We start from the raw sequence: 230,686 nt of genomic DNA, 5'->3' as shown, positions 1-230,686 counted from the left end.
TTAAGTTTGAACCCACCGAAGGAAACGACCTGTCCGTGGTAATCCGCGCCCCCGCGACAGTCAACCGGGGGGCGGATTACTCCTTTACGGTCATTTACAGGAACAGCGGAGAAAGCTCCGCCTATGACGTACCCCTCCAAGGAACCGTTGATGAGGCCGCGATACAGGAAATCCCCGCCATGCAGGACTTCTCCCCCAATCAGAGCAAGACCTACACGGTAACACGCACGGCGGACACGGCAGCGGATGAAATTCAGCTGTGGGCCAATATCGGCGTACCGGAGGGCTTTGTTGACGGCAATCCCCAAAACAACACCGCCACGGCGGTCATAAAAATCGTTGACCCCGAGCCGGAACCGACGCCGGAGGCTGCTCCCGATGATCCCGGCGATCCGGATAACCCGCCCGACCAGCCGCCTGACGAAAAAGAAAGCTGTGACCTTTCGGCGGAAATTCTGGCCGCTCCCACGGTTTATGAACAAGAGGAATACAGCTTTACCGTCAGCTTCACCAATCAATCCGAGGTGAGCCTGCGCGCTGTGCCTCTTTCGGGTACGAATAATGAGCAGAGCCTTTCGGAAATTCCGGCGACAGCGGACTTCGCTCCGGGAGAGACCAAAACCTATACGATAACCGGAACAGCGGGCAGCGCCGGGGAGGTTTACCGCCTGTGGGCCCATGTGGACGCTCCGGACGGCTTTGAGGATGAAAACCCCGTGAACAATACCGCCGTAACTACAGTTACCGTTGTGGAAAAACCGGATACGCCGGATGATCCGGATAACCCCGACACTCCCGACGACCCCGACACGCCGGATACTCCCGATACACCGGATGACCCCGAAGATCCGGACAACCCCGATACTCCTGACAATCCAGACACGCCCGACACACCGGTTTCCAGAACCTGCGACGTGTGGACGAATCTGTCCACGCCGCCCACGGTCTATGAGAAAGAAGGCTACAGCTTCACCGTATACTTTGCCAATTCCACCGGCAAGACACTGACGGATGTGCCGCTTTCCGTGACCATCAACGGCCGACCGGTTTCCTCCGTGCCTGCCACGGCTCATTTCACGGCGTATGAGAAAAAATCCTACACGGTTACCGCGACGGCCGGAGCAAAGGGCGAGCCGCTGTATATCGTGGCTGAAATCTCCCCACCTGACGGATACACCGATGAAAATCCGGCCAACAACCGGGTTTCCGCTGAAATCATCGTGCTGGAAAAGCCCTACGATCTGGATGTGCAGCGTATCACCCCCGACCGCTACAGGGAAAACCAGACCGTTGTCACCACCATTAAGGTAGGCAACCGGGGCAGCCTTGACTTTACACCGGGACAGAATGTGACCGTTCTGTTTGAAATCCCGGAGCTGTCCTTCTCCCAACGCATGACTGCGGTTATTATGAAAAAGGATACCTGGAACACCGTTTCCCTGTGCTGGGATACCCCAAACGTGCAGTCCGATCAGGCCATTACCCTGATTGCCACGATTAACCCGGATGGGGCGCTGAACAACGAAAGCAGCGACGATAACAATGTCTACATCCGGCAGGCGGTCATTGAAAACGTCGTCTACGAGACTCCCGAGGAAAGCGAGGCTCTGCCCGACCCGCCGCAAAGAACCGGTCAGTCCCGCGTAACCTGGTGGGAGCAGCGGTATGAAAACGGCCAGTTTGTCTGGCATGAATACTACGCGGAGTTGAGTGTGAGCGCCACGCTGGAATACGCCACAAAGGAAAACGGGTATCTGAAATCCGGCTACGGCTACTCCATTGCGGTTACGCCCACCGTCCGCACCAACTACGACAAGCCGGAGCTGATTACCAACCCGCAGACGGCGGAACTCTATCTGCCGGAGTACCGCTATGAAACCGCCATTCCCCTTGTCCGGGAGGGCGGTCAGTTTATCTTTGCGGAGAATCCCGCTTCTCCCTTCCTTTATCGGAAGCAGTACCTTCCCCTCTGGTTCCCCGACGATACGGACTATATCGCACAGCTGCTGGTGACCGACGTGCATACGCCGGGCGGAACCCTGTCGAAATGGATCATCGGCGGGGAGCTGCAAATCCGGGTGGCGGACAGCATGTATTCCGATGATGTCACCACGGCGGACTGATGCTCGCGCTTTTTTATACCGTCCCCCTTATATGGGCGGCGGTTTCCGATTACAGAAAGCGGATCATTCCCGACTGGACCTGGATCAGTATCCTTGTCCTCGGGCTGGCATCCGCTTTCTTGCTGCCCGTACCGCCCCTTTATGAAAGAATTGCGGGATTTTTTCTGCCGGGGCTCTGCCTTTTATGGCTTGCCGTAAAATTCGGCGGTGTGGGCGGCGGCGATATCAAGCTGACGGCGGCCATGGGCTTTGCGTTCGGGCTGTATGCCCTGGCTGCGATCCTTTTTCTTGCCCTGCTTCCGGCCTGCGTGTACGCAAAGGCGACCAGGCAAAGAAGCGTTCCGCTGGCCGTCTTTCTATGCGTCGGCGCGTTTGGGTATGCCGCCGCTTTGCTGGCGTTTCACCTGATTTGAGAAAGGAGTGACTTTGATGGAAGAAGAAAAACGGATGATAGAAAATTACGAAGTGAAACACACCGTACACCTTGGAGGCGGCGAGGTAGTGCTGGCGGAGGATGCCGCTGCCGCCCAGCCGTTTCTGGTATGCGACTGCGCCTGGGATAACCCGTTCAGCGTGGATGTTTACACCAATATCGCGGTTGGAACGGATTATCTGAACGCGATGAAGGAATTTGTCAGCCGGGTAAACCGGCGTGTTGCGCAGATTGAGCAGGAACGCGCCCAGCGCGGCATTTCCGCGGTTCCCCTGACCGGTGAGGACTGCATTCCGGGGAGTCAGCACGGGGATTACACCAACCAGCTGATTGTGATCCGCCCGGAGCGGTTAGCGCCTGCCGCGCGTACCGCCGACCATCAGCTGCTCCTTGCTACCGGGGGCAACGGCTGCTCCCCGGACGCTTTGGGAACGGCGGTATTCTGCCAGAACCTGTTTACCGGCGAATCCATGCGCTGGGAACGGTATCATGTGGCCGGTGTGATCCGGCCCGACCGTACCCCGCAGTGGGCAAAGGAAAAGCTGGCGGCTCTGCAAAAAAGCGAAAAAAAGCCGTCCCTGCTTGGAACGCTGGAGGCCGCAAAGAAAACAGCCGCACAGGAGCATTCATCATCAAAAAAGGAGGCAAAACGCAGGGAGCCGGAGCGATAACCCGGCTTCCCGCACCGCTTCGGAAGGAGGAACCCTATGGCCGGTAAAGCCGACAATACAAAAAATCAGGTGAAGGAAATCACCGACCGGCTGGAACAGGGCGTCAAAGACCTGTTTTCCGGCGACAAGTACCTGACCTACCTGCAAACCATGTCCCGGTTCCGCCGCTACAGCACCCGGAACACCCTGCTCATCTATATGCAGAAGCCGGACGCGACGCTGGTGGCGGGCTTTCAGGCATGGCAGGCCAAATTCGGCAGGTATGTGAAAAAAGGTGAAAAGGGCATTAAAATCCTTGCCCCCACGCCCTTTACCATACGAAAGGAACAGCAAAAGCTTGACCCGGATACCCGTATGCCCGTTCTTGACGCCAGCGGCCTGCCCGTCACAGAGGAGGTGGAGGTGCGCATTGCGCGCTTTAAGGTAATCCCGGTATTCGATCTGTCGCAGACGGACGGGAAACCCCTGCCCAGCCTGGTAGAGGATTTAATTGGCGATGTCAAGCACTACGAGGTGTTTTTGGAGGCGCTGCGGACGGTCTCTCCGCTGCCGATCCGGTTTGAACCGCTGGAGCCGGGCACGGACGGCCACTGCCGTATGGGAGACCGCATTTCCATCCGGGAGGGTATGAGCGAAATTCAGACCATCTCCGCAGTGATCCATGAAATCACCCACGCAAGGCTCCATGACCCGGAGCATACGCCCCCGGAGGACGAAACCGTCAAGCCCAAAGACCGCCGCACCGAGGAAGTGGAGGCCGAAAGCGTTTCCTATGCCGTGTGCCAGTATTACGGCATTGAGACTGCCGCCAACAGCTTCGGTTATTTAGCGGAATGGAGCAAGACACGGGAGCTAAAGGAGCTGAACGCTTCGCTGGATATTATCCGTAAAACGGCGGCGGAGCTGATTGACAGCATTGACGGGAACTTCCGTGCCCTCGCCAAGGAGCGGGGGATTTCCCTTGACTCACAGCAGCGGGAGGAAGCGCCGGTTCCCGCGCCGGATACTTCTTCTCCTTCCATAGAGGAAACCGTACCGTCTCCGTCCAAGCCGGAAAAGCAGTATAAATTAGGCTACGGGCATATGGGCAACGGTCTTACGGTATGGAACCGTCTGGAGGAACAAAACGGCGATTACGTTACGGTGGCCCATATCGGCGCTGACCGGAGCGTGACCTTCTATGATAAGGATATGCCGGAGGCGGTGAAAGCCGGGATTGAAAAAGTGGCCAGGACATCGGAAATGAGTGTATCCGCAACTCAGGATACTCCTGTGTTCTCCGTACCGCCCATACCGGATACGCCGAATATACCGGAGCTTGATACGGCATCGGAAGTGCTCGCTCCCGTGCCGGAAACCGCTTCCACACCCGAACCGGAACAGGAGGCTTCGGAGGAGGACGGTCTGCTACCCGATCCTGCCATCGGTCTGTCCGAACGGGATTTATTCGGCTATACCGATCCTGCCATGCTCCCGCTGCTGACCGGGCGGGCGCAGGAGCTTTTTGACGCCGACCACACCATTTATATGCTGTATCCGGACAATACCGAGGCTATGGTATTTGAACGGGAGGAAATTGCCGGGCATGACGGTATCTTTGGCATGGAAGCCGAGGAATGGCAGGCGTCGCGGGAATTTGGGCAGATGAAAAATTCCGCCCGAAACAGTGAAGCCTCCCGGGAGGCCGATCTGTTATACGGCAGCGGAGACCGCTTTGGCATCTATCAGTTAAAAGACGGCGACGCACTGCGTTATCACCGCTGGGCACATTTTGATGAGCTGCAAAAAGGCGGCATGACCGTTGACCGTGCCAATTATGAGCTGGTTTATACGGCACCGCTTACGGAGGGCACCACACTCGGGGATATCGTAGAAACCTTTAACATTGATCATCCAACTGATTTTCACGGACACAGCCTGTCTGCCAGCGATATTGTGGTTTTTAAAAAGGACGGCGAAGTCAAGTCCTTCTATGACGATGGCGGCCCCTTTGTGGAACTGCCTGCTTTTATCGGTAACGAGGGTTTGGACAAAACATATACCCATTCTGGGAATATGCCCGAGCACTCCGATCCGGAGCCACCGCCCTCTGTTGCCGAGCTGGAAGCGCAGGTCAAGGCCGGAAAACAGATATCCCTTCTCGATCTGGCAAACGCGGTCAAAAAGGATGCGGAGCATATCCGCCATAAGGAAAAGCCCTCGATTCTTGCAAGGCTGCAAGAGGGGAAGAAAGCGGCGAACAATTCGGAACAGAAAGATGTACCCAAACGAAGCAAGGAACGGGAGGTATAAGGTATGGATGAATTTATGGTATACAAGGAATCGGTGGATACGGCACGGCAGAATGGAGAGCTGGAACAATACCGGGAAAGCAAACGGCGCAATAAAGATTGTGCCAAAGCCATTGATCAGGCCATTTCTGACAGCAATTACGAGCTGTATCATTACGATTTAAAAACTGCCGCACAGACGGTGGTTTCACACTACGGTCTTGACCGTGTTTCCTGGGTCTTGGCACACTTTGTCCAGCAGCATGAGTATGACGGACGTTATTCCCACGCGCATAAGCAATGGGCAAAGAGTTTTTCCCTTCCTCATAAGGACACGGAATTCTATATTCTGAATTCCCACCCTACTGTTTTGGACGGCTTCCTCAACCGGCTTTTGGAATTGGAAAATGAACTCAAGCGGATTGCGGAGCATATCGTTCAGGAGGGAACGCAGAACACCGCCCAGGGCAACTGGATCATGGGCTTTGACGAATTTCCTCCCGAATTGGGCGGAGCGGATTTCATTGCGGCCCATCAAAGGGACATTCTGCGCCTGCTGGAGCGGACGGAGGCGGTTGCAGACGTTACGCTTTCTGACAACGGCTTTGATGTATGCTATTACCTTGATTACTGCCCGAACGCGGAACGGCAAGAACCGGACAGCCCGGAAAAGGTTCCTCCCATTCAGGAAACCATGCGAAAACCCTCCATTTTGGCGCAACTGGAGGAGGGAAAAAAGACAGCGGCAAACAAAGTGGCGCAGGCCGGGGATACCCCAAAGCGCGGCTCGGAACGGGAGGTGTAGAACATGGGGTTTACCATGGAGGAAACGGGCTTTATGGCCGTCTTTGATATAAGCGGCCGGAGCAGGCTGCTTTCGGGAATACGGGAAAGCCTGCCCGATTTACGGGAACCGGAAATGAAGGAACTGGCAAACAGCGTTCTTCACAGGCTGGAAGCCATGACCGATCAGGAGCTTGCCGCCCTCGACCTGGCTCCCGGTTACGATTTTTAGCGGAAACGAGGTGTAATAAGCATTGGCAACAAAATATCAACTTTATTCCCACATGGCGAAACGGATGGCGGAGAGCGTCACGCAAGGGCGGGAGGGCTGGACGGACTTTCTGGACACGGCGGCACGGCTGTACCGGTATTCCTTTCCCGACCAGCTGATGATTTACGCCCAGCGCCCCGACGCTACCGCCTGCGCCGCCATTGAGGTCTGGAACCATCCCATGAACCGGTGGGTGCGGCGCGGCTCCAAGGGCATTGCCTTACTGGACGATACCGGCGACTTTCCGAAGCTGCGCTACGTGTTTGACGTATCGGACACGGAGCCCGCCCATGAAAAAGCGCAAAGGCCGTTTTTGTGGGAGCTGCGGCCAGAGCACCACGCGCCCGTTCTGAATGCGCTCGCCAAAACCTATGACGAGGTGGAGGACAGCCTGCCCGACGCCCTTTACAACATTGCGTCCCAGCTGGCGACGGAGTATTATGAGGATAACGCCCGGGAGATCGGCTATATGGCGGAGGACAGCTTTCTGGAGGATTACGATGAGCTGAACCTGAGCGCGGCCTTCCGTCAGGCGCTCACCGTCAGTATTGCCTACAGCCTGATGTCCCGCTGCGGACTGGACACGGATGCCTATTTTGCGGACGAGGATTTTTTTAAGGTTTACGATTTCAATACCCCGGCTGCCGTTACTGCGCTGGGCACGGCGGTCAGCGATCTGTCCGAACAGGTATTAAAGGACATTGGAACCATTATTAAAAGTTATGAGCGGCAGAGGGCCGCGGAAAGGAGCGCCGAGCATGAGCGAAAAGACCGCGCTGACCTACAGCCGGGTGGGGGATTATCTTCTGCCCGATCTGATTTTAGAGGAACAGGCATCGCCGGTACGGGAGAAGCCGCTGGGCAAATACGGCAGGATGCGCCGCAGATTTCTCAGGCAGCACCGGGCTATGTCTTACAATTCCCTGCTGCTGAGCGGAGAGCTGTATCCCCATCTGAGGGAGACCGACCGGACGGCGGAGGAACGTCTGGAGCAGATATTGACGGAACTGACCGGGAAGAACCCGCCTCCCGACAAGGAGAAGGAGCAGATGGGCTGGGTACGGCACATGAACAGCCTGAAAGCCCAGGCGGAGGAACTGCTGCTGGACGAACTGATTTACATTTAAAAGAGAAGGAACCCGAAGAAATACCGCCCGAGCAGGAAGCCCCTGCAACGGGCGGTATTTCTTTGCCCGAAAATGAGCAGAAACCCGTATCCGAAACATATTCCCAAGCTGGGAATATGCCGGAGGAACAGCCCCGCCCCATTCCGGCTGCCCTCCCTGCGCTGACCGACACGCTGGCCGGAAGCTTTCTTTCCGCTGCCGAGCTGGACGCGATCCTGCGGGACGGCGGCAACGGCAGGAACACCCTGCTGCACATCACGGCCTATTTTCTAAAGGGGAAAATCCTTGAGGAAAACGCCGAATTTCTGGCGCGGGAATACAAAAAAGGCGGCAAGGGCTTTCAGTTTGGTGAAAAGCAGGTTTCCGTCTGGTTTGACGATACGGGGCTGACCTTTGGGCGCGGCAAATCCGCGCTTTTTGCCCGTGAACAGCTGCATCTCACCTGGGAACAGGCCGCAGACCGCATCCGGGCGCTGCTGGAATCCGGGCAGTATGCCGCTCCTGACACCCTTGACGAGGCGCTTTACAACGAGCATCAGGAGCTTGCCGAACGGCTGCTGTTCTTTTACCGGGACGATCTGCGGGATTTTCGGGAAATGCCCGAGGGCTGGCGCTCTGAAAAGGGCGGATTTCCCGACGACGCCGCGCAGGTGCGGGAACTGCTCCGTGACAAGGCTGAATACGGGGAATATCATCTGATCCGGGAACGGCTGGAGAAAGATATCGCGGCGCTTTTAGCGGAGAAAGATCCTCCCGGACGCCGCTGGCACGACCCGCACCGCCTGCTGGAGGATGTCCGGGATTTAGGGATTGCCCCGCGTTCCTTCCCGGCAGGGGAACCTCCTGTCCTGGGCTCTCTGCCCTTTATCACCGAGGATGAGGTGGACGCCTATCTTATCCGGGGCAGCTCCTATCAGGAGGGCAAATACCGGATACTTTCCTTTTTCCTGCACGACCATACGCCCAAGGAACGGGCCGACTTTTTAAAAAAAGAATACGGGCACGGCGGCAGCTCCCACGCCCTGTCCGGTGCCGACAACAGCTGGGCCGACAGCGAGTCGGGAAAAGGCATTACCTTAAAGCGCGGCGGACTTTCCAATCCCTACGACACCGTGAAGCTCTCCTGGAGCGCTGCGGAAAAACGTCTTGACAAGCTGATCCGGAGCGGACGGTATATGACCCGCCGCGAGCTTGACCGTATCCGGGATTATGAAAAGGATATGCTGGCGCGGCATGTGACCAATTTCTACTACAACATGCCCCAGGAGTTTGAGCGCCCCTATCCGTCCTCTCACGATTTTTTTGACGAGGAAGGAAAACGGTCTGTCCGCGCCATGCTGGACGATCCGGAAAAGGCGGCGGGCATCCTTGCCGCCATGAAGCCCATCCTTGCGGGCACCCACGAGGACGACCGCTACTATGACCTCCGAAAAACGGGCTACGAAAACCTCAGTGCCTATCTGGAGGGGAACTATCACCTGTTTCCGAGGATAGAGACGCTGACCGCCCCGGAGACCGCAGCAGCAAGAGCCCGCGTCACGGAGCCGGTTACCCAGCCCTATACCCAACTGACCCTGTTCGATCTGCCCCAGCCCATCCTTCCCGGTGAGGAAGCACAGCGGGCGGTAATCGTGGAAAATCAGAAGGAAGCAGCGCAGCCTGTTCCCCTTGCCACGGAGTATATCTCCCAGGAGGAAATGGACACGCTGCTGCTTTGCGCGATAGAAACACCGGAGCGATACGACCGGCTGGCCGCCTGCTTTGCGGAGCGTCCCCGTTCCAAAGAGGCCACCCAGCTGGTCAGAGAGCTTTACGACGGCGCGTACCTGACAGACCGCACGGACGGAGCCGAGGGCTACCTGGGGCTGTTGGGAAGCGACACCGGAATCGTCTTTTCCAAGGGAGACCCTAAAACCGTATCCCTGAGCCAAAGGCGTCCGGCAGCGACGCTGGAGCTTTCCTGGGCCAAGGTTCACCGGCGTGTGGCGGAGTTATGCCAGACCGGACGTTTTCTGGAGGAACGGGAGCGCCCGAAGGTCTTTTTCAGCCCTGAACGGCTGGTGGCCTACCGTGTGGGCGACGCCGTGGACGCGCGCTCCGCCGATGACATTCTTGTGCGGCTGGAAATCAGTAGCGTCAGCAGGGATTATGTCTTTTACACCCTGCCCGGCGAATCAGAGCAGGAGCCGGTGGAAATGTTCCGTTCCCGGTTTGAGGGCTATCTGGACGACGGGCGGTTTACCGTTGCGGAGCCGGGTGAAAAGCTGCCGGAACCGGAACAGGCCGAAACCGTACCGGAGGAACAGGAAGCATCGAAAACACCGGACGAAACACTCCCGGCAGACGCTGTACCGTCTGAACCGACTGCGGATGCAGAGCCGCCGCCGCAAAAGGAGCCGGATACTGCTTCTTCCGAAACCCAGGAAAACCCGGAGCCGCAGCAGGCCGCCCCTTCCCAGGGACGAAGCTATGCCGTGGGCGATACGGTTTATCTGGACGGCGACGGCAGACCCTACCGCATTGACCATATCGGAGATTACGATATCCGCTTGCAAGACCCCTCTCTGCTTTATCCCATTTTCCGCGCGGAAAGCCGGGAGCGCTTTGAACAGCTCTTATCCCGCAATCCGAAAAACATTGCCTTTACCGAATATCTTTCCGCTGATCTGGACAATGCCCACGAAGATTTGCGGGATGTGCTGGAAAACGGCCTGCTGCCCGGTACGATTGGCACTTCCCTTTTACAGCTGTTTTCTGACGGCGCACCCAACTCCGAGGTGGAAAGCTATCTAAAAACCCTTGCCGGGGAAGCCGAAACCATGACGCTCAATACCGGCGAAACGGCGGACTATTTTGCCCAGCCTGCCGCGCTTGTGATCGATGTGGCGGGCCGCTTTATTTCTCGCTACACCTTTGCCTGGGGAGAGACAGTCTACGTTCTCCGGGGCATTTATGAGCGGGAGCAGGAGCTGTTCGGGCGCTCCGTGTCCGATCCGGTAATATCGGAGCCGGTGGCATCCCCGCCCCAGGAAGAAGCACGACCGGAGCAGGAACCCTCCGGGGAGCCGAGCAAACCCGAACCGGCAGCACAGACCAGCACGGACGAATCGGTTATCCTCACCCGAGAGGCAATCGAATATATCCGGGAGCAGCTGCAAAATCCCACCCCCGACGCCATTGCCCGGATTGAGGGACTTCTTGCCGGTGCCCGCAATACAGCGGGACAACAGGAACCGGAAGCCGGGACACACGGCTCGGAACCGCCTGCGCAGGAAATTCTGTTCGAGTCCCAGGCGGAACCTGCGGAAACCGGATTAGAAGCACCACTCCTTCCGCCGCAGGAAGCGGAGCCGGTTACGGAGGATACTGCCGAGCCGGAAATCACTCAGGCTGACATTGAGGACGCGCTGATCCGCTGGAACGGAAGTCTGGACAGCAAAATCCTTGTCTGCCAGTATGTGCGGGAAAATGCCCGCGCCCGCGGTACAGCCGCTTTTCTGCGGGAGGAATACGGCGGGGAGCTGCCCGCGTTTTTAGTAACCAAGGACGGCGCGGAGCCGGTCAATCTTTCCTGGCCCGCCGTTCAGAAGAACATCGCCCGGCTGATTGAGGCCGGGCGTTTTTTAACGCCCGGGGAAGAAGCCTATTACAACAGGGAGTACATGGATTTTGCGGAGGAAGAACTGCCGGAGCTTGACGAACCGGAGCAGGAAACAGAAATCCCCGCAGCCGCTGTGCTTCCTACCGCTAACTTTCGCATCACCGACGACCATCTTGGAGAGGGCGGCCAGAAAACAAAGTTTGGCTATAACCTTGCCGCCATCCGCACCTTAAAGCAGATCGAGGAAGAACACCGCTACGCCACTCCGGAGGAACAGGAAATCCTCTCCCGGTATGTGGGCTGGGGCGGTATCCCCCAGGCGTTTGACGAAAACCGTGACGGCTGGCAAAGGGAATACGCCGAGCTGAAGGAACTGCTGACCCCCGAAGAATACGAAATGGCGCGGGCTTCTACCCTGAATGCCCACTATACGTCGCCCACCGTCATCAAGGCCATGTACACCGCGCTGGAACAGCTGGGCTTCCGGAAGGGAAACCTGCTGGAACCGGCCTGCGGTGTGGGCAATTTCTTCGGCCTGCTGCCGGAGAGCATGAAAAACGCCAGACTCTACGGCGTGGAACTGGACAGCATCACGGGACGGATTGCGGGGCTTTTGTATCCCGGCGCCGATATCAAGGTAACAGGCTACGAGCAGACCCAAATGCCCGACGCTTTCTTTGATGTGGCGGTGGGCAATGTTCCCTTCGGCAATTACCCGGTCATGGACAAACGATACCGGCAGAAATTCCATATCCATGACTATTTTTTCGCAAAAACCTTAGACCAGGTGCGTCCGGGCGGAATCGTTGCCTTTGTCACGAGCCGGTACACCATGGACAGACGAAATCCGCAGATCCGCAAGTACCTCGCACAGCGGGCCGAGCTGCTGGGCGCGGTGCGTCTGCCAAACAACGCCTTTAAAGCCAACGCGGGCACCGAAGTCACCGCCGACATCCTGTTCTTGCAGCGCCGCGACCGGATCATGGACATTGAGCCGGATTGGGTGCATTTAGGCTTCACGGCGGACGGCATTCTCGTCAACCGCTATTTTGAAGAGCATCCCGAAATGGTGTTGGGCAAAATGGAATACGACGACCGGATGTACGGCGACCGCAGGGAAACCACTTGCAGCCCCATCCCCGGAGCCGATCTTTCCGGACAGCTTCGGGAGGCCATGGAACACATCCGGGGCCAGCTTACCGAGCCGGAGCTTGACGATCTGGAGGGTGTGCAGGACGAAGCGATTCCGGCAGACCCGAGTGTACGCAATTTCAGCTTTACCGTAGCGGACGACCGGGTATACTTCCGGGAAAATTCCAGTATGTACCCGGTAGACCTGCCGAATGCCACTCTTGACCGCATCCGGGGCATGGTGGAGCTGCGCGACTGCGTTCATGCGCTGATCGACCTCCAGATAGAGGAATTCTCCGAGGCGGACATTCAGGAAAAGCAGGCGGAGCTAAACCGCCTGTATGACGCCTTTACCGCCGAATACGGCCTGATTAACGCTACCGCCAACAGCCGCGCCTTTTCCGCTGATTCCGCGTACTTTCTTCTTTCCTCCCTGGAAGTCCTGGACGAGGACGGGAATCTTGACCGCAAGGCGGATATGTTCACCAAGCGCACCATTAAGCAGAAAACCGTTGTTACCTCCGTGGATACGGCAAGCGAAGCACTGGCGGTCTCCATCGGGGAGCGCGCCTGCGTGGATATGGAGTTCATGCGGCAACTCACTGGTTTTACAAAGGAACGGCTGGTTTCCGACCTGACCGGGGTTATCTTCCGCGATTTGGGAGACCAGCCGCCGGAGACCATCCCCAAAGCCTTTTATGACCCGGAGAAGCTGCCTTTTGTCACTGCCGACGAATACCTCTCCGGAAATGTCAGAGACAAGCTACGTCTTGCCAAGGCGCTGGCCGAAATGCGGCCCGACCTTGCAGAAGCGCTTGCGCCGAACATCGAAGCACTGGAAAAGGCGCAGCCCAAAGACCTGGACGCTTCGGAAATCTCCGTTCGGCTGGGCTCCACCTGGGTGGATAAGGAATACATCCAGCAGTTTATGCTGGAGCTGTTGCAGCCGTCGTACAACCTGCGCAATAACTTAAAAGTCAACTATTTCCCCTATACCGGCGAATGGCAGGTAGCAGGCAAGGGGCGGGTTCCCTACAACAACATTCTGGCTACCGTTACCTACGGCACCGAGCGCATGAACGCCTATCAGATTCTGGACGATACCTTAAATCTGCGGGATGTCCGGGTCTATGACACCAAGTACGAGGACGGCAAGGAAAAGCGTGTCCTGAACAAGAAGGAAACCACCCTTGCCCAGCAGAAGCAGGAAGCGCTCAAGCAGGCATTCAAGGATTGGATTTGGAAGGACGCCAGACGCCGTCAGGAGCTGGTGCATCTGTACAACGACCGGTTCAATTCCACCAGGCTCCGGGAATATGACGGCAGCCACATTAATTTTTCCGGCATCTCTCCCGAAATCACCCTGCGCTCCCACCAGCTGAACGCCATCGCCCATATCCTCTACGGTGGGAACACCCTCTTAGCCCATGAGGTGGGCGCGGGCAAGACCTTTGAAATGGTGGCGGCCGCGATGGAATGCAAGCGGCTGGGCCTTTGCCAAAAGAGCCTGTTTGCCGTACCCAATCACTTAACCGAACAGTGGGCGTCGGAGTTTCTGCGGCTATACCCCTCCGCCAACCTCTTAGTGGCGACGAAAAAGGACTTTGAAATGCGCAACCGCAAGAAGTTCTGCGCCAAAATCTCCACCGGCGATTACGACGCGGTGATCATCGGTCACAGCCAGCTTGAGAAGATCCCCATGTCCGCCGAGCGGCAGGAGCGGCTTCTGCGGGAGCAGATTGACGAGGTGATGGACGGCATTGACGAGCTGAAACGCTCCCACGGCGAAAACTTCTCCATCAAGCAGCTGGAAAAGACCCGCAAATCCCTGGAAGCGCGGCTGAAAAATCTGCTGGAGGGCAAGCGACGGGATGATGTCGTCACCTTTGAGCAGCTTGGCGTTGACCGGCTGTTTGTGGACGAGAGCCATTTTTTCAAGAACCTCTTTTTACACACGAAAATGCGCAACGTGGCGGGGCTTTCCACCTCCGATGCGCTCAAATCCAGCGACCTATTTATGAAATGTAGGTATATGGACGAGTTGACCGGCGGCAAGGGCATTATTTTCGCCACCGGTACGCCCATCAGCAATTCCATGACCGAAATGTACACCATTCAGCGTTATCTCCAGTATGACCTTTTGGAGAAGAAAAACCTGACCCACTTTGACGCCTGGGCTTCCACCTTCGGGGAAACCGTAACGGCCATCGAGCTTGCCCCGGAGGGCACCGGCTACCGGGCGCGGACGCGCTTTTCCAAGTTTCACAATCTCCCGGAGCTGATGGCCATGTTTAAGGAAGTGGCGGATATCAAGACCGCCGATACCTTAGACCTGCCAAGACCGGAAGCCCATTATGAGACCGTGGTGGTCAAGCCCAGCCAGCTACAGCAGGAAATGGTCAAGGAGCTGTCTGACCGTGCCGCCGCCGTTCATGCCAACCTGGTTGACCCCACCGTAGACAATATGCTCAAAATCACATCCGACGGGCGCAAGATTGGGCTTGACCAGCGCCTGATGAACCCCATGCTGCCGGATGATGAGGACAGCAAGGTAAACGCCTGTACGGAGAAAATCTACCGGATATGGAGAGACAGTAAAAGCTCACGGCTGACCCAGCTGGCGTTCTGCGATTTTTCCACACCGAATAAGGACGGGCGGTTCAATGTCTACGACGACATCCGCGACAAGCTGGCCGCCAGAGGCATCCCCTCCGGAGAAATGGCTTTTATTCATGAGGCCAATACCGAAGCGCGGAAGAAAGAGCTGTTTGCCAAGGTGCGCCAGGGCAAGGTGCGGGTGCTGTTCGGCTCCACCTTTAAGATGGGAGCCGGAACCAATGTGCAGGATCGCCTGTACGCACTGCATGATCTCGATTGCCCCTGGCGGCCGAGTGATCTGGAGCAGCGGGCCGGTCGTATCGTGCGCCAGGGCAACAACAACCCTGCGGTTTATATTTACCGCTATGCCACGGAAGGGACGTTTGACGCCTATTTGTGGCAGACGGTGGAAAACAAGCAGAAATTCATCAGTCAGATCATGACCAGCAAATCCCCTGTCCGCGCCTGTGAGGACGTGGACGAAACCGCCCTTTCCTATGCGGAGATCAAGGCGCTGTGCGCCGGGAATCCGCTGATTAAGGAGAAAATCGACCTGGATATCGAGGTGGCGCGTCTGCGCCTGCTCCGGGCCGACCATCAGAGCCAGCACTACCGCTTAGAGGACGATCTGCTCAAATATTACCCCGAAAGCATTGAGGCCGCCAAAGGCCGTATTACCGGTGCCGGGAAGGATTTGGAGCGGTACAACGCGAATCTCCCGAAAGCCCCCGCCGCCGTACCGGAGGCGTCCAGCCCGCAGGCTGATATGGCTGAGGGAACCGCACCGGCACCGCCGCCATTTCCTACGATGACGGTGTTAGGCACGGCATACACCGAAAAGGAAACGGCGGCCAAGGCGCTGCTGGAAGCCTGCAAAACCGTGACCGGAAAGGAGGCCGTAAAAATCGGCTCTTATTTGGGCTTTGACCTGAACCTTTCCTTCGACAGCTTTTACAAGAAGTTCAACCTGACCATGAAGGGCGAACTCAGCTACTCCGTGGAGCTGGGAACGGATACCTTCGGCAATATGTCCCGGATCAACAATACCCTGCGCACAGAAATCCCGGAGCGGATCACGTCCTCCAAAAACCAGCTGGAGAGCCTTTACCAGCAGGTGGAGGATGCCAAAAAGGAGCTGCAAAATCCCTTTGCACAGGAGCAGGAGCTGACCAACAAGGAAACACGTCTGGCTTTTCTCAACGCGCAGCTCAACATCGACAGTGCCCCGGAGCCGGTAACTGAACCGGAGCAGACGCAACTGCGGCAGGTGGCCTATGCCAAGGACGCAAAGCCGTCCATCCTGGAAAACCTGCGCTCCGGCACAAACGGAGGAAAGAACCGGGAAACCCAGGACAAGGCGAAAGGCCATGACATCACCATGTAGGGAGAATGGGAAAATGTAAGGAGAACAGGTACAAAAACGCCTGCCGCCCGAGCGTTGATTTGCCGGGCGGCAGGTGTTTTTGGCTTCCATTCAGTGGAAAGGAGCTGATTTTTAGTGGAAAAACGCAGCCGTAACCTCAACGTATCCTTTCGGGTATCCCAACAGGAACGAGACCTCATTGAAAAGAAAATGGAGCTTGCGGGTATTCGCAGCCTGCGGGCCTATCTTTTAAAAATGGCAGTGGACGGTTATGTGGTGCAGCTTGACTTATCCGAGGTGCGGCAGATGGTATCCCTGCTGCGCACCGCCACCAACAACTTAAACCAGATTGCCCGGCGCACCCATGAGACGGGCAACCTCTATGACGCCGATATCCGGGACTTGCAGGAGCATTATGACCGGCTTTGGGAGCAGGCTGGCGGTATTCTGAAAAAGCTTTCTGAACTGTAGGCTCTCCCATGACAAAAAAGCGGCGTATTCCCAACTTGGGAATATGCCGCTCCTTTGCCATGAGGCCCGGTCATTCCTTTTCAAATTCCAGAAACTTGTGGGGCGGAATGTGAAACAGATCCGCTATGGCGAACAGCGTTTTCAAAGAAACCGGCTGTACGCAGGACGGCGTTTCCACCTGTGATAAATATTTCGATGTAATCCCGATCCGCTCCGCAAGCTGATCCTGGGTCATTTCATTCATTTTTCGATAATACGCGATTTTCAATCCGATTTGGATAAAGCGTTTATCGTTTATATCCCATTCTTTTGGCATTTCGTTCACCTCTGCTATAAGTTTACATGCTTGCAAGAAACAGGTGAACCGCTTATAATATAGAATATTCTATATTATACATAGAGTTTTATGTATTTTAGAAAGAATAATCTTAGAAAGGAATGGAGTTTATGAAATCTTGTTGTATTACCGGCCCCCGTGAAATCCCTACGGAAAAAATCGAGTATGTCAGGCAGGCGCTTCATCGGGAAATCGAACAGGCCGTTGCGGACGGCTTCACTGTTTTTTTAAGCGACATGGACAAAGGAACCAATCTGGAGTTTGCAATGATCGTGGCGGAAAAGAAGAAAGAAATTCCAGAGCTGTTCCTGGAGGCGGTTTATCCTCATGCCGGACGCATGAAGGCCAAAAACAAACAGGTACGGGAACTGATGTCGCAGTGCAGCGGCTTCAAGCTGATCAGTCAGGATTACAACCGCGACTGCCAGTTTGCCGCCAACCGTTACCTTCTCGAATCGGCTCAAAGAGTGATTGCCTTTTCTGATGAAAATATCAAAAGCAACACAGCGCAGATACTCCGAATGGCTGCTGCAAAGGAACTGGAGGTGCATATGATTTCGCTTTCCGAACCGGAAGAATCAGTACCATCTCATTGACTGATATGGTATAATAAGGAAAAGAAAACACGAGGGGGGGACAGATATGGGACTGATAGCGGCAGCAGGCTTTGAACTGCTGATCGGTGCGGCAATTGGATTTATTCTGTTTCTTATCGGTTTGTTTTTCAAGCAGATTATGGTGTTTGACAGCATTGCGCTGGGAGTTATTACGGGCTTTGTGGCAAACGGCGTATGGCATCTGAGTACGGCACTTTCCATCGGAATCGGCGCGGGTGTTTTTGCCCTGCTGCTGTTTCTTCAAATGACCAAAGTGGGCTTTTGGATTATCGGTGTCCTGCTGTCCATCCTATGGGGATTTATCTTTGCTTTTGTGGCATGGAGTGTCACCGATAAAAGCCCGTTCTGGACATATGGTGTTTGGGTCGTGGGAGCGCTACTCATTATGTTGCTGCATCTATGGTCGAGGAAAAACATAAACCAAATATAGCCGCCAACAAGTGAAAGAAAGGCGCTTGCCTCCGGACTTACGGAGAGCAGGCGTCTTTTCTTTTTGCAAAGGAGGGGATTATACGGCCACCACTTATTTCAGGCCCCGCCACATCGACAAGGGCAGGAGCATTCTGGCGACGATCAAGGGAAGTCTGGACTATGGAAAGAACCCGAAAAAGACACGGGACGGCTTTCTGATTTCCGCCTATGAATGCGATCTGGCGACCGCCGACGCGGAGTTTTTACTTGCCAAACGCCAGTATTACTATATCACCGGACGGGAACAAAAACGGGATAATAATATTTTGCTTTATCAGATACGCCAGGCGTTCAAGCCGGGGGAAATTACCGCCGAGGAAGCCAATCGGATCGGCTACGAGCTTGCTCTGCGTTTCACCAAAGGCCGCCATGCTTTTATTGTTACAACCCATGAGGATAAGCACCATATCCATTCCCATATTTATTTCAATTCCACCACGCTGGACTGCACGAAGAAATTTGAGGATTTCCGGCATTCTGCAAGAGCCGTCCGCCGGTTAAGCGATACGATCTGTCTGGAGAACGGACTGTCCATAATAGAGAATCCCAAGCCGAGCCGTGGGCATTACGGAACGTGGCTGGGCGATGAAAAGCCTCCATCCTTTCAGGAAAAACTGCGCCGCGCGATTGACGCTGCGCTGGAGCAAAATCCCTCTGACTTTGAAGCCTTTCTGTCTCTGATGGAGGCGGCAGGCTACGCGGTCAAGCGCGGGAAGCATATCAAATTTACCGGCCCCGGACAAAAGCGCGGAACACGCTGCGATACCTTGAAAGGCAATTATACCGAACAGGCTATCCGGGAACGGATTGCGAATGCCCGGTTTGTCGTTTCCGGGGGCGGTTCCTCTTTTGAGCAGAACGCCGTTCAGGTCAATCTGCTCATTGACATCCAGGCAAAAATTCAGATGGGAAAAGGCCCCGGCTATGAACGCTGGGCAAAGCTTTTCAACTTAAAACAGGCGGCGCAGACGCTGATCTTTTTACAGGAAAACGGCATGACGGACTATGCCCGGCTTGAGAAAAAATCGGCGGAGTCCACCACCGCTTTCAACGCGCTTTCCCAAAAAATCAAGCAGGCGGAAACCCGCATGAAGGATATCTCCGACCTGCAAAAGCATATCGCCAATTACAGCCGGACACGGGATATTTATGTCCAGTACCGCAAGGCCGGATACAGCAAAAAATTCCGCGCGGAGCATGAGGGAGAAATCCTTTTGCACCAATCGGCCAAGAAAGCGTTTAACACTTTGGAGCTGAAAAAGCTCCCGTCTATACAGACACTGAAACAGGAATATGCGGCACTGCTCGCGGAAAAGAAAAAGCTCTATCAGGGCTACCGGCAGGCCAGAGAAACCATGAGAAATCTTTTGACCGCCAAAGAAAACACGGACAGATTACTGCGCTTTTCCCCGACCGTGCCGGATCAGGAAAAACAGCGGTAACGGTGTCTGGAATGCTTCTTCCCTCCGCATGTAAAAAGCGTTCCCGAAGGAACGCGCAGCAGCGCCGTCAGGCGCTTAACAGACAGACGCGAACGCAGGCTGTCTGACGGGGGTTGGGGCAGAGCACCAACAAGCAGAGCGGAGCCATTCCGACCGGAGGAAGGAATGCGTGGAGCGCGGGAATGGGCGCTTTGGCGCGCCATTCCCCCTGCTTGCCGTTTTAATATAGGCGCATACAACAACAGTTTTCAAGAATATAAAATAACACGGATAAAGATGCCTGAGACTATATTCTAATAGTAACCAATACTACGCAATATAACACAAAACAACAAATAGAAATTGTCATTTTGATATTATTATGTTACAATTAATCCATTAGGATATTTGCGCGAATTTATCAAAGTGAGGTGGCATCTATGCCTGAAACAATACATAACGACAGATGGATATCCCTGCAAGAGGTCTGCGATTATCTTGGCGTGAAGCGCCATACCATTATGCGATGGATTGAGCAGCGCGGTATGCCCGCATCCAAGGTGGGAAAGCTCTGGCGTTTCAAAACTGCCGACATTGACGAATGGGTTAAAAAAGGCGGAGCCTCCGATGAGCGGGAGGTTATCAAATGAACGGACTTAAATCTTTCAATGCCCGCAGGCTTTCTGTTGCCGGATTTTCATTTCTCTTTGCCTATATTCTGTCCTTTCAGTTTGAGGGGCAGGTGCTGTACAGCCTGTTGGATCTGCGTGGAACAGACGCCGACCGTTACATACTGACTGCAATTATCGCGCATTTCGCAGGGCTTTTTACCTGCGGCCTGTTTGTCAAGTCACAGGCGGCCGCCAAAAGCATGATGCTCGGCGGCATGGGCTTATGCTTAGCCGCCACTGTTCCCTTCTTTTTTCCTCTCCCCACTCTATGGATGGGCGGACTGATTGTTAGCGGATACTTTAGCGGCTGCGCGGTGGCGGCATGGGGATTTTTTCTCAGGGCCTTTACTCCCCAGAACGAGCGCATTAAATCCTGTGCCGACGTTCTGATTTATTCCAATTTGCTGATGATTGCAGTCAACGTGGTGGCCATGAACAGGTCAACCTTTATCGGGCTTGGCCTCTCTGTGCTTTGTCTTGTAATCGGTATGGTCTTCATTTGGATGCTACCGTTGGTGCAGAAGAATGAGCAGAACAAAACATTTAAAAATAAGACGCATGGCGGCATTAAAAACCCACTAATATTGCTGTGTCTTTTTGTCTTTATCATTACAATTAATTCCGGACTGATGTATCAGGTCATTAACCCCGCTTTTGAGCATCTGACGGGGCTGGTGAGCTGGTATTGGGCCGTGCCTTATATCGTGGCGCTTGCTATTATGCGCAACCTACCTATGAAAGCAAATCGTTCCAGAATTTTGTATATCGGAATGGCAATGATTATGGGAGCGTTCATCAGCTTTATGCTGCTGGGGCGAAATACCTCCGACTATCTGACTGTGGATACGCTGATGCTCGGCGCCTGCGGTATTTTTGACCTGTTTTGGTGGAGCATCCTCGGAGAAATGCTGGATTATAGCGATAACCCGTCACAAACCTTTGGCATCGGTCTTTCCGCCAATGTATTCGGCGTCCTTTGCGGAGGCGTCCTGGGAATAGCTGTGACATCCATGGGGCTTCCCGGCGCGGAGGTGGCGGTGATTGCCCTGACGGTGGTGTGCGTTACATTGGCTATGCTGCCGTCCCTCAACCACCAGCTTGTTCTATTGCTGAAAAGCCATGCTTACCTTGCCGCTTATGATAATATGAGCCAGTCACAGCAAACGGATATTGTACGGCAGGTCAAAACCCTTAATCCGCTGACTGTCCGGGAGCAGGAGGTATTGCAATTGATCCTTTCCGGCAAATCCAACCGTGAGATTGCCGGGGCTTTGTTCATCAGTGAGAATACCGTTAAAACACACGCAAGAAGTATTTTTTCAAAATACGATGTTTCAAGCCGTGCGGAGCTCATCAGCACCCTGCTGAAAAACCAAACGGTTGGATAAACCATAAAACTGCATAAATACTGGGTTTAACTGGCCTCTCACCCAAAAGGGTGAGGGGCTTTTTTCTGTAATTTCATCCTTTCGAACGATGCTTTTTGAGACATCCTTCCCTAAAATGAATACTGGAGGAGGGTTGGTGCAAATGAAATTAATCCGCAAACGACGCAATGGATATGCCTTATTGTTCGCAGCTAGTATTTGTTTAGCGGTGTGGTTCGGTGTAACTTCTATGTTAGAAGTGGTTTTCGCCTTTGGAGCGATCAGCCTTATCTCTCTCGTGTTATTGGTGAGGCAGAGCCGTCTGCTCTATGACGCAACACTCATTTGGGATAATCGCATCCTTGCGGTGTCATCTGCTCTCATCTCCATGCCAGGCCGCCAAATCAAAAAAGACATCGAGGAAACCGTAGTATCTACCTTTGGTATCCTCATCGGCAGCGAAATTTACCGGTGGGGTCTCGACGGGGTACATGGCGTGCGGCTGCACACCGCCCATATTGATCAGGAACGGATGTACCTGACCTTTGGCGACGCGGCTCAGACCATGCGGGTAGATTTGCTGCACGGAATGACTCAAAAGCAGGCGGTACTGGATGCAGCACAAAAGCTGCTTCGTGAAACCGGCGTAACGGCAGACATCATCGGATGGTAACGCATCAAAATCGCGTGATTAATGAAAGAAGGAGTGAGTATTATGGGTAAATTCTGCACAAGCTGCGGCACGGCTCTGAATGAGGGAGCGAAATTCTGTGCAAAGTGCGGAGCCAATGCTTCCCACGTATTGGAGGAAGCTGGGACGCTGCCAGAACAGGCAACGCCGAACAGTGAGACCATCCTGTCAAAGGCTGGCAAACAAATGAAAATCGAAGCAAAAATCAAGGCAGCCGCCTATGCGAAAAGCATGTTCTCCGAGGCGACCCCCGCCTATCAGTCGGCTGGGGAACTTGCTCTGCCGGCGGAACTGACCCCCTTGGCGGGAGATTTTGAAGCAGAAAACCTGCTGTCTCTGCTGAAAATCGGCATTAAGGGATTAGCGGGCGGCTTGAAACGGACGCTACACGACAAAAAAAGGCTGGTAGTGGTCATCGCTCTGGTAATCACATGGTTGCTGGTAAACCTCTTAGTTTCCTTAGGTATCTTTCCCCTTCCGCTTCGCTTGCTCTCCTGGCTCACCGCCGCCCAGGGCAGTCTTATCGGGGGCAGCATCGGCAAAGGACTAGTAGCTGCCCTATTGGCCCAGCTGATTGCTGATCAAGGTATGCTTCAGACAGTGAAAAGCGGCCTTGGCCAACTGGGTGGTATAGCCAAAGGGTTGAGAGGCGTAGCCGGACCGCTGCTAATGGGCATCGCTGTGGCCCTGATCGTTACTAACTTGATGGTTTCCTCCAATCTTCAAAACACAATGGTTTGCCTGGCCGCTTTTTTATTATCAGCCAAGGCTTTGACTCATCATGGATTTTTGCGGAAGTTTATCAATGCCTTGCTTCCAAAAGCAAATAACACGACCCTTACGACCCTCATGCGGGGTTGGACCCTTGGCTTTGCCCTGTTTGCAGCAATCAGCTTTCTCCCTGGTGGAGGAAACGGCTATGTGCTTGGAATCCTGTTACTATTGGCCGGTGGCTTAGTTACGGTCGTAAACAAAAATAAAAAGGAGGCGAGCGGAGAATGAAAACCAGAAGAAAACGCTGCTTGGCTGCTTGCCTGGTAATTCTGCTATTAGGCATGATGCTTATGCCCTTAGGAGCGTTGGCAGAAGGTACCGAAATACCTAAAGGCTATGTAGATCCAATAATTGAGTTGGACTTGAAGAAGGGGGATGTGAATGGGTTCGCAGATTTTTGGGATCGTCTGGAAGAGATTCGACTTGTGCCTTATGAAGCATTTTTAGTGCATTTTGATGCTTTTTATAATAGGGCTGAAAATAAAAGGTTTCATCCCATAAGTGGCCAGACTCTGATTCTTAAAAGAGGTGAAGTAATACCAGAGTATAGGCTGGATGTTAGCTATGGCCCTTTTAATTATAATAGAGGCGCTGGTTATATTCACACCGCTGAGGCAAGGGGTGAATTTATTATGAAGAATATCCAGTTTGGGACCACAAAAGGAGCCGGGATTCTATACAATGTTGGCGGTTCTTTTTCTGCTTATGACACTTCTGAATCAGGTGCAACCACTACCTACGGTTGGGAATTTGAGGAATCAAGGGATTATGGGAGTCAATATCACTTGCCGGAGGCTTCATATGCAGCTGTTGCCAGGATTGAGGATGACCCTAATACCATGATAGTAAGAGCTGACGCTTATGCAGTAACCGATGATGATAGTATTAGCAAACTGACAGGTGCCATGGTATTTTTTCGGGTTGAAGGCGTGAAGCTAGCTAAAGCCAGTTCAGTGTCCGCAGAGCAAAAGAATTCAGAAATAGATACCCGTGCCGATAAGGATGCAGGTGAAACAGGCGTTAGTATCCCTGAAGCCCTGGCTATTGTCATCATCGGCGGAGCCGCAGCCATGGCCGGTGCCGGTGCAGGTGGAAGGAGCGGAGATGGAGGAGACAATAACAGCAAGAGGAGAAGTCGCTATAGAATGTGCCTGCGTAAGGACTTCGGCGGTGGGATCCGTTATGATACCCAACCAGTAACGATCTATGCCCGGATTGTAGAGATAACGCCTGAAGGGGAGGAAATTGACCGACCAGACTTGACTTCTGCTATAGAGATTTTTTCCGGAGGGAATTTGGCTGTGGGGGATTGTTCCATGGCGGGGAACTATATGGGCGCCCTGGTGTCGGCAAAGTCGGTACCTGGCGGGGAAAATCCTGGCACCGGAGTAGTTAGCATCCGCTTTAGGGGTGAAGGGGGTTCCTTCCAGAACAATGTAACCTTCCGCATAATCGGCAAACCCTATATTTCTTTCCCAGAGCAGGGACGTTATCTGACTATGACGCTGCCAATGCTTTTAGGAGATGGCAAGGTTTATGAAACTCCTGTTACCCTCAATGATTTTCTGGAAAAGCCAGCTTCAGTCCGGCTGGATGTAGCAGAAGGGATTCCTCTGAGCTGCGAACTGGAAGAGATCCAAGATATTGAAAATATGGGGACTATGGAAGAATCCGGTGTCCAAAGCTATATTCTGAAAGTGAAAAACCTTAGCCCTAAGCCGGAAGGTCCGCAAACTGTAAAACAAACTTTTGGCTTCGGCATTATAGCTGAAAATGATCAGGAAAAAGCGGAAAACAGCCTAAATGCAGAGCTTTATCCGGAAGGTCTGTCCATCCGGGAAGTGAAGTTTGATGATCAGGGTTATGTCTTAATCGACACCTTTGATAATGAGGCTACAGACGAATGGGGGGACGTAGTACCAACGGGCTTTGTCCTGGATTTTGCCGTACCTGAGCAGGATGATGAGGGCAGACCCACAGTCCGGGTTCTCGAACCCAAGGAATACAGTCCTGTCTTTGCTGGCTTAAAAGGAACTGAGGAACGCACCATCCATTTGGCCGAGCGGTTTAAGTATAGTATTCAGGAAATCCCAAGCAACCTGAAAGAATATAAATTTGCTCCCGAGGAAGCTCTGGTGGAAGAAGAAGGTAAACCTTATTACCTCACCTTGCCCATTTCCTGCACCTATGGCCAGGAGGAGTATACCCTGGATCTGCCCCTTCGCCTCTTAGGCGGAGGTCCCGGACCGTTGGCCGGCTGGGATGAAGCCTTTGCCCATATGAAGAAAGTCGTCAGCAAAGTAGGCGGGATCAGTCCGGAACTGGCTAAGATGCTCCGGGAAAACGGTAAAAAAATGTCCACGGCAGAGCTTCGTCTGGTGACTTTTCGGATTTGCCATGATGCCGTAACCTACTACACCCGGGATGCCGCCGAATACGAAAAGATCGCCGCAGAACTGGATAACATGCTTTATTATGCCGAATGGCTCAAATGGTTCGGTGACCAGGCCTTTTCCTATCTGATAAGCAAATATTACGGCAATACAGCTGATGCTCTTCTATCCCCAGCCAAAGATATTTTTGCCGCCTTTTTGGGAGAAGTCCTTGATTATCTGCTCAATGATGAACCGATCACTTTGGACGAACTGGAAACCATTAAAAATATCACCGCAGGAGTGGATAATCTCATAGTAAATGCTTTTGATGATGCTACGAGTAGTAAAAATATTACCTTCAAACAGACATGTGCCGCCGTGGCAGGTTTCTTGGTTTGGAAGATAGCGAAGAATATTTATGAAAATAGAGACCGAGACGGGAAAATCGATATCTATTCTGCTATTACAGCGCTTACAGCTGACTTGACAGCTATGGGCGTGAAAAAAATTGCCGGTAATTTCTTTGATAAGGCTTTAGAAAATTCTGCGGTCCAAAAGGCATTAAATAAACCCGTCAGCAAATGGATGCAGAATATCGCACCTAATGTGTTCAAGGGTAGATGGGACATCGACAAGCAAGGGGAGTATCTGTTGAAAATCGTAGAGTTTAAGCAGTCAGATATTATCAAGAAGTACCTTGAAGAAAGCTTTGGTGCCGGTGCGGTTAAAGTCGTAGAAATGGGCGCGGAATCAGCTCAAGATTGGCTAAAATCCACCGAAGATAGCAACGCAAGCCCTGTAGATCTCTCAGCATGGCCACGGATAAGCTGGGTCAGTGAATTTACTGATGAAAATAATCGCAAGACAGCTTCCCTGATCTCCATTGATCTCGGCTTCGAAGCTATAGGCAAGTTCTTTGACCATCTCTTCGGAGAGCTTTTTGGCGATGTGCCTTTTGCCACGGAAGCAAAATCGCCTCCGGTTGATCCGCCCTATCTACCAGAAAAGAGCCTTGGCACTCTCTAATCGGATGGGAGTGAGGAAAATCAAAATATAAATAATGGAGGGTAGTATCATGAAAAAGCTTATGGTTTTATTTCTGGTGTTTATAATGATTTTCATTCTCGCCGCCTGCGGTGAGAAAAGAGAAGGAGGATCGCAAGCACAAGGTTCTGCTCCGGCTGAAGCAAGCAATGCCCCTTCTGGCGAAGAGGAAAAAGGAAAGGCTGGGCTTTCCCTCGACGATATCGCCGGGACTTATTCGATGAATACCTATTATGACGGCAAAGAACAGAAGCATACTGTCGTGTTCACAAAGAGCGGAGATAAATTGGTAGCATCCAGCGATGCTAAAGGTGAAGAACCTTTTGAATTATCCTATGATCCGGCTTCGGGAATAGCTTCATATGTTCAAAAGATTCCCCATGAAGACAGTGAAATCACAATAGATTCAAAATATACTTTTATCCTTGAGGATGGGAGTACAAAGGTAAACGGTGAAACGACTATATCATTTAAAGACGAAACAAAAGATGGACCCCGGTATGAAGGATACAAGATCGACTGACTGGAAGTTGGCTTGCTATAACAAGAATTTTAGGAGGTAATCTTATGAAAAAGACATTAATTATATTTTTATCATTGGTACTTATGCTCACCTTCGCCGCTTGCGGTGAAAAGAACGGCGGTAAATCACCCTCAGAAAGCTCCACGCCCGCCGAATCGGGCAATGCTCCCTCCGGCGAGGCGGGAGCGGATGAAAACAAGTATTACGGTATCGGCGAGGCGGCCGAGTATGAGGAGTACCGAATAACAATTGATAAGGTAGAGCGGGTGAGTGATACCTCAATTTTCTGGAACCCCAAGGAGGGGTACAGCTATATTAAGGTTTATGTGACCGTCGAAAATATTGACACGGAGGCCGTGTCGGTGGATGAGACCCCGCTATGTATCGTGCGCGACGGAGATTATAATGCCGAGCTTTCGGACTATTCGCGCAACACAGACGTAAAAAATTTTTTACAGGACGGTATATTTGAAGAAGCCTATCTTGCTCCGGGAACTGCGGAAAGCGGCTGGCTGACTTTCCAAATAAAGCCCGATGAAAAAGAGCTTACTATGAAATACGACCAACTGTTTGATACGGTCTTTTTCCGCTTCACGGTTGAGTAGATTTGAAGGAGGCTTTATATAATGAAACGAAAAATACTATCCTTTTTGCTTGCAGTCGCTATGCTGTTGTCCTTAATGGCGGGGCTTTCCGGCTGCGGCTCTGGTAATCAGGCTAAGACTCCCGGCACACAGAAATCCGAAACCTTTACGGTGGAGGACGGACAGACGGCATTGGCCTCAGAGGACGGTGCGGCGATAGACTTTGGCTGTCTGCTGGAGGCTGGCGAGGAACTCACCATACAAAAGGTATCGCCCGCGTCAATAGACAGCGATGTTGAAATCTACGCCTACGATTTCAAGCTGTCCTCCGGTCAGCCGGAGGGAGTTGTCGAGCTGACCATACCCTATGACGATGCGGGGCTTGAAGCCGACGAGGAAATTCTGTCGGTCTGCGGCAAATATCTAAACGAGGAAACAAAGCAATGGGAGGACGTCTTTTATACAGTAAACGCCGAAGCCAACAAGGTGCATATTTTCACTGACCACCTCTCCACCTATAGCGTGTTTAAGGTCAGGAACGAAGGAAAACGAAGCGAATACATTTACGATGTCAACGCCTACGCCGCTCACATGACGACAAAGCAAGCGGAGCAGCTGCTCAAAACCTACGCCGAGCAGGGTGTGTCGTGGCAAGAGGATGTTATATCAGCGTTTTTAAATGCAAACAGCTCACTGCCGATGTTCGCTGAAACAAATATCCCCACTCTCGTATCGCTTGGAGGCGCATACGACGATATGATCACCGAACCGTTCGGCAACGCGTTGACGGTTTTGGGCATCGCGACCTCCTGCACCCAGTTCGCGTATGACGCATACAGCAACGGGCTGACAAGCAAAGAAACGTCGATTAGCGGAATGAAAACCGTGTTGAATCTGGGGCTGAACTTGGCGTCGTCAAAAAAATATCTGTTGGATTCATTTCAGGTGGCCTATGTGGGCGTTGGAGTGATCGACATCGCGCTTACCGATGTGATAAATTTCGCCATCGACACCAAGTATGAAAGCACAAAAAATATGTACGACGCCTATTACGCAAGACCCGAAAACAATCGCCGTGTCAAGGATTGGTACGATTTATTCAAGAAGATATACAAAGAAAACAAATCCGCTCCGCAGACAGCTCTCGACAAAATGCAGAGCGAGATTGACAACTATGTAAACAAATACTGGGAGGTTGCAGCAAGCGACTGGGATTCATGGATAGACGCATATGAAAAGAACGGCAAGCTGTCCAAGTATCCGTGGCCGTCGGAGAGCGACCGCAATAAAATATCAAGCAATTACAAAGCTGAGATCTATGATTACCTTCAGGTTATGTTCCAGTCTCTGAGCCGGGATATGTATTTTGATGCCCTAACTCAGCGGGAAAAGGAGTATAAAGAACTTGCCGCACTGCTAAATAGGGTATACACCTTGAACTTCAGGGAGGATTATGACACTGAGAAGGCAAAATGGGCCAACGCATATGTCAAACTGGCCCCGCTTTCCGATAGAACCACGGCAAAAGAGTGGACCATCCGCCTTGACGGCGAAGCAAACGGACAGATGAAGTTCACTCTGGGTGCCCATGAAACGGCGAGATTCCCTATGAAGGTGGAATTTTATAAAACAGAAAAGGACTTGGAAGAGGGTAAGGTTGCCTTGAGTGCCAAGCTCAAACCCTTTGTAAAAACCGAAATGGAGGTCATTTTAAATACAAAAACAAATAAAGTGGACTATTCCGGAACATATACAGGGGTCATGAATGTTACGGAAACAGGTAAGGATATTGATGTGACAACTGTAGTCACATTTGAAAAGGATTTTGGCGACGGCTCTTACTATAAAATTGTCTGCTCAAATAATGAAACCCAGAGCACCTACATCAACGGCAGCTATTTTGTGCGGTGGTCGACAGGCGAGGCAAATATTGCGGGAGCAAAATTTGTATTCTCCGCTGACGGAACATCGTTCAGCGCCTCAATGCGAGACCACAACGATAAAGAGTGGGGCGTGATTACCTGTCAGAGGTAAAAACGACCCCAAGCACAAGATATGTCGGCCAACATGAGAAAACAGCGCACAATAATCGGATCAAACAAACTGGAGGCATATCCATGAGAGATAATATTCCATCTGCGGGCAGAGGCAATAAAATCTTGCCCGCAATACTGATTGCGGCCAATCTGCTGATGCTTGTGATAGGCGTTCTCACTATACCGCCCAATTTGCCGTCAGCAGCAGTAAAGGAATCTCCTGCGCCGAGGACGGAGCAAACAGCGCTCGTTACACCGGCATCGGAGAAAGAAACCCCGCCTGCGGCCACGGAAAGCGGCAGTATTCCCGCGCCGGAGGTGACAGGCGTGAGCTTATCCACGGAGGAACGCCCCGATTTGGAGGACTTTCTCTGGTACACAGAGGACGTGGTTTATGACGGAGTTCCATCCGATGCGAATATCATAGACAATATCGGCCCGCTGACTGGGAGCTGGAAAGCACTGATTATTTACGACCCCAATAACGAATACGACTCGGGCGCTATGGAGTTTCTCAATGTCGCCCTTACAGGTGCGGCGGAGAGCCTGAGCCTCACCCTCGACTGGTATCAGATTTTTTGGGCAAACGAGGGAGAACGCTTCGACGAAACGGATATGGAGGACGGCGTATTTCTGGGCAAGTGGGAAAACGGCGGTCTGTGGGCGTCCGGTGCGGGAACCATACACCTGACGCAGTTCTACGAGCTTAATGGGAAGCAATACGCCGTCGGTACGATGGATACGCCCGACGGGACACCGGCGCTTGTTGCGCTGGTGCGGCCATAAGGAGGTGCAGATATGGGGAAATATTGTACGAATTGCGGCAATGAACTTCATACCGGCGCTCGCTTCTGCGCCAAATGCGGCGCTACGGTGCTTGACGTGCCTACGAATCCTGTTCCCGCAGCACAGCCGAAACCTGTGCCGCAGACGCAGGCTAAAACCGAGGTGCAGCCTCAAGAATATACTCCGCCCGTTGCGACGCCAAAAAGAAAAAGTGCCGCAGCACCGAAAAGAAACAGCGGGCGCAATGCGCTGTGCATCGTGCTTTCCGTGCTACTTGTCATACAGATCGCGGCGGTGGCTCTCTACGGCTGGCCGGGGTTTATGGTGAAGGACAGACCGCAAAAACTTGGCGACATCCGCGTCGAAAACGGCGTGGCGGAGCTTTCTGGAATGAGCGTGTATTTCGGCGGCGCATACGGCGGGGCGACGCTTGAAAATGCCAAAACCGCCCCTATCGACTTAGATGAGGGGGCTGTCTCCGTCGGTTATGAGCTGGCGTTTGCGGACATACCCGAGGGCGAAGTGACGCTGTCCGCGCCAATGCCGGATGATCTGACCCTTGCGGAAAATGAGCGTTTGTATCTCGATATCGGTTTTTCCATGCAGGACGAGACGGGCGAGAAGGTCATGGTTTACGACCATATCGAGGCCTCGGAGCAGGGCGGAGAGCTGACCGCGAAGATAACCCCCTCAGGCTACCGCGAGCTGTCCGGCAACGTCTACTTGAAGGGCAAGGGCTTCGTTTCCCCGACCTACAGCGACAAAATGCGCTTTGACATCCAGTTCAAGGTCAAGCTCGTAAGCGCCTCGCAAAGCCAACGCTTCAATCTCATCTTTGACCGCTCGCGGTTTATGGCAACCACGGTGGAGCCGGGCGACGTAGAGGCGCTGCTCTCGCGTATGGAGCAGGTCTATGCGAAATACGGGGAGTTCGGCTTCGATATGTCGAGGCGCACCGAATGGCCTATGGATATCCATGTAACAACGCTAAAAAGCGCCGACGCCGCCACACCCACCTACGCGCAATATGTTTCAAGCTGGTGGGGCATTGACAGCGGTTACATGAATTTCAGCCGCCTGCTGTTTACGAATTTCAACCTCAATTCGGCCACGAGCATATTCGCACATGAGCTTATGCACTTTGTGCAGGAGTGCTATGTTACGACCCAGTATAAACGCCTCAATTGGCTGGACGAAGCGACGGCGGTATTTCTCGAAAAATATTTCGGCGGCACAGGCGATCACAGTGCCCGTCAATACGAGCTTTACGACGGCATATATCCTGCCTCCGACTCCGCGAGCGCCGGATACGCCCGCGGCGCGCTGGTCGCTTACTGGGCGAACCGGGACGGCTGGTATGACGGCGCGGACGCCCTTTCCGGCAACGATAAGATGTCGGGACTAATCGACCTCTATTCCACCGGCGGTTATTTGCAGGTGAGCAAATGGCAAAGCTGGATAGACGGCTGTGTGGGGGCACCCTCGGAATATGCAATAGATTTCTTCACAAAGCTCCTAATGGGCGAGGAGAGCGTCTGGGCGGAATATGCGTATAAGCCCTATATCCTCCATCAGACCATCGTGGATAATGCAGGAAAATCCGCAGAGGATTTTTCCTCAAAGCTTGACCCCAACTATGCCGTAACACTTTTTACATCGGTGCTTTCACTGAAAGCCGACAAACTTAGCAGTGAGGATGGACAGAAATTCGAGCTTAGCGTTCCCGCCTATGGCGCGATAGTCGTTGCACTTGATATGACGGAAAAGGAACGGGAGAAGCTGAATAAGGATGCCGCCGTCAGTATTAGCGCCCAAAATGGCGAGGAACTGGTGCTTTTGAAGTCGCTTTCTAAGGAAACGACGATCCAGCAAGGCGCGAGCGTTTCAGCCCCGGCGTTCAGGAAAACACTTGAGGACAAATACCGCTATCTTCTGCTGGTGGTAAACACCACCAACAAGACGAAAGACATACACTTTAAGGTAGCGAGTGGCGAAGGGCTCCCGCTGAATGAAATCATCGGCACCTATGACATCAATTATGAAACTTCAGCGTCAGGTACAATCAATAATTATATCGCAAAGGATGGCGATAGCTTGGTTTTATCCGATTCCGACGGCTTCAATGAGCCGGCTACATTGTCCTACGATCCCCTTAAAGGCATGGCTTATGGAAAACATACGTATTCAAAGGTGTATGCAACGGGCGTGGATGAGATTACGGTAATCTATAAGCTGTATTTTACGCGTGAAAACGGAGGCATTACAATGACAGGCGTGGGGTCACAAACCATAAACGGTAACCCAGCAGGCAGCTGGAGTTACAATGAAAAAAAGATTAATTAATGTGGAATGCTTGCCCAATATGTTTTTGACAGGACGGTGTTTGATTGATGCTGACGAGTCTTGCTGAAACTCTGCCCCCCGGCGTCATTCCCTGCGGGGACGGCAAGCTGCGCTGGAGCTATACGCTGAACCTGTGGCGGCAGCCGATCATGCTGTATACGGCGTTGGGGGCAACGTCTGGCGTTGCCGCCTCCTTCGGGCTTTTGGTGTGCTTTGTCCGCATGGGCATGGACGGCTTTGCGTCGGGGATCGGCTTCCTGTGGCGATATCTGCTGATTGCGGCGGCTGCGGTGCTTCTGATTATGGGGCTTTCCTATTTGATTCTTTGTCTGCTTTATAAGGGTAAATACACCATGCAATTTGAAATGGACGAAGCTGGAATTTTGCACACCGAAGCATTGGGACAGCAGAAGAAATCAAGGAGGTTGGGCGTGAGTGCGGCGATAGTCTGTACAGCCACCGGCTATTCCGGTGCTATGGGACTTGTCGCCGCAGGGCAGGGCTTTTACTCACGGTTTGCACAGGTCAGGGTGGTGAAAGCTGTGAAAAAGCAAAATCTGATACGGTTAAGCGGCGGGTTTGCGCCAAATAGGATATACGCCTCACCGGAGCAGTTCGATTTTGTTTGGCAGTGCATCATAATCCGCAGCCCGAAAGGAAAAAATATATGAATAGCAAACTGAAACGTGTGCTTCTGCGGATTTCATCCGTACTGATGTTACTTGCCGCCCTGCCCATGCTGCTGTGGTGCTTGAATCTCATTGACAATGCGGCACTGGACTACACCTACGCCGGAGCGGGTTGCTTCGCGGCTGGAATAGCGTACATCTTTTCTATGGTGACGGCCATCGCGGGCCTGGCCTTTGCAGAGCGGCTCCACCGACATCGCTGGTGCCGGACGCTTGGCCTTATCCAATTAGCGGCGGGAGTGCTGTTGATCGTCCCGCTTTACTCCTATGCTGCGTTCACATTACCGCCGCTTTTCCTGCTTACCATCCTGTATCTGTTCGGCGTGGGCTGGCGCGAAAAGCAGGATAGTGAACAACAATGAAAGGAGCGTCGAGATGGCAAAGAAGAAAAAGGACAAAAATATCCCCCTCCCCATCCTCATCCTGATTTACGCCGTGCTGCTGTTTGCCATGTATTTGAGCCTATCTACGCTGGCTCTGGCGATATGGGGCGACAGCGTAATGGGTACGGTGGACAGCTATGACAGCCGTCGGGACGATACGACCGCACAGGAAAATCGCTCCCGGACCATTTCCAAGGGCTATTGGTTTGTGGTAAGTGGCAAGGAGTATCGGGGCTATGTGATGTACCAAAGCGACGAGGCGTGGCCAAGCTTGGACGAAGGCGAAACGCGCTCCGAGCGCATCCGCTACCTTGACCTTTTCCCCTACATCAACAAGCCCGCCGCGCTGTGCGAATTTGACGAGATGGGAGAGGTGGCAATTATTTACCATATTCTCGCGCCCATCGGTTATCTGCTTTTGCTGCTACTTGTCATCCGCACAGCCAGACGCGGGAAAAAGAAGAAAGCAGCGGCGAGGAAACCCGCCGGAAAATCCGCGACGAGCCGGGAACCTCAAATAATCGAAGCAAGGAGTGATACGGATATGTTTTGTCCTAACTGCGGAAACAAGTTGCCGGAGGGCGCGGCTTTCTGTTCGAGCTGCGGCGCAAAAACACAAACAAACGCCCCCGGCGTGTGTAAGGCCTGCGGCGCAGAGTTGCCGGAGGGAGCTGAATTTTGCATCGGGTGCGGCAAGGCGGTGAATTTGAGAACGCCGGAGCCGATGGAGGTAAGCCAAGCGGCATCTTCCGCTCCCCCACAGGGAGGCGCGGGGCTGGTCGGCTTTTCCGACAGGTGTAATTCGCCGGAGATACTGGCTGCCGCGCAGAAAAACAAAAAATCATCCATCGGCTGTATGTGGATATTGGTTTTCGTACCGCTCATCGGCTTTCCCATCGCTGGTCTGCTGATGGATGATTTCCCTTTTGGAGAATCGGCGGTCATAGGTGTCGGTATTGCCCTTGTGATGCTGATCATCAATGTATTTGCTCTACGAAGAGCCAAACTGCCCATGTGGGAGGGCATCGTCACCAACAAATTCAGCAAAGAGAAGTACGAGCATAAAGACGATGCGTCAAAAACTTATACGGAATACACGGTGGCAATCACTACCGATGCGGGTAAAAAAAAGACTATTGTTGAAAAAGACAGCAGGCGGGATATGTATGACTATCTGGATGTAGGCGACAAGGTGCGTTTTCATCCGAAGTTTGGTACATACGAGAAATACGATAAATCGAAAGACCGCATCATCTACTGCAACGTGTGTTCCATGATGAATCCCATACAGAATGATCGCTGCAAGCGGTGTAATAATCTGCTGTTCAAATAAAGAAGGAGGATCTGTAATGGAACAATTCAACACATTGCTGAAGGCGGCGGAATGCGCCGTAACACGCTGTAATAGCTGGAACTTTGCCACATCCAATGATAGATACGATGTAAAAGGCTTGCTGGTGCTTGCCGAGACAAGCGACAGTGAAAACCCCATCGATGAGGACAGCTTTTATGTGGTTTCGCCCGCCGGAGCCATCGGCTTATGCGAGGACGGCGAGGACATCGACTGGCTGTTTCTGACAGGCTCCAGTGAAGATGAGGATTTACCTGCCACCTATCAGGTAGACCCGCAAATAAATTTCTGCCCCAAATGCGGCTCCGGTGTTGTTTCCGGCGCTCGCTTTTGCGGAGCCTGCGGCGCAAAACTAAATTAGAAATATACAAGAACCACTATAAGACAGAATAACAAAATGAATATAGCTATGGGCAAACCCGGTTAAAGCCGGGGACGCAAAGCCGAGGGTCTAAGGTGTCTTAGGATGCTACGATAGTCTGGCTGCTGACAGTTATGCAAAAGCCTGCCCTTCATATCCGAAGGATAGGCTTTTGCCGTTTTCAAGGGATGCTTCAGGTATCAGGATGCTGGTTTTCACTCTGCACTATGGCGAAAGAGGTTATGCTATGTTTCAATTAATTTATTCTATTATGAGGTTTCACTAGAGAAGGCGCTATCAGTACATATTGTTTTTCACCTCCACAATTTCATATCAAAAATTTAAAAAAGTCAGCATTTTGCCAATGGCAAAATGCTGACTTTTTCTTTTCAACAAATTTCTTATATCTCCGACCATTAAAAATATTTATCGTCATAAGTTTCTTGTTTATATGTAAAAACTTGACAATTTATCAGTGTCGTTCTCCGCCCTCCAATCTGTTTCGCATTTTCAGCAAAACAGATTGGAGGAAAGGACCATGAAAAATTATAAGGACAGCGATTATGCCCTTAATAAGTACAGCCAGGGCATTGTATATAAATTTGCGGATGGGATTATAGAGGTAACCATGGAGGATTATCTGCGCACAAATCCCGGCAAAACAGAACAGGATTTTCAGGAACTGAAAGCCCTGTCAGATGAAATTTATCACCGGCAGGCTGTGGTTACAAATCGGACAAGCCGTTTGAATGTCACGATAAACGGCATGGAGGAAACCGAGCAACTTGCCACGGCTTCCCCCGATACAGAGCTGATATATAAAAACGACGCTGGACAAGCCATGAGGGCTGCCAAAAAGTTATTAGACAGCGGTGAATTGACAGAAACACAAAAACGCAGGTTTGTAATACATTTCTTCAAGGGGATGTCAACGCGCCAGATTGCAGCCGGAGAAAATGTCAGTCATGTTGCCATACATAAGTCAATTATGCTTGCCAAAAAGAAATTAAAAAAGTTTTTTGAAAAACAGGGTTAATACCCCTCCTTTTTTGACATTGGGTGAGAGGGAAAATTTATTCTCTCACCCGCACATTGAAAAATGCCGATAGTTTTTACCAGCCATATCGGGATAGAAAGTATCGCTCCTGCTGGGATCGGCTGGAGAGAACTTTCATGCACGGCGGTAAATCCACTACGACTCGATATCACCCTTCATATCCGGGAAGCGGGGTCAAATAGGATACGAACGTACTTTGCTGATTTGCGTTTTTGAATATAATAACATGGCACTCTCCCGTGTATTCCCAGGTTGGGAATACGTTTCGTTCAAACATTTTTATAAATAGTTGCTGTAAGAAATGACAATATTTTATGCAGTAGCCTGAAATATAAACCAGCCATCCTTAACCGAAAACTGAAATACACCGCCATACTTTTCCACGATATGAGCTATGCTTTTTGTGCCAAAGCCATGCCCCTGTTCTTGTGATACTGGAAGCCCCTGCTGGAATATTGGCTCTACCTGATAGCTATTGTGTAGATCAATGCACAACTTATTATTTTTAGAATACATACGCAGCCGGATGATGCGTTTGTTGCTGTCTGGTATCTGTTCACAGGCATGGATAGCATTTTCCAAAGCGTTTGACAAGAGCGAGCAAAGCTCAGTATCGCTAAAGGGAAGCAAATCAGGCAGTTTTGCATCCACCGCCAGCACGATTGCCGCTTGTTTCGCTTTCGTAGCGAAAGCGGACAAAATCAGGTTGACGGTTTCGTTTTCACAAAAGCGTGTGGGTGTGATGGCATCCATGTCGGACTGGGCAGTTCGTAGGTAATCTTTAATCCCTTCTATGTGTTCCTTGGAGGCCAGCCCCTGTAAAAGCGCAAAATGGTGGCGCATATCATGCCGATAGGATGCGGCGTTCTGCTGTAACTGCCGCAGAGAAGCAAATTCTGTCTGTGCCAATCTAAACTGTGCATCCAACATATCCTTTTCTCTTTGAAGGCTTGCCTGTTTTTGTGTCTCAGCGTAGTAAAGGATAACAAACACAAAATAGAAAACAGAGATTGTTGAGGGCATGAACTGTACCGCCCATTCGGTGCCGCTGTAAAGCACATTGGTGTAGATGGCGGTCGTGTAGTCGAACAAATAGTAAAAAAGCGGCACCCCGCCTAAAAATAAGCAGGATTTAGTGGACACCTCCATAAGATGCCGGACGGAAGCCGAAACATACTTTTTCAGGAAATAGTAGAACAGAAATATCGCCCCAACATAAAAAACGTGATCCGCAAGTCTGCTGTCTAAAGCGGCGCCTGCAATGAAACCGAACCAGCGTGGTGCTTGACAGCAAAGATAACCGGAAAGCACACTGACGGCGGAGATGAGCCACGGGCGCTTATAATATAAAGAGAATATCACGATCAGCGGCAGATGGATAATCAGCGGATACAGCTTTGATGTCAAATCCAAGCCCAAAAGCCACCAACTGGCGGTTTGAACGAAAAGGAAAATGACACAGAGCAAACCGGTAGTGAACCTGTTTTTCTTTGTGGGTTCTATTCCCGCAAAGAGAGCAGTCACCGTGATGCCAAAGACCAGAGAAACCCCAAATCGCAAGAGTCCTATCACTGTTACTGCCATTGAAAAGCACCTCCCTCCATTTTCTTATTCCCCTTCCATTTGATAATTCAGATATTGCTGCTTAATCTCCTTTGCCTTGCCCTGTGCGACAGGAACAGCGGAAAGGGTCTGTAAGGTAATCTGATGGTTTTCGATGGTATCCACATACTGCATATTCACAAGATAAGAGCGGTGAGGTTTGATAAAACACCCATATTTCAGCAGGTTATCGCAGACAGAGGAAAAAGGCTCCGTACATTCGACTACCTTGCCGGAGCGCAGATGATAGAGGACGTTTCTGCCGATGACCTCGGCAAAAGCCAAATTGGAGATCAGTATTTTTTGAATCCCCTCATTGCTTTTTACGATGACCGCATCCTCTTCTTCTTTCGCTTTGATTTGTTCCAGCAGCTCATCAAAGGTGAAGAATAGTTTCTCCTTTGAAATTGGCTTGAGTACATAGTTGATGGCTTTCACCGAATAGCTTTCCAAAGCAAACTCAGGTGATGAGGTGAAGAATAAAATCGGTGCGGTTTTGTCAAAAGTGCGAATTTCCTTTGCCGCATCAATGCCGGTAAAGCCCGGCATCATAATATCCAGACAGTATATATCAAACCTCTTTCCTTTTTCCAAGGCCGAAATCAATTCAAAGCCGTTTGAAAAGGCGGCGTGTTCGCAGTTTAGATGTCTTGATGTTCGGTACAGGTTGATGAGCTGTACCATATTGGATAGCTCGTCAATATTGTCATCACAGACTGCAATTTGCAGCATAAGCATCCCTCCATGTTCTATTAGACTTCTTCAGAAACTCTCGCAGGCTTTTCCTCCTACAAATCGGGTAGTTGCCGATTACCGGGTTCAGATTTTATAACGGAATTTTCATCAGGAACATACTCCATGATGTCGCCAAAGTCGCAGCCCAAAACACCGCAAATCCGAACCAAAATATCGACATATATGTTTTCATCTTTTGATATTTTCAGAAGCGAGCCGCTGCTGATACCCGCCGCCCTACACAGTTCGCCTTTTCTTATTTTTTTGTCGATCATCAGTTTGAACAATTTGTTATAACTGACACCCATAACACGCCTCACGTCCCTCTAAAAGTCGAAAATCGTTTATACAAATAATGGATTACAGTATATCATCAAATTATGGCAAATACAAGATGAAATTCGTGCGTACTCGTCTATTTTCATGTGATATTGTGTTGCTTCACATCTAAAAGCAAAAAAGACAGGAGCCTACTTTCCTCTAAAATCATGTTTCATGTCGAAAAAATCATGTTTCATGCAGCGGACGGTTTTGCAGAGAGATTTCTGATAGATTGAACGTGGAGAAATAAATGTTATTTCGTTCAATCAAAAAGGAGGAAAAACTATGAAAAAACGATTTATGGGCATCCTGCTCACCCTGTGCATGGTGCTTACCCTGATGCCGCAGGCGGCGTTTGCGGGTGAGTGGGCATCAGACAGCGCCTTGGATAACGGCTGGTATTATCTCCGCTGTATGAACAACTACCTCAACTTGAATGCCGCCGGGAGTGCTGAACTGCGGAAACTCTCTGAAAATGAGGCTTTTTATGTGGAACACTTAGCCGACAGCGGATTTACCTTGAAAATGAAAGACGGCAGATATTTGGGACTTGACGGCACGAGAGGGGACGGAACCCGCGTAAAAGCGGTAAACAGCCCGTATACTTGGCTCATCCATTGGGAATACACCAATAAATTTACCGGCACTAAAACAGACATTTTCAGTTTGCGACCGCCGGAAGCCCAAAAACTTGTCGTCAACGCATCCGGTGAGAAGAATACCGACGGGACAGCCGTTATCTTATGGACGCATAAGGGTTTAGACGCACCCAATCACGCGGAATTTCGGTTTATTCCGGCAAGCACAGTCACTGACTCTACCGGTGAAAGCTGGTCGGTTTATACAGAGAACGGTCTGAAGGGTTACAAAGACCAAAATGGTAAGGTCGTGATTAAGGCGCGGTTTGATGACGCGGAAAAGTTTTCCCAAGGGATAGCCAGAGTTTATGATAAATACAAAGGTGCTGCCGCTTACATCGACACCAAGGGCAAACTCATCACGCCGTTCAAATATTATCCAGCCGCCAGTGGACATATTGTTTACGATGGTTTGATGCGCGTCGCGATAGAAGGGGAAGATATTGTAAGCGCCATTATGAATGGGGATGGCGTTGATTACGGTGTAACAGAAAATGGCAAAACAGTAGTCGTAATGAAAAGCGGCAAGAAACTACAAGCTAACAACAAGTATGGTTTTATTGACACAACAGGAAAAGAGGTCATAGCACTTCAATTTGACGAAGCCCACTCATTTCAAGATGGTCTTGCGGCGGTGTTCCAGTATCAAGGTTTCAAAGATGGCTGGCATTATCACAAAATTGGCTATATCGACACGACGGGGAAACTTGTAATCCCATATCAGTACGGCGGCGAAAATATGTATGATGGAAAGCTGTTTAGCTACAGTGACGGCATGACGTGCTTTGTTGAATACCTCGGCGCAAAAGGCTTCCGTGGCGATACGGTCTTGTATGCCCCGGTGGGTGTGATGAACAAAACCGGCAAGGTTATCATTCCCGCCAATCCTAATAGATATTACCCTTCCTCTTCTGTTGGTTTCCAATGGAGCGATGGTGTAATCACAAACACTTACTATACGGAAGTAAATAAGGATGGTGTACCCACCAAAGGGGGCGGATACGAATGGTCATTTGTGGAGTTATATGACTATTCGGGGAAGTTAATCAAAAAGCTGGATGGTTATCGTCTTGCTGTGCCGCTCGGCGGTGGTTACACACTGGCGGCGCACCAATTAAATGAAGGGGAAATAATAGAATACCTGGACACTGCGGCGTATGAACGCCACTGGACTGTTTTTGACCGCAACGGCAATATTGTGGTTGACAATGCGGCAAAAAACGACTATTACGTTCTCGGCGGCAGGGCTGATGGATATGGATATGGATACGCAAACGGCTACGTCTATTTTGCCGGAGAGAGTTACAAAGTTGCGGATATGCCCGCCGTGACTGCACCGTCCTCCAAAGAAACGCCATCACCTGCACCAAGCAAAGCGGTAAAGATATTGGCAAATCCCTCCAAAACTACCTACAAGCTTGGCGAGGGCTTTGATACCACCGGGCTAAACGCAGTGATTGGTGAGGGTAATAGTGAAACAAATGTGAACGGTAAAATCACCTTTTATACCTCTAAAACGGTGCAGTTGACACAAGGTCGTAAGTTCACAACCACAGGAACTAAGGTGGTCGAAATACGGTATGATGGTAAAAAAACATCTGAATATACCATCACTGTGAGCAAATAAAGCTTCCCCACCAGTTGCGCCGCTCCCTGTATAAGTTGGCGGCTCAACCTCTTAATTCATCGTTCATGTCGAAAAAATCATGTTTCATGCAACGAACGGTTCTGAGCATAGATTTTTGATAGAGTGAATACAGGGGATCTCCCCTATACTACCCCACAGAAAACGGAGGATTTAGAAATGAAAAAGTTACTGGTATTTATCATGGCGCTTGCCATGACACTGAGCCTTGCAGCTTGCGGAGGAAGCGACGCTGCTCCCACAACGTCTCCTTCCACATCCGCACAAGTTGAGAATACGGAATTTACAGCAGAGCAGCAAGCACTTGCGCAGGATTTTATGAGCATGGCAGAGGAATTTGATGCAATTGCTGACAAGGTAAATGCAAGCCCTGAGCTTTTGGAAAATGAAGAGCTTGTCACTGCTATGAATGACCTTTCCAGTGAAATTATCAAGGCGGACGAATACTTTGCCAGCCCTGAAACACTCACACCGGAAGTGATGGGTGCTCTGACGGTAGCCATTGAGGTAGGTCGTTCCTTCATTGCTGAAGCCGGTGCCGCTTTAAACGAATTCAGCCAATAATCGTCTCGATAAACCACAAAAGTTCGATGATAATCCAGAGTAATCACATTGGAATAATCACGAATACCGGCAACAAAATGGGCAGACGGACAAAATCGTAGTCTGTCTGCCCATTAAAAAATAAAAAAAGGAGACTTTATTATGCTGCCAACTTTCATCACAATCGCCGTAATTATTGCGGCCGTTGTTCTATGGATCATCTCCACCCAGCGCAGACTGGTGGTGCTGGATGAGAATATCAGCAATGCCATGAGCCAGATCGGGGTGCAGCTTTCCAGCCGCTTTGATGCGCTGACGGCCCTTTTGGATTTGACCAAGGGCTATGCCAAGCACGAAAGCGAAACGCTGATTGAAACTATCAAATCAAGAAGAAGCGTCATCACAGCGAAATCCACGCCGGATGATGTGATGCGTCAGGAAGGGGTTATTTCAGAAGCCCTTGGCAGGATTGCCATGGTAACGGAGCAGTATCCTGACCTGAAAGCCAATCAAAATTACATCAAAACCATGGACGCGGTGCAGACCTTTGAAAACATGGTGCGCACCAGCCGCCTGATTTACAACGACAGCGTGACCAAATTAAACCGTGAAATCCGAATGTTCCCGGTCTCTGCCATTGCCGGGATGCTGGGCTTTGGGCAAAGAGAATATCTTGTGGAGCAGGCTGACAAGGCGGATATGCCCAGCATGAAATGAGGTGCCCGATGCGCAAAAAAGTAAGCGGACTGATTCTATGCTTTGCCTTATTATTTTCCCTTCCTTTATCGGCTTTTGCGGCAAATCAGGTCAATACCATGGATATTCAGGCTGTCATTTACGAGGACGGTTCCATGTACGTTACACAGGTATGGGAGGGAGATTTTAACGAGGGCACAGAAAGCTATATTCCCATGAACGCGCCTGATTATCTGACCATCAGCCAGCTTACGGTCTCCGACCAAAACGGTGCTTATGAAACCGTACCGGAGTGGAATATTGATTGGAGCTTTGAAGAAAAGGCGAAAAAATGCGGCATCCATCATACCGACAGCGGATATGAAATCTGCTTCGGCATCAGTAATTACGGACAAAACCGTTATGCCATTGAATATAAGCTGGATAACGTGATAGGTGCTTATAGCGACAGGGACGGGTTCAATTTCCGATTTGTAAATGATGGAATGAACACCACCCCCACCGATGTGAAGGTGGAAATCCGGCTGGCGGACGGTATGCCCATCACTGATGAAATTGCCGACATATGGGGGTTTGGCTATGACGGACAGGTGGAATTTTCAGACGGCGCCATTCTCGCCTACACGGAAAGTTCGATCTATTCCGAAAACTATGTGACGGTACTGTTTTCACTGGATAAGGGAATCCTGTCCCCCTCACGGCAGGAACCGGGCAGCTTTGAGGAAGTAAAAGAAACTGCCTTTTCAGGCAGTGATTACAATGATACCAGTGAAGAAGTATCCACATTTGAAGCGATTGTCACGATGCTTTTGTCCATCGGACTTCCCATTGGGCTGATAATTTGGTTTTTCAGAATGAAAAAGAAACGTGCGGAGAAAAAAAGGCAACGATTTACAGAGCGGTTCGGGTATTTCAGGGACATTCCCAACGACGGCAATCTGAGTGCCACCTATGCGCTGGGACGGCTGTTTGATGTGTGTGAGGACGGTGCGATTCTTTCCACAGGAATGCTGCGGCTGATTCAGCTTGGTTGCCTGTCCCCCGTGGAAACGCAGCAGATCGGTTTGATGGGCAAAACCAAAGAAACAGTGAGCCTGCGGCTGGTGGGCAGCAATCATAGCAGTATGAACGAATATGACGAGTACCTTTATACGGTGCTCGAAAGCGCGGCCGGTCCGGATTCCACTTTGCAGGCAAAGGAACTGGAACACTTTGCAAGTCAAAACGACAAACTGCTGCGCGCCTACATACAGAAATGCGAAAACGCAGGCAGAACTTGGCTGAATCAAAAAATCTGCCTGAAACGGTGGGATATGCCCGCAAAGCTGACGGATCTGACGCCAACTGGTAAACAGGAGCTGGGCGAGCTGATGGGGCTGAAACGGTATCTGACGGATTTTTCACTCATTGCCGAGCGCGGCGTCAAGGAAATGCCGATTTGGAGGGAACTGCTGACCTATGCCATGCTGTTTGGTATCGCCGATCAGGTGGCGGAGCAGATGAAAGAGCTGTACCCCCAAATTTCTGTCGAGCTGACCGATTACAGCGGGAGCATGGCGGCCGCCTATTCCTACCACTACTTGCTTTACAGCAATATGAAGCAAGCCGAACAGCGGCGTGAGCAGGAAAAACGCAGCGGCGGAAGCGGCGGATTTGCTTCCCTTGGCGGGGGCGGCGGCTCTATTGGCGGTGGATCAGGCGGCGGAACAAGATAATGAGAACAAATGGAGGAAATGATGATGGGTCTATTTTCTAAAAAACCCCCTTGCCCCATCTGTGGCGGCAAGATTCCACTGATTCTGCCATCGAAAATTGAGGGCGAATATATTTGTAACGACTGTTATAACAAGATTGATATGGATGCCGACAAGGAAAGCAATCTGACAATGCAGGGATTTCGGGGATATCTGGCATTCTACAATCAAAACCAAATACTGAAAGACCGGTTCGTGGTTTCTGAGCGGATTGATTTCGGCCTTTGGGATACCAAAATCATCTTTGATTACCAGAACAAGCTGTTCTGTATGAGCAAAAACCCGGATAAAACCGTGTTTGAAGGCAGCCAGTTGAAATCCTTTACCATCCGGGAGGACAGCACCCCTCTGTTTGAGGGTTCAGCGGCAGGCATACGCCGTTATACCAGCACCGTAACAGAGCGGGCTATGGCGATGGCGCCGCAAATCGCACAGATTGCAGCGAACAAGCGGATGGCACGAACCCTTGATAGGCTGGACGACGGCAAGGTAAATAACTCCGCACCGGTGCAATATTTTGATATTCCTGAACCCTTTCAGGCGTTTCATGTGGAGCTGCATTTCGACCACCCCTACTGGACGGTGCTCAAATGTGATATGGACGGCCCACGGTTTAATAACACCCTCCCGGATGTGAACAACTACCTCCGCTCCTACCAGCAAAGCATAGAAGAAATTGAAAAGCTGGTGGCTGCACTTAGGACGGTGGCCTTCCCCGGCATGGCCGAGCAGTCTGTTGGCCCCGGTATGATGGGAATGGGGGCGTTACATACCAACATGGCTCCGCCTACCGACGCCATCGAAGAAATCAAAAAATATAAGACACTCATGGAAGATGGCGTGATTTCACAGCAGGAGTTTGAGGCAAAGAAAAAGCAGCTCCTTGGGATTTGAAGAAAATCAACCTGTCTATGCGGAAGGGGGACATGACATGACTTACGCCTGCGAGGACTGCGGCTTTTTATTCTGCCGGGTGGGAGCGGTAAAGGAATGCCCTTCCTGTGAAAAATCCCATATTCGCCCCGCCACTGAGGAAGAAATCGGGATGCTGGAAAAACTTTTGGAACAAGGAAAAACAAGTTTAGAAATCAAGGAGGGACAGACCTTATGAACAAACGACTATTAAGTATGTTTCTTGCGCTGTGCATGATTGTGACCATGCTGCCGGTATCGGCAATGGCGGAAGAAATACATACAACCATTGGCGGGAGCGGAGAAATTATCAGCTTTGCACCGCTGACAGAAACCCAAAAAGCGGTATCACTCGGAACATCCATTGAAGATTTGGAATTGCCCGAAACGCTGACCGCCACAGTGCGGACAGCCGTGCCTGCCGATGAAAATTCCACACAGGATTCCGGTAGCCCGGAAACGGCAACTCCCACAACGGCCTCCGAGCCTAAATGGAAAGAAACCACCGGGGATATTCCGGTAACATGGAATTCGCCTGACTATGACCCAAACACCGGGGGCGTTTATGCCTTTACGCCGGTGATTGAAGGCTATACCGTCAGCGCCCCGCTACCGGAAATTAGCGTGACAGTTGGCGCGGCAATGCTGATTGACAAGACGCAGGCGCGGGAAAAGCCAACGTTGACGGCACAGTCGGCGGAAACCCGCGACTTCTACATTGTCCTTGTGGGGGAGCGTATGTCCCCGTCCTCCCTTGGGTTTTTGAGCAACGACTGCGGCCTTTCTCCAATCAGCACGGCTGACAGTGACGATTATGCGCCTGATGATGATGGAAACGCAATGGTTAAATCATATCTATACCGAGCCGCTGTCGGCCAAACCATCACTTTTCACTGGGGCTTAGGTGAGGACGGCTTTCGCGGTTTGCTGTACGCATACTATGCGGACGATGAACCCATCCTCGATGCAACATTCGGTGCACAATGGGCTGTTTTGAGGAATTCGGGTCTGATAGGGTTTGCAACTGGCGCTAAACAGCCTATAGGCTTACAATTTGAAGTCGCGTCTCCGCCTGTGCTTTTGGCACCTGACGCTGTCACCAACTACGACATATGGGTGGGCGGCGTGCAAGTGGCCAGCACCAACGCAAGCAATGTACTGGACGACGGAACCGTCACCTATGACAGTGACACAAATACCCTCACACTGAACAATGCAGCAATTACCACTTCGCACATGGTTTCAGCAGCTAACTACGGTATTTATGCCCCGTTCGGTCTTAACCTCAAATTGGTGGGGGCAAACTCTATTGCTCTTCCGCATTCTGGATCTTACAGCGTATATGGAATTGCTTCTGACGAGAGTGACCTCCAAATCAGTGCGGAAGAGCATGGCTCGCTCACTGTAACCGCCGGCAATAACTTTGGAATTTATAGCAACAATCTAACGATCAACAGCGGTGCAATTACCACAGTGAGTTCGGTAATTTTTGTGAGGGAATCCGTATCTATCAGCGGAGGAACCGTGACAAGCACCGGAGGCACTCAAGGAATTGTAGGGAAAACAATAACCGTTAGCGGCGGAACGATGACCGCAAGCGGTAGTGGTAAGGCATTGACCAACTCTGTCGGGTCTCCTGATTTCACAGGTATGCAGGTGACCGCAAGCCTCAATGAGAGCGGAACCCCCACTGTTTCATATGATGCGGCGAATCTCGCAACCTATAAATATATCAAGGTTGAGCCTGCTGTCACCCCGCCTGTGCTTTCGGAGGTTGCCGACCTTACGGCTCTCCAATCAGCCATAGACGGCGCGGCAGGCGATTTGAATTTGAAACTTTCCGACAGTTATAGCGGCACTGGGACAATCACTATTCCCAACACTTGTAGCTACGACATCACCATTGACTTAAACGGCAAAACGCTTAACGGCGGTTCTGTTTCTGCCATCAAACATCTGGGCAGCGGTACGCTCACCATTACCGACAGCGCGGGCGGCGGAATGGTGACCAGTGGGACAATGGGGACGATTTTTGTGTCTGGCAGCGGCACCGTAAACCTTTCCGGTGGCACGGTGCGCTCGATAGGAGGCACTGAATATGTTGCGATTTGGATAGGCAGTAATAATACCTTAAATATTACCGACGGAACAGTGAGTGCGACAGGGTTTCGCGGTATTGCGATTTACAGCCAAAACGGAACCGTAAATATTTCTGGTGGAGCGGTGAGCGCGACAGGAAATAATGGAAAAGCGATTTTGGGTGAAACCGGCGCTTCCGGCCAATTGAACATATCGGGCGGAACGGTGAGCGCGGCAGGGACTGGCGGTATTGCGATTGACCACGCCAACGCAACGATTCAAAATGGAACAACTACTATTATCCAAGGCTCCAGTGGAGCAATAGCATATGCGCCGACGTTGGACAGCGGTGTGCAGGGCGGGGCAAGCACGAATTACGATGGGAGCGGTTCGGTCGCCTACAACACGGCGCATTGGCCAACCTACAAATACTTAAAGTTTGGGCTTGACGTCATATCGCCTGTGCTTTCGGCAGGAAACGTAAGCCGCACGAGCGACACAGAGGGTACAATCGACTTTACCACCGACAAGGCGGGCACAGCGTATTACCTTGTTGTGAACAGCGGCGTGTCCGCTCCCACGAGTGCGGAGGTAAAAGAGGGTGCTTCTCTCGGCGCGGTTTCGGCGGGCGCAGTAACGAACCAATCCGTTACTCTGACGGCGGGGGCAAAAGATATTTATGTGGTCGTGGAGGATTCGGCGGGTAATATCAGCACCCCGTTAAAAATCGAGGCGGCGGCGTATGTCGCGCCCGACACCACACCGCCTGTGCTTTCGGCGGGAAATGTAACCCGCACAAGCGACACAGCGGCTACAATCGGCTTTATCACCGACGAGGCGGGTACTGCGTATTACCTTGTTGTGAACAGCGGCGAGTCCACTCCAACGAGTGCGGCGGTGAAAAACACTGGCATTTCTCTCGGTTCCGTAAGCGGAACAGTGACGGATAAGGCCGTTACGCTGGCGGCGGGGGCGAAAGATATTTATGTGGTTGTGGAGGATTTGGCGAATAATATCAGCGCCCCGTTAAAAATCGAGGCGGCAGCTCTTACCTACACCATCACAGCCAGTCCGATCAGCAAGCATTTTGGTTCGCTGGCAGTGGGCTACACTGCCCCGGCAGCGCAGACTGTTACTATCAGAAATACCGGAAACTCCAGTGTGACGCTTACCCCGCCAACCAGCACCAACTACACCATCGGCGCACTCAGCACCACCACACTGGCAGCAAATGGTACGGCCACCTTTACCGTTGCACCAAAAACAGGTCTTTCAGTGGGCAATTACGCTGAAACCCTGACCGTAAGCACCGACCACAGCACCAGCACTACGGTAAGCTTCATCTTTACTGTGACGGCGGCACCAACCTATACTATCACCGCCAATCCGACCAGCAAGGATTTCAGTTCACAGACAATCGGTTACAGCGCCCCGGCAGCGCAGACCATTGCCATCACAAACACCGGAAACTCCAGTGTGACGCTTACCCCGCCAACCAGCACCAACTATACCATCGGCGCACTCAGCACCACCACACTGGCGGCAAATGGTACGGCCACCTTTACCGTTGCACCGAAAGCCGGACTTGCGGTGGGCAATTACAATGAAACGCTGACCGTAAGCACCGACCACAGCACCAACGCTACGGTAGACCTGAGCTTCACTGTGACAGCGGCTCCTACTTACACCATCACAGCGAATCCGACCAGCAAGAACTTCGGCTCACTGGCAGTAGGTTACAGTGCCCCGGCAGCGCAGACCGTGACCATCACAAATACTGGAAATACCAGCGTGACGCTGACCCAGCCGACCAGTACCAACTACACCATCGGCGCACTCAGCACCACCATACTGGCGGTAAACGGCACGGCCACCTTTACCGTTACGCCGAAAACCGGTCTTGCAGTGGGAAATCACGATGAAACCCTGACCGTAAGTACCGACCACAGCACCAACGCTACGGTAGACCTGAACTTCACTGTGACAGCGGCTCCTACTTACACCATCACAGCGAATCCGACCAGCAAGAACTTCGGCTCACTGGTAGAGGGTTACAGTGCCCCGGCAGCGCAGACCGTCACCATCACAAACGCCGGAAACTCCAGCGTGACGCTGACCCAGCCGACCAGTACCAACTACACCATCGGCACACTCAGTACCACCACACTGGCGGCAAACGGTACGGCTACCTTTACCGTTGCACCGAAAGCCGGTCTTGCGGTGGGAGCGCATAATGAGACACTGACCGTAAGCACCGACCACAGCACCAACGCTACGGTGGAATTGAGTTTTGAAGTGACGGCGGCTCCTACTTATACCATCACCGCTGACCCGGTAACCAAGGATTTCGGATCGCTGACAATCGGCTATATTGCCCCGGTAGCGCAGACCGTCACGATCACAAACACCGGAAACTCCAGCGTGACGCTGACCCAGCCGACCAGCACCAACTATACCATCGGGACACTCAGTACCACCACACTAGCGGCAAACGGTACGGCCACCTTTACCATTACGCCGAAAACCGGTCTTGCAGTGGGGAATTATAATGAAACGCTGACCGTAAGTACCAACCATAGCACCAATGCTACGGTGGAATTGAGTTTTGCAGTGACGACGGCTCCTACTTATACCATCACCGCTGACCCGGTAACCAAGGATTTTGGTTCACTGACAATCGGCTACAGTGCCCCGACAGCGCAGACCGTCACCATCACAAACACCGGAAACTCCAGCGTGACGCTGATCCAGCCGACCAGCACCAACTATACCATCGGCACACTCAGTACCACCACACTGGCGGCAAACGGCACGGCTACCTTTACCGTTGCACCGAAAGCTGGTCTTGCAGTGGGTAATTATAATGAAACGCTGACCGTAAGCACCAACCAAAGCACCAATGCTACGGTAGAACTGAGTTTCTCTGTAACGGTGGTTCCGAACTACATCGTCACCTTCAACCCGAACGGCGGCACGGTCAGTGAAACTTCACGCTCGGTTGCATCTGGTACGGCGGTAGGGGCACTCCCGACACCGACACGCTCCGGCAGTTACAGCTTTGACGGCTGGTATACGGCGGCAAGCGGTGGAACTCAAATCTCCGCAAGCACAACCGTCAGTGCAAATGTGATCTACTATGCCCATTGGACTTACACCGGCGGCGGTGGCTCTGGAAGTGGCGGCGGCAGCTCCTCAAACGACAACAGCAGCCCTGTCATCGTCACCCCACCCGCACCGGATAAGCCGAATTCACCCACTCAGGGAGAAATCAAGGTTCCCGGCACAGTGGACGGCAAGGGCAATGTCACAGTGAGCCTCACTGACAAAACTGTGACTGACGCTTTTAACAAGGCACTGGCTGAGGCCAAGAAAAACGGCACGGAGCAAAATGGCATCACGGTGGTTCTCCGTGTGGATACCGGCAACAAAACCGGCTCCAATGTTACGGTCAATCTACCAAAGGCCGTGCAGGATACCATCATTGCAAAGAAAATCGTCAACACCATTGTGGTGGTAGACAACCCCGACATCAGAGTCGGTATGGATTTGGCGACCATACAGGAAATCAATAAGCAGGCAAAATCTGATGTAAATATCACCGCCACCCGCACGAACAGCGGCAAACTAACAGGCGAGGCGAAAAAGGCAATCGGCAGCCGTCCGGTATTTGACCTCAAGGTGAACTACGGCAACGGCAAGGCGGTCAGCAGCTTCGGCGCAGGCAGCGTATCGGTAACCATCCCCTATACCCTCGGCGCAAATGAAAAGGTAGGGAATGTGCAGGCTGTGTATGTGGACAGCAAGGGTAAGGTGCATTGGCTGGTAAACTCGGTCTATGACAGTGTGGAAAAGGTACTGCGCTTCAGCACCGATCATTTTTCCACCTACGGCATCGGCTATAAACAGGCCAACACCGCATTTACTGACATTGCAGGCCATTGGGCAAAGGAAGATATTGAGTTTGTGGCAAGCCGTGGGCTGTTCAGCGGAACTTCTGAAACCAAGTTCAGCCCGAACACCGCCATGACAAGAGGAATGTTCGTCACGGCGCTGGGGAGGCTTGCAAACGCCGATGTGAGCGGCTACGCAAAGAGCAGCTTCAGCGATGTGCAAGACGACGCCTACTATATGGGCTACATTGAGTGGGCAAGCAAAAATAACATTGTAAACGGGGTTGGCAATGGAAAGTTTGCCCCGGATCAGTCCATCACCCGTGAGCAGATGGCGGTCATTATGAGCAATTATGCCAAGACCATCGGTTATACTCTGCCGAAGGTTCATATCGAAAATATCTTTACAGATAACGCTAAAATCAGTACCTACGCCAAGGAAGCCGTGAAGCAGATGCAAATGGCAGGCGTCATCAGCGGCAAAAACGGCAATCTCTATGATCCGCAGGGTACAGCCACAAGAGCCGAGGTGTCCGCTGTTCTGCGCCGCTTTGTGGAGCTGGCAATTTCCAGCGACACGGCGCAGGGCTGGTCCATGAACGATTCCGGCAAATGGATGTACTTCAAGGATGGCAAGCCCCTCACCGGCAAGCAGGACATTGACGGGGCGACCTATACCTTTGACCAGTACGGCGTGACAGTGGATGTGCCGAAAAATCTGAGGTACACCACCTACACCGTGCAAAAGGGCGATAGCTTTTGGAGCATATCCCACAAGCTGTGCTGCCCCATGAGCGAGCTGGAACGACTGAACAACAAGAGCCGGTTTTCTATCATTTACCCCGGCGATGTACTTCGAGTGCCGGAAAAGTAACAGAAACAACAAATCAATAGAGCTATGGGCAAACCCGGTTAAAACCGGGGACGCAAAGCCGAGGGTCTAAGGTGTCTTAGGGCGCTATGATAGTCTGGCTGCCAAAAACTGCGCAGGGCGTGCCCTCTCCAAACTGGGGGTACGCCTTTGTCATTTCTTACGGTTTTTAACGGAATATATGGCATCCAGATACTTTGATTTTGCTATGCGCTATGGCGAAAGGGGTGCTTCTATGAAAACTTCTTGTTTTGATATGAGGTGGAAATAAAGACGGCGGACTTTATATTTACCATTTTCTTTACATACAATTTCATATTCAGATTGTAAAAAAGTCAGTATTTTGCCATTGGCAATCTACTGACTTTTTTTATTCGATAAGAAAATGTAAACCCCGACCGGCATTTACATACTTTTACAATTTATCTCTCAATCAGGCAAACACGATTTTACATTGCCGTTCCCCGCCTCCGGGCTTTGGATTTTACAAAAATTCAAAGTTCGGAGGAAAGGAACATGAAAAATTACAAAGACAGCGATTATGCCCTCAACAAGTATAGTGAGGGTATTGTATATAAATTTGCCGACTGTGTCCGTTTGGAGATCACTTTAGAGGACTACCTGGCGGAGAACCCCGGCAAGACGACGGAGGATTTTCAGGAACTGAAAGACCTGTCGGATGAAATCTATCACCGGCAGGTCGTACACGAACATCGGACAAGCCGTCTGGATGTGCCTATAAACGGGCTTGAGGAAACCGAACCGCTTTCCGTACCGCCCCCTGATACCGTGCTGATACATAATGCCGAGAAAACAAGGCGCTGAAAGCCGCCCGGCAGCTTCTGGACAGCGGGCAGCTGACCGAAACACAAAGGCGCAGATTTCTTCTGCATTTCATTCAAGGACTGTCAACACGGCAGATCGCGGTAAAGGAATTGGTCAGCCATGTGGCTGTACATAAATCCATTGCCCTTGCCAAAGAAAAACTTAAAAATTTTTTTAAACAGGGTTAACACCCCCCTCCTTTTTTGACATTAGGTGAAAGGTTCTTTTCGCCTTTCGCCTGTTCCTTGACAAACACCGGTGCGCTTCACCGGTCATACCGGGATGTCAGGTACATTACCTTCCGTGCCGTGCGCCAGGATCGCCGGTCATTTCCCGTTCTGCGAGGCAGTTTTGCAGAGACGGGGTATGTCCGTGCGGGAGCGCCCGCCCTTTTAGCGCCTCGAAAGGCCGGCAGACAAAAGGCACAGGAGCCATAATGATACTTCCCATTTAGGGCCAGCGAAAAGGCAAGTAGCTGGGAAAGCATCGCTCCGGCTGGGATAGGCCGGAGGGAGCTTTCATGCGCAGAGTTTTACTCTGCGGCTTGACATTACCCCCTGTATCCGGGAAGCGAGGCCAAATAGGATACGAAATTATGAGGAACACGAATCATCTGCCTGACGGCGGAGCTATTGCGGCAAAGCGGCCATCTTGCTTTGCCGCACCACTCTGCCGTCAGCAAAAAGGAGGGAAACCCATGCAGTACAAGGCCATTCATGAGGTCAGCCGCGAAATCCCTCCGGGGATTTTGCAAAAATACGGAGAAGCGGCTCTTTTTACCGCCTATGGCTGCGTTTTGCTGGAATGCGAAACCGCCAAGGGCTATGGCTATAAAGCACTCAATCTACAAACAGGGCGTATGGCGGCCATTCACCGCCGTACCAGCCCCCTGACCCTTTCCGGCGTGGCGACCATGGCGGAACGCATCCGCCTGTCGCCCGTGGCGGGCAAGGGCCGGTATGAAATCGACATGCCGCCCGGAGAAAACCTGCTCCGGGACAGCCTTGCGGGAATTCAGAACCACATTTTTGAAACCATTCTGCCGGAACACGGCTATGGCATCCGGGAAAAGCAGGTGGAGCTTGCCGCCCACATTCTGGATGCTATCGGGCACCGGGATATTTCCCTGTCCGAGGCGGAGGTGGGCACCGGCAAGACCCATGCCTATCTGATCGCCGCCGCCCTTGCCAAGCGGGGGCGCGTCAACGACTTCTGGCTCCGGGGCTATTATCCCGACCAGAGCTACGCCGCCAGCGCCTATATGCCCGTAGTGATTTCTACCGCCAGCATTGCGCTCCAGAACGCCATTGTCAGGGACTATATTCCTGAGATATCCCGTATTCTGATGGCTCACGGCATTATTCGGACGCCTTTATCCTGTGTCCTCAGAAAAGGCCGGGAGCATTATGTCTGCGAACGGAACCTGCGGACCTTTTACCGGGATACGGACGAGCGGACGCAAAAGCGTCTGGCTCCATTGCTACAGGGCATAGCTTCCATTGATCTGGCCAACACGGAAGGGCTGACACCCTATATCAAACGGCGGATCTGCGTATCAGGACGCTGTGACGACCACTGCCCTTATTACGACGGCTGCAAGTACATGGCCCATATATGCTATGTCCAGTCCGGCGAACATGATTTTCAGGTCTGCAACCACAACTATTTTCTGGCCGATGTCCTGCGCCGTTCCAAAGGGCAGCGTCCTCTCATTCCTCATTATCAGGCGGTCATCCTTGATGAGGCTCACAAGTTTTTGGAAGCGGCCAGACAGATGTACGGCGTGGAGCTTAGCAGCCTTGCCATTCCCCGAATGGTGGAGGATATCAGCTGCTTTACTTACCGGAAAGGCGTTAGCGGCCAGACGGTGCGGGAGCTGGCGGTGAAGCTGGGCGGACAGAACCGGCGTTTGTTCCGGCTCCTGACAGAGCGTATCCCCACTGGCAGCGGGGACGAAGAAGCGGAACGGGTTCCGACGCTTTTGGATGAAACAGCGGCCAGGCACCTGCGCAATATCCGGCGCATCGGCAGTGAGCTTTCCACTTTGCTGTCGGAACAGCTGCTCCTTGCAAGATATCACGGAAGCTGCGCCCAAGCACGCTTCGCCCTTTCCCGCATCCGGGAGCAGGCGGGCATCCTGGAGAATTATGAAAGCCTCGTCTACTGGCTGGAGCAGCCAAACGGGGAGTTATCCCCGGAGGAAAGAAATTCTCTGGAAACTCTTCTGTGCGCCATTCCAAAGCAGCTGAGCGATCTGCTCTACAAAGACCTTTGGAGCGGAAGCATTCCGGTGATCCTGACCTCGGGCACGCTGTCGGCTGCCGGGAGCTTTACCCATATCGAACGCAAGATGGGGCTTGACCGGGTGCGGAATCTGACAAAGACCAGCAAGCCCTCTCCCTTTTGCTACCGGGAGAATGTGCTTTTGTATCTCAGCGAGTCCGTTCCCTTTCCCGACCTTCGGGATAAAGAATACCTTGCCGCCGTAGCCGAGGAAGCGGGACAGCTGATTGAAGCGGCTCACGGTCACGCGGCGCTGCTGTTTACTTCCTACCGGGCTATGGATCAGGTTTTTGCCCTGCTGGAAGCCCAGGAGCTTGCCTATCCGCTGTTCCGTCTGGACAGGGGCGGCGTTGCCGCCATTGAGCGGTTCCGCAAAAGCGGCAACGGTGTTCTGTTTGCCAGCGGCGCGCTTTGGGAGGGGATCGACCTCCCCGGCGACATGCTTTCCCTGCTGATTATCGTCAAGCTGCCCTTCGCGGTGCCCGATCCGGTCAGCGAGTATGAGCAGACCCTGTATGACACCATGGAGCAGTATAAAAACAGTGTTGTGGTGCCGGAAATGCTCATCAAGCTTAAACAGGGTTTTGGACGGCTCATCCGCACCGAGACCGACACCGGCGTGGTGGCGCTGCTGGATTCCCGCGTTCGGGAGGGCGGGCCTTATCGGACACGGGTGCTGGACGCCCTTCCGGACTGCCCGGTGACCAGCGATATTGCCGCCGTGGAGCGGTTTATACAGGAAAAAAAGGAGCCGGGCTACTTCGGGTAGTCCGGCTCCCCCGTAATAAGCGGACATATTCCCAACCTGGGAATATGTTTTGAGGGAAGGAGGAACCCCGCCATGAAAGATATGCTGGACAGCTTGAATATACAGCCCCCGGAACATGTGAACCTCGCGGAGCTTGCAGACATCCGGGACGTGAAGATAGACCTGTCGCTCCCCAAAGAGGAACGTGTCAAGTCCTATCTGGTGCAGATCAAGAACCCATACTGCTATCGTTACGGTGACATTATTGTCCGGGTTTCCTTTGCGGACACTGAGGCATCGCTGGAAGATCGGCTGAAACAGTATTTGCTCTCACACGCGGGCAGCGCCCTTTCGTGAGCAGCCAGCCGCATCGTTGCCCGTGGAAATGAAGTGCGCTATCATATAACAGGGCAACAAGAGAATATAGTCTGTTCCTTCATTTCGCGGGATTTATTGGTTAATCCATATGAAGGAGCGAACAGTATGCAGGAAACGACGGTATGGATTGCCGACGGTTATCTTCGGCTGTCCATAGAAGATAAAGACAAGAAGGATGAAAGCAACAGCATCAAAAATCAGCGGGACTTAATCCTTGACTTTTTGAGCAGGCATCCCGACATACAGGTACACAGAATCCTGGACGATGATGGCGTTTCCGGCGCACATTTTGACCGTGAACGGTTCAAGGAAATGATACGCCACATCGAAGCCGGGCTGATTAACTGCGTCATAGTAAAGGATTTTTCCCGTTTGGGCCGCGATCACATTGAAACCGGCAAGTACATTGAACGGTATTTCGCCTCGAAGGGCGTCCGTTTTATATCTGTGAACGACAATTACGATAGCCTGACGGCGGACGACAGCGATAAGCTGATGGCGTCCTTCAAAAACATCTGCAATGAAGCCACTTTGGAGGATATATCCGTCAAAACCAGCTCCCATCTCAAGGTGAAACGGGATAACGGGGAGCTGGTGGTAAACTTTGCCGTCTATGGGTATCTCAAAACCAAAGACAAGCAGCTCATTCCCGACGATTACGCCGCCGATGTGGTCAGGTTCATTTTCGGCATGAAAATCCAGGGTTACAACGAGCAGCAGATTGCCGACATGCTGAACAGCAAGGGTATTCTGCCGCCCGCCGCCCACAAGAAGGCGCTGGGCCTGAAATACTGCACGCCCTTTGCCGTGAAGGACATCCCGAAATGGTCGGTCAACGCGATCAAGCGCATCCTCACCAATCCCGTATACATCGGCACATTGGAACAGGGCAAGCGAAAGAAATTAAGCTACCGCGTGAAAAACAAGTGTATTGCCGTTCCGCGTGAGCAATGGTCGGTTAAGGAAAAGCGCCATGTACCCATTGTTGACGATGCTGAGTTTTCCCTTGTGGGGGAACTGATGGCGCGAGATACCCGGACGCCGGTGGGTGCCGAACAAATTCATATGTTCTCCGGCATCATCCTGTGCGGGTCCTGCCAGCGCCCGATGAACATGCGGACGGTCAAAAAAGGCGGCAAGGAGTATATTTATTTCAACTGCTCCACCCACAAGCAGGACAAATCCCTGTGCAAGTACAACAATGTGAGCGCCAACATCCTCCACGGCTTCTTGCTGCACACCCTGCGGGCGCAGATCGGCGGGCTGGTATCGGCGGCGGAGGTCGCCGACGACTTCGGCCCCGGAACTCTTCTTTCCCGCAAACAGCAGGCCATTGAGGACATGATCCGGCACAACCGGCAGATAATCGAGCAAAACAACACATTTCTGGTGCGGGCTTATGAGCACTATGTCAGCAAGGTCATCACTGAGAGCGAACACCGTATGTTCAAGGCCACATTCAAGCAGCAGGTCGAAATCGCCGAGGCCGCCATCGCCGCCCTGGAACGGGAGCTGGCGGGCCTGCGGGACGGTACGCTCGGCAGGGACTTGGTGGAACGCTTCAAGAAATATCAAAATCTCACCGAACTGAACCGGGAGGCTGTGGTCAGCCTTGTCCGGGCTATCGTGGTACACGACAGCGAGCATATTGACGTGCATCTGCGTTACAGCGACGTTGCGCCGCTTGCTGCCGCTCCGGCCGACCTTGAGACAGTAAGGGAGGCGGGCTAAATGGCAAGAAAAAGCAGATGGAACCCTCAAGTTATCGAACAGCCTTCCCCCGTCCTTATAGACACATGGATTTATGGCCGCATATCCAGCGATCAGGAAAAGAACGCGGATTCCGTTGACAATCAGATTGCGCTTGCTACTGAATATATCGCCACAAAGCCCGATCTTGTGCTGCGCGGCGCGTTCCGGGACGACGGCTATTCCGGCACCCGGTTCGACCGGCCGGACTACATCAAAATGGTGGCGGGCATTGTGTCGGGAGAAGTCCGCTGCGTGGTGGTCAAGGATTTATCCAGGCTGGGCAGGGACTACATCGAGGTCGGTGAGCTTTTGTTCAAGACCTTTGTACAGTACGATGTGCGGTTCATTTCAATTAACGATTACTATGACAGCGCCGATGAGGATGCCCGTAGAAAGCGGCTCATCATCCTGTTTAAGAACCTCGTCAACCATATGTACAGCCGCAACACCGGCAAACAAGTCCGCTCGGCCTATGCCTCTAAGCAACGGCGCGGAGAACCCATAGGAAATAAACCGCCTTATGGGTATGTGTATGAAGGAAAAGGGGCCGCCCGGAAGCTTGTGATTGAGCCGCAGGGGGCGGAGATTGTTCGCCTGATGTTCAACATGCGGGCGGAGGGTAAAAGCATCCATGAAATCACTTGCTGCATGAACCGCAATAAGATCCCCTCGCCATGCAACCACTACTATAACCTGGGCCTCTCAAAAAATGATAAGTATGCGGTATGGAGGCCGTGGGACGGCACCACCATCCGGCGCGAAATACTGCAAAACGAGGTCTATATTGGCAATTTGGCGTTGGGGAAAACTGAGGTGCGCGATGGGAAAAACCATCGAAAACCGCGTGAAGAATGGATAATCCATCCGAACAACCATCCGGCCATTGTAGACCGTGCGTCATTTGACACTGTACAGCAGTTATTGGCCGAGGCGTCGGAACGCTACAAAAAGCACGGCAACCACTTTGAGGAAAACATTTTTGCCGGGAAGGTCTTTTGCTCCTGTTGCGGGAGAGCGGCTGTTCGCAGCATTCAGCGACGGAAAACCGTCGCCGACAAATTCGACTACTACTGCACGAATTGTCATGCTGAACTGCGGCACGCTCTTGGTAAAGGAAAAATCGCGCGCTTTCCGCTGGAAGCGATGGAAAAGATCATCTATACCGAGCTTCGGACGCGAATCGACACTTGCCTGGATATGGGTTCCCTGTTGGATCAGGTCTCCCGGTCGGAAACCTTTACAGCAAACCGCACCATGTTCTTAACGGAACGGCGCAGGCTGGAACAGGCATTGGTGCAAGCCGAGGATTTGCTGTCCAGCGCCTACATCGACCATCTTTTCGACGTATTAGACACAAGGGAGTTTGAGCTTGCGCGGACAAAATTCGAGAGCGACCGAAACGCGGCGGAGGCCGCGCTGGAACACAACCGGCAGGAGCTTGACCGGTGCGGTCTGGACGACATCCGTAAAAATGAGTGCCTCATGGCTTGCCGAAGGTTCGCGGACTTCGACCGCTTAGACCGGGGCATCGTTGCCGCGCTGGTAAAGCGCATTGAAATCACACCCATGTGCAGGGAAATCAGTGTAGAGCTAGCTTTCCGGGACGGCTTCGCTGAGCTGGAACGCCTCGTTTCTGAAAGGGGGGCTATGGCGAATGTTGGCTAATGCACGGGTCATGGCCCCTTTCGCTCCGGTCATGGTATCGGAGTATGTAATCGCACGTTATTTGCGGCTGTCCTTTGAGGACAACCCGGACGATGAGAGCAACAGCATCAAAAATCAGCGGGACATGATCGGGGATTATATCGGAGGCTTAGAGGAATTTGCGGGCGCGCGCATCGTGGACTATGTGGACGACGGCATCGGCGGCCGCCATTCCGACCGCATGGAGTACCAACGCCTGATGCGGGATGTGCAAAGCGGAGCCGTAGACTGCATTATCGTCAAGGATTTATCCCGCATAGGCCGGAACATGCTGGATGTGGACGATCTTCTCATGAACGTGCTGGTGACGCTGCGGGTTCGCTTCATCGCCATTAACAACCGATATGATAGCTTTAAGCATCCAATCTCAAACCTGGAGCTGGCTTTCACCAATTTTGCAAATGAGTGGTACGGCAAGGATTTGGCGCAAAAGGCTATAAGCAGCAAGCGCATCAAGATGAAGCGCGGCGAATCGCTCGGAAGATGGGCGATCTACGGCTACAAAAAGTCTGATGTTGAGAAAAACAAATGGGTGGTTGACGAAGAAGCCGCGGATATTGTGCGTTTGATTTTCTCCCTTGCCATCGACGGCAAAAACACCACGGAGATTGCCCGCATCCTCAACGCCCAAGATGTTCTCACGCCCGGCCGGTACAAGGAGAGCAAAGGGTATCGCGTCAAAGGATGCTGGCAGGTTATTGACCCGGAATACGCTTATTGGGACTGCGGTTCGGTTCTCCGCATTTTGAACGACGAGCGGTACATGGGGACGGCTATCAACTGCATGACAAAAGTGAGGATGCCCGGCAAGAGGGGCGATACCGTGAAGCGGCCCAAAGAGGAATGGATTATCGTGCCCGGTGCCAATCCTTTCATTGTGTCGGAAGCAGACTTCAAGGCCGCACACGACGCTCTGCGCGAAAAACCGGTCAATGTATCGGCTGACCACATCTTTTTCAAGAAAGTGAAGTGCCCGGTTTGTGGACGTACCATGCGGCGCTCCGGCAAGTATAACCCCAAGTTTTACTGTACTACCGGCCAATTCACCGCTCATTACAACTGCCCCGACGTGAAAGTCCCTCAGGAGGCGATTGAGGCCGTCGTGTTTGCGTCCATCCGGCAGCACACCGCCCTGCTGGTGGAACAGGAGGAAATCCGGCTGGCTGCGGCCCGGCAGTTTACGGCAAGGGCCGGGCAGATCGACAGGCGGCTGCGGGACGAGGAAAAAGCCGTCAAGCTGCTGGAGGAATCCATCACCAAGCATTATATGGCGTTGGTTGCCGGGGATATGACGCAGGACGTTTTCATGAAGAAGAAAGCAATCGTCAACGAGACTATCGCCGGCAAGCGGACAGAGATGGAACGGCTGCGGGAACAGCGCGCCGCTGTTGACGATGGCGAGGACGCCATACAGGAAAACATTATCCGGTTCCAGACAATGCAATCCGTTGAAAAGCTGGACAGAGTGATTGTGGACGCGCTGATCGACCATATTCTCGTCCACGGAGAGAAAGATATTGAAATTGTGTGGGCCGATAGGCTCCCAAATAAAAGGAGAAACGCATCATGAGCGATAAGAAAGCAAGGACGGACATCTATATCCGCGTGGGGACGGCTAAACAGGCCGCCGCAGACCGACAAAAGGAACAGGTGTTGCAGTTTGCCAAAGAGCGCGGGTATAATGTAAGTAAGGTTTACACGGATATGGGGTACAGTGGGCTGGACTTTGAACGCCCGGCCTTACTTCAAATGAAACTCGACGCGGCTGATGGTATGCTGGACGCTATCCTGTTGGATAGCGTGTCCTGTTTCGGAAGAGATATGGAAAAGCTAAATATGTGGATTGAGGCGATAGCGCGGCATGGTATAGAGGTTATTCCCATAGACATCGGCAGACCCTATATACCGCAGACGCGCAGCGTCGTGGAATTTGTCAAGCAGATGGGCCATGTCATCCGGGAGCAGGAAGAAAGGGCTGAACAGGAAAACGGCCGGGGGTACGGCGGTGAGAACGACGAGTATATATCTCAAAAAACAAAAACACCGAGGCCAAATACCTCGGAAATGTCGTTATAGCTATGTGCCGCCTCTCTGCGGTTTAGTAGAGGGCGGCAGGTTCTTAAAAAAAATTGTTGCAACTTACTTGACACAAGGGTGGTTTAACCCTCTTGTGTGGATGGCATTCATGCTTATGGGCGCGGATATGGAAATGTCATGCGATGAAAGGGTATTAAAAGAGTTAGGAAGCAGCACTAAAAAAGCCTATTCAATGTCTCTTCTATCTTTAGCAGCACAGAAGCGGATAATAGGTGGAAGTCCGCTGGCCTTTGGAGAAGGAGATATAAAAAAGAGAATTAACAATGTGCTTAATTTTAAAAAGCATCCCCGTTCAGTAATAATTTTGGCTATAGCAGTAGCAGTAATTCTAGGCGTATGTTTTTCATCCAATAAAGTAACAGCAGGAATTGGAGACTACTATTTTTATGATTTCAGTGTAAACGGCCTTGCCCTGGGGGCTGATATAAATGAAATAGATACTTCATCCCTTACTCCTACAGCGCCGCTTGATATTAAAAACGGATATGATTATAATTTTGAAGAAGTGCGTTTCAGTGTCAATAAGGAAACCGGACGGTTAAATAAAATGATTGTTGGGGTAATAAATGGAGCCTATATACCATCTGTTATTGTTAACAGACAGGAAGGGCCTGTGTATATAAACAAAAGTTTAACTAATATTGAGGAAGTTATAGATATTTTCGGCGAGGGTAAAAGAGGATGGCAGGACAGGGAACAACAGCTTCGTTATGTGGAATATATCCATAAAGAAGGGCGGTTGTCTGCTACAGTCAAATTTGTATATACAGACGTTGAATTTGATGAAATAAAACATCGTCTTATATGGGTTATAGCAGAGAGCAATCTGCCATATCCTTACCCTGATTACAAAGCAAATGAAGTACAAACTGTTGAACCTCTTATATTCACCTCCGATGAAATAGACTTGATTAATCTTGGAACACTGGCGGTTGACACTTATATGAATTATCTCATGAGCGGAAAAACAGAAGTTGAGGAACGGATTGCATCATATAAGCTTAATGATATTTCCATACTTGCAGGGGATATTAACGAATTTTGTGTGGCTTTGAATTATGACTTTACTACTGATAACGACAGTTATATGAATCCGGCCCGAGGTGCAAAAGGGAAAGGCACCTGGACGGATAATTATTTTGAGATAAGAGTAAAGTACGCCTATGATAATGTATATTCTATAAAAAGCATAGGCACTGGCGGCGGAGGTCAGGGACTTAAACCATATGAACCGGTCGAATAGTGCTTGCTCCAAAATTATATCAAATCTTTCTTTTAAAAATGGCGATAACCTCTCTGGTTGCTCCATATGATTGATTGGTGTCAAAGCAGGATATGAGCTCCCATCCCTGTGAGCCTAAAGCGTTAAGCTGAGTTTCAAAACCTTGCAGTTCAAGGATACCGCCGGAAAAGCCCTTTGTTTCAAATTTAATGGTGTGATATTCCCATTTGTCCATATTTTAAATCCTCCAATCAGATTTAGCTTATTATCATTATATCAGAATAACCGTTTAAAAATATCTTAACTCTTTGTAAATAAAAATAAGAGTTCTATAAGTTAGATAATGCTCAAACAGTGATGGCTCTATTTTCGCTGAAAAAGGCGATATTGAGAAGAATACCATATGGAAGAGGGAGTTTATGTATCAAATGAAATATAAAAAGGTAGAGTAAAAAGAAGGGGATCTATAATGTTAATAATATTTATGTTTATATTTACTTTATACGCTGCGGTTATTTTCATATTTTCATTAAATGGATTAAGAAAATCAAAAGAAACCATCTATAAAGTTTTAGCATCTTTGACATGGGCTTACCTGTTATTTGCGGCTGTTTTTCTTATAAACACAGCGCTGACTCCTAAAGTAATTCCCAACAGCGACAGTTCTTTTACCTTTGAAGGACATCAGTATGCCGTAGAGAATTTCGGAGAATTTCCGGATAGAAAAGATTTGAAAAAAGTAGCTTTTGTTATATATCCTTCAGATTCAAAATTAGAGGAATTTATAAGCAGCCTTTTATTTCCGTCCAGGCTTTATATTGTTAAGAATGATACTGAAAAGGATGTTCTGTGGGAAGTAGGGCTTATGCTTGAGGTGAAATATAAGAAGATGGAGTAAAATCCGTTTTTTTTTTGGGAATGTCTGCATTTTCTTGTACATTTAACCTGATGATTTACTGAGACATAGTGTATACAATTAGAGTGTATATCAATGAAGAAAGGCGGATTACAGGATAATGCACAAGAATAAAATATTGATACATCTTTGCTTTTTCATTCTCACATTTTTAACTGCAACATTTTATTTTACCAATGATGCTTTTGCTGCTGAACCTGAATTTAACAGACTGTATGGTCAAGACAGATATGCTACAAATTTATCTATTACGAAAAATGGATGGACTGATGCTTCAAATATTGTAATTGCAAGTGGAGAAGATTTCCCGGATGCCCTTTGTGCAGCACCGCTGGCAAAGGCCAAGAATGCTCCTATTATATTATCTCAAAGGGAAAAGCTTAACGACGCGGCAATAGATGAAATAAAAAGGCTGAAAGCCGTTAATGCCTATATAATAGGCGGAACAGGAGTTATCTCTGAAAATATAGAAGACCAGCTTAAAAGCCTAGGTATAGCGTTTGTGAGGCTTGCGGGAAATGACAGGTATCAGACATCAGTGAAGGTAGCAGAACTTCTCGGAACCGAGAATGGTGTGGTGGTGGCTACAGGAGAAAATTTTCCTGATGCGCTCGGAATAGCACCAATATCAGCAAAGCTTGGAATGCCAATACTTCTTTCATCAAAGGATGCGCTTCCTGCCGATGTCAGCGTCTATTTAAAAGGGAAAAATGTTCCGGCTTCTTATGTAGTAGGAGGCATAGGAGTATTAAGTGACAATGTGAAATCCTCTTTAAATAATCCTAAAAGATTAGATGGAATAGACAGATATTATACAAATATAAACATATTGGTGGAATTTGAAAAGGAGATTGATTTCACTTCAGTTTATGTGGCATCGGGGGATGATTTTCCAGACGCTCTTTCTGGAAGCGTATTGGCTGCAAATTCCGGTTCTCCAATAGTCCTTGTAAGTGATTTAGGAGTTGAGAGTACACTGGATTTCCTTGAGACTTTAAACAGCAGCAAAGTGAATATCCTAGGGGGAACAGGTGCTGTAACTGCCGGAATAGAAAATGACCTAAAAAATATTATGAAGCATCGTATTATAACGAAAGTAGATGATTTGTCAGATGTTGCTTTTATAGGTGAAGATTATCATTTTCCTGATAATGCTATGGTAATGTATGATGATTCAAGTTTAAAGCTGATTCCTGTTAAATGGAATTCAAACAGCCTTGATACTTCAAAGAAGGGGACATATGATTTTGAAGGCACAATAGCAGGTTACTCCGGAAAAGTTAAATTAAATACAAGAGTTATAGAAGAAACAGGCAGTTTGAACGGTAATTTAGAAAATGGAGGATATGTTGCTTATTATAAAGGCGATCTATATTACAATAATTATCTGGAAAACTATTATATATATAAACATGGTAAAAATGGAATGCCGCATACAAAAATAAGCAACGAATCTGCTGTATATATAAGTATTGTAAATGATTGGATATACTATAAAGCTTTCGATGATAGCAGCAAATTAAGAAGGATGAGATTGGATGGCACTGAAGTTACAACAGTCGTAAATGAAAGCGTGTCAGCTTATTATGTAGTTGGAGAATGGATATATTATACTACAAACACCCAGGGCAAATCTGACTTTTATATGATGAAAGAAGACGGTTCAAATAAAACCAGAATAAGCGGCGATGACATTGGTTATATAGTAGAATCAGATGATTATCTATATTATGAAAATATAAGCGACAATGGTACTATTTGGAAAATGAAGCTAGATGGCAGTAACAGGAAAAAAGTTTCGGTAGACAGCGGATATTCCATTAATATTATAGATGGTTGGATATACTATGTTAATATAAGCGATAACAAAAAGATTTACAAAATTAAAACAGATGGTACAGGTAGAGTTATAGTTTGTGATGATAGCGTAGAAAATTTCAATATTTATAATGGATGGATATATTATTCGAATAGGTCTGATAATAGTAAATTTTACAGAATAAGAACAGACGGGACAGACAAATCAAAATTTTTAGATACAAGAGTAGGTTCTATAATGATATTCGGTGAATTAATAGTATATCAATCAAATGACGGCAGTAGCACCCTGTATATGGCCAAACTTGATGGAAGTGCAAGTGACAGGTTTGCAATTAATTATGTATATGACAAAGAATCCAACGATGATATTGGCAATGCTCAGGATTACAGGTTAATTGTTCCTTGGGAGTATTCATATGAAATTTTAGGAAGCCTTGAAAATAACGATACCGATATATATAGAATACAGCCAAATCTTAATAGTACTCTAACTATTGTTTTTGTATCTGTAGGTATAGGGAACAAGGCCGAAATTAGTTTTCTTGACGAGTGGGGTAATTCATTCGGGAGTATTGAAACAAGCAGTGATGGAGCTGCATATATAGAAGTGCCTAATCTCTTGCCGGGGACTTATTATATCAAAGTCAGTTCAAAACAAGGGTTGTCAATGGGAACAAATAAATATAATCTGATATCATGGCGGGATTAACAGCAAAATACAATATCTTGTATAAGGAGATATCTCAATTAGAGGTATATCCTTATTATTTTTATGATTTTTATTATATATATATTTATTGTAATTATCACGAACCTTTGAATGTTGCAGACTTATACTAGCACAGATATAACTTAAAATTAATTAAATTACTGATAATTATTAAAATCTATCCAAATAATTACATTTAAAGAGATTATACAAGCATTATTATTCTATTTACAAAATATTAGAAAAAATAATATAATACAATATTTGTACATATGTTACAATAAAGTTAAACTTATCTTAATATAGATAAAATTACTATCAAAGCATCCGGCGGATTATATTGTATAGAAAGTGGACAACTCCGTGATAGCAGAAATAGTAATTATATATAATCATTTCAATATTTTAAGGAGGTATTCATTTATGGTGGACTTAAAAGCATTGACAGCGTCAGTAGGCGAATTGGATGAGGAAAAGGTACTTGAAGTATTAAACGGTTTTGTAGCTTCAAATCCTTCAGAAGAAGATGCTCAGAAAGTTGTGGCAGCTTGCCAGAGTGGAATGGCAATAGTCGGCGACCTTTATGAAAAAGGTGAATATTTCGTAGGAGACCTAATATTTGCCGGAGAACTTCTTACAAATGCAATCAATACATTAAAACCAGTATTAGGAAGCGGGAGCACCGCAAGTGCAGGTTCAATAGTTTTAGGCACTGTTGCAGGCGACTTGCATGATATCGGAAAGAACATATTCAAGAGCATGTGTGAAGCTGCAGGCTTTACAGTTTACGATTTGGGAATTGATCAGCCGGCATCAGCTTTTATTGACAAGATAAAGGAAGTTAAACCAAAGGTTGTAGGCATGAGCGGCGTATTAACCCTTGCACTTGAGGCTATGAAAGATACCGTTGATGCCATTAAAGAAGCAGGGCTTCGTGACAGCGTTAAAATCATAATTGGCGGAAATCCGGTAACTAAGGAAGCTTGTGCCCAGATAGGCGCGGATGCTTTCACTACAAACGCAGCAGAAGGCGTTAAAATATGCCAGGGGTGGGTGAAGTAATATGTCAGATAATACTTTGATGAACGAGAGGAATCAACTCTTTATCGATATCTGCAATAATAAGAAACCCAAGAGAGTACCTGTAACTGCAGGTGTTACTGTTGAAGCAGCCATAGAAAAGATGGGTTATTCACTAAAACGTGAATTATACAGCCCTGAAAAGTGCTTCGAAGCAGCAGACGAAATGGCAAAACTTTTCGATACAGACACACTACCGACCGTACCTTTTACTCAAGCAGCAGTTTTTCGTTACATAGACCAGAAATTCATGCAGCCCGGAGCAGACGGATTCTTCCAGCATCCAAACATAGCACCTCTTGAACTTGATGAATACCCCGAATTTAACAAAGACCCCTTTGAGTTTATAGTAAATAAAATACAGCCCCGTGTATTTGGAATTTTAAATGAAGACCCCGTTTTAGGGCATCTTAAAATAAAAATAGCCCGCGATGTTGTAGCATCAAAATTCGCCGGTATGGCTCCAAAGTTGGTTGAAAAGTACCAGCGTGCTACGGCAATAACAGGCTGTAACCTTCTTTGGGCTCCTTTTGATTTCATAGCCGACTACATAAGAAGCTTCTCAACTATGATTATGGATATGAAGAGAAAGCCTCAGTGGGTATTGGATGCTTGCGAAGCAGTGCTTCAGTATGAAATTGAGCAGATTAAAAATACTCCCAAAAGAGGAACTATTCCTATGATAAGCTATCCATTGCATATGCCTCCCTTTATGAGACATAGCGAAGTAGAGAAATTCTGGTGGCCATCATTCAAGAAATTGATGATTGCCACTCAGGAAGCCGGATTCATCCCAAGTATTTTCTGCGAACAGAATTGGGATGCTCATCTTGATCTATTAAATGACCTTCCCGGAACGGTTATAATCGGTTTTGAAACTTCAAATCCCAAACTGGTTGTTGAAAAGGTTGCAACCCGCCATATCTATCAGAATTTTTATCCTGCGGATATATTGAAGCATGGCACAGTTGAGCAGTGCGTTGAGGAAGCAAAGCGTACAATCGATACAGTAGCCGGTGCCGGAAACTATATATTCAGCATGAGCAGAGGCATGATAAGAGGCAGTGACTTTAAAACAGAAAACCTCCAGGCAGTTATTGAGTGCGTAAAAGAATACGGAAAATATTAATGTAGGAAAGGATGAAATCTATGGAAAAGAAATATGGTTCTGTTCTTTCAAGAGAAGAATTGATTGAAAAGTATAATCTGTCTGAAGATGACCAGGTATATCTTTTGGATATATTCATGGATATAGAAAAAGAAATTTTCAGATTTTTATCTTATCACCTATAAAATTAAATCAATATTTTTATACCCTGGCTTATGTCAGGGTATAATTTTTGGATGATATTTCTTAACGGTTAAGTAAAAATGCCTATGAGTTAAACAAGCCTCCATTGTCTTTATTTTATTAAACAATTACAATAAAAACAGATTTAAGCTTTTTATTTATTCTACGGCAGGAGAGTTGATTATATGGAATTAAATATAGGTGAAATAATTATAGAAAAACGCAAAGAAAAGGGATGGACTCAGGAGCAGCTTGCAAATGCTGTAGGGGTATCCACCCCAGCGGTAAGCAAATGGGAGACTGGTAGCACATATCCCGATATAACATTGCTTTCACCCATAGCAAGAGCACTGAATATATCAGTTAATGAATTGCTTTCCTATGAGAAAGTACTTTCAGAAGAAAAAGTGAATGAGCTCAGGAAAAAGGCTTTGCATATTTATGAGTCTCAAGGGTTTAATGCAGGATGGGAATTTTGTCAAAAGGTTATTCAGGAATACCCTAACAGCATTGCTTTAAAATTTAATATCGGCGGTTTATTTCAAAGTTTTATGCTATTAAAAGAAGACCGTAATAAAGAAAAAATTAAAATGTATTACAAAAAGGCAGCTGAAATTTATGAAGACGTATTAAACAGCGGAAATCAGAAGTATACCTATACCGCAACCACTATTTTGATAGTTTATTATACCGTTTTAGACGAACTCGATAAGGCAGAAAAGTTATTGGAACGCTTGCCAAAAGAAAAAATCGATACAGACATGCTTTCTGCATCAATATATGCTTTGCGTAATAAAAAAGATGAAGCTATCAAATTGACACAGGAAATGATAAAGCGCAATTTATCAAGAATAAGTCAATCCCTGGATATACTATGCGCCTACGCCCATGAAGAGGAGAATATAGATAAGGCCTATTTACTTGCAAAAATAAATTTTGAGATGACAAAATTGTTTGATGTTAAAGAAGGTGCCGCGTATTATTATATGATCAAAATTTTATCTCTAAAAGGAGATATAGAAAATGCCCTTCATTATTTTGAAGAGCATGTAAAAAGCATTCTTGAATTAAGCTATGATTATTCGAATAACCCAGTTTTTGATAAATTAAATGGGTATCCAAATGATTTATCCTATATCAAAAAAGTTCTGGCACAAAGTATACTTGAAGGAGAAGGATATGATACGTTAAAAAATGAGCCTCGCTATAAAGAGGCAGTAAGCAAGCTAAAACCTCTTGTTGATGCAGAAACCAATACATTCAGTGAATAAGCTTTAAAGACAAAGAAGGCTTTGCAGCAGTTTATCAGTAACTTCATTTTCGCTGTATACTCTGATTCCGTTTTGTCTTAATAGCTCGGCAGTAACCCCCGCACCTCTTATTAAAGAATTGGCGAAGGTGCCGTCATATATTTCATTGCAACCGCAGGATGGGCTTTTTTCTTTTAGTATAGCAGCTGAAACGGGCAGCATCTTGGCAAGCTTTAAAACCTCTTTTGCACCTTTTACAAAATAATATGTACAGTCTTCGCCTTTTACAGTTATTACTTTTGCATGACCTTTTATTACATCCTCGCCGGTCCCGGCTTTTATTTCCGCTGCTTCTCTAGGCGTAGGCAGGCCGCCTAACTGCTCCGGACATATGGGGATATATTTTTCAAGATGGCTGTATTTTAATAAAAGGTCATTGCAATTTGACGTGCCGTTATATTTTGTATCCAAGCCTAATAGACAGGAACTTACAAGAATCATAATTTCACACTCCTTAAAAACCTACTTATATTATAATGTTATTCAAATAAGTTTTCCTTATGTATTTTATATAAAACAAAAAGAGCAGCCCATGCTGCTCATTATTGTTACTGTAAAGGTGTACTGTCATCCAGATTAAAAGGCGGTATAAAGGGTGCCTGACTCTGATCATTCTGGTATGCTTCTTCATATTCTCTTTCATCTCTGTGTTTGCGGTGTTTCTTTTTTCTTTTTTTCTCTTTTCTGCTTTCATTTCTGTATCCTTCATATTCCTCATAGGCAAAAGGAGCACCGCCTCCAAAGGCGCCATCTCCCTTTAATCCATTTCCAAATCCGAAAACCACTAAAGCTATAAGTAACATAATCCATATAGTACGGTTATTACCAAAAATCCCGGTATTATTGTTATTTGTATTATTATCTGCAAATAGTGCTCCAAGGTTCATAGACTTCCCCCCTAAATATGAGAGCGGTTATATGTACTCTTCTATTCTATATTATGAATAAGTTCCGTCTGTGTGCCTTTATTATTTCTAATATTACTACTAAGCCTTTTAATATTTGTTATAATATTAATTATTAATGGAAATTTTTCTATAAATAAAATGATATACGAGGAGTTGGTAATATGAAGACATTGATAAAGGATTGCTGCATTATAAAAATGACAAATGAAAATGAAATAATAAAAAAGGGATATATACTCATTGAGGAGGACAAAATTTCCAAAATAGGAGAAGGAGAATATAAAGATTTAAAAGATGAAAAGCTTAACATCATAGACGGGGAGGGTACTGCAGCTATCCCCGGGCTTATAAATACTCACACCCATTGCTCAATGACATTGTTAAGGGGTTATGGTGAAGGCTTGCCCCTCATGAAATGGCTTAATGAAAAAATCTGGCCTTTTGAAGCCAAGCTAGATGCTGAGGATATATACATTGGCGCCGAACTGGCGGCATTGGAGATGATAAAGAGCGGAACAACATGTTTTCTTGATATGTATTATTTTGAGGATGATATCTGCAAAGCAGTAGGTCAATCGGGAATAAGAGGCATCATATGCACACCTGTTATAGGAGACGACTGGCAGCAACGAATTGAAAGATTCAAAGCTTTTTATAAAAGAAACAACGGAAGCTTTGACGGAAGAATAATTAATATGCTTGCTCCTCACGCGCCTTATACATGTACAAGAGAATCATTGGAACAAAGCGCAAAGGCTGCAAAGGAAATGAACTGCGGATTGCATATACATATAGCCGAAACTCTTGATGAGGTTGAAACCATCAATAAAACTTACGGATGCTCACCTGTTGAATTTCTTGAGCAAACAGGCATATTTGAAAATAAAGTAATTGCAGCCCATTGCGTTCATATAAGCGACAAGGATATGGAAATACTAAAAAAATACAATGTTACTGCTGCTCATTGCCCTCAGAGCAATATGAAGCTTTCAAGCGGTATATCTCCTGTATCAAAAATGCTTGCTTTAGGCATAAATGTGTCTTTAGGGACTGACGGTGCCTCCAGCAACAATAATCTTGATATGATAGAGGAAATGCAGACGGCTTCTTATCTTCAAAAGCTCTCCACCAGTGATGCAACGGCATTATCTCCTTACGAAACATTAGAGATGGCAACTGTAAACGGCGCAAAAGCGTTGGGTTTGGAGAAGGAAATAGGCAAACTGGATGTAGGAATGAAGGCTGACATAGTATTGATTGATTTAAACAAACCTCATATGGTGCCAATATTTGACGTATGTGCCAACATAGTATACAGCGGTTCGGGCAAGGATGTAAAAACCGTTATAGTAAACGGAAAAACAGTCATGGAAGATTATGTTGTCAAAACCATGAATGAAAAAGATATATTGAACAGTGTTAAAAAGTCCGTGGAAAATATTCTCAGCCGCCAATAATGATATTTATCACGAAAATTTCATATATTAGAATGGACATCTTAATTATCAATTATTAATCAGCAGTTTATAGCCTGTTAATAAATGAATGCTATAATGATTTCAACGTGGAATTTACGAAATAAATTTTATAAAGTATTTTGGTCATAAGTATATGAGGAGGTAAAAAAATGAAGTCAAAATTTATGCCCATAGTAGTAATAATCGCAATAATTGCTGTCCTGGGAATGTGGATAGCAGGAACATATAATGGATTGGTCAGTAAAAGTGAAGAAGCAAAAACACAGCAAAGCAATATACAAACACAGCTTCAGAGAAGGGCAGATTTAATACCTAATCTTGTTAACACAGTTAAAGGATATGCAGCCCATGAAAGCGAAGTTATACAAAGTGTTGCTGATGCAAGAAGCAAGCTTGCCGGTGCAGCAAGCACTCAGGAGGCGTTGAATGCCAACGACGAGTTAAACTCAGCTTTATCAAGGCTTTTGGTAGTTGTTGAAAACTATCCTGATTTAAAGGCTAACGCCAACTTCAGAGATTTGCAGGCTCAGTTAGAAGGCACCGAAAACAGGATTACCGTTGCAAGAAAGGATTATAATACGGCTGTTCAGGATTACAACACAAGCATTAAAAGATTTCCTACAGTTATAATCGCAAACATTTTCGGTTATAAAGAATTGCCTTATTTTGAAGCTTCACCTCAGAGTCAAAATGTTCCTGAAGTAAATTTCTAAGGGGAAGATTTAAATGTTAAAAATAAAAAGGGTATTGTTGTCCTTAAGTATACTGATATTTATACTGCCACTTGCGGCAAAAGCCCAAAGCTCCCTTACGTTTCCGAAGCCTACCGAATACGGATATGTAAATGATTATGCCAATATTTTGAGCAATGAAACAGAGCAGAATATATTTTTAATGGGGCAGGAGCTTGATAATAAGACAAACGCTCAGATAGTAGTCGTAACAATGGATAAGCTACCTGCCGATATAACCATCGAAGAATATGCTAATGAATTATTCAGAGCATGGGGTATTGGGGATGCAAAATTAAATAACGGATTATTAATCCTAGTGAATATGGACCCTGAGGACAGAGCTATCAGAACAGAAGTGGGAGATGGTTTAGAAGGCAGAATCCCCGATGCTATCTCCCACAGGATAACAGACGAAATAATAATACCCTATTTTATGGAAGGTGATTATGACAACGGTTTGTTAAAGGGGTATTATGAAATATGCAGCAGGGTGGCAGAAGAATACGGAGTTTCCTTATCTAGGGATTATGAGGTTGAAGAAAGAAATGTTCCAAGTCCCAGGACTTCAAATCTGCCGGCAATAATAGCAATTATATTATTTTTTGCTTTTGATGGTCTGTTTTTAAAATTCAGGATTATAAGACTTATTTTCTATATCCTTGCAAGCTCCAGATTCCGTGGAGGAGGCGGAGGCTTCGGCGGTGGCGGACGTTCCGGCGGAGGTTTTGGCGGCTTTGGAGGAGGACGCTCAAGCGGCGGAGGCTCAACAGGAAGATGGTAAAGGCATGTTTAAGCATGCCTTTTTATTTTCGTTTATATATTTACTTGACGGTTTATAAATTAAGTAATTTTTTATTGCCACCGGAATATTATTAAAATGAATAGCTATATGTAGAGGGAGGTGTCTATATGGACGGCCCTAACGATATACCTCAGCCGGCGGGAGACCGTGATTTGAACATCCCTGCATTGATAGGCGAAGAGGAATTAGCAGCTGAGTTTCCGGCGGCTGTGGGTGGAGAAGAAGCAATTGTAAATATAACAGGCGAACTTGGAAGAATTCTTGCTGTTTTAACAGCAGTCAATGATATAAGAGATCAGGTAATAAGACTGGGATTGAATCCATCCTTGAGATTTGCAATAGAAGTTGAAGTCAGTCCAGTTATAGGCATTCTCACCGCATTAGCTACTGCAGCAGACTTTTACTCCGTAGCTGCATTTAATCTTTCAAATATAAATTTTTCAAAAACCCATGAGATAAAAAAAATACTGAATTTGATATATGATATAACCGACCTTTCAGAGGATGTCTTAGAGGTTGCGACCAAACTTGTTTTATCTACTTTGCCAAAATCCCATGACTGATTTTGTTTCTGAATATTGATTTTGGGGTATTATATGCTTAAAGGAAAATAAAGAAAGAAGATGAAAATTTGGAGCATTTATGCCCACTGTGCAACGGATTGAATAATTATCAAAGGTACTGTTCAAAATGCGGCACTAAAATGGAGGATGAGGGAAGGGTGCAGGATTATTATGATAATTACAGTCCTTATTTAAGCTACGGAATAACGGATTTGGCAGATGGCGAGCCTCCGGATATTTGTCAGCACATATTTACTTGTCCTACCTGCAATAACGATGATATTGTCAATATAACAAAGACCTTTAAATGATTTATTGACAATTTAGATTAAAGGTGACAATATATATTAAATATACAAACTCAGGGGGAAAGAAGAATGGATACCAATCTGCAGATATATTTGGACAAAAACTCAAAGGAAGCAATGTATTTGCAGTTATATAAGAAATTAAAAAGCCTCATTGAAAATTCAGCTTTAACCGATAATTATAGACTGCCATCTATAAGAAAGATGGGACAACACTTAAATGTAAACAACAGCACTGTAATAAATGCCTACAAGCTTTTGGAAGCAAACGGCTATGCTTATAGCAGAGAAGGCAGCGGCATTTATGTAATCAACAAGGGCAAAACTATCTCTAACATTGAAAACAACAGAACAGAATTCAATATCAATCCGTCAGCCATTGTCTCTAAACCTTCCCCAACCCTTGATTTTTCAAGTTCTACGCCTGATGGGGGTATTTTTCCTACATCCTGGTTTAAAGAAGTGGTAAATGAAGTATTAGACCGTGACGGTGGACAGGCATTTGGATATACTGAATCCTTAGGATATGCCCCATTAAGGCAGATCATAGCCCAATATATGAATGATGAAGGAATAAGATGTACTGAAGATAATATACAGATAATATCCGGTGCACAGCAGGGAATAGACATAATTTCAAGGGTTATGATTGATTACGGAGATATAATTATAACCGAGCGCCCCACCTATACAGGTGCCATTGCCCTCTTTAAATCAAGAGGAGCAAATATGATTGATATTCCCATAAGTGATAGGGGAATAGATATTGATGAGCTTATAAAAGTTCTTAAAATCACCCAGCCTAAATTTATATATATGATGAGTAATTTTCAGAATCCCACCGGTTATTCTTATGATTTTAAAACAAAGGAGAATTTATTGCAGCTTGCCGAAAAATATGATTTTTTTATAATAGAAGATGATTATTTATCAGAACTTTATTTCGGCCAGCAAAAAGCTGTTACCTTAAAATCCATGGATACTTACGACAGATGTATTTTTATTAAAAGCTTTTCAAAGATATTTATGCCGGGCATAAGGCTGGGATTCTTAATAGTACCTTCAAAGTTAAGAGAAAAAACCCTTGCTGTTAAGCATTTTACCGATATTTCAAGCTCTGGCTTTATGCAAAGAGTCTTTGACCTTTTTATAAGAAAAGATATGTTTATAAACCATATTAATATGATGAGGGCAATATTTAAAGAGAGATATGAGGTTATAACGGAAATATTAGATAAAAATACAGATATCTTAAGCTATTTTAAACCTGAAGGCGGAATGCATTTATGGCTAAAGCTGAATAAAGAGCTTTCATCTAACATACTGTATTCCTACAGTTTAAAAGGCGGTCTTATAATATCTCCAGGCTCCATATTCTATACAGATAAACTCCATAGTGAATATTTCAGATTAAGCTATGCTTCAACGGATATTGATAAGATACAAAAAGGGGTAAATGTGCTCATTAAAAATATAAATGAAATTATATAAAATAAAACGGGACATATGTCCCGTTCCACTTTTATTGCTTAACTGCTTCATTAAGATCTTTCATTAACTTTTCAACATTAATTCCATGAGCCAGAGCACCCTGCTCCAGATTTTCAAACCTTGCAGCCATTCAGCCGAAACAGTGCATTCCATGCTTTAAGAATACTTCAACTGTCTCGGGGTATGTTTCAACTACATCGGTTATTGACATTTCCTTTGTGATCATAATTTCACCCCCGTTAAGTATATTATATCCAAGTATTTTTTAAGATTACCTTGTAACCAATGGAAAACAATTTAATACTTATCATAAATTTCTTTTATTGAGAAATAAGTTATTTGCTGAATATTTTTAACATTATTGTATTATAATATTAAAAAAATGTAAATTATTTAATGATTTCTTAAAGCTATTGAATTAATAGTAAAATTAATATATTATATTATTAAGACAAATGAAAGGGGGCTTTTACCATGCTGATAAGGAATTGCGCCGGAGGCGTAGTCTTCGACGGCGAGAAAGTATTCTTGTTAAAAAATGAAAAAGATGAATGGGTCTTACCAAAGGGTGTGATTCGTAATGGTTACCTGTCAAATGAAGTTGCTGTTGATAGAGTTAAAAAAGAAGCAGGAATTTCAGCAGAGATTATTTCAACGGCAGGGCAGACTAATTACGAATTTTTTTCTTTTACAAGAAAAAAACCCGTATGCAACAGAATTACCTGGTATATTATGAAGGCCCTGGACAGCAGTTTTAACGTTTCAAAAGAAGATGGATTCCAGGATGGCTGCTTTTTTACGCTGGAAGAAGCGCTTGACAGAATATCTTACAGTCAGGATAAAGCTTTAGTTAGGTTGTCCTACGATAAATATAAAGAGATGATAACCCAATTAGCTTTGGCATAACATCTTGGGAGTGGAGAAATCTGCTCCTTTTGTTTGTCTAAAATAAGAAAAATATATATACCTATTTGTTTGCTGTCGGAGAGAGTAAAAATGAAGGAATATCTTACAATACTAAAAGAAGATCAGGATGAATATATAGAAAAGAAATCCAGGTTTATTTGCACCGTAAAGCCGGTTTTAACTGAAATAGAAGCTCAAGATTTTATAAGAAGCATAAATGAGAAGTGCAAGGATGCCACTCATAATTGCTATGCCTATATAGTTACAGAAAATGTAGAGATTCAAAGGGCTAATGATGACGGAGAGCCCCAGGGAACTGCAGGCCTTCCCATACTTGAAGTAATTAAAAAAGAAGGCCTTACAAATATCTGTGTGGTGGTTACAAGATATTTCGGAGGTATACTCCTAGGAGCAGGGGGATTGGTGAGGGCATATTCGCAAGCTGCAAGGAAGGGCATACATAAAGCGGGAATATGCAGAATGGCACCTTATTCAAGGCTTAAGGCCATAGTTAATTATACGCTCTACGGCAAAATTCAAAACAGTATGTCAGCCATGGGAAATAACATAATAAACGTTGAATATTCAGATGTTGTAACCATGTATATAAGAGTTAAAAGCGTGAACCTTAATAACACTATGAATGTAATAACTGAAATTTCTTGTGGTGAAGCTGTACTTGATGTAATAGAAAATTATTATGATGCAGACGAATCCTATAAATAAAAATAGAACTTTCATTGGGTTCTATTTTTTCTTGCAGCAGATTTCATATATCCCCATGGCAAAAAGAAAGCCTGCAAAGAATTTCCGCAGCAGTTCGGACGAAATTAAAGAAGCCAGATATGACCCGGCTATTGCACCTATTATTCCTGTAATTATAAGTTTTAAGGCCAGCCTTATTTCAACATTGTGATTTTTAATATGAGTCATCAATGCGACTATAGCCGTTGGTATGAAAGCAATCAGATTTACGCTTTGTGCGATGTGCTGATTGGTATTAAAGAGCAAGATCAGTGCTGGGATAAGTATAGTTCCGCCGCCTATTCCCATACCGCTTATAATACCCGAAAAAATGCTGACTAAAAAAATAAGCAATTACATCACCATCCTTATGGCGGCTAAAATCATTGAAATCCCGAATATCTTTCTCAAAGCATTTGCAGAGAATTTATTTAAAATTTTAGCACCTATATAGCCGCCAACCATGCTGCCTAAAGCTACATTCAAAGTAAGCTTCCAATCTATCATGCCGTTTTTGAAATACATAAAAGCACTTATTATTGATAAAGGTAATATGATGGAAATGGCAGTGGCATGGGCTTTTTGCTCCTCAACACATAAAAGAAATACCATGGCAGGTACAACTATTGTCCCGCCGCCTGAACCGAAAAGCCCGTTAAAAAAACCTGTAACCGCCCCTATGATTAATATTTTTATTATCTGACCATGATTTTTCATACATTCACCTTAATTTTTATTTAATTTTAATTTTATCTTTTTAAGGCTGTATTATTCGCTGTATGAAAAAAACATGTATAACTTAACGGAATAGAAGGAACTCTTAAAATAATGTATCGTAAATTATGATTTATATGCTATAATATTTCAGTAAAATTATTATGAAAATCGTAAGAAATGAAGACGAAAGTATATTTTCACAAGTTCAAGTTAGGAGGTATATACATATGTCAGGGCATTCCAAATGGCATAATATACAGGCAAGAAAAGGCAAACAGGATGCAGCAAGAGGAAAGATATTCACTAAAATAGGAAAAGAACTATTGGTTGCAGCAAAAGAAGGCGGAAGCAATCCTGAATCCAATTCTCGTTTAAAGGATATAATTGCAAAGGCTAAGGCTGCCAATATGCCGTCGGATACGATAAACAGATCTATTAAACGCGGCGCCGGAGAATTAGGCGATGTGAATTATGAAGAAATTACATATGAAGGATACGGTCCGGGAGGCGTGGCCGTTATAGTTGAGGCCCTTACAGATAACAAGAACAGGTCTGCAGGCAATATAAGACATGCCTTTGAAAAAAGCGGCGGCTCTCTAGGTGCTACAGGCTGCGTTACCTTTATGTTTGACAGAAAAGGTGTATTGATAGTTGAAAAGACCGACAGCACTGATGAGGATGAAGTGATGATGATGGCAATAGATGCCGGTGCCGAAGACTTTACACCTGATGGGGATGTATTTGAAATAACTACATCTGTTGAGGATTTTTCAAATGTAAGGCAGTCATTGGAAGACAGCGGCATTGAGTTTGTATCTGCAGAAATATCAATGGTGCCCCAGACTATGGTAGCTCTTGATAATGATATGGCTGAAAAGATTGAGAAAATGATAGATAGATTAGAAGATGATGACGACGTACAAAATGTCTGGCACAATGCAGAGTTTCCAGAAGGCTGGGGAGAATAATCAAAGATGTACAATTAAATCACCTGCATATATTAATTTATATATGCAGGTGATTTTTTTTATTTAAAAGGTTTATTAAAAGAGTTTAAAGAAGAAAACGGAAAGCACGCTTGACATTTTAAAGACTGGAGGGTATACTTATAAATGTAAAGTATGCTTTCCGTTTACGAGAGGAAGTGATAACATGAAGAACCGGTTGGAAGAAATCCGTAAGCAGCGCGGAATACGACAAGAGGAGCTTGCAACTGCCTTGGAGGTTTCCCGGCAAACTATCGGCTCTTTAGAAAACGGGCGATATAATCCGTCAATCATTTTAGCCTTTAAGATTGCCAGATATTTTGGGATGAGCATTGAGGAAATTTTTATTTATGAGGAGGAGAAGGAAAATGAAACAATATAAAATAGGCAGGTACATCGTACTGGCTGTAATCGGTTTTGTGATTTTTGCGGCAGGCTTGATTTTAACAAGATTATCAGCCGATTTGGACGGAATTCTTAAAACTTTTCCATACATTTGCGTTGGTATTGGATCGGGTATTTTCGGCGGTAATTTAGGTATAGCAATTAAAAATAAGGTAGCGCTCCAAAATCCGCAAGTTGCAAAACAAATGGAAATTGAAGAAAAAGACGAGCGGAATCGCACAATAAGTGATAAGGCAAAAGCTAAGACCTACGACTTGATGATATTTGTTTACGCTGGGATATTGCTCGCTTTTGCGCTGATACAGGTTGATATGTATGTTGTACTTGCTCTTGTGGCAGTCTATTTGTTCTTTATTTTCTCTAATGTATATTATCTGGCTAAATACCAAAAAGAAATGTAAGGAATAAATAATTATATATAAAGGTGTGCATGTTTTATTGCCATCCGGCCCTTTTTATCAAAGGGCTTTGTTGGTAATTTTACAGATAAAAAACTTTACATTATCTTAATTGATATATAACTATTATGGGTGTACAATAAAAACGATAAAAAATAAAGGAAGGTGAAAAATTGAATAAGGAATCAGTGTTAATGACACCAGAAGTCATTGAGGAGTGTTTATGTGAGTCTCTGGATATTCCAGAAAAGAATAGTCCATCGCATAATGATTCTCAAGCATCATCAAAATAGCCTCAGAATATAAGGCTTTTTTTATTTTTTTGTTTTTTAATAGACAGTAATAAAAAGCTGTTCGAAATATTTCGTTCAGGTCAAAAAGAAATAAACCCCCTAAAAAGGCGGGCTTATCAATATAGCTTATTTTAAGATTTTTTAGTACTTTTTCAGGATATTCCTCTTGGTTCAAAAGTTGCGCAATCTGTTATTTCAGCACTGCTGGGATTATTTGCTTCTATTTCAATGGATGATGCCATACAGTGGTTGTCGTTTCCGTTATGGACGCAGGAATCCACTACGCATTTTACTCTGCCTATAGGCTTATCTTTATCAGATTTATTTCCCATTATAGATATCCTCCTTAAAAGCTTAATTTTGTTTATGATTTTATTATTTGACTTAGAATTTTTTTTATTCACTTTAAACCCGGCGATTTGGGACTTCAGCATGTATATAAAAATTAAATGTGGATAAAATGATATATTGACAAAATATTGATTTAAATCATTTACGCATCGCATTCAGATATTGCATATTATGCCTTGCACATATAGGAGGTATTTAATTTGAAAGGCCGTAAAAAGCTGTGGCTGATACTTAGCTGTTTAGTAATTCTGCTGGGTTCTTTTGGTTTTGGGTATTATTCAACCTTAAACAGTATTCTGGGCGAAAAGACTCTGCCTCAGCCCGGCAAAAAAGTGGATTACAAATACTTTCCAATATCCGATGAAGATAAAGATATAGATATAATGGCAGATGAAGAGAGGGTGACTCCTCAAACTATTCTGGAAAAAAAGATTATATCCATAAATACCGGGAAATCCATAACAACCGAGAGCCATATAGTTCCTGATGAGCTCGTTAATATGACCAGGCTGCAGGTTGAAGATTTTTTTGATGGTGAAGGCAGAGTTGATTTCACCAAAGAAAAAATATTGATAATAAGGGAACTGCCTTATCTTCCTGACAGATTTGTTGTAAGGCTGGAGAATAAATATATTATGGTTTATTCTACGGATTCTAATGGCATAGCTACAAAATGTGATGATTTTGAACCCATTCCCCACAAAAACAAAGATAAGAATTTAGAAACAGGTATAGAAGTTGAAACGGAAGAAGAAGTGTGGGAAAAAATACGTGATTATGATTAAATTATAAGAAGCTTTTCTGATTGTTTATTCAGGAAAGCTTTTTTATTGCACATATATAAAATTCATGTAAAATAGAAGGGAATAGTTGTATTGCGTCGAATATATGTTTGGGTAAGGTGATTAAATGATTATACTTGGAATTGATCCCGGAATTGCCATAACAGGCTATGGAATTGTAAAATATGAGGGAAATAAGTTTACTCCCATTACTTATGGAGCCATTACTACAGATACAAAATCAACTATGCCCGAGAGGCTTATGATTTTACATAAGAATTTAGAGGAGCTTATATCATTATATAAACCCGATGTATTTGCAGTTGAAGAGCTTTTCTTCAATAAAAATGTCAAGACTGCTTTAGTTGTGGGACACGCAAGAGGAGTAGTAATGCTCACTGCAGTCAAACATAATCTTGGAATTTACGAATATACGCCCCTTCAGGTTAAACAAGCCGTTGTCGGTTATGGCAGAGCAGAAAAGCAGCAGATACAGCAAATGGTCAGGATACTCTTAAATCTTGAAGGTATACCTAAGCCGGATGACGTTGCAGACGCTCTGGCAGTGGCTATTTGTCACGGCAATTCCCATTTGATGGGCGAGCTTTTCAGAGTAAAATAGGAGAGTGAAGAATGTTTTATTATATAAAAGGCGTTCTGGAATATAAGGACAAGGACTTTATAGTAATCGACAATAATGGATTAGGTCTTAAGGTATTTGTATCGGCTTCAACTATTGACAAGGCACCGGCAATAGGCGGAATGGTAAGGCTTTTTACTTATTTTCATGTGCGTGAAGACATAATGGCTTTGTATGGTTTTCTTTCAAAGGAAGAGCTGGATATGTTTGAGCTTTTAATATCTGTAAGCGGTGTAGGCCCCAAAGCAGGATTAGCTGTATTGTCGGCACTTTCACCCATAAAACTGGGACTTGCTATAATGGGAGGAGACACAAAATCTTTAACCTCCGTATCCGGTATAGGGAGCAAGACTGCTCATAGAATAATATTGGAGCTTAAGGATAAAATCCATAGTGATAATGTATTAGCAGATGATACTGAGGTAATTTATAACACTAATATAAATTCCGGAGATCATATCCAAGAGGCAATACATGCCCTGATTTCTTTGGGATACAGCTCAAACGAGGCTAATACAGCAGTTAGAAAAATAGAACAGGACGGTATGGATACGGAAAGTCTTATAAAGGCTGCTCTTAAAATCCTTATGAAGTAGGTGAGAAAGTGGAAGAAAGAATAATAACCAGTGAAATGCGTGTGGAGGATGCTGAAATTGAAGGCAGCTTAAGGCCGAGAACTTTTGAAGAATACATAGGACAGGAGAAAGCTAAAGAAAAGCTTTCCATTTTTATTCAGGCTGCAAAATCAAGAAAAGAATCCTTGGATCATGTGCTTTTATACGGCCCTCCGGGATTGGGTAAAACAACACTTGCTTCAATTATATCAAATGAAATGGGGAGCAGCTTGAGGATAACATCCGGTCCTGCCATTGAGAGGCCGGGAGATTTAGCGGCGTTGCTTACCAATTTAAATACGGGAGACGTTCTTTTTATAGATGAAATCCATCGCTTGAGCAGAAGCGTTGAAGAAATACTGTACCCTGCAATGGAAGACTTTGCACTTGATATTATGATTGGAAAAGGTCCCAGCGCCAGGTCCATAAGATTGGATCTGCCAAAATTCACTCTGGTAGGTGCTACTACAAGAGCCGGGCTTCTTACATCTCCTTTAAGGGATAGATTTGGAGTAATATGCAGGCTGGAAATGTATGATACTCAAGAATTGAAAACCATTATAAAACGCTCTGCCAAAATACTTGGCATAGGAATCGATGAACAAGGGGCTAATGAATTGGCTCTTCGTTCCCGCGGCACTCCTAGAATTGCAAACAGGCTTTTAAAAAGAGTAAGGGACTATGCCCAGGTTAAGGCTTCGGGGTTTATAGACTGCAATGTGGCAAATGACGGCTTGAATATGCTGGAGGTTGATAAAATGGGATTGGACAGCATAGACAGAAAAATGCTTATGACCATAATAAACAAATTTGCAGGAGGTCCCGTCGGCATAGATACTCTTGCCTACTCTATAGGAGAAGAGAGCCATACAATTGAGGATGTATATGAACCTTATCTTTTGCAGATAGGTTATATAAACAGAACCCCAAGGGGAAGAGTAGTTTCTAAGCTTGCATATGACTACTTTAAAATTCCTTATAATAATTAAAGAAATAGTTTCCAATAATATATATAAACAATTTTTATTTTACACTACTAAGGCGGTTATTTTATGATTTTGGATGATTTTGATTTTTTTCTTCCCGAGGAGTTAATAGCACAGGAACCATTAGAAAAGAGAGACACCTCAAGGCTTATGGTTTTAGATAAAAACACCGGGGAGATAGAGCATAGGGTTTTTAAGGATATTATTACATATTTAAAAAAGGGAGACTGCATCGTATTAAATAATACCAGGGTAATTCCGGCAAGACTTTTTGGTTCAAAGGAAGGCTCCGGTGGCAAAATTGAGGTCCTATTATTAAAGAGACTGGAAAAGGATGTATGGGAGGTTCTTGTAAAGCCAGGTAAAAAAGCTAAATCAGGAGCAAACATCATTTTCGGGAACGGGCAGCTTAAAGGAAAAGTTATTGATACTACCGATGAAGGCGGAAGAATAATACGGTTTGAATATGAAGGTATCTTTGAGGAAGTTCTGGATAAACTGGGTGAAATGCCTCTTCCTCATTATATAAAAAAACAATTGAAAGACAAGGAAAGATATCAGACGGTATATTCAAAATATGAAGGCTCTGCGGCAGCACCTACAGCAGGCCTTCACTTTACGAAAGAGCTCTTAAAAGAAATCGAAGATTCAGGAGTAGGTATTGCCTATGTCACTTTGCATGTAGGGTTAGGCACCTTCAGGCCTGTTAAAACAGAGGTTATTGAAGAGCATCACATGCATTCGGAATTCTACACCATAGATGATGTAAATGCCGAAATTATAAATAATGCAAAGAAGAATAAAGGCAGGATAATTTCCGTAGGAACCACATCAACAAGAACACTGGAGACTGCAGCAGATAATGAAGGTAGAATATCAGCAAAATCCGGTTGGACGGATATATTTATATATCCTGGATATAAGTTCAAGCTTGTTGACTGCTTAATAACCAATTTTCACCTGCCTAAGTCGACATTGATTATGCTGGTCAGTGCATTAGCCGGCAGGGAAAATGTTTTAAATGCCTACAAGACCGCAGTTAATGAAAAATACAGGTTTTTCAGTTTTGGCGATGCGATGTTTATACGATGATACAGGGAGGATTAATAATGGATGCGATAAGTTATGAATTAATAAAAAAGAGCAATGGATGCGATGCCAGGCTGGGAAAACTCCATACTCCCCACGGAGTTATTGATACTCCTGTTTTTATGCCTGTAGGAACTCAGGCAACAGTAAAAGCCATGTCACCGGATGAGCTAAAGGATTTAGGAGCACATATTATTTTAAGCAATACCTACCATTTATATATGAGACCGGGCGAAAAATTAGTAAAAAAATCCGGAGGGCTCCATAAGTTCATGAACTGGGACAGGGCAATTTTAACTGACAGCGGCGGATTCCAGGTATTCAGCTTAAGCAACTTAAGAGATATAAAAGAAGAAGGAGTCACCTTTAAATCCCACATAGACGGTTCGAAGCATTTTATATCACCTGAAAAAGCCATTGAGATACAAAACGATTTGGGAGCCGATATAATCATGTGCTTTGATGAATGCCTTCCTTACCCTGTTGAACATGACTATGCATCAAGCTCACTTAATAGGACTATAAGATGGGCTGTAAGATGCAAGGAAACCCATAAGGATACAGAGCGCCAGTCCTTGTTTGGCATAATACAAGGAGGAATGTTCAAGGATTTAAGGGAAAGGAGCGCAAAGGAAATGGTAGCCCTTGACTTCCCGGGATACAGCATAGGGGGATTAAGCATAGGAGAGCCTAAACCCATTATGTATGATGTATTGGATTGGACAGTACATTTGCTGCCGGATAATAAACCAAGATACCTTATGGGTGTCGGAAGCCCCGACTGCTTAATTGAAGGTGCTATAAGAGGTGTGGATATGTTCGACTGCGTATTGCCTACAAGGATAGCAAGAAACGGAACTGTTTTCACAAGTCAAGGTAAGCTGGTGGTGAGAAACGCTGAATATGCCGAGGATTTAAGACCTATGGATACCGAATGCGATTGTTATGCCTGCAGAAATTACAGCCGGGCGTATATAAGGCATCTTTTTAAGGCAAAGGAGATTTTAGGTGCCAGATTAACAACCATACATAACCTTCATTTCCTTATAAAACTCATGGAAAAAATACGCCAGGCTATAAAAGATGATAATTTGCTTAAATTAAGAGATGAATTTTACGCCAAATATGGTTATAATAGAGATGAGATTTAAGAAAGTGAGGGGAACATAATGGATCAATTTCTTACGCAGTTATTACCTTGGCTAGTGGTAATGGTAATTTTTTATCTGCTTATGATTATGCCGGAACAAAGGAAACAAAAGAAATTCAAGTCTATGATTGAATCTTTGAAGGTAGGAGATGAGGTGCTGACAAGAAGCGGTATCTACGGTAAAATAGTAAACCTTCAGGATGATTATTTCATATTGGAGAGCGGAGCTGAAAAGACCAGATTGAAAATGACAAGGGGCGCAATAGCCAACCTTGTTAATCCCACAATCGAGCCTGAAAAGAAATAGTTATACATAGAATAAAAACAGCATTTTAATGCTGTTTTTTTATATACCAAAATTCGGGTGTAATATTTATTTTTTACCTCTCATAAATATTGAATAAGGATATGTGGAGGTGAAGAAATTTGTCAATCGGCAGCTTAACTAATTTCAACAATGAAAAAGGCTCAAACAGAATAGTTGTAATAGGAAAAAGCATACTTATAGCATACATAATATCAATAGTATTTCTTTTAATATATGGTGTGCTCTTAACTTTAACAAACATTTCCGAAACTACTCTGCCCACTGCAGTAATGGTGATTACCCTTGTAAGCATTGCACTGTCAGGCATATACTCAGCTGTTAAGTCGGAGTCTAAAGGATGGCTTAACGGTGCTTTAGTAGGTATTTTGTATATGCTCATATTGTTTATGCTGGGAATGCTGTTTAAAACAGGTATACTTATCGACAATCTCATTCTTTTCAGAATCTTCATGGGCTTTGTCATAGGCTCTCTTGCGGGCATAATAGGCATAAATTTAAAATGATTAATAATAACTCTTTAATCTCATGATTAACTGTGCTATAATTTAACAGAATGTTTAAGAAAAGGGGGAATTTTTGTGAAACATATTAAAACTATAAATAATGCGGCAATCAAAAACAGCTTAAATAAACCAGGCTGTAAGGAATGTGCAAATTCCTGCCAATCTGCATGCAAAACATCCTGTACTGTTGCAAATCTGGCTTGTGAAAACAAATAATAAGTCCTATAAGCTAAAAGGAGCAGTAATAATATGAAATATTGTTACTGCTGTTTAATATTTTAGGGGGGTAAAATGGCTATTATTCATAAATTTGATCAGCATGGCATTAAAATGCTTTTAGACGTAAACAGCGGGTCATTTCATATAATAGACGATATCATTTATGATATCATTGATGATTATAAAAAAGTGGACGAGGAGTCTATAATAGATAAATTTATAAGTAAGTATGAAAGAGATAAAATTAAAGAAGCGATAGATGAGATAAAAAACTTAGAAGACAGCGGCCTTCTATATTGCGAGGATTTATATGAAAATGTGGCTAAGAATGATAATGAGCAATTCTTCATAAAAGCAATGTGCTTAAATATAGCCCATGACTGCAATTTAAGATGCAAATATTGCTTTGCACATGAAGGAGGTTACAAAGGGAATAAATCTTTAATGTCACAAGAAGTTGGGAAAAAGGCTATTGATTTTGTCATTAAAAATTCCGGACCTAGAAAACACATTGAAGTGGATTTATTTGGCGGAGAACCCCTTATGAATTTTAATACCATTAAGGCTATCGTGGAATATGCAAGGCAACAGGAGAAGGAATTCAATAAGGAAATGCGATTTACCATGACTACAAATGCCACATTGCTTAATGATGAAATTATAGAATATATTGACACTCATATGACAAATGTTGTTCTAAGTATTGACGGCAGAAAAGAAGTAAATGATGGTATAAGAATAAATGCCAATGGGAAAGGTACATATGATGATATTCTGCCCAAAATTAAGAGAATGGTTAATAGAAGAGGAAATAAAAAACAATATTATGTAAGAGGTACATTTACCTCTAAAAACCTTGATTTTTATAATGATGTAATGGAGCTTGCAAATAACGGTTTTGATGAAATTTCAATTGAGCCCGTTGTACTTCCCGAAGGAGATGAGCTTTCTTTAAAACCAGAGAATCTTGATACAATATTTGAACAATATGAAATGCTGACGGATGAAATTATAAAAAGAGAGGAAAAAGGCAGCGCATTTAAATTTTATCATTTTGCTATAGATATAAATGGAGGGCCTTGTATTTATAAAAGGATATCGGGCTGCGGTGCCGGATTTGAGTACATAGCAGTAACTCCGGAAGGTGATATATACCCCTGCCACCAGTTTGTCGGTAACGACAAATATAAAATGGGAACTCTGAATGAAGGAATAATAAATAATGAAATAATAAATGAATTCAAGAATGGCCACGTGTACAATAAAAAAAGCTGCTCTGATTGCTGGGCAAAGTTTTATTGCAGCGGCGGCTGTCAGGCCAATAATTATAATTTTAACGGCAATATATTAATGCCTTATAAATTAGGCTGTGAGATGCAGAAAAAAAGAGTGGAATGTGCATTGACAATAAAGGCTGCACAGTTTTTAAGAAACAACAGAGAGTAGACATATTTTAACATGTTACAGCTTGCTCATATTGACTGTACATTTTAAGTGTACTATAATAAACTTTGTGAAAAAAAGAGGAAACAAGGGGGTAAACCAATGAAACATAGAAGTCCAGTCATATTATTAATCATAATAGCGGTTGTAGCTTTTTTATCCTACACCGGTGCCTATGGCCTTAAGCTGGGTGATTACAACGTAAAAGCTTTAGGCGGAGAAGTCAAGCAAGGCCTTGATTTAAAAGGCGGAATTTATGTTATTGAAGAAATACAGGATGCCAATGTAGATGCAGAAACGGTGGATAGGACTGTACAGCTTATAAAGGAACGTGTTGACAAGTTTGGAGTTGTAGACCCTACCATCCAAAAAGAAGGAGACAGGAGAATAAGGATAGAAATCCCCGGGATGTATGACCAACAGAAAGCTCTGGAATTTATAGGACAGACAGGCTATTTGAAGTTTGTAGGACCAAATAGTGATGAAATATTAAGCGGTAAGGATGTAAAGGATGCTTATGTTACTTTTGATGAATACAACCGGGCACAGATAAGCCTTGAGTTTAATGAAGAGGGAAAACAGAAATTTTCAGATGCAACCCAAAAATACATAGGACAGGAAATATCCATATATTTAGATGAAGACCTGCTATCCGCACCGACGGTTCAGGCTCACATAACCGACGGTAATGCAAGGATTACAGGAATGGAATCAACAGAAACAGCAAAACGTATTGCTTCCCTTATAAAATCCGGAGCTTTGCCTGTCACCTTAAAGCCATTGACTGTAAGGACCATAGGCCCCACACTCGGAACTGATGCCCTTGCAAGAAGCGTTCAGGCAGCATTTGTAGGAATACTCTTTGTAATGATATTTATGATAGCCTATTACAGACTGCCAGGTGTTATAGCCAGCATTGCCCTTGTTGTTTATATACTAATAAATTTATATGCATATATTGCTCTTAAAGCAACCATGTCCCTTTCAGCTATTGCAGGTTTCCTGCTTTCTGTAGGTATGGCTGTGGATGCAAATGTTCTTATATTTGAAAGAATAAAAGAAGAACTTAAACTTGGAAAAACCTTGAAGGCTGCATTGAATTCAGGCTTTGATCGGGCTTTAACTTCAATAATAGACGGTAACGTTACTACAGTCATAGCTGCAGCTATACTTGCTGCCTTAGGCACCGGTCCGGTAAAGGGCTTTGCCGTAACTTTGGTTATAGGTATTGTAGCAAGTATGCTTACTGCGGTAATAGTAACAAGATTCCTGCTGAAACTTGTTATGGATATCAAAGCATTTTCCAATAAAAAACTTTACGGAGCATAGGAGGGAAGCAGGATATGTTAAAGATTGTCGAAAAGTCCAGACTATGGATTACTATATCTGTTGTTGTTATTGCAATCGGACTGGGATTCCTTATCTTTAGAGGACTTAATTTAGGAATAGATTTTGCTGGCGGTACCATAATGCAGGTAGATTTAAAAACGCAAGTAAATACAGAAGAGATAAGAGAGATAGCTGCAAAATATGTAAGTGATGCATCGGTGCAGTCTGTTGACGCAACAGGAATCATGATAAGAAGCAGTTCCATAACAAATGAGCAGGTAGAAAGCCTTAAAAATGAAATCAACACACTATATAAAATAGATTCTTCATCATGGTCAACAGAAACAGTCGGCCCTTCAATAGGTGCTGAGCTAAGCCGAAATGCACTTTATGCCATAATTTTAGCTTCAGTTGCAATGCTTATATATGTCGCCGTAAGATTTGAGCTTAATTTTGGAATTGCTGCCATTATAACATTAATCCACGATATTTTATTTACTGTGGGAGTATATGCAGTTTTACAGATTCCCATTAATTCAGCCTTTATAGCTGCTATATTGACGGTTGTGGGATATTCCATAAATGATACAATAGTTATTTTTGACAGGATAAGAGAAAATTCCAAAACAAATAGGAAAGCTTCTCTGGAAGAATTGGCTAATGCAAGTATCACCCAATCTCTTTCCCGTTCAATAAATACTGTTTTAACTACATTGTTTACTATAACCGCTTTATATTTTATAGGAGTAAGTGCTGTAAAAGAGCTGGCACTGCCTCTCATTTTAGGTATAGCAAGCGGTTCCTATTCATCAATATTTATAGCCACTCCAATATGGCTTATATTGAGGAAAAGAAGCAATGTTAAAAAAGGACTGGTAAATGCATAAGAGGTGGAAACACCTCTTTTTTATTTGCTTAAACATTATTAAATTGAACTGAGATTTAATATAAAATATAATATTTATGTATAGGTTTGTAACGGGGGAGAAGAAATGCAAAAAAAACGCTGGATAATAAAGAATAAACAAAATATAAATAATGTAAATGATGCGTTAGGAGTAGACAGTATTATAAAAAACATTTTATATAATCGCGGTATTGCAGATGAAGAATCCATTGATAAGTTTTTAGAACCCGATATTAAAAAACTTTATGATCCTTTTCTTCTTCCGGATATGAAAGAAGCAATTAATTTAATAAAGAAACATATAGACGCTAAAGGGAAAATTATCATATATGGTGATTATGACGCTGATGGTATCACGAGCTCATCCATACTATACCGTTGTTTTAAAAAGCTTAAGGCTGATATAGGCTTTTACATACCCAGTCGTATAGATGAGGGTTATGGGCTTAATATAGACGCCATAAAGGATATTGTAGACAAAGGAGCAAGTCTTATAATTACCGTGGACTGTGGTGTTACCGCTTTGGACGAGGCTTTTTACTGTAAACAAAAAGGTGTTGATATAATAATTACTGATCATCATGAATGTTCCGAGATTCTGCCCGATGCTTTAGTTATTAATCCTAAAAGACAGGATTCTTTGTATCCTTTTAAATACTTAGCCGGTGTTGGCGTAGCTTTTAAGCTGATTCAGGCATTAGCAAGCATATTTGATCTTAATATTATGGATTATATTGACTTAACCTGTATAGGTACTGTTGCAGATATTGTTCCTCTCCTTGATGAAAATAGGATTATAGTTAAATATGGAATTGAAGCTATTAAAAATACAAGAAATTATGGAATTCAAGCATTATTAAAATGCGCAGAAATAGACAGGGATAAGTTAAATACAACCCACATAAGTTTTTTCATGGCTCCCAGAATAAATGCCATAGGAAGAATTTCAGATGCCAATATAGGTGTGGAGCTTTTTATAAATGACTCCATTGAAAAGTCAATGGAAATCGCTGCCAAATTAAATGATGAAAATAAAAGGCGGCAGCAAATAGAAGAAGCTATATTTATAGAAGGGGAAAAACTGATATCTGATACATATGATGATAAAGATTATGTAATAGTCCTGCAGTCAGACTGCTGGCATATGGGAGTCGTCGGCATTGTTGCATCAAGGATTGTTGAAAAATACTATAGGCCCACAATACTATTGAACAAAGAGGGAAAATTATACAGAGGTTCGGCACGAAGCATTCAGGGTTTTAATTTATATGAGGCTTTATGCGAATGCTCTGATTTACTGCTAAAGTTCGGCGGCCATGATATGGCGGCCGGGCTTACCTTAGAAAACGGTAATCTTGCTTTATTTAAAGAAAAAATAAATGAAATTGCAAGGAGAAAAATATTAAAGAAAGATTTAATTCCCTTTATAAATATAGATTGGGAGCTTAATCAAAATGATTTGAATTATGAACTTGCAAATAAGCTTGAGCTATTGGAGCCCTTTGGAGTGGGCAATCCCGCCCCTGTATTTGCCTATAAGGAAACAAGAATACATGATATAAGAACTGTGGGAGATAAGGATAAACATTTAAAAATCCGTTTAAAAGATAATAAGAATACAATTGATGGAATAGCTTTTAATTTAGGACATACTATAGATGAATTCAGTAAAAATAATTGTATCGATTTAGTTTGTGAATTTGGGAAGAATACATGGAATGGAAGAGAAAGCCTGCAGTTTGTTGTTAAAGACATGAGAAAGTCACCTTTTAAGACTATAGAGGAAAATTTTTACCGTTCCTTAAAGCCGGTTATCGATAAGATGGATAAGTATAAATACGATGAAATAGAGGTCCTTACCGATTACATTATTGATTTGTCTTTGGATGATTTAATGGAGAAAATAAGCAACGAAAAGAGTTTAATAATAGTTAATAATGTTAATATATTAAAATATCTCCTTGATAATTACAGCCATTGTGAACTTCTATTTGATAATGATTCTTTAATTATAAATGATACAGTAATACTGGCAAACGGAGATTTGAGTTCAATTAATGCTAAGGCTTTTCATGGTATTTATATATTGGACAACATCTTTGACTGGGATTTTGTTCTCCATGAATGGTTTGACAATGAAGACGGAATAAATTTTTATATAGTATGCAAAGATGTTGTTCATGATGTTGAGTTTATAGAATCTCTTGAGCCTTCAAGGGACAAGTTGGAATATTTATTTTCATATATCAAAAAAAGTATTAACCGCAGACGAGATAAGCAAAGCGTTGAAACCATATCAAAGGCTTTATCTATGAATATTCTTTCAGTATATTATTGCCTAAAGGTTTTAAATGAGCTGGGAACTATATCAATTGCAGCATTAAAGGATGGATTTATGGCCTTTAGAGTTAATAAAGAGCTAGAAACAGATTTATCTTTATCTGCAACAATTAAAAAATTTGATACTATTAAGGAGAATATAAATAATTTAAAATATATATATCAAATGGCTAGGGGGTATAATAGTGAATATTAAGGAGAAAATCAGAATAATTGAAGACTTTCCAAAAGAAGGTATAAGTTTCAAAGACATAACCACTCTTACTGATGATAAGGATGTATTTAAATATACAATTAAAGAAATTGCTGAAGATTTAAGGGATAAAAATATAGATATTATCGTAGGGCCTGAAGCCAGAGGATTTATCATAGGAGCGCCTGTTGCTTATGAACTGGGTGCCGGTTTTGTGCCTGTAAGAAAACCGGGCAAGCTGCCTTATGATACCTTAAAGATTGAGTACCAATTGGAATATGGCACAGATGCCTTGGAAATACATAAGGATGCTATAAAAAAAGGACAAAGGGTGGCTGTCATTGATGATTTGCTCGCAACGGGAGGAACAATACAATCCGTAGCCAAATTGGTAGAGCAATTGGGAGGCGAAATCGTATCCTTCAATTTTATAATTGAGCTCACAGAGCTTAAAGGGAAAGAGAAGCTCTCGCCTTATCGAGTCCACTCGTTGGTTAAATATGACCTGTAGTTAAGCTTATTTATATAATAGTTTACACTTTATGAACAAATAGTATATAATATACTATAAATCAGATGGCTGGTAGGTTTACCAGCCATAGTTTTAATCCTGGAAAAGAGGGCTAATATGCTTGACGACCTGCTGAGTAAAATAAAAACCTATAATTCGAAATGTGATGAAGAAATTATCAAAAAAGCATTTGCATTTTCAGAGGAAGCACATAAAACTCAGGTAAGAGAGTCCGGAGAACCCTATGTGACTCATCCTATTCATGTTGCCGGAATACTGGTTGAGTTAGGTCTTGATACCTGTACTGTTGCTGCCGGCCTTCTTCATGATGTCATAGAAGATACAAAATACACCTATGACGATATCAAGGAAAACTTTAATGAAGAGATTGCCTATCTTGTTGATGGTGTTACAAAGCTTGGACGGATAGAATATAAAACAAAAGAGGAACAGCAGGCAGATAATATACGCAAAATGCTTTTAGCCATGGCAAAGGATATAAGGGTTATATTAATAAAGCTGGCAGACAGGCTGCATAATATGAGGACATTAAAATATTTACCTCAGGAAAAGCAAAAGTCCAAAGCAAAGGAAACCCTGGAAATATATGCACCTATTGCTCACCGGCTTGGTATATCCAAAATCAAATGGGAACTTGAAGACTTATCATTAAGATATCTTCATCCGGCAGAATATTACGAGTTGGTAGAAAAAGTTGCTCATAAAAGAACGGAGAGAGAAGAGTACTTAGAGCAGGTCATTACAACTTTAAGAGACAGGCTTGATTCTGCCGGTATAAAATCAGATATAGACGGCAGGCCTAAGCATTTTTATAGTATATATAAAAAGATGGTTTTTAAAAACAGGAATTTTGAGCAGATTTTTGATCTTTTGGCACTGCGAATAATCGTTGATTCAGTAAGGGATTGCTATGCTGCTTTGGGCATTGTCCATACCTTGTGGAAGCCTATACCCGGCAGGTTCAAGGATTATATAGCCATGCCTAAGCCTAATATGTATCAATCGCTTCATTCCACAGTAATCGGTCCTGAAGGACAACCTTTTGAGGTTCAAATAAGGTCCTGGGATATGCACAGGACAGCTGAATACGGTATCGCTGCCCATTGGAAATATAAAGAGGGTTCCGATCAGGAGGATGCTTTTGACAAAAAGCTTGTTTGGCTTCGTGAAATATTGGAATGGCAGGATGATACAAGGGATCCGAAAGAATTTATGGACGGACTTAAAATAGAGCTCTTTACCGATGAAGTTTTTGTATTTACTCCAAAGGGCTCTGTTATTGACCTGCCTGTTGATTCAACTCCTATTGATTTTGCTTACAGGATACACACTGATATAGGAAATAAATGCATAGGCGCAAAAGTAAACGGGAAAATGGTTCCTCTTGATTATAAATTAAGGACCGGCGATATTGTAGAGATACAGACCACATCAAGCGGCAGAGGACCGAGCAGAGACTGGCTTAAGATAGTAAAGAGCTCCCAGGCAAAAAATAAAATAATGCAGTGGTTTAAAAAACAAAACAGAGAAGAAAACGCTTCAAAAGGTAAGGAAATCCTTGAAAAGGAGATAAAGAGGCAGGGATATAATTACAGCGACCTGGCAAAGCAGGAATGGATGGAAATAGTATTAAAAAGGTTCAATGTTCAGCAGGTTGACGACCTTTTTTCTGCCATAGGCTATGGAGGTATATCCCCAAATCAGGTAATAACAAGGCTTAAGGATGAATACAATAAGACCGTAAAACAGGAAAGCAATGATTGGAGAGCCCTTGAAAAAGCCGCTCAGGAAAAGCAGGCGCAAAAAAAGAAGAAGGAAAGCACTGCAGGCGTCGAAGTCAAAGGCGCAGATAATATTATGATAAGGTTTTCCAAGTGCTGCAGTCCCGTTCCCGGTGATGAAATAGTTGGATATGTCACAAAGGGAAGGGGAGTATCCATTCACCGAAAAGATTGCCAGAATATTATAGAGCAGTTAAGCCAAAATGATGAAAAAATGATAGAAGTCAGCTGGGCAAAAGTACATGGTACTGAATATCAGGCAGATGTACAAATAGAAGCCAATGACAGACAAGGGCTTTTAGCCGAGATTACCAATATACTTACATTATCAAAAACCTTGGTTAGAGCCATAAATGCACGTACTTCAAGGGATGGGATGGCATTCATAAGCCTGACCCTGCAGATTAACGGCACCGAACAGCTGGAGAAAATTATGAAGGATTTCAGAAAAATATCCGGTATAAAAGATGTATACAGAACTAGGGCTTAGGAGGATTAAATGAGAGCAGTCGTTCAGAGAGTTGATAATTCGGAAGTTATAGTGGATGAAAAAATTAAAGGCAGCATAAATTGCGGCTTGGCTGTATTCCTTGGAGTGGAAGAGGGGGATACAGAGGAAGATTCAAAATACTTGGCAGATAAGATTATAAATTTAAGAATTTTTGAAGATGAAAATGATAAAATGAATCTATCATTGTTAGATATAAAAGGAGAAATATTGGCTGTATCACAGTTCACATTGTTAGGCGATTGCCGCAAAGGCAGGAGGCCTAATTTTATGGCTGCGGCAAAGCCTGAGACAGCGGTTGAACTTTATAATAAATTTATCGATTATGTAAGAATAAATAATATAAAGGTAGAAACGGGAGTATTTCAGGCTCATATGACAGTTAAAATCATAAATAACGGACCTGTAACTATTCTTCTTGACAGCAGAAAAAATTTTTAGGAGAGGAAAGTTAAATATGAAATATTTAAAAATACCGGCAGGTATATATGGAGCTAATTGCTATTGTGTATATGATGAAACATCGAGAGAGGGCTTTGTTATAGATCCCGGCGGTGACGGGGAAAAGATATTGAAGCTTATTAATAATGAGGGTATAAAGATATTGTTTATAATATTAACCCATGGCCATTTTGACCATACCGGCGGCGTTAATTATTTAAAGCAGATGCTTAACATACCTGTACTTATAAATGAAAAAGACACCGGCCTTCTATCAAAGGAGAACATAATATCAAATTTCTTTCCAGATTTTGAAGATGTATCTGCGGATGATTTTTTAAAGGATAAAGACAAGCTTAAATTCGGAGGTGAATTTTTAGAAATAATTGAAACTCCCGGGCATACGCCAGGCGGCATAACAATAAAGGTTGAAGATAATTTATTTACCGGTGACACATTGTTTTTCAATTCGGTCGGCAGGACGGATTTGCCCGGAGGCTCCTATGAGGTTTTAATTAAATCCATAAATGAAAAGCTTCTTATCTTTCCTGAAGGAACAAAGGTTCATCCTGGCCATGGAAATTCTTCGACAATAGGAAGAGAAAAGAAGTCAAACCCTTTTTTATAACTTTAATTTAAAATAATAGTGACTTTTGAATACCTCTCAATCTAATGGTTAAAATAATTTTAGAATCATTTGGGAGGTAATAGTTTGAAAAAGAGGACTAATTATTTCAAAATCAAAAAAGTTCAGAAAAATTTGGAATTAGGCTCCAATGACTATGAAGAAATGTTTGAGGAAGGCTTCAGCGATGCAGAAATATCAAATGAATTTGGAGTAGACGAGGATTATATAAAGAAGCTCCGTGAGGACTACCAAAAGGATTATTAGGAGATATTATATGTATTATGTTTTACTTGAAGGTCACAATTATTCATATGAAATATATGAAATGGTGACCTTGTATTTTCCCCAAGAGAAAATAACAACTATTAACAGTGAAGATGAACTGCCTGTTTATTGCAGATATATAAAGAGTTTCATCAGTGTAAATGAGGATAAAATCAAAGGAAGCTGCTTTTTATATCACGTAGAATCCGGTGTCAAAAACCTTATATCAAGCTCTGAGGAATCCCTTCCTATTGATGAAAATATAAAAAAATTAACGAAGCATTGCGTAAAAATTACAGCTTATAATATGCTTAAAAACCTTACGGGAGTAAATATGCCCTGGGGCATACTTGTAGGCATAAGGCCTGCAAAGATAGTAAATGACCTTAAATCAAAGGATTCATCGATAGATGAAATCAAAGATATATTGGGGGATAAATACCGTGTGAGGGAAGATAAAATTAATCTGGTAACAAAAGTATCGGATATAAGTTATCCTTTGATAAACACTGACAGTAAAAATATTTCCATATATATAGGCATACCTTTTTGCCCGACAAGGTGCGTCTATTGTTCCTTCGCCGCTTATCCGATAAAGCCTTATGAAAAATATATTTCTTCATATATAGAGGCTTTGAAATATGAAATGGATGAATTAAGTCGTTTTATAGATGGGAAGTTTAAAATAGATACTCTGTATATCGGCGGAGGAACTCCTACATCTCTGGATGATGACAGTTTTTATGAAGTTATTAATCATGCCGCACAAAAATTTCATGTAAAATCCTTAAAGGAATTTACTGTGGAAGCCGGCAGGCCGGATACCATCACAAAAGAAAAGCTTGATATAATGCATGAGCATATGGTTGATAGGATAAGTATAAATCCTCAAACCATGAATGATGACACGTTAAAGAGAATAGGAAGGCTACATAGTGTAAAAGATATAATAGATAAGTATGAACTGGCACGTAAATATAATTTCAATAGCATTAATATGGACATGATTGTTGGATTGCCAGGTGAAACTGAAGAAGACATAAAAAATACCCTTGATGAAATAATCAAGCTCAATCCCGAAAATATAACGGTTCACAGTATGTCACTAAAAAGAGCATCAAAATTGAAGGAAGAAATTATAAGCGGCAAGGAAGACAACTTAAATAGTGACAACATATACGATGCTTTGATGGAATATATTTACACCAATCTTTTTAAAAATCATTACACTCCTTATTATATGTACAGACAAAAGAAAAGCGCAGGCAATCTTGAAAATGTAGGTTATTGTATAAAAGATAAAGAATGTTTATATAATATTCAAATGATAGAAGAAAAGGAAACAATTATAGGCATAGGCGCCGATTCTGTCACAAAGATGGTTTTTACTAATGAAAACCGCATTGAGCGCTACGCGAACAAAAAGGATTTAACGGAATATATAAATACAATAAAGGAGAGCACTGAAAAAAAGATTAAGGCCTTGGGCATGTTGACATAGCAATAGTCAGATATTATAATTATTTCTATAGATTTCACAATGTTTCTTATATTTGTAATAATGTGATGAAAGAGAAGAGTAGGTTATACTGTCTTTAAGGGAGTGTACTCCATAGATTGAAAGGGTGCATAGGAAAAAGGTAGCTGAAAGACACTCATGAGCATGGCTTATAAAAAAGCCGCGTTTTCCGCGTTAAGGATTATAAGTGGGATTTTATATCCAATCAGGGTGGCACCGCGGAACTTCCGTCCCTTTCAGGGATAGGAAGTTTATTTATTTTTAGGAGGTATAAAGATGGCTATTAAAGCGCCAAGAGGAACAAAGGATGTATTGCCTTCTGAATCAGGAAGCTGGCAATATGTCGAAAAGCTTATGCGAGATATGTGTGAGCTTTATAACATAAAAGAAATCAGGACTCCTACCTTTGAACATACAGAACTTGTTCAAAGAGGTATAGGAGAGACTACTGACATAGTACAAAAGGAAATGTATACTTTCTTAGATAGGTCGGGCAGAAGCATTACATTAAAGCCGGAAGGCACTTCTCCTGCCGTCAGAGCATTTATTGAACATAATCTTTATAATGAACCGCTGCCAGGAAAGCTTTTTTATATAACTCCGGTTTTCAGATACGAAAAGCCCCAAGCCGGAAGGCTAAGGGAACACCACCAGTTCGGAATAGAAATTTTCGGTTCAAAAGAACCTTCTGCCGATGCCGAAGTTATAAGCCTTGCTATGGATTTATACAGAAGGCTTAAAGTTAAAAATCTTGAAATTAATATAAACAGCATAGGCTGCAGCAAATGCCGTGCAGAATATAACAAGGCCCTTAAGGAATATTTAAAGGCTAACATGGATGAATTATGCGAAACCTGTAAGGACAGGTTTGACAGAAATCCATTAAGAATACTGGATTGCAAAATGGATAAATGCAAGGAAATCGTAAAGGATGCCCCTGTTATAATAGATTATCTTTGCGAGGAGTGCAGCGACCATTTTGAAGGCTTGAAAAAACACCTTGATGTACTTGGATACAAATACAATATCAACCCCATGATAGTGAGGGGACTTGACTATTATACAAAAACTGTTTTTGAAATTATTTCAAATGACATAGGAGCCCAGGGCACTGTATGCGGAGGAGGACGCTATGACGGCTTATTTGAAGAATGTGACGGACCTCCCCTTCCCGCAGTAGGATTTGGCATGGGTATTGAAAGGCTTTTATTAACATTGCAGAGTCAAAATATTGAACTTCCCGTAAAGAATAAAATCGATGTATTTATTGCAGCTTTAGGAAAAGACGCTGAAATAAAGGCCTTCAACATTATAAACGATTTAAGGAAAAACAACATCTCTGCCGATAAGGATCACATGCAAAGAAGCCTTAAAGGGCAGATGAAATATTCGGATAAAATAAATGCGAGATACACAATTATACTTGGTGATGATGAACTTGATAAAAACAAGGTCAACATTAAAAACATGGAAACCGGTGAACAGACAGAAGCTGAACTTGACAAAATCATAGATGCTATAAAATCTATCATTTAATTGGAGGTAATTTAAATGGCTGAAAGACTTAATGGCTTGAAACGTTCCCATATGTGCGGCACATTAAGGGAAGAAAATATAGGAAATACCGTAACCGTCATGGGATGGGTTCAAAGAAAAAGAAATTTAGGAGGCCTTATATTCATCGATTTAAGAGACAGAACAGGCCTTGTTCAGGTGGTATTAGGCGATGAAATAGATAAAGCTGCCTTTCTTAAGGCCGATAACGTAAAATCAGAATATGTAATTGCAGTTTCCGGTGAGGTTGTAAAAAGATCATCCGTTAACACAACTCTTCCTACAGGCATGATAGAAATACTGGGAAAGGATATAAAGATACTGGGAGAATCAGAAACTCCGCCTATTATCATTAAAGAGGATTTGGATACCTCTGAGGCAATAAGGCTTAAATACAGATATTTAGACTTAAGAAGGCCGGACATGCAAAGAAATATGATAATAAGGCATAAGACAGCAAAGATTGCCCGCGATTTTTTAGATGATAACGGATTTATAGAAATAGAAACTCCCATACTGACTAAAAGCACTCCTGAAGGTGCCAGGGACTATCTGGTTCCCAGCCGTGTATCGCCGGGCAATTTTTATGCCCTTCCCCAATCTCCCCAGTTATTTAAACAGCTTTTGATGCTGTCAGGCTATGACAGGTATTTTCAGATAGCCAAATGCTTCAGAGATGAGGATTTGCGCGCAAACAGGCAGCCTGAATTCACCCAGATAGATATGGAATTATCCTTTGTGGATGTTGATGATGTAATCGATGTAAATGAAAGGCTATTACAGAGGATATTCAAGGAAATACACAATATAGATTTAAGCGTACCTTTTTTGAGAATGCCTTATAAAGAGGCTATGGATAGGTTTGGCTCCGACAAGCCGGATATAAGATTTGGAATGGAGTTAAAATCTTTAAACGATATAGTCAAGGCCTCGGATTTCAAAGTCTTTAAAGATGCATTACTAAATGGAGGAGATGTAAGAGCAATAAATGCCGCTGGCTGCGGTGATTTCGGAAGAAAGGACATTGACAGGCTTACTGATTTTGTTAAAACCTTTGGCGCCAAAGGCCTGGCATGGATAGCCTTAAATAACGGAGAAATAAAATCACCAATATCGAAATTCCTAAGCGAAAATGAAATGAGCGAAATAATTAAAAGGACAGAAGCTAAGGATGGAGATTTAATACTGATTGTAGCTGACAAGTCTAAGGTTGTTTATGCATCCCTTGGTCAATTGAGGCTAGAGATTGCAAGAAAACTAGGAATCCTTGACGGAAATATTGAGCATAAATTTCTGTGGGTTACTGAATTCCCCCTTTTAGAATATGATGAAGAGGAAAAAAGATATGTTGCTGTGCACCACCCCTTTACATCGCCAATGGATGAGGATATAGAATATCTTGAAAAAGAACCGGGAAGAGTGAGAGCAAAGGCTTATGATATAGTATTAAACGGTGAGGAATTAGGAGGCGGAAGCATAAGGATACATGATTCCAAGCTCCAGGAAAAAATGTTTGGAATTATAGGGCTTGAAATGAATACGGCATGGGAAAAATTCGGTTACCTATTGGAAGCCTTCAAATACGGTACACCTCCTCACGGCGGTCTGGCTTTTGGCTTTGATAGGCTTATTATGTTTTTGGTCAATACAGATAATATAAGGGATGTCATTGCTTTCCCAAAGACAAAAGAGGCATCAGACCCTCTAACAGATGCACCGTCTACGGTTGATGAAGCACAGCTTCTGGAATTGGGGATAGCATTGATACCAAATAAAATAAACTCATAAATTTTAGGATTTGAAACATACTATTCGTATACTGCAAGTTCTGCGATTTATAGAAAAAATAGCAGCCTGCTGTGTACGTGTATATGAATAGGTGTTTTGAGCCAACACTAATTAAACGGGAAAATGTCTCTGAGTATGTATTGCATGCCCTGAACCAAAAACTTCAAGGAAGCATGAAGTAATCAGGAATTTACCCACCTGCTTTAGCAGGTTCAAAGCATTCATATTACGGCACAGCGGGTTTTTCTATGGGAGGGGTAAATTTGCTTAATGCATTTTCAAGGACAGAGTTGATTTTGGGGCAAGAAAAAATGGATATATTGAAAAACAGTACTGTTGCCGTCTTCGGGGTTGGCGGAGTAGGTTCTTTTACAGTGGAAGGGCTTATAAGATCGGGATTAGGTAAAATAGTGCTTATTGATGATGATAATATTTGCCTTACCAATATAAACAGGCAGCTTCATGCCACAAGAAAAACCGTGGGTAAAGCCAAGGTAGAAGCTATGAAAGAGAGAATTTTAGATATTAATCCCAAAGCAGAGGTTATAACATATCAAAAATTCTACAGCAATGAAACAGCTGATGAGCTTTTAAATAAAGATTATGATTATGTAGTAGATGCCATCGATACTATATCAGGAAAGATAGACTTAGTCGTCCGGTGCAAAGAGATGAATATTCCCATAATAAGCAGTATGGGAGCAGGAAATAAATTAGACCCGACCAGATTTACGGTATCGGACATATATAAAACAACCATAGATCCATTGGCAAAAGTCATGCGCAAGGAATTAAGAAAAAGGAATATTGAATCTTTAAAGGTGGTTTATTCAACGGAAGAGCCTATAAAAGTGGAACAGGAAGCAGAAGCTTCCTGCAAGGTTAACTGCATATGCCCTCCGGGAACCGCAAGGAATTGCAGCTCAAGAAGAAATGTTCCGGGAAGTATTTCCTTTGTACCTTCTGTCGTTGGATTGATAATTGCCGGTGAAGCCATAAAGGATTTGACAGGTGTTAATAAAGGCTTTTAATGCTGTATTTGAATTTACTTGATTTGACATGAATTATAGATATTAGTATAATTTTAATATACCCCTATATAGTATATTGGGAGGTTTTTTTATGGAAGGCGATAAAATGAAGGCAGATATAAAAAACAGATTGAATAGAATCGAAGGTCAAATCAGGGGCATACACAGGATGATAGATAATGACGAAGGCTGTACCGATGTACTGGTTCAGATAGCTGCAGTCAGGTCTGCCATCAATAAAGTAGGCGGCCTTATACTTGAAAACTACACCAAGGATTGCATTAAAGGCAGTATTTGCAATCAGGAAGGTATGAATTCAATAGATGAACTCATAGAAGTGGTATTGAAATTCATGAAATAACTTACTATATAGTGAATTTATATAGTAAATTTCATGCCGAAACACGTTATATAATTTACAAATAATGAATGATTTTTACAATAATTTGCTCAATAGACATGTATAATTATTCGAGTTATTCTGATATAATGTTTTAATATCATAAAAGAAAAGGAGAACTGTAACACATATGCTTAACGAAGTTTTAAAAACTGATCAGGAAATTTATGAGTGTATAAAAAATGAGATGGACAGGCAGCAGCATCATATTGAGCTTATAGCTTCCGAGAATTTTACCAGCAAGGCAGTAATGGAAGCCCAGGGTACACAATTAACAAACAAATACGCTGAGGGCTACCCAGGGAAAAGATATTACGGCGGCTGTGAATTTGTAGATGTGGCAGAAAATATAGCAAGAGACAGGCTCAAAGAAATATTTGGAGGAGATCATGTAAATGTTCAGCCTCATTCAGGTTCCCAGGCAAATATGGGGGTTTATTTTACAATCCTGGAGCCGGGAGATACAGTTCTCGGAATGAATCTCGCCCATGGCGGACATCTCACCCATGGAAGCCCTGTTAACTTTTCAGGAAAAATATACAATTTCCATTCATATGGAATAAATAAGGACACGGGAATGCTTGATTATGATGAGTTGAGAAATGTTGCAAAATCAATTAAGCCCAAGCTTATCGTTGCAGGCGCCAGCGCTTATCCCCGTATAATAGATTTTAAGCTTATAAAGGAAATATGTGATGAAGTAGGGGCATATTTTATGGTTGATATGGCTCATATTGCAGGATTAGTGGCTGCAGGGCTTCATCCAAATCCGGTACCCTATGCGGATTTTGTAACAACCACAACCCATAAAACCTTAAGAGGCCCCCGCGGAGGCGCTATAATCTGCAAGGAAAAATTTGCAAAGGATTTAGACAAGGCTATTTTTCCAGGAATTCAGGGCGGACCTTTAATGCATGTTATCGCAGCAAAGGCTGTGTGCTTCAAAGAGGCATTGTCTCCTGAATTCAGGAAATATCAGGAACAGGTTGTTAAAAATGCAAAGGCAATTGCCGACGAACTTATAAGATATGATTTTAATTTGGTTTCAGGAGGTACAGATAACCACCTGATACTCGTTGATTTAAGAAATAAAGGCATTACAGGAAAAGATGCGGAAAATCTTTTGGGGAAGGTTAATATAACCGTTAATAAAAATGCCATTCCTTTTGATACCGAAAGCCCATTTATAACAAGCGGCATAAGAATAGGTTCCCCTGCCGTTACAACAAGAGGCTTTGTTGAAGAAGACATGATAGAAATTGCAAGCATTATAAACGGAATTATACAGTACAGGGATAAAGACTTATCTGCCTATAAGGACAGAGTTATCAAGCTTTGCAAAGCACACCCGCTTTATTGATAAAAAACCGGATTAATTCCGGTTTTTTATTTGTCTTCTGCCTGGAAAATTAATGAATGTTTAATTTTCGGTATTCTTTTCCTATGTTATACTTAAAGAGAAAACTAATTTTTACCTTATGGAGGACGGCTATTATGGATCCTTTTGGCGGCTTTGGCAGCATTATGTTTACTATAATACCTTTAATGGTATTTATGGGGTTTATATTCGTATTTGGTATGATTATTTTTAGCTTAGTCAGGGGAGCTACCCAATGGAAGAAAAATAATCAATCTCCAATCTTGACGGTTCCGGCGGCAGTGGTTACAAAACGCACTGATGTTCATCATCATAGTCACCATCACCACAACTCCGGTACAAATAATATCCATCATTCCTCATCATCAACTACCTATTATGTCACTTTTGAAGTGGAAAGCGGCAGCCGCATGGAATTTCATGTTCACGATAACGAATATGGAATGCTGGTAGAAGGTGATATGGGAAAACTAACCTTTCAGGGCACCCGTTATTTAGGATTTGAACGGATAAAATAAAGGAGGTATACACATGAAAATAAAATATGTGCACACCAATATAATCGCTAATGACTGGAAAAAAGTTTCTTTGTTTTATCAAAAGGTTTTCGGATGCAAACCAATCCCCCCGGAGCGCAATTTAAAAGGGGAATGGGTTGATAAACTAACCGGTCTTCCTGATGCACATATAACCGGAGAGCATTTGGCACTGCCGGGATATGAAGGAAGCTTCCCAACCTTGGAGATTTTTTCATATGGCAGTATGATAAATAATAATTCAAAGGAAATAAATAATGTGGGTTTTGGCCATTTGGCTTTTGAAGTAGATGATGTAGAAAATGTCTTGCAAAGGATTAAAGAAGAGGGCGGAGGACAGGTCGGTGAATTAATAAAAGCTGAATATCCCAACAATGTTATTGCTACTCTTGTATATGCAAAAGATATAGAAGGCAATATAATCGAATTGCAAAGCTGGGAAACTAAAAGTGATGTATGATGAAAAAACACGCAGATAAAGGTAAAAAAATTATATCTATCATTCTCGCTTTAATAAGCTTAATTATATTTTGCTATTGGCAGAACAACAGTATAGCTATAACAAAATCAGATTATAAAAACCCTAAAATCCCAAAAGAATTTGAAGGGTTTGTAATTGCACAAATTTCCGATTTACATAACAAGGAATTCGGAAACAATCAAAATATATTGCTGGATAAATTAAAAAGTATTTCTCCGGATATAATAGTAGTTACAGGAGATTTGATAGACAGGCGGAAATACAATCTTGAAATTTCTATGGAATTCATTGAAGGTGCAGTTGAAATAGCTCCTGTGTATTATGTATCCGGCAACCACGAGGAGTGGTCAGGCAAATATGAAGATATAAAGTCTGGCCTTTTAAATGCGGGGGTAAAGGTTCTTGATGATGAAAAAGATAGCATTTCAATTGAAAACGCTTCTATTGACATATTAGGCTTAAGGGACCCTGACTTCTATACGTCTAACTATTTGGAGGGCACAAAAACAGCCCAATTGGAAGCAAACTTAAAAAAGTGGACGAATGATAATGGTTTTAAAATATTGCTTTCACACCGTCCGGAGCTATTTGATTTATATGTTAAAAGCAATATGGATTTGATATTTTCCGGCCATGCACATGGAGGCCAGGTAAGACTGCCATTTATAGGAGGCTTGGTTGCCCCTGACCAGGGTTTTTTCCCTAAATATACAAGCGGGCATCACGTTAAAAACAACTCAACTATGTATATTAGCAGAGGCTTAGGCAACAGCATAATCCCCCTAAGAATTTTTAACAGGCCTGAAATTGTAGAAGTAACCTTAAAAAACACAAATTAAATTTTAAAGGAGGTACATAATTATGACAGGTGTAGAAATTGATATGGTGGTAACCGACAGCATAAAAGCTTTGGAGCTTTACGAAAAGATATTTGAAGTTGAAAGGGTGGAAGTCACAGCCTTTCCTAAAGGCCAAAACGAGGCTGTCTTTACCATATATGGTGTACGCTTTCATATGCTGGATGAAAACCCGGAATTTCAGTTAATTGCACCAAAACCCGATAATCCTCAATCCATATGGTTCAACATTTTAGTACCGGATATCAAAGAAACTTACAATAAAGCTATGGGGGCAGGATGTATTGAAGTTCAGCCCGTAACGGAAATGGCGGACTATGGGGTGGCAAATGCAATTTTCAGCGATGAATTCGGTTACCTATGGATGCTTCATCAAATACATAAAGTAGTAAGCTTTGAAGATCGTGTAAAGCTTTGGGAAGACAGAAAAGAGAGCTAAAAAGATGTTAGGAGTCATGTACATTGTACAAAATGACACAGACAAAAATCTTATGTGGCAAAGATTACATTGGCTTTTCTGTATACTATGCTTCATTCTGAAATACCGATAGAGATGGCAGATTTTCAAAATCCTTTATTCTTCTTCACCCTCAAAATGACCGCTGGGCCGATGTATTGCTAAGCAGGCTGTTTTATGATAAGCTCAAGTGCGAAAAAGAACTGTAAATTATTGATACATATATATCATAAAGGGGAATTCCAATGGGACTGATGAATCTAATTGATGATTTTTTAAATAACAATGATGAAACGCATGCTGTAAGTATGAGCGGCTCAGTTACCCTATATGATGTGAATGAAAATGTTGTTCCTATTACCTCTACTATTCCATTATAAAGATGGCGGATGAAGCCTTCAAAACACAACAGCACCCGTTATACTGTATTTTTGGACCTGAAGTATGCCTTAATGTCATACTTCAGGTCCATTTTTATCTGAATCAAAGTAAGAAGTATTGGAGCTGGCATACCTTACTTTCTGGCTCAAGTAAATAATCCTATCAAAAATTCACCTTAAACTACTTATTATTTCTTATTGACACAAAAATTAAACCATAGTATTATATTTTTATCACTTCAATACTTTATCACACTAAATTAACGAGGTAGATTATGAACGAATATATCTTTAAGACTCCCGAGGGATTTAATGACTTATTATATAACGAATGCTATAACAGGACAGAAGTTGAAGGCATTGTAAGGAATATTTTCAATACTCACGGCTATATGGAGGTTGATACGCCTACGCTTGAATATTATGACCTGTTCAGCTGCAAAATTGATGCCCTGCCTCAGGAGAGGATGTTCAAGCTCTTTGATTTAAAGGGACGGATACTGGTTTTAAGGCCGGATATCACCGTTCCCATAATGAGGATGTCCATAACAAAGATGGAAAAGCTTGATTATCCCATAAGGCTAAGCTATTTCGGCAATGTTTTCAGAAATGATTTAAAGAACTTAATTAACTGTGAGTACCGGCAGGCAGGTATAGAAATACTGGGTGCCGCCTCAATTTCAGCAGATGCTGAAATCATAGGAGTTACAATAGAAACCCTTTTAAAAACAGGGGTTGAGGATTTCAGGATTGATATCGGCCAGGTAAAGTTGTTTAAAGCATTGACATCTTCAATATATGACGAGGAGCTTTTGAATAATATACATGAGGCAGTATCCAATAAAGACAGATATTCCATAGAAAAACTTTTGGAGCAATCAGATATACCCGATGAAAAAAAGCAAGGCCTATTAAGGCTTCCATGGCTCTTTGGCACTACAGAAATAATTGACGGCATAGAAGAATATTTTACAGGTTCTGATGAAAGAAAAGCCCTTGAAGAACTTAAATCCCTGATAAATATTTTAAGGTATTGGGGATATGAAAAATATATATCAATCGATTTGGGAATGGTCCAAAGCCTCAACTATTACAGCGGAATTATTTTTAGGGGCTATGCAACGGAATGCGGATTTTCAATTTGCTGGGGAGGAAGATATGACTATCTGTCGCAGAATTTTGACAGGAACATATCTTCAGCCGGCTGCGCATTAGGTATAAATCGCATTATTGAAGTTTTGGGAAGGAAGGGGAGTTTGAAGGAAATGAAAAGCGCCGATTATTTGATAACAACCTGGAACGGAATACTTAATGATGTGGCATTCAAAATATCAAACAACTTAAGAAGCAAAGGATTCATAGTAGAAAACGATTTGGTGTACGACGATAAAAAGACCCTGGAATATTGCAAAAACAGGGGTATAAATAAAATAATAAAGGTCCTGGACAATGATATTGTACTTATAAAGGATTTGGTAAATGACAGTGAGGTTAAATACAGTTTAAGCTGTTTAATAGGTTAGGAGGATATGATGCGGTATCTTACAATAGCCCTTGCAAAGGGAAGAATAAGCGATGAATGTACAGAAATGCTGGAAAGCACAGGTCTTAACTGCAGTGAAATGAAAATTGAGTCCAGGAAACTGATTTTCACAGATGAGAAGAATAAAGTAAAATTCATATTGGTCAAGCCTGCAGATGTACCAACATATGTAGAATATGGAAGTTCCGATATAGGTATCGTAGGAAAGGATGTGCTGTTGGAAGAAGCCAGGGACTTATATGAGCCCTTGGATTTAGGCTTTGGAATATGCCGCATGGCAGTGGCAGGCCCCTATAACTTGGATTTTAAAAGTAAAAAGGCATATAAGGTCGCAACAAAATTTCCCAATATATCTGCCAGGTATTTTTCATCCGTTGGTATGGATGTAAAGATAATAAAGCTTTCAGGCTCGGTGGAATTAGCTCCGTTAATCGGGCTTTCAGATGTGATAGTTGACCTTGTACAAACGGGCTCCACCTTAAGGGAAAACGGACTTGAGATTAAAGAAGTTATTGCAGACATAAGTGCCAGGGTGGTAGTCAATAAGGCCAGTATGAAGCTTGAAAATAAAAGAATCATAGATATAATCGAAAGACTTCAGAGTGTTGTTAAGAGGAGTTGAAATGATGATTAGAGTTCTCAATGGCAATGAAAAAGATATAATTAATTTCTTAAAATCCCGGCAGCAAAATGAAAATGAAGAAATAAGAAAAAAGGTTTGGGATGTGCTTAAAGGGGTTAAGTCAAAGGGAGACAAGGCGGTTTTTGATTATTGCAAAATATTTGACCATTCGGAAATAAACGATAAAAATATTATGTTGACAAATGAGGAAATCAGTGAAGCTTATGATAAAGTGGATGCTGATTTTATCAGGATAATAAATGCTGCCAAAACCAATATAGAAGAGTTTCATAAAAACCAGATTCAAAAGCCCTGGTTTATGACAAGAAGCGACGGTTCAATTTTAGGCCAGAAGGTGATGCCCTTAGACAGTGTCGGAATATATGTGCCTGGAGGTACAGCTTCATATCCTTCATCGGTTTTAATGAATTCCATACCCGCAAATCTTGCAGGAGTAAGAAGGATTGCCATGGCCACTCCCTGTAAAAGCGGAATTATAAATCCTTATACAATAGTAGCCGCAAATGAATGCGGAGTACATGAAATATATAAAATAGGAGGGGTTCATGCAGTAGCTGCCTTTGCCTACGGCACAGATTCAGTGCCTAAGGTAGATAAAATAGTGGGGCCCGGTAATATATATGTGGCAACTGCTAAAAAAGAGGTCTTTGGAAATGTTGATATAGACATGATAGCAGGCCCCAGTGAAATACTTATTATTGCAGATGAAAATGCAAACAGCAAATTCATAGCTGCCGATATGATGTCCCAGGCTGAGCATGATGTGCTTGCTTCCTCCATACTTTTAACGACATCTCAAAAATTAATTGATGAAGTAATAATTGAGCTTGAAAGACAGTGCGAGCTATTAGACAGAAAAGATATAATTTTGAAATCTTTAGATGATTATGGTGCTGCAATCAAGGTCCAAAGCATTGAAAAAGCCGTTGAATTATCCAATAAAATAGCTCCTGAGCACCTTGAAATCATGGTAAAAAACCCTATAGAGCTTTTAGATTCCATAAAAAATGCAGGCTCCATTTTCTTGGGCGATTATTCTCCCGAGCCTTTAGGCGATTATTTTGCAGGACCTAATCATGTGCTTCCCACCGGAGGCAGCGCAGCTTTCTTTTCACCCTTATCCGTAGATGCATTTATAAAGAAATCAAGCTTTATATACTACAGCAAATCAGGCCTTGAAAAGGTAAGTGATGATATTCAAAGCTTTGCAGCCTATGAAGGATTATCTGCCCATGGAAACTCCATAAAAGTGAGGTTTTAATATGTCATATGATGTTAAAGATGCAGTAAAAAAACTTAAGCCATATAATGCGGAATCAATAAGACCAAAGACAATGCTGGATTCCAACGAAAATCCATATGAGCCTTCAAAAATCATTTTAAATAATATAAAGGAACGGCTAAATTCCCTTTTGCTGAACAGATATCCCGACCCCAGGGCATATAAATTATGTGGAAAGCTTGCGCAATATGCATCCAACGGAATAGGTGCAGACAATATCATGGTAGGTGCCGGCTCCGATGAGCTTATTAATATAATTGTAAGTGCCTATCTAGGCAAGGGGAACACCATCTTTGTCCCAACTCCGACATTCTCAATGTATGGAATATATACCTTAATTAATGAAGGCAGGGTTTATGAGTATAAAAGGGATGATGATTTCAATATCAATATGGATGAAATGATTGAAGAAGTAAAGAAAGTAAAGCCTAAGCTTGTGGTATTGTGCAATCCCAATAATCCCACGGGAACTTTGACTCCCAAGGAGGATGTAATAAAGCTTATAGAAAACAGCGGCTCCATGGTCATTTTAGATGAGGCATATTATGAATTTTCCGATATGACAATTGTTGATTTAATTGACAAATATGATAATCTGATTGTCTTAAGAACCCTTTCTAAAGCCTGGGGAATGGCGGGAATACGTTTAGGTTATCTGGTTGCCAAAAATAAAATAGTTGATGAATTATTAAAGGTAAAATCTCCTTATAACGTAAATGCAGTAACACAGGAGATAGCCTCCATAATACTTGATTATCCTGAGTTAATGACAGAAAATATCACAAAAATAATAAAAGAAAAGGAATTCATGTTAGAAAACCTGTATTCCATAGACAATATGAAGATTTACAATACTTACGGAAATTTTATACTCGTAAAGGCTCCTGATGCCGAGGAAATTTACTCAAAGCTCATGGATAAGGGCGTTGCCATAAGAATTTTTAAAGGCAGCAACGAACTTTCAAATTGCTTAAGGATAACTGTAGGTACAAGAGAAGAAAACCAGTTTGTCATAAAAAGCTTTAAAGATTGGCGGTGTTATAATGCGGCGAAGGTGTAAATCCATAGAGAGAAAAACCAAAGAAACGGATATAAGTATTGAAATTGCCGTTGAAGGAAGCGGAAATATTGAAGTAGATACAGGTATCGGTTTTTTTGACCATATGCTTATAAGCTTTTTAACTCATGGCAATTTTGACGGAAATATAAAGGTTTCAGGTGACAAGCATGTTGATTATCACCATTCAGTAGAGGATACGGGAATAGTATTGGGAATGGCCTTTGCAGGTGCGATAGAAGATAAAAATGGGATAAAAAGATTCGGGACTTACTTTGTTCCCATGGATGAAGCACTGGCAATGGCAAGTGTTGATATAAGCGGAAGGCCTTACCTGGTATTTGACTGCAATTTCCCGGCACAAAAGATAGGGGATATGGATACGGAGTTATTTATAGAATTTTTCAGAGCCTTTGCATTTAATTTTGGAATTACATTGCATATTAAGCTAATGTACGGCAGCAACAGCCACCATATAGCCGAGGCGGTATTTAAAGCAGCAGCCCGTGCCATAAGAAAAGCCCTGACTTTAGATTCTTCAATTGATGCCATACCTTCAACGAAAGGTGTATTATGAGGTGGAAAAAATGATTGCAATTATAGATTACGGAATGGGAAACCTTAAAAACATATATAAAGCCATGGAATATGTGGGAGCTAAATGCTGTATAACCTCTGATCCAAACTTTATCAGAAGCAGCGACGGAGTTATACTTCCCGGAGTAGGAGCCTTCAAAGATGCCATTGATTGCATTAAAGAAAATAAATTAGAAGAAGCAATAATCAAATCCGTTAAAGATAAAAAGCCTTTTTTAGGAATTTGCCTAGGTATGCAGCTTCTCTTTGAAAAGAGCTTTGAAAACGGTATTCACGACGGGTTAGGCATTTTAAAAGGAGAAGTTAAAATGATACCTGAAGGTGTTAAAATACCTCATATGGGATGGAACAGCCTGAAAATTAAGAAGAACCGGGACCCCATATTGCAGGGACTTGATGAAAGCAACGTTTATTTTGTACATTCCTATTATTGTGAACCTAAGGACACCATAACTTCTTCCGTTACCGATTATGGAGTTGATATCACTGCCTCTGTTTCTTCTGCCAATGTTTTTGGACTTCAGTTTCACCCTGAAAAATCAGGACAGGCAGGACTTAAAATGCTTGATAATTTCAGGAGGATGGTTAAATGATTATATATCCGGCAATAGACATAAAGGATAGAAGCTGCGTTCGTTTAAGGCAGGGAAGGGCAGAGGAAAGCACAGTCTATTTTGATAACCCCGTTAATGCGGGAATTTTATGGGCCGGCAAGGGTTCAAAAACCATACATGTGGTGGATTTGGACGGTGCCTTTAAGGGAGAATACGTAAACCTTGATATTATAAAGGAATTAAAGTATAAAACAGGACTTTTTGTTCAGATGGGCGGAGGCATAAGGGATAAGGATGCCGTAAAAACCATACTGGGCGCCGGCATTGACAGGATAATCATAGGTTCTGCCGCAATCAAGGATATCAATTTTGTAAAATGGGCAGTTGAGAATTATGATGATAAAATTGCCGTGTCTATTGACTGCATGAACAAAAGGGTTGCATATAACGGCTGGAAGGGTATATCCGATATATTTGTTCTGGATTTTGCAGACAGCCTTATAAATGCAGGGGTTAAAACCATAATTTATACAGATATAAGCAAGGATGGCATGCTGACGGGCCCTGATATGGAAGGATTGAAGGAAATAAGGGATAAAACACATATAAATATAATAGCATCAGGCGGCGTTACAACAATAGAAGATATAAAAGCTCTTAAAAATATGAGCATAGACGGTGCCATAATAGGAAGGGCATTATATGACGGCAATTTGAAAATTGAAAAGGCTTTGGAGGTGGCTACATGCTCTTAAAAAGGATTATTCCCTGCCTTGATGTAAAGGACGGCAGGGTGGTAAAGGGTATAAATTTCGTGAACCTTGTTGATGCAGGCGACCCGGTGGAAATATCCAAGGTATATGATAAGGAAGGAGCGGATGAAATAGTCTTTCTTGATATTACCGCATCCCATGAAAAGAGAAAAACTATAATTGATGTGGTTGAGCGGACTGCCGAGCAGGTATTTATACCATTGACGGTAGGCGGCGGTATAAATACAATGGAGGATATAAGAGATCTTCTTAATGCCGGGGCAGACAAGGTATCCATAAATTCCGCTGCAGTTAAAGATCCCGACTTTATAAATCGGTCGGCATTGAAATACGGAAGCCAATGTATTGTGGTAGCCATAGATGCAAAAATGAGAGAAGATAAAAGAGGATTCGATGTCTATATAAACGGCGGAAGGATTAATACGGGAATTGATGCCGCAGAATGGGCAGTCAAATCATGTGAATTAGGTGCCGGAGAACTTCTGGTAACCAGTATGGATGCGGACGGTACAAAGCAAGGCTTTGATAACCTGCTTTTAAAAGAAATAACAGACAGGGTTAATATTCCCGTCATAGCCTCAGGGGGGGCGGGAAACCTGTCACACTTTAAGGAAGTCTTTGAAAAATCCGGAGTGGATGCAGCTTTAGCTGCTTCTTTATTTCATTATAATGAAATGAAAATAACTGACCTCAAAAAATATTTAAAAGACAACAATATACCTGTCAGGATGTGATTAAATGGATATTAAATTTGATGATTCAGGGCTTATACCTGCAATAATTCAGGACTATGTAACGGGAGAAGTTTTAATGCTTGCCTATATGAATGAAGAATCATATAAAAAGACTCTTGAAACGGGACTGACTCATTTTTACAGCAGGAGCAGAAAAGAGCTGTGGAATAAAGGAGCAACATCAGGGAATTTTCAATATGTAAAAGAGATAAGCTTAGATTGTGACAGCGACAGTCTTCTTATAAAAGTAAAACAGCTTGGAGCTGCCTGTCATACGGGAGAGTTCTCCTGTTTTTTTAAAAATCAGCTTAAAAATGAGGAAGGCTTAAATTACAAAATACTTTACGATATAGATGAAATAATTAAAGACAGGAAAGCAAACCCTAAAGAAGGCTCTTATACAAATTATCTCTTTGATAAGGGAATAGATAAAATATTAAAGAAAATAGGGGAGGAATCGGCAGAAGTAATCATTGCCGCTAAAAATAAAAACCCTCATGAGACCATTTATGAAATGGCTGATTTAATCTTTCACAGCCTTGTACTTTTAAATGAAAAGGAAATACAGCTTGATGAAATATTTAAAGAACTGAAAGAAAGATACAACAAAAAAGCTGATTGATTCAGCTTTTTTGTTGTATTAAAATCTACCATATTGATGCACTAGAATATAATAACTATTTTTAGTATATTTACATATTTAAAGTTGACGAATTTACTCGGGTATGATATTATTTAATTAATTCAGAGTTAAAAGGTCGGGATTATATGGTGGTGATACAATGAAATTATCAACTAAAGGCCAATACGGTGTAAAAGCAATGTTTGATTTGGCCCTGCATTACGGTGGTGATGAACCCATATCCTTAAAGGGAATAGCTGAAAGGCAGGGAATATCGGAATATTACCTGGAGCAGCTAATGGCAGTATTAAGACGTCAAAAGCTGGTTAAAAGCGTCAGAGGTGCCCAGGGCGGATATGTATTATCAAAGGATCCTTCATTGATAACCGTTGGACAGATACTTTCAGTTTTAGAAGGTCCTGTTGAAATATCTGATTGTATTACAGATGATGAGAATATTGAATGCTCTCGAGTCCATTATTGCCCAACAAGGCTTATATGGGTAAAGATTAAAACGGCAATCAACGATGTTGTCAGCTCCATAACCCTATCAGACATGGTAAATGACTATAAAGAACTTAAAGAAATAAATAAACACTTAATCGCAAAGGAGAATTAGAGTTATGAAAAGATTAGTGTACATGGACCATGCGGCTACAACTCCTACCAGTACTGAAGTACTTAATGAAATGCTGCCTTATTTCACTGAGAAATTCGGCAATCCTTCATCAGTATACTCCATAGGAAGAGAGACAAAGTCTGCCATCGAAAAAGCCAGGGAACAGGTAGCAAAGGTACTTAACGCAGATACAAACGAAATATTTTTTACCGGCGGCGGCAGTGAGGCCGACAACTGGGCACTTAAAGGCGTTGCCATGGCTAATGCAGGCAAGGGTAAGCATATAATAACCACAAGCATTGAGCATCATGCAATTCTTCATGTGTGCGAATACCTTGAAAAGAACGGTTATAAAGTTACCTACCTTCCTGTTGACAAAGACGGACTTATAAGTATAGATGAACTAAAGAATGCAGTTACCGATGAAACAATTCTCGTTTCAGTTATGTTTGCCAACAATGAAATAGGCACAATTCAAAATATCGCAGAAATCGGAAAGCTGTGCAGGGAGAAAAAAGTGTATTTCCATACCGATGCCGTCCAGGCAGTAGGTAATGTACCTATAGATGTTAAAGAGATGAACATAGACCTTTTATCCCTTTCAGCCCATAAATTTTACGGCCCTAAAGGGGTTGGTGCTCTTTATATAAGAAAGGGAGTCAAAATACAGCAGCTTATACACGGCGGCGGCCAGGAAAAAAGCAGAAGAGCTGGAACCGAAAACGTTCCCGGAATAATAGGATTGGGTAAAGCAATAGAAATTGCATGTTTGGATATACAAGGCCATGCTGAAAGGCTTATAAAGTTAAGAAACAAACTTATAGAAGGCTTGATTGAAAAAATACCTCATACAAGGCTAAACGGTCATTTTGAAAAGAGGCTTCCGGGAAATGTAAATGTATGCTTTGAGTTTATAGAAGGAGAATCACTTCTTCTGCTGTTAGATGAAATGGGAATATGCGCATCCAGCGGTTCGGCCTGTTCATCAGGTTCATTAGATCCTTCCCATGTCCTTTTGGCAATAGGATTGTCTCATGAAATCGCTCATGGCTCCTTAAGATTATCTTTAGGAGAAGCAACAACAGACGAAGATATCGACTATATTCTTGATGTGCTGCCTAAGATAGTTGAGAGGCTCAGGAATATGTCACCATTATATGAAGAATACTTAAAAAAAGGGGGAGCAGTAAATGTATAGTGATAAAGTAATGGATCATTTCATGAATCCCAGAAATGTAGGGGAAATCGAAAATGCCGACGGAGTCGGCACTGTAGGAAACGCAAAATGCGGCGATATTATGAAGATTTACCTAAAGGTCGAGGATGACGTTATTAAAGATGCAAAGTTCAAAACCTTCGGCTGCGGAGCTGCTGTTGCTTCAAGCAGCATGGCTACTGAATTGATCATAGGAAAAACCTTGGATGATGCATGGAATATCTCAAACAAAGCTGTTATAGAAGCATTAGAAGGGCTTCCCCCCGTAAAGGTACACTGTTCTGTACTGGCTGAAGATGCCATTCATGAAGCAATAAATGATTACAGGGTTAAAAAAGGCCTTGAACCCATACACGTAGAACATAAAGATTTGCATGGATGTGAAGAAGAATAAAGAAAGGGTGTCAGTTATCTGACACCTGCTTTTTTATAAGAAGCCATTAATAATCCCAATACTGACCAGAATACGGGGGCCACGGAAACAACGCTTATATTGAAAAACGCTTGAATTAAATAAGATATAACGGCAGATAACAAACATACTAAGTAAATGTTTTTATGTCTTTTCAATGCCTTAAAAGACTTATAAATAATTAAGGCCAAAAACCACAAATATGCGAATAAAGCCGGAAAACCCATGGTTACGGCAATCTGCAGATACTCGTTATGAGCCTTATCTACATATATTAAAGGAGAGCCGAAATAATATTTCGCTTCATCTGGGGTCATGAAAAAAACCTTGTTAAAGGTGTCGGGCCCATTGCCTAAAAGGGGTTTATCAAAAATATATTCAAAGGTCCTTGTCCATATAAATATTCTTTGACTTCCCACCCGCATTATTTCATCCTTATCTACAGTTATCCTTTTATAATCATTTAAAAAAGATAAAAACCTATCTGAGATAAAACCATCATGGACGCTGTTCAATGAATATGTAATAAGGATACATGCAATTAAAAGAACAATTATCTTTTTATAATTTTTTATTATATTTTTAAAAAACAATATACAAAATAATAAAGAAGTCAAAGCTGTACTTACCCATGCACTTCTTGTCCGTGAGCAAATCAAGGCTGAGTATAAAATAAGGGTTACAAAAAACAACAGGCAAGAGGTTTTTGACTTTTTGCATGATAAAAATAAACATAAAGAAATCATAAAGGTCATGGAAAGGTGGCTGCCTAAAAAATTGGGGTTTCCGAGGGTTGCAAAGCTATGATATATCCATTCCTGCCTAAATGCGTCCCGTGGAATAAAATCCAATCCAAAATATTGAATCAATGAATAAATTCCTATTAAACATGAGGATATTAATAATGAAATAAGTATATATTTTATATTGTCTTTTTCAGAGGATGTTTTATATGAAAAATACAGTATCAGAGAGTATATTATTAAGGTTAAGGCTCCTTCATAGCGTAAATGAGCGCCTAAAAATGCCTGGGCTTTATACTTTGAGAAAATTGCAGACAAAAGAACAAAGGTCAGGTAAAAATATAAAGCTAAGAAATCCTTTGAAAAACTAAGCTTAAAGGGTTTATTAAGCAAAATAAAGCATAGTAATAAAACCGTAAGTACAGATAAAATTATAATCTTTGGAAGATAGAAATAATCATTTCCAAAAGGCCAGACAATCAATGGTATAATTGCATTTACTGCTATTACGAAAAAAAGTATAAATTTATTTGAGTTTATTTTACAAATATTCATAAAAGCCCCTTTTATTTTTATTATGATATTATTCTATAAAAGATATTATGCAGTGTCAAAATATTGTGGCAGGGTGAAAATATGAAAAAATCAAAACAGCTCACAGGTCTTAATGTAATTGTAAAAAAAGGCGGTAAAATAATAGGCAAAATTTCAAAGACCCTGTATAATCCGGGGGAAGAAAAAATACAGGGTTTTTCTATCAGCTGCGGAAAATGGGTTTCAAATGAAAAAATACTCTTAATAAATGACATAGTTAATATAGGAAAGGACACAGTCATAATCAATGAGGAAACCAACCTGAAAAACCCTCAAAAATCCAATAAGGATGAGGATGAAGCTTTGAAGAAGCTTATGGGGTTGCCGGTTATAACAAGTGAGGGGGAGGAATTGGGCTTTGTTGAAGATATTATACTGGATGAAAAAAACTTTTCCGTCGAAGGATATGTTTTAACTGACGGAATTGTTGAAGATATATTAAGGGGGAAAAGAATATTGCCCTTTAACGAAGAGATATTTTTCGGTAAAGATGTCATAATAATCAGTAGCAGGTATAAAAACATAATTTTAAAGAATGATATTTCTCTTAAGAGATATTTTGAAAGAGACGGGCGGTTTGACAGCTGATGAAATTACATATTGCAAAAGTCACAATCTATAAAACCCTGACCATCATAATTCTGATTTTCCTTTTAGGGTTTATCATTATATTTTCGAGATATATATATGATATTTTATATATTTTTATATTGAGCTTTTTTATAGCCTATTTATTAAACCCCCTCATATGTTATTTTGAACATAGGGGAATGAAAAGATCCGCAGCTATTATCATAATATATATAGCACTAGTTGCAATTTTTGTTTTCATATGCCTCTATGCTCTTCCGGAATTATTCAAAGATTTAGGCAAGCTAAGCCAGGTGGCGCCGGAATACTATGACGAATTTAATAGCTTCATAAGTGAAATACAAAACATATACTTAAAAGCCGGGCTTCCGGAGGGAATAAAAAATGTAATTGACAACAGCATAAAAAAATATCAGTTTTATTTTACCATGTACCTTGAAAACGCAACTTCATCCATAATCACCGTTGCATCTAACATATTCAAGTACTCCCTTGTACCTATTTTGATGTATTATTTTTTAAAGGACTTCAATTCCATAGCAGAAAAATCCAGACTTTTAGTGCCCCGTAAATACCGTCAGAGTACAGTACGTATATTTGAAAGCGTTGACAATATATTAGGAAGCTATGTAAGAAGCCAGATGATATTATCTTTACTGATAGCAATTATGACATCAATAGCACTGTTTTTTTTAAAAGTAGAATTTTTCCTTATCATAGGAATTCTAAACGGAGTTACAAACATTATTCCTTACTTTGGGCCTATTATCGGCACCGTCCCGGCTGTATTGTTTGCATTTTTGGATACTCCCATAAAAGCCCTTTATACCTTGATTGCAATGATTATAATACAACAGCTTGAAGCAGACATAATAGCACCAAAGATTATGGGCAATTCCGTGGGACTTCATCCTGTTACGGTAATTTTAATGCTTTTAATAGGCGGCAAGTTCTTCGGAGTTGCCGGTCTGATTTTGGCAGTACCTGCCGCTGCTGCATTAAAAACCATATACAAGGATATAATGAAGAATATGTTCTAAATTGACAAGGATAAGGTATTTATGTATAATTAATCTGAATTAGGAAAGGTAGAAGCTTAATAACTTCTTTTTTGCGAGAAGAGGCATAGGTGTAAGCCTTGGATAACCTTCCGCTCTTTAAAGAGCAGTAGGTTTTTTATTTTATATAAATAGACATAAGAATATTATAATTTTATATATGAGGAGGTTTAACCATGGAAAAAATGGGTTTGAATGAAATACGTGAAAAATATCTAAGGTTTTTCGAATCTAAAGAACATCTTATTCTTCCAAGCTTTTCACTGATACCTAAAAATGATAAAAGCCTTCTATTGATTAGCGCAGGTATGGCACCCTTAAAACCTTATTTTACAGGACAGGAGGTTCCGCCTAAAGAAAGGATAACCACCTGTCAAAAGTGCATACGTACGGGTGATATAGAGAGAGTTGGAAAGACAGCCCGTCATGCAACTTTTTTTGAAATGCTGGGTAATTTCTCCTTTGGAGATTATTTTAAGGAAGGAGCCATTTCCTGGGCATGGGAGTTTGTTACAGAGGTTTTAAAGCTTCCCCAAGATAGGCTTTGGGTAACTATATATCTTGATGATGATGAAGCCTTTGAAATTTGGAATAAAAAAGTGGGAGTTCCCGCAGAAAAAATAGTCAGAATGGGCAAGGAAGACAACTTCTGGGAAATTGGAGTAGGCCCCTGTGGACCCTGTTCTGAAATATATTTTGACCGGGGGGAAGATAAGGGCTGCGGCAAACCCGATTGTGCCATAGGCTGTGACTGTGACAGGTTTGTAGAGTTCTGGAATCTGGTTTTCACCCAATTTGACAAGGATGAAGAAGGAAATTACAGCCTTCTTGAAAAGCCTAACATAGATACGGGAATGGGCTTGGAGAGAATTGCCACAATAATGCAGGGTGTGGACACAATTTTTGACGTGGACACCATGAAAAACATAAGGGATCAAGTGTGCAAGGTGGCAAAAGTCCAGTACGGAAAAGATGCCAGCACAGACTCTTCGGTGCGTCTTATTACCGACCATATCAGGAGCGTTACATTTATGGTAAGCGACGGAATCCTGCCCTCCAACGAAGGCAGAGGATATGTGTTAAGAAGGCTCTTAAGAAGGGCTGCAAGGCACGGAAAGCTTCTTGGAGTTGATAATACATTCCTTTGGGATCTTTGTGATGTGGTTATTGACAATTCCAAGCATGCCTATATTGAGCTGGGTGAGAAAAAGGATTACATTAAAAAAGTAATCAAGCTGGAAGAAGAAAGATTTGACCAGACCATTGACCAGGGAATGATAATTTTAAATGATTACATTCAAGAACTTAAGAAAAACAGCAAGGCTGTAATGACCGGAGATAAAGCCTTTAAATTATATGACACTTATGGTTTTCCCATTGAGCTCACACTTGAAATACTTGAAGAGCAGGGCATAAGCATTGATATTGACGGATTTAACAGCGAAATGACTGTCCAGAAAGAAAGGGCACGGGCAGCCAGGGAAGAGACAAATTACATGGGTGCCGATATGGACATATTCACCACTCTTCCTGCAGAAATGGTAACTACATTCAACGGATATCACGATACCGTTTCAAAGGGAAGAATTTTAGCCCTCATCAAAGATAACGAAACCGTTGACAATGCACATGCCGGAGATGAGGTTACGGTTATTCTCGACAATACAGCATTATATCCCGAGATGGGCGGACAAATAGGAGACACAGGCTTCATTGAAGGAAGCAATTTCAGATTAATGGTTACAGGCAGTAAGAAGACCTCAAACAATAAGATAATCCATACAGGCAGGGTTCTTGAAGGAACTCTTTCAGTTGATGATGAGGCAACAGCCATAGTTGACAGCCTAAGGCGAGGAGATATTGCACGTAATCATACTGCAACTCACCTTTTACACGCAGCTTTAAAACAGGTGCTGGGAAACCACGTTGAGCAGTCGGGTTCTTTAGTCACCGATGAGCGGCTGAGGTTTGACTTTACCCACTTTGAAGCCTTATCAAAGGATGAATTAAAGAAAATAGAAGACATGGTAAACGAAAAAATATTGGAAAGCTTGGATGTTGTGACTACCGAAACTGCTATAGAGGAAGCAAGAAGGATGGGAGCTACGGCATTATTTGGTGAAAAATACGGTGCAGTTGTGAGAGTTGTAAAAGCCGGTAATTTCAGTATGGAGCTATGCGGAGGCACCCATGTTTTCAACACCTCAGCCATAGGCTTGTTTAAAATATTGTCCGAGGGCGGTGTGGCCGCAGGAATCAGAAGAATTGAAGCTGTTACAGGAAAAGGTGTGCTTAGATATATTGCAGAACTTGACGAGACTCTTCATAGCACGGCAGCGCTTTTAAAAGGCACTGTAAAAGATGTTCCAAGAAGAGTAGAAAATCTGTTGTCCGAATTAAAAGATAAGGATAAAGAGATTTCTGACATGAAATCCAAGATGTCTTTAGGTGCATTAGATGAAATCATAAGCAGTGCGAAGGAAATCAAGGGCATTAAAATAGTAGCAGACAGGATGGATACCGACATAGAAAGTTTAAGGAATTTAGGAGATAAGCTAAGGGATAAGCTTGGCAAATCCTTAATTGTACTTGCAAGCAATAAAGATGGCAAAATAAACATTCTGGCTATGGCCAGCAAGGATGCAGTAAATGCTGGCGTACATTGCGGCAATATAGTGAGGGAAGTTGCAAAAATGACAGGCGGAAGCGGCGGCGGAAAGCCGGATATTGCTCAAGCCGGCGGCAAGGATCCTGAAAAGATTAATAAAGCATTAGAATCAGTATACTCTTTAGTTTCGGATGTATTAAAGTAAAATGACTAAAAAATTGTCAGAAGCACATAATTATATATGTGCTTCTGTTAGCTTAATTTTATTAGCTTTCAAATAATCACCGAAACTTGGAATTTTAAATGTCTTTATTGTATTGAAACTTAAGCCTTTGTGTATTAATATATTTATAATAGCAGTAGAAAGTGGGTGAAGTTATGTCAGATAAATATAATCAGACCATGAGATTTGATGTTGAAAAGGACGAGGAAAATAAAGCCAGGGAAATTCTTTTAAGCGTTTATAATTCTTTGAAGCAAAAAGGCTATAATCCAATTAACCAAATGGTAGGATATATATTATCCGGGGATCCTACATACATAACAAGCTATAATAACGCCAGAAATGAAATAAGAAAAGTCGAACGGGATGAGCTTTTAGAAGAATTGCTGAAGGAATACCTGAAGGATAAGTAGGAGGCGTTACAAAATACTTGCTTAAAAAAAAGCTCAAGATAATTTTAATTTGTATTTTGTCTTTAGTCTTTTTGCCAACTCATGCAATGGCAGAAGGACGAAAAAAAATTGTTATTATTACTATTAATACTATTAATTATAATGACCTTTTAGCCGATTCTTATTTTAAAGAATTGGCAAAGAATAGTATAATAGGTCTTATGAATTCAAAATCAAGTGGAAATATGAACGAGTACAAGCCATATTTAACTTTAGGAAGCGGCCAGAAATCGGACGCTTCTTTTGATTATACGGAAAGCATTAAAATCGATGAAAATACATCTTCAAAATATGAGGAAATAACATTAAATAGAAGCAGCATGGGTAATATTGCAAATTTATCCATTAACAAGCTTAAAAAATTGAATTCCAAAACATTATATAATGCCCTACCGGGTAAATTAGGGAGTATTTTAAAATCAAAGGGATTAAAGCGCTCATTTCTGGGAGGCTTCTTTTTTAATGGAAGTTACAAATCCCCGGGTTTTTTTGTTTTAATGGATGAAGATGGCTTAATAGATAAAGGTGAGATAGATGGTATATTTACAGATAATAAAATAGACCAAAAAAAATTATTTCAGGAATTTATAAATTACAAGGCTTCCTCAGATATTGTTCTAATAGAGCTTGGAGATATTGAAAGGCTGTATTTAAACAGGAGCCTTTATTCTGAAGCTGCTTATAATCAAAACAAAAATGAAATTTTAAGCAACTATGCATTAATTGTTCAGGATATTATAAACAACATGAATTTTGATAATGAAAAGCTTTTTATTTTAACGCCTTATTCTGCTGACATAAATAGAAATTCAGAGCTTCTAAGTCCATTTTTGATATATGACGGAGCCAGGGAAAGAGGAATTGCCACATCAAAATCAACAAGAAGGGAAGGCATAGTAACTGCCCTTGATTTTGCGCCTTCAGTATTAAAATATTTCAACATAAGTACCGAGAGTTTTTTAGGATATCCTATTGAAAGCATAGCAAAGTCCGATAATACAATTTTTTTGCAAAGCCTTGAAAAGAAGGTTTATTCAACATCCACCTATAGGTCTCCAATAATTAAAACCTATGCTGCCGCCATCATGATAACCCTTGTTTTATATTTATTAAAAAACCTTTTTAATATTGAATTGAGCTTATCAATATTAAATTTTATGATCAAATCCATTCTTTTGATTCCCTTTGCCTTTGTTATGGAAGGTATGATTGTTTTTGAAAACATCGCCATTAAGGGCTTGTTTATTATAAGCTTAAGCGTTGTTTTAGCAATAATCATTGACAGAATTGCAGAAAAAACAATCAACAGGGTAAAGCTTATTGCATTTATAAACAGCCTATGTTTAATAATTGATTTACTCACAGGTCAGAACTTATTAAAATACAGTATTTTCAGCTATGACCCATGTATAGGTGCAAGATATTACGGCTTGGGTAACGAATTTCTTGGAGTTATTGCAGGGTGTACCCTCGTTTTATTTGGTTTATCAATAGAAAGAGGCAAAAAATTATTCAGGTTATATATTCCATATTTAATTTTCGTAACCCTGATAACCGGCTTACCCAATACAGGCAGCAATGTGGGAGGTTTTCTAACTTTATTTATAAGCTTTACAATATATGTACTTTTAGAAAAAAATATAAGTTTTTTATCCTCACTTAAAATACTCTCATGCTCAATGCTGATTTCCTCAATTATTTTCATTTTTGCTAATTTGATTGCAGAGGATAAGGCTCATTTAGGCAAGATGTTTGATATGATTAATGCTGACGGAATTATTTATTTTTCAAACATTGTTTTAAGGAAAATCAATATGTCCTTAAAGCTTATAAAATACACCATATGGACAAAGGTTTTGGTGCTTTTGATAATTTCAGCTATAATATTGATAAAAAAACCCAATAAGGCTATGAAGGATCTATTTATTACAGCTCCATATACCAGAAATTTGATACTTGCCAGTTCAATATCAGGCTGCGTTGCCATTTTATTAAACGATTCCGGAATAGTTACCGCAGCTGTCATTATGTTATATACTGTATTTAGCATGATGCTTACTTTACAAACAAAAATTTAGAGGTGGAGTTATGGAATATAAAAGACTGGGCTCAACAAACCTTGAAGTTTCAAGGTTGTGCTTTGGTACTTTGACCATTGGACCCATGCAGGCTAAAAAATCCATCGAGGATGGCGCAAATATAATTGTAAAGGCTATAGAGCAGGGAATAAATTTTTTTGACACGGCAAAATTATACAATACCTATGGTTATTTAAGAAGGGCAATGGAGATAATGGGAAAAAATGATATAATCATTTCTTCCCGGTCTTATGATTATACCTATGATGGCATGAAGGAGAGCATAAATGAAGCTTTAACCGAACTTAATTTACCTTACATAGATATTTTCGGCCTTCATGAGCAGGAGAGCATATATACACTGCGCGGCCACAGCGATGCCCTTAAATGCTTAATCGATGCTAAAAACAGCGGTTTAATAAAAGCCATAAGCCTGTCAACCCATAATGTAAGCGGTGTGAAAGCCGCCTGTGATTGTCCCCAAATAGACATAATACACCCAATACTTAATTATAAGGGTATTGGTATAGTGGACGGCGGAGTAAAAGATATGCTTAATGCAATAAAAACTGCAAAATCAAAAGGCAAAGGTATATACAGCATGAAGCCCATCGCCGGAGGAAACTTAATAGGACATGTAAAGGAATGCTTCGATTTTGTACTCAATAATGAGGATATAGATTCCACAGCTGTCGGCATGCAATCGGTAAATGAGGTAACTGCAAACGTTTTAATGTTTGAAAGGAAAGAAGTTCCTGATTATATTGCAAATGATTTAAGGGAAACAAAGCGGCGTTTATTGATAGATTCCTGGTGCGAAGGCTGCGGGGCCTGTGCAAAGCGCTGTTCTTCAAAAGCGCTTTGCATTAAAGACGGCAAATCCCAAGTTAACATGGAATTATGCCGCCTCTGCGGATACTGTTCAACGGTCTGCCCCCAGTTTTGCATAAAAATTATTTAGTCCACATCAAATTCAAAAAAGCGACAAGCGGAGCGCGGCCGTTAAAATCAGGAAGACTTTCCGGCCGTAGAGCTCTTTAAAATTAGTTGCTGATAGAAATAGAAAAGTAGGTGATATTTATGAGGATAATGGGATTGGATATAGGAGATAAAAGAATAGGAGTGGCCATAAGCGACCCCTTAGGCTGGACAGCCCAGGGGATAAAGACAATAATAAGAGAAAGCCACAATAATAAAGATGTCGATGAAATAAAAAAACTAATAATAGATTATCAAGTGGATAAAATAGTAATAGGGCTACCTAAAAATATGAATAATACATTAGGACCCCAAAGCGAGAAAGTAATGGAATACGGCAAAATATTGGAAGAAGTGACAGGCAAGGAGATAGTTTATATTGACGAGAGGATGACTACCATGTCTGCTCATAGAACTCTAATTGAAGCGGATGTCTCCAGGAAGAAAAGGAAGGGAGTTGTTGACAAAATTGCAGCTGTTTACATATTGCAGTTATATTTAGACAGCGGTGGAAAATAATATTTGACACATTATTTAGGGTACTATAAAATAGCATTATATTAGTGAATTGAGGTGTATCGAATGGAAAACGAAGCCGAAAACATCATAACTCTTCTCGATGATGAAGGAAATGAAGTAGAGTGTGAAGTTATAGACATGTTTGAATTTGAAGAAAAAGAATATATAGTACTGCTTCCGGCAGACGAAGAGGATCCATATATACTTAGAGTTGATAAAGACGAGGATGGCAGCGAAATTTTTGCTGTTATTGAAGATGATGAGGAATTCGAGAAAGTAGCTGATGCTTACGACGAACTTCTTGAAGAAGATGAGAATTAGGTATGCCCTTCATGCATACCTTTTTAATTTGGAAGAAATTTAGAGATAATAAACTTATGTTGACATTTATTTCTAATAATTATAAACTTTAATTGATTGCAATTAAATTGATTTAGAAGGTGTACTCATGAATTCACCCAAAAATTCGGATATAGATGCTTTTAAACAGCACTTGAAGGACAGAGGATATAAGCTTACACCCCAAAGGAGAGCTGTACTGGATAAAATCATTGAAAACGAAGGCAAACATTTAACAACAGAAGAAATTTATGACCTTGTAAAAAGCGATTGTCCTGAAATCGGTCTTGCCACTGTTTATCGGACATTACAGCTTTTGGAGGAAATGAATCTAATATTTAAACTTAATCTGAATGACGGCATCAACAGATATGAGCTTGTTCACGATGAGGAAGATCACTATCATCATCATCTAATATGCGTAAAATGCGGCAAGGTCATCGAAGTGGAGGGCGACCTTCTTGAGGCACTTGAAAAAGAAGTTGAAAAACAGTACAAATTCAATATCACAAATCATCTGCTTAAATTTTTCGGTACCTGCGTTGAATGTGATAAAGAGCTGTAATCAGGCATTGAGTGTCAGGTTATAGCTCTTAAAAATGTGGCAATATTATTAAAGTAATGTGGAAGAATATGATATAGAGCAGCGTAATCTGGTCGTACTTGATAAGGATGTATGAATAAAGTATAATATGAATACTGAGTGTGAGCGGTATTTTTATAATAAAACCGGTTAATAAGGAGGGATATTTTTATTGGGAAAAAAAGAAAAACTGAAGATAATACCTTTAGGAGGACTAGGAGAAATCGGTAAGAATATGACTGTAATAGAATATAAAAATGATATTATAGTCATAGATTGCGGTCTGATGTTCCCTGAAGAAGAAATGCTCGGAATTGATATTGTTATCCCGGATATAACATATTTGTTGAAGAACAAGGATAAATTCCATGCAATTGTGCTTACCCACGGCCACGAGGATCACATAGGAGCGCTTCCATATATTTTAAAGCAGATAAACGTTCCTGTATACGGAACCAGACTGACCTTAGGTTTGGTAGAGAATAAACTGAAGGAACACGGGCTTTTAAAAGATGTGGATCTTAAGTGTATAAAGGCCAAGGATGTAATTAGGAACGGTGAAATGAGCGTGGAATTTATTAAGACCAGCCATAGTATCGCAGACTCCGTAGCTCTTGCGATACACACACCAGCCGGGACCGTAGTTCATACCGGAGATTTTAAAGTAGACTTTACTCCTATAGACGGCGATGTAATAGATCTTGCACGGTTCGCCGAGTTAGGAAAAGAAGGGGTGCTACTTATGATGGCAGACAGCACCAACGTTGAAAGGCCGGGGTATACTATGTCTGAAAGGACTGTAGGACAGACATTTCAGAACATTTTCAAGCAAGCCAAAGGAAGAATCATTGTGGCTACATTTGCGTCCAATATACACAGGGTACAGCAAATAATCAATGAGGCTGATGACTACGGTAAAAAAGTGGCTATATCAGGAAGAAGCATGGTTAATGTGGTGGATGTGGCTTATGAGCTTGGCTACTTAAACATTCCCGAGGGAGTGCTTATCGATATTGATGATATCGATAAATATTCAAACAGCGAGATAGTCATAATAACTACCGGCAGTCAGGGTGAAGCCATGTCTGCTTTAGTCAGAATGTCCACTTCAGAGCATAAAAAGGTAAATATAATTCCCGGGGATATGGTTGTTATTTCTGCTTCTCCTATCCCGGGAAACGAAAAACTTGTATCCAGGGTTATCAATCAATTGTTTAAAAAAGGTGCAGATGTTATATACGAAGATCTGGCAGATGTTCATGTTTCCGGTCATGCCTGCCAGGAAGAGTTAAAATTAATTCACACATTGGTAAAACCAGAATTTTTTCTTCCGGTACACGGGGAGTTCAGACATCTTAAACAGCACGGTCAACTTGCTCAAAAACTGGGCATGAATGAAGAAAATATTTTCCTTATGGAAAACGGTGCAGTACTTGAATTAAGCCATAAAAACGCAAAGATTACCGGCAGTGTTACTGCAGGGCAGGTGCTGGTTGACGGTCTGGGAGTAGGAGACGTGGGAAATATTGTTTTAAGAGACAGAAAACACCTATCTCAGGACGGAATATTGACTGTGGTAGTCACTATTTCAAAGGAAACTGGAGGCGTTATTGCAGGCCCTGATATAATTTCAAGAGGCTTTGTATACGTAAGAGAATCTGAAGACCTTATGGAGCAAGCAAAGGAAATTGTAAAAGAAGCCTTAGTAAAATGCGAAGAAAGACAGGTGACGGATTGGGCTACAATCAAAAATAACATAAAGGATTCATTAAGAAGCTATCTTTATGAAAAAACCAAGAGAAAGCCTATGATATTGCCTATAATAATGGAGATATAAAATAGAAGGTATTGAATTTATGAAATAAAAAATTAAAATGCCCAAATAGGCATTTTAATTTTTTATTATGTGTGCTAAGCTAAGGCGCAATCTAAATATTGACACATGTAACGGCTTTTATTAAAATTAGATGTTGTAAATATGGATGCTGATGTATCCTTATTTTTTTACTATAAATACTAAATAATATATATATCATTAATTTTAAAGGAGAAATCGGCATAATGTTTGTAAGAGAAGATATAAGAAACATTGCAATAATAGCCCATGTTGACCATGGAAAGACTACTCTGGTGGACGGAATGTTAAGGCAAAGCGGTATTTTCAGGACCAATGAAAATATAGTTGAAAGGGTTATGGATTCAAATGATTTGGAAAGAGAGCGCGGCATCACCATTTTATCTAAAAATACCGCCGTTAATTATAACGGAGTGAAGATAAATATAGTAGATACTCCCGGCCATGCTGACTTTGGGGGAGAGGTAGAGAGGGTACTTAAAATGGTAGACAGCGTACTTTTAGTCGTTGATGCCTTTGAAGGCCCAATGCCTCAGACTAAATTCGTCTTAAAAAAAGCCCTGGAATTGAATTTAAAGCCCATAGTTGTAGTAAATAAAATTGACAGACAGGACCAAAGGGCTCATGAAGTAATAGATGAAGTCTTCGAGCTCTTTATGGAGTTGGGTGCTGACGACGAACAGCTGGATTTTCCCATTGTATATGTATCCGCCAGGGAAGGTATAGCAAAATTAAATCTTGAGGATGAGGCTTTGGATCTTAAGCCTTTGTTTGATACCATAATAAAAAAGGTTGCGCCTCCATATGGCGAGGTTGACGGACCCTTTCAGATGCTTGTTACATCAATTGACTCAAATGAATATGTAGGCAGGATAGCCATAGGAAAAATTGTCAGAGGAAGGGTAAAAGAAGGAATGCAGGCTGCCCTAATCAGTAAGGATGGCAATATATCCAACGTTAAAATAAGCAACCTTTATGTTTTTTCAGGACTTAAAAGGACGAATGTGGATGAAGCTTACCTTGGTGATATCATCGCAGTATCGGGAATTGAAGATATTAACATAGGCGAGACTTTATCAGATGCTCAAAATCCTGAAGCGCTGCCTTTTGTGGATATTGATGAGCCTACCATCTCCATGACCTTCAGCGTAAACAACAGCCCCTTTGCAGGGCGTGAAGGGCAGTATGTAACTTCGAGGCATTTAAGAGACAGGCTTTTTAAAGAGCTGGAGACCAACGTCAGTATGAGGCTGGAAGAGACTGATTCTCCCGATTCCTATAAAGTATCGGGAAGAGGTGAGCTTCATCTATCCATATTAATAGAAACCATGAGAAGGGAAGGCTATGAATTCCAGGTATCAAAACCTATGGTTATATATAAGACCATAAATGGGAAAACCTATGAACCCTTTGAAATTTTAACCATTGATGTTCCTGAGGAATATATGGGTGTTGTCATGGAGAAATTGGGCATGAGAAAAGCCGAGATGATTAACATGACTGCAGCTGTTAACGGTTATGTAAGGCTGGAATTTAAAATCCCTTCCCGGGGACTTATAGGCTTTAGAAATGAATTTTTAACGGATACCAAGGGAAACGGTATAATGAATCATATATTTTCAAGCTATGAAGAATATAAAGGTGAAATACAGCAAAGGTTAAGAGGCTCCCTCATCGCTTTTGAAACAGGAGAAAGCGTGACTTATGGTCTTTATAATGCCCAGGGAAGAGGCATTTTGTTTATAGGTCCCGGAGTGCCTGTTTATGAAGGAATGATAATAGGAGAAAACGCCAGAATGGACGACATGGAGGTTAATGTATGCAAGAAAAAGCATGTTTCAAATATGAGGGCTTCAGGCTCTGATGAAACATTAAAGCTTACTCCTCCGAGGATAATGTCCTTAGAACAGGCTCTTGAATTTATAGCTTCAGATGAGCTTGTTGAGGTTACCCCAAAAAGCATAAGACTGAGAAAAAGAATATTGGACGGAAGCCAGAGAGCAAAGGAAGCAAAAAGAAAAATGTCCAATGAATAAATTGTTCATTTTTACTTAATCCGACACTTGTTGTAAATGACAGCCTTAAGTTATATAATTATACTATTGAATATACAAGAGAAAGCAGGTGGTTTCATGCCTAAAGGAAGTAAAAAATCCGCCGGAAAAGCAAAGGTAGGTATCATAGTATTTCTCATTATAATTGCTTTGATCTCAGCTTCAGCTTATGCAGCTGTTAATTATTATAATAAATCCATATATGAACCCGCAGGTGCTTCAGATGCTCCGATGCTGGAGGTTACCATAGAAAGCGGTTCAACATCCCAAGATATAATAAAAACTTTATTTAATGAAGGACTCATAAAAGATAAAAACTCCCTTAATATATTTATAAGGCTCAATAAATTATCTGGAAAGCTTATGGCAGGCAAGTATCAGTTAAGCAAGAGCATGAACGCTGCTGCAATAGTAGACAAGATTGCAAAGGGTGATGTAATAAGAGATACGGTAAAGGTAACCATACCTGAAGGATATGAAATTAAGGATATTGCATCAGTATTTGAAAAGGCAGGCCTTGTTGATAAGGAAACCTTTATGAATGCGGCTCAAACGGTGAATTTCGATTATGACTTTTTAAAGGACATCCCTGAAAGAGATATAAAGCTGGAAGGCTATTTATTTCCCGACACTTACGAATTTTCCAAAAATGTAACAGCCGAACAGATTATAAACAGGATGCTTTCAAGGTTTGATGAGATATACGATGAGGATATGAGAAAAAAGACTGAGGAATTAAACCTTACAATAGATAAAGTAGTGAATATGGCTTCCATTGTTGAAAGAGAAGCAAAGGTTGCAGAAGAGCGGCCCATAGTTGCGGCAGTATTTTATAATAGGATAAAAATCAATCAAAAACTGGAGTCCTGTGCTACTGTTCAGTATGCCCTGGGAGAAAGAAAAGAAAATCTTTTATATAAAGACCTGGAAATTGATTCTCCCTATAACACATACAAGCACAGCGGACTTCCCGTAGGCCCCATTGCCAATCCGGGGAAAGCTTCATTAATAGCAGCTTTAAATCCGGAAGATGTTGATTATTTGTATTTTGTAGTAAAGGACCAAAATGCCGGAACTCATGCTTTTTCAAAAACTTACTCGGAATTTTTAAGAAATAAAGATAATTATTACAAGAATGTAAATCAATAATAATGGGAAAATTATACATGGTTATGTCCATGTATAATTTTTTGAAACCCGGAGGTAAAATTGAGTAAAATTGTTTATGATTACATAGAAGAATATATAAGAAACCTTATACCAAAGGAAGATGACTTGCTTAAGGAATTGGAGGAATATGCTCTTCTTAATAATGTTCCTATTATTCATCCGGAAGTTGCACAATTGCTTTCATTTTTAATTAAGGTAAATAAGCCCCTAAAAATACTGGAGATAGGCACTGCAATCGGCTATTCGGCAATTGTTATGAAGAAAGCTGCTTTGTCTGGCAGAATTATCACCATAGACAGAGATTCAGATATGATAAAGCTTGCAGAGGAAAATATAAAAAAGGCTGGATTTCAAGATTCAATTGAAATAATAGAAGGCGATGCCCTTGATATACTCACAAATATGGACAAAGACTTTGATTTTATTTTTATAGATGCAGCCAAGGGTCAGTATATGGAATTTTTCCCTCACTGTCACAGAATGCTTAATAATGAAGGAATAATATTTGCAGACAATGTTCTTTTCCGTGGCATGGTGGCCACCAATGAGCTTCTCATAAGAAGAAAGATAACAATTGTAAAGAGGATGCGAAAATATCTTAAATTCATAACAGAAAATCATGATTATGAAACATCCATACTGCCCTTAGGCGACGGTGTTGCAATAAGTTTAAAAAGCGGAGGTTTGGCAAATGAATAAAATTGAACTTCTGGCTCCTGCAGGAAATATGGAAAAATTAAAGGTAGCTTTTAATTATGGGGCGGATGCCGTTTATATCGGAGGCCCATCCTATGGCTTGAGAGCATTTGCAGGAAATTTTTCAAATGATGAATTAAAAGAAGCGGTTTTATATGCTCATAAATTAAATAAAAAAATTTATGTGACGGTAAATATTTTCCCTCATAACGAGGATTTAAAGGGAATGGATGAATATTTAAAATACCTTTATGACCTTGGGACAGACGCCATAATCATATCCGACCCCGGCGTCTTTTCAATAGCCAAGGAGGCAGCACCTAAAATGGAGATACATCTTAGCACCCAGGCTAATAATGTTAATTATCGTTCGGCAATATTCTGGCATGGCTTAGGAGTAAAAAGAATAGTGTTAGCAAGGGAATTAAGCCTTGAGGAAATAAAGGAAGTAAGGGATAAGACACCATCAACACTGGATTTGGAAGCCTTTGTCCATGGGGCCATGTGCATATCCTATTCAGGACGGTGTCTTCTTAGCAATTACATGACGGGAAGAGATTCAAACAGGGGGGAATGCGCCCATCCCTGCAGGTATAAATATTACCTTATGGAAGAAAAAAGGCCGGGCAACTATATGCCTGTTGAAGAAGATGAAAGAGGCACATATATAATGAATTCCAAAGACCTTTGCATGATAGAATATCTGCCTGACATAATAAATGCCGGTATAACAAGCTTGAAAATAGAAGGAAGGATGAAGAGCTCCTTTTATGTTGCAACTGTAGTTAAAGCCTACAGAAAAGCCCTGGATGAATTTTTAAATAAGGGCAGTGACTATAAATTCAATCCTGAATGGCTCAAGGATTTGACAAAGGCCAGCCACAGGGAATTTTCCTCCGGATTTTATCACAACGATCCGGGACAAATATATGAAAACAGCTCTTATATAAGAGATTATGATATTGTAGGCTTAGTTCTTGATTATGATAAAAACAGCAAAACTGCATATATTGAGCAAAGAAACAGGGTATATAAAGGCGAAAGGGTGGAGGTTTTCGGTCCAAATTTCGATACCTTTGAATTAGAGCTTGATTGTTTAAGAAATGCTGATGGTGAAAGTATTGATGTAGCACCTCACCCTCAGATGAAATATTCCATAAAATGTGACAGGGAATTAAAACCTTTTGATATGCTTATAAAGCAAAAACCGGAATAAATTTAAAAAATTCATAAAATAATTTACCGGCATTAAAATAGTACATGCACACCCTAAATCCATGCTGCATATAATTAAGAATAACCGGCTTATGGGGGTGCATCAGATGATGTTAGAACTTTTTGCCTCTGTATTATCCTTTCTGGATAATATATTCTTCATGGTATCCTACGTTACAAACAACAATTCATTTCCCAAACCTCTCTCTGAAGAAGAGGAGCGATTTTTCATAGAGAAGTTTCAAAGTGGAGATGAAGAGGCTAGAAATATACTGGTCGAAAGAAACTTGAGGCTGGTAGCTCATATTGTTAAAAAATACAATTATACCGGCAAGGAAGTTGACGACCTTATTTCTGTAGGTACTATAGGGCTTATTAAAGCAATAACAACATTTGATAATGACAAAGGAACAAGACTGGCGACTTACGCAGCCAGGTGCATTGAAAATGAAATATTAATGATTATTCGTTCTACTAAAAAGAGCAAGTCCGAAGTATTTTTACAGGATCCTATAGGAGTAGACAAGGAAGGCAACGAAATATCCTTAATGGATGTCCTAGGCTCAGACAGTGATACCGTAGTTGATGAAGTGGAAAGCAAAATTCAGACTAAAAAATTATATAAAAAAATGGCATCCACCTTAAAAGGAAGGGAAAAGATGGTGCTAGAGTTAAGGTACGGATTGATAAGCGGAAAGAGCAAGACTCAAAGAGAAATAGCCCAGCTCTTAGGTATATCCAGATCCTATGTATCAAGAATCGAAAAAAGAGCATTAAAGAAGCTTGGCAAGGAGCTTAACCCTGAAAGCTGCAGGTAACTGCAGCTTATCTTTATGTAATGGTGTAAATACTATGAATGTTTACTATTTGTAAAAAATGTAATATTATATATGTATAATTGCCGTCAGAGGTGAAATATGGGAAAAAGTCTTTATCCTGATATCCATATCCCTTCAATTTATGATATTGACCTTTCATATTTAAAGAGCAAAGGCATTACAAACATGATAATAGACATAGACAACACCTTATCAAAATGGGGCAGCAAAATGCCTGATGAAAAGGTGTGTTCATGGATAAAGGGATCAAAAGCTTCAGGATTTAAAATTTGCATTCTGTCCAACAGCTCCAATAAAAGGATTTCCCTTTATTGTTCAGAGCTTAATGTTTTATTCTGCAAAAATGTAAGAAAGCCTTTAAAATCTTCATTTATAAATGCCATGAATCTGCTGGAATCCCAATTTTATAACACCTGTGTTGTCGGTGACCAGATTTTCACCGATATATTGGGGGGTAATAAATGCAGTCTTTTCACCATACTGGTAAACCCCATAGACAGAAATGAATTTATATTAACCCGAATTATTCGAATAATAGAAGCAAAGTTTCTAAAAAGATATTATATGAAGAGGTAGAAATATGAATGATAAAACAAGCATTTTCGGCTTATTAGGTTATCCCTTGGGGCACAGCCTTTCACCAAAGATACATAACGGTATTTATTCCCTTTATGATATAAATGCCATGTATAAACTTTTTCCTGTCCAGGAAGACATGCTTAATGATGCAGTTAAAGCGATAAAGGTTTTAAACATTTCAGGCTCAAATGTAACAATTCCCTACAAGCAAAAAATAATGCAATACTTGGATTTTATAAGTGATGAAGCTTTAAGTATCGGAGCGGTAAACACAGTTAAAAATGAGAATGGCATATTAAAAGGCTACAATACGGATTATTCGGGATTTAAAAAATCCCTGGATTACAATAGAGTGGATATAAACGAAAAAGATGTTTTTGTTCTAGGAGCCGGGGGGGCCGCCCGTTCCATTGTTCAATGCCTCTTAAACAACAAAGCCCAAATACATATTTTCGGAAGAACCGCTGACCGGGCATCTGTATTTATTGGTTCGTTAAAAGATACTCCATCAGAAATCTTACCCTGCGGCTTTGATGAGTTAAATGAAAAAATTAAATTCATGAACCCCCATATGATCGTAAACTGTACTCCTCTGGGTATGAAGGGCTTTGAAGGCAGCATACCTATAACTTCAAAAGATATCAAAGGGAATGTCAACGTTTTATACGATTTGATTTATAACCCAATTATGACGGATTTTCTGAAAATGGGTGAAGAGAGTGGCTGTAAAATCATAGGCGGTATGGATATGCTTCTCTTGCAGGCACTCGATGCAATTGAAATTTGGACCGGAAAAAGCTTTGATTTTTATTCCATTAAGGAATTTGCAGAACAGGAAGGAATAATTACCAACTTATAGGGTATATACTTAAGATAATGATTTCAACGCATAGCCATTTGAAATCATTTGACATAAAATTTGCAGAGCAAATTTCATGATATAATGAAACTATATATCTGAAGGGGATAAATTTGGTAAAAAAATTATCAAAACAAAATCTGGAGAATATATTTGAGGGATGGGGCATTACCAGAAATGATTTAAACAGAGCATCGGATATCCAAAGAAGAACAGGCAAAAATCTTTTGGATATTCTTGTTGAAGAGGGTATACTTTCCGAAAAAGAACTCATGTCTAAGCTTGAAAGGTATCTTGGAGTGAAGTGTGTGGACCTTGATGAATTTTCAATCCGCGAAGACGCCGTACTTTCCGTGTCCGAAGCCTTAGCAAGCAAATATAATCTCATACCCATTGATATGACAGAGGAAAAAATAATTGTGGCAATGTCCAACCCCTTTGATTTTTTTGCCCTGGATGATGTTAAATTTTCAACAGGCTTAGATTCACAGCCTGTTATATCCTCAAAAAAAGCTATAAAAAAAGCTATAGATAAACATTATATTAGGCAAAACACTAAAAAAGCCGCTGAAGATTTGAAAAAAGAATACATCACAAAGGATGAGCAGGAGCTAAAGGATACATCAATTGAAATAACCGATTATGCTCCGGCAGTCAGATATGTGAATAATATAATAAATCAGGCTGTAAGAATAAGAGCCAGCGATATACATATTGAACCCGGCGAAAAGTATTTTAAAATTCGTTTCAGGATAGATGGAAGCTTACGTGATATAAATAAAGATTCAATGGATACTTATGCGGCAATAATTACCAGAATCAAGATAATCTCTGAACTAAACATCGCAGAGCACAGGCTTCCCCAGGACGGGAGAGTTATACATACAATCGATGATAAAGAAATCGATATGAGGGTATCTGTACTTCCAACCATCTTCGGAGAAAAAATCGTAATAAGAATATTGAGCAGAAATTATCTTGCCTTAAATATAAATGATCTTGGAATATCAAGTGAAGATCTCTTTAAAATCCAAAATATGATAAAAGCACCTCATGGCATAATTTTAATTACAGGGCCGACAGGAAGCGGAAAAAGCACAACTTTATATACCCTTCTGAATTTATTGAATACACCGGATAAGAATATCATAACCATAGAAGATCCTGTAGAATACATGATAGAGGATGCAAGCCAGGTTCACGTAAATAATAAGTCCGGTCTTACCTTCGCTGCCGGATTAAGGGCAATATTAAGACAGGATCCTGATATTTTGATGATCGGTGAAATAAGAGATGATGAAACGGCAGAGATAGCAATACGTGCAGCTATAACAGGGCATCTTGTTTTATCCACTCTGCACACCAATGATGCTGCAAGTTCTGTAACCAGGCTTGTTGATATGGGAATTAAACCTTATTTAATATCATCCTCCCTGATTGGCACCATAGCACAAAGACTGGTGAGAAAAATTTGCCCTAATTGCAGATATGAATATTTTGCTGATTTAAATGAAAAAAGTATACTTGGGCTTGATTTTAAGAAACCTTATCCGATATATAAAGGTAGAGGATGTAATTTATGCAATCATACTGGTTATTACTTGAGGACCGGAATATACGAGATTATGGAGTTTAAAAAAATTCACAGAGAAGCTTTATCAAAAGATGCGGAGACTGAAGAATTGAGGGAGATCAGTATACAAAATGGTATGAAAACCTTGAGGCAAAATTGCACCGACCTTGTATTAAAGGGTACCACAACTATAGATGAATTGGTTAGAACAACATTTATGAAAGAGTAAGGAGATGTACAATGAAACTTAATGACCTTTTGATTGAAACCATGGACAGGAATGCATCTGATTTGCACATAACTGTAGGTATACCTCCGGCATTAAGAATTAACGGAAAACTTATACCCGTAGGCAATGAAAAGTTAACCCCCAAGGATATAGAGGGATTTACAAAAGACCTTTTTACTGATGAACAGTATGAAAAATATATGGAATTAGGTGAGATAGACCTTTCATATTCCGTTGCCGGCGTGGGACGTTTCAGAGTCAATGTTTACAGGCAGAGAGGCTCGGATGCCATGGCATTACGTGCTGTAGGCCTTAAAATTCCCACTCTGGATGGCTTGGATCATCCCCCCGTATTAGCCGAGCTGTCAAGAAGAAACAGAGGCCTTATATTGGTAACCGGGCCAACAGGGAGCGGTAAATCCACAACTTTGGCTGCTATGATAAATCAGATTAACAGCGAAAGAAATTGCCATATACTGACGCTGGAGGATCCAATCGAATTTTTGCATAAGCATGGTAAAAGCATAGTCAACCAAAGAGAAATAGGGCATGACAGCAAATCCTATGCCAATGCCCTTCGTGCAGCCCTCCGTGAAGATCCGGATGTAATTCTTGTAGGGGAGATGCGGGACTTAGAGACTATTTCAATAGCCATAACGGCTGCTGAAACAGGGCACTTGGTATTGTCCACGCTTCATACGATAGGCGCTTCCAAAACTATTGACAGGATACTTGATGTCTTTCCGCCTCACCAGCAACAGCAGGTAAAAGTACAATTAGCTGCAGTATTAGAAGGAATAGTATCCCAGCAATTAATTGAAAAGGCAGACGGGAACGGAAGGGTAGCAGCCTTGGAAATATTGGTTGTTACGCAGGCTATAAGAAACTTAATCAGAGAGGGAAAAACCCATCAGATAGATTCATCCGTACAGACAGGAGCAAAATACGGAATGAAATCCATGGATATGTCTTTAATTGAATTGTATAGAAAAGGCCTTATAAGTAAAGAATCCTTGATGACATATTGTATAGACAGAGAAATCGTTTCAAGGATGATAAATATATAAAGAGGAATTTATATGCCTGAATTTATATACAAAGCAAAAAGCCGCCATGGAAAAGTTCTCAAGGGGACCATGGATTTAGCCGATAGGGCTTTGGTAATCAAATCTCTTAAGGAAAAAGGCTATTTCCCCTTTGAAATCGCAGAGGCTTATCCTAAAAGATATATAAACCATCATTTGCTTAATAGGGTAAGCCTTAAAGATATTTCCGTGTTTTGCAGGCAGTTTTCTGCCATCGCTGCTTCAGGCATAACCATAGTTAAAGGCCTTGATATTTTAAGGCAGCAAATAGACAATAAAGTTTTTAGGCAAGTTTTGACAAAGGTTTACGAAGAGGTTCAAAAGGGTAAAGCACTGTCACAATCAATGGGGCAGTTTAAAGTGTTTCCGGATTTATTAGTAAATGTCATTGAAGCAGGAGAAGTTTCCGGCAGATTGGATGAAGCATTTAAAAGAATGGCTATTTATTATGATAAGGAAAATGCCCTTAAAAACAAAATTATATCAGCTCTTGTATACCCTATGGTTGTCATGTGCGCAGCAATTGCCGTAATTGTATTTTTAAACTTCGGCGTGCTTCCGATGTTTGCCGAGACGTTTAAAAGCTTTAATGCAGAGCTTCCTCTGCCGACAAAAATCATTATAGGTTTAAACCATCAGCTTAAGAATTACTGGTATTTTTTTCTATCTGCTTCTTTCTTGGCTATATACTTATCAATTAAGTATATAAAGACTCCGAAGGGACGATATAAATATCATCATTTTCTCCTTAAGCTGCCTTTGATTGGTGACATAAACAAGGAAAGGGTAGCCTCAAGATTTTCCAAAACTTTGTCTATGCTTTTAGAGAGCGGCATCCCCCTTTTGAAGGCAATGGATGCAGTTGAAAAAACTATTTCCAATGCCGTTGTTGAAGAAGGCATATTAAAATGCAAGGATGAATTAAAGAATGGAGCCGGCCTTCTAGATACTATATCCTCCATAAAAGTCTTTCCATCCATGCTGCTTGAAATGGTAAGAATAGGAGAAGAAACAGGAACATTGGACATGATGCTTTCAAAGGCATCGGATTTTTATGATGATGAAGCAGATGAAATGATATCAAGACTTTCAACATTGGTTGAACCCATAATAATAGTATTCCTTTCGGTGATTGTAGGTTTCATAATAGTATCCATTCTTCTTCCCATGATGGATATGTATAAATATATGGGGTAGAAGAAAATGATGAAATTTAATATATACAGAAAACTTAAGGCATATACTATACTGGAAATCGCCCTTTGTCTCTCAATGATAGCATTGTTTGCTCTCATGATTTATCCTAAAATGTCTGCCAATAAAGAAGAGGCATTATTAAAATCTGACGAGCTGACAGGACTCTTAATTGCTCATGCCGTAAGCGATGCCATTGATGATAAAAGAATCATCAATAAATCTTCGAGCACTCAACCTTCGGCAATCAACATGAATTCAATAAAAGAGTATTTGAATTTTACACCTGAGGTTAAAAGCATAAATGTTCCGGATGCGGATTTTAAAATATATATAGATATGTCTGGAAACATAATAGTAAAAATATATAATCCTATAAAAGATACAGAAATGCAGCTTGTAAAGCTGCCTAAAAGCTGATAAGTCCCTTTTGTTTATATAAAAACCTATAAAGGCTGTAACTTAATTCTGCCTTTATAGGTTTTTTATTACGAAGTAATAAGGTTGTCAGGACCTGCCGGTAATTTATGATTTCTATAGCCGGCAAGTTCTTATGTTTTTATTCAGCGAGGCAATCCCTGGGGGCCTGTTATTGCTCCATAAAATGTAATCTCACTGGCAATAGGTGAGTAAGTAGGATATATACTAAAAAGGGTTTCCATAGGCGATACAATGTATATTCCCGTAAGATGAGGCGTAGCCGGAGGAGTGAGGGAATATGGATTACTTATGTTTCCTGGGTTATTCATCATCTCTGCACTTAAATATCTCATATAGAGCAGGCAGCAGCAACATGGACATAAAATTATATACATTATTATCCTCAACATATTTTAATTATAATTTATAGTATGCACTAAGTCTTTCATTGCCCCATAATTCTTTTTAAAAAGTTCAAATAATAATAACCTCTATGTTTATCTATAAAAATTAAAGTCAATACTTGTAATACTTAATTTGATAGCACTAGTGCTAAGACAGGCTTTAATCATTGGATAAGCTAAAATGGAGGTTTTGTTATGAAAAGGAAAAAAGGCTTTACTTTAATAGAGCTTATAGCCGTGGTAGCCATTATGGGAATTATGGCTGTGCTTATATTGCCTAAGGTGTCCGGCTACTCAGAGGCAGCCATGCTGGCCAGGGCAAGGGCTGATTTTACCATGGTAAGGAATGCTATTGAAAGATACGATATAGAACACAATACACCCTTAGAAGACTTAAATGATCTATTGGAAAATAAGGCGGATGACACGATAGACGGTTCCCGTAAGGGTCCATATATATCAAAAATACCTGATTTTTTAAATGGAGTTGACGACTTGAATATTATCAGAGATACTTCACTTGAACTAATAAAAATTATAGGCGGAACACCTATGATAGAAGAAATACCGGCTGTCACAGGTACAGATGAAGAATAAATGTCATGAATAAGAAAAAGGGAATGACCTTAATAGAGCTCATATCGGCAATTGCCATAATAAGCATAATAACGGGAATAAGCATGCCCCTTTTCAATAATTTTTCCTATAAGAATCAGCATACAATGCTTGATATCGCAGCAAAAGAGCTTTTAAGTGATTTAAGGCTGGCACAATCAAAAGCCCGTTCGGAAGGGTATACCTATCATGTTTACTTTAATCGCACCAACAACAGCTACATGATATACAGCTATAAAAACAGCTATGATAATGTGTATAAAAATAAGAAACTTCCTGCCGGCATAGGATTCGATAATATATATTCAACATATAAGGATAACAAAGTATCCTTTAACAGCAATGGGCATGCTGTTCCTTATCCCTGCACCGTGTCTCTTACAAACAATTTTAAAGAGTTTAGAAAAATAACCATAACTGTGGGCAGCTATTATATAAGCATAAGGGATTGAATATAAATGTCTAAGCTTAAAAATAAAGGCTTTACTCTTATAGAGCTTTTATATTGCACGGCAATTTTGAGTATAATCCTGATACCTCTTCTGAATACCTTCACCCTTTCGTTAAAAAACAACAAAGATGCGGAAGTAAAGAGTAAAACCACGGATGTTGCCAAAAGCGTCATGGAATATTATAAAAGCAATAAAAACTCAGGGGATATGCATATCTCCTCTTTTAACAAGCTTAAAAAAGTAATTTTTGATATTGTAAAGAGCAGCGATACTGGTTCCTATGCCACAATATATGTTTTTCATAATAGTGAGGAAGACCTTGTAAATTCCCTCAACAAATATGATTTTTCAATTAAGGGAGAAGGCAGAGAGGATTTTGAGGGAATGAAAAATATAGGGCTTCGCTTAGATTTCGACTATGCGATAAAGATAATATTAACAGTTAAAGAAGCAAGGATTATTAAAATAGATATAGCAGTTTGGGACAGGATACAGGGCGAAAAAAGCAAGGTAAACCTAATATCTTTAAAAGGCGGCTATTAATATGAAAATCGTAAAAAAGAGCAATGGATACACCCTCATAGAATTGCTTTGCACAATTTCAATTCTTTCCTTGGTTACAGCCATGTCTTATGAAATTTATTCTTATTCTCTAAAAGCTTATAAGGAATACGATATAACCTGGGAGATTCAGCAGGATTTAAGGCATGCCTTAGATGCAATAGCCGTTGATGTGAGAAATGCCGATATTTTATCAGTAGCAAAGGGTGATTGGGAAGATGAAGGAAAGTCCATATTAACCCTAAATGTGAAAGGCAAAGCTGTAATAATAAAGTGGACATATGATAGCGACAAACAAAGGGCTTTATACCGTATAGTAAATAATTCAAAAAACCTTATAATCAGAAACATAGAGGATATTGCTTTTGATAATAAGGAAGGCTTTCTTAAAATATCAATAACCACTGAAAAGTACGGTAAAACATATAATTCTTCTGTAGTGATCTCAAAAAAGGTTGATAAATTTCAGGTGAATTTATGAAGCATAAAGGAGCGATATCAGTTATAGTCCTTATTACTATGAGTTTTATTGCAATGCTATCTTCCGTTCTTGCAACAGTAACATATAATGAAAAATTGATGTCATCGGCCTATTATAATAAAGAATGTGCCTATTATATTGCCGAAGCCGGAATAGAACGTGCTTTAACAATAATTGACAGAGAAATAAACAAACGCCTTGAAGAAATATCATATATTGAAGAAGATGAAGACTTTATAAATCTTACAATAAGTATGGAAATCCGGAACTTTTTTAGTCCCCTAAAATCTAATTGCTTTGATGAATTGATCAAGGAGTACGAAAAAGCTTCTGGCAAAGACTCGGCTATATTTCCCCAAATCATAGAAAAGCCAAGCTATTATGATGTTAAAGCTGAATTGGATGATATATATAAAAGGACATTCATATTGACTTCCACAGGATATTATTCATATTCTATGATTACCATTACTGCAAGGTATTTAATTCAGGAAACAGCTGACGCCTATAAGCTGATTTGCCTTGACTGGAATTAAAGTGAGATTTAAATTAATTTATGCAAGGAGTAATCCAATGGATGATATAAACCTCATTCCTTATGAAATACGAATAAGGGAAGAAAACTATAAAAAGAGGATAATGTATTTTACATGGTCTTTTGTTTTAATTATTTTTATAGCAGTAATTACTTATTTACCTATTTTTTTAAAGAATAGGGCTCAAAATGAAACCTCTATTATTGAAACAGAAATTGCAGAGCTTTCATATATAAAAAACGAATTGGAAAGCCTTAAGCTGCAAAAAGAAAGAATACAATCTACAATAGAATTTTTTAATGACATCAACAAGGATAACATTAGCTCCTCTGATATTATTAATGAATTATCAGCAATGATACCATCAGACATAACCGTTCTCGAATATAATTCAACACGAGATTTGATAAATCTTGACTGCACATCAAAAAACCAGCAGTCCATAGCGGTTTTTTTGAGTAAGCTTGAGAGCTCTGAAAAATTACATAATGTTTATATAAGCGATATCGACTCCCGGTACAATAATTCACAATACAATTTTTCACTATACTTCAATACAGTGAAAACAGAAGAGGAGCAGTGAAATTATTATGATTTTATCAAAACGCGAGAATATACTGGTTTTCTTATCATCCATATCGTTATTTGTATTTTTGTATTATCAATCAATATTGGAACCCCTTATAAAAAATACAGTAAATACCTATAATACCCTTGAAACAAACAGGCAAATTTTAAATGACCTAAAGCTTAAAAAGGAGAATATGGATACCTTGACAAGCCAGGTGGATCTATTGGCCGTACAGGCTTTGAAATATGATGATTATATTCCCCCATTCCGCAAGATTTCAGATATAATAAAGGAGATTGAGGCCATAGCTTTGGAATCCTCATGTACAATTGAAAAACTCAATATAGGAACTCCTTTAAATAATGATAATGAAACTGAAAATATAAATGAAGCTTTCTTATTATCCACCCTAAATTATAATATAAGAGGAGAATATAAAAGTATAATTTCTTTTTTAAACAAAATCGAGTACAATATAAATAAAATGTCAGCAGATAATTTAACCATTATAAGAGATGAAAATGCAGAAAGTCTCATTGCTATATTGGATATAAATTTTCTATATTTAAAAGAAGAGGATTCTTATTTTTATGATTATCCCATACAAGGCATGACAAGCAAGGAGAACATGTTTGAGTGAGGTTAATATGAGGAAAGGTAATATCGCTTTAATCGGATTTATGGGGACCGGCAAAACTACAACAGGAATGATATTAAGCGAAAAATTAGGCTATAGATTTGTTGATTCCGATGATGAAATACAAAATAAATGCGGGCTTTTAATCAGTGAAATTTTTAAAACAAAAGGGGAAGACTATTTTAGATATATTGAAATGCAGGTCATTAAGGAGTTATCCAATCAGGATAAAAGCATAATAGCCTGCGGCGGAGGCGTGGTTAAAAGCCCCGAAAACGTTTCAAATCTTAAGAAAAGAGGTATCATTGTCTGTTTGACTGCCGATAAGGACATCATTTATGACAGGATATCCGGCAACGATACACGGCCTTTAGTTGCAGGAAAATCAAGAGAAGAAGTATATAACCTTATTGAGGAAAGGAAACAGTTATATACCGCCGCTGACATATTTATTGATACATCGTATGATTCTCCGCTCATTGTAGCCAACAGGGTTATGGACACATTTAGGTTATATAGATAAATAAGCCTGGATTAGACCAGGCTATTTTACTTTAGAAAGGGGTTTAATTATGCCTCCAAAATTTGGACCGGCAGGAAATTCAGAATCTTTTTATGAACAAGGGCATAAATCATCCCTTGAGATGCCTGCGTGGCTGAAGGATATGGGCCTTGATGCTTACGAATATTCCTTAAGCCGCGGAATAAATATTAAAGAAGATACTGCAATTAAACTGGGAGAAAAAGCAAAAGCTTACAACATTCATTTAAGCATTCATGCTCCCTATTATATCAATCTTGCAAGCCAGGATGCAGAAAAATTAAATAATTCAATCAATTATATAATCAATTCTGTAAAAGCTGCCATCTGGATGGGAGCTAAAAGAGTCGTTTTTCATCCCGGCTCCTGCAGCAACATGGACAGAAAATTTGCATTAAATTGTGCTATTGATGCCTTGAAAAGTACCCTTTTTATCATTAAGGAAATGAAATGCGAGGACGTAATAATATGCCCTGAAACCATGGGGAAAAGGAACCAGCTGGGCACTTTAGATGAGGTATTAGAGCTTTGCCGCCTTAATGAAGGCCTTACACCAACAATAGATTTTGGCCACATTAATGCATTAGGCCAGGGGAGCTTAAAATCAAAGGAAGATTTTGAAGCGGTACTCATAAAAACAAAAAACAGTCTGGGAGAATACAGGCTTAAAAACCTTCACTGCCACTTCAGCCGCATTGAATTTACTAATAACGGTGAAAAAAAGCACTGGACATATAAAGATGTACAATATGGCCCCGATTTTCCTCCTTTGGCAGAGCTGCTTGTTAAATATCATATGAATCCTGTAATTATTTGTGAGTCCCGGGGAACAATGGCTGAAGATGCTCTGGAAATGAAGAATATATATCAAAGCTTCCTTAAATAAAAGCAATAAATGAAAATACATTTGCTAAAAATATAAAGTATCTGGTAGAATATCTATTGTATAATAAATAATGGCAATTATGTGTTTATTCATAGTCTATTTATTTGACAGGAGGTGATTTTATGAATAATAGCAGATTGCAAAAGCTAAGGGAAGGCCTGGCTTTAAAAAAACTGGACGGAGCTTTATTGATTTCCGACTCTAACCGAAACTACATCACCGGTTTCACCGGAGATGAAAGTTATGCAATAGTTACTCAAAACGATGCTTTGTTTATTACTGATTTCAGGTATGTTGAGCAGGCTTTAAAAGAAGTATCGGGCTTTACCGTGCAGCAATACAAAATCAAGATAGCAGAACACCTCTCAAATATGATTAAGTCCTTGGACATTAAAACCTTGGGCTTTGAAGAAAACCTTATGTCCTTTATGTTTTATGATGATTTGAAAGCCAATCTGAGAGATGTTGATTTTATAAAATTAGATGGCTTGGTGGAAAAAATAAGACAGATCAAGGATGCCGATGAAGTTAAAAATATAAGCACTGCCGCGTCCATAGCCGATAAAGCCTTTACCCATATTTTGAATATGATAAAGCCGGGCGTAACTGAAAATTCCATTGCATTAGAATTGGAGTTTTTTATAAAATCCAACGGAGCCTCTAATCTTTCATTCCCATCAATCGTTGTATCGGGTAAAAGATCATCCCTGCCTCACGGAAAACCTACCGCAAAGGCTATAGAAGAAGGGGATTTTTTAACAATGGACTTTGGCTGCATATATAACGGCTACTGTTCTGATATGACAAGAACCGTTGTAATAGGCAAGGCTTCAGGCAGGCAAAAGGATATTTATGATACAGTTTTATATGCCAATGAAGAAGTAATTAAAAAGGCAAGGCCTGAAATCACAGGCAAGGATCTGGATTGTGTAGCAAGAAAGATAATAGAAGATAAGGGTTATGGAGAATATTTCGGCCATGGCTTAGGTCACGGAGTAGGTATGCAGATACATGAACTGCCTTCTGTATCCAAAAGAGGAGACTCACTTTTAAAGCCGGGTATGATAATAACCGATGAGCCGGGTATATATATTCCTGATTTCGGCGGTGTAAGGATAGAAGATCTTTTATTAATAACTGAAAACGGATGCGAAGTATTATCAAAATCAGATAAAAAACTAATTGAGATTGTATAGTTTATATTTTTCTATTATAGGGAAAAATAGCTGTAGAAAAAAATTAAATTAATTTATAATAAATTGTGTACATATGGAGGGATTAATATATGGTAACAGCTGGTGAATTCAGAAAAGGAACTACTTTTGAAATGGATGGACAAGTATTTACAATTGTTGATTTTCAGCATGTAAAACCTGGTAAGGGTGCAGCCTTTGTAAGAACTAAAATAAAAAATGTTATCGCAGGTACAGTACTTGAAAAAACTTTCAACCCAACAGAAAAATTCCAGGAAGCCGTTATTGAAAGAAAGGAAATGCAGTATTTGTACAATGACGGTACATTATACTATTTTATGGACACTACTACATATGAACAGGTTCCGCTTAATGAAGGAATTGTTGAAGATGCAGTTAAATACTTAAAAGAAAATGACAATGCAATTATAAGATTTTACAAAAGTGAGGCTTTTTCAGTTGAAGCACCCAATTTCGTTGAGCTTGAAGTTACACATACAGAGCCCGGTGTTAAAGGCGACACAGCCACAAACACATTAAAGCCTGCCACAGTTGAAACAGGAGCTGTAATAATGGTTCCTCTCTTTGTAAATACAGGAGACAGAATAAGGATTGATACGAGATCCGGAGAATATATGGAAAGAGCATAAAGCATACTAATAAATAACAGGAGGTGTACTATGGAAACTATTAAAGAAAAAGTATCCTATATTAAAGGTCTTGCAGATGGATTAGACATAAACGACAATTCAAAGGAAGGAAAAGTATTAAGGTCCATAATAGAAGTGCTTCAGGGTATGGCTGAAGCTATTGAGGATCTTGAAGGTGCTCAGGCAGAGCTTGACGAATATGTTGAAGCCATCGATGAAGATTTGGCAGATGTGGAAGAAGAATTATACGGTGAAGAAGAAGAGGAAGATGACGGTTTTATAGAAATCGAATGCCCTAATTGCAATGAAACCGTATATCTTGATGAAGAACTCTTTGATGATGAAGACGAAGAAATCCTTTGCCCTAACTGTCATGAACCTATACATTTTGAGTGCGGATGCTGCGGACATGATCACGACGACGCTCATGACCATCACCACCATGATCACGAACACTAAAATTGACATAATTAAGCAAAATTGCTTCCATGAGCAGGTTAAACTTATATAAGTTTAACCTGCTCTATTTTTTTATTTTGTATTTTTGATTTAGTCATAATGTAGTGACATTAAAAATAATAATTATATAAGAAAGGGGGACAAGGTCACGTGGATTCCTATGAAAAGGTTAAAATATCAAAAGTACTGAAAGAAGAAATATTAACCGGTATTTCTCCTAAAATAAAGGATCTGATAAATAAAATTCCCGAAGAATACTTGAATAAACTGGAGGAAATAAGATTAAGGCTTAATAAGCCTTTAATGCTTAATATCGGAGGCAGGGATTTTTTTCTTACTTCAAAGGGAGAAATATACTTAAGGCTCATAAATCCTTACATAGTTTCAAAAGACGATTGCGAAAAGACTCTCCAGCTTTTAAGCAATTATTCTGTTTATGCCATAGAAGAAGAATTAAAGGGAGGATACATAACATTAAAAGGCGGCCACAGGGTGGGCATTGTAGGCAGGGGTATTATAGATAACGGAAAAATAAAAGCATTGAAGAATATCTCCGGCTTTAATATAAGAATATCAAGGCAGGTAATAGGGGCTGCAGACAGCCTTTTAAAATATTTAGTAAGAAAAGAAAATGATATATACAATACCCTTATAATTTCACCTCCCCAATGCGGAAAGACAACTCTTCTTCGGGATTTGATACGCCAGCTAAGCAGCGGTGCTGAGTCTTTAAACATCAGCGGATTAAAAATAGGGCTGTGTGATGAGAGATCAGAAATAGCAGGCTCATTTGAGGGAATGCCTCAAAACGATGTCGGAATAAGAACAGATGTCCTCGATGCCTGTCCAAAATCACAAGGGCTTATCATGCTTATCCGCTCCATGTCGCCCAATATTATTGCTACGGATGAAATAGGCAGCAGAGCCGATATGGATGCGGTATATGAAGGTCTTAATGCAGGTATAAGGATTATTACCACAATTCACGGTGACAGCCTTGAAGAAGTATTACAGAGACCCTTTATAGGGGATGTTGTAAAAAATAAGGTCTTTGAAAGGCTGGTCATATTAAGTAAAAGATGCGGTCCCGGCACCATAGAAGACATAATAGACGGTGTGAATTTTAATTCACTTATTAATAAACCATTCAGATAAGGGGGAATAGGATGATAAAAACAATAGGTCTTTTGTTGGTATTCATCTCAGCTTCAGGGGTAGGTTTAATATTAGGCTCACAATATAGTTCCCGGGTAAGGCAGATTAAGCATTTAAAGATTGCTCTTCAAATGCTTGAAACCGAAATAGTTTACTCAAATACTCCGCTGCCGCTAGCCTTTGAAAGCGTACTTATGCGGTGTGAAAACCCCATAAAGAAATTATTTACTTCTGCAGTTGAAATGCTGAATAAAAGGACTTACAGCACTGTGGGTGAAGCCTTTGAAGCTTCTTTAGAGGAGACAAAAGAATTTTTTAGCCTTAAGAAAGAGGATATGGAAATTTTGAAAAGCTTCGGGTATTCATTAGGGAATTCTGATGTGGAAGGACAAATTAAAAGTTTCAGTGTGATCATCAAACAATTAGACAGCCTGGAAATTAAAGCCGAAGAGTTAAGGCAGAAAAATGAACGAATGTATAAACACTTAGGTTATTTATCCGGCCTGGCTATTGTAATAATACTTATGTAGAGGAGAGGTAATATGGGAATAGATGTTGACATGATATTCAGAATAGCTGCTGTCGGAATACTGGTAGCTGTTTTGCATCAGGTACTTAAAAATTCGGGTAGGGAAGAGCAGGCTATGATGACAACTTTGACGGGGCTTATAATAGTACTTTTTATGGTAGTCAACCTCATAAGTAAATTATTTAATACAGTAAAGACCATGTTCCAGTTATACTAGCCGAGGATGTGATTGTATGGAAATATTCCAGATAGTTGGACTAGCCCTCGTCGCTACAATATTATCCGTTCTCCTTAAGGGACAGAAGCCTGAGCTTGCAATTCAATTAAGTATAGTAACAGGGGCGATAATATTCATATTTATGATTTCCAGGGTATCTGCCGTTTTAGTGCTTTTGCAGGATGTGGCCAACAGGGTAAGCCTGGATTTAGTCTATCTTACTTCGGTATTAAAGATTATAGGGATAGCATACATATCTACCTTTGGAGCAGAGATATGCCGGGATGCCGGTGAGAGTGCAATAGCATCCAAGGTAGAATTTGCCGGCAAAATTCTTATCATGATTCTAGCCATACCAATACTTATGGCAGTATTGGAAATAATAATTAAAATTATGCCTTAGGCATAAGGTGGGATATCAACATGAAGAAAATATTAGTATACACAATTATTTTCTGGCTGTCTGCAAGCACAATTGCCTTTGGAATTACAAATACAAACACATTAGACAGCCTCTATGACGAACAATCCGGTCAGCTTGATACAAGGCAAATAGAGCAATACATAAATGAGCTAAATAATGAAACATCGGAATTTCTTCCCCCCTTGGATTTTAAAACCTTTATAAACGTATTTAAAACAGGCGAAATGGGATACAGTATGGAAGAAATTTTAATGGCTGTAGTCCGATTTTTCATTAGCGATGTGCTTTTAAATGCCAAGCTTTTAGGACAGTTAGTCGTCCTTGCCATAATATGCGGTGTAATGCAGAACTTAGAAAAAGCATTTAACAGCGATTCCGTATCCAGCCTTGCTTATTACGCCTGCTATCTGGTTTTGATAATACTGGTAGTCAAGAGTTTTTCACTGGCTATAGGAATAGGCAAGGAAACCATCGGAAAGATGGTTGAATTCATGATTGCCCTTATTCCTACACTGATGGCTCTTTTGGCATCAGTTGGAGGTTTTGCCTCAGTTACCGTTTTAGATCCCATAATACTGGCCTCCGTTCAGTTTATGGGCAATCTGGTGCAAAATTTTATCCTCCCTTTGATATTTATAATTTCAATATTATCCATAGTCAACAATCTTTCGGATACATTTCAGGTTACAAAGCTTAATTCTTTAATTAAACAAATCTGTGTCTGGACTTTGGGCTTTTCCCTGACTATTTTTGTAGGAATTATAAGCATCAGAAGCACTGCTGTAAAAACCCTGGATCAGATGACATTAAAGACTGCAAAATATGCCGTGGATAATTTCATACCCATAGTAGGAAAAGCATTATCCGACGCCATAACAACCATAGCAGGCTATTCCCTCGTACTTAAAGATGCATTAAGCACCGTTGGATTGCTGGCTTTAATATTAACCTGCATCTTCCCCTTATTAAAAATAATCTCTTTGATTTTTATATACAGAATTGCTGCTGCTATAATTGAGCCTGTATCGGATAAAAAGATAGTAGGCTGCATAAATGATGTTGGAAATTCCTTAACCCTGGTTTTCGCATCTGTTTTATGCGTGGCCATAATGCTTTTTATAATGGTTACAATAATGGCTTCCAGCGGAAAAGCAGCCATTATGATGTAAAGGTTGGTGATTATAATAGAGGAACTAAAAAAATACATATATACAATTGTAGTGGTAATGATTTTCGTATCCTTTATAGAAATATTGCTTCCCAATTCATCCATGAAAAAATACTCTAAAATGATATTGGGCTTGATGGTTATGACAGTAATATTACACCCCGTACTTTCATTTTTAAGCAGTGATTACAACCTTACAAGCTATAGTTTTAAATTTCAGAACCAGTTAGACAGTTTATCCATAAAAAATCAAAGTTATGATTATTCAGACAAGCAAGCCCAAAGTGTCACAAAGCTTTACAAGGAAAACCTTGAAACTCAAATGAAACAGCAGATTAAGAGCATAATGGGAGACAAGGATATAGGCGTTAAAGTTGAGATAATAGAAGATATAAAAGCAGAGGATTACGGTCAAATCACAAAAGTAATACTTAATGTTGAAAATACCATAAAAACAGTTGAAAAGATTAATATAGGAAGCAATGAGGACAAGACTACCATTCAAAATAATACTGCCCCTTCCTATGAAAACTTAAAGGAGAGGGTTTCATCCATGTACGGTATAGAAGAAGATAAAATTATTATAATTGAAGGTTGAATTTAAAGGAGGAAAAATAATGAACTTAATTGAAAAAATTAAAGCTTATTTCGCCGGCAGAGGTAATAAAAAAAACATGCAGGATCTTTTAAGCGTATTCATAATAGGGCTTATACTAATCATCACCGTTAATTTTTTTATGACCCAGTCAAAACCTTCTCCCGGATATATTGAAGTCAAAAAAGACAATGAGGAAGCACGCCAAGCTTTGAATACTACTTTAAGCTATGAAGAAAAGATGAAGAAGGAGCTTATGGACATCTTAAGCTTAATTGACGGTGTAGGGCAGGTAAATGTAATGATTTATTTTCAGACAGGGACGGAAGCTGTTCCTGCTTACAGCCAGAATACTTCGGTAAGAGTCACTGAAGAAAATGATTCAAGCGGCGGAAAAAGAGTAACCAACGAAAATACCAATTCCAATACAATAGTTACAATAAATGAAGCCGGCGTATCAAAACCTTTTATAGTTCAGGAGCTGAAACCTAAAATCAGCGGAGTAATAGTAATAGCTGAGGGAGCTGGTAATCCGGACATTAAATATAAGCTCTATGAAGCTGTAAAGACAGTTTTTAATCTTGAGCAGTACAAAATAAATATTTATCCCATGCAAAAAAAGTAGGACAAAATTTATTATAAATCTGTTAAGGCGTTATAAATCAGCTGACAAGCACATATATTTCTTTTAGATATTTAATTTTAATCAGGAGGGAAAATAAATATGGTTTTAAGGAAAAAGACAATAATAATCCTGACGCTGGTTCTATTAATAGCAGCAGCTGGATTTGTCAGTACAAAGTACGGCAAGGTAATCAAAGTCGATAACGATACAAACCAAAGCACCGAGACAGGGACAGTACATAATGAAAATGAAGATGATACCGAAACCTCCAGCATCACTGCCACCGGTTATTTTATCGATGTAAAATTAGGCAGGGAAAACCAAAGAACAGTGGATAAGCAGACATTAACAGAGGTAATTAATAATGCCAACACCAGCAAGGAAGCAAAGCAAAAGGCTGAAACTCAGTTATTAAGCCTTGTTGACATTTCCGAAAAGGAAATGATTATTGAAGCATTGATAAAGGCCAAAGGCTTTGAAGATGCAGTAGTATTTCTGTCATCGGATTCAGCTAATGTAACAGTGAAGTCCAAGGAAGTCAATACCGATACCATCAATCAGATAAAGAACATAGTATGCAAGGAATCGGCGCTTCCGGCTACAAAGGTTATGATTCAGCCCAAGGAATAGTCAATTGTAAAATAATGCTGTTTCTGTTATAATAGTTTTGGTTGTTTAGTACAAATTTATTTGCCTATAATATAAATATAGGTCATGTAAACTCGGGGGTGAAAATATGGAAGAAATGATAAATTCAGGTGCCAACGAATTAGGCGTAATTAAAATATCAGAAGAAGTTGTGAGTATCATAGCAAGCTTAGCAGCAACAGAAATAAAAGGTGTGGCAGCCATGAGCGGCGGATTGGTAGGCGGTTTTGCCGAAAAGCTTGGCATCAAAAATATGTCCAAGGGTGTGAAAGTTGCTGTAGGAGAAAAGGAAGCTGCCGTGGATCTATTCATAATTGTAGATTACGGTGTGAAAATACCTGATGTGGCATGGCAGATTCAAGAGAATGTCAAAAAAGCTATCGAGACTATGACGGGCTTGGGTGTTGTTGAAGTAAATATCCATGTTCAGGCCGTAGATATGGGCAGGGATATAAAAGAAGAGGAAGCTCCAAGAGTAAAATAATACATTAATAAAAACCCTCTGATTATTCAGAGGGTTAAATTAAATACGAAAGAGGGTGTTCATTTGAGTATAATAGACAGGATTATTCTAACATTATACATGTTTTTAATGATTATTCTTTCACTGTGTTTGATTGTAATTCCTTTTAATGTTATTTCAATAGAAGCCTTTGACATAATAAAAAATGCGCTTTATTCCAACTGGTATTATTCACTTATTGGCGTATTATTCCTTTTTTTAAGCTGCAAGCTTTTGATTTCAGGGATATCTGCAAATAGGAAAGCTAAAATGAATATAGTCAAGCCTTCACAGTACGGAGATATAAGGATATCCTATGAAACCTTTGAATCTCTTGCCCTAAAGACGGTAAAACAAATAACAGGCATAAAAGACATTAAAGTTAAGGTAGCAGCAAATGAAGGTACCCTTATCTTTGAAGTGGAATTGATGATACTCCCTGACGTCAATATACCTCAAGTGGTATCTGAGGTTCAGTCAAAGCTTAAAAACTACATAGAATTAATTACTGAAGTAAATGTCCGGGAAGTTAAAGTATCTGTCATCAACATAGCTTCTGCTTCTGCTTCCAGGCTGGAATAGAGAGGTTTCTAATATGCTAAAGGATTATTTGCTTGACATTTTTTCAAAAAACCAAGGTAAAATAATAGGTTCGGTAATTGGTTTGATAGCTGCTGTTTTAATTTTAATCATAGGACTTTTCAGAACCCTATTGATTGCCCTCTTTGTTTTTGCCGGATACTTTATAGGTAAGAAAATTGATAACAAAGAAGATCTGGTAGAGTTCCTGGATAGAATCCTTCCTTCAGGATGGAATAAATGAATAAAACAGTAAAATTTTAAAATAATATACAAGAGATGATTGGAGGGAATCATTTTGAGCAGGAAAGAAGCCCGGGAATCAGCCATGAAACTCCTTTTTGAAATCAATTATAAAAGTGAGGAAATACAGGAAGTTTTAGCTGATTATTTCAAGGAAAACAATACAAATGCTGCCGAGATGGAATATATATCAAGCATTGTATCAGGCACAATGAATAATATAAAGGATATTGATAAAATCATAGAGGTCCACTCAAAGGGCTGGAAAATAAACAGGCTGGCAAAAATTGATCTTTCAGTGCTGCGACTTGCCATATATGAAATTACTAAAACAGATACCCCATACAGCGTGGTAATCAATGAGGCTGTGGAAATAGCAAAGAAATACGGAACTGAAAAATCCGGGTCTTTTATCAATGGTATACTTGCAAGCATCATAAAAGAAGAAAAGATAGAGCAAAATTCAAGTTTGCAATGAATTAATTCTACAGATAGAAGGCAGCTTCTGACTGCTGAAGTAAAACAATACTTCAACAGTCAGAAGCTGTTTTTAAAACACCTTTAAAATATTTTGAAAGTTGGATTGAAAATGAATGTAAAAGTACTTTCTGTCTCTCAAATAACCGAATATATAAAAAAGGTAATGGCTGTTGACCCAATTTTGAACAACGTATCAATAAGGGGAGAAATTTCAAATTTCAAGCATCATTATTCAGGACACATGTATTTTACACTTAAGGACGAAAATGCTAAAATTAAATGTGTTATGTTTAAAAGCGCCGGATATAATTTAAAGTTTTTGCCTGAGGACGGTATGAATGTAATAGCATCAGGGAATATATCCTTATATGAAAAGGACGGACAGTATCAGCTGTATATAAACCGTTTGGAGCCCGATGGCAAAGGCGCACTTTTTGTGGCATATGAACAGCTGAAAAAAAGGCTGGAAGCAGAAGGGTTATTTGATAAGAAACGGAAAAAAGCTCTGCCAAAATATCCTTCAAAGGTCGGTGTCATAACTTCTTCAACAGGTGCTGCAGTAAGAGACATAATAAATGTCATGACACGGAGATTTCCCGGCATACATATACTTGTAGTTCCCGTTTTAGTCCAGGGGGAAGAGGCGCCTCGTGACATAACAAATGCTGTTGATTACTTGAATACAAGAGAAGACATAGATGTTATAATAGTAGGAAGAGGCGGCGGGTCCATTGAAGAATTATGGGCCTTTAACGATGAATTTGTCGCCAGAGCCATAACGAGGAGTAAAATACCCGTAATATCCGCCGTAGGCCATGAAACGGATTTTACCATTTCGGATTTCGTATCTGATTTGAGAGCTCCTACTCCATCGGCTGCAGCTGAGGTAAGCGTGCCTGATAAGAGAGAGCTTAAGTACAGGCTGGATACCTATATAAATAATATAAAAAGCCTTATATTAAAGAATCTTAATGAAGACAGGGCTCTGATTGACCGATATAAAAGCATATTAAATACCTTAAGTCCCGCAATTTTTTTAAATCAGAAAAGACAATATATAGATACATTGAATTTCAAGCTGGATACAGCAATGAAGCGTAATCTTGACATGGCAAAAGATCAATTTCGTAATTTTTGTACAAACCTTGAAAGCTTAAATCCATTATCCACCTTATCAAGGGGATATTCCATTTGTTTGAATCCTGATTCAAAAGAAGTAATAGACAGCATTGAAAAAGTAAGCTTAAAGGACAACGTTGAAATTTTAGTCAAAAATGGAAGTATAGAATGTGAGGTTACCGGATTATCAAAGGGGAGTGTTGTTATTGAAAACACAGAAAAATGAAAACATAAAATTTGAAGAAGCTTTGGAAAAATTAGAAAAAATCATTGCAAAGCTTCAGGAAGGCAACTTGAATTTAGACGACTCACTTAAATTTTATGAGGAGGGTATAGGGCTTGTTCGAGTTTGCCAGCAAAAATTAGATACGGCAGAATCCAAAATCACAATGCTTGTCAATGAAGGCAGTGCGGATAAAAAAGAAGTCCCATTTACTATGGAGGCGGAAGGATAGTATGCAGTTCAAAGAAAAACTCGAGGATATGCAGGCAAAAATCAATTCATATCTTAACAGTATAATACCCAGGGATGAAGCATACATCAATAACCTCTTAGACTCCATGAGATATAGTCTTTTTGCCGGAGGCAAAAGAATGCGTCCCATATTGATGCTTACAGTCGGCGAAATCTTTGACTGCAAAGCCGAATTCATACTTCCCTTTGCGGCAGCTGTGGAGATGATTCACACTTATTCTTTGATACATGATGATTTGCCGGCTATCGATAACGATGATTACAGGAGGGGAAAACTCACCAATCACAAAGTATATGGAGAGGCTTGTGCAATACTGTCAGGAGATGCTCTTTTGAATTTTGCCTATGAACATATTCTGGATTTTTCCCTCAAATATAATGATACACGGTTCATTGCTGCCTCATATGAAATCTCAAAAGCAGCGGGAATTTACGGAATGATTGGCGGCCAGGTAGTGGATATTGAAAATGAAAATAAGCCTTGTGATATTAAAACCGTTGAATATATGCATAAAAACAAGACAGGTGCCTTGATCACCGCCTCAGTGAGGTCATCGGCAGTTATTTCAAGGGTAAATGCTGATGACTTAACCAGATTGACTGATTTTGCTCAAAAACTGGGCCTTGCCTTTCAAATTATAGATGATATATTGGATGTTGTTGGCGATGATGCAAAGCTGGGTAAAAAGCATGGCAGCGATTTAAAAAGCAATAAATCAACTTATGTCAGCTTAGTTGGCCTTAAAAGCTCAAGGGAAATGGCCGCCAGGCTGACAAATGACGCACTTAATTTAATTAGTTTTTATAAAGAAAAAGCAGAATTTTTATATATGCTTACTGAATATTTATTAAATAGGGAGTATTAGGGGGGCAAGAAATTGGCGACACTTGGCAAGATATTATCAAATAAGATACTGTTAACGTCTATCGCAGGATGGTCGGTTGCACAGATTTTAAAAGTTCTTTTCGTTTATGCAAGCTGTAAAAAGATAGACTTCACGCGTTTGGTGGGATCCGGGGGGATGCCTAGCTCCCATTCGGCGTTTGTTGTAGCTCTTACCGTATCCGTTGGAAAAGTCTGCGGTTTTGACTCTTCCGATTTTGCCATTTCTGCCGTTATATCTTTTGTTGTTATGTATGATGCTGCCGGTGTGAGAAGAGCAGCTGGAAAACAGGCAAGGGTTCTAAATACCATAATTAACGATAAACTGCTTGCGGGAAAATTTCCTGAAGAAGAACTAAAAGAGCTGTTGGGGCACACTCCCATAGAGGTAATTGCAGGAGCTTTTGTAGGCCTTTTTACAGCAGTTTTATTGTAGTTTATTACATTTGAATATTAAAATTTAATGTGCTATAATTTATTTGCTTTGTAGGTGGTGCAGTATTCTAGTCAATTCTACTCATTTTGAGGGCGGGCCTAAAAATTCGCATAAGGGCATATCGATGAAGTTCCTTGTGCCAGCTTTTGACGCCCAGTCGGGGGTTGGTGCTGGGAGTAAGGAGGATAGGGCATCTTGCAATGGCATGCAATGCATGACCCTACTTCCGTGGAGGCCCAAGTTCGTAGATTTTCTACGGCTTGGGGTGAAACCTGCAGTGTGGTACATTTGTTGCTATATGCAGTGTAGCCTGCCTTGAGTGTAATAGGGGGAATAGGGTCAAATCCCGAAATATGGGCCAATATGAAGGATTATTGCTGTATGAAACCTATTATGCAAAAGAGGCTAAAAATGAGTACGGTTGCTGGGGAAATCTCCTAGACTGTTCTATCATGAAGCACATTGGGGATTGCAGTGTGGACTAAGTGGTAATCCAGCCCTGCTGATGGTAACACAGCAGGTACCGGGCTAATGGGAAACCGCTGGAATGGCGACATTTCAGTGCCTGGTACGGGAAATCCTGCTGGACCTAAGCCGCAAACTTTACTCAATGTGTTGCCACCTATACTACATAATATCCGGAGGATATAAATTTGGCCAAAAAGAAGGTAAAATTTAATAAGAAAAGATCTTCTGGTTTCAATCACAGTCATTATAATTGGGCTATTAAAATAATTTTTTTAACACTTATAATATCCTTAGGCTTAAGCTTAATATCTGAAATGCTACTAAGAAATGTCCAAGTATTAGTAGCATTTCTAATATTGATAATTATAATTTTTATAGGCATTATCTTTGATGTATTGGGAGTGGCTGTCACAGCCGCCGATGAAAAACCCTTTCATTCAATGTCTGCAAGAAAGCTTACCGGAGCTAAAACATCCGTCTATTTAATAAGAAATGCCAGCAAAATATCCAGCCTGTGCAATGATGTCATAGGGGATATTTGCGGAATAATAAGCGGTGCCGCAGGCGCTGTTGTTATTTCAAGACTTTTATTTGTCAAGAATGATAATGACAGGTTTTTATTAACTATATTGTTAAGCTCTGTAATTGCAGCTGTAACTGTGGGGGGCAAGGCCTTAGGAAAGCATTTTGCAATTACCGAGTGCAATAACATAGTTTACAGGACAGGGTATATTTTCGAAAAAATCAAAAATGTTTTCAACAGAAAAAAGTAAGTGTTATAAGCTTTGCACAATAATTAGTCTATGATTCTAAAGCTGAAAGGACAAAAAATCATATGTTGAGCCATAATAGCAAAATACTTTATCCCGAAGATATAAGAAATATGGATGACAAGGAATTGAAAAGTCTTGCACATGATATTAGAGAGTTTATAATACAGAATGTATCCAAAACCGGAGGGCATCTTGCATCAAACCTGGGTGTAGTTGAACTTACATTAGCCCTCCACAGTGTTTATAAGACCCCGGAAGATAAGATTATATGGGACGTAGGTCACCAATCATATATACATAAAATAATAACAGGCAGAATGCATCATTTTGATAAATTAAGGCAGTTTAACGGTTTAAGCGGCTTCCCTAAAAGAAATGAAAGCATATATGACGTATTTCAGACCGGGCACAGCAGCACCTCCATTTCTGCTGCTCTTGGCATAAGCAGAGCCCGGGATATAAACAAGGATGATTTTCATGTTGTAGCTGTCATAGGTGACGGTGCCTTAACGGGAGGTATGGCTTTTGAAGCCTTGAATGATGCAGGAGCCAGCAATACAAATCTTACGGTCATATTAAACGATAACCAGATGTCCATATCAAAAAATGTAGGCAGCATTTCCTCATATTTAAGCAAATTAAGGACAGAACCGGCTTATTCCAAGTTCAAACATAATTTAGAGCAAATGCTTAAAAAAATACCGGTTGTGGGCAAGGATATCGCCAAGGCCGTTGAAAGGATGAAGGACAGTTTAAAATACTTTCTGGTACCCGGCATGCTTTTTGAAGATTTCGGCTTTACATATTTAGGGCCTGTAGACGGTCATGATATAGGAATGCTTAAAGATGTGCTTTTAAGGTCTAAAAAAATAAAAGGGCCTGTTCTGATTCATGTTATGACTAAAAAAGGCAAAGGTTATAATTTGGCCGAGAAAAGGCCTGATAAATTTCACGGAGTAGGAATTTTTGATGTTGATACAGGGGAATTTTTAGGCAAAAGCAATACAACCTATTCTGAAGTTTTCGGCGATGAGCTAATAAAACTGGCTCAAGCTGATAAGAATATAGTAGCCGTAACTGCAGCCATGCCTGAAGGTACAGGCCTTACTAATTTTTCAAGGAATTTTCCCGACAGGTTTTTTGACGTAGGCATTGCCGAGCAGCATGCCGTAACCATGGCAGCGGGACTTGCTGTAAGCGGTATGAAGCCTGTTGTTGCAGTATATTCTACTTTTTTGCAGAGAGCTTATGACCAGATACTTCATGATGTTTGCATACAAAATCTTCCTGTAGTTCTTGCCATTGACAGAAGCGGAATTGTCGGGGATGACGGTGAAACCCATCAGGGAGTTTTTGATCTTTCATTTTTAAGACATATACCCAATATAGTAATAATGGCTCCAAAATCAACAAAAGAGCTTAGAGAAATGCTTTCCTTAAGCCTTAAGTTAAATTGCCCCGTTGCCATAAGATATCCCAGAGGTACCGATATTGAAGGTATAGTTTTTAATGAGCAGGTAAAGCTTGAACCATATAAAGCCGAAGTAATAAAAAGGGGCAAGGATGTACTTATTATATCCTGCGGCAAGATGACTGCCTTTGCATATAAGGCAGCTTGGGATTTAGGAAATTCAGGAATAGATGTTGGGCTTATAAATGCCAGGTTTGTTAAACCTCTTGATGAAAATACACTGCTTAATGAAATTAAAAATTATAGAATTGTAGTTACAATTGAAGATAATGTCATTAAAGGCGGCTTTGGTTCAGGCATATTAGAGCTTTTAAGCCAGCATAATATATCGGATAAAAAGATAAAAACCCTTGGTTTTCCTGATGAATTCGTACCTCAGGGCAATTACTCGAAGCTTTTTGACAAATATAATCTGGATTCCAAGGGAATTATAAAAACTATATTGAATATGCTGTAAATTCATTTACACGGTCTATGAAATTATATGGGAGATTAAAATGGCTAAAGAAAGATTGGATACTCTGCTTGTAAACCGCGGCTTTTTTCCTACTCGAGAGAAGGCAAGAAAAAGCATAATGGCAGGCTTGATTTTTATTGAAAATAAGCGGTATGATAAACCGGGAGACATAGTAAACGCGGATTCAAATATAGAAGTAAAGGGAACTTTAATACCTTATGTAAGCAGGGGAGGTTTAAAACTTGAAAAAGCCCTGCAGGAATTTAATATAAGTGTATTGAATAAAAAAGCTATAGATGTAGGCGCCTCAACGGGAGGCTTTACAGATTGCCTTTTGAAAAATGGTGCGAAAAGCGTTGTCTCCATAGATGTAGGGTACGGGCAGTTTGCCTGGGAACTTAGAAATGATAAAAGAGTAACCCTTATGGAACGAACGAACATCCGTTACGTCAAAGAAGAAGATATAGGGTATTTATGCGATATATGCACTATCGATGTATCTTTCATCTCCTTGCGGCTGGTACTGCCTGTTGTAAAAAAGCTGTTAAACAGTGAGGGCGAAGTCATTTGCTTAATCAAGCCCCAATTTGAAGCCGGAAGGGATAAGGTAGGCAAAAAAGGGGTTGTTAAAGATCCAAAGACCCACAGGGAAGTAATAAGCTCTGTTTTAAAATTTGCATCTGATAGTGGCTTCTCCGTTATAGCTCTTTCATTCTCGCCCATAAAAGGCCCCGAAGGAAATATCGAGTACCTGGCTCATTTGAAAAATACACCTTTTATCGATACCGGGTTTGATACTGATTCTAAAGTTATTTCGGTGGTTGAAAAGTCACATAGTGAATTTGTATAGCTGTATTTTATTCTTTTGTAATGGATATGATTTATAAAGATTATCATAAAAATTTTTTGAATAATTGTTATAGTTAGCTGGACGGTGAGCTGTATGAATAAAATAGGAATAATTGTTAATATTGATAAAGATAAGGATTTGAGTATAACTAAAAATATAATAAACTGGATTGGAGAAAGAGGGGGAACTATACTCCTCTCAAAAAGCATTGCATCCAAGCTTAATTTGAAACAGTACTCTTATAAAACAGAAGATATATACAAGCAGTCGGATTTCATCCTTGTTTTGGGAGGAGATGGTACAATCCTTGGTGTTTCAAGAGAAGTATCCAAGTATGATACTCCTCTTCTAGGAATTAATTTAGGTCATTTAGGTTTTCTTGCCGAAGTGGAAGTAAAAGAGATATTTGAATCCCTTGAGAAAACTTTAAATGGAGAGTTCCACATTGAAAACAGAATTATGCTGGAAGCTAAAGTAGCGGAAAATGGTATCTTTAAAAAGTTTTATGCTTTAAATGATATTGCTTTTACAAGAGGCACCTTGTCGAGAATATTGAGGCTTAAGGTATATATAAACGATGATTACGTTACTTCACTGAGCGGAGACGGTCTTATTATAGCCTCACCTACAGGCTCTACGGCATATTCGCTGTCAGCTGGAGGCCCTATAATAAGCCCTAACCTGTCTGTTATGACCTTAACTCCCATTTGCCCCCACTCTTTATTTAACAAATCCATAGTGATATCTGACAGTGAAACCGTAAGGGTGGATTTGGAAGAGAATTACGGAAATGCATACCTTACAGTAGACGGACAGGAAGGATATAAAATAAATGAAGGACAATATGTTTCAATAAGCAAAGCACCTTTTTGTACAAGACTTATAAAATTGTCAAACAGAACTTTTTATGACGTCTTAAGAACTAAAATAACTGAAAGATAAATTTTATAAACGGAGGATAGCTAACAGATGAAAATAGCAAGACATGCAAAAATTCTGGAGATTATCAACAATAAGGAAATAGAGACTCAGGAAGATTTGGCTGAAGAGCTTAAAAAATCCGGCATAGACGTGACGCAGGCTACAGTTTCCCGTGATATTAAAGAGCTGAAGCTTATCAAAGTGCTATCAAACAGCGGCAACTATAAATATGCTGCCATTGCCCCTACGGAAAATTTGCTTTCTGACAGGTTGATATCAATTTTTTCCCAGACCGTTCTTATGATTGATTATGTGAATAACATGATTGTCATGAAAACAATATCAGGTTCTGCCCCATCTGCAGCTGAAGCCATCGATTCCTTAAACTGGGACGGCATTGTAGGTACATTGGCAGGGGACAATACCATATTTGTACTTACAAGAAGCAACGAAAAAGCTGAAGAGCTTGTGGGCAAATTTAAAAAGCTGATTAATGCATAGGAGGGTTTATTAATGCTCCTGAATTTACATATAAAGGATTTTGCATTAATAGAAGACTTGAAACTTGAATTTTCAAAAGGCTTAAATATTCTGACAGGAGAAACCGGCGCAGGAAAATCTATTATAATCGATTCTGTAAACTTTATATTAGGTGATCGCGCTTCAAAGGAAATCATAAGGCACGGCTATGAAAAGACATACGTGGAAGGTATTTTTGAATTCATTAGTAATTCCCCTTTGAAGAATATTATGGAGGAAAACGGAATAGACATTGATGAAGATATAATCATACTGTCAAGAGAGCTCAATGTATCCGGTAAAAGCATCTGCCGTATAAACGGCAAGATGGTAACAACTTCTGTCCTTAAAAGCATAGGAAGCCACTTAATTGATATTCACGGCCAGCATGAACACCAATCTCTTTTAAAAGAAGAAAATCATATGGAGCTTTTAGATATGTTCGGAAGTCAAAGGCTTCACATTTTAAAAGATGAGGTACATGTTGTTTATTCAAATGTCCAGGATATAAAAAGGGAGCTTCAATCCATAATGGGGGATGACAGGGAAAGGCAGCAAAGGCTGGATTTGTTAAATTATCAGCTTAAGGAAATAGATGAATCCAAGCTTAAGACAGGCGAGGAAGAGGACCTTAACAAACAAAAAACTCTGCTTTTAAATTCAGGTAAATTATTTTCTGTACTTAATGATTCTTATAATAATTTATACGAGAGCGAAGAGCAACCTTCGGTCTTTGACAGGCTTGGAAAAACTTTATCCGAATTTAAAAGTATTATGAATCTGGATGAGAAGCTTTCTGAAATCCATAAGTCATTGGAAGACTCATATTACGGACTTGAAGGCGCCATTAATGATATCAGAGGATATAGGGAAAAAATCGATTTTGATCCCGAACTGATAGATCAGGTGGAATATCGCTTGGATACCATAAACAAGCTTAAGCGCAAATATGGTTCAACCATAGAGGATATACTTAAATACAGGGAAAAAATCTATATAGAAATTGATAATATACAAAACAGCGAAGAAAGAATATCTAGCCTTAAAGCACGCCTTGATTCAGAAAATAAAATCCTTTTTAATATAAGCGCTGGATTATCGGAGGAAAGACATGCTGCAGCACGGAGAATGGAAAAAGGTATAGAAGATGAGTTAAAGTTTCTGGGTATGGATAAAAGCCGTTTTGTGGTTAATTTTGAAATCATAAAAAAAGACGGACAGATAGTTTGCAATGATAAGGGAGTGGATATTATAACCTTTCTTATATCCACCAATATAGGAGAACCGGAAAAAAGTTTATCAAAAATTGCCTCCGGAGGTGAACTATCCCGTATAATGCTGGCAGTAAAAACCGTTTTAGCATATACCGATAAAATACCCAGCCTTATTTTTGATGAGATTGATACGGGTATTTCAGGTAAAGCCGCACAGGCCGTAGGTGAAAAATTGCGGCAATTATCAGGCAGCCATCAGATTATATGCGTTACTCATCTGCCGCAGATTGCTTCCATGGCGGATACCCATTTTTATATATCCAAAGCATCAGATGGCAATAAAACTAATACGAGTGTCAAAATATTAAATCATAAAGAAAAGATAAATGAAATAGCCAGGATGCTTGTAGGAGCAAAAATAACCGCCCTTACTTTACAGCATGCCGAAGAGATGCTTATTATGTCTCAAAAAATTAAAAAAGCAAATTAAAGCGGAACTATATTTATTGTTCCTCTTTTTTTTATGTAAATTCAAGATTAATTTATGAAAGTTTCAGCTTAATTACCAATAATGAAAATTTTATTATAGTATAAAACAATTTTAAAAAGGTTAATTTAAACATATAAACGTGAGTTTATGAGGAGAGGATGACTTCTGTGGGATGACTGGAGAGTGATTGAATTGTACAGAGCACGGCTCAATAAAGTTGTACTATATACTTTTTGCTGTACAATTTTTATTTTTTTTATTATCTTACTCAAGATGTCTCAAATGCCCAACAATATATTCCTTCTTGAAGGAGAAAATCATTTATTTGATGTAAGGCTTCCCATCAATGTAAGTGTGGACTCCACTGGGAGCGATATAAAGCTCAACGGCAGCGAACTTAATGGAGATAAAGTCAATTTAAACTTATCGTCTCCATTTAAGATTCAATCAGAAAAAAACGGCAAAACAGATTTAAGCATACGTTTTTTAGGTATTATTCCCCTTAAGCATGTAACTATTAATGTAATCCCTCAGGTAAGCGTAATTCCCGGCGGTCAGTCCGTTGGAGTAAAGCTCAATACCAAAGGTGTAATGGTAGTAGGTACGTCAAAAGTTGAATCAGCAGAAGGGATAGAATTAAGCCCCTGCACTGATTCAGGTATAAGGATAGGAGACACAATTTTAAAGATAAACAATCACTTAGTAAAAGACGGGGACCATGTTTCTAAACTTATAAACTCCTGCGAAGGCAAGATTTTAAAGTTTACGATTATACGGAAAGAAAAAGAACTAGAAATCAATGTAAAGCCTGTTAAATCCAAGGAGGATAACCGTTATAAAATCGGTGCCTGGATAAGGGATTCAACGGCAGGTGTAGGCACATTGACCTTTTACTGCCCTCATAATGATACATTTGGTGCCTTAGGCCATCCAATAACAGATGTGGATACTGGGGTAATAATGACTGTTGACTCAGGAAAAATAGTACCGTCAAAAATTATATCAATTCAGCCGGGCATGAGGGGAAGGCCGGGCGAATTACGGGGTCTTTTTTTGGATGATGAAGAAGATTTAGGAACAATAGAGAAGAATACTTCGTCAGGTATATACGGCAAGACCTTTAAAAATCCTGTCAATAATATTTACAGTCAGCCAATTCCCGTAGGTCTGCAAAATCAGATAAAGGAAGGTCCGGCAAAAATATTGACAACAATTAACGGCACAAGCATAGAAGAATATGATATTGTTATAGAAAAGCTGACACCACAGAGCAAACCCAATCCTAAAAGCATGATAATCAAAGTTGTTGACGAAGAGCTGCTGCAAAAAACAGGCGGTATCGTCCAGGGAATGAGCGGCAGTCCCATTATTCAGGATGGAAGGCTTGTAGGAGCTGTGACCCATGTTTTTATCAACAGGCCGGATATGGGTTACGGAATATATATAGAATGGATGTTAAAGGAAGCCGGTATAGAATTAAAAAAATAATTTGCCAATCTGCATTAAATGGCAGTTAAATGAAAACATTTAACTGCCATTTTAGCATTAATTGTACTATTTAGGAGTTTATATACATATATTATTTAATGAAAAAATACTAAAATTTAATTTTTATATAAAAAAATTGCATTTTACAAAAAAAAATTTTTAAAAATACAATTTTTGAGAAGGAAAATTTTATACTTTGTCGAATTAAATAATTGCTAACATTTGGAAATAAATTGAAAAGGAGGATAAGTAAATGGAAGAAAAAAAAATCAAAATAGTTATTGCAGATGACAATAAAGAATTTTGCAATATCTTAAGCGACTATTTAAAAAAACAGGAAGATTTCGAGGTAGTAGGGGTTGCAAAGGACGGTTTAGAAGCGTTAGCACTAATCTCCCAGGAAAATCCCGATATATTGGTTCTTGACATAATCATGCCGCATTTAGATGGTTTAGGTGTGTTAGAAAGATTAAACAGTTACGATCCTGCTTCTATTCCAAAAATAATTATTCTCTCAGCGGTAGGCCAGGATAAAATTACTCAAAGAGCTATAAACCTTGGGGCAGATTACTATGTTGTTAAACCTTTTGAATTAGAGGTGTTTGCCAACAGGATAAGGCAAATGTTCAGTGGCACCTACACCAGTCATGAAAGCAGAAGAACAATAGCTTATACTGAAGAACACAATTCAAATCTGCTGAATAATAATTTAGAATCAGAAATCACCAACATAATACACGAAATTGGTGTGCCCGCACACATTAAAGGTTACCTGTACTTAAGAGAAGCCATATTTATGGTTGTAAATGATGTTGAGCTTTTAAGTGCCGTTACTAAAGAACTGTATCCTTCCATAGCAAAGAAATTCAATACTACCGCCAGCCGCGTAGAGAGGGCAATCCGTCATGCCATCGAAGTTGCTTGGTCAAGAGGTCAGGTAGAAACAATTAATAAAATATTTGGATATACCATACATAACAGCAAAGGCAAGCCCACGAATTCCGAATTCATCGCCATGGTAGCCGATAAATTAAGGTTAAAACAAAAGGTGGGCTAAAGATAATACCCTACGAATTTTCGAAATCAATATTGTTTATACCGTAAAATCACATGATATATTCTAAACATTCTACATTGGTATAAATGTTAAGCAATAAATAATAAACTTCCTTGATCAAGGAAGTTTATTTTATTGTGTAACGGATACCACAGGCTGCGCCTAATGTCATTTAGTTAAGACAATTAATACAGTTCAATATCATAAACAGGAGTATATCAAAATATGCCCCTGTTTTTTCTTGAAAATAAATAAAAAACACTTGCCTTTTTTCTGCTAATATGTGGCAACGTTCCCTTAAATGAATCATATTTAAGGAGGCAATTATGTGTAAATGACTAGAAAATAGAATAAAAAAACAAAAGCAAATCCGCAGCTATATCACTATCTGCCATCAAAAGTAAGGTTTAATTTCATGGATAGTAAAAATGAACATTACCCTATAGGTTTCAGGCTGACAAGATTCAAAATCAAGGAAAACGAATATGAAACTATCATCAGTAATCTTAGCTTTGATGAGTTTGAATCAGAAGACATAAAGAGGATTTATCATATGAGATGGGTAATAGAGACATCCTTTCGTGATTTGAAGTATACTTTGAAATTTTGAAGGTTTGCCAAAAGTAATAAAGCTGAGTGAGTCATGTGAGAGACCGTAAACTGATTTATAAGATTGACTATTTTTGGGTGTTAGTTTATAATTATATCCATTAGTAAAATATAATAATATACTAGTGGATTAAGATATCTACTCTTGATATTAAAACTTATCTGCCATTTGGCGGTTGTTGAAAAAATTTTAATAATTATAGGAGTATATAATGGAACCAAAAAACGTACAAATATCAATAAAAGAGAAGATAATCAGCAAAGCCTCCGAACTTTTTAGGCGTGATGGCTACACAAATATGAGAATTACAAAAGTTGCCGCTTCACTGGGTATATCACCGGGGAATATGACTTATTACTTTCCCACAAAAGACAGCCTGGTAGAATATTTCTATCTAACTTATATTAAAAATATTCAAGCATGGGTGGAATTGTCTAATTTATCAATTGAGCATTTTTTTTCTAGGAGACTCTATAACCTTTGCATACAGGATATCAATATTATGAATGATGACGCTGCCCGAAGATTCTATTATGAGCTTCTGGGACAGCCTGTTTTATGGAACATGATGAGGCAGTTTTCTCATGAGTCGTTTCGGTTGCTGTACGATTACGAAAGTATACGTATAAATCCTGAGCAGCATAAGTATTACACGGAAAGTAATGTGGGAATGTTTCAGGCTCTGGATAAAATGTTTATTGAAGAAGGGGATTTCAGTATGGCATCCATATATAGTCATGTTACTCTAAAACAACATATGCGTACAAGACTTTGGGATGTCTACCGGGTAATGCCCGAAACTCCGGCAACGCGGGAAGGGGTCGTTGAATCAATTATATTCCATGTTGATGAACTAAAAAAATATGATTTTTCTAACATAAAATTATTACCTTAGAATTTTACACAAGCCATCACCTTTAGGTGGTGGCTTGAACTTTTGGCGTGTCCATTATAGGTGACAGCTCGTTTATGCATATTATGCTCTATATGATATTTTCTTAGATTATCCTGCTAAACGAAAGAATTCTCCAACAACTTTTCTATGGTACATATCATCTACACCTGCTATATAAAACCAATCCTTATCATTTCTATGTAGATTAATTTATTAAATGTCCTGAATTCTCTTTTTTTTTCTCTCCAATATTAGTTTTAATATTTTCTTTCTATATTCTGAGTGAATCATTTTTATCTGTCATTACAGAGCATTTCATCCAAAAGTTTAATAGAATCATTAAAGCCTGTCGCAATTAATACTAGATATATAAATAAATGAATCAAATAAATATTTGACATACATAAGCAATATAGTATAATAAAGATAATATTAGTATTATATAAAAATTTACTAGAATTTATTACGGTAATAAACTTTCAAAAGGGGGGATATAATGGCAATTTTAATCATAAGAGAGGTGGGAACATGAGCTATAAAAGAGAATATGGACGAAATTTAAGAAGGGTATTTTGGGACATAACAAATACCACAGAACTTGAAATATCATTGACGATTTAAACTTTTTAACCTTTTAGATAGGCAGCATTTTGCAATCTCTTTGAAGACTGGGTAGAGATACATATATTATAATTATTGGGCAATAAATGTACTAAAGATTGTTAAAAATTCTTTTAACTTCATTTCAAAAAATACCTATGCACATACATGAGAAAGGTTCGAAGGATGCAATGAGCTACCAGGATAAATAGGACAGGCTTTTGATTGCGTTTTCAAACTTCCAAAAGAAATTAAGAAGCAATGTCAAAGATCTGCTCTGCCCCAATAGGGAAATTTGTATATATAAGGATATTATTACAATAATGGAGGTAAATATGTTTACAAATAAAGAAGTTCAGCAGAAATATGAAGAGCGCCTGAAGAATTATACCGATGCGGTTTGCATGAGAGAACCTAAACGTCTTCCAGTTGGTGTCAATTTTCATACAGCCCAGATAGCATGGGCAGGCACCAATGTAAAAAGGTGCGTTTATAACGGTGATTTTTACGCTGAAGCATGTTCGGAATTTTACAAAGATTATGATGTAGACCTACTTACAATTCCTCTTCTAAATGCACTTGAAGCCATCTGGATTTTAGGAAGAGATACTTTCTTTGTAAGTAAAGATGGTATCACTGTGCAGTATAAGGAAAATGTTCCTATGGAGGGTTATGAATATGACAAACTTATTGCTGATCCAATGGAATTTATCACAGGAACTTTATTCCCCAGAAAATTTCCCCATCTAGTCGAAGGACACGATTCCAGTTATGAACTATTGCGCGCCGTAAGTGAAGCTTTCATACGGTTCAAAAGTTCCATGGCAAAATACAGCGCTTTGGCAAAAGACAAATACGGAATAATCGGTTATAACGGCGGTAAAGTGTATGTTCCATTTGATGTACTTTTAGATAGAATCAGAGGTGTTGCCAATACTTTGGTTGATATTAGGCGTCAGCCAGAAAAAGTTATTCAGGCATGTGAAGCCTTAATGCCTATTTATTTGAAACCCATGACAAACTTAAGCCAACCTGTCCCGCATGGCTTTTGCACAATACATGCGCCTATGTTTTTAAACCGTAAGCAGTTCGAAAAATTTTACTGGCCTGGATTTAAGCAAATGCTTATGCATGCTTATGAGAAAGGCTCTTTAACCTGGGTTCAGCTTCAGGGCAACTGCGAACATATTTACGACTATTTCCTAGAGCTTCCGAAGGGCGCTGTTATTCTTAATATAGAAAAAGAAGATCCTATTAAAATTAAGAAAAAGTATGGTCATCACATTGTAATTGAAGCAGGAATACCTTTTACGGCGTACAGATATAAATCAAATCAAGAGTGTCTTGATATGGCTAAAAGAATTATTGATGAGTGTGCACCCGGTGGGGGATTCATTTTTGGTGCAGAATTCGGAGGGCTGTCAGCTGCAGATTTATGCAAGGAAAACATGTCCGCAGTGTTCCAATTAGTGCATGATTACAGATAGGAGGAAAGGAGAATTTTTATGGAAGAAAATAAAATTGCCAATTTGCTTGAAGAGCTTGAGATTGATGAGACATTTTTAGATTCACTTGAATCAAGAAAGAAATTTGTTTTTGACTTAACATTGATGCTTATTGAGATTTAATTAGTGAAAATAATTACATAATTAACCTTTAACAACCATCAAATGATCTGTCAGATAAAATTATTTTAGGAGGAAAAAAATGTCGGAAATTATTAAAAAAAGCAATCTTAATACTTCTCTCTCTCTGGAAGTTATTAAAAAAAATTATCTTCATATTTTTATTTCTTTGGCAATCTTCCTGGTAATAAGAATCTTTCTTCCAGCCGGAAATGGCCTTACTGATAAGGGTGTGACAGTTCTTGCATTGTTTATGGGGACAATTTGGCTGTGGATATTCGTAGGGGTCGACTGGTCATCACTGTTGGCGCCGGCAGTAATGATTATGGCGGGCGTTTTATCACAGGCAGATATGCTTGCAGTATCTTTTGGAAACTTTTGTTTTGCCTATGTTTTGGCCGGAATGCTTCTCAATGCTGCCTTAGTGGATGCAGGGGTTATCCAGCATATAGCAAGCTGGTTTATTTCAAGGAAGATATGCAAAGGCAGACCCTGGGTATTTATAACCCTTTTCCTGTTATCCTGCCTTTTGATAGCAATGTTCCTTGACTGCGTACCGGTAACACTAATTTATTTAACTATGGTAGACGGCCTATGTCAGGAACTCGGATACGAAAAAGGCTCCAAGTTCGGCCAGGCGCTGGTTGCTGCCGTATTGTGGCTGGTTGTTATAGGATACGGTGCAACACCAATTTCTCACCCTATCGCCGTTCTCATGCTTGGTTTTCTTAATGATGCTCATAGTACCGTTTCCTTCGTCCAATTCATGGCAATAGGCATTCCATTCGCTATATTCTTCTTCGCACTTACTATCCTGGCACTGAAGATATTCGTTAAACCTGACTTTTCAAAATTTGCTGCTTATGATCCCGAAGAACGTATAAAAGGAATGAAACCCCTTTCAATTCAAGCGAAGATCAGCCTTGCCGTATTCATTGCAGTTGTGATTATGTGGCTGATGCCGGACGCCATGGCTCCCATATTACCGGGCATCAGTGCATACTTCAAGACTGTAGGAATGGTTGCACCACCTTTGCTGGGTATTGCAGTTCTGTCAATAGTCCGTGTTAAACGCGAAGATAATGCTGCAGTAGTTGAACCGGTTCTCGATCTTAAGAAAAAGATATATCAAATATCTCTTCCTACGCTTATCTTTATCGTAGGTATCCAGTCGTTTGCAAATACCCTAAACAGCCCTGTTACAGGTATAAGCAAATTCCTGGGCAACCTCTTTCAACCGGTTGCACAAAATGTTTCTCCAGGAACGCTGGTGTTCATTGCCATGCTTCTGGCAATCGCAATAACACAATTCATGTCAAATCTTGTTGTTCAGGCGTTAATGTGGTCTGCATTTCTTCCGGTTATACAAGCAGTCAACGCTGCAGGCGGAAAGTTAAATATGGCTGCATTCGGGATTATACTGTCAATCGTTGTTAATGTTGCATTTATATTCCCGTCAGCATATGTATGTGCACCTTTGTGCTATACCTCCGGATATCTTGAGGTAAAAGATGGTGTTAAACTTGGTCTGCCCATGGTAATTGTAGCATATTTGGTGCTCTTAATAGTATTTTTCCCTATTGCCAGCGCTATTCTGTGAAAAGTACCGTTTTAACTGAAACCATATTCAGAGATAGCAGATAAAAATTGCTATCCCTGAATAAATAAGTTTAACAAGAATAAGAAGTATTAATAATTCAGCAAGAAGGATGGGGAAAGGACAATGGAATATAAAGACTTTGATGGAATCATCAAGGCTGCGGAAAGATTAAATCAAACTTCACGTGTTGCTGTTGCGAATGCCGCAGATGCCCATGTGCTGGGTTTCCTCTTTGCAGCAAAAGAGAAAGGAATAACACTGCCTATTCTCGTGGGAAATGAAAAGAAAATTAAGAACACATTGATGGATTCGCGGCAAAATCCCAACGATTATGAAATATATGACTCTCCGGATGGTGAAGAGGCGCAAATGGCGGTTGATCTGGTGCGAGATGGGAAAGCTGATTTTTTAATGAAAGGTATGATGGAAACATCTGATTTTTTGAGGCCTATTGTAAAAAAAGAAAATGGATTAAGAATAGGCAGGATCATGTCTTATGTAGCGCTCATGTCTTTTGCAGGTTATCACAAGTTGATTATTTGTACCGATGGAGGCATGGTGACTTATCCTGATTATGAAAAGAAAAAACAGATTGTAATAAATGCCGTTGATGTTCTTCATGCAATAGGATATGAGAAACCTAAGGTTGCCGTTTTGTGCTGCAAGGAAACGGTGGATGAAGAAATGCCTGAAACGGTGGATGCGGCAATGCTTAAACAAGCTTCATTGGCAGGAGGGCTGGGTGATTGTGCCGTCGAAGGGCCTCTTTCATACGATATTTGTATGAGTCCGGAGATTGCAGCCATTAAAAAGTTTAAATGTGAGCACTCAGGAAATTTTGATGTACTTCTGTTTCCTAATATTCACTGCTGCAATATTTTTGTCAAGTCACTTGTTATTCATCAAAAAGCCAGAGCAGCGACTATTATCACAGGCTGCAGGGTACCGGTAATCGCACCTTCCAGAGGCAGCACAACAGAAGAGCAGATTTTATCCCTGGCACTGGCAAGTCTGGCGGCAGGCAAAGGAGGCTGTGTATGAAAATTTTAGCCATCAATCCTGGCGGTACAAGCATGCGTGTCACCATGTATGACGATTTAAAGGAAGTATGGAATGAGCATATAGTACTTGATGAAGATTTTATTAAATCATATCCGGTGATAAAGGACCAGTTTGAAGGACGCTTAAATGCCATCATAAATCTACTCAAGGAAAAAGGCGAGGATTTAAACGATGTAGCTGCAATTGCTGCCAGAGGCGGAAATCTTTTGGGAATTGAAGCCGGTGCATATGAAGTAACAGAGGAGATGCTGCAAAGGCTTAAGGAAGCGGATATAGACCACGCATCCAATCTGGGGGCACCGCTTGCATATAGTATCGGGAATCTGCTTGGAATAAAGTCATATATATATGATGCTGTTACTGCAGATGAGCTTAATGATGTGTCACGTATTACCGGAATCAATGAAATACGCCGCCGCGGCAGGGCTCATAATTTGAATATGCGCGCAATGGCAATTGAAACAGCAAAAATTATAGGAAAAGACTATAACAAAGCCAATATTCTTATTGCCCACTTGGGCAGCGGTTTCAGTTTTGCCATACATAGCAACGGGCGTATCATCGATGTTATCTCGGATGATGAAGGTGCATTCAGCCCGGAAAGGGCAGGCTTTATACCCCCCTATAGGCTCATTGATCTTATTTTCGAACATAAATACACAAAAAATGAAATTATGACTGTCTTAACACGCTCCGGAGGACTGATGTCTCTTATGGGAAGCACAGATTTTTTAAAGCTGGAAAAAGCCTTCGATAGTGGAGATGAATGGTCAAATATTGTTTATGAAGCAATGGCTCTTAATGTAGCAAAATCGATTGGAAAATTGTCAGTAGTGGTGTCGGGGAAAGTTGATGCTATTACACTAACAGGAACAATTGCATATTCACAAAAATTTACCGGTAAAATCAAAGATAGGGTGGAGTTTATAGCTCCCGTCCATGTACTGGCAGGTGAACATGAAATGGTGTCGTTGGCCGGAGGTATTTATCGGGTTATAAACGGTGAAGAAAATGCAAGAAAGATATAAGTTGATAATTGAATAAAAAAATAAAATTGACAAAAGGAAGGAAGTTACTATGAAGAAAACTATTCTTAGTGGTAATGAAGCTGTTGCCAGAGGTGCATATGAAGCAGGCTGTACGTATGCCGTAGGTTACCCTGGAACGCCGAGTACCGAAATTATTGAAGCAATATCAACAGAATATTTAAATGATATATATTGTCATTGGGCAACGAATGAAAAGGTTGCAACAGAAATGGCATTTGGGGCAAGCATTGGAGGCGCAAGAGCCATTACAACAATGAAAGCCCAGGGTATGAATGTAGCTACAGATCCAATTTTTGTTATGGCTTATCAGGGAGTTACGGGGGGAGTAGTTATTCTTTGTGCTGACGACCCGGGTTGTCACAGTTCACAAAATGAACAGGATGACAGATATTATGCTAAGCATGCAAAAATTCTTATGCTGGAACCTTCTGACTCCCAGGAGTGCAAGGATTTCACAAAAGAGGCCTTTGAGATCAGTGAAAGATTCGATATTCCTATATTGGTAAGAACGACAACGAGAGTCTCACACTCAAAGAGTATAGTAGAATTATATGATAGGGATAGTTTCAAACTAGAGAAATATGAACGTATTTTTGGCAAATTCTCCAATATGCCAAATCACGTAAATGCCAACCATCGTAAGCTTGAAGAAAATTTAAGCCTGGCTAAAAAGTTCTCAAATAATTGCAAATATAACATAGTTGAAAATAATGCCGGATCCCGGATTGGCATTATAGCGAACGGAATTTCTTATCAGTATTCCAGAGAGGTGTTTGGTGATACTGCTTCCTATCTTAAAATAGGTCTGTCGTATCCGTTACCCGATAAATTGATAGTTGACTTTGCAAAGGATTATGAAACCATTTATGTTGTGGAAGAAAATGATCCGTATTTGGAAGAGTATGTGAAATCGCTGGGGGTAAACTGCATAGGCAAAGATAGAATACCTACATGTGGAGAATTAAACCCGTCAATTATCAGAGAAGCCCTCACCGGCGAGCTGCATGAAAGTTATACAGCATCGTTTGATGCTCCCAACCGTCCCCCTGTATTCTGTGCAGGATGTCCTCACAAGGGATTTTATTTTGCACTTGGTAAACACCGAGATCAATATGTTTGCTATGCTGATGTTGGGTGTTATGCAATGGGATACAACCCACCGCTCAACGGTTATGATGCTATTTCTGTAATGGGCGCTTCTTTTTCGGCAGGAAACGGCCTCAGCCGGGCATTACAACAGCAGGGCGATAAACGTAAGGTTATTGCTGCCATTGGAGACTCAACATTTTTCCATTCGGGAATTACGGGCTTAGTGGATATTGTTAAAACCAATGCCAATGTAGTAGTTGCCGTACTCGATAATAGAACAACCGCTATGACGGGTCATCAGCTGCATCCCGGAAATGATTCCAACTTAATGGGAGATGATATTAAGGCGGTTGACATTGTTAGAGTAGCTATTGGCGTGGGTATTAAGGAAGAGAACATAAGAGTTATTGATCCTATTAATCAGGAAGATATGCATAAAACATTGGACGAAGCCTATGAAGTTGATGATGCTTTCCTTATAGTTGCAAAGCATCCGTGTGCATTAATTAAATCAGTTGTAAAAGAAAACGCCAATAAGTATTGCGAAGTGGACCCCGATAAGTGCGTAGGATGCAAAAGCTGCATAAAACTTGTTTGCCCCTCTATTTCATTTATCAATAATAAAGCAGTTATTACAGATAAGAATGCTTGTACGGCGTGCGGCCTCTGTGTACAGCAATGTAAATTTAATGCGATTTCGAAAGTTGGTGAATAATTATGACGATAACTAGCATTCTTTTAATAGGCGTGGGCGGACAAGGTACGGTTCTTGCAACAAAAATACTGACACAAGGCCTTCTTAAAAAGAATTATGATGTGAAAATGAGCGAAATTCATGGTGCCGCTCAGCGAGGCGGTTCGGTTACTACACAGCTTAGGTTCGGACCAAAAGTTTATTCTCCCATCGTTGGTAAAGGCGATGCCGATATTATTGTGGCATTTGAGGAGTCAGAAGCTTTAAGAGCACTTCCATTCCTGAGAAAGGGTGGAAAAATTATTATGGATGCAAAAGAAATTTATCCTGCTCAGGTACAGATTGGCGAAGCTGAATATCCAAAGGGAATCGTCGCGGAACTGACAAAAGTAGTTGGTAATGTTCAGGTAGTCAAAGCTTCTGAAATAGCTGAAAAACTTGGCAATGTCCGTTCTCAAAATATAGTTCTTCTAGGTACTCTCGCCAAAGCGCTCAATATTACAGGAGTAGACTGGGAAGGGCTTGTAGAGGCATCGGTTCCTTCTCACACAAAGGAAATGAACAAGGCTGCTTTTAAGGCAGGTTATGAAGCCTGATAAAAAAACAAATATTTGGAGGCATAGGTATGAGTGTAAAAAAGATTGTTGCCCTAAATGGAAGCCCTCATAAACAAGGGAAAACTGCTTCCCTGATCGATGAAGTCATTAAGGTGGCACGTGAGCAGGGAGCCGAAGTTAAGTCATACCATTTAAACGGTATGAAGATAAAAGGCTGTCAGGGCTGTTACAGTTGCAGGGTAAAGGGACGATGTGTTTTACAAGATGATATGCAGGTGTTATATGACGAGATTGAGAGTGCCGACAGTATCATACTTGGTACACCCGTATATATGTGGCAGATGTCTGCACAATTGAAACTGGCGGTTGACCGTTTTATGCCATTTCTAGGTGCGGGTTACCGCACTAATCTGGCTCCGGGTAAAAAAGTCCTGATTGCGGTAACTCAGAATAGGCCGGACACTTCTATGTTTTATCACTATTTTGAACATATGGGTAAAAATCTTGTATTCCTTGGATTTAGTGAATATAAAATACTTATCTTTGCAGGGGCAGATAAGCTGGAGAACTTGCAAAAGCAAACCGAAGTAATGGCAGAGGCCAGGCAGATAGGCGGCTGGCTTTCCGGTATATGATTAAGACAGATGCAGGTATGAAACCTTTTTAAAGATAATGTAAAAGTTAAGAAATTCTATATCAATGGAGGTATAAAAATGATTGATCTTACTAAATTAACCGAGGCTGTAGGCGAATTGGATGAAGAGCAGGTATTGGCATTTATCGAAGAGTCCATCGCCACAAACCCTTCCGAAGAGGAAGCTCAAAAAGTCGTCGCCGCATGCCAGGCAGGAATGACTGCAGTAGGTGACATGTTTGATAAAGGCGAATATTTTGTAGGTGATCTAATTTTTGCAGGGGAATTACTCACAAATGCGATTAGCAAGTTAAAGGCGATTTTAGGCTCGGGTGATGCTGCAAAAGTTGGTGTCATTTTACTGGGCACCGTCTCCGGTGACTTGCATGACATTGGCAAGAACATATTTAAGAGTATGGCTGAGGCTGCAGGTTTTGAAGTAGTTGATATAGGAATTGACCAACCTGCAGATGCATTTGTTGAAAAAGTCAAAGAGATAAAGCCTTTTGTAGTTGGAATGAGCGGAGTATTAACACTGGCACTAGAATCTATGAAGGAAACAGTAGATGCCTTGAAAGAGGCAGGACTTAGAGACAGTGTAAAGATAATTATCGGTGGTAATCCTGTTACCGCAGATGCCTGCAGACAGATAGGTGCAGATGCTTTCACCACTAATGCTGCAGAAGGCGTAAAGATATGCCAGGATTGGGTTAAGTAAAATCTTATATTTATATATTGGTGAAAAATTGACAAATATAATAAACATTACCATAATTAAATATAAATATAAGAAGAATTATATTAATAATGGGAGCAGGTAAGGCAAAGGAGGTCAAAATATGAGCTTCACTGTTTTAATACCTCAGAATATCTCAAAAAACGGTATAAATTACTTGATGGAATGTGGATATAAAATTAAGATGGGAAACGGCTGTGACGAGAAGGCTATAACAGAAGATGTAGTGGACTGTGATGCTATATTGGTACGGAATGTAAGAATTACACCTAAAATAATTGACGCAGGTAACAAGCTTAAAGTTATTGCAAGGCATGGCGTAGGGCTGGATACTATTGACGTTGATTATGCCGAAAAAAAGGGAGTTTGGGTGACAAATGCTCCATTATCCAATACTAATGCTGTAGCAGAGCATACCATGTTTTTATTGTTATCCTGTTCTAAAAATGCAAAAGTGATAGATGAGGAATTTAGAAATGGAAACTTTGATATCAGAAATACTGTAACAAATATTGAACTGAAAGGTAAAACACTTGGCATTATAGGTTTGGGGAGAATTGGGCAAAGCGTTGCAAAAAAAGCCTTTTACGGCTTTTCCATGAATGTTATAGGGTACAAGCCTCGTGCTAAAAGAGAAGACATATTCCATGAAATAGTCTTAAAAGATAATATACAAGAGGTACTTGAATGCTCAGATTTTGTCACTCTGCATTTACCTTTGCTGCCTGCAACTAAAAAGAGCATTGGAATGGAGCAATTTGTGGCTATGAAAAAGGAAAGCTACTTTATTAATACTTCAAGAGGGGCAATTATAAAAGAAGGGGAACTGATAGAAGCATTGGAGAAAAAGGTAATCGCCGGAGCCGCTATTGACGTTTTTGAAGAGGAACCTCCAAATGCAAACGATAAATTGCTTCATATGAATAACGTTATTGTAACCCCTCATAATGCGGCTTTCACATATGAATCATATGAAAATATGGCAATGGACGCAGCCTTGGGAGTTCATGAAGTGTTAAGCGGGAAGATACCAACATGGGCAGGAAACAGGCCGCAAAACACCTAATACATAATGTAAGAAGTTAAGTTGCTGTTATTAGGTAATATGATGGAAGGAACGTTGCGGAAGACTCAAGAGGCTGTTAACGAAGCAGTGGAGAAGCTGCCCCATTATGAGCGGCAGCGAGTTGTGGGGCAGACCGGAGTTGAGTTTACAGCTTCATGAGTCTGGAGCTGTGGATGAAATCATATTAACCTGGTGCAATGGATTAATTTAACAAAGCATAATAAATACTGGGAAGGAGAATAAAAATGCCAACTCTCGATATTAGAACTTATCCACTTACAAAAGAAGAGCGACATAGAGTTTCAACTAGCTTATATGAAGTCATGAAGGAAGTTGTGGGTGACAGGGTAATAGATATTTACATAAGTGCTTATGAATCATTTTACAGAAAAGCTGTAGATATTGAGGAACCTTCTGCCCTTATAAGCGTTTTGGGTGCAATAACCATTAACAGACACGATTTTGAGATACTCACAAAGAAGGTATACCAGGAATTTATTAAAGCAGTAAACAAGCCTGATATGAATGTTACTTTTTCATACTCCCTTACAGATCAGGATCACCTGGCTGGGAATGGAGTATTACTGTCCGACTTTCCAATAAACCGGCTTGTAAAATGACGTTTGTTCAATATAATAGGTTTTACACTTCAATATCCAAAGAAGTAAGGTCGTAAAGCTAATCCTCAATTGTAAGGCCAGTTTAAAGTGTAAAGATAACCAATTGGCTTCGCCCGGCACCGGATTTTCGGTTACATCATATAAAAATCTGGGATGAAGTAAAGTCTAGAACAGTACTGTATAGAGAAACAAACAGCATAATTACTGATATTGCAGGGGCGTTCATTTCTATATGTTATTTAAAGTCATATAGAAATGAACGCCCCTTTTTTTTATACTAGTGGGTTGTAAAACTTAAAACTGTATCAAAATATTAAAATTATTATTGGTAAAATAATACACTTACAAAAGACAAGGAGTATTATTATGCCAAAGAAAGTTTATGAAGTGAATTTATCAACAGAAGAAATTGAGCAACTTCAATCAATTACCCATAAAAGTGGAAAACATTCTGCAAAAACAATAATGCATGCAAATATTCTACTCCATACAATGATAGACTTATTGAGCGAAAAAAAGATAACCGGGAGTTAGCAGAACTATTTGGTGTTTCACCTACAACCATAAATCAAGTACGTAAGATATATGCAACCGAAGGCTTGCAAGCTGCATTAAACAGTATGATTTGGAATATTTATGAATCCCTCCAAAGATGTATTTTCCATGGGTCTGTCTCAGCTTCTTTAAGGAGTATAAAATCCCATTCATTGTTTTTGCCCCCATAAGCAAAATAAACATGCAAGCTCATGGTCTTATAAGGCTCTCTGCCGCTGTCATTTTTATATTGCTTTATTATATTAACCGGATCAAAATTATATTTTGGTGTATCCTCTATATTGATAAGATCCGGTTTGAAGTTATCATCATAGAGCATCCACAAGCTTCCGTTGCTGCCGCTTATATTGCATGCACCGATTTCTCTGTATTTTAGCATATTATAATTCAAATATTCACTTAGAATAACTGTATCACTTGTTTTTAAGGCCTGGAAATAATCGCTTATGGTTTTTTTCCCTGCCTCAATATCTAAGGATGTAATAGGCAATACCGCTACCATCGATTCATCTTCACTGTTTTGAACAGGCAGGTTAACTGTATTTAAAGCCGCTTCTTTTTTATTTACCCCGGCTTTGATTTCTTCATCACTTTTTATATTATCTGAACAGGATGTAATTCCTAACATCATAGTAAATATTAAAAATACACCTATTAGTGATTTTTTCAATTTCATTCCTCCTATTTTGTTAAATTATAAATTATTATATAATATGCAAGCAGAAAAGTAAATTGCCGGTATTCTTATTATTTTATAAAGCAATATAATATAAATAATTTTTATAGGTTAAATAAATAATACATATATAGATTTCTATCAAAGGTAGATGATATATATGACGAGGATAACAGGAAAAGCCAGCAAAAGTAAATTGACAAAACATTTAATACATACATTAAAAAAAGACTGCATTCCCATTATAAGCCATAAGGGCATAGATCTTGTGGCTGCACAGGATTTAGCAAATAAAAAAATAAAAGCTATATTAAATTGCGCACCTTCTCTTGAACCCAGCAGCTCAAATGAGGGGGTAAAATACCTTTTAGAAGAGGGAATATATATCTTTGATGTTAAGGATGGAGAAATTTTCAATATAATTCATGATGGGGATGCCATATGTATTATAGATTCCGAACTTCATATAAATAATCAGTTCTGGTGCTACTTAAAACCCATCACAAGTGATGATATTAAAGAGCTGAATCAATATTCGCTCATATTACATGAAACTAAGGAAAATTTCATTAAAAATACCATCAATCATATGCAGGAGGAGTTTCAGTATTTTTTAAGTAATGTATGTTTACCTGAAATCAGCACAGAAATCGAAGGCAGGGAGGTTATAATTGTCTCCAGAGGCCGAGGTTATAGGCAGGACTTAATGCTTGTTAAAAATTATATCGCAAATAAAAATCCGGTTATTATAAGTGTAGACGGCGGTGCTGACGCCCTATATGACTTAAGGGTAAAAAGCCATATAATTATAGGTGATATGGACAGCGTAAGCGATAAATCCTTAAAAGGTGCTCAAGAGATATTGGTTCACAGCTATCTGGACGGATATGCTCCCGGAGAGGATAGAACAAGATCTTTGAATTTAAATTACAAGCTTATTTCTGTGAAAGGTACATCTGAGGACGCTGCCGTTATTTTGGCTGCATCATATGGAGCATTGCGTATTTTCACCATAGGCAGTCATACGGGAATAGATGAATTCTTAGAAAAAAAGAGGCAGGGAATGTCCAGTACATTGCTCCTTAGAATGCTCTATGGTTCTAAATTAACTGAGTTAAAGGGAATGGAGAGCATATTAAAATACAATAAGCAAAATTACATGAAAGCATCGTTCTTGCTTTTATGCCTTGTAATTTTACTGCCCATCCTTTTTTATAACAGCTTATTATTTGATAGCATTATTTCGAGCATAAAAACCTTTTTAAGCATCAAATAAACAAATAGGGAGCTTACTTATGCCAAAGATATGTGCAATAATTCCCTTATATAATGAGGAGAAATATCTTTATGCCACAATAACCGCTCTTGGGAAAATTGATTTAATAGATAAGATTGTGGTAATTGATGATGGCTCCACTGATAACACCTGGGATATAATATCCTCCATGGAAGGTATTATAAAACTAAAAAACGGAAGAAACATGGGTAAGTCGGCATCTCTTTATAATGGAGTTAAAAGTATTGATGCCGATATATATGCCTTTTTAGATGGGGATTTAGGAGAATCAGCATCTAAAGTTGAAGAAATGATACAGCAAGTAATAAAGGAAAATTTAGATATGAGCATTGCAAATATACCTGAAACTGCAGGCAGCGGTGGAATGGGATTGCTGCGTAAATTTTCCAGATTCTCTGTAAAGTTTTTTACAGGAATTGATTTTCCATGCCCTTTATCCGGCCAGAGAGTTATAAGAAAAAGTGTGCTTACGAATGAAAGAGTAAAATTTCACAGCGGTTTTGGTATAGAGACAGGTATGCTGATCGATGCCATTAGGTGCGGCTACAAGATAGGGTATATACACATAAATTTCAGACACAGAATTACAAAGGGTGATATCAAAGGCTACATTCATAGATCCATACAGTTTAAAGACGTGCTTCTCGTATTTTTAAGAGAGCTTATGAGGTGATATGTTGATATCAGGCTTAATTATTATATCTATTCTGTCTTCTTTATTTTTTCTTCCTTTGATTTTAACTTTTTTGGAATCAAACAGTCCTGCGATAAACTATAATAATAAAAAAGTTCTAAACTGTGCAGGAGTATATTTTACCATAGAGATACTCTTATTTTGTATGTATTTAATGCTTGTGAAAAATACAATGAATTTAAATGATGATATTAAGCTGCTATATGTGATTATAGGTGTATTATCCGCATCCTTCACAGGGTATATGGATGACCGCTCCAAAGATACACCAAAGGGCTTTACGGGTCATATAAAGTCATTATTCCAGGGCAGGATAACCGCAGGCATGATAAAGGCAATTGTAAGCTTTTTTATTTCTTTGATTATTTGCATAATATCAGACTATAAAAATATTGATTTTTTAATTAATGTGGCTATTATTTCACTGACTCAGAATTTCTTCAACCTTTTAGATTTACGGCCGGGAAGAGCTTTGAAGGTATATCTGTTTTTTTCAATGCTTTTATTCTTAATTTTTGACTTCAGTAATTTATATATACTTTTAAATACAGCAATAATCATATCCATATTAATATATATGCCCTATGAGCTTAAAGAAATTTGTATGCTAGGGGATACAGGCTCAAATGCTTTAGGCATCTTCTTAGGCATATTTATTTCATCAATTTCCCATACAGGTATCAGATTTTTGTTTCTGCTTTTTTTATTCTATGTTCACATATATTCAGAAAGAAAATCCATCAGTGAATTTATCAGCAGCAATCAACTGTTGAACTTCATAGACTCACTTGGAAGGGTGAAAAATTATGATGATGCGCATACGAAAAGGGGAAGTACATGATATTTTTTTTAAGGATGAGAGGATTGCCGTTGTAAATATTATTATAAAAGGCATTTTGGTCAAAACCATAAATTATAATATGCTGACAGGAGATATAAAGGCGGGGGATATAGTCTATGTAAACAATACCTCAAACTATCTTAAATTAGGAAGCGGAGGCTATGACTTTGTAATCATAAATGAATCTACAGGCACCACATCGGACATTGATGATGAAGGTCATATTATGAAATTAAATTATACTCCTTATCAGATAAAATGCCATTGTATTTCCGAGAGGGAAGGAATATACAGGGAAAAAATCGATGGTTTTAAAAGTCTTAATAATATGGCGGTTATAGTAGGAGAGCTTCACAGCATGCTGTCACCTATAGCTTGCTGTTTAAAATACCTGAAAAATAACATTAAAATCGCATACATTATGACCGACAGAGGCTGTCTTCCCATCGACTTTTCCGACAGTGTCAGAGAATTAAAACAAAAAGGGATATTGGCCTGTACAATAACCTGCGGCAATGCCTTCGGAGGGGATATTGAAGCAGTTAATATCTATGATGCCCTTGTTGCCGCAAAGGGAGTTTTAAGCTGCGATATAGCCATAGTGACCATGGGGCCCGGAATAATAGGCACAGGTACAAAATACGGTTTTTCCGGAGTTGAACAAGGCCATATTATTGATTGCATAAACACCTTAAAGGGCACTCCGGTATTCACACCCAGAATAAGCTTTGCCGATAAAAGGGAGAGACATTACGGCATAAGCCACCATACTCTTACAATTTTATCTGAGATTTCAAATACATCGGCAAATGTGGTTTTCCCAATACTTGAAGCTGAAAAAATGGATTTTTTATTTTCACAAATACATTCGGCAGATATAATGAAAAAACATATTTTGAAATTTGTAAGTTCGGATATATTGCATAAAGCCTTAAGTCATTATAAAACAAAAGCAAACACCATGGGAAGAGGGATAGAGGAAGACAAAGAATTTTTCATGACCTGCCAAGCAGCTGCCTTTTATTCCTATTTTCATTTGAAAGAATAATCCTGTTTTTGATTTTTAAAAATTCTTTCAGGGTCATATCCGGCCACATAGTATTTCTTAAAAAGGCGGCAAATTCTTTAACTGTACCCCTGTAATACAGACAATTGTTATCTTTTATAATTAACATAGATTATCCTCCCTTATTTTGATATAGTTATTATATGCGTAAAAAAATATAAATATTTCTTCGGAGGTAATATAATGGAATTCCATGAAAAAACTATCAGCTCCAAAAATATATTTCAGGGTAAAATAATAAATTTAAGAATAGATGACGTATCCCTTCCCGATGGAAGAACGGCGTACAGGGAAATTGTTGAACATAACGGGGGAGTTGCCATAGTAGCAGTTAAGGATAAGAAAATAGTCCTGGTAAAGCAATTCAGAAAGCCTCTGGATAACACCTTAGTCGAAATTCCTGCAGGCAAGCTTGAAAAAAATGAAGAACCGCAGCACTGTGCTCTCAGAGAATTAGAGGAGGAAACAGGACTTATTCCCCTTAACCTAAAACCCCTATGCAGCATATTTACATCTCCGGGGTTCTCCAACGAAAGGCTTCATCTTTTTTTTGCAGATGAATTTAAAGAGGGTGCCTTAAACAGGGATGATGATGAATTTATGGATATATTATATGTAACTTTAGACAGCGCTCTTGAGATGATACAATCAGGCGAAATCACCGATGCCAAAAGCATATGCGGAATACTTTTATATTCACAGTTTATAGAGAGATAATTATAAAGATTCAAAAATCTCTTAATACAAAATTTAATCATAACCTCCTGAGCTCAAGCATAATATCTTTTATAGATAGGGGGGGATTTTTTTGTTTAAGAGCAAAAGATTAAAAGAAACAATCTCAAATCATGTTAAATCAAACATGTTTTTATATTCCACTGTGATATTGTTTTTTTCAATAGGAGTGGCTGCAGGAGCATTTACTGTAAAATCCATAGATGATGTACAAAAACAGTCACTTATTAATTATCTGGAGGGTTTTTTTCAAATATTGACCAATACCAATGTTGATAGTATGTCCGTTTTAAGCCAATCCATCAAAAATAATCTTCAAACCTCCTTCATAATTTGGATTTTAGGAATAACCGTCATAGGAATACCGATAGCTCTTTTGATAATAGGAATAAGAGGTTTTATAATAGGCTTTACCGTTGCATTTTTAATAAACGGTCTGGGACTAAAAGGCCTTTTCTTCACCTTCAGCGCAATTGTTCCTCATAATCTAATTGTAATACCCTGTATGATAGCTTCCTGTGTAATATCCATAAGCTTTTCCATGATGATTATAAAAGACAGGCTGGCAAAAAGATGGACAAACAACTACTGGCAGAAATTTTTTTCCTATTGCTTGCTTATGATAATTCTATTTATAATTTCTATTATGGGAAGCCTCATTGAAGCATACATAATCCCGGTATTCATTAAGCTTATTTCCAATTATCTTGCCCCTTGATTTTATACATAATTGCAGTTATAATTACAAAATATACCAATGTATAATTTCATTAACTTATTGTATTATTTTATTATATGTTTTGGAGGATTTTTGTTTTTAGTGTTGAAGTAATAATATTAATGATTATACCCAAAGGAGACTTACACATGGATAAACTATTGGATGAATTTCTAATTAATTTAAACAGCGATAAAGGACGAAGCAAAAATACTTTGGAATCCTATGGCCGCGATATAAGGCAATTTTTTGATTATGTTAAAAACAACAATCTTTCAATATTGAAGATAAACAAGACAAACATAATTGCCTATTTAATATATCTTCAAAAAAGCGGGAAAGCCACATCTTCCATATCCAGAAGCTTAGCTTCTTTAAGGTCCTTTTACCTGTTTTTATTCAATAATAAATACATAGATAAGAATCCAACTTTAAACCTTGAGTCTCCGAGAATTGAAAAAAAGCTCCCGAGGATTCTTACAATAAAAGAAGTGGAGCTTCTCTTAAAACAGCCTTTGATCACCGACCCCAAAGGAAGCAGGGATCAGTGCATGCTGGAATTGTTGTATGCAACGGGCATCAGGGTATCGGAATTGGTGGCTATGGATGTAAATGATGTAAATTTGAATTTAGGATTTATCAAATGCAACGGCACAGGTACAAAGGACAGGGTAATTCCCATAGGTACCATGGCATTAAAAGCCTTGACCCAGTATATTCAAAATTACAGGCCTTATCTTTTAAGAGAAGGAAAGAGTGAACAAGCTCTATTTGTAAATTTTCATGGCAGCAGACTTACACGCCAGGGTTTTTGGAAAATCATAAAATACTATACTAAAAAAGCAAAAATAGATATAGATATAACTCCTCATACATTGAGGCATTGCTTTGCAGCTCATTTGCTTGAAAACGGAGCTGATTTGAAATCCGTCCAGGAAATGCTGGGGCATTCCGATATATCCACAACACAGGTGTATGCTCAGATTACAAAAAACAAGATAAAGGAAGTTTATAAAAAATCACATCCAAGGGCGTAAAGCCCTTCGTTTTATAATGTTAAGAATTTGGAGATGGTTTTATGAGGATGTATGATATTATCCTTAAAAAAAGGAACGGCTATGAGTTGTCCAAAGAAGAAATAGACTTTTTCGTTCAAAACTATACCAAAGGAGATATCCCTGATTATCAGGCGGCAGCATTTTTAATGGCTGTATATTTCCAAAAAATGAACAAGCAGGAAACTTCCGACCTTACTTTATCCATGGTTAATTCGGGGGACAGACTGGATTTGTCAGGCATAAAGGGAATTAAAGTAGATAAGCACAGCACCGGAGGAGTTGGAGATAAGACTTCCCTGGTCTTAGGACCTATGGTGGCAGCCTGCGGTGTCCCTGTCGCAAAAATGTCCGGCAGGGGGTTGGGCCATACGGGCGGCACCATTGACAAATTAGAATCAATAAAAGGCTTTACCGTTGAAATGAACCGTGATTCATTTCTAGGCAATGTGAACACCATAGGCTTTTCAATAGGAAGTCAGACCGGAAATCTGGCTCCTGCCGATAAAAAAATTTATTCACTTCGTGATGTAACTGCTACTGTTGATAATATATCATTGATTGCCTCCAGCATTATGAGCAAAAAAATAGCCTCCGGCGCTGATGCCATTGTATTGGATGTAAAGGTTGGAAGCGGTGCCTTTATGAGGAACATGAACGATGCCTTCGAGCTGGCTCGTGAAATGGTGGATATAGGCAATTCCCTAAAGAGAAAAACTATAGCAGTAATTTCACATATGGATGAGCCTCTAGGCCTTGCTGTAGGCAATGCCCTGGAAGTTAAAGAAGCTATTGATACTCTAAAAGGCAAGGGACCGGAGGATTTAATGGAGCTTTGCCTTGTATTGGGCAGCCATATGCTTATCTTAGCCGGGAAAGCAAAAGACATAGATGAGGCACGGGAAATGCTCAAAAATACAATTGAAAACAAATCGGCCTTGAATAAATTCAAGGAATTTGTACAGGCTCAAAAGGGAGACATAAACGCAGTAGATAACCCTGATGAAAATTTGCCCGTCTCAAAATATAAAGTAGATTATAACGCAAAGGATGAGGGTTTTATAGAGAGCATACTTGCCGATAAAATAGGCATGGCTTCTTTGGTGCTAGGAGCAGGAAGAGAAACAAAGGAAAGCACCATTGATTTATCTGTAGGAATTGTACTTAAAAGGAAGTCAGGAAGTTACGTAGGTAAAGGCGATACAATAATGTCCATTCACGGAAATGATGAGGATAAGATAAAACAGTGCATAAAATTAATCGATGATGCTGTAATTATAACCAAAAATCAGGTTCAGGCACCTAAGCTTATATACGGTACAGTAGTTTAAAAAACTTAAAAAATTCACAAATGGAAACATAGCAATATGTTTCCATTTTACGTGTAACATAATAGTAATTTTCGGGGGAAAAATACATTTGAGAAAACTTAAAGGAGTGATATTGTGAAAAGATTTTCATCTAAGATATTTGCATTTTTACTTGCTGTTTTCACAATTACTATATTTACCCCCCCGGAAAACAGTATGGCACTTAACTTAACCCCTGACAGTCCCGCATCTGCCGACACCCTAAACTTAGATGCCAAATCAACTGTGCTTATGGAATTCTCTTCAGGCAAAGTATTATATGAGAATAAGGCCAATGAAAAACTTCCGCCTGCCAGCATAACCAAGATTATGACCATGCTTTTAACCATGGAAGCCGTTGATTCGGGAAAGATAAGCCTAAGTGATAAAGTGACAATAAGCGAATATGCCTGCAGCATGGGCGGAACCCAATTGTACTTGTCACCTGGAGAGGTAAGAACGGTAGAAGAGCTTTTAAAAGGCGTATGCGTGGAATCTGCTAATGATGCAGCAGTAGCCCTGGCAGAATTTCTGGAAGGTTCGGAGGAGATGTTTATTCAAAAAATGAATGAGAGAGCCTCGGAACTGGGAATGAAGGATACACACTTCTCAAATTCCAACGGACTTCCCATCGATAATCACTATACCACAGCCTATGATGTGGCTTTGATGTCCAGAGAGGTTTTAAAACATGAAAAAATATTGAATTACACTACAATCTGGATGGAGACTATAACCGAAGGAAGGGCAGAGCCCTTCACAATGGTTAATAAAAATAGGCTTGTCAAATTTTACAAAGGTTGTGATGGTCTAAAAACAGGGTCTACGTCAGCGGCAAAATTCTGTATTTCCGCCACTGCCAAAAGAAATGACATGAGGCTTATTGCCGTAGTAATGGGCTCTCCTACAAGGGACGTAAGAAACAGGGAAACAAGTAAGTTACTTGATTTTGGCTTTGCAAGATATGAAGTCATAAAACTTGCTGACAAGAATGACGTATTGGGAAAAATTAAAGTACTTAAAGGCAAAGAATCATCTGTGGACGTCGTACCTTCCGGAGATTTTGTTGTCCTTGTTGAAAAGGGCAGTAAAAAAGAAATCAACAAGGATATAAAAATCAGCGAGGATTTAAAGGCGGAAATCAAAAAAGGCGAAAAAGTGGGGGAAATAGTTGCAACCCGCGATGGTGCGGAGATAGGAAAAATGGATGTTATAGCACTTAATGCAGTACCTAAGGCCAATATGGGTGATTTGATGAAAAGAACCTTTATATGCTGGCTTACGTTCTATAAAGAAACAGCTTAATTAAGGAGATGGCTAAGGGCCATCTCTTTTTACATACTCATTAATGTGTTATAATTATTCAGGATATTTAATTTTAAGTCTTTAGTTTATTAAAGGAGTATTTAAATGCCTTACCAGATTAAACTTCAAAATTTTGAAGGTCCTTTCGACCTGCTTTTTCATCTGATAGAAAAAGCAGAGGTGGATATTTATGATATTCCCATTGCCGAGATTACAAATCAATATTTAGAATATATAAATAAAATGCGGAGCATTGATTTGGATGTTGCCAGTGAATTTATATTAATGGCAGCCACTCTTATACAGATAAAATCAAAAATGCTGCTTCCCAAGGAAAAAAATCCCCTGGATGGAACAAACGAAGATGCAGACCCCAGGGCAGAGCTTATTGAAAAGCTTATTGAATATAAAAAATTCAAGGAAGTATCGGGGCTTTTTAAAGAAAGTGAAGAAAAATCCATGGATATTTTTTATAAAAATGCCGAGATAATTGACGATATAGAAGAGGATGAAATACTCTTAAATGTTTCTTTGAATGACCTAATCACTGCCTTTAATGACATCATAGAAAGGTATAAGTCCGGTATAAATGAGGATGTGCATCTTGAAGAACAATTGATTAGAGAAGAATTTACCGTTTATGATAAAATACTGCATATAAAACAAAGGCTTAATAACAAAAATGAGATCAGTTTTTCTCAATTATTTATATCAAATACTACCAAATTTGAAATAGTAATCACATTTCTTGCTTTATTGGAACTCATGCGCACGAGGGAAATAAGCATATATCAGACAAAATCCTATGGTGAGATTATTATAAGACGAAATTTTAGTTGAGGTGTCACTATGAATAAGGACAATGAATTATATAAACAGCTTATTATTAACGGAAGCCAGCCGCCTTCAGATACAAACAAAATAAAATCAATTATAGAAGCACTGCTTTTTACTGCCGGTGAACCTTTAGAGCTAAGCGAAATATCCGGTGTTATTCAGATAAATAAAAATACAGCTAAAAAGCTTTTAAATGAGCTCATAGACGAATATAACATAGAAGACAGGGGTATTCAAATAATCAATTTCAACAATAAATTTCAGATGTGCACCCGCCCGGAGCATAAAGAATATATAAAAAGACTTTTAAAGCCCCAGAACAAGCAAAGCTTATCCCGGGCTGCCATTGAAACCGTTGCCATAATTGCCTATAAACAGCCCATAACAAGGCAGAGCATAGATTCCATAAGAGGAGTCAAATGCGACAGGCTTATACATAATCTGATGGATAAAAAGCTCATAAAAGAAGTGGGGCGTGCTGATGCACCAGGCCGGCCGGCACTTTACGGCACAACAGACAATTTTTTAAGATATTTTGGATTAAAAAATCTGGATGAGCTTCCAGAACTTGAAAACTTGAATATTAATGCTTAAGGAGATACATACTTTATGTATCTCCTTATTTTTTTCACAGACTTTGAGGTGGTCCATTGTACATATATTTTCTTTTTATATTATTGCTGTTATTTTCTATCTTGCTCTTTAACAATACCTATACTGAGATAATCTTTCACAGGATGAACAATGATGATCATCTGGAAATTAACGTCATGCTTTTCTTCAAATTAATAAAGCTTAGATTTAAAATTCCTTATATTGAAGTAATGATGAAAAAGGGATTGAAACCTGCAGTCAAGGTAAAAAGCGAAGTATCTAAAATATCTGAAAATAAATCCTTATTGACCTTTGATGAATTAAAAAAAATATATGATAAATTCAAAATTTACTATCCTAAGTATAAAAAGATATTAGATTATATAATTTCAAAAACTTCGATTCAATCACTCATATGGAACAGTAAAATAGGTATAGGTGATGCAGCCTTAACCGCTTTGGCTTCAGGTGCTGCCTGGGCCTTAAAAGGCAATATTATGGCATTTATAATGGCTAAAAAAAATCCTTCAAAAATATATTTTCACGTGCATCCCGATTACTACAGGGTTTTATTTGAAACGGACTTTAACTGCATAATAAGCATAAGAATAGCCAATATTATAATAGCAGGCATTAAAATTGTATGTGTTTTTATAATAAATAAGATAAAGGGTGGTGAAGGATATGAACGATCATCCAATTCAAGGTCTGATGAAAACTACCATGGATAGCATAAAGGATATGATCGATGTAAACACAATTGTAGGCGATGCCGTAGAATCACCTGACGGTTCCGTCATCATCCCCATTTCAAGAGTTGCTTTCGGTTTTGCAGCCGGAGGCGGTGAATATGAAATGGGCCACAAGGGCGATGACGGAGAAGAGGAATCAAATAAACATCCCTTCGGCGGAGGCAGCGGTGCCGGAGTTTCAGTTCAACCGGTGGCATTTTTAGTAGTAGGCAACAATCAGACTAAGCTTCTTCCTGTCAACTACAACAATGTTGTAGACCGGATTGTGGATTTGATGCCTAATGTCATTGATAATATTGAAAAAGTTGCTCAAAATATGAGAAAACCTCATGAAAATAACGTGCATACCGGACACAGTGAAAATACAGAAAGTCCTCTTCAATAAGCCACTTATGTGGCTTATTTTTATCGTAACGCAGTATTTTGGCAAATTTATTAAAAGATACCAGATGAATTCACGATCTATATTGTAAAAGTAGCAGCCCCTAAATTGTTAAATCAATTTATAAATCTTAAAGAAGGAATTTATATAAAATTGTCGAAATGGTTATTGAAATAAAGTTATAGTAGTAAAATGGGGGAGATTACATGGAATTAAGAGATGCACTTGACTTAATCTGGTCTAACAGAAAATATACTCCTTCTGATTCAAAGACTGCATTAAGCCATTTAAATGAAGAAGTAGCCGAATCCCTTAAAGCCCTTTTAAGGGATGACAACGATAAAGCAAAAAGAGAGCTCGAGGATGCATTGTCCTGCTTGCTTATAGCAATGAAAATAATGGATATAGATATTGAAGATGCTATTGAAAGACAGATTATACAGATGCAAAAAAGAGCTGACAAGGTTATGGTTTTCAAAAAAGATAAGGTTGAAATTTTAGTAAATAATGTACTAAAAGGCGGCTGGTCCATCTGGAGCAGCGAGGACATAAAGGATGCCCAAAAAATGGCCAAGGAGTTTGGGTGTTCAATAATTTATGAAGATAAGGGGAACATATAGTTTCTTCATATTCCAGTATTACTCAGTATTTATAAATGGCAATAAGAAATAATAATATAAGTTAAGACTTTTTGATCTGGAGTGATGACTTTGAAAGTTTTGATTTTTGCTTTGGTTTTTTTGTTATCTCTTCCTTCAAAGTTTTCTTATTGCACTAATACCAAATCTCTTTCAAATTTAAACACAAGATACATTTGCCTTATGGATTATGAATCAGGAAGGGTATTATATGAAAAGAACAGCCGTATGATTGTTCCAATGGCCAGCACCACTAAAATATTGACGGCAATTGTAGCTTTGGAGAATTCAAAATATGATGAAGTAGTTACTGTATCCGAAAGGGCAAGTTCCATAGCAGGCTCAACCATAGGCTTAAAAAAAGACCAGAAGATAACCATGGAAGAATTGCTTTATGGATTAATGCTTCGCTCGGGCAATGACTGCGCCATAGCCATTGCAGAGCATATGGCGGGTAGCGTCGAGAGGTTTTCCTTTATGATGGACAGCAAAGCCTTTGACATAGGAGCATTTAATACCCACTTTGCGACACCCCATGGACTGGACGCCGATGGTCATTTCACAACTGCTTACGATATGGCATTAATCACAAGATGCGCCCTTAAAAATCCTGAATTTGCAAAGATAGTTTCAACCAAGGATATAGTTATAAACGGCATAAACGGTTCAAAAGGCTATCACAATATCAACAAGATACTGTGGCAGTTGGAAGGTGCTGACGGTGTTAAAACCGGTTTTACCAACAAGGCAGGGAAATGCCTGGTTTCTTCAGCCACCAGAAATGGTGTAAAAGTAATAAATGTGGCTTTAAATTCCTACGATAGGTGGAAGGACTCAACTGCATTGCTTGATTATGGCTTGAAAAATTTTAAGGAAAGTATATTATTAAGCAATAAAGAATTCGGTCAGTTAGTACCCGTTAAATCCGGCAATAAAAAACTGGTTCAAATAGGTTTTGATGAAGAAATAAATTTACCTATAACAAGCGATGAAAAAGAAGACATATATATAAAGAAAATAATACCCTATACTCTTGAAGCCCCTTTGCATGAAGGTCAGAACGTAGGATCTTTAATAATATATTCAAAGGACAAAAAAATTTTTTCAATGCCCTATAAAATTTTGGAGGAGGTAAAGGCCGTAAGCTCATAAAATCGTATAATTTAGGCTAAAAGCAATGATTATTTCATTGCTTTTTTTCTTGTAACAGAAATTTCGATTATAAATATCCTAATATAAAAGGTATTTTTGGGGGGGAAATTAATGACTTATGAGTCAGTAGACTGTGTAGATGCAGGGACCGATTATTGCCCTTGTTATCTTTCCGAAACCAATGACTGTCTAATATGCTCCCAGCTTCAGGGCAAGCTTTTCTGTGACTGTATAAACTGGAAGGGCGTGTGCATATATCAGGAATACATCTGGAACGGCAGCAGGCGAAAGGACTCCAGAGAAAATATAAACGCTTCTGTTTTGAACATTTTCATGCTTAATGAAAAAGTAATTTTTATTAAGCTTAAAGTTTCTCGGACCCTCGCTAGAGAGCTTAACCAGCCGGGTTCATATATATTTATAAAAAACAGCAATTACCCTGAGTTTTTTAATACTCCTATGTCGGTAATGTATGCAGATGAAATAAATGGAACCATAGATTTACTTATTCAAGTCAGGGGGATAAAAACTAAGATTTTTCAAAAAACTTTAGATTCATTTCAGATAAGAGGCCCATATTGGAATGGAATAATGGGGCTTAAAAATTTAAAAAAGGTTTCAAACAAGAACTGTCTTATGGTAGTAAGAGGCATAGCTCAGGCACCTTCCGTAGGCGTGGCTAAAAAACTTAAGTTTTCAAATAACAATGTATATGTAATATTTGATGAAGGCACATCGAATACTTCAATTTCTAAAGAATACTTCGATAAATTAGGCTGTGAAATAAAAGAAATGTCAATCATGGAAAATAGGTCCATTTCATCAGCTGCTTCTGCTTTTATAAAAGAAACTATAAATGAAAAGGATATAGATCTAATTTTCAGCGGAGGCACAGATATAATTCACAAAGAAATAATAGAAATTAAAAATTCATTTTCAAAAGACATACTTTTAGCATGTACAAATAATGCTAATATATGCTGCGGTGAGGGTATTTGCGGAAGCTGCAATACCAGATTGAAGGATGGGAAGAGAATAAAAGCCTGCAAGGCTCAAGCTGACCCTGAGGAAATCCTAGGAGGTATATATAGATGATTAAGGTTGTTGTAATAGGCGGAGGATGGTCGGGATGCGCCTCGGCATTGACTGCAAAATATGCCGGTGCCGATGTAACCATTCTTGAAAAGACCGATATGATTTTAGGCCTGGGAAACGTAGGGGGCATAATGAGGAATAACGGAAGATATACTGCTGCCGAAGAGATAATAAACTTAGGTGCAGGAGAACTGCTTGAAATAACAGACAAAGCCTCCTTGCATACAAAGGTGAACTTTCCCGGCCATAATCATGCCAGCTTATATGACGTAACAAAAGTTGGCCCCATGATGCAGAATTTACTTATCTCAAAGGATATAAATATTATGTATATGGCAAGGGTCGTAGATGTCAATAAGGACAAAGGCAAAATAAAAGGAGTCTATCTTGCAACCGGAGAATATATTGAAGGTGACATCTTTATTGAAACCACCGGCTCCACCGGGCCTATGGGAAATTGTTTAAGATACGGTAATGGATGCTCCATGTGCATATTGCGCTGCCCATCCTTCGGCCCCAGAGTAAGTATAAGCAAGAGAGCGGGCATTGAGGATTTATTAGGTCAACGAGGAGATGAAAGCTACGGAGCCTTCAGCGGCTCCTGCGAACTATGCAAAGAGTCCTTAAGCGATGAAATAGTTGAAAAGCTAAATAGTGAAGGAGTTGTTATTTTACCTGTTCCCAAAGAGGATATTAATATGGATAAATTGAAAGTTAAGGTGTGCCAGCAATATGCGCTGGATGAGTACGCCGAAAACATCATCTTGCTGGATACCGGCTATGCAAAGCTTATGACCACGTATTATCCCATTGAAAAGCTGAGAAAGGTTAAAGGATTAGAGCGGGCAAGGTATGTGGATCCTTATTCCGGAGGCAAAGGGAATTCCATAAGATACTTGTCTATGGCTCCCAGAAACAACGGAATGAAGGTGGAGGGTTTGGATAACCTTTTATGCGCCGGTGAAAAATCCGGGCTTTTTGTAGGCCACACAGAAGCCATGGCAACGGGATCCTTAGCAGGCCATAATTCTGTTCGCCTGGCACTGGGAATACCTCTTTTAGAGCTTCCTCACAATACTGCCATAGGAGATATCATTTCTTTTGCAAACCAAATGGTTAAAACTCCTGAAGGCTTAAAAACCAGATATACCTTTGCGGGTGCAGATTATTTTCAAAGGATGAAAGATCTTAATCTCTACACCACCGATAACGAGAAAATAAAGGAGAGAATTGAGCGGATAGGACTTCTCAATATATATAAAGAAAAAATAGTATGATTTTATAAAGGGAGCTTTAAATATTAAGCTTCCTTGTTTTTTATTCTACCTTCATTATGTTAAAATAACTAATTGATATAATGATTTCTAATGGCGAAGCCATTTGAAATCATCTGGCATAAAATTTGCTCCGCAAATTTTATGATATAATAAATCTTTTCTGGATTTATTGTGACATGAATTTTACTAGTAAAATTCATGATATAATAATATATAAATTAAAACAAAGGGTGATTTTTTTGGAGGAAAGGCTTCAAAAATTTTTGGCAAGAAGCGGAATAGCATCCCGCCGAAAGTGCGAAGAGCTTATAAAGGAAGGTACTATAAAAGTAAACGGAGTAACTGTTACAGATATGGGGATAAAGATAGACAGTAAAAAGGATGTTATAAGCTACAAAGATAAGGTTATAACTATTAATGGTGAAAAGGTTTATATAATATTAAATAAGCCCTGCGGCTACATAACAACAACCAAGGAACAGTTTAACAGAAAAAAAGTGACGGATTTGATAAGTGGGATTTCAATCCGTGTCTATCCCGTAGGTCGCTTAGATTATGACACTTCAGGTCTCTTGATATTGACAAACGACGGGGACTTGACTTATAAGCTGACGCATCCCGCCCATGAAGTAAACAAGACCTATATTGCAGAAGTCATAGGTATACCTGATGAATCAAAGCTTGATAAGTTAAGGCAGGGTATTCCCATAGAAGATTATGTTACATCCCCTGCTCAGGTAAATATAATTGATAAAAATAAAAGTACCGCCATCCTTGAAATTACCATACATGAAGGGAAAAACCGTCAGGTAAGAAAAATGTGCAGTGCCATAGGACATGAGGTTAAAAATTTAAAACGGGCTGCTATAGGTAATCTTAAACTTAATGATTTAGCTTTGGGAAAATGGCGGTATTTATCTGAAGAAGAAATAAATTATTTGCGTACTTTGTAAAAGGGGATACCTATGAACTTTAAATATAAAAATGCGTTGACATTATCAAGATTTATTTTTAAAGACTCCATAAAAGAAGGAGACAGAGTAATTGATGCGACCTGCGGAAACGGCCATGATTCCCTGTTTCTAAGCCAAATAATCGGAGAAAGTGGAAAGCTCTATTGCTTTGATATACAGGATATTGCAATAAACAACACTAAAATCAGGCTTAAAGAAAACTCACCCTATGAAAACTACACCTTGATTAAAGACGGTCACGAAAATCTTGATTTATATATTAAAGAGGAAATCCAAGGCGTTGTATTTAATTTAGGATATTTACCGGGAGGTAACCATAAAATTATAACTTCGCCTATGAGTACCATTACTTCCCTTCAAAAAACATTAAAATTGCTGTCACCGGGTGGAATTGCTGTAATTGTTGTATATTACGGACATGAAGGCGGAGACTATGAAAAAGATGCACTGTATAAATTCATTGGGAGCATTAATCCAAAGCTTTTTACCGTAATCAGCAGCCAATTTGTAAACCAGATAAATAATCCACCATTATTAATAGTAATAGAAAAGGTCAGGGACATGTCTTATGAAGATAAATAGTATTTGGCATATTTGAGACATATTCTATAACCTTTACGCTGCTTGACCGGTTTATTTTTTTGCCGCATTTCAAGCAGTAATAATTATTGGTATAGACTGTATCCGTATATGTCTTAACTTTCAAATTGCTGTACTTTTGCCAGCTTTTCCATCCTGTTTTGCAAAGCTTTGACCGGTTGGTGTAATCCGCATATATCCACCTTAACAGCCGGTGAAAATGGAAGGGGTATTTGGTAAATTTTATATAGTTTCTGGGGAGTCCCAAGGTAACTACGTAATCTTCAAAAGACCCTTCTATTAAAGATTGAAGGGGATCTTCTATTTTTGCGTCCTCATATAATATATTGTTTTCAGCAAAATATTTTCTCACATCATCAAACATGTAGCCTCTGCATATGTGAACATTCTCATCCTTTTCCACGTTCAGATGCTTAAAAGCCCTTTTTACTATATCCGTTGTATATGAAAGATAATGCTTCTTTTCAAAATTATTCTGATTATAGAGCTTTATTGGTATTACCTCAGAATAAAATTCTTTGGTTTCTACCCTTAACAAGCCTATTAATGTACCGCCAACTAAGGAACCGCTTCCCGCATCATCAATGAGAATCATTTTTTGCCTCCTAAACTTGCTAAAATTGATTATAATAATGTATAGTGCAAATTATTTCTGAGTCATAGTAATATTATTAACTGAAAGGATGGTTAATTATGAATATATTAATAACCAATGATGACGGCATAGATTCACCAGGCATTTATGCTTTGACAAAACAATTCATACATGAAGGAAATGTAGTAATTTCAGCCCCCGACAGACAAAGAAGCGCCTGCTCCCATTCCATAACAATGCATGGTCCCATAACGGTTTTGCAATACAGCTTTTATAACTTAAACTGTAAGGCCTATGCAGTCTCCGGGACTCCCGTAGATTGTGTAAAACTGGCCTATGAGAAATTTGCTGAAGAAAAGTTTGATGTAGTATTATCCGGCATAAACGACGGAGGCAATTTAGGTAGTGATGTTTTATATTCCGGAACGGTATCTGCAGCTATAGAAGGAGCGCTCTTAGGCATTCCTTCAATTGCAATTTCTCTGTCCCAGGGCAATGGCAGCCGGGATTATGATGCAGCTGCCCATTATGCTTATGAAATATATAGAAAATATTTATCCGAAAAATTTCTTCCAGGCACTGTTCTAAATGTAAACGTCCCGCCTGTTAAAAAAGATGAGATAAAAGGAATTATAGCAACCAGCTTAGGGGACAGAAAATATAATAACAACTATGAAGAGAGGTTAGACCCACAAGGCAATATTCACTACTGGCTTACAGGGGATATAGTAAAGACGGAAAACAATAACGCCACAGATATATACGCTGTTGAAAATAACTATGTTTCCGTAACACCCATGCATTTTGAGCTGACAAAATATGAATATATAAATAAAATCAGCAAATGGTTTATGAAGGAGTAAGAATGGAAAAGGAACAATTAAATGTAATCGGTCAAAAAATATATGAGGGAAATCCTAAACTTTATGAGATTGTGGACTTTTTAAACAAATCACTGAAGCATAAAAATCTTATTTTCGGAATGGCTATAAAGGACAATAAGCAGGTGATAACAATATACGAAGAATAACTCCTTGCATTGTTGAAATTGTAGCCTTGTAATGTTAAAATGAATTGAATATTGCATTTTATTGAAATTAGCTGCAATTTTCTGTTATTTTATAGATATGTAGGCAAAATAATTTTAAAGGAAGATGAGCATGGAAGATAATCAGGATCTCATAAAACTTATACAGTCGAAATTCCAGCGTATGAGTAAAGGTCAAAAGCTGATTGCCGAGTTTATACTAAAGCATTATGACAAGGCCGCCTTTATGACTGCTTCCAAATTGGGAAACAGTGTAGGGGTCAGTGAATCAACAGTGGTAAGGTTTGCCGATGAGCTGGGATATAACGGTTATCCCAAGCTTCAGAAGGCATTGCAGGAGCTCATTAAAACCAAGCTCACCACCATCCAGAGAATAGAACTTTCAAGCGATTTCATAAGCGAAGAAAATGCACTTAAAAATGTATTAAAAGCCGATATTGACAACATAAGAGGCACTTTGGAGAAGATAAACAGCAACACCTTTGAAGAGGTAATAAACAGAATTCTAAAAGCCCGCAGAATATACATAATGGGACTTCGGAGTTCAACTGCTCTGGCGGATTTCCTTGGATTTTATTTAAATCTCATACTGGATAATGTAAGGGTGGTAAACTATGGTGTAAGCGATGCCTTTGAGCAGCTTTTAAGGCTGGATGAAAACGACCTTTTTATAGGTATCGGCTTCCCCAGATATTCAAGCAGAACCATAGAAGCATTAAGGTATGCTAAAAATAACGGGGCTACGGCCATTGCATTGACTGACAGCCTTCTTTCACCTTTATCGGCGGATGCAGACTATACCTTGCTTGCCCAAAGCAATATGGCATCTTTTGTTGATTCTCTTGTTGCTCCCTTAAGCGTTATAAATGCACTCATAATTGCTGTAGGGTTAAGGGAGAAGGATAAAACCTCCAATACCTTTGAAAAACTTGAGCGCATATGGGATGAGCAAAAAGTATATGCGGAAAGGGACGGCTTTATATAAGTTCCGGCTTTGATAAGAGACATAAACGGTGTATAAAACCACCGTTTTTTAAATTATATAAATAAAATCAGGAAACAATAATTTTAATAATGACGCCTTTATCTTGGAGGTTAATGATTTGAATAATATTATAGTTATTGGCGGCGGTGCTGCCGGTATGATGGCTTCTTTAATTGCTGCAAAGGAAGGCAAAAAGGTTATTTTGATAGAAAAGAATGAAAAGCTGGGTAAAAAGGTATATATAACCGGGAAGGGAAGGTGCAATATCACTACTTCCCTTGAAATAGAGGAAATAATGAGCAACATACCCGGAAACAGCAGCTTTTTATACAGTGCCCTGTATACATTTTCAAACCATGATTTGATGAATATGATAGAAGATATGGGCGTTAAATTAAAAATCGAACGGGGAAACAGAGTTTTCCCTGAATCCGATAAATCCAGCGATATTATCAAAGCTTTTGAAAACCATTTAAAGAAGCATGATGTAAACATTATGTTCAACAGTGAAGTTAGTGATATAATTATTGTGAATAATGAAATAAAGGGCGTAATTTTAAATAACAGAGAGCTTCCATGCGACTCCGTAATTATTGCCACCGGCGGAATGTCCTATCCATTGACCGGCTCTACCGGCGATGGATATAAATTTGCGAAAAAGGCTGGACATACTGTAACTAAAATAAGGCCTTCTCTTATCCCATTAACTGCAAAGGAAGAATGGGTTAAAAAGCTTCAAGGTCTCTCTCTTAAAAATGCTTCAGTCAATGTATCATTTAAAAACAAAGTGATTTTTGAGCAACTAGGGGAGATGATATTCACCCATTTTGGAGTATCGGGACCCATCATATTATCTGCCAGCAGATTCGTAGTCGACAGGCTACCCGATGAGGTTAAACTTTCCATTAATTTAAAGCCGGGATTAACCTTTGAACAGCTCGACAAAAGAGTACAGAAGGATTTTGAAATTTACTCAAACAAAATGTTCAAAAACTCTTTAGATAGCCTCCTGCCTCAAAAGATGATTCCTGTCATAATAGAGTTGAGCGGAATCCATGAAAACAAGGAAGTAAATCAGATAACAAGAGATGAGCGTATTAGTTTAGTTAAGCTCCTTCAAAATTTAACCCTTACCATTACCTGTACCAGGCCTATTAAAGAGGCGATAGTAACGGCAGGAGGAGTCAGCGTAAAGGAGATAAATCCTTCAACCATGGAATCAAAAATTGTTAAAGGCTTGTATTTTGCCGGTGAAGTTATAGATGTAGACGGATTAACCGGCGGTTTTAACTTACAGATAGCATTTTCCACCGGGTACTGTGCCGGTCTGAATGCTTAAAATTTTAAGTATAGGGGAGTGTTTTAATTGATTGCCATCAGAGGAGCGATAACTGTAAAGGAAGATACCAAGGAGGAAATTTACAAGGCTACTTCGGATTTGCTTAAAAGCATAATAGAAAAGAACAGCCTTAATACCGATGACATAATAAGTATTTTTTTTACATGCACAAGAGATTTAAAATCTGCTTATCCAGCTGTAGCTGCCAGAAGTTTAGGCATTACAAACGCAGGGCTTATGTGTTTTAATGAAATGTATGTGGAGGGCAGCCTTACAAGATGCATAAGGGTATTAATTAATGCAAACAAGGTTATTTCTCAAAAAGAAGTAAAACATATATATATGGAAGGCGCTGTAGTTTTAAGGCCGGATTTGACTTCTTTGAATTAAACTTGTATTTAAAATTGCATTTTCTGTAATATAAAAAAAGGATTTTTATAAAAAATATAGAATAACTACTTTTGTGAAATTTGCACTGGAGGTTTTGCAATGAATAAAATCGTTGTAGCGATAGATGGTCCGGCAGGTGCAGGCAAGAGCACCATAGCCAGAATCATTGCCAACAGGCTTCAAATCCTATATATAGACACTGGTGCAATGTATAGAGCTGTCACTTTAGAGCTTCTTAATAAGAATATTTCCATTGAAGATATTGACAAGATTGAAGAAATCCTTAAACATATAAAAATCGACATTATGGATGACAAAGTATTTTTAAACAACAAAGACGTTACTCATGAAATAAGGCAGCAGGTCATTAATAGAACGGTTTCTTCCGTTTCCGCCATACCCCAGGTAAGAAAAAAACTGGTGGATTTACAAAGAGAGTTTGCCAGAAACAGAAGTGTTGTTATGGATGGGCGGGATATCGGCACAAACGTATTAAAAGATGCTGATGTAAAGGTATTTCTTACTGCTTCTGCCGATGAGAGGTCTGTTCGAAGATACAAGGAAATTTTATTAAAGGGATTGGATGCAAATCTTGGAGAAATTAAAAATGAAATATTAGCCAGGGATGAATTGGACAGCACAAGAGCACTTAATCCCTTAAAAAAAGCTCATGACGCCGCCGTAGTTGATACAACAGGCAAGGACATAGAAATGGTAGTTGAGGAGATTTTAAAAATCATAAAACCCAAACTATGACATCTCTTAAACTCTCAATCTGGGGGGATTAAATTGAATATCATTGTGGCAGATTATTCAGGCTTTTGTTTCGGTGTAAAGAATGCAGTATCTACCGTGTACAAAACAACTAACGATAAAGGGGGTAGAATTTATACATACGGTCCCATAATCCATAATAGTACAGTGGTAAATGAATTGGAGCAAAAAGGCATTATTGCACTGCCATCTATTGAAGATTTGAAGGAAAATGATACTGTTATCATAAGATCCCACGGTGTTTCCAAGGAAGTAATAGGTACATTGAGGGATAAAAAGGTTGATATAGTGGATGCAACATGTCCCTATGTTGAATATATTCATAAAAAAGTTGAGGAATATTATAATAAGAATTATCAAATTATTATAGTAGGCGATCCTGCCCATCCGGAGGTACATGGAATCAACGGATGGTGCGATAATTCGGCAGTTATAGTAAATTCAGAGGAAGAAATTAATAACCTGCCGAAATACCCGAAAATATGCGTTGTATCCCAAACCACCATGAATTCGGATAAATGGGCGTTGATGGTACCTTTAATTCTTAAAATTTCCAAAGAAATCATTGTTTTTAATACTATTTGCACTGCCACTGAGCAGAGGCAAAAATCAGCAGAAGAAATTGCAAAGAAAAGTGATTCATTAATTGTCCTAGGCGGATACAACAGTTCCAATACCAAAAAACTGGTGGAAATATGCAAAAAATATTGTGATAAGACATACCACATTGAAACTATCAATGAAATGGATGTTGAAAAAATAAAAAATGTAAAAACATTGGGCATAACAGCAGGTGCTTCAACACCTGACTGGATAATAAAGGAGGCAATTGATAAAATGAGTGATTTAACAAACATAAATGAGGAAAATAATGAACAAAACATTATGGATGAATACGAGAAAACCTTTAAGAAAATATCTCAGGGAGATATCGTCAAAGGTAAGATAATATATGTTAATGACGATGAAGCTTCAGTAGATATCGGTTATAAGGCAGACGGCCTTATTCCAAGATCCGAACTTACCATAAGCGGCGACGTTTCACCGAGAGACATTTTAAATCCCGGAGATGAGCTTGATGTTTATATCTTAAAGGTTAATGATGGTGAGGGTAACGTACTTTTATCCAAAAAGCTTGTTGATGCTGAAAAAAGCCTAGAATATATTGAAGAGGCCCATAAAAGTAAAACAAAGCTTACTGCTCGCGTAGCCCAGATAGTAAAGGGCGGAGTAATTGCAGATGTTAAGGGAGTACAGGTTTTCATTCCTGCTTCACAACTGGATATAAGATATGTTGAGGATATGTCTCAATACTTAAAACAGGAATTTGATATCATAATCTCTGAATACAATCCTGAAAAGAGAAGGGTAATCGGTTCAAGAAAAGCTGTTTTAGGAGAGGAAATCAAAAACAAAAAGAAAGCATTGTTTGAAAACCTTGAAGCTGGTCAGGTGATATCAGGCAAAGTTATAAGAATTACTGATTTTGGTGCCTTTGTTGATTTAGGCGGCGTTGACGGCCTTATCCATATTTCAGAGCTGTCTTGGGGAAGGGTAAAACATCCATCCGAAGTGGTTAAAGAGGGAGATTCCGTTGAAGTTTATGTTCTCTCCGTTGACAAAGACAAGGAGCGCATATCCTTAAGCCTTAAAAAGACCTTGTCAGAACCCTGGGGCGATATTGACAGCAAATTTAAAATAGGGGATATTGTTACAGGCAAAGTTGTAAGAATAGCTTCCTTCGGAGCTTTCATTGAAATAGAGCCCGGCCTTGACGGTTTGGTTCATATATCAAATATAAGCGATAAGAGAATAAACAAAGTGGAAGATGCCTTAAAGGTAGGGGAGACAGTTACTGCAAAGATAATCGAAATTAATGCAGAGAACAAGAGATTGAGCCTTAGCATCAAAGATGCAGCAGAAACCGAAAATGTTGATGTAGAAGTTTTCGAAGAAGCAGCAAAAGAAGAAGTTCAAACAACCATCCAGGACGTTATTGACAGCAAAGTAAGCGAATAATTTTTAAGTTTTAAAACTAAATTGATAAAATAAGACAGTGAATTTTTCATTGTCTTATTTTGTATTCAACATTTTTATACTTTGGCATAATATATATTATTCCTGAAATATTAATAACTTTGGATAAAAAGCAGAGTAAAAATGAGAAATACCGAGTTAGAATGACTTTATTTAAGGTAAGTAAAATTTTTGATGTAATGTATTGACTTTTTCCATGTTTCTGATAGAATTAGCTTATTGAAAATTAATAAATTATTACTATAGTCTGGAAAAGGAGGCAAAGATAATACGATGAACACTTTGGGCCGTCATATTTTGGCAGAAATTTATGGATGTAATCCACAAACACTTAACGACAGGGAATTGATTGAGAGGATTATGGTAGATTCAGCTTTGGAAGCAGGTGCTGAAGTACGTGAAGTTGCGTTTCATAAATTTAGTCCACAAGGGGTAAGCGGGGTTGTCGTAATATCAGAATCACATCTTACCATTCATACTTGGCCTGAGCTAGGCTATGCTGCAGTTGACGTTTTCACCTGCGGTGACAGGATTAATCCTTGGGATGCATGCAACTACTTGACTGAGAAGTTCAACGCCAAGCATATGACAGCTACTGAAGTTAAAAGAGGCCTTTTTGACCAGCCGGTTTCAGTAAAAGCGTCAAGTCTGTAAAAGTACTTAAAGAAACACACAAAATTCATATCTTCAAATTCATAATTTTAAAAAAATAATTACATTATATATAAAAAGGCTTTGCTGATAACACAAGCCTTTTTTTAATTCCTGAGGAGGGTTAATTTCACTTATAAACTTGGCTACTTTGTACATTTATTATTCAACCTAAATTTTATAATTGGTGTACCAAGGTATTCCGAGTTCAAACTTTATTATCTGCCGAATACCAATGGATAATATTTTATTCAGGACATAAACCAAAACAGGGGAGGATAGGGTGATGTCTGTCATATCAAAGCTTAAGAAGGAGAAGCTTTTAATTGTTTTTGGCAAGTACCTTTCCATACATTCCGGAACTTAATTTTCCGAGCACCCCATTTCCATTACTGGGATTTCATGGTTGAGTGTGTTAACCTATGACTTGGGCCTGTATAAACCAGCAGATGGCTGTGATGAACCAGCCTGTCAATAATAGCGCTTGTCAGCTTTTCGTCATAGAAAATACCATTCCACTTGCTGAATTCTAAATTCGTTGTAATGATGACGCTTCTTCTCTCATAGCATTCCGATATTACTTGGAATAGTAATTGTGATCCTTCCTTTTCAAAGGGTATATAACCCCATTCATCACATATCAATAGGTCCGTTTTCTCGATTAGTTTCATGAAGCGTTTCAGCTCACCTTTTGCTTTGGATTCACTAAGTTGGTTCACCAATGATGCTGTGCGGAAGAATCTCACTCTCTTGCCGCTGCTGCAGGCTGCAACTCCTATTGCAGTTGCAAGATGCGACTTGCCGGTACCCACGAGTCCATAAAGTATTAGATTTTCTTTCTTATCAACGAAGCTTGCTGCCTTTAGCTGTTCAATATCAAGTGCAGGCGGCATTTGTATCTGGCTGAAGCTGTATTATAAACAGCTCCAACGGTAGACTTATTATAAATGAAGAAAGCCTTCCGACCTATGATTGGAAGTATCCCATCCATTTTACAATTAATATAGAAATGAAAGACAATACATATCACAAGCTTCTTTTTTATAATCACAAGGATTGGAGCATTACGAGAGGAGAGACGGAATATAAGCTGGCATTGGCCTATAACGATGGAAAAGAGGTTAAAACATGGGTATTGCCATATGAGAAGTGTCTAGAGGTAAGAAAGTGGGCGGGGGAGTACAGGTGATTATGCTTTTGCGCTATTTTTAGCGGCTCTAACAGATGATATTAATAATCTACGAAGTACTACGCATTTTGCTGTAAATTCTTATAAACTTCTTCATAGTGAAGCAGAATTATATTATATTCGTCTTATTCGTGGCAGCGAATATCATTGCTATCGGCAATATCATTCATGCTGGTGAATATCGCTCGTCGTCAGGACGAATATAATTGAAAAAAACCGCTAATAGCGGTTTTTTCTGGTGGAGGGAGATGGATTCGAACCATCGAAATCGTCCGATAACAGATTTACAGTCTGCCCCCTTTGGCCACTCGGGAATCCCTCCATAAAATATGTTTATTAAATTTAGTGGTGTGGAGCTGGCAGTCGGAATTGAACCAACAACCTGCTGATTACAAGTCAGCTGCTCTGCCTGTTGAGCTATGCCAGCAAATGGTGGGCCTTCAGGGACTCGAACCCCGGACCAACCGGTTATGAGCCGGTTGCTCTAACCAACTGAGCTAAAGGCCCTCGTTTGACGACAAAACTTATTATATATTAATTCATTTGATAAGTCAATAATGTTTTTTAAATAATCTCTCTGGAATTTAAAGGGGGTAGGGGAGTTAGATGATATTAGTTTCGCAAATGATATTACAGTGCCATTACATAGCGCGTAATTATATTCTGCTGATGCAGGATGATATTTATATTAGCCTTATTCGTCCCGGCGAATATTATCGTCATGTTCAATATCATTCGCGTCAGTGAATATCGCTCGTCCATAAGGATGAATATAATTGAAAAAACCGCTATTAGCGGTTTTTTCTGGTGGCCAGAGTCGGAATCGAACCAACGACACGTGGATTTTCAGTCCACTGCTCTACCGACTGAGCTATCTGGCCTAAAATGGTGGGCCTTCAGGGACTCGAACCCCGGACCAACCGGTTATGAGCCGGTTGCTCTAACCAACTGAGCTAAAGGCCCTTATTAAATTGGTGACCCCTAGGGGACTCGAACCCCTGTTACCGCCGTGAAAGGGCGGTGTCTTAACCGCTTGACCAAGGGGCCACATTAGTTATAATATATTATTAAAAATAACATATTACGGCTATGCAGCTCATATGAGCGACAACAAATATGATTATACAGCTATAATATGACATAGTCAACAGGTATTTTATAAATATTTTTAATAATTTGCTTATTGGCAAAAAGCCCAATTTTACTTAAGTTTCATTTTATTAAAGGCGGTATTGATTATGGTAAAGGTCGAAAAATACAATGATAATTATACCGACAGTTTTAACAGACTGTATTCAATGGCACATGGCAATACAAGAGCTAATTCTGACATATTAAGCAATAATAAATTAAAAATAAAGCTATTAAAGATATCCCAAAAAATAAAAGGATACATTCTATATAAAGATATCGATGATAGCAGCATTAAAGACAGAGTGCATATAGAAGATATATTCATTGAAAAGAATTACTGCAATAAAGCCAATTACACCTATCTTTTGGAATCCATAAACAAAGGCTTTTTGTTTAAGAAATATAAAACCGCTCAGATTTTTTTAGATAAAAGCAAGCCCTATTTTGAAATTTCAGACAAGCTTAATCTAAGTATGGATCAGGAAATTTACGATATGAAAATATTTTTGAATGGCTATAAAAGGGTACCCGTTACAGACAATGTAAGCTTTAAAACCTTTAAAAAAGGCAGGGATGAGTATACTCGAATGTGGATTCAAAATGACCTTTTTAAAGGAGCAAAGGGCCATAAAGACTTCAATATAGAGGATGTACTCCATGAACAAAAACAGATTTATTTTTTAGAAGAGGGCTGCATATTCCTTAAATATAATGATGAAATAGCAGGTTATGCACAGGTTATATACGAAAATCATCCCGACACCAAGCCTTACATAGTTAATTTCGGCATTATAACCAAATACCGAGGTTTGGGACTGTCCAAGCTCCTTTTGAATCACACTCTTAATTTCATAAAGAGAAAGGATTTCAATGAAGCCTACGTTACGGTCGATTCATCAAATAAAAAAGCTTTAAGGCTTTACAGAAAGACAGGCTTTTCAAAAATAGGCTCCTTAGGCATGTATTTATATAATTATAATAGTTCAAAGGTCAGTTTCTTTTAAAAAAAGTGATTATTTTCACCGTTATGAGGAAAAATAATCTTAAAGGAAGTGACTTTTCATGGACAGTTATGAACAAATGAATGCAATCGCACAGCAATGCTCCCATTTTTCGCCTGAGGGCAATTTGACAGGCACCACCAGCGATGAAAAGAACATTAATTGCACCATGTGCCGGCATTATAATAACGGGTTGTGTAAAATTAAAGATGAGATATTGGTAAATATGGACCAGACTTAAAGCGTAATTATAAAGGAGCCGCAAAAGCAGCTCCTAAATTTTTATTATTGCACAAACATAGGTTCCCGGGGCCAGCTAGCAATCTCTGATTGTTATAGCGTGCGGGCTCTTATTTATTAAAGGCTTCAAGGCCTTTTTCTATAACGTTCATGGCTTTCTTTAAATCTTCACAGTTTAAGCAGTAAGAGATTCTCACTTCATCTTTTCCTAAACCTTCTGTTGAGTAGAAGCCTTCTGCAGGGGCCAGCATAACAGTTTCGTTATCCACATCAAAATCCGTCAGAAGGAATTTTACGTAATCTTCGGCGTTTTCAACGGGGAGCTTTGCAACAACATAAAATGCCCCTGTTGGTTTCTGGCATATAACGCCTTTCATATTGCTTAAAGCATTATAAACCACATCTCTTCTAGCCTGATATTCTTCTAGAACCTCAGCGAAATATTCCTTTGGCGTATTTATAAGGGCTGCAGCACCAATCTGATCCAGAGCAGAAGCACAAAGCCTTGATTGACATAACTTTAAAAACAAAGGCAATAATTCTCTGTTTTTTGTTGCCATTAAACCAATCCTTGCACCGCAGGCGCTGTATCTCTTTGATATACTGTCAATCAGTATTACCCTGTCCTTAATTTCCGGCAAATGCATAAAGCTTGTATATTTAAGGCCGTCATATACAAATTCCCTATAAACTTCATCGGCTATTATAAAGAGATCATATTCTTTTGCAATTTCAGCTACTAAATATAATTCCTCTTTGGTATAAACAACTCCTGTAGGGTTTCCGGGGTTTGATAACAATATAGCTCTGGTTTTTTTAGTAATGGATTTTGTTATGATATCCTTAACGGGCAAGTGAAAGCCTGCTTCAGCTTTGGTGGGGAAAGAAACGATATTTACTCCTGCTATGGATGTAAAGCTGTTATAATTGGTGTAAAAGGGCTCGGGCATCAAAATGTCATCACCGTAGTCACACACAGCGAGGATGGCAAAGAGTAAAGCTTCGCTGCCTCCGTTTGTAACATAGACTTCATCTTCTTCAAAATGTATATCCCAGTTTGTATAATATTTTCTGAAACTATTTATTGCCTCAGGGATGCCCTGGGAGTCAACATAGCTTAAAACACCCATATCCAAATTGCTTACAGCATCGAAAAACTCCTTAGGTGTATGAATATCCGGCTGACCTATATTCAGATGATATACTTTTTTACCTTTCTTTTTGGCTGCTGCGGCAAGAGGCGCAAGCTTTCTTATTGGCGAAGACTGCATATTTATAGCTCTCTCTGAAAACTTTAACATAGTATACCTCCAGGTTATTTATCTCATTACCATATTTTATAAACATTATATTTTATGATATCATTTTATTATATTGTGTGCAATTAAAAAGGCTTTAAAACCCTTGAATATCAATGATAATTTTACTGTACTTTTCTTTTAAAAAATTATATATTAAAGGTTGACATGTTTGTATTAATTTACATAGTTAAGGTATTTAATTATGGATAAATTAATACTTAAAGGAGTGTGATTTTATGGAGTTGGCAATTGCTGTTGCACTGGCACCGACTATTGCTTTAATAATTTATATCTATCAGAAGGACAGATATGACAGGGAACCTATACATCTTCTTGCGAGGCTTTTTATTTTTGGCGCTTTGACTGTAATACCCGTATATTTTATCGAAAAGATACTGGCGGAATTGAATATATTCAGTGGATTAGCATCCGCCGCCTATACTGCTTTTATAGTTGCAGGATTGACGGAAGAATATTTCAAGAGGCTGGTAGTTATAAAAATAGCTTTCAAAGATAAAAGCTACAATGAAAAACTGGACGGAATAGTTTACTGTGTATTTTCAGCCTTGGGATTTGCTACTATTGAAAATATAATGTATGTGATATTCGGACCCAGTAATTTTATATACACAGGGGTGACAAGGGGCATATTTGCAGTACCTGCCCACATGCTCTTCGGAGTTACCATGGGCTACTACCTTTCCTTGTCAAAATATGCAGATGCAGATAACACGAGGGTTCTTAATTATAATAAATCCTTTTACGTGCCTGTGCTGCTTCACGGTATATATAATTTCATACTGATGTCGGGGTTAAATAACCTCATGTTTGTTTTCGCAGCCTTTGTTATATATCTTTGGAATGCAAATTTAAAGAAGCTGAATCAATATGTAAAGGAATCAAGAACAAACAACCCCGGCATTTAGGGTATAATCCTATTAATAACTTTTATCATTTAAATTTTTGTGCTGTTAAGGTATAATGAATCCTGCAAGGATTCAATTGGACATAAAATTTGCAGAGCAAATTTTATGGTATAATATACATTATCTTCTTTTAATTGTCATAATATGAGGAGTGTTGTAATTGAAGAAATATTTTATAGAGACCTGGGGCTGTCAGATGAATGAGGAGGATTCCGAAAAGCTCTCCGGAATGTTAAAAGCCATGGGTTATGAAGTTACCGATAATAAAAAAGAAGCTGATATAATAGTCTTTAATACATGCTGCGTAAGAGAAAATGCGGAATTGAAGGTTTACGGCAATATAGGAGCATTAAAGCAGCTTAAAAAGAAAAAGCCCGATCTTGTCATAGCCGTATGCGGATGCATGATGCAGCAGGAAAATATAGCAGAGAATATAAGAAAAAAATATCCCTTTGTAAGCCTCATATTTGGCACGCACAATCTTCATAAGTTTCCTCAGCTTGTAAATAATGCAATGCAGTCGCAAAATACCGTAATAGAGGTATTGGAAAGCAGCGATGAAATAGTAGAAGGAGTTCCAATCGTAAGGGAGAGCAGTGTTAAAGCACTTGTAACTATAATGTATGGCTGCAACAATTTCTGCACCTATTGCATTGTTCCCCATGTAAGAGGAAGGGAAAAAAGCAGAAATCCTCAGGATATAGTGGATGAAGTACGTCAACTGGCACAAGTTGGTTATAAGGAAATAACCCTTTTAGGTCAAAACGTCAATTCCTACGGCAGGGGTTTAAGCGAAGAAATTGATTTTGCCGGACTTTTAAAGCTTTTAAATAATACTGAAGGAATAGAGCGCATACGTTTTATGACTTCACATCCTAAGGATTTATCCGAAAACCTAATATATGCCATGAGGGACTTATGTAATGTATGCAAGCACATACATCTTCCTATACAATCCGGTTCTACCAGGATTTTAAACCTCATGAACAGAAAGTACACAAAGGAAAAATATCTGGATTTGGCTTTAAGGCTGAAAAAAGAAGTTCCCGGTATATCAATAACGACGGATATTATCGTAGGCTTTCCCGGTGAAACGGAAGAAGACTTTAATGAGACTCTGGATATAGTAAAGCAGGTGGAATTCGACTCAGCCTTTACATTTTTATATTCACCCCGCCCTGGAACGCCAGCCTATGATATAAAAGAGCAGGTGGATGAAAACATTAAGCATGAAAGATTCAACAAGCTTGTGGATTTATTGAACTCTATCGGTTTGAAGAAAAATAAGGCTTATGAGAATAAAATTGTAAAAGTTCTCATTGAGGGCTTAAGCAAAAACTATGAAAGCAAGCTTATGGGCAGGACGGATACCGGAAAGCTTGTAAATGTAAATACCGACGATAAAAGCCTGATTGGAAGAGTCATCAATGTTAAGATTACAGAAGCTTTAACCTGGTCCTTAAATGGAATACCTGTATAAACGGAGGATACTTTTATGCCGCAGCTTACTCCCATGATGCAGCAATATTTGGATATAAAAGAGCAATATAAAGATTGTATCCTATTTTTTAGATTAGGCGATTTTTATGAAATGTTTTTTGAAGATGCCGAAACAGCTTCAAAGGAGCTTGAATTGGTGTTGACCGGCCGGGATTGCGGCCTTAATAAAAGGGCGCCTATGTGCGGCCTTCCTTATCATGCTGCCGAATCATATGTTTCAAGGCTCATTTCAAAGGGCTATAAGGTAGCTATTTGCGAACAGGTAGAAGACCCTGCACTGGCTAAGGGCATCGTAAAAAGGGAGATTATACGTGTTGTAACTCCCGGAACCGTTACTGAAAGCAGCATGCTGGATGAAAAGAAAAACAATTATATCATGAGCATATATAAAAACAGCGATTTTTACGGAATCGCCTATTGTGATGTTTCCACTGGGGAGTTCCACGCATCGGAATTCAATTCTTCAAATACTCAAAAGATTATTGATGAAACAGCCCGTTTAACTCCTTCGGAAATCATATATAACATGGAACTGTCCGAAAACACCAAATTGCTTAAGATTTTATCCGACAGGTTCAATGCCTTATTGACCCACTATAAGGATGATAATTTTGAATATAATTCCTGCGTTAATAAAGCATCAGCCCAGTTTAAGAATTGGGGGAAAACTGACAAAATTACAACGGCAGTGTGTGCCTGCGGCGCCTTGTTAAGTTATATTGAGGAAACACAAAAGACAAGCTTAGGGCATATAAACAACCTTATAATTTACACCGTCGATGATTTTATGATGCTGGACATATCAACCAGGAGAAACTTAGAGCTTACGGAAACCATGAGAAATCAGACTAAAAAAGGCTCTCTTTTATGGGTCTTAGATAAAACAGAAACTGCCATGGGTGCCCGTATGCTTAGACGCTGGATTGAAGAACCTCTTATACAAAAAGAAAAAATACAGTACAGATTGGATGCTGTAGAGGAATTATACGGCGATATCTATGTCAGAAATTATATAATAGATAATTTAAACAGCATATATGATATTGAAAGGCTTATAGGCAAAATAGTATACGGCACTCTAAATGCCAGGGACTTATTATCATTAAAGCAGTCAATTTCTGTTTTGCCGGATATCAAAAAGGGCATAAAGGATTTAAAGACCAACATTTTAAGAGATATTTACAGTAATATAGATGAGCTAATTGATGTACATGAATTAATTGAAAAATCTATAATCGATAACCCTCCTTTGTCCGTAAAAGACGGCTTTATCATAAAGGAAGGCTATGATACTGAAGTTGATAAATTAAGAAGGGCATCAAAAGAAGGGAAGGACTGGATAGCCGCCTTAGAAGCAAAGGAAAGGGAAGCTACCGGAATAAAATCCTTAAAGGTAGGCTATAACAAGGTCTTCGGATACTACCTTGAGATTACCAATGCCAATAAGAATATGGTGCCCGAAGGCAGGTATATGAGAAAGCAAACCCTTTCAAATGCCGAAAGATACATAACACCTGAGTTAAAGGAAATGGAATCCACAATTTTAGGAGCAGAAGAAAAGCTTATACAGCTGGAATATCAAATCTTCTGCAAAATAAGGGAAAGTATATCGAAAAACATACAGAGACTTCAGAGAACCTCCTGGGCAATAGCTAATTTGGACATACTATGCTCCCTTGCAGCTGTTGCCATGGAAAATGATTATATAAAGCCTGTAATAACCGATGACGGTACAATAGACATAAAGGACGGCAGGCATCCCGTTGTAGAAAGGACCTTGCCTAATAATATGTTTGTTCCAAACGATACAAATCTGGATATTCTTAATAACAGGGTTTCCATTATAACAGGGCCTAACATGGCAGGCAAGAGCACATATATGAGACAGGTTGCCCTGCTTGTTATAATGGCCCAGGTAGGTTCCTTCATTCCCGCAAGCTCTGCATCAATCGGCGTTGTTGACAGGGTATTTACAAGGATAGGGGCATCCGACGACTTATCCAGCGGTCAGAGCACCTTTATGGTGGAAATGTCTGAAGTTGCAAACATACTTAATAACTCAACAAATAAAAGCCTCATACTCCTTGACGAAGTGGGCAGGGGAACCAGCACCTACGATGGCTTAAGCATTGCCTGGGCGGTTATTGAATACATAAGCAGCCAGTCAAAAATTGGGGCCAAGACTCTTTTTGCCACTCATTATCATGAATTGACGGAGTTAGAAGGCAAGATTGAAGGCATAAAGAATTACTGCATATCTGTAAAAGAGCATGGAGATGACATAATATTTTTACGGAAAATCATAAGAGGCGGAGCTGACCAGAGCTATGGAATACAGGTTGCAAAGCTGGCCGGCCTTCCTGATGAAATAATTAAAAGAGCCCGTGAAATTATAGATATGCTGGAAGTGAACGATATTAATAATAAAAGCATAGAAATACTTTCAGAGGTCAAGAAAGAGACTGCCGCTGCTGAAGCTCATAAAACTTATATAGAACAGCTGGATTTCTTCAGCAGTAATAAAGAAAAAGATATCGTTACAGAAATCAAAAATATAGATATTTTAAACATTACGCCTATAGAAGCTATGAATATATTACATAAGCTTATTAAAAAAGTACGTGAATAGGTTAGGTGGTGAAACAATTTGGGAAACATCCATATTTTAAATGAAAATATATCAAATAAAATTGCTGCCGGTGAGGTGGTAGAAAGACCTTCATCCGTAGTAAAAGAACTTGTTGAAAATTCAATAGATGCCGATGCAACCTCCATTACCGTTGAAATAAAAGACGGTGGTATTACTTATTTAAGAGTCACTGATAATGGTACAGGCATGGATTATGAGGATGCAGAGAAATCTTTTATAAGACATGCCACCAGCAAAATTGCCGAAGAAGATGACTTGAACAATATAAATACCCTGGGCTTTCGCGGCGAAGCCTTAGCCAGCATAGCAGCTGTTTCCCAGGTTGAAATGATTACCAAGCCAAGGGATAAGGATTACGGCACAAAAATCATACTAGAAGGCGGCGAGTGCAAGTATTTGGATTCTACAGGCTGCCCGAACGGCACGAGCATCATCGTAAAAAATTTGTTTTACAATACACCGGCGAGGTTAAAGTTTTTAAAGAAGGAATCCAGAGAGTCGGCTTTGGTGTCAGACACAGTATTAAAGCTTGCTTTATCCCATCCTGAAATATCCTTTAAATATATAAATAATGGCAAAAACATATTTAATACTCCCGGAGACGGTGATCTTAAAAATACAATATTGACCATATACGGAAGGGAATTTTATGATTCTCTTATTCCAGTATCCTATACAGGCAATATATTATCCATAAAAGGCTATATCGGGCGCCCCAGTGCAGCAAGATCCAACAGGTCTTTTCAGACGTTTTTCATAAACAACAGGTATGTGAAGAACAAAATGTTCTCGACTGCCGTCGACACTGCATATAAGACTTTTTTAACCGTAAATAAATTTGCATTTTGCATATTATTTATATCAATACATCCTGAACTTGTGGATGTAAATGTTCACCCTACAAAAGCAGAAGTAAGGTTTCAGGATGAAAGAGAGGTCTTTGGCGCCATATTCAATACAGTTAGAAACGGCCTGGCAGGAGAGGTATTGATACCTCAGATGGAAAAACAAGAAGCTTCTTTTAAAGTAGAACAACAGCAGCTTATCAGGGATGATTACAGCAATCCCTTTACTGTAAGGGAACAAAGAGATTTTTATGATATAAGAAATGAAGATACAAAGGTAGAGGCTGCAGTAACTGAAGAACAGCCAATAGAGAAGCATCATGAAGCCTTTAAGGAGGACAAAGTATACAGTGATATGAATGTCAATGCTTTTGAGGATGAAGAAATCTCATATAATACGCCTCAAAATCTTCTTCCGCCCCTCGTAATAATAGGACAGTGCCATTTTACCTACATACTTGCCCAGGGTCCTGACGGTCTTTATATAGTGGACCAGCACGCTGCTCATGAAAGAATATTGTATGAAAGATATAAGAGCTCCTTTGAAAAGGGAGTAATACAATCACAGCAGCTTATCGCTCCTTTTGTGGTGGAATTAACCTTAAAAGAAGTTGCAGCAATAAAGGACAATCCGGAAATTTTAACAAGGTTAGGTTTTGACTTCGAGTTTTTTGGCAATAATTCAGTTATGCTGCGTTCGGCACCTATGATATTCGGTGTTCCCCAGTTAAAAAAACTATTTTTAGAGCTTGTAGATCTTTTAAATGAAGAAGAAGGAAATAACAAAGGAATAATCGATAGTATGATGTGTACCATGGCTTGTAAAAGCGCTGTAAAAGCCAATGATAAATTAAGCATATTAGAGATGGAAGGGCTTATAAATAAATTAAGGCTCACGCCTAATCCCTATACCTGCCCTCACGGAAGGCCGGTAATAATAAAATTAACTCAAAATGAGCTGGAAAAGAAATTCAAAAGAATACAGTAGGTGCCAATGCTATGAAAAAACCTTTATTTATTCTTGTAGGCCCAACAGCAGTCGGCAAGACTGAGATATCCATAAAACTGGCAAAGGTATTTAAAAGCGAGATAATATCTGCAGATTCCATGCTGGTTTATAAATATATGGATATAGGAACTGCAAAACCTACACCGAAAGAAATGGACGGAGTAAGACACCATCTTATAGATGTGGTAAATCCCGATGAGGAATTTTCCGTAGCCCTTTTCCGTGAAAAAGCAGTAAAACATATTGATGATTTGATAAGTTCAAATAAGCTGCCCATAGTGGCAGGAGGGACCGGATTATATATAAATTCCCTTACATATGCCCTGGATTTTACCGAAACCATATCCGACTGGGATTATCGAAATTCACTGTTGGATATGGCTAAAGAAAAGGGAAATGCCTATGTGCATAATATGTTAAAAGCGGTTGATATTGACTCTTTTAACCGCCTTCATGAAAACGACTTAAAGAGAATTATAAGAGCCCTTGAGGTATATAAATACACAGGAAAAACTATTACGGAAGTACAAATTGGATCAAGAAAAAAAGCCATTGATTATGACTTGTGTATGATAGGCTTAATATCCGACAGGCAAAAGCTATATGAGAAGATAAACAAAAGGGTAGATATAATGCTTGAAAAGGGTCTTGTTAATGAAGTAAAATCCTTGCTTGATATGGGATATACAAAGGATCTGACTTCCATGCAGGGGCTTGGATATAAAGAGATAATCTCTTTTCTTGAAGGGGAGTATTCCTTTGAGGAGGCAGTTTATAGACTGAAACAAAGCACAAGGCATTTTGCAAAACGCCAGCTGACATGGTTCAGGCGGGAAGAGCGAATACACTGGGTCAACGTTGATGAATATGAGGACACCGATAGCATTGTTCAAAATATTGCCCATCACGTTGCAGGAAAATTAAGCTAAATATAGAACTATTATTAAATAAAATAAAGTGTTACACTTATGGAGGATGGTAATATGAATAAAATAAATAACAATTTACAGGATGTTTTCTTAAATCAGTCAAGAAAAGGTCATATACCTGTTACTATACATTTAACGAATGGATTTCAATTAAAAGGCCAAGTCAAAGGATTTGATAATTTCACTATTATCCTCGACAGCGAAGGCAAGCAAATACTCATATATAAGCATGCAGTTTCAACTATTTCACCCTTAAAGCCAATATTGTTTACAGCACCTCAAGAGAGCACAAATACCGATAAAACCGAAGAGTAAAAGCCGTTTCTACGGCTTTTTTTATTTGGGCCTAATAGCCTACTTATACCCTAAATAGGGGGCGGCATCCAAAGTTGGGAGCCGTCTTTCTATTGCACGATTTTGCTTTTGTCTTCGTATATATTCACATTAAGAAAACAAATATAGCTTACCTAAAACTGCAAAATTCTTTGGATCACATTTAGTAAAACATTGTGTAGAGAATCAGCCCAACTGTAATGGTAAAAACTAGAAACATATTTTGTATGATAGGATAAACTAACCCCCTTGCTCTTGAGTCCAGATATTTTCGTACATTTAAAAATAAACTTACGTATTCCACTATCAAGGCAATAATCAGAAATGTGACGGAAGGCCAGTAAACTTCATAAAAGAGTAGAGCCATGATGCTGGCAATAGCTATTAGAACATCAAAAGTTTTAATATAGTTCTTATTTTTTTAGAGTTCATAATCCCTTCCTTTCATTTATTATATTATTCTTTTAATACTATACTAAAATATAAACCCGAAATGAATAAAGAACAGCTAAGACAGTAGGTTCTCACTGAAACTAATATCGATAGATTGTTGTTTTTAGATTTTGAGTCTTCAATAGGAATAGAAGGCAGTTCATCTGAAGAAGATAAGCGCGTCTCCACTGTGGAAATAAAACATAACAAAAATATAATTATTTTTAATCACAATTTTTATCCTGCCCGCATAATATAAATATAGCAGGGTAAAATGCGGAGTTGATGTGATGGAAGACAGATTTGACCATCTTTTAATGTTGCTTAAAATAGGCAGAGTTTCATGCTCGGAAATGCTTAAGGAAATGTCGGGTGAAAAGCTGCAGAATACGGGAAATAAGAATATGCGGCAACAGGAGACCTTAGAAGATGTGATGAAGGAATTGGACAGCCTTATAGGGCTTTATGATGTTAAAAAGCTGGTCAAAGAAATTCAAGCCTTTGCCACCATACAGAAGAGGAGAAAAGAGGAAAACTTAACGGCCGACTCACTGGTATTTCATATGGTCTTTAAAGGAAATCCCGGAACCGGAAAAACCACCGTTGCAAGAATATTAAGCAAGATTTTCAACAAAATAGGCATCCTGGAAAAAGGCCATTTAGTGGAAGTAGAGAGGGCGGACCTAGTTGGCGAATATATAGGCCATACAGCTCAGAAGGTGAGGGAGCAGGTAAAAAAAGCCTTAGGCGGAATACTCTTTATAGACGAGGCCTATTCTCTGGCTCGGGGCGGTGACAAAGATTTCGGCAAGGAGGCAATCGATACGCTGGTTAAAGCAATGGAGGATTACAGAGAAAGCTTTGTTTTAATCTTAGCCGGTTATCAGGATGAAATGGATTACTTCATATCTACCAATCCCGGGCTTAAGTCCAGATTTCCTATAAAAATCGAATTCAACGACTACAGCACCGAGGATTTAATAAAAATATCAAAAATAATGGTTGAGAAAAGGCAATATAAGCTTTCTCCGGATGCTATAAGACGCATCAGAGCTATTTTGGACAGTAAATCCCAAAGCAATGATTATAGGCTAGGCAATGCAAGACTAGTAAGAAATATCGTGGAAGCTGCCATAAGAAAACAGGCAGTACGCTTGGTAAATAAGCCTAATATCTCAAGGGAGGACCTTATATCATTAAAAGGAGAGGATTTTGTAGATGAAGAAGGCTCCCAGAAAGTCATTTATAATAATAGGTAGGGCAAATGCAGGCAAGACTTTGTTTTTGCTGAATTTCTGCGAATTTATGGGTTATAATGATATAACCATAAAGTTCAAGGATGCCCGGGAAGAATATATAAGAAATAACGAAATAGGAGCATTTAAAAAAAACCTGGTTAATGACACTCCCAATTCAACCAAATGCATTCAGGCAACGGAGCTTAATATACCTGTGTTCAAAGGCAGTAAATACGCTGAATTCATAGATACTACAGGACTTAGCTCAACCATACATTTTGATCAGGATATTAGAGAGGGCATGGCTCAGACAATTTCATTGATGAAACAAGATGCTGTGCTTTTTCATATAGTCGATGCAGCATGGATAAGTGATTCAAAGAAAATTGATGATATGGATATGCAGATATATAAATACGGCAAATACAGAGGAAATTATATTATTCTTGCAAACAAGCTTGATCTGATACAGAATGAGAATAAATTACATATATTAGATGAAAGCTTTCCTGAGGTAAAGATAATTAAAATTTCTGCTCTTAAAGAATTGGGCTTTCCTGAGGTAAAAAAATATGTATCTAAGATTATCTGACAATCATCTTTTTATTATCTCCGCATTATTATTGGGCTTGTCTATAAAGCTTTTTGATGATTTTGTAGATGAAAATAAAACCGTAAATATACCTTATATAATGTGCTTTCTCGGCATATCAATTTTTTTATATAGAGAAAATCTGGGGCTTTTTTTAAGTGCTTACATAATAGGCATGTTTCATGACAGGAACATCACTTTGATAATCGGCCTTAAGGCATACCAGGAACAAATAATAGTAATAATCTTATTAGTAATTATAGCAGGTGTAAAATCATCGGTTTTCTCTTTGCTGATTATTTTTGCCATACAGCTCATAGATGATTTGATTGATGAAAGATACGATGCTTCAACGGGAAAAAAGAATTGGGCAGCAATTTTCGGCCGGGTAGAAGTTTCCGTTGCGCTTATAATTTTGATAATAATTTCTTTATATATAGACAGATTTAAGGCATTAACCTGTTCGCTGATATCAATAGCGATATCGGCATTATCCGGCATAAAGAGCACTAAACTTAAAATTCAGGAGTGACAGTAATGTATATTATATTAGCTTTTTTATTTGCCTTTGTATTGGGATATGGATTAGGCAGGAGAAGGGGCAAGTCGCAGGGAATTATGCTTGGTTTATCATATGCTCCTTTTGAAATAAGGATGGAATCTCTTAAAAACAATAAATGCAGCATATGCGGAGACACCATTAATTGCGATAATTCAGTCTCTGTGATAGAATAATACAGTATCAATTGGGAGAGGACTGAGTTTTTTGTTCAATAAAACAAAGGATTATTTATCAAAGGTATACATGATAGATGAAAAGATAAGCAATCTTTGCGAAAAAGTTGAAAAATCCATTAAATATAAATTTGAAGAGCTGGATGAAATAAAGGCATACAACCAATACAAGGTATTAAGAGCCTTTCAGAAAAATAAAATTTCCGATGCACATTTTGCATTTACCACGGGCTATGGCTATGGCGACATAGGAAGGGATTCATTAGATAGGGTATATGCAGATGCCTTTAATTCCGAGGATTGTATAGTAAGGCCTCACTTCGTATCCGGAACCCATGCCATTTCCGTTGCCTTATTCGGCAACTTAAGGCCGGGAGATAAAATCCTTGCTGTAACAGGAAAGCCTTACGACACTCTTGAAGAAATAATAGGCATAAGAGAGAGCAGGGGGTCTTTAAAGGAATATGGCGTAGGCTATATACAAATCAATTTAGCCGAAAACAGCAAGCCGGATTTTGAAAGCATTAAAAATGCGCTTATAAGCGATGATAAAATAAGGCTTGTTGAAATTCAAAGATCTACCGGATATGGCTGGCGGCCGGCATTAACCCTTAAGGATATTGAAGATATAATAGTTTTGGTTAAAAAAGTCAGGAAGGACGTAATATGCTTTGTAGATAACTGTTACGGAGAATTTCTTGATACATATGAGCCTACTGAAGCAGGCGCGGATTTGATGGCAGGTTCTTTAATAAAAAACCCCGGCGGCGGCATAGCCCCGACAGGCGGTTATATTGCGGGCAAAAAGGAATATGTTGAAAATGCGTCATATAGGCTCACTTCGCCTGGAATTGGCAGGGAATGCGGCTCAACCTTTGGAGTTATGAGGCAATTATATCAGGGATTCTTCCTGGCACCTCATGTGACCATGGAAGCATTAAAGGGCGCTATATTCTGCTCTAAATCATTTGAAACCTTAGGCTTTGAAGTATGTCCTGAAGTTGATAGTTCGAGGAGCGATATAATACAGGGCATTAAGTTTAAAAACAAAGACACTTTGATTGCCTTTTGCCAGGGCATACAAAAAGGTTCTCCAATTGATTCCTTCGTAAACGCCGAGCCTTGGGATATGCCTGGTTATAATGATCAAGTAATTATGGCGGCAGGTGCATTCATACAGGGTTCTTCAATTGAATTAAGCGCTGATGCTCCTATAAGAGAACCCTATATAGCTTATCTTCAGGGCGGGCTTACTTATGAGCATGCAAAAATAGGCATAATGATTGCTCTTCAAAATCTCTTGGATAAAGGATATATATCTTTATAAGCATAATAAAATTTAAAACACCTCTTTTAATTTTGTTTTAAAAGAGGTGTTTTAAATTTGAATTTTTTAAAATCTCCTGAATAATCCTATGACTTTTCCTAAAATTTTAACGTCTTGAAGGATTAATGGAGCCATAGATGGATTCTCCGGCTGAAGCCTTATATGATCTTTCTCTTTATAGAAGGTTTTAACGGTAGCTTCATCTTCAATAAGAGCAACTACTATTTCACCATTTTCTGCTGTGGACCGCTGCTCCACGATTAAATAATCGCCGTTTAAAATACCTGCTTCAATCATGCTTTCACCCTGTACTCTCAATATGAATGTTTGCTTATTGGACTGAACAAAATCCATAGGAAGAGGGAATATATCATCCACATTTTCATATGCCAGGATAGGCTGGCCGGCAGTAACCTTGCCTACAATAGGTATATTCACTATTTCTTTTTTAGTCTGATATTCATCTAAAATTTCGATTGCCCTGGGCTTGGTGGGGTCTCTTCTTATATGTCCTTTTTTCTCTAATCTTTCAAGGTGCCCGTGGACAGTAGAAGTGGACTTAAGCCCCACAGCGTTGCATATTTCACGAACTGAAGGGGGATAGCCCTTATCTAATATTTCTTTTCTAATAAACTGTAATATTTCTGACTGTTTATCAGTCTTTTCAAAGTCGTTACTCATTGGAACACACCTCACAAAACCTTTGTATCTTAATTAAAGCATCAATTTATACAGAAATTTAATGGCGCAAGTATGCAAAACTAGTATCTGCAATAATTATAACACAATATTTAAAAAATATGCAAACTAATGTTCGATTTTTTTATAATTTTCTCTTGACTTGTGAACATATGTTCTGTTATTATAAAAATACCAAACGAACAAACGTTCTAATTATGGGGGTTAAAAAATGAAAAGAAGTGCTCGCAGAAGAAAAGCATTTAACAGATTCATAGTCTTATTAATTTCATCATTTATGTTATTTACCTTTATAATTACATTAAGGGTACATGGTAACGCCAAAGTTGAATATGCTACCATAACCGTTGAAAAAGGCGATACATTATGGTATATCGTCAAAAAAAATTGTGAAAACTATAAAGATATAAGAAAAGCTATTTACGATATCAAAAAGGTAAATAATTTAACTTCTTCAAATATAATTTGGGGTCAGGAAATAAAAATACCTTTAAAAATGTTAAAACAAGATGTAAAATAATTATTAGTTATTTCACATATTCAAATAGATAGAGGGCGAATTAAATTATGTACGGTAGCACCTGTATTATTTACGATAACAAGATTTGTGATGAATGCGGAGACTGTAATTTCTGCGATATCAACCCCGATAAAATATGCGACAACTGCGGCAATTGCATACAAGATTATGATTACAACGGAATACAGATAGATGAGCTTGCAGATGAAGAAAATAATGATGCAGTATTGAAAGTCAGCCTTGATTATAAGGATAGCTGGAAGTTCAATAAAGGAAATGACATAGAATACGATGATGAGGTAATATTCATAGAAGATATACCCGGTTTAAGCGAATATCTTGAACAGCACCAACGCGAACATGAAGACGAACACATCCATGATCATGACCACGATGATAGCTGCGATTGCGGTCACGACCATCACCATCATTAATAAAATCAGAAAAGGGAGGATTAGCCTCCCTTATTAGTCTTCCCTCAGTTTTACTATCTTAGCTGCCATTCTTCTTTTCTCATCGTCGATTGCAGCATAATGCTTTTTAGTGGTATTAACATCCCTATGGCCTAACACATCGGCAACAATATAAATATCTCCCGTTTCCCTGTAAAGATTGGTGCCGTATGTGCTTCTTAATTTATGAGGAGAGATATTCTTAAGGTTTGTAACCATAGATGTATATTTCTTTACAAGGGTCTGAACGCTTCTTACATTTATCCTTTTCCTTTGCAGTGATAAAAAGAGAGCATCCTCATAACCTGCTATAGGAGTTATTTCTTTTCTTTCATTAATATAGTTCTCCAGGGCACTTTTTACTTCATTGCTGAAGTACAGAATTACCTGATTTCCGCCTTTTCTGGTTATTTTAAAGCCATTTAAGTTAAAATCTATATCGGATATATTTACTCCCACTAATTCGCTGACCCTTATACCTGTACCTAAAAATAGCGATAATATGGCGATATCACGGGCTCTCGTATACTTCTGATACCTTAATTGGGTCTCTGTAAGCTCTTCTCCGGACTCAACAATATCCAAAAGCCTCGCAACCTCATCAACTTCCAGCCTTATAATAGGCTTTTCCGTGATTTTAGGCATATCGACAAAAGAAGCCGGGTTTACTTTAATTCTCTGCCTTTTATAAAAATACTTGTAGAAAGACCTGATACAGGCCAGCTTACGGGCTTTTCCCTTATTATCATTTGAATATTCAAGGGTATGCTCAGGATTATCCTTATGAGGCTTTACATAGAAGTTTAAATACTCCATAAAGGATTCAATATCGGCAGAGGAAATCAATTCAAGGTCGCTTAAAATAATTTCATGAACGGATTTTTTAGAGAAGTAGCTGTGATTTTCAACAAGGTAACCAAAGAACATATTAAGGTCATAAGAATAGCTTATCCTGGTCAATATGGATGTTGTAGGTTCGATACCAATAAAAAATTCCTTGCAGAAGTTAGGAAGCATATTAATTTGTTCTCTTAATTTTAAAGTTTGTTTATGTTTTAATTCTTCCTGATATGTAATGTTTGATGGCATAAATTCACCTCATAATAGCAATATGAAAAGCTAGCTTGGTTATGTATTAATTATACAACAGGGGAGAAAAAATACAATACTTTTCACAAAACTTGTCTTTTACGAATAGTATTGTTTTCTTTTTTCTCCTAAGCCCCCTAATTAGTTTGGACAAAATACGAACCATTAGCTAGAATAAAATCAGAAGCTTAAGGGGGCATATTCAAATGAAAGGTAATGCATATTCACATGAGTTTAAGGAGCAGATACTAA

General features: G+C 40.6%; 235 protein-coding genes, 6 tRNA genes, 1 other RNA gene, 1 pseudogene, 2 riboswitches and 1 other annotated feature (1 of these 246 cut by a window edge). Of the genes and pseudogenes, 215 read left to right on the top strand and 28 right to left on the bottom strand.

Features of this window, described 5'->3' with window-relative positions:
• From OXPF_RS23030 to OXPF_RS07615, 8 genes are all read left to right on the top strand, one after another.
• Positions 1–2,123, top strand: partial view of a DUF8195 domain-containing protein gene (locus tag OXPF_RS23030; protein WP_054874609.1) — the 3' portion only. 1,009 nt of this gene lie to the left of the window's left edge; the window shows 2,123 of its 3,132 coding nt (coding positions 1,010–3,132); its start codon lies beyond the left edge, outside the window; its stop codon occupies positions 2,121–2,123.
• Positions 2,123–2,536 (top strand): prepilin peptidase, encoded by a 414-nt coding sequence (locus OXPF_RS07645; protein ID WP_054874608.1) that lies wholly within the window; start codon positions 2,123–2,125, stop codon positions 2,534–2,536. The genes OXPF_RS23030 and OXPF_RS07645 overlap by 1 nt, the downstream gene beginning before the upstream one ends.
• A gap of 16 nt (positions 2,537–2,552) precedes the next feature.
• The gene (locus tag OXPF_RS07640; protein ID WP_054874607.1) at positions 2,553–3,227 is read left to right on the top strand and encodes a hypothetical protein; all 675 of its coding nucleotides are present in this window, start codon (positions 2,553–2,555) and stop codon (positions 3,225–3,227) included.
• 36 nt (positions 3,228–3,263) lie between these two features.
• Positions 3,264–5,519: a YodL domain-containing protein gene (locus tag OXPF_RS07635; protein WP_054874606.1), complete on the top strand. Its 2,256-nt coding sequence runs from the start codon at positions 3,264–3,266 to the stop codon at positions 5,517–5,519.
• Positions 5,520–5,522: 3 nt separating this feature from the next.
• Positions 5,523–6,302, top strand: coding sequence for a DUF3849 domain-containing protein (locus OXPF_RS07630; protein WP_054874605.1), 780 nt, complete (start codon positions 5,523–5,525; stop codon positions 6,300–6,302).
• 3 nt (positions 6,303–6,305) lie between these two features.
• Positions 6,306–6,512, top strand: coding sequence for a transposon-transfer assisting family protein (locus OXPF_RS07625; RefSeq protein ID WP_054874604.1), 207 nt, complete (start codon positions 6,306–6,308; stop codon positions 6,510–6,512).
• Between the two features lie 22 nt (positions 6,513–6,534).
• Positions 6,535–16,392: an SNF2-related protein gene (locus OXPF_RS07620; RefSeq protein WP_054874603.1), complete on the top strand. Its 9,858-nt coding sequence runs from the start codon at positions 6,535–6,537 to the stop codon at positions 16,390–16,392.
• 114 nt (positions 16,393–16,506) lie between these two features.
• The gene (locus tag OXPF_RS07615; RefSeq protein WP_054874602.1) at positions 16,507–16,842 is read left to right on the top strand and encodes a plasmid mobilization protein; all 336 of its coding nucleotides are present in this window, start codon (positions 16,507–16,509) and stop codon (positions 16,840–16,842) included.
• Positions 16,843–16,912: 70 nt separating this feature from the next.
• Here the strand turns inward: OXPF_RS07615 and OXPF_RS07610 are convergent, their stop codons facing one another.
• On the bottom strand, positions 16,913–17,158 hold the full coding sequence (locus OXPF_RS07610) for a helix-turn-helix domain-containing protein (protein ID WP_054874601.1): 246 nt from the start codon (positions 17,156–17,158) through the stop codon (positions 16,913–16,915).
• Positions 17,159–17,289: 131 nt separating this feature from the next.
• Between OXPF_RS07610 and OXPF_RS07605 the strand changes: the two genes are divergently transcribed.
• The 11 genes from OXPF_RS07605 to OXPF_RS07555 all read left to right on the top strand — a co-directional run bounded on the left by OXPF_RS07605 (position 17,290) and on the right by OXPF_RS07555 (position 29,751).
• Complete coding sequence (locus OXPF_RS07605) at positions 17,290–17,775, top strand: SLOG family protein (protein WP_054874600.1); 486 nt, start codon at positions 17,290–17,292, stop codon at positions 17,773–17,775.
• 46 nt (positions 17,776–17,821) lie between these two features.
• Positions 17,822–18,226, top strand: coding sequence for a hypothetical protein (locus OXPF_RS07600; protein WP_054874599.1), 405 nt, complete (start codon positions 17,822–17,824; stop codon positions 18,224–18,226).
• Positions 18,227–18,338: 112 nt separating this feature from the next.
• Complete coding sequence (locus OXPF_RS07595; RefSeq protein ID WP_278308365.1) at positions 18,339–19,709, top strand: relaxase/mobilization nuclease domain-containing protein; 1,371 nt, start codon at positions 18,339–18,341, stop codon at positions 19,707–19,709.
• A 419-nt stretch (positions 19,710–20,128) separates the two neighbouring features.
• Positions 20,129–20,338 (top strand): helix-turn-helix domain-containing protein, encoded by a 210-nt coding sequence (locus OXPF_RS07590; protein ID WP_054874598.1) that lies wholly within the window; start codon positions 20,129–20,131, stop codon positions 20,336–20,338.
• Positions 20,335–21,747 carry a helix-turn-helix domain-containing protein gene (locus OXPF_RS07585; RefSeq protein ID WP_054874597.1) on the top strand — a complete coding sequence of 471 codons (1,413 nt, stop codon included), beginning with the start codon at positions 20,335–20,337 and terminating at the stop codon, positions 21,745–21,747. The genes OXPF_RS07590 and OXPF_RS07585 overlap by 4 nt, the downstream gene beginning before the upstream one ends.
• Positions 21,748–21,889: 142 nt before the next feature.
• Entirely contained in the window at positions 21,890–22,399 is a 510-nt protein-coding gene (locus OXPF_RS07580; protein WP_054874596.1) for a hypothetical protein, read from the top strand.
• A gap of 42 nt (positions 22,400–22,441) precedes the next feature.
• The gene (locus OXPF_RS07575) at positions 22,442–23,419 is read left to right on the top strand and encodes a zinc ribbon domain-containing protein (RefSeq protein ID WP_054874595.1); all 978 of its coding nucleotides are present in this window, start codon (positions 22,442–22,444) and stop codon (positions 23,417–23,419) included.
• Complete coding sequence (locus OXPF_RS07570) at positions 23,416–26,592, top strand: hypothetical protein (RefSeq protein WP_054874594.1); 3,177 nt, start codon at positions 23,416–23,418, stop codon at positions 26,590–26,592. Before OXPF_RS07575 ends, OXPF_RS07570 begins: the two co-directional genes overlap by 4 nt.
• Before the next feature lie 49 nt (positions 26,593–26,641).
• On the top strand, positions 26,642–27,133 hold the full coding sequence (locus OXPF_RS07565; protein WP_054874593.1) for a hypothetical protein: 492 nt from the start codon (positions 26,642–26,644) through the stop codon (positions 27,131–27,133).
• 44 nt (positions 27,134–27,177) lie between these two features.
• On the top strand, positions 27,178–27,738 hold the full coding sequence (locus tag OXPF_RS07560; RefSeq protein WP_054874592.1) for a DUF4352 domain-containing protein: 561 nt from the start codon (positions 27,178–27,180) through the stop codon (positions 27,736–27,738).
• A gap of 21 nt (positions 27,739–27,759) precedes the next feature.
• Positions 27,760–29,751: a hypothetical protein gene (locus OXPF_RS07555; protein ID WP_054874591.1), complete on the top strand. Its 1,992-nt coding sequence runs from the start codon at positions 27,760–27,762 to the stop codon at positions 29,749–29,751.
• On the opposite strand, the gene OXPF_RS23025 is transcribed toward OXPF_RS07555, so the two are convergent.
• Positions 29,735–30,094, bottom strand: coding sequence for a hypothetical protein (locus tag OXPF_RS23025; protein ID WP_242854348.1), 360 nt, complete (start codon positions 30,092–30,094; stop codon positions 29,735–29,737). The two genes, OXPF_RS07555 and OXPF_RS23025, sit on opposite strands and share 17 nt — an antisense overlap.
• Here OXPF_RS23025 and OXPF_RS07550 point away from each other — a divergent pair.
• From OXPF_RS07550 to OXPF_RS07520, 7 genes are all read left to right on the top strand, one after another.
• The gene (locus OXPF_RS07550) at positions 30,081–30,539 is read left to right on the top strand and encodes a hypothetical protein (RefSeq protein ID WP_242854347.1); all 459 of its coding nucleotides are present in this window, start codon (positions 30,081–30,083) and stop codon (positions 30,537–30,539) included. The two genes, OXPF_RS23025 and OXPF_RS07550, sit on opposite strands and share 14 nt — an antisense overlap.
• A 12-nt stretch (positions 30,540–30,551) precedes the next feature.
• Entirely contained in the window at positions 30,552–32,882 is a 2,331-nt protein-coding gene (locus tag OXPF_RS07545; protein WP_054874589.1) for a zinc ribbon domain-containing protein, read from the top strand.
• Positions 32,883–32,929: 47 nt separating this feature from the next.
• Positions 32,930–33,553, top strand: a complete 624-nt coding sequence (locus tag OXPF_RS07540; RefSeq protein ID WP_160317176.1) for a hypothetical protein — start codon at positions 32,930–32,932, stop codon at positions 33,551–33,553.
• A complete protein-coding gene (locus tag OXPF_RS07535; RefSeq protein ID WP_054874587.1) occupies positions 33,550–33,933 on the top strand; it encodes a hypothetical protein in 384 nt (127 codons plus the stop codon). The genes OXPF_RS07540 and OXPF_RS07535 overlap by 4 nt, the downstream gene beginning before the upstream one ends.
• Before the next feature lie 13 nt (positions 33,934–33,946).
• The gene (locus OXPF_RS07530) at positions 33,947–35,287 is read left to right on the top strand and encodes a zinc ribbon domain-containing protein (protein ID WP_054874586.1); all 1,341 of its coding nucleotides are present in this window, start codon (positions 33,947–33,949) and stop codon (positions 35,285–35,287) included.
• Between the two features lie 16 nt (positions 35,288–35,303).
• Positions 35,304–35,666 carry a zinc-ribbon domain-containing protein gene (locus tag OXPF_RS07525; RefSeq protein ID WP_054874585.1) on the top strand — a complete coding sequence of 121 codons (363 nt, stop codon included), beginning with the start codon at positions 35,304–35,306 and terminating at the stop codon, positions 35,664–35,666.
• A 41-nt stretch (positions 35,667–35,707) separates the two neighbouring features.
• A riboswitch (cyclic di-GMP riboswitch) is annotated at positions 35,708–35,796 on the top strand.
• A 408-nt stretch (positions 35,797–36,204) separates the two neighbouring features.
• Positions 36,205–36,702, top strand: coding sequence for an RNA polymerase subunit sigma-24 (locus OXPF_RS07520; protein ID WP_054874584.1), 498 nt, complete (start codon positions 36,205–36,207; stop codon positions 36,700–36,702).
• A 333-nt stretch (positions 36,703–37,035) separates the two neighbouring features.
• Here the strand turns inward: OXPF_RS07520 and OXPF_RS07515 are convergent, their stop codons facing one another.
• From OXPF_RS07515 to OXPF_RS07505, 3 genes are read right to left on the bottom strand one after another with little or no spacing between them, the layout of a single operon-like run.
• Entirely contained in the window at positions 37,036–38,307 is a 1,272-nt protein-coding gene (locus tag OXPF_RS07515) for a sensor histidine kinase (RefSeq protein ID WP_054874583.1), read from the bottom strand.
• Between the two features lie 24 nt (positions 38,308–38,331).
• Entirely contained in the window at positions 38,332–39,057 is a 726-nt protein-coding gene (locus OXPF_RS07510; RefSeq protein WP_054874582.1) for a LytR/AlgR family response regulator transcription factor, read from the bottom strand.
• Positions 39,058–39,113: 56 nt separating this feature from the next.
• Positions 39,114–39,368: a helix-turn-helix domain-containing protein gene (locus tag OXPF_RS07505; RefSeq protein WP_054874581.1), complete on the bottom strand. Its 255-nt coding sequence runs from the start codon at positions 39,366–39,368 to the stop codon at positions 39,114–39,116.
• A gap of 298 nt (positions 39,369–39,666) precedes the next feature.
• Here OXPF_RS07505 and OXPF_RS07500 point away from each other — a divergent pair, with 298 nt between their 5' ends.
• The 16 genes from OXPF_RS07500 (at position 39,667) to OXPF_RS07430 (ending at position 63,439) form a co-directional block, all read left to right on the top strand.
• Positions 39,667–41,646, top strand: coding sequence for a WG repeat-containing protein (locus tag OXPF_RS07500; RefSeq protein ID WP_054874580.1), 1,980 nt, complete (start codon positions 39,667–39,669; stop codon positions 41,644–41,646).
• Positions 41,647–41,823: 177 nt separating this feature from the next.
• Positions 41,824–42,228, top strand: coding sequence for a peptidylprolyl isomerase PrsA family protein (locus OXPF_RS07495; protein ID WP_054874579.1), 405 nt, complete (start codon positions 41,824–41,826; stop codon positions 42,226–42,228).
• A 141-nt stretch (positions 42,229–42,369) separates the two neighbouring features.
• Positions 42,370–42,924 (top strand): LemA family protein, encoded by a 555-nt coding sequence (locus OXPF_RS07490; protein ID WP_054874578.1) that lies wholly within the window; start codon positions 42,370–42,372, stop codon positions 42,922–42,924.
• A gap of 8 nt (positions 42,925–42,932) precedes the next feature.
• Positions 42,933–44,618, top strand: a complete 1,686-nt coding sequence (locus OXPF_RS07485; protein ID WP_054874577.1) for a DUF2207 family protein — start codon at positions 42,933–42,935, stop codon at positions 44,616–44,618.
• A gap of 9 nt (positions 44,619–44,627) precedes the next feature.
• Positions 44,628–45,551 carry a DUF4428 domain-containing protein gene (locus OXPF_RS07480; protein WP_242854346.1) on the top strand — a complete coding sequence of 308 codons (924 nt, stop codon included), beginning with the start codon at positions 44,628–44,630 and terminating at the stop codon, positions 45,549–45,551.
• A complete protein-coding gene (locus OXPF_RS07475) occupies positions 45,541–45,768 on the top strand; it encodes a hypothetical protein (RefSeq protein ID WP_242854345.1) in 228 nt (75 codons plus the stop codon). Before OXPF_RS07480 ends, OXPF_RS07475 begins: the two co-directional genes overlap by 11 nt.
• The gene (locus OXPF_RS07470; protein WP_083479747.1) at positions 45,765–52,412 is read left to right on the top strand and encodes an S-layer homology domain-containing protein; all 6,648 of its coding nucleotides are present in this window, start codon (positions 45,765–45,767) and stop codon (positions 52,410–52,412) included. The genes OXPF_RS07475 and OXPF_RS07470 overlap by 4 nt, the downstream gene beginning before the upstream one ends.
• Before the next feature lie 17 nt (positions 52,413–52,429).
• A riboswitch (cyclic di-GMP riboswitch) is annotated at positions 52,430–52,518 on the top strand.
• Positions 52,519–52,925: 407 nt separating this feature from the next.
• Positions 52,926–53,234: a hypothetical protein gene (locus OXPF_RS23020; protein ID WP_242854344.1), complete on the top strand. Its 309-nt coding sequence runs from the start codon at positions 52,926–52,928 to the stop codon at positions 53,232–53,234.
• The gene (locus OXPF_RS23515) at positions 53,231–53,422 is read left to right on the top strand and encodes a sigma factor-like helix-turn-helix DNA-binding protein (RefSeq protein ID WP_341442226.1); all 192 of its coding nucleotides are present in this window, start codon (positions 53,231–53,233) and stop codon (positions 53,420–53,422) included. The genes OXPF_RS23020 and OXPF_RS23515 overlap by 4 nt, the downstream gene beginning before the upstream one ends.
• Positions 53,423–53,931: 509 nt before the next feature.
• Entirely contained in the window at positions 53,932–56,286 is a 2,355-nt protein-coding gene (locus OXPF_RS07460) for an ATP-dependent DNA helicase (protein WP_160317175.1), read from the top strand.
• Positions 56,287–56,358: 72 nt separating this feature from the next.
• Positions 56,359–56,622, top strand: coding sequence for a DUF6870 family protein (locus OXPF_RS07455; RefSeq protein ID WP_242854343.1), 264 nt, complete (start codon positions 56,359–56,361; stop codon positions 56,620–56,622).
• 126 nt (positions 56,623–56,748) lie between these two features.
• On the top strand, positions 56,749–58,374 hold the full coding sequence (locus OXPF_RS07450; protein ID WP_054874572.1) for a recombinase family protein: 1,626 nt from the start codon (positions 56,749–56,751) through the stop codon (positions 58,372–58,374).
• On the top strand, positions 58,375–60,060 hold the full coding sequence (locus OXPF_RS07445; protein WP_054874571.1) for a recombinase family protein: 1,686 nt from the start codon (positions 58,375–58,377) through the stop codon (positions 60,058–60,060).
• A complete protein-coding gene (locus tag OXPF_RS07440; RefSeq protein ID WP_054874570.1) occupies positions 60,050–61,669 on the top strand; it encodes a recombinase family protein in 1,620 nt (539 codons plus the stop codon). Before OXPF_RS07445 ends, OXPF_RS07440 begins: the two co-directional genes overlap by 11 nt.
• Positions 61,666–62,175: a recombinase family protein gene (locus tag OXPF_RS23010; protein ID WP_054874569.1), complete on the top strand. Its 510-nt coding sequence runs from the start codon at positions 61,666–61,668 to the stop codon at positions 62,173–62,175. The genes OXPF_RS07440 and OXPF_RS23010 overlap by 4 nt, the downstream gene beginning before the upstream one ends.
• 67 nt (positions 62,176–62,242) lie before the next feature.
• Positions 62,243–63,439 (top strand): M56 family metallopeptidase, encoded by a 1,197-nt coding sequence (locus tag OXPF_RS07430; RefSeq protein WP_341442183.1) that lies wholly within the window; start codon positions 62,243–62,245, stop codon positions 63,437–63,439.
• A 19-nt stretch (positions 63,440–63,458) separates the two neighbouring features.
• On the opposite strand, the gene OXPF_RS07425 is transcribed toward OXPF_RS07430, so the two are convergent.
• Positions 63,459–63,653 carry a DUF4177 domain-containing protein gene (locus OXPF_RS07425; protein ID WP_054874567.1) on the bottom strand — a complete coding sequence of 65 codons (195 nt, stop codon included), beginning with the start codon at positions 63,651–63,653 and terminating at the stop codon, positions 63,459–63,461.
• A 234-nt stretch (positions 63,654–63,887) separates the two neighbouring features.
• Here OXPF_RS07425 and OXPF_RS07420 point away from each other — a divergent pair, with 234 nt between their 5' ends.
• From OXPF_RS07420 to OXPF_RS07400, 6 genes are all read left to right on the top strand, one after another.
• Positions 63,888–64,316 (top strand): hypothetical protein, encoded by a 429-nt coding sequence (locus OXPF_RS07420; protein WP_054874566.1) that lies wholly within the window; start codon positions 63,888–63,890, stop codon positions 64,314–64,316.
• Positions 64,317–64,434: 118 nt separating this feature from the next.
• Positions 64,435–66,864, top strand: a complete 2,430-nt coding sequence (locus OXPF_RS07415; protein WP_054874565.1) for a DUF5050 domain-containing protein — start codon at positions 64,435–64,437, stop codon at positions 66,862–66,864.
• A gap of 423 nt (positions 66,865–67,287) precedes the next feature.
• Positions 67,288–67,926 carry a cobalamin B12-binding domain-containing protein gene (locus OXPF_RS07410; protein ID WP_054874564.1) on the top strand — a complete coding sequence of 213 codons (639 nt, stop codon included), beginning with the start codon at positions 67,288–67,290 and terminating at the stop codon, positions 67,924–67,926.
• A gap of 1 nt (position 67,927) precedes the next feature.
• Positions 67,928–69,073: a uroporphyrinogen decarboxylase family protein gene (locus OXPF_RS07405; protein ID WP_054874563.1), complete on the top strand. Its 1,146-nt coding sequence runs from the start codon at positions 67,928–67,930 to the stop codon at positions 69,071–69,073.
• Positions 69,074–69,093: 20 nt separating this feature from the next.
• Positions 69,094–69,237: a hypothetical protein gene (locus OXPF_RS22415; protein WP_160317174.1), complete on the top strand. Its 144-nt coding sequence runs from the start codon at positions 69,094–69,096 to the stop codon at positions 69,235–69,237.
• 183 nt (positions 69,238–69,420) lie between these two features.
• Positions 69,421–70,506 carry a helix-turn-helix domain-containing protein gene (locus OXPF_RS07400; protein WP_054874562.1) on the top strand — a complete coding sequence of 362 codons (1,086 nt, stop codon included), beginning with the start codon at positions 69,421–69,423 and terminating at the stop codon, positions 70,504–70,506.
• 3 nt (positions 70,507–70,509) lie between these two features.
• Here OXPF_RS07400 and OXPF_RS07395 read toward each other — a convergent pair whose 3' ends face one another.
• Positions 70,510–70,986: a 2-thiouracil desulfurase family protein gene (locus OXPF_RS07395; protein ID WP_054874561.1), complete on the bottom strand. Its 477-nt coding sequence runs from the start codon at positions 70,984–70,986 to the stop codon at positions 70,510–70,512.
• Positions 70,987–71,093: 107 nt separating this feature from the next.
• Positions 71,094–71,432, bottom strand: a complete 339-nt coding sequence (locus OXPF_RS07390; protein ID WP_054874560.1) for a DUF3824 domain-containing protein — start codon at positions 71,430–71,432, stop codon at positions 71,094–71,096.
• Between the two features lie 182 nt (positions 71,433–71,614).
• Here OXPF_RS07390 and OXPF_RS07385 point away from each other — a divergent pair, with 182 nt between their 5' ends.
• The 6 genes from OXPF_RS07385 to pdxR all read left to right on the top strand — a co-directional run bounded on the left by OXPF_RS07385 (position 71,615) and on the right by pdxR (position 76,829).
• Positions 71,615–72,910 carry an amidohydrolase gene (locus OXPF_RS07385; RefSeq protein ID WP_054874559.1) on the top strand — a complete coding sequence of 432 codons (1,296 nt, stop codon included), beginning with the start codon at positions 71,615–71,617 and terminating at the stop codon, positions 72,908–72,910.
• 170 nt (positions 72,911–73,080) lie between these two features.
• Positions 73,081–73,644: a LemA family protein gene (locus tag OXPF_RS07380; protein ID WP_054874558.1), complete on the top strand. Its 564-nt coding sequence runs from the start codon at positions 73,081–73,083 to the stop codon at positions 73,642–73,644.
• Positions 73,645–73,657: 13 nt separating this feature from the next.
• Positions 73,658–74,446, top strand: coding sequence for a TPM domain-containing protein (locus OXPF_RS07375; RefSeq protein WP_054874557.1), 789 nt, complete (start codon positions 73,658–73,660; stop codon positions 74,444–74,446).
• 128 nt (positions 74,447–74,574) lie between these two features.
• Positions 74,575–75,030 (top strand): hypothetical protein, encoded by a 456-nt coding sequence (locus OXPF_RS07370; RefSeq protein WP_054874556.1) that lies wholly within the window; start codon positions 74,575–74,577, stop codon positions 75,028–75,030.
• A 98-nt stretch (positions 75,031–75,128) separates the two neighbouring features.
• A complete protein-coding gene (locus OXPF_RS22410) occupies positions 75,129–75,341 on the top strand; it encodes a hypothetical protein (protein ID WP_160317173.1) in 213 nt (70 codons plus the stop codon).
• Between the two features lie 66 nt (positions 75,342–75,407).
• The gene (pdxR, locus tag OXPF_RS07360) at positions 75,408–76,829 is read left to right on the top strand and encodes a MocR-like pyridoxine biosynthesis transcription factor PdxR (protein ID WP_054874554.1); all 1,422 of its coding nucleotides are present in this window, start codon (positions 75,408–75,410) and stop codon (positions 76,827–76,829) included.
• Positions 76,830–76,860: 31 nt separating this feature from the next.
• On the opposite strand, the gene OXPF_RS07355 is transcribed toward pdxR, so the two are convergent.
• A complete protein-coding gene (locus OXPF_RS07355) occupies positions 76,861–77,055 on the bottom strand; it encodes a DUF1858 domain-containing protein (protein ID WP_083479743.1) in 195 nt (64 codons plus the stop codon).
• 248 nt (positions 77,056–77,303) lie between these two features.
• Here OXPF_RS07355 and OXPF_RS07350 point away from each other — a divergent pair, with 248 nt between their 5' ends.
• Together OXPF_RS07350 and OXPF_RS07345 are read left to right on the top strand one after the other, a co-directional pair.
• On the top strand, positions 77,304–77,735 hold the full coding sequence (locus OXPF_RS07350; protein WP_054874553.1) for an NUDIX hydrolase: 432 nt from the start codon (positions 77,304–77,306) through the stop codon (positions 77,733–77,735).
• A gap of 90 nt (positions 77,736–77,825) precedes the next feature.
• A complete protein-coding gene (locus OXPF_RS07345; protein ID WP_054874552.1) occupies positions 77,826–78,461 on the top strand; it encodes a YigZ family protein in 636 nt (211 codons plus the stop codon).
• Between the two features lie 21 nt (positions 78,462–78,482).
• Here the strand turns inward: OXPF_RS07345 and OXPF_RS07340 are convergent, their stop codons facing one another.
• Both OXPF_RS07340 and OXPF_RS07335 read right to left on the bottom strand, forming a co-directional pair.
• Entirely contained in the window at positions 78,483–78,833 is a 351-nt protein-coding gene (locus tag OXPF_RS07340) for a sulfite exporter TauE/SafE family protein (RefSeq protein WP_054874551.1), read from the bottom strand.
• Entirely contained in the window at positions 78,834–79,196 is a 363-nt protein-coding gene (locus OXPF_RS07335) for a sulfite exporter TauE/SafE family protein (protein ID WP_054874550.1), read from the bottom strand.
• A gap of 227 nt (positions 79,197–79,423) precedes the next feature.
• On the opposite strand from OXPF_RS07335, the gene OXPF_RS07330 reads away from it, so the two are divergent.
• The 3 genes from OXPF_RS07330 (at position 79,424) to OXPF_RS07320 (ending at position 80,988) form a co-directional block, all read left to right on the top strand.
• Positions 79,424–80,164 (top strand): YebC/PmpR family DNA-binding transcriptional regulator, encoded by a 741-nt coding sequence (locus tag OXPF_RS07330; RefSeq protein ID WP_054874549.1) that lies wholly within the window; start codon positions 79,424–79,426, stop codon positions 80,162–80,164.
• A 184-nt stretch (positions 80,165–80,348) separates the two neighbouring features.
• A complete protein-coding gene (locus OXPF_RS07325; RefSeq protein WP_054874548.1) occupies positions 80,349–80,564 on the top strand; it encodes a helix-turn-helix transcriptional regulator in 216 nt (71 codons plus the stop codon).
• Positions 80,551–80,988 carry a hypothetical protein gene (locus OXPF_RS07320; protein WP_054874547.1) on the top strand — a complete coding sequence of 146 codons (438 nt, stop codon included), beginning with the start codon at positions 80,551–80,553 and terminating at the stop codon, positions 80,986–80,988. The genes OXPF_RS07325 and OXPF_RS07320 overlap by 14 nt, the downstream gene beginning before the upstream one ends.
• A 204-nt stretch (positions 80,989–81,192) precedes the next feature.
• Here the strand turns inward: OXPF_RS07320 and OXPF_RS22405 are convergent, their stop codons facing one another.
• Positions 81,193–81,453: a hypothetical protein gene (locus OXPF_RS22405; RefSeq protein ID WP_054874546.1), complete on the bottom strand. Its 261-nt coding sequence runs from the start codon at positions 81,451–81,453 to the stop codon at positions 81,193–81,195.
• On the bottom strand, positions 81,431–81,610 hold the full coding sequence (locus OXPF_RS07310) for a DUF1540 domain-containing protein (protein ID WP_054874545.1): 180 nt from the start codon (positions 81,608–81,610) through the stop codon (positions 81,431–81,433). The genes OXPF_RS22405 and OXPF_RS07310 overlap by 23 nt, the downstream gene beginning before the upstream one ends.
• A gap of 219 nt (positions 81,611–81,829) precedes the next feature.
• Between OXPF_RS07310 and OXPF_RS07305 the strand changes: the two genes are divergently transcribed.
• The 42 genes from OXPF_RS07305 to nifU all read left to right on the top strand — a co-directional run bounded on the left by OXPF_RS07305 (position 81,830) and on the right by nifU (position 118,721).
• Entirely contained in the window at positions 81,830–82,414 is a 585-nt protein-coding gene (locus OXPF_RS07305; RefSeq protein WP_054874544.1) for a hypothetical protein, read from the top strand.
• A gap of 124 nt (positions 82,415–82,538) precedes the next feature.
• Positions 82,539–83,033 (top strand): crossover junction endodeoxyribonuclease RuvC, encoded by a 495-nt coding sequence (ruvC, locus tag OXPF_RS07300; RefSeq protein WP_054874543.1) that lies wholly within the window; start codon positions 82,539–82,541, stop codon positions 83,031–83,033.
• 11 nt (positions 83,034–83,044) lie between these two features.
• Positions 83,045–83,647 carry a Holliday junction branch migration protein RuvA gene (ruvA, locus tag OXPF_RS07295; RefSeq protein ID WP_054874542.1) on the top strand — a complete coding sequence of 201 codons (603 nt, stop codon included), beginning with the start codon at positions 83,045–83,047 and terminating at the stop codon, positions 83,645–83,647.
• A gap of 35 nt (positions 83,648–83,682) precedes the next feature.
• Complete coding sequence (gene ruvB / locus OXPF_RS07290) at positions 83,683–84,654, top strand: Holliday junction branch migration DNA helicase RuvB (RefSeq protein WP_054874654.1); 972 nt, start codon at positions 83,683–83,685, stop codon at positions 84,652–84,654.
• Positions 84,655–84,717: 63 nt separating this feature from the next.
• Complete coding sequence (gene queA, locus OXPF_RS07285; RefSeq protein WP_054874541.1) at positions 84,718–85,743, top strand: tRNA preQ1(34) S-adenosylmethionine ribosyltransferase-isomerase QueA; 1,026 nt, start codon at positions 84,718–84,720, stop codon at positions 85,741–85,743.
• Positions 85,744–85,760: 17 nt separating this feature from the next.
• Positions 85,761–86,891, top strand: a complete 1,131-nt coding sequence (gene tgt, locus OXPF_RS07280) for a tRNA guanosine(34) transglycosylase Tgt (protein WP_054874540.1) — start codon at positions 85,761–85,763, stop codon at positions 86,889–86,891.
• Between the two features lie 18 nt (positions 86,892–86,909).
• A complete protein-coding gene (gene yajC, locus OXPF_RS07275; RefSeq protein WP_054874539.1) occupies positions 86,910–87,197 on the top strand; it encodes a preprotein translocase subunit YajC in 288 nt (95 codons plus the stop codon).
• 119 nt (positions 87,198–87,316) lie between these two features.
• Complete coding sequence (locus tag OXPF_RS07270; protein WP_054874538.1) at positions 87,317–87,721, top strand: TIGR04086 family membrane protein; 405 nt, start codon at positions 87,317–87,319, stop codon at positions 87,719–87,721.
• Between the two features lie 75 nt (positions 87,722–87,796).
• A complete protein-coding gene (gene scfA / locus OXPF_RS07265) occupies positions 87,797–87,937 on the top strand; it encodes a six-cysteine ranthipeptide SCIFF (RefSeq protein ID WP_054874537.1) in 141 nt (46 codons plus the stop codon).
• Positions 87,938–88,012: 75 nt separating this feature from the next.
• On the top strand, positions 88,013–89,386 hold the full coding sequence (scfB, locus tag OXPF_RS07260) for a thioether cross-link-forming SCIFF peptide maturase (protein ID WP_054874536.1): 1,374 nt from the start codon (positions 88,013–88,015) through the stop codon (positions 89,384–89,386).
• 99 nt (positions 89,387–89,485) lie between these two features.
• The gene (gene secD / locus OXPF_RS07255; protein ID WP_054874535.1) at positions 89,486–90,712 is read left to right on the top strand and encodes a protein translocase subunit SecD; all 1,227 of its coding nucleotides are present in this window, start codon (positions 89,486–89,488) and stop codon (positions 90,710–90,712) included.
• Positions 90,713–90,726: 14 nt separating this feature from the next.
• A complete protein-coding gene (gene secF, locus OXPF_RS07250) occupies positions 90,727–91,599 on the top strand; it encodes a protein translocase subunit SecF (RefSeq protein ID WP_054874534.1) in 873 nt (290 codons plus the stop codon).
• A 105-nt stretch (positions 91,600–91,704) separates the two neighbouring features.
• Positions 91,705–94,155 carry a single-stranded-DNA-specific exonuclease RecJ gene (gene recJ, locus OXPF_RS07245; RefSeq protein WP_054874533.1) on the top strand — a complete coding sequence of 817 codons (2,451 nt, stop codon included), beginning with the start codon at positions 91,705–91,707 and terminating at the stop codon, positions 94,153–94,155.
• Positions 94,145–94,663, top strand: a complete 519-nt coding sequence (locus OXPF_RS07240) for an adenine phosphoribosyltransferase (protein WP_054874532.1) — start codon at positions 94,145–94,147, stop codon at positions 94,661–94,663. The genes recJ and OXPF_RS07240 overlap by 11 nt, the downstream gene beginning before the upstream one ends.
• A gap of 117 nt (positions 94,664–94,780) precedes the next feature.
• Entirely contained in the window at positions 94,781–96,955 is a 2,175-nt protein-coding gene (locus OXPF_RS07235; RefSeq protein WP_054874531.1) for a RelA/SpoT family protein, read from the top strand.
• A 9-nt stretch (positions 96,956–96,964) separates the two neighbouring features.
• Positions 96,965–97,414 (top strand): D-aminoacyl-tRNA deacylase, encoded by a 450-nt coding sequence (gene dtd, locus OXPF_RS07230; protein WP_054874530.1) that lies wholly within the window; start codon positions 96,965–96,967, stop codon positions 97,412–97,414.
• A 16-nt stretch (positions 97,415–97,430) separates the two neighbouring features.
• Entirely contained in the window at positions 97,431–98,042 is a 612-nt protein-coding gene (locus tag OXPF_RS07225) for an MBL fold metallo-hydrolase (RefSeq protein WP_054874529.1), read from the top strand.
• A gap of 84 nt (positions 98,043–98,126) precedes the next feature.
• Positions 98,127–98,306 (top strand): DUF1700 domain-containing protein, encoded by a 180-nt coding sequence (locus OXPF_RS07220; RefSeq protein WP_054874528.1) that lies wholly within the window; start codon positions 98,127–98,129, stop codon positions 98,304–98,306.
• A gap of 10 nt (positions 98,307–98,316) precedes the next feature.
• Positions 98,317–99,807 carry a coproporphyrinogen dehydrogenase HemZ gene (gene hemZ / locus OXPF_RS07215; protein ID WP_054874527.1) on the top strand — a complete coding sequence of 497 codons (1,491 nt, stop codon included), beginning with the start codon at positions 98,317–98,319 and terminating at the stop codon, positions 99,805–99,807.
• 56 nt (positions 99,808–99,863) lie between these two features.
• Positions 99,864–100,063: a binding site (T-box leader), on the top strand.
• A 38-nt stretch (positions 100,064–100,101) separates the two neighbouring features.
• Positions 100,102–101,361, top strand: coding sequence for a histidine--tRNA ligase (gene hisS / locus OXPF_RS07210; protein WP_054874526.1), 1,260 nt, complete (start codon positions 100,102–100,104; stop codon positions 101,359–101,361).
• A 15-nt stretch (positions 101,362–101,376) separates the two neighbouring features.
• A complete protein-coding gene (gene aspS, locus OXPF_RS07205) occupies positions 101,377–103,167 on the top strand; it encodes an aspartate--tRNA ligase (protein WP_054874525.1) in 1,791 nt (596 codons plus the stop codon).
• Between the two features lie 60 nt (positions 103,168–103,227).
• Positions 103,228–103,414: non-coding RNA, 6S RNA (gene ssrS, locus OXPF_RS21685), on the top strand.
• 16 nt (positions 103,415–103,430) lie between these two features.
• Entirely contained in the window at positions 103,431–104,198 is a 768-nt protein-coding gene (locus OXPF_RS07200) for a tRNA threonylcarbamoyladenosine dehydratase (protein WP_054874653.1), read from the top strand.
• A 91-nt stretch (positions 104,199–104,289) separates the two neighbouring features.
• Positions 104,290–104,559 (top strand): metal-sensitive transcriptional regulator, encoded by a 270-nt coding sequence (locus tag OXPF_RS07195; RefSeq protein ID WP_054874524.1) that lies wholly within the window; start codon positions 104,290–104,292, stop codon positions 104,557–104,559.
• A 169-nt stretch (positions 104,560–104,728) separates the two neighbouring features.
• Positions 104,729–105,958: a serine hydroxymethyltransferase gene (locus OXPF_RS07190; protein WP_054874523.1), complete on the top strand. Its 1,230-nt coding sequence runs from the start codon at positions 104,729–104,731 to the stop codon at positions 105,956–105,958.
• A gap of 134 nt (positions 105,959–106,092) precedes the next feature.
• Positions 106,093–106,494: a DUF2500 domain-containing protein gene (locus OXPF_RS07185; protein WP_054874522.1), complete on the top strand. Its 402-nt coding sequence runs from the start codon at positions 106,093–106,095 to the stop codon at positions 106,492–106,494.
• A 13-nt stretch (positions 106,495–106,507) separates the two neighbouring features.
• On the top strand, positions 106,508–106,972 hold the full coding sequence (locus OXPF_RS07180; RefSeq protein WP_054874521.1) for a VOC family protein: 465 nt from the start codon (positions 106,508–106,510) through the stop codon (positions 106,970–106,972).
• Positions 106,969–107,832 (top strand): metallophosphoesterase, encoded by an 864-nt coding sequence (locus OXPF_RS07175; protein ID WP_341442150.1) that lies wholly within the window; start codon positions 106,969–106,971, stop codon positions 107,830–107,832. Before OXPF_RS07180 ends, OXPF_RS07175 begins: the two co-directional genes overlap by 4 nt.
• A gap of 22 nt (positions 107,833–107,854) precedes the next feature.
• Positions 107,855–108,289 (top strand): VOC family protein, encoded by a 435-nt coding sequence (locus OXPF_RS07170; protein ID WP_054874519.1) that lies wholly within the window; start codon positions 107,855–107,857, stop codon positions 108,287–108,289.
• Between the two features lie 263 nt (positions 108,290–108,552).
• Positions 108,553–108,687, top strand: coding sequence for a hypothetical protein (locus tag OXPF_RS23355; RefSeq protein ID WP_278308359.1), 135 nt, complete (start codon positions 108,553–108,555; stop codon positions 108,685–108,687).
• Between the two features lie 275 nt (positions 108,688–108,962).
• On the top strand, positions 108,963–110,210 hold the full coding sequence (gene hisZ / locus OXPF_RS07165) for an ATP phosphoribosyltransferase regulatory subunit (RefSeq protein ID WP_054874518.1): 1,248 nt from the start codon (positions 108,963–108,965) through the stop codon (positions 110,208–110,210).
• A 9-nt stretch (positions 110,211–110,219) separates the two neighbouring features.
• Complete coding sequence (hisG, locus tag OXPF_RS07160) at positions 110,220–110,852, top strand: ATP phosphoribosyltransferase (RefSeq protein WP_054874517.1); 633 nt, start codon at positions 110,220–110,222, stop codon at positions 110,850–110,852.
• A 4-nt stretch (positions 110,853–110,856) separates the two neighbouring features.
• The gene (gene hisD, locus OXPF_RS07155; protein ID WP_054874652.1) at positions 110,857–112,134 is read left to right on the top strand and encodes a histidinol dehydrogenase; all 1,278 of its coding nucleotides are present in this window, start codon (positions 110,857–110,859) and stop codon (positions 112,132–112,134) included.
• Between the two features lies 1 nt (position 112,135).
• Complete coding sequence (gene hisC / locus OXPF_RS07150; protein WP_054874516.1) at positions 112,136–113,215, top strand: histidinol-phosphate transaminase; 1,080 nt, start codon at positions 112,136–112,138, stop codon at positions 113,213–113,215.
• A complete protein-coding gene (gene hisB, locus OXPF_RS07145) occupies positions 113,199–113,789 on the top strand; it encodes an imidazoleglycerol-phosphate dehydratase HisB (RefSeq protein WP_054874515.1) in 591 nt (196 codons plus the stop codon). The genes hisC and hisB overlap by 17 nt, the downstream gene beginning before the upstream one ends.
• Positions 113,790–113,799: 10 nt before the next feature.
• On the top strand, positions 113,800–114,402 hold the full coding sequence (hisH, locus tag OXPF_RS07140) for an imidazole glycerol phosphate synthase subunit HisH (protein WP_054874514.1): 603 nt from the start codon (positions 113,800–113,802) through the stop codon (positions 114,400–114,402).
• The gene (hisA, locus tag OXPF_RS07135) at positions 114,399–115,118 is read left to right on the top strand and encodes a 1-(5-phosphoribosyl)-5-[(5-phosphoribosylamino)methylideneamino]imidazole-4-carboxamide isomerase (protein WP_054874513.1); all 720 of its coding nucleotides are present in this window, start codon (positions 114,399–114,401) and stop codon (positions 115,116–115,118) included. Before hisH ends, hisA begins: the two co-directional genes overlap by 4 nt.
• Positions 115,109–115,870 (top strand): imidazole glycerol phosphate synthase subunit HisF, encoded by a 762-nt coding sequence (hisF, locus tag OXPF_RS07130; protein WP_054874512.1) that lies wholly within the window; start codon positions 115,109–115,111, stop codon positions 115,868–115,870. The genes hisA and hisF overlap by 10 nt, the downstream gene beginning before the upstream one ends.
• A gap of 4 nt (positions 115,871–115,874) precedes the next feature.
• The gene (gene hisIE / locus OXPF_RS07125) at positions 115,875–116,492 is read left to right on the top strand and encodes a bifunctional phosphoribosyl-AMP cyclohydrolase/phosphoribosyl-ATP diphosphatase HisIE (protein ID WP_054874511.1); all 618 of its coding nucleotides are present in this window, start codon (positions 115,875–115,877) and stop codon (positions 116,490–116,492) included.
• A 160-nt stretch (positions 116,493–116,652) separates the two neighbouring features.
• On the top strand, positions 116,653–117,111 hold the full coding sequence (locus tag OXPF_RS07120; RefSeq protein WP_054874510.1) for an RrF2 family transcriptional regulator: 459 nt from the start codon (positions 116,653–116,655) through the stop codon (positions 117,109–117,111).
• A 4-nt stretch (positions 117,112–117,115) separates the two neighbouring features.
• Positions 117,116–118,309: a cysteine desulfurase NifS gene (gene nifS / locus OXPF_RS07115; protein WP_054874509.1), complete on the top strand. Its 1,194-nt coding sequence runs from the start codon at positions 117,116–117,118 to the stop codon at positions 118,307–118,309.
• Positions 118,302–118,721 carry a Fe-S cluster assembly scaffold protein NifU gene (nifU, locus tag OXPF_RS07110; protein ID WP_054874508.1) on the top strand — a complete coding sequence of 140 codons (420 nt, stop codon included), beginning with the start codon at positions 118,302–118,304 and terminating at the stop codon, positions 118,719–118,721. Before nifS ends, nifU begins: the two co-directional genes overlap by 8 nt.
• Before the next feature lie 14 nt (positions 118,722–118,735).
• On the opposite strand, the gene OXPF_RS07105 is transcribed toward nifU, so the two are convergent.
• The gene (locus OXPF_RS07105) at positions 118,736–120,037 is read right to left on the bottom strand and encodes an O-antigen ligase family protein (RefSeq protein WP_054874507.1); all 1,302 of its coding nucleotides are present in this window, start codon (positions 120,035–120,037) and stop codon (positions 118,736–118,738) included.
• 81 nt (positions 120,038–120,118) lie between these two features.
• Here OXPF_RS07105 and OXPF_RS07100 point away from each other — a divergent pair, with 81 nt between their 5' ends.
• The 21 genes from OXPF_RS07100 (at position 120,119) to OXPF_RS07000 (ending at position 143,273) form a co-directional block, all read left to right on the top strand.
• Entirely contained in the window at positions 120,119–120,664 is a 546-nt protein-coding gene (locus tag OXPF_RS07100) for a PRC-barrel domain-containing protein (RefSeq protein ID WP_054874506.1), read from the top strand.
• On the top strand, positions 120,664–121,707 hold the full coding sequence (locus OXPF_RS07095) for an AI-2E family transporter (protein WP_054874505.1): 1,044 nt from the start codon (positions 120,664–120,666) through the stop codon (positions 121,705–121,707). The genes OXPF_RS07100 and OXPF_RS07095 overlap by 1 nt, the downstream gene beginning before the upstream one ends.
• 194 nt (positions 121,708–121,901) lie before the next feature.
• Positions 121,902–124,538 (top strand): alanine--tRNA ligase, encoded by a 2,637-nt coding sequence (alaS, locus tag OXPF_RS07090; protein WP_054874504.1) that lies wholly within the window; start codon positions 121,902–121,904, stop codon positions 124,536–124,538.
• Between the two features lie 173 nt (positions 124,539–124,711).
• A complete protein-coding gene (locus tag OXPF_RS07085) occupies positions 124,712–124,969 on the top strand; it encodes an IreB family regulatory phosphoprotein (protein WP_054874503.1) in 258 nt (85 codons plus the stop codon).
• 17 nt (positions 124,970–124,986) lie between these two features.
• Positions 124,987–127,086 carry a hypothetical protein gene (locus tag OXPF_RS07080; protein ID WP_054874502.1) on the top strand — a complete coding sequence of 700 codons (2,100 nt, stop codon included), beginning with the start codon at positions 124,987–124,989 and terminating at the stop codon, positions 127,084–127,086.
• Positions 127,087–127,096: 10 nt separating this feature from the next.
• Positions 127,097–128,047, top strand: a complete 951-nt coding sequence (locus tag OXPF_RS07075; protein ID WP_054874501.1) for an aldo/keto reductase — start codon at positions 127,097–127,099, stop codon at positions 128,045–128,047.
• Positions 128,048–128,166: 119 nt separating this feature from the next.
• On the top strand, positions 128,167–128,583 hold the full coding sequence (gene ruvX, locus OXPF_RS07070) for a Holliday junction resolvase RuvX (RefSeq protein ID WP_054874500.1): 417 nt from the start codon (positions 128,167–128,169) through the stop codon (positions 128,581–128,583).
• Between the two features lie 63 nt (positions 128,584–128,646).
• Positions 128,647–128,904 (top strand): DUF1292 domain-containing protein, encoded by a 258-nt coding sequence (locus OXPF_RS07065; protein ID WP_054874499.1) that lies wholly within the window; start codon positions 128,647–128,649, stop codon positions 128,902–128,904.
• Between the two features lie 127 nt (positions 128,905–129,031).
• The gene (locus tag OXPF_RS07060; protein WP_054874498.1) at positions 129,032–129,487 is read left to right on the top strand and encodes a Fur family transcriptional regulator; all 456 of its coding nucleotides are present in this window, start codon (positions 129,032–129,034) and stop codon (positions 129,485–129,487) included.
• 190 nt (positions 129,488–129,677) lie between these two features.
• Positions 129,678–131,342 (top strand): ribonuclease J, encoded by a 1,665-nt coding sequence (locus tag OXPF_RS07055; RefSeq protein WP_054874497.1) that lies wholly within the window; start codon positions 129,678–129,680, stop codon positions 131,340–131,342.
• A gap of 224 nt (positions 131,343–131,566) precedes the next feature.
• Positions 131,567–133,396, top strand: a complete 1,830-nt coding sequence (gene typA / locus OXPF_RS07050; protein ID WP_054874496.1) for a translational GTPase TypA — start codon at positions 131,567–131,569, stop codon at positions 133,394–133,396.
• A 96-nt stretch (positions 133,397–133,492) separates the two neighbouring features.
• The gene (gene mltG, locus OXPF_RS07045) at positions 133,493–134,563 is read left to right on the top strand and encodes an endolytic transglycosylase MltG (RefSeq protein WP_054874495.1); all 1,071 of its coding nucleotides are present in this window, start codon (positions 133,493–133,495) and stop codon (positions 134,561–134,563) included.
• A gap of 60 nt (positions 134,564–134,623) precedes the next feature.
• Positions 134,624–135,283: an O-methyltransferase gene (locus OXPF_RS07040; RefSeq protein WP_054874494.1), complete on the top strand. Its 660-nt coding sequence runs from the start codon at positions 134,624–134,626 to the stop codon at positions 135,281–135,283.
• The gene (locus OXPF_RS07035; RefSeq protein WP_054874493.1) at positions 135,276–136,496 is read left to right on the top strand and encodes a peptidase U32 family protein; all 1,221 of its coding nucleotides are present in this window, start codon (positions 135,276–135,278) and stop codon (positions 136,494–136,496) included. Before OXPF_RS07040 ends, OXPF_RS07035 begins: the two co-directional genes overlap by 8 nt.
• 109 nt (positions 136,497–136,605) lie before the next feature.
• The gene (sigK, locus tag OXPF_RS07030; protein ID WP_054874651.1) at positions 136,606–137,313 is read left to right on the top strand and encodes an RNA polymerase sporulation sigma factor SigK; all 708 of its coding nucleotides are present in this window, start codon (positions 136,606–136,608) and stop codon (positions 137,311–137,313) included.
• A gap of 99 nt (positions 137,314–137,412) precedes the next feature.
• Positions 137,413–137,910, top strand: coding sequence for a YqeG family HAD IIIA-type phosphatase (locus OXPF_RS07025; RefSeq protein ID WP_054874492.1), 498 nt, complete (start codon positions 137,413–137,415; stop codon positions 137,908–137,910).
• 4 nt (positions 137,911–137,914) lie between these two features.
• Complete coding sequence (gene aroE, locus OXPF_RS07020; RefSeq protein WP_054874491.1) at positions 137,915–138,772, top strand: shikimate dehydrogenase; 858 nt, start codon at positions 137,915–137,917, stop codon at positions 138,770–138,772.
• Between the two features lie 113 nt (positions 138,773–138,885).
• Positions 138,886–140,574 carry a GspE/PulE family protein gene (locus OXPF_RS07015; protein ID WP_054874490.1) on the top strand — a complete coding sequence of 563 codons (1,689 nt, stop codon included), beginning with the start codon at positions 138,886–138,888 and terminating at the stop codon, positions 140,572–140,574.
• Positions 140,575–140,585: 11 nt separating this feature from the next.
• Positions 140,586–141,641 (top strand): type IV pilus twitching motility protein PilT, encoded by a 1,056-nt coding sequence (locus OXPF_RS07010; protein WP_054874489.1) that lies wholly within the window; start codon positions 140,586–140,588, stop codon positions 141,639–141,641.
• 12 nt (positions 141,642–141,653) lie between these two features.
• Entirely contained in the window at positions 141,654–142,856 is a 1,203-nt protein-coding gene (locus tag OXPF_RS07005) for a type II secretion system F family protein (protein WP_054874488.1), read from the top strand.
• 6 nt (positions 142,857–142,862) lie between these two features.
• Positions 142,863–143,273, top strand: a complete 411-nt coding sequence (locus OXPF_RS07000; protein ID WP_054874487.1) for a hypothetical protein — start codon at positions 142,863–142,865, stop codon at positions 143,271–143,273.
• Positions 143,274–143,416: 143 nt separating this feature from the next.
• Here the strand turns inward: OXPF_RS07000 and OXPF_RS22400 are convergent, their stop codons facing one another.
• Positions 143,417–143,626 carry a hypothetical protein gene (locus OXPF_RS22400; protein WP_160317172.1) on the bottom strand — a complete coding sequence of 70 codons (210 nt, stop codon included), beginning with the start codon at positions 143,624–143,626 and terminating at the stop codon, positions 143,417–143,419.
• 246 nt (positions 143,627–143,872) lie between these two features.
• On the opposite strand from OXPF_RS22400, the gene OXPF_RS23510 reads away from it, so the two are divergent.
• From OXPF_RS23510 to OXPF_RS22395, 50 genes are all read left to right on the top strand, one after another.
• Positions 143,873–144,274: a type II secretion system protein gene (locus tag OXPF_RS23510; protein ID WP_054874485.1), complete on the top strand. Its 402-nt coding sequence runs from the start codon at positions 143,873–143,875 to the stop codon at positions 144,272–144,274.
• 5 nt (positions 144,275–144,279) lie between these two features.
• Positions 144,280–144,744: a pilus assembly FimT family protein gene (locus tag OXPF_RS06985; RefSeq protein WP_054874484.1), complete on the top strand. Its 465-nt coding sequence runs from the start codon at positions 144,280–144,282 to the stop codon at positions 144,742–144,744.
• A 6-nt stretch (positions 144,745–144,750) separates the two neighbouring features.
• Positions 144,751–145,287 (top strand): prepilin-type N-terminal cleavage/methylation domain-containing protein, encoded by a 537-nt coding sequence (locus tag OXPF_RS06980; RefSeq protein WP_054874483.1) that lies wholly within the window; start codon positions 144,751–144,753, stop codon positions 145,285–145,287.
• Between the two features lies 1 nt (position 145,288).
• The gene (locus OXPF_RS06975) at positions 145,289–145,786 is read left to right on the top strand and encodes a PilW family protein (protein WP_054874482.1); all 498 of its coding nucleotides are present in this window, start codon (positions 145,289–145,291) and stop codon (positions 145,784–145,786) included.
• Between the two features lie 38 nt (positions 145,787–145,824).
• Positions 145,825–146,322 (top strand): hypothetical protein, encoded by a 498-nt coding sequence (locus OXPF_RS06970; protein ID WP_160317171.1) that lies wholly within the window; start codon positions 145,825–145,827, stop codon positions 146,320–146,322.
• Positions 146,309–146,905, top strand: a complete 597-nt coding sequence (locus tag OXPF_RS06965) for a PilN domain-containing protein (protein ID WP_160317170.1) — start codon at positions 146,309–146,311, stop codon at positions 146,903–146,905. The genes OXPF_RS06970 and OXPF_RS06965 overlap by 14 nt, the downstream gene beginning before the upstream one ends.
• A 7-nt stretch (positions 146,906–146,912) precedes the next feature.
• Positions 146,913–147,533, top strand: coding sequence for a hypothetical protein (locus OXPF_RS06960; protein WP_054874479.1), 621 nt, complete (start codon positions 146,913–146,915; stop codon positions 147,531–147,533).
• Positions 147,526–148,053 (top strand): shikimate kinase, encoded by a 528-nt coding sequence (locus OXPF_RS06955; RefSeq protein ID WP_054874478.1) that lies wholly within the window; start codon positions 147,526–147,528, stop codon positions 148,051–148,053. The genes OXPF_RS06960 and OXPF_RS06955 overlap by 8 nt, the downstream gene beginning before the upstream one ends.
• Before the next feature lie 49 nt (positions 148,054–148,102).
• A complete protein-coding gene (locus OXPF_RS06950; RefSeq protein WP_054874477.1) occupies positions 148,103–148,957 on the top strand; it encodes a TIM barrel protein in 855 nt (284 codons plus the stop codon).
• A gap of 122 nt (positions 148,958–149,079) precedes the next feature.
• The gene (locus tag OXPF_RS06945) at positions 149,080–150,153 is read left to right on the top strand and encodes a M24 family metallopeptidase (protein WP_054874476.1); all 1,074 of its coding nucleotides are present in this window, start codon (positions 149,080–149,082) and stop codon (positions 150,151–150,153) included.
• An 89-nt stretch (positions 150,154–150,242) separates the two neighbouring features.
• Positions 150,243–150,800, top strand: coding sequence for an elongation factor P (gene efp / locus OXPF_RS06940; RefSeq protein ID WP_054874475.1), 558 nt, complete (start codon positions 150,243–150,245; stop codon positions 150,798–150,800).
• 30 nt (positions 150,801–150,830) lie between these two features.
• Positions 150,831–151,259, top strand: a complete 429-nt coding sequence (locus OXPF_RS06935) for a CD1247 N-terminal domain-containing protein (protein WP_054874474.1) — start codon at positions 150,831–150,833, stop codon at positions 151,257–151,259.
• A 150-nt stretch (positions 151,260–151,409) separates the two neighbouring features.
• Complete coding sequence (spoIIIAA, locus tag OXPF_RS06930; RefSeq protein ID WP_201779685.1) at positions 151,410–152,414, top strand: stage III sporulation protein AA; 1,005 nt, start codon at positions 151,410–151,412, stop codon at positions 152,412–152,414.
• Between the two features lie 11 nt (positions 152,415–152,425).
• Positions 152,426–152,944 (top strand): stage III sporulation protein SpoIIIAB, encoded by a 519-nt coding sequence (spoIIIAB, locus tag OXPF_RS06925; RefSeq protein WP_054874473.1) that lies wholly within the window; start codon positions 152,426–152,428, stop codon positions 152,942–152,944.
• A gap of 18 nt (positions 152,945–152,962) precedes the next feature.
• A complete protein-coding gene (gene spoIIIAC / locus OXPF_RS06920; RefSeq protein WP_054874649.1) occupies positions 152,963–153,160 on the top strand; it encodes a stage III sporulation protein AC in 198 nt (65 codons plus the stop codon).
• Positions 153,161–153,176: 16 nt separating this feature from the next.
• Positions 153,177–153,563 (top strand): stage III sporulation protein AD, encoded by a 387-nt coding sequence (gene spoIIIAD, locus OXPF_RS06915; RefSeq protein WP_054874472.1) that lies wholly within the window; start codon positions 153,177–153,179, stop codon positions 153,561–153,563.
• A 20-nt stretch (positions 153,564–153,583) separates the two neighbouring features.
• Positions 153,584–154,753: a stage III sporulation protein AE gene (gene spoIIIAE, locus OXPF_RS06910; protein WP_054874471.1), complete on the top strand. Its 1,170-nt coding sequence runs from the start codon at positions 153,584–153,586 to the stop codon at positions 154,751–154,753.
• Positions 154,754–154,759: 6 nt separating this feature from the next.
• Entirely contained in the window at positions 154,760–155,350 is a 591-nt protein-coding gene (gene spoIIIAF / locus OXPF_RS06905; protein WP_152967719.1) for a stage III sporulation protein AF, read from the top strand.
• 19 nt (positions 155,351–155,369) lie between these two features.
• On the top strand, positions 155,370–155,972 hold the full coding sequence (spoIIIAG, locus tag OXPF_RS06900; RefSeq protein ID WP_054874469.1) for a stage III sporulation protein AG: 603 nt from the start codon (positions 155,370–155,372) through the stop codon (positions 155,970–155,972).
• 99 nt (positions 155,973–156,071) lie between these two features.
• Positions 156,072–156,602 carry a SpoIIIAH-like family protein gene (locus tag OXPF_RS06895; protein ID WP_054874468.1) on the top strand — a complete coding sequence of 177 codons (531 nt, stop codon included), beginning with the start codon at positions 156,072–156,074 and terminating at the stop codon, positions 156,600–156,602.
• A 106-nt stretch (positions 156,603–156,708) separates the two neighbouring features.
• A complete protein-coding gene (locus OXPF_RS06890) occupies positions 156,709–157,104 on the top strand; it encodes an Asp23/Gls24 family envelope stress response protein (protein ID WP_054874467.1) in 396 nt (131 codons plus the stop codon).
• A gap of 63 nt (positions 157,105–157,167) precedes the next feature.
• On the top strand, positions 157,168–157,704 hold the full coding sequence (gene amaP / locus OXPF_RS06885) for an alkaline shock response membrane anchor protein AmaP (protein WP_054874466.1): 537 nt from the start codon (positions 157,168–157,170) through the stop codon (positions 157,702–157,704).
• A 13-nt stretch (positions 157,705–157,717) separates the two neighbouring features.
• Positions 157,718–157,945 carry a DUF2273 domain-containing protein gene (locus tag OXPF_RS06880; RefSeq protein WP_054874465.1) on the top strand — a complete coding sequence of 76 codons (228 nt, stop codon included), beginning with the start codon at positions 157,718–157,720 and terminating at the stop codon, positions 157,943–157,945.
• Between the two features lie 54 nt (positions 157,946–157,999).
• On the top strand, positions 158,000–158,422 hold the full coding sequence (nusB, locus tag OXPF_RS06875; protein ID WP_054874464.1) for a transcription antitermination factor NusB: 423 nt from the start codon (positions 158,000–158,002) through the stop codon (positions 158,420–158,422).
• 111 nt (positions 158,423–158,533) lie between these two features.
• Positions 158,534–159,769: an exodeoxyribonuclease VII large subunit gene (gene xseA, locus OXPF_RS06870; protein ID WP_054874463.1), complete on the top strand. Its 1,236-nt coding sequence runs from the start codon at positions 158,534–158,536 to the stop codon at positions 159,767–159,769.
• A complete protein-coding gene (locus tag OXPF_RS06865; protein ID WP_054874462.1) occupies positions 159,750–159,998 on the top strand; it encodes an exodeoxyribonuclease VII small subunit in 249 nt (82 codons plus the stop codon). The genes xseA and OXPF_RS06865 overlap by 20 nt, the downstream gene beginning before the upstream one ends.
• A gap of 1 nt (position 159,999) precedes the next feature.
• Entirely contained in the window at positions 160,000–160,884 is an 885-nt protein-coding gene (locus tag OXPF_RS06860) for a polyprenyl synthetase family protein (protein WP_054874461.1), read from the top strand.
• A 12-nt stretch (positions 160,885–160,896) separates the two neighbouring features.
• On the top strand, positions 160,897–161,337 hold the full coding sequence (locus tag OXPF_RS06855; RefSeq protein WP_054874460.1) for a divergent PAP2 family protein: 441 nt from the start codon (positions 160,897–160,899) through the stop codon (positions 161,335–161,337).
• A 653-nt stretch (positions 161,338–161,990) separates the two neighbouring features.
• The gene (locus OXPF_RS06850) at positions 161,991–162,578 is read left to right on the top strand and encodes a hypothetical protein (protein ID WP_242854341.1); all 588 of its coding nucleotides are present in this window, start codon (positions 161,991–161,993) and stop codon (positions 162,576–162,578) included.
• Between the two features lie 62 nt (positions 162,579–162,640).
• Positions 162,641–164,506, top strand: coding sequence for a 1-deoxy-D-xylulose-5-phosphate synthase (gene dxs / locus OXPF_RS06845; RefSeq protein ID WP_054874459.1), 1,866 nt, complete (start codon positions 162,641–162,643; stop codon positions 164,504–164,506).
• A 40-nt stretch (positions 164,507–164,546) separates the two neighbouring features.
• A complete protein-coding gene (locus tag OXPF_RS06840) occupies positions 164,547–165,356 on the top strand; it encodes a TlyA family RNA methyltransferase (protein ID WP_054874458.1) in 810 nt (269 codons plus the stop codon).
• Between the two features lie 93 nt (positions 165,357–165,449).
• Positions 165,450–166,298, top strand: a complete 849-nt coding sequence (locus tag OXPF_RS06835; RefSeq protein WP_054874457.1) for an NAD(+)/NADH kinase — start codon at positions 165,450–165,452, stop codon at positions 166,296–166,298.
• A 27-nt stretch (positions 166,299–166,325) separates the two neighbouring features.
• On the top strand, positions 166,326–166,778 hold the full coding sequence (locus tag OXPF_RS06830) for an arginine repressor (protein WP_054874456.1): 453 nt from the start codon (positions 166,326–166,328) through the stop codon (positions 166,776–166,778).
• Between the two features lie 12 nt (positions 166,779–166,790).
• On the top strand, positions 166,791–168,500 hold the full coding sequence (recN, locus tag OXPF_RS06825) for a DNA repair protein RecN (RefSeq protein ID WP_054874455.1): 1,710 nt from the start codon (positions 166,791–166,793) through the stop codon (positions 168,498–168,500).
• A 192-nt stretch (positions 168,501–168,692) separates the two neighbouring features.
• Positions 168,693–169,988, top strand: coding sequence for a SpoIVB peptidase (spoIVB, locus tag OXPF_RS06820; protein ID WP_423230561.1), 1,296 nt, complete (start codon positions 168,693–168,695; stop codon positions 169,986–169,988).
• 253 nt (positions 169,989–170,241) lie between these two features.
• Entirely contained in the window at positions 170,242–171,045 is an 804-nt protein-coding gene (spo0A, locus tag OXPF_RS06815) for a sporulation transcription factor Spo0A (protein ID WP_054874453.1), read from the top strand.
• Positions 171,046–171,460: 415 nt separating this feature from the next.
• Positions 171,461–171,655 carry a transposase gene (locus tag OXPF_RS21675; protein ID WP_083479735.1) on the top strand — a complete coding sequence of 65 codons (195 nt, stop codon included), beginning with the start codon at positions 171,461–171,463 and terminating at the stop codon, positions 171,653–171,655.
• Positions 171,656–171,866: 211 nt separating this feature from the next.
• Positions 171,867–172,550: a TetR/AcrR family transcriptional regulator gene (locus tag OXPF_RS06810; RefSeq protein WP_054874452.1), complete on the top strand. Its 684-nt coding sequence runs from the start codon at positions 171,867–171,869 to the stop codon at positions 172,548–172,550.
• Positions 172,551–173,485: 935 nt separating this feature from the next.
• Entirely contained in the window at positions 173,486–174,637 is a 1,152-nt protein-coding gene (locus OXPF_RS06805) for a uroporphyrinogen decarboxylase/cobalamine-independent methonine synthase family protein (RefSeq protein ID WP_054874451.1), read from the top strand.
• 18 nt (positions 174,638–174,655) lie between these two features.
• Positions 174,656–174,778, top strand: coding sequence for a hypothetical protein (locus OXPF_RS23345; RefSeq protein WP_278308358.1), 123 nt, complete (start codon positions 174,656–174,658; stop codon positions 174,776–174,778).
• Between the two features lie 79 nt (positions 174,779–174,857).
• Positions 174,858–176,375 carry an SLC13 family permease gene (locus tag OXPF_RS06800; protein ID WP_054874450.1) on the top strand — a complete coding sequence of 506 codons (1,518 nt, stop codon included), beginning with the start codon at positions 174,858–174,860 and terminating at the stop codon, positions 176,373–176,375.
• Between the two features lie 123 nt (positions 176,376–176,498).
• Complete coding sequence (locus OXPF_RS06795; RefSeq protein ID WP_054874449.1) at positions 176,499–177,416, top strand: phosphate acyltransferase; 918 nt, start codon at positions 176,499–176,501, stop codon at positions 177,414–177,416.
• Positions 177,413–178,465 carry a butyrate kinase gene (gene buk / locus OXPF_RS06790; protein ID WP_054874448.1) on the top strand — a complete coding sequence of 351 codons (1,053 nt, stop codon included), beginning with the start codon at positions 177,413–177,415 and terminating at the stop codon, positions 178,463–178,465. Before OXPF_RS06795 ends, buk begins: the two co-directional genes overlap by 4 nt.
• A gap of 49 nt (positions 178,466–178,514) precedes the next feature.
• Positions 178,515–180,290: a thiamine pyrophosphate-dependent enzyme gene (locus tag OXPF_RS06785; protein WP_054874447.1), complete on the top strand. Its 1,776-nt coding sequence runs from the start codon at positions 178,515–178,517 to the stop codon at positions 180,288–180,290.
• 2 nt (positions 180,291–180,292) lie between these two features.
• Positions 180,293–180,865, top strand: coding sequence for an indolepyruvate oxidoreductase subunit beta (locus OXPF_RS06780; protein ID WP_054874446.1), 573 nt, complete (start codon positions 180,293–180,295; stop codon positions 180,863–180,865).
• Positions 180,866–180,894: 29 nt separating this feature from the next.
• A complete protein-coding gene (locus OXPF_RS06775) occupies positions 180,895–181,461 on the top strand; it encodes a flavodoxin family protein (RefSeq protein WP_054874445.1) in 567 nt (188 codons plus the stop codon).
• 78 nt (positions 181,462–181,539) lie between these two features.
• The gene (locus tag OXPF_RS06770) at positions 181,540–182,178 is read left to right on the top strand and encodes a cobalamin B12-binding domain-containing protein (protein WP_054874444.1); all 639 of its coding nucleotides are present in this window, start codon (positions 181,540–181,542) and stop codon (positions 182,176–182,178) included.
• A 121-nt stretch (positions 182,179–182,299) separates the two neighbouring features.
• A complete protein-coding gene (locus OXPF_RS06765; protein ID WP_054874443.1) occupies positions 182,300–183,262 on the top strand; it encodes a hydroxyacid dehydrogenase in 963 nt (320 codons plus the stop codon).
• A gap of 245 nt (positions 183,263–183,507) precedes the next feature.
• Positions 183,508–183,882 (top strand): hypothetical protein, encoded by a 375-nt coding sequence (locus OXPF_RS06760; RefSeq protein WP_054874442.1) that lies wholly within the window; start codon positions 183,508–183,510, stop codon positions 183,880–183,882.
• A gap of 366 nt (positions 183,883–184,248) precedes the next feature.
• The gene (locus OXPF_RS22395) at positions 184,249–184,416 is read left to right on the top strand and encodes a hypothetical protein (protein WP_160317168.1); all 168 of its coding nucleotides are present in this window, start codon (positions 184,249–184,251) and stop codon (positions 184,414–184,416) included.
• Between the two features lie 100 nt (positions 184,417–184,516).
• Here the strand turns inward: OXPF_RS22395 and OXPF_RS06755 are convergent, their stop codons facing one another.
• The gene (locus tag OXPF_RS06755) at positions 184,517–185,107 is read right to left on the bottom strand and encodes a hypothetical protein (RefSeq protein ID WP_054874441.1); all 591 of its coding nucleotides are present in this window, start codon (positions 185,105–185,107) and stop codon (positions 184,517–184,519) included.
• A gap of 166 nt (positions 185,108–185,273) precedes the next feature.
• Between OXPF_RS06755 and steA the strand changes: the two genes are divergently transcribed.
• The 4 genes from steA (at position 185,274) to OXPF_RS06735 (ending at position 188,993) form a co-directional block, all read left to right on the top strand.
• Positions 185,274–186,389, top strand: a complete 1,116-nt coding sequence (gene steA, locus OXPF_RS06750) for a putative cytokinetic ring protein SteA (protein ID WP_054874440.1) — start codon at positions 185,274–185,276, stop codon at positions 186,387–186,389.
• A 19-nt stretch (positions 186,390–186,408) separates the two neighbouring features.
• Complete coding sequence (locus tag OXPF_RS06745; protein ID WP_054874439.1) at positions 186,409–187,083, top strand: glycosyltransferase family 2 protein; 675 nt, start codon at positions 186,409–186,411, stop codon at positions 187,081–187,083.
• A gap of 166 nt (positions 187,084–187,249) precedes the next feature.
• Positions 187,250–187,945 (top strand): MraY family glycosyltransferase, encoded by a 696-nt coding sequence (locus OXPF_RS06740; protein WP_160317167.1) that lies wholly within the window; start codon positions 187,250–187,252, stop codon positions 187,943–187,945.
• Complete coding sequence (locus tag OXPF_RS06735; protein WP_242854340.1) at positions 187,911–188,993, top strand: DUF3866 family protein; 1,083 nt, start codon at positions 187,911–187,913, stop codon at positions 188,991–188,993. The genes OXPF_RS06740 and OXPF_RS06735 overlap by 35 nt, the downstream gene beginning before the upstream one ends.
• Here OXPF_RS06735 and OXPF_RS06730 read toward each other — a convergent pair.
• A complete protein-coding gene (locus OXPF_RS06730) occupies positions 188,941–189,120 on the bottom strand; it encodes a hypothetical protein (protein ID WP_054874437.1) in 180 nt (59 codons plus the stop codon). The genes OXPF_RS06735 and OXPF_RS06730 overlap by 53 nt on opposite strands.
• A 74-nt stretch (positions 189,121–189,194) precedes the next feature.
• On the opposite strand from OXPF_RS06730, the gene OXPF_RS06725 reads away from it, so the two are divergent.
• The 15 genes from OXPF_RS06725 (at position 189,195) to mnmM (ending at position 202,456) form a co-directional block, all read left to right on the top strand.
• On the top strand, positions 189,195–189,728 hold the full coding sequence (locus OXPF_RS06725) for an NUDIX hydrolase (protein WP_054874436.1): 534 nt from the start codon (positions 189,195–189,197) through the stop codon (positions 189,726–189,728).
• Positions 189,729–189,819: 91 nt separating this feature from the next.
• Complete coding sequence (spoIIM, locus tag OXPF_RS06720; protein WP_054874435.1) at positions 189,820–190,464, top strand: stage II sporulation protein M; 645 nt, start codon at positions 189,820–189,822, stop codon at positions 190,462–190,464.
• 149 nt (positions 190,465–190,613) lie between these two features.
• The gene (xerD, locus tag OXPF_RS06715; protein WP_054874434.1) at positions 190,614–191,501 is read left to right on the top strand and encodes a site-specific tyrosine recombinase XerD; all 888 of its coding nucleotides are present in this window, start codon (positions 190,614–190,616) and stop codon (positions 191,499–191,501) included.
• A 41-nt stretch (positions 191,502–191,542) separates the two neighbouring features.
• Positions 191,543–192,850, top strand: coding sequence for a pyrimidine-nucleoside phosphorylase (locus tag OXPF_RS06710; protein ID WP_054874433.1), 1,308 nt, complete (start codon positions 191,543–191,545; stop codon positions 192,848–192,850).
• A 114-nt stretch (positions 192,851–192,964) separates the two neighbouring features.
• On the top strand, positions 192,965–194,173 hold the full coding sequence (locus OXPF_RS06705) for a D-alanyl-D-alanine carboxypeptidase family protein (RefSeq protein ID WP_054874432.1): 1,209 nt from the start codon (positions 192,965–192,967) through the stop codon (positions 194,171–194,173).
• A 105-nt stretch (positions 194,174–194,278) separates the two neighbouring features.
• Positions 194,279–195,013 (top strand): segregation/condensation protein A, encoded by a 735-nt coding sequence (locus OXPF_RS06700; RefSeq protein ID WP_054874431.1) that lies wholly within the window; start codon positions 194,279–194,281, stop codon positions 195,011–195,013.
• Positions 195,014–195,022: 9 nt separating this feature from the next.
• The gene (scpB, locus tag OXPF_RS06695; RefSeq protein WP_054874430.1) at positions 195,023–195,604 is read left to right on the top strand and encodes an SMC-Scp complex subunit ScpB; all 582 of its coding nucleotides are present in this window, start codon (positions 195,023–195,025) and stop codon (positions 195,602–195,604) included.
• Positions 195,605–195,705: 101 nt separating this feature from the next.
• On the top strand, positions 195,706–196,335 hold the full coding sequence (locus tag OXPF_RS06690) for a DUF2953 domain-containing protein (protein ID WP_160317166.1): 630 nt from the start codon (positions 195,706–195,708) through the stop codon (positions 196,333–196,335).
• A complete protein-coding gene (gene ytfJ, locus OXPF_RS06685; protein WP_054874428.1) occupies positions 196,289–196,741 on the top strand; it encodes a GerW family sporulation protein in 453 nt (150 codons plus the stop codon). The genes OXPF_RS06690 and ytfJ overlap by 47 nt, the downstream gene beginning before the upstream one ends.
• Before the next feature lie 203 nt (positions 196,742–196,944).
• The gene (locus OXPF_RS06680; RefSeq protein ID WP_054874427.1) at positions 196,945–197,358 is read left to right on the top strand and encodes a MazG nucleotide pyrophosphohydrolase domain-containing protein; all 414 of its coding nucleotides are present in this window, start codon (positions 196,945–196,947) and stop codon (positions 197,356–197,358) included.
• A gap of 90 nt (positions 197,359–197,448) precedes the next feature.
• Positions 197,449–198,528: a D-alanyl-D-alanine carboxypeptidase family protein gene (locus OXPF_RS06675; RefSeq protein WP_160317165.1), complete on the top strand. Its 1,080-nt coding sequence runs from the start codon at positions 197,449–197,451 to the stop codon at positions 198,526–198,528.
• A gap of 111 nt (positions 198,529–198,639) precedes the next feature.
• Positions 198,640–199,623, top strand: coding sequence for a sulfide/dihydroorotate dehydrogenase-like FAD/NAD-binding protein (locus OXPF_RS06670; protein ID WP_054874425.1), 984 nt, complete (start codon positions 198,640–198,642; stop codon positions 199,621–199,623).
• Positions 199,623–200,900 carry an FAD-dependent oxidoreductase gene (locus tag OXPF_RS06665; protein WP_201779690.1) on the top strand — a complete coding sequence of 426 codons (1,278 nt, stop codon included), beginning with the start codon at positions 199,623–199,625 and terminating at the stop codon, positions 200,898–200,900. Before OXPF_RS06670 ends, OXPF_RS06665 begins: the two co-directional genes overlap by 1 nt.
• A gap of 239 nt (positions 200,901–201,139) precedes the next feature.
• Positions 201,140–201,853 carry a pseudouridine synthase gene (locus OXPF_RS06660; RefSeq protein ID WP_054874646.1) on the top strand — a complete coding sequence of 238 codons (714 nt, stop codon included), beginning with the start codon at positions 201,140–201,142 and terminating at the stop codon, positions 201,851–201,853.
• A gap of 12 nt (positions 201,854–201,865) precedes the next feature.
• Positions 201,866–202,456 carry a tRNA 5-(aminomethyl)-2-thiouridylate-methyltransferase MnmM gene (mnmM, locus tag OXPF_RS06655; RefSeq protein ID WP_054874423.1) on the top strand — a complete coding sequence of 197 codons (591 nt, stop codon included), beginning with the start codon at positions 201,866–201,868 and terminating at the stop codon, positions 202,454–202,456.
• On the opposite strand, the gene OXPF_RS06650 is transcribed toward mnmM, so the two are convergent.
• Positions 202,428–203,069, bottom strand: coding sequence for a hypothetical protein (locus tag OXPF_RS06650; RefSeq protein WP_054874422.1), 642 nt, complete (start codon positions 203,067–203,069; stop codon positions 202,428–202,430). The genes mnmM and OXPF_RS06650 overlap by 29 nt on opposite strands.
• Positions 203,070–203,167: 98 nt before the next feature.
• Here OXPF_RS06650 and surE point away from each other — a divergent pair, with 98 nt between their 5' ends.
• The 8 genes from surE to speD all read left to right on the top strand — a co-directional run bounded on the left by surE (position 203,168) and on the right by speD (position 210,296).
• Positions 203,168–203,932: a 5'/3'-nucleotidase SurE gene (gene surE, locus OXPF_RS06645; RefSeq protein WP_054874421.1), complete on the top strand. Its 765-nt coding sequence runs from the start codon at positions 203,168–203,170 to the stop codon at positions 203,930–203,932.
• 2 nt (positions 203,933–203,934) lie between these two features.
• Positions 203,935–204,099 (top strand): DUF4264 family protein, encoded by a 165-nt coding sequence (locus tag OXPF_RS21670; RefSeq protein WP_083479731.1) that lies wholly within the window; start codon positions 203,935–203,937, stop codon positions 204,097–204,099.
• Between the two features lie 130 nt (positions 204,100–204,229).
• Positions 204,230–205,102 carry a MurR/RpiR family transcriptional regulator gene (locus OXPF_RS06640; protein ID WP_054874420.1) on the top strand — a complete coding sequence of 291 codons (873 nt, stop codon included), beginning with the start codon at positions 204,230–204,232 and terminating at the stop codon, positions 205,100–205,102.
• Between the two features lie 118 nt (positions 205,103–205,220).
• Positions 205,221–206,441 carry a BaiN/RdsA family NAD(P)/FAD-dependent oxidoreductase gene (locus OXPF_RS06635; RefSeq protein WP_083479730.1) on the top strand — a complete coding sequence of 407 codons (1,221 nt, stop codon included), beginning with the start codon at positions 205,221–205,223 and terminating at the stop codon, positions 206,439–206,441.
• Positions 206,442–206,468: 27 nt separating this feature from the next.
• Positions 206,469–206,831, top strand: a complete 363-nt coding sequence (gene aroH / locus OXPF_RS06630) for a chorismate mutase (protein ID WP_054874419.1) — start codon at positions 206,469–206,471, stop codon at positions 206,829–206,831.
• A gap of 99 nt (positions 206,832–206,930) precedes the next feature.
• Entirely contained in the window at positions 206,931–207,587 is a 657-nt protein-coding gene (cmk, locus tag OXPF_RS06625; RefSeq protein ID WP_054874418.1) for a (d)CMP kinase, read from the top strand.
• A 33-nt stretch (positions 207,588–207,620) separates the two neighbouring features.
• A complete protein-coding gene (locus OXPF_RS06620) occupies positions 207,621–209,624 on the top strand; it encodes a bifunctional 4-hydroxy-3-methylbut-2-enyl diphosphate reductase/30S ribosomal protein S1 (protein ID WP_054874417.1) in 2,004 nt (667 codons plus the stop codon).
• 291 nt (positions 209,625–209,915) lie between these two features.
• Positions 209,916–210,296, top strand: a complete 381-nt coding sequence (gene speD, locus OXPF_RS06615; protein WP_054874416.1) for an adenosylmethionine decarboxylase — start codon at positions 209,916–209,918, stop codon at positions 210,294–210,296.
• A 386-nt stretch (positions 210,297–210,682) separates the two neighbouring features.
• On the opposite strand, the pseudogene istB reads toward speD, so the two are convergent.
• Positions 210,683–211,195, bottom strand: a pseudogene (gene istB / locus OXPF_RS06610) (IS21-like element helper ATPase IstB); the annotation flags it as partial.
• Positions 211,196–211,302: 107 nt separating this feature from the next.
• Between istB and OXPF_RS22390 the strand changes: the two are divergent.
• The gene (locus tag OXPF_RS22390; RefSeq protein ID WP_054874415.1) at positions 211,303–211,482 is read left to right on the top strand and encodes a hypothetical protein; all 180 of its coding nucleotides are present in this window, start codon (positions 211,303–211,305) and stop codon (positions 211,480–211,482) included.
• A 236-nt stretch (positions 211,483–211,718) separates the two neighbouring features.
• On the opposite strand, the gene OXPF_RS06600 is transcribed toward OXPF_RS22390, so the two are convergent.
• From OXPF_RS06600 to OXPF_RS06575, 6 genes are all read right to left on the bottom strand, one after another.
• A tRNA-Tyr gene (locus OXPF_RS06600) sits at positions 211,719–211,804 on the bottom strand.
• Positions 211,805–211,833: 29 nt separating this feature from the next.
• A tRNA-Thr gene (locus OXPF_RS06595) sits at positions 211,834–211,909 on the bottom strand.
• Between the two features lie 3 nt (positions 211,910–211,912).
• Positions 211,913–211,989: transfer RNA gene (locus OXPF_RS06590), tRNA-Ile, on the bottom strand.
• 298 nt (positions 211,990–212,287) lie between these two features.
• Positions 212,288–212,363 (bottom strand) — tRNA-Phe (locus OXPF_RS06585).
• A 5-nt stretch (positions 212,364–212,368) separates the two neighbouring features.
• A tRNA-Ile gene (locus OXPF_RS06580) sits at positions 212,369–212,445 on the bottom strand.
• A 9-nt stretch (positions 212,446–212,454) separates the two neighbouring features.
• Positions 212,455–212,529 (bottom strand) — tRNA-Glu (locus tag OXPF_RS06575).
• Between the two features lie 191 nt (positions 212,530–212,720).
• On the opposite strand from OXPF_RS06575, the gene OXPF_RS06570 reads away from it, so the two are divergent.
• Positions 212,721–213,620, top strand: a complete 900-nt coding sequence (locus tag OXPF_RS06570) for a GNAT family N-acetyltransferase (protein ID WP_054874414.1) — start codon at positions 212,721–212,723, stop codon at positions 213,618–213,620.
• A 58-nt stretch (positions 213,621–213,678) separates the two neighbouring features.
• The gene (locus OXPF_RS06565; protein ID WP_054874413.1) at positions 213,679–213,858 is read left to right on the top strand and encodes a hypothetical protein; all 180 of its coding nucleotides are present in this window, start codon (positions 213,679–213,681) and stop codon (positions 213,856–213,858) included.
• Between the two features lie 109 nt (positions 213,859–213,967).
• Here the strand turns inward: OXPF_RS06565 and OXPF_RS06560 are convergent, their stop codons facing one another.
• Entirely contained in the window at positions 213,968–215,158 is a 1,191-nt protein-coding gene (locus OXPF_RS06560) for a pyridoxal phosphate-dependent aminotransferase (RefSeq protein WP_054874412.1), read from the bottom strand.
• A gap of 236 nt (positions 215,159–215,394) precedes the next feature.
• Here OXPF_RS06560 and OXPF_RS06555 point away from each other — a divergent pair, with 236 nt between their 5' ends.
• From OXPF_RS06555 to OXPF_RS06505, 11 genes are all read left to right on the top strand, one after another.
• On the top strand, positions 215,395–216,084 hold the full coding sequence (locus OXPF_RS06555; RefSeq protein WP_054874411.1) for a PrsW family intramembrane metalloprotease: 690 nt from the start codon (positions 215,395–215,397) through the stop codon (positions 216,082–216,084).
• A 160-nt stretch (positions 216,085–216,244) separates the two neighbouring features.
• Complete coding sequence (gene miaB, locus OXPF_RS06550) at positions 216,245–217,564, top strand: tRNA (N6-isopentenyl adenosine(37)-C2)-methylthiotransferase MiaB (protein ID WP_278308357.1); 1,320 nt, start codon at positions 216,245–216,247, stop codon at positions 217,562–217,564.
• 15 nt (positions 217,565–217,579) lie between these two features.
• Positions 217,580–220,213: a DNA mismatch repair protein MutS gene (gene mutS, locus OXPF_RS06545; RefSeq protein WP_054874410.1), complete on the top strand. Its 2,634-nt coding sequence runs from the start codon at positions 217,580–217,582 to the stop codon at positions 220,211–220,213.
• 18 nt (positions 220,214–220,231) lie between these two features.
• On the top strand, positions 220,232–222,067 hold the full coding sequence (gene mutL / locus OXPF_RS06540) for a DNA mismatch repair endonuclease MutL (RefSeq protein WP_054874409.1): 1,836 nt from the start codon (positions 220,232–220,234) through the stop codon (positions 222,065–222,067).
• Between the two features lie 11 nt (positions 222,068–222,078).
• Positions 222,079–223,017 carry a tRNA (adenosine(37)-N6)-dimethylallyltransferase MiaA gene (gene miaA / locus OXPF_RS06535; protein ID WP_054874408.1) on the top strand — a complete coding sequence of 313 codons (939 nt, stop codon included), beginning with the start codon at positions 222,079–222,081 and terminating at the stop codon, positions 223,015–223,017.
• A gap of 54 nt (positions 223,018–223,071) precedes the next feature.
• Positions 223,072–223,332, top strand: a complete 261-nt coding sequence (gene hfq / locus OXPF_RS06530) for an RNA chaperone Hfq (RefSeq protein ID WP_054874407.1) — start codon at positions 223,072–223,074, stop codon at positions 223,330–223,332.
• 740 nt (positions 223,333–224,072) lie between these two features.
• Positions 224,073–225,041, top strand: a complete 969-nt coding sequence (locus OXPF_RS06525; protein ID WP_083479727.1) for an AAA family ATPase — start codon at positions 224,073–224,075, stop codon at positions 225,039–225,041.
• Positions 225,001–225,612: a GTPase gene (locus OXPF_RS06520; RefSeq protein WP_054874406.1), complete on the top strand. Its 612-nt coding sequence runs from the start codon at positions 225,001–225,003 to the stop codon at positions 225,610–225,612. The genes OXPF_RS06525 and OXPF_RS06520 overlap by 41 nt, the downstream gene beginning before the upstream one ends.
• A complete protein-coding gene (locus OXPF_RS06515; RefSeq protein ID WP_054874405.1) occupies positions 225,593–226,144 on the top strand; it encodes a hypothetical protein in 552 nt (183 codons plus the stop codon). The genes OXPF_RS06520 and OXPF_RS06515 overlap by 20 nt, the downstream gene beginning before the upstream one ends.
• 5 nt (positions 226,145–226,149) lie before the next feature.
• A complete protein-coding gene (locus OXPF_RS06510) occupies positions 226,150–226,347 on the top strand; it encodes a hypothetical protein (RefSeq protein ID WP_054874404.1) in 198 nt (65 codons plus the stop codon).
• Between the two features lie 31 nt (positions 226,348–226,378).
• Positions 226,379–227,674, top strand: coding sequence for a methionine gamma-lyase family protein (locus tag OXPF_RS06505; RefSeq protein ID WP_152967716.1), 1,296 nt, complete (start codon positions 226,379–226,381; stop codon positions 227,672–227,674).
• Positions 227,675–227,740: 66 nt separating this feature from the next.
• On the opposite strand, the gene lexA is transcribed toward OXPF_RS06505, so the two are convergent.
• Positions 227,741–228,355: a transcriptional repressor LexA gene (gene lexA / locus OXPF_RS06500; RefSeq protein WP_054874403.1), complete on the bottom strand. Its 615-nt coding sequence runs from the start codon at positions 228,353–228,355 to the stop codon at positions 227,741–227,743.
• Positions 228,356–228,584: 229 nt separating this feature from the next.
• Here lexA and yneA point away from each other — a divergent pair, with 229 nt between their 5' ends.
• Entirely contained in the window at positions 228,585–228,893 is a 309-nt protein-coding gene (gene yneA, locus OXPF_RS06495) for a cell division suppressor protein YneA (RefSeq protein WP_054874402.1), read from the top strand.
• A 47-nt stretch (positions 228,894–228,940) separates the two neighbouring features.
• A complete protein-coding gene (locus OXPF_RS06490; protein WP_054874401.1) occupies positions 228,941–229,327 on the top strand; it encodes a hypothetical protein in 387 nt (128 codons plus the stop codon).
• A gap of 33 nt (positions 229,328–229,360) precedes the next feature.
• On the opposite strand, the gene OXPF_RS06485 is transcribed toward OXPF_RS06490, so the two are convergent.
• On the bottom strand, positions 229,361–230,434 hold the full coding sequence (locus tag OXPF_RS06485; protein WP_054874400.1) for a tyrosine-type recombinase/integrase: 1,074 nt from the start codon (positions 230,432–230,434) through the stop codon (positions 229,361–229,363).
• Positions 230,435–230,686: the final 252 nt, after the last annotated feature.

The sequence above is a fragment of the Oxobacter pfennigii genome, assembly GCF_001317355.1.
Taxonomy (GTDB): domain Bacteria; phylum Bacillota; class Clostridia; order Clostridiales; family Oxobacteraceae; genus Oxobacter; species Oxobacter pfennigii.
Note: the sequence above shows the minus strand (reverse complement) of the source record. Positions and strands in the feature narration are given on the sequence as shown.

What these genes read in the sequence shown, in the direction of transcription:
- speD (WP_054874416.1), top strand. Translation starts at nt 209,916, where the DNA reads ATGAACACTTTGGGCCGTCATATTTTGGCAGAAATTTATGGATGTAAT.
- OXPF_RS07445 (WP_054874571.1), top strand. Translation starts at nt 58,375, where the DNA reads ATGGCAAGAAAAAGCAGATGGAACCCTCAAGTTATCGAACAGCCTTCC.
- OXPF_RS06765 (WP_054874443.1), top strand. Translation starts at nt 182,300, where the DNA reads ATGAGCTTCACTGTTTTAATACCTCAGAATATCTCAAAAAACGGTATA.
- OXPF_RS07170 (WP_054874519.1), top strand. Translation starts at nt 107,855, where the DNA reads ATGACAGGTGTAGAAATTGATATGGTGGTAACCGACAGCATAAAAGCT.
- OXPF_RS07085 (WP_054874503.1), top strand. Translation starts at nt 124,712, where the DNA reads ATGTCAGATAAATATAATCAGACCATGAGATTTGATGTTGAAAAGGAC.
- OXPF_RS07375 (WP_054874557.1), top strand. Translation starts at nt 73,658, where the DNA reads ATGTTAAAAATAAAAAGGGTATTGTTGTCCTTAAGTATACTGATATTT.
- OXPF_RS06760 (WP_054874442.1), top strand. Translation starts at nt 183,508, where the DNA reads ATGCCAACTCTCGATATTAGAACTTATCCACTTACAAAAGAAGAGCGA.
- OXPF_RS06840 (WP_054874458.1), top strand. Translation starts at nt 164,547, where the DNA reads ATGGCTAAAGAAAGATTGGATACTCTGCTTGTAAACCGCGGCTTTTTT.
- OXPF_RS07385 (WP_054874559.1), top strand. Translation starts at nt 71,615, where the DNA reads ATGAAGACATTGATAAAGGATTGCTGCATTATAAAAATGACAAATGAA.
- OXPF_RS06980 (WP_054874483.1), top strand. Translation starts at nt 144,751, where the DNA reads ATGTCTAAGCTTAAAAATAAAGGCTTTACTCTTATAGAGCTTTTATAT.
- OXPF_RS06835 (WP_054874457.1), top strand. Translation starts at nt 165,450, where the DNA reads ATGAATAAAATAGGAATAATTGTTAATATTGATAAAGATAAGGATTTG.
- OXPF_RS06880 (WP_054874465.1), top strand. Translation starts at nt 157,718, where the DNA reads ATGCTAAAGGATTATTTGCTTGACATTTTTTCAAAAAACCAAGGTAAA.
- OXPF_RS07580 (WP_054874596.1), top strand. Translation starts at nt 21,890, where the DNA reads ATGAAATTAATCCGCAAACGACGCAATGGATATGCCTTATTGTTCGCA.
- OXPF_RS07390 (WP_054874560.1), bottom strand. Translation starts at nt 71,432, where the DNA reads ATGAACCTTGGAGCACTATTTGCAGATAATAATACAAATAACAATAAT.
- hisG (WP_054874517.1), top strand. Translation starts at nt 110,220, where the DNA reads ATGCGGTATCTTACAATAGCCCTTGCAAAGGGAAGAATAAGCGATGAA.
- OXPF_RS07010 (WP_054874489.1), top strand. Translation starts at nt 140,586, where the DNA reads ATGAAACTTAATGACCTTTTGATTGAAACCATGGACAGGAATGCATCT.
- OXPF_RS06895 (WP_054874468.1), top strand. Translation starts at nt 156,072, where the DNA reads ATGGTTTTAAGGAAAAAGACAATAATAATCCTGACGCTGGTTCTATTA.
- OXPF_RS06730 (WP_054874437.1), bottom strand. Translation starts at nt 189,120, where the DNA reads ATGTTAATTATAAAAGATAACAATTGTCTGTATTACAGGGGTACAGTT.
- OXPF_RS06860 (WP_054874461.1), top strand. Translation starts at nt 160,000, where the DNA reads ATGCAGTTCAAAGAAAAACTCGAGGATATGCAGGCAAAAATCAATTCA.
- hfq (WP_054874407.1), top strand. Translation starts at nt 223,072, where the DNA reads ATGAATAAAATAAATAACAATTTACAGGATGTTTTCTTAAATCAGTCA.
- OXPF_RS22395 (WP_160317168.1), top strand. Translation starts at nt 184,249, where the DNA reads ATGCCAAAGAAAGTTTATGAAGTGAATTTATCAACAGAAGAAATTGAG.
- hisD (WP_054874652.1), top strand. Translation starts at nt 110,857, where the DNA reads ATGATTAGAGTTCTCAATGGCAATGAAAAAGATATAATTAATTTCTTA.
- OXPF_RS06490 (WP_054874401.1), top strand. Translation starts at nt 228,941, where the DNA reads ATGTACGGTAGCACCTGTATTATTTACGATAACAAGATTTGTGATGAA.
- OXPF_RS07450 (WP_054874572.1), top strand. Translation starts at nt 56,749, where the DNA reads ATGCAGGAAACGACGGTATGGATTGCCGACGGTTATCTTCGGCTGTCC.
- OXPF_RS07185 (WP_054874522.1), top strand. Translation starts at nt 106,093, where the DNA reads ATGGATCCTTTTGGCGGCTTTGGCAGCATTATGTTTACTATAATACCT.
- lexA (WP_054874403.1), bottom strand. Translation starts at nt 228,355, where the DNA reads ATGAGTAACGACTTTGAAAAGACTGATAAACAGTCAGAAATATTACAG.
- OXPF_RS07035 (WP_054874493.1), top strand. Translation starts at nt 135,276, where the DNA reads ATGAATAAAATTGAACTTCTGGCTCCTGCAGGAAATATGGAAAAATTA.
- OXPF_RS06735 (WP_242854340.1), top strand. Translation starts at nt 187,911, where the DNA reads ATGATGATGCGCATACGAAAAGGGGAAGTACATGATATTTTTTTTAAG.
- OXPF_RS07400 (WP_054874562.1), top strand. Translation starts at nt 69,421, where the DNA reads ATGGAATTAAATATAGGTGAAATAATTATAGAAAAACGCAAAGAAAAG.
- hisA (WP_054874513.1), top strand. Translation starts at nt 114,399, where the DNA reads ATGATTATATATCCGGCAATAGACATAAAGGATAGAAGCTGCGTTCGT.
- xseA (WP_054874463.1), top strand. Translation starts at nt 158,534, where the DNA reads ATGAATGTAAAAGTACTTTCTGTCTCTCAAATAACCGAATATATAAAA.
- OXPF_RS07320 (WP_054874547.1), top strand. Translation starts at nt 80,551, where the DNA reads ATGAAACAATATAAAATAGGCAGGTACATCGTACTGGCTGTAATCGGT.
- ruvC (WP_054874543.1), top strand. Translation starts at nt 82,539, where the DNA reads ATGATTATACTTGGAATTGATCCCGGAATTGCCATAACAGGCTATGGA.
- spoIIIAG (WP_054874469.1), top strand. Translation starts at nt 155,370, where the DNA reads ATGAACTTAATTGAAAAAATTAAAGCTTATTTCGCCGGCAGAGGTAAT.
- efp (WP_054874475.1), top strand. Translation starts at nt 150,243, where the DNA reads ATGGTAACAGCTGGTGAATTCAGAAAAGGAACTACTTTTGAAATGGAT.
- OXPF_RS07645 (WP_054874608.1), top strand. Translation starts at nt 2,123, where the DNA reads ATGCTCGCGCTTTTTTATACCGTCCCCCTTATATGGGCGGCGGTTTCC.
- scfB (WP_054874536.1), top strand. Translation starts at nt 88,013, where the DNA reads ATGGCTATTATTCATAAATTTGATCAGCATGGCATTAAAATGCTTTTA.
- OXPF_RS07120 (WP_054874510.1), top strand. Translation starts at nt 116,653, where the DNA reads ATGAAATTATCAACTAAAGGCCAATACGGTGTAAAAGCAATGTTTGAT.
- recN (WP_054874455.1), top strand. Translation starts at nt 166,791, where the DNA reads ATGCTCCTGAATTTACATATAAAGGATTTTGCATTAATAGAAGACTTG.
- OXPF_RS06650 (WP_054874422.1), bottom strand. Translation starts at nt 203,069, where the DNA reads ATGATTCTCATTGATGATGCGGGAAGCGGTTCCTTAGTTGGCGGTACA.
- spo0A (WP_054874453.1), top strand. Translation starts at nt 170,242, where the DNA reads ATGGAAGAAAAAAAAATCAAAATAGTTATTGCAGATGACAATAAAGAA.
- OXPF_RS07415 (WP_054874565.1), top strand. Translation starts at nt 64,435, where the DNA reads ATGCACAAGAATAAAATATTGATACATCTTTGCTTTTTCATTCTCACA.
- OXPF_RS07075 (WP_054874501.1), top strand. Translation starts at nt 127,097, where the DNA reads ATGGAATATAAAAGACTGGGCTCAACAAACCTTGAAGTTTCAAGGTTG.
- OXPF_RS06745 (WP_054874439.1), top strand. Translation starts at nt 186,409, where the DNA reads ATGCCAAAGATATGTGCAATAATTCCCTTATATAATGAGGAGAAATAT.
- tgt (WP_054874540.1), top strand. Translation starts at nt 85,761, where the DNA reads ATGGATGCGATAAGTTATGAATTAATAAAAAAGAGCAATGGATGCGAT.
- OXPF_RS07520 (WP_054874584.1), top strand. Translation starts at nt 36,205, where the DNA reads ATGAAAAATTATAAGGACAGCGATTATGCCCTTAATAAGTACAGCCAG.
- buk (WP_054874448.1), top strand. Translation starts at nt 177,413, where the DNA reads ATGAAAATTTTAGCCATCAATCCTGGCGGTACAAGCATGCGTGTCACC.
- OXPF_RS07175 (WP_341442150.1), top strand. Translation starts at nt 106,969, where the DNA reads ATGATGAAAAAACACGCAGATAAAGGTAAAAAAATTATATCTATCATT.
- OXPF_RS06800 (WP_054874450.1), top strand. Translation starts at nt 174,858, where the DNA reads ATGTCGGAAATTATTAAAAAAAGCAATCTTAATACTTCTCTCTCTCTG.
- OXPF_RS07555 (WP_054874591.1), top strand. Translation starts at nt 27,760, where the DNA reads ATGAAACGAAAAATACTATCCTTTTTGCTTGCAGTCGCTATGCTGTTG.
- OXPF_RS06775 (WP_054874445.1), top strand. Translation starts at nt 180,895, where the DNA reads ATGAGTGTAAAAAAGATTGTTGCCCTAAATGGAAGCCCTCATAAACAA.
- yajC (WP_054874539.1), top strand. Translation starts at nt 86,910, where the DNA reads ATGGATCAATTTCTTACGCAGTTATTACCTTGGCTAGTGGTAATGGTA.
- OXPF_RS06700 (WP_054874431.1), top strand. Translation starts at nt 194,279, where the DNA reads ATGCCTTACCAGATTAAACTTCAAAATTTTGAAGGTCCTTTCGACCTG.
- hisH (WP_054874514.1), top strand. Translation starts at nt 113,800, where the DNA reads ATGATTGCAATTATAGATTACGGAATGGGAAACCTTAAAAACATATAT.
- OXPF_RS07600 (WP_054874599.1), top strand. Translation starts at nt 17,822, where the DNA reads ATGGGACTGATAGCGGCAGCAGGCTTTGAACTGCTGATCGGTGCGGCA.
- OXPF_RS07380 (WP_054874558.1), top strand. Translation starts at nt 73,081, where the DNA reads ATGAAGTCAAAATTTATGCCCATAGTAGTAATAATCGCAATAATTGCT.
- OXPF_RS06570 (WP_054874414.1), top strand. Translation starts at nt 212,721, where the DNA reads ATGGTAAAGGTCGAAAAATACAATGATAATTATACCGACAGTTTTAAC.
- sigK (WP_054874651.1), top strand. Translation starts at nt 136,606, where the DNA reads ATGTTAGAACTTTTTGCCTCTGTATTATCCTTTCTGGATAATATATTC.
- OXPF_RS07545 (WP_054874589.1), top strand. Translation starts at nt 30,552, where the DNA reads ATGGGGAAATATTGTACGAATTGCGGCAATGAACTTCATACCGGCGCT.
- OXPF_RS06640 (WP_054874420.1), top strand. Translation starts at nt 204,230, where the DNA reads ATGGAAGATAATCAGGATCTCATAAAACTTATACAGTCGAAATTCCAG.
- OXPF_RS07485 (WP_054874577.1), top strand. Translation starts at nt 42,933, where the DNA reads ATGCGCAAAAAAGTAAGCGGACTGATTCTATGCTTTGCCTTATTATTT.
- queA (WP_054874541.1), top strand. Translation starts at nt 84,718, where the DNA reads ATGATTTTGGATGATTTTGATTTTTTTCTTCCCGAGGAGTTAATAGCA.
- OXPF_RS06525 (WP_083479727.1), top strand. Translation starts at nt 224,073, where the DNA reads ATGGAAGACAGATTTGACCATCTTTTAATGTTGCTTAAAATAGGCAGA.
- OXPF_RS07060 (WP_054874498.1), top strand. Translation starts at nt 129,032, where the DNA reads ATGAATTCACCCAAAAATTCGGATATAGATGCTTTTAAACAGCACTTG.
- OXPF_RS06710 (WP_054874433.1), top strand. Translation starts at nt 191,543, where the DNA reads ATGAGGATGTATGATATTATCCTTAAAAAAAGGAACGGCTATGAGTTG.
- mnmM (WP_054874423.1), top strand. Translation starts at nt 201,866, where the DNA reads ATGAACTTTAAATATAAAAATGCGTTGACATTATCAAGATTTATTTTT.
- OXPF_RS06680 (WP_054874427.1), top strand. Translation starts at nt 196,945, where the DNA reads ATGGAATTAAGAGATGCACTTGACTTAATCTGGTCTAACAGAAAATAT.
- OXPF_RS07525 (WP_054874585.1), top strand. Translation starts at nt 35,304, where the DNA reads ATGGAACAATTCAACACATTGCTGAAGGCGGCGGAATGCGCCGTAACA.
- nifS (WP_054874509.1), top strand. Translation starts at nt 117,116, where the DNA reads ATGAAAAGATTAGTGTACATGGACCATGCGGCTACAACTCCTACCAGT.
- OXPF_RS07335 (WP_054874550.1), bottom strand. Translation starts at nt 79,196, where the DNA reads ATGAAAAATCATGGTCAGATAATAAAAATATTAATCATAGGGGCGGTT.
- OXPF_RS06945 (WP_054874476.1), top strand. Translation starts at nt 149,080, where the DNA reads ATGAATAATAGCAGATTGCAAAAGCTAAGGGAAGGCCTGGCTTTAAAA.
- OXPF_RS06970 (WP_160317171.1), top strand. Translation starts at nt 145,825, where the DNA reads ATGAGTTTTATTGCAATGCTATCTTCCGTTCTTGCAACAGTAACATAT.
- OXPF_RS07560 (WP_054874592.1), top strand. Translation starts at nt 27,178, where the DNA reads ATGAAAAAGACATTAATTATATTTTTATCATTGGTACTTATGCTCACC.
- OXPF_RS07565 (WP_054874593.1), top strand. Translation starts at nt 26,642, where the DNA reads ATGAAAAAGCTTATGGTTTTATTTCTGGTGTTTATAATGATTTTCATT.
- OXPF_RS07570 (WP_054874594.1), top strand. Translation starts at nt 23,416, where the DNA reads ATGAAAACCAGAAGAAAACGCTGCTTGGCTGCTTGCCTGGTAATTCTG.
- OXPF_RS07440 (WP_054874570.1), top strand. Translation starts at nt 60,050, where the DNA reads ATGTTGGCTAATGCACGGGTCATGGCCCCTTTCGCTCCGGTCATGGTA.
- OXPF_RS07590 (WP_054874598.1), top strand. Translation starts at nt 20,129, where the DNA reads ATGCCTGAAACAATACATAACGACAGATGGATATCCCTGCAAGAGGTC.
- OXPF_RS07515 (WP_054874583.1), bottom strand. Translation starts at nt 38,307, where the DNA reads ATGGCAGTAACAGTGATAGGACTCTTGCGATTTGGGGTTTCTCTGGTC.
- OXPF_RS07575 (WP_054874595.1), top strand. Translation starts at nt 22,442, where the DNA reads ATGGGTAAATTCTGCACAAGCTGCGGCACGGCTCTGAATGAGGGAGCG.
- OXPF_RS07350 (WP_054874553.1), top strand. Translation starts at nt 77,304, where the DNA reads ATGCTGATAAGGAATTGCGCCGGAGGCGTAGTCTTCGACGGCGAGAAA.
- mltG (WP_054874495.1), top strand. Translation starts at nt 133,493, where the DNA reads ATGCCTAAAGGAAGTAAAAAATCCGCCGGAAAAGCAAAGGTAGGTATC.
- steA (WP_054874440.1), top strand. Translation starts at nt 185,274, where the DNA reads ATGACGAGGATAACAGGAAAAGCCAGCAAAAGTAAATTGACAAAACAT.
- yneA (WP_054874402.1), top strand. Translation starts at nt 228,585, where the DNA reads ATGAAAAGAAGTGCTCGCAGAAGAAAAGCATTTAACAGATTCATAGTC.
- OXPF_RS07100 (WP_054874506.1), top strand. Translation starts at nt 120,119, where the DNA reads ATGAAAAAATCAAAACAGCTCACAGGTCTTAATGTAATTGTAAAAAAA.
- OXPF_RS07395 (WP_054874561.1), bottom strand. Translation starts at nt 70,986, where the DNA reads ATGATTCTTGTAAGTTCCTGTCTATTAGGCTTGGATACAAAATATAAC.
- hemZ (WP_054874527.1), top strand. Translation starts at nt 98,317, where the DNA reads ATGTATTATGTTTTACTTGAAGGTCACAATTATTCATATGAAATATAT.
- OXPF_RS07005 (WP_054874488.1), top strand. Translation starts at nt 141,654, where the DNA reads ATGCCTGAATTTATATACAAAGCAAAAAGCCGCCATGGAAAAGTTCTC.
- OXPF_RS23010 (WP_054874569.1), top strand. Translation starts at nt 61,666, where the DNA reads ATGAGCGATAAGAAAGCAAGGACGGACATCTATATCCGCGTGGGGACG.
- OXPF_RS06770 (WP_054874444.1), top strand. Translation starts at nt 181,540, where the DNA reads ATGATTGATCTTACTAAATTAACCGAGGCTGTAGGCGAATTGGATGAA.
- OXPF_RS06985 (WP_054874484.1), top strand. Translation starts at nt 144,280, where the DNA reads ATGAATAAGAAAAAGGGAATGACCTTAATAGAGCTCATATCGGCAATT.
- OXPF_RS07535 (WP_054874587.1), top strand. Translation starts at nt 33,550, where the DNA reads ATGAATAGCAAACTGAAACGTGTGCTTCTGCGGATTTCATCCGTACTG.
- dxs (WP_054874459.1), top strand. Translation starts at nt 162,641, where the DNA reads ATGTTGAGCCATAATAGCAAAATACTTTATCCCGAAGATATAAGAAAT.
- OXPF_RS07505 (WP_054874581.1), bottom strand. Translation starts at nt 39,368, where the DNA reads ATGGGTGTCAGTTATAACAAATTGTTCAAACTGATGATCGACAAAAAA.
- OXPF_RS07460 (WP_160317175.1), top strand. Translation starts at nt 53,932, where the DNA reads ATGCAGTACAAGGCCATTCATGAGGTCAGCCGCGAAATCCCTCCGGGG.
- pdxR (WP_054874554.1), top strand. Translation starts at nt 75,408, where the DNA reads ATGGATACCAATCTGCAGATATATTTGGACAAAAACTCAAAGGAAGCA.
- miaA (WP_054874408.1), top strand. Translation starts at nt 222,079, where the DNA reads ATGAAAAAACCTTTATTTATTCTTGTAGGCCCAACAGCAGTCGGCAAG.
- xerD (WP_054874434.1), top strand. Translation starts at nt 190,614, where the DNA reads ATGGATAAACTATTGGATGAATTTCTAATTAATTTAAACAGCGATAAA.
- aspS (WP_054874525.1), top strand. Translation starts at nt 101,377, where the DNA reads ATGGCTGAAAGACTTAATGGCTTGAAACGTTCCCATATGTGCGGCACA.
- alaS (WP_054874504.1), top strand. Translation starts at nt 121,902, where the DNA reads ATGGAAAAAATGGGTTTGAATGAAATACGTGAAAAATATCTAAGGTTT.
- dtd (WP_054874530.1), top strand. Translation starts at nt 96,965, where the DNA reads ATGAGAGCAGTCGTTCAGAGAGTTGATAATTCGGAAGTTATAGTGGAT.
- OXPF_RS23345 (WP_278308358.1), top strand. Translation starts at nt 174,656, where the DNA reads ATGGAAGAAAATAAAATTGCCAATTTGCTTGAAGAGCTTGAGATTGAT.
- OXPF_RS22415 (WP_160317174.1), top strand. Translation starts at nt 69,094, where the DNA reads ATGGAAAAGAAATATGGTTCTGTTCTTTCAAGAGAAGAATTGATTGAA.
- hisB (WP_054874515.1), top strand. Translation starts at nt 113,199, where the DNA reads ATGCGGCGAAGGTGTAAATCCATAGAGAGAAAAACCAAAGAAACGGAT.
- OXPF_RS06515 (WP_054874405.1), top strand. Translation starts at nt 225,593, where the DNA reads ATGTATCTAAGATTATCTGACAATCATCTTTTTATTATCTCCGCATTA.
- secF (WP_054874534.1), top strand. Translation starts at nt 90,727, where the DNA reads ATGTTAAAGATTGTCGAAAAGTCCAGACTATGGATTACTATATCTGTT.
- OXPF_RS23510 (WP_054874485.1), top strand. Translation starts at nt 143,873, where the DNA reads ATGAAAAGGAAAAAAGGCTTTACTTTAATAGAGCTTATAGCCGTGGTA.
- OXPF_RS07325 (WP_054874548.1), top strand. Translation starts at nt 80,349, where the DNA reads ATGAAGAACCGGTTGGAAGAAATCCGTAAGCAGCGCGGAATACGACAA.
- OXPF_RS06555 (WP_054874411.1), top strand. Translation starts at nt 215,395, where the DNA reads ATGGAGTTGGCAATTGCTGTTGCACTGGCACCGACTATTGCTTTAATA.
- OXPF_RS07495 (WP_054874579.1), top strand. Translation starts at nt 41,824, where the DNA reads ATGAAAAAGTTACTGGTATTTATCATGGCGCTTGCCATGACACTGAGC.
- OXPF_RS07635 (WP_054874606.1), top strand. Translation starts at nt 3,264, where the DNA reads ATGGCCGGTAAAGCCGACAATACAAAAAATCAGGTGAAGGAAATCACC.
- OXPF_RS06810 (WP_054874452.1), top strand. Translation starts at nt 171,867, where the DNA reads ATGGAACCAAAAAACGTACAAATATCAATAAAAGAGAAGATAATCAGC.
- OXPF_RS23020 (WP_242854344.1), top strand. Translation starts at nt 52,926, where the DNA reads ATGAAAAATTACAAAGACAGCGATTATGCCCTCAACAAGTATAGTGAG.
- hisZ (WP_054874518.1), top strand. Translation starts at nt 108,963, where the DNA reads ATGAACGAATATATCTTTAAGACTCCCGAGGGATTTAATGACTTATTA.
- OXPF_RS07330 (WP_054874549.1), top strand. Translation starts at nt 79,424, where the DNA reads ATGTCAGGGCATTCCAAATGGCATAATATACAGGCAAGAAAAGGCAAA.
- OXPF_RS07470 (WP_083479747.1), top strand. Translation starts at nt 45,765, where the DNA reads ATGAACAAACGACTATTAAGTATGTTTCTTGCGCTGTGCATGATTGTG.
- mutS (WP_054874410.1), top strand. Translation starts at nt 217,580, where the DNA reads ATGCCGCAGCTTACTCCCATGATGCAGCAATATTTGGATATAAAAGAG.
- OXPF_RS07630 (WP_054874605.1), top strand. Translation starts at nt 5,523, where the DNA reads ATGGATGAATTTATGGTATACAAGGAATCGGTGGATACGGCACGGCAG.
- ytfJ (WP_054874428.1), top strand. Translation starts at nt 196,289, where the DNA reads ATGAACGATCATCCAATTCAAGGTCTGATGAAAACTACCATGGATAGC.
- OXPF_RS07605 (WP_054874600.1), top strand. Translation starts at nt 17,290, where the DNA reads ATGAAATCTTGTTGTATTACCGGCCCCCGTGAAATCCCTACGGAAAAA.
- OXPF_RS06725 (WP_054874436.1), top strand. Translation starts at nt 189,195, where the DNA reads ATGGAATTCCATGAAAAAACTATCAGCTCCAAAAATATATTTCAGGGT.
- spoIIIAE (WP_054874471.1), top strand. Translation starts at nt 153,584, where the DNA reads ATGAAGAAAATATTAGTATACACAATTATTTTCTGGCTGTCTGCAAGC.
- OXPF_RS07405 (WP_054874563.1), top strand. Translation starts at nt 67,928, where the DNA reads ATGTCAGATAATACTTTGATGAACGAGAGGAATCAACTCTTTATCGAT.
- OXPF_RS07500 (WP_054874580.1), top strand. Translation starts at nt 39,667, where the DNA reads ATGAAAAAACGATTTATGGGCATCCTGCTCACCCTGTGCATGGTGCTT.
- recJ (WP_054874533.1), top strand. Translation starts at nt 91,705, where the DNA reads ATGCAAAAAAAACGCTGGATAATAAAGAATAAACAAAATATAAATAAT.
- OXPF_RS07065 (WP_054874499.1), top strand. Translation starts at nt 128,647, where the DNA reads ATGGAAAACGAAGCCGAAAACATCATAACTCTTCTCGATGATGAAGGA.
- hisIE (WP_054874511.1), top strand. Translation starts at nt 115,875, where the DNA reads ATGGATATTAAATTTGATGATTCAGGGCTTATACCTGCAATAATTCAG.
- OXPF_RS07345 (WP_054874552.1), top strand. Translation starts at nt 77,826, where the DNA reads ATGAAGGAATATCTTACAATACTAAAAGAAGATCAGGATGAATATATA.
- OXPF_RS06520 (WP_054874406.1), top strand. Translation starts at nt 225,001, where the DNA reads ATGAAGAAGGCTCCCAGAAAGTCATTTATAATAATAGGTAGGGCAAAT.
- OXPF_RS07370 (WP_054874556.1), top strand. Translation starts at nt 74,575, where the DNA reads ATGGACGGCCCTAACGATATACCTCAGCCGGCGGGAGACCGTGATTTG.
- OXPF_RS06780 (WP_054874446.1), top strand. Translation starts at nt 180,293, where the DNA reads ATGACGATAACTAGCATTCTTTTAATAGGCGTGGGCGGACAAGGTACG.
- OXPF_RS07455 (WP_242854343.1), top strand. Translation starts at nt 56,359, where the DNA reads ATGAAAGATATGCTGGACAGCTTGAATATACAGCCCCCGGAACATGTG.
- OXPF_RS22400 (WP_160317172.1), bottom strand. Translation starts at nt 143,626, where the DNA reads ATGAGATATTTAAGTGCAGAGATGATGAATAACCCAGGAAACATAAGT.
- OXPF_RS07410 (WP_054874564.1), top strand. Translation starts at nt 67,288, where the DNA reads ATGGTGGACTTAAAAGCATTGACAGCGTCAGTAGGCGAATTGGATGAG.
- scpB (WP_054874430.1), top strand. Translation starts at nt 195,023, where the DNA reads ATGAATAAGGACAATGAATTATATAAACAGCTTATTATTAACGGAAGC.
- OXPF_RS06935 (WP_054874474.1), top strand. Translation starts at nt 150,831, where the DNA reads ATGGAAACTATTAAAGAAAAAGTATCCTATATTAAAGGTCTTGCAGAT.
- OXPF_RS06830 (WP_054874456.1), top strand. Translation starts at nt 166,326, where the DNA reads ATGAAAATAGCAAGACATGCAAAAATTCTGGAGATTATCAACAATAAG.
- OXPF_RS07195 (WP_054874524.1), top strand. Translation starts at nt 104,290, where the DNA reads ATGGAAGGCGATAAAATGAAGGCAGATATAAAAAACAGATTGAATAGA.
- OXPF_RS21675 (WP_083479735.1), top strand. Translation starts at nt 171,461, where the DNA reads ATGGATAGTAAAAATGAACATTACCCTATAGGTTTCAGGCTGACAAGA.
- OXPF_RS07610 (WP_054874601.1), bottom strand. Translation starts at nt 17,158, where the DNA reads ATGCCAAAAGAATGGGATATAAACGATAAACGCTTTATCCAAATCGGA.
- OXPF_RS07190 (WP_054874523.1), top strand. Translation starts at nt 104,729, where the DNA reads ATGCTTAACGAAGTTTTAAAAACTGATCAGGAAATTTATGAGTGTATA.
- nifU (WP_054874508.1), top strand. Translation starts at nt 118,302, where the DNA reads ATGTATAGTGATAAAGTAATGGATCATTTCATGAATCCCAGAAATGTA.
- OXPF_RS06950 (WP_054874477.1), top strand. Translation starts at nt 148,103, where the DNA reads ATGCCTCCAAAATTTGGACCGGCAGGAAATTCAGAATCTTTTTATGAA.
- OXPF_RS07235 (WP_054874531.1), top strand. Translation starts at nt 94,781, where the DNA reads ATGCTTGACGACCTGCTGAGTAAAATAAAAACCTATAATTCGAAATGT.
- OXPF_RS07095 (WP_054874505.1), top strand. Translation starts at nt 120,664, where the DNA reads ATGAAATTACATATTGCAAAAGTCACAATCTATAAAACCCTGACCATC.
- OXPF_RS07640 (WP_054874607.1), top strand. Translation starts at nt 2,553, where the DNA reads ATGGAAGAAGAAAAACGGATGATAGAAAATTACGAAGTGAAACACACC.
- spoIIIAD (WP_054874472.1), top strand. Translation starts at nt 153,177, where the DNA reads ATGGAAATATTCCAGATAGTTGGACTAGCCCTCGTCGCTACAATATTA.
- OXPF_RS07540 (WP_160317176.1), top strand. Translation starts at nt 32,930, where the DNA reads ATGCTGACGAGTCTTGCTGAAACTCTGCCCCCCGGCGTCATTCCCTGC.
- OXPF_RS06805 (WP_054874451.1), top strand. Translation starts at nt 173,486, where the DNA reads ATGTTTACAAATAAAGAAGTTCAGCAGAAATATGAAGAGCGCCTGAAG.
- OXPF_RS07480 (WP_242854346.1), top strand. Translation starts at nt 44,628, where the DNA reads ATGGAGGAAATGATGATGGGTCTATTTTCTAAAAAACCCCCTTGCCCC.
- hisC (WP_054874516.1), top strand. Translation starts at nt 112,136, where the DNA reads ATGTCATATGATGTTAAAGATGCAGTAAAAAAACTTAAGCCATATAAT.
- typA (WP_054874496.1), top strand. Translation starts at nt 131,567, where the DNA reads ATGTTTGTAAGAGAAGATATAAGAAACATTGCAATAATAGCCCATGTT.
- OXPF_RS07490 (WP_054874578.1), top strand. Translation starts at nt 42,370, where the DNA reads ATGCTGCCAACTTTCATCACAATCGCCGTAATTATTGCGGCCGTTGTT.
- OXPF_RS06890 (WP_054874467.1), top strand. Translation starts at nt 156,709, where the DNA reads ATGGAAGAAATGATAAATTCAGGTGCCAACGAATTAGGCGTAATTAAA.
- OXPF_RS06485 (WP_054874400.1), bottom strand. Translation starts at nt 230,434, where the DNA reads ATGCCATCAAACATTACATATCAGGAAGAATTAAAACATAAACAAACT.
- OXPF_RS06565 (WP_054874413.1), top strand. Translation starts at nt 213,679, where the DNA reads ATGGACAGTTATGAACAAATGAATGCAATCGCACAGCAATGCTCCCAT.
- ruvB (WP_054874654.1), top strand. Translation starts at nt 83,683, where the DNA reads ATGCGTGTGGAGGATGCTGAAATTGAAGGCAGCTTAAGGCCGAGAACT.
- OXPF_RS06795 (WP_054874449.1), top strand. Translation starts at nt 176,499, where the DNA reads ATGGAATATAAAGACTTTGATGGAATCATCAAGGCTGCGGAAAGATTA.
- OXPF_RS07225 (WP_054874529.1), top strand. Translation starts at nt 97,431, where the DNA reads ATGAAATATTTAAAAATACCGGCAGGTATATATGGAGCTAATTGCTAT.
- aroE (WP_054874491.1), top strand. Translation starts at nt 137,915, where the DNA reads ATGAATGATAAAACAAGCATTTTCGGCTTATTAGGTTATCCCTTGGGG.
- spoIIIAB (WP_054874473.1), top strand. Translation starts at nt 152,426, where the DNA reads ATGATAAAAACAATAGGTCTTTTGTTGGTATTCATCTCAGCTTCAGGG.
- secD (WP_054874535.1), top strand. Translation starts at nt 89,486, where the DNA reads ATGAAACATAGAAGTCCAGTCATATTATTAATCATAATAGCGGTTGTA.
- OXPF_RS07180 (WP_054874521.1), top strand. Translation starts at nt 106,508, where the DNA reads ATGAAAATAAAATATGTGCACACCAATATAATCGCTAATGACTGGAAA.
- OXPF_RS07000 (WP_054874487.1), top strand. Translation starts at nt 142,863, where the DNA reads ATGATGAAATTTAATATATACAGAAAACTTAAGGCATATACTATACTG.
- ruvA (WP_054874542.1), top strand. Translation starts at nt 83,045, where the DNA reads ATGTTTTATTATATAAAAGGCGTTCTGGAATATAAGGACAAGGACTTT.
- hisS (WP_054874526.1), top strand. Translation starts at nt 100,102, where the DNA reads ATGGCTATTAAAGCGCCAAGAGGAACAAAGGATGTATTGCCTTCTGAA.
- OXPF_RS06960 (WP_054874479.1), top strand. Translation starts at nt 146,913, where the DNA reads ATGATTTTATCAAAACGCGAGAATATACTGGTTTTCTTATCATCCATA.
- OXPF_RS07420 (WP_054874566.1), top strand. Translation starts at nt 63,888, where the DNA reads ATGTTAATAATATTTATGTTTATATTTACTTTATACGCTGCGGTTATT.
- OXPF_RS21670 (WP_083479731.1), top strand. Translation starts at nt 203,935, where the DNA reads ATGGAAAAGGAACAATTAAATGTAATCGGTCAAAAAATATATGAGGGA.
- cmk (WP_054874418.1), top strand. Translation starts at nt 206,931, where the DNA reads ATGAATAAAATCGTTGTAGCGATAGATGGTCCGGCAGGTGCAGGCAAG.
- OXPF_RS07585 (WP_054874597.1), top strand. Translation starts at nt 20,335, where the DNA reads ATGAACGGACTTAAATCTTTCAATGCCCGCAGGCTTTCTGTTGCCGGA.
- OXPF_RS06510 (WP_054874404.1), top strand. Translation starts at nt 226,150, where the DNA reads ATGTATATTATATTAGCTTTTTTATTTGCCTTTGTATTGGGATATGGA.
- hisF (WP_054874512.1), top strand. Translation starts at nt 115,109, where the DNA reads ATGCTCTTAAAAAGGATTATTCCCTGCCTTGATGTAAAGGACGGCAGG.
- OXPF_RS07105 (WP_054874507.1), bottom strand. Translation starts at nt 120,037, where the DNA reads ATGAATATTTGTAAAATAAACTCAAATAAATTTATACTTTTTTTCGTA.
- OXPF_RS07025 (WP_054874492.1), top strand. Translation starts at nt 137,413, where the DNA reads ATGGGAAAAAGTCTTTATCCTGATATCCATATCCCTTCAATTTATGAT.
- OXPF_RS06785 (WP_054874447.1), top strand. Translation starts at nt 178,515, where the DNA reads ATGAAGAAAACTATTCTTAGTGGTAATGAAGCTGTTGCCAGAGGTGCA.
- ruvX (WP_054874500.1), top strand. Translation starts at nt 128,167, where the DNA reads ATGAGGATAATGGGATTGGATATAGGAGATAAAAGAATAGGAGTGGCC.
- OXPF_RS07510 (WP_054874582.1), bottom strand. Translation starts at nt 39,057, where the DNA reads ATGCTGCAAATTGCAGTCTGTGATGACAATATTGACGAGCTATCCAAT.
- surE (WP_054874421.1), top strand. Translation starts at nt 203,168, where the DNA reads ATGAATATATTAATAACCAATGATGACGGCATAGATTCACCAGGCATT.
- OXPF_RS06740 (WP_160317167.1), top strand. Translation starts at nt 187,250, where the DNA reads ATGTATTTAATGCTTGTGAAAAATACAATGAATTTAAATGATGATATT.
- OXPF_RS06560 (WP_054874412.1), bottom strand. Translation starts at nt 215,158, where the DNA reads ATGTTAAAGTTTTCAGAGAGAGCTATAAATATGCAGTCTTCGCCAATA.
- OXPF_RS23355 (WP_278308359.1), top strand. Translation starts at nt 108,553, where the DNA reads ATGGGACTGATGAATCTAATTGATGATTTTTTAAATAACAATGATGAA.
- OXPF_RS07310 (WP_054874545.1), bottom strand. Translation starts at nt 81,610, where the DNA reads ATGGGAAATAAATCTGATAAAGATAAGCCTATAGGCAGAGTAAAATGC.
- OXPF_RS06975 (WP_054874482.1), top strand. Translation starts at nt 145,289, where the DNA reads ATGAAAATCGTAAAAAAGAGCAATGGATACACCCTCATAGAATTGCTT.
- OXPF_RS22390 (WP_054874415.1), top strand. Translation starts at nt 211,303, where the DNA reads ATGAAAGACAATACATATCACAAGCTTCTTTTTTATAATCACAAGGAT.
- OXPF_RS07625 (WP_054874604.1), top strand. Translation starts at nt 6,306, where the DNA reads ATGGGGTTTACCATGGAGGAAACGGGCTTTATGGCCGTCTTTGATATA.
- OXPF_RS06670 (WP_054874425.1), top strand. Translation starts at nt 198,640, where the DNA reads ATGACTTATGAGTCAGTAGACTGTGTAGATGCAGGGACCGATTATTGC.
- OXPF_RS07530 (WP_054874586.1), top strand. Translation starts at nt 33,947, where the DNA reads ATGGCAAAGAAGAAAAAGGACAAAAATATCCCCCTCCCCATCCTCATC.
- OXPF_RS07425 (WP_054874567.1), bottom strand. Translation starts at nt 63,653, where the DNA reads ATGGACAAATGGGAATATCACACCATTAAATTTGAAACAAAGGGCTTT.